We start from the raw sequence: 229741 nt of genomic DNA on the forward strand, positions 1-229741 counted from the left end.
GTTTTCAGGGCGGTCAAACTCGCTTTCGAAATCGTAATAGCGCGCTGACACTGAGAAGAAGAGCTTGTCATCAATGATCGGTCCGCGAACATTGCCGAGCACTTCGTACAGACTATCCTCGCCAATCTCGACGCTTAGCTGGCCGCCAAAATCATTGGTCGGCTGACGCGTGGTGATGTTGATCGCGCCCGAATAGGTGTTGCGGCCAAACAGCGCGGATTGCGGGCCCTTGATAATCTCGATCGTGTCGATATCGCCAAAGTTCAGGCTGCGAATGGACTGGGTGACGTTCACATTATCGATAAAGACCGAAACGCCGGAATCGCCCAGAATGTTCGCTTGTCCGCGAATGATCGGCCGGTCAAACTGGCGACCAAACGGCGTATCGAACACAAAGCCGGGCGTGCGCCGCGACAGATCTTCAATATCGCGGATGCCCTGTTCGAACAGATCTTCTGACGTGAATGCGGTGACCGCAACCGGCACATCCTGAATGCTCTCTTCGGTTTTGCGCGCGGTGACGATAATGACATTGTCATTGGTGGTTTGCGCGCTGTCATCATCCGGCGCGGCATCGCTGGTTTGAGCGAGCAATGCGCCCGGTGTCATCACAGTAGCGGCAAGCAATGCACCGCGAAGCAGTCTTTTCATGATTTCCCTCCTTCATGTGCGCCGCAATCCCATTGTCAGCGCATGTCCGTCCCTGTCCCTAATCCTGCACTTGCCGAAAAATTTGTCCAGACAAATTTCTGCACAAGTTTTGATTGCGGCGAAAAGTGCGCTCTCAAAGCAACGGTTTCACATTACCCAAAAAGGCCGTGATCAGCAGCAGCACGTAAACCGCCCACACCCAGATGCGCGTGCGGTCCATCGTTCGGCGCAGGGGTATTTCGGTTTCGTCGCTCGACCCCTCTTCAAGCACCGCCATCAGCTGCGCGCCGACAGGTTTGAACGTCACATCAATCATGATCGCCGCCACAAAGATAAAGCCGAACATCAGCGCTTTCCAAGCCAGCCATTCGGGCGCGAGCGGCTCGCCCACAATCAGGCTTTGCCCGCCCAACCAGAGGTAAAAACCGCCAATGAGCCAGCGCAGCCAGCCTTCGATTTTGCGATTGCGCGCAGCGCGCGGGGTTTGATCGTGAAAATGCGAATCCCAGACAAGCGCCAGCCAAAACAGCCCCACCAACCATGCGCCGATCAGCAGAGCGGTAGGCACATCCCACCAATTGCCAAGATCCACCACACTCAGCGACAAAGGCACCATCAGCGCCCAAGCGCTGCGCGGGACCATATCCACCTCCACCAGCAATTTGAGCAGGGCAATGCGCTGGTCGAGCGTGTAAACAGTGCGGCGGCGGAAATGCTGGCCCAACACAAACACGCCCACATCCGCGCCCAGCCAAAGCACGAACAACAGCAAATGCGCGTAAACCAGTGTGGGGTAAGCGAGATCAGGTAACGACACGGGGCTCTCCTTAGGAAAGATCGAAAGCAAAACTGTTGCAAGAAAAACGCATCTGGCAGCAGATTCGTTCAATTTGTCCGGACAAATTGCACTTCCCGGCTTGACAGGCAAGTATTTGTCCGGACAAATCCCGTTACCAACGCATGGGATCGCTTGGCAAGCTTGCCCAGTTCATTTCCTAAAAGGATATCCAGCAATGCATCTCTCTCGTTTCAAGGCTCTCGCGCTATCTACAGGCGTATCGCTTGGCGCGCTCATCGCATTCCCCTCTTCCGCGATCGCACAGGACACGTCTGGCGCGCAGGAAGAGGATGATAATGTAATCGTCGTCACCGCGCAGCGCCGCGCTGAAAACCTCCAAGATGTGCCTGCATCGGTTTCGGCGCTGAACGCGGCGCAGCTGGAAAGCCGCCAGATCAATGATGCAAACGATCTGACATCGCAGATCCCCGGCGTGGTGATTACCACCGGCACCGGCACGTCTTCATCCGCGCGGATCTTTTTCCGCGGCGTTGGTGAAGACGAATCGCGCGGCGCGGTTGACCCTGCGGTCGGCATCTACATCGACAATGTCTATCTTGGCCGCACTGTCGGCTCGCTTGTCGATCTGCTTGATGTTGAACAGGTCGAAGTGCTTCGCGGACCGCAAGGCACTTTGTATGGCCGCAACACCAATGGCGGCGCGATCAAGTTTACCTCGGTTCGCCCGCAATTGGGGGAAACCACTTTCTCCGCTGATTTTGGCTACGGCAATTTTGACCGGATCATGGCGCGCGGCACTGTCAATGTCGGCTCGGATGATATCGCAGGCCGAGTGACGGGCCTGTATAAACGCCGCGACGGGTTCCACACTCTGAACCCCAACGGCGATTTCGCTGGCGAGGCGGGCTCCGAAGTGGGCGAAGAGGAAGTGATCGCGTTTCGCGGCAGCCTGTTCGGCCAGCTCGATGACAATTGGACCGCGCTGGCGATCTTCGATTACACCGCAGACAACAGCGATCCGGTGCCAAGCTCGCTTGCCGCCAGCAGCACCAATCCGGCAGTCACAACCGATGTCGATCAGGACATTTTCACAGTCGAACCCGCAGCGGGCGTCACCTGTTCCGGCTTCACCCCTGTCAATTTCCAGCCCATCGGCTGTGTGACCAATTTCGACAGCTCGGTTGAAGCCTATGGCGCATCGATCCAGCTGACGGGTGAATATGACAATTTCTCGGTAACCTCGATCACCGCATTGCGCGCGCTGAGCGATGATCTGTCGAGCTTTATCAGCTTTCCGTTCTTCCAGCAGACCGAGCAGGACCAGTTCAGCCAGGAAGTGCTGGTGAACACCAATTTTGACGGACCTTTCAACCTTACGACTGGCGCATTTTACTACAATGAAAGCGTCAATCTGAATTACACTTTCGTCTTCCCTTTCCAGAATGAGGTGGAAACCGAAAGCTTCTCGCTGTTCGGCCAAGCAACCTTTGATGTGACCGATGCGTTGACGCTGACTGGCGGGCTTCGCTGGACCACCGAAGATCGCGAATTTGAAGGCAATGCAGGCGGGCCGCTCGCCGGATTTGGCAGCGGGATCACAGGCGAAACTAGCACTGACAACATCACCTGGACAGGAAAAGTCGATTACGAGCTGACCGATGATATCCTGCTTTATGCGTCCTATTCGACAGGCTTCAAATCACCCGGCTTCTCGCCCGATTGCTTTAGCCCCGTCGCGTGTTTCCGCGGCGTTAATGAAGAACAGCTCGACAGCATCGAAGTTGGCTATCGCACACAGTTCTGGGATGATCGCGGCACATTCAACGCGACCTATTTCTACAACGATTATCAAGATCTGCAGATCAGCGGAACTCTGCCCACAGGCGGCTTTACCCGGATCAATGCCGGCGAAGCGCGCATTCAGGGGATTGAGATCGAAGGGCGGCTAGAGCCTGTTGATGGCTTGCAAATCTACGGCAATGCCAGCTTCCTTGATGCGGAATACCAGTCGCTCAATTTCGATCAGGCTGGCTTGCTTTCAGGCAGCACCACCACAGTGCCCGGCCTTGCCTGCGGCGCGATTGGCGCAGCTCCCGGAACGGCGGCTTACGAACAGGCGATCATCGATTGTGCATTGGGCCTTGATCTGAAAAACGCACCTGACTTCAAAGCATTGCTGGGCTTTGTTTACGAAGCGCCTGTGGGCAATGGCGAGGTGTTCTTTGGCGGCGATGGATCATGGGAAGATGATACGTTCGGCCTGGTCGCCAACGTTCCCGGCACTGAGCAGGAACCCGGCTTTCGCCTCGATGCGCGGATCGGATACCGCGCGGATAACTGGCGCGTCACCATCTGGGGCAAGAACCTGACCGACCGCGAATATTTCCGCGCCAACACCTTTGCTGGCGGTTCGCAAAATCAGGTGTTTGCCGCGCCGCCGCTGACATTTGGAATTGATGTGGGCGTCTCATTTGAGTGATCGCCTGACCCTTGGCTCCCTCCTGCGCCGGCCCAAAGTGGCCGGCGCATTTTTGCTTGGCTTGGCGCTGTTGGGCGCGGGCCTCGTCAGTGCCGCTTTGCCCGCCCCGGCTGCGGCGCAAGATGCTGCCCGGCCCGAACCCCAAGCGGCACAGTTCGGGGTTCAGCCATGGAGCGAGACCGTTATCAGCGTTGCCGAATTTGATCCGGTGACACGGCTGTTCCGCGTGGGGGGCGGATGGCATCTGCGCTCAAGCGGCGAGGTTTCTCGCAGTGAGCTTGATTACTGGGCCTTACCGCCAGCGGCCAGCGCCCGGTTCGAACGCTGGTGCGCACCGCAAGCGCAAACAGGCTGCATCCGTTTTGTACAATTCAGCGGCGTTGAACAAAAACCCATTCGCATTGCCGCACGCGCGTGGGATACAGGCGGCATCTATTCGCTGATGGTCCGGTCTGACGATATTCCCAAACTGTTCGACACCGCGATCAAGCTGGGCTGGTGGGCGGAAAGCCAGCCGATCCGTTTCCAATTTGGCACATCAGACCTGCGCAATGTGGTGCTGCAAGGCCCGCATGGCATCAATATCGCCGTCTATGAACGCATCACGCCCGATTTCACCGCTTTTCCCGTGGGCGCGATCAGCCAGGGGTTCAATTCCATGCGCATGGTCCGCGACAAAGCGGCCGCGCGCAGCTTTTACGAAGATACGCTTGCGTTTGGCGTGCTCTTCGATGTGGATAGCGAACCTGATGCCCCTGCCCGTTCCAATTTCGGTATTCCTCTTAACCTAACCCCCGACATCGCCCGCAGCGCTGCGGCGTTGCAGCCCGTGCCCGGCGATGAGACAGGCCGGGTCGAAGTGATGCAGATCGCAGGCTTTACCGGCGATGATTTGTCCAGCCGCGCCTCTCCGCCCAATCTGGGCATTCTATCGGTGCGCTATCCCGTGGCGGATCTTGCTGCCTACCGCGCAATGCTTTCCGCCAAAGGCATTGCATTTGCCTACGAAGCGGCGGATGTTGTGATCGGCGAGATCGGCACGGTGGATATGCTTGCCGTGCGTGATCCCGATGGCAATTTGACGGAGTTCTACAGCGCCAATGACTGACGAAACTTCGCCTCTCAAACAAGCAGAAAGGGGCGAATTTTCGCTCGGCTGGAAAGTTCTGCTTGCATCCACCCTGGGCGTGATGTGCGGCGCATCGCCGATCCCGTTCAACATTATCGGATTTACGCCGGGGCCTCTGCGCGCTGAATTCGGCTGGACCCAAACCGAGATTCTGCTGCCAATCACCATTTTCGGAGTGATCGCCAGCTTGCTCGCGCCCGTATTCGGCTGGATGGCAGACCGTTTCGGCGTGCGCCCCGTGGCGCTGTGGTCGCTGTTTGCATTCGGGCTCGCCTTTGCAGCGATCTCGCTCACTCCCACCACCGATGCGCGCTCCACGCTTTATGCCTATTACGGGCTGTGGGTCGTGGTCGGTTTTGTCGGCATTGGATCAACGCCTGTCACGTGGAGCCGCGCGATCAATCTGTGGTTTTATGAAAATCGCGGGCTGGCCCTTGGTATCCTGTTGATGGGCACCAGTCTTGCTGCGATGATCGTACCCAAAGTCGCGGTGTGGGCGATTGAAAGTTATGGTTGGCGCTCCATGTTCGCGCTTGTCGCGCTGTTCCCGCTCTCAGCTTTGATTGTCACGTTCGCATTGTTCCGCGAACCGCGCGCTGACGAACGCCCCAAAGCCATTGAAAGCGATACAGGCGGGCTGACGGGCAAAACACTGGGCGGCGCGCTTACCGATTACCGATTCTACGTCATCTGGCTCAGCATTGCGCTGATTGCCGGGGCATTTGGCGGGGCGTTTATCAATCTGCCCACCATGCTGGGCCTGCGCGGCATTGAAAGCCAGAGCGCGGCCAGTGTCATGGGCGTTCTTGGCATTGGCATATTTGCAGGCCGGTTGATTACGGGCGCCTTGCTGGACCGGTTCTGGCAGGGCTTTGTCGCGTTTCCGCTGCTGTGCCTGCCTGCGATTTCTGCATGGCTGCTGCTGGGCGACAGTCTGGCTTTTCCCATAGCCGCGCTCGCAGGGTTCCTGCTGGGCTTTGCGGCGGGCGCGGAAAGCGATTTGATTGCCTATCTAACAGGCCGTTATTTCGGCATGGCGCATTACGGCAAAATATACGGCATGCTCTATATGCCCTTTGGCCTGTTCTCAGCCGCATCGCCGATAATCTATGCGCAAGTGTTTGATCGCACAGGCAGTTATGATGCCATCCTTGAAGTGTCGATTTTTGCCTTCATCGCAGGCGGCGCGCTATTGCTGCTTCTGGGCCGCTATCCCGATGATTTTCCCGAAGCGGAAACCCCTTCCAACCCCCAAATGGAGCCCGCCTGATGGCCACTCTTGCCGCCACCCCCACCGATCTTGCCGATAGCCTTCGCGCGAGCGGCGCAGATGTGCTCACCGACGGCGCAAGCCTCGAATTTTACGCGCACGATATCTACGATCGCGGTGCGGACCTCGCCGCTGTGGTGCGCCCCCGTGACAAGCACCAATTGGCCGCTGCGGTTAAAGCGGCAACAGATGCCGGGCACCCGGTTGCCCCGCGCGGCGGGGGGATGAGCTATACGGGCGGATACACCCAGACGCGCGCGGGCGCGGTGCTGTTTGACCTTGCCGAAATGAACCGTGTCATCGAAGTCGATGATGTTTCCATGACAGTCACGGTGGAGGCGGGCTGCACCTGGGCCGCGCTTAAAGAGCGGCTGTCGCATCACCATTTGCGCACGCCCATGTGGGGCACATTGTCAGGCCTGAAGGCCAGCATTGGCGGCGGGATGAGCCAGAACGGCATCTTCTGGGGCACAGGCCGCTATGGCTCTGCCGTGCAAAGCTGCACTGCGCTGGAAGTGGTGCTGGCCGATGGCACTTTAATGAATACGGGCAAGAAACACACGCGCCCTTACGGCCCTGATCTCACCGGCATGTTTCTGGGCGATACCGGCGCGCTGGGGATCAAGGCGACCGTGACGCTCAAACTGATCCCGGAAGCTGATTGCCACGCTTACGCGAGCTTTGCTTTCGATGATGCACAAAGCTGGTTCGCAGCCTCCAGCGCGATTGAGCGGCAAGGAATTGCGACCGAGTGCTTTGGCTTTGACCCCTACCTCAACGCCATTCGGATGAAACGCGACAGCCTGACGAGCGATGCCAAGCAATTGGTCGGCATGATGAAAAAGCAGGCCGGCAGCGGAGGCGGCGTTCTGAAAGCCTTGAGAGAAGGCGCAAAGGTTGTCGCAGCGGGCCGCGATTTTCTAAAAGACGCTAATTTCTCGATGCATGTCCTTGCCGAAGGACGCATTCAGGCGGCGGCTGATGCGGATATTGAGATTGCGCGCGGCATCGTAAAACGGTGCGGCGGGCGCGAGGTGGAAAACACCATTCCCAAGATCATCCGCGCCAATCCGTTTGGGCCCTTGAATTCAATCCTTGGCCCCGATGGAGAACGCTGGGCGCCCATTCACGGGCTGGTATCGCATGGGCAATCGCCCGCCTGCTTTGCCGCGTTTGAAAAACTGTTTGCCGATCACGCTGCCGAAATGGAGGCGCTGGGCGTGCATTACGGCACTCTGATCGCGGCGGTTGGCGGTGCGGGCATGGTGATTGAACCGTGCCTGTATTGGCCCGATGCGCGCAATCCCTTGATCGAGGATACGATTGAAGCGGCGCATCTTAAAAAACTGCCCAAAGGCGCGCCCAATGCCGATGCATGGGCGCTGACGCAAAAGCTGAAGCAAGCGATTGTCGATATCTTCTACGATCACGATGCGGCGCATTTCCAGATCGGGCGGACTTATCGTTATCGCGGCAGCCTGCATCCGCGCGCCGATGCTTTGCTGAAAGCGGCGAAAGCTGAACTGGACCCCAAAAACATGATGAACCCCGGCTCGCTCGGACTGTAGTGAGGGATTGAAGGGGCCGCCATGACCACACCGCAACCTTACGCCGCTGTCGCCATGCAATTGACCGCGCGCGCGGTCGAGCAGCTGGACAATGACGCGGCGCGCCGCGCTATGCTTGATCATATTGCCGCGATCGAAGGGCAGATCCGCGCCTCGTCGATATTCATTGCGCAATATGCGGGCGCGCCTGTCAAACTGGCAGTGCTGCCCGAATATCTGTTCACGTCCTATCCGGGGCGCATATCGATTGAGGATTTCGCCGCCAAGGCTGCGTGGGATGTCGACGGGCCGGAATACACAGCGCTTGGCGAAGTCGCACAGCGGCTAGGCCTGTTCATCGCGGGCAATGCCTATGAACGCGATGGCGCTTTTCCCGATTTCTATTTTCAGACAAGCTTTGTCGTCGCGCCAAGCGGCGATACGGTTTTGCGCTATCGCCGCTTGCTGTCGATGTTTGCCCCTTCCCCGCATGATGTGTGGGAGGATTATCTGGACCGCTACGGGATCGAAGGGGTCTTTCCCGTCGCCAGCACCGATATTGGCCGGATTGCAGCGGTGGCGAGTGAGGAAATCCTCTATCCTGAAATTGCGCGCGTTCTGGCAATGCGCGGGGCCGAAGTGTTCGCCCATTCCTCCAGCGAAATCGGATCACCGCTCGCCACGCCCAAAGATATCGCCAAACAGGCGCGCGCGTTTGAGAATATGGCTTATGTCGTATCCGCGAACACCGCCGGGATTGCCGGCACCGGCCTGCCGCTGGCCAGTGCGGATGGGAACAGCCGGATGGTGGATTATCGCGGCAAGCTGATGTCGCAGGCAGGCGACGGGGAAACCTTTACCGCGTTTGGCACGGTTGATCTGGCCGCCTTGCGTGCAGCGCGGCGCGCGCCTGCGATGATCAATTCCCTCGCCCGTCAGCGCCCCGGCCTGTTCGCCGATGCCTATGCCGCGAGCGCTGAGGCGTTTCACCGCGCCAATGGCATGATGCAAGACGGCGCGCCTGTGATCCCCCCGCGCGATTACTTCAAGCGCGCGCAGGAAGAAGTGATCGCCCGGCTGGATAGCGCCGGGTTGATCTGATGAAACACCGTAATGTGCGCGGGAAAATCCGCTATTCCTCGATGAAGCCGGGCATGGAGGGACAGGAAAGGGGGCGCGAATGGTTCAATTTCTCGCACCACGCCGATGGCTCTGTCATCATGAGCGCACAATGCGAGATTGAGGAACCCGATCCCACTGTTCTTCGCAATATCACGTGCCATATCGGCCCGGACGGCAAACCGCAAAATCTGCTGGTGCATCTGACGTTGGGTGATGAATTTCTGGGCTCTGGCTGGATGCACTATGATGCAGGCGCGGATCAGATCACTTGCGAAAGCTTTGGCCCCGGCATCGGCCGCAATTCAGAAAGCCGCGCGGCGGGCGATTTTGACGCCTTTGGCACGCATCCGATTGCGGGCGATGGCTTTACCACCCGGCTGATGGATCTGGCGCGCGGGCCCCATAAGCGGCGGCTGAAATTCTATCTCCCCTCGCCCGATCATCGCGGAGCAACCGCGCCGCAGATCGCTTATCTTGAAATGACGATGGAATATGTCGGCGAAGAACAGCGCACAGTGGAAGCGGGCACTTTTGCCTGCCGCCATTTCCGCTATGTCGATGAAAGCGATGAAGGCATGGGCGGCACGCGCCACCCTGATTTCGATATGTGGGTGACCGCCGATGATGACCATGTGCTCGTCTATGGTTCAATCGATGGGTATATGATGAACCGGTACGAACTGGTGGAACTGGCGCGTTAGCGCTCAACCTGCTCAATCGCGTCTGCGGGGAAATCCGCAAGATATGTCGCATCGCCTACTTTGCCGATCATGTCTTCGCGCAAGGGTGCCTCAGGGTAAACACGCACGCTGTAATCGCCCGCGCTGGGATTTTGGCGCAGCGGCAGGATCGTTTCCTGATAGGTCTTGGAATACCAGAACGCGCGCGCATTCTCGATACAGGGAAAGCGCACTGTGATCGTGGTCGCGCGCGGGTCTTGGGTGCCCTCAAAGGTTTCAAGCGAGCGCGGAATGTTGAGGTAATAGCCGCCCAGTTCCTCATAGATTTTGCTGTCGGCGATGGCTTTGCCATATGCGGCCATACGCGCCCGGTCGAGCGTCAGCCCGGTAACGACCATCACCACGGGCTGATCGCAAGTGGTCTGCGGCGGCGGTGGTGCTTCGCCCGCTGCTACGCCTTGCAAGGCCAGTGCTAAACTCAGTGCGATCATGGTCCCTCGATCCTTTTCTCATCGCACAAGGTGCGCATCCATGGCTCGTCGTCTTTGAACCATTGCCACGTGCGCGCGCGGTTTTGTGCGCCGGGAAACAGCCCGATCATCTCGACATAGCAAGCGCCAGGGACATCCAGCCGGTTGAGCCGCAGCATGATCGTGTGTTCATGCGTTTGCCAGCCATATCCGGAAAACCGATCCGTGTTCCAGATCAGTCTGTCTCCTTCCAGCCTTCCGCCAAATTCGTACACCGCCTCGCGCCCATCGGCCCAGCTCAACCAATTGTGCTGGATATAATGCCAATCGCCGGCATCAGGAAATTCGCAGTGGGTTTTGACCCGGCGTTCATCGGTGAGAGTGCCATCGAGATCAAAATCGCGGTACATCCCGTCCCACCAGCCTTCATGCAGCAGCATGGCGGGCATTATCGCTTCCAAAGCGGCGCGATTGCTCATGCCGATTGCCCTTCGCGGTAGGCATCAATGGGCAGCGCCTGGCCGGTTTGCGCGATCATCGCGCGGCGGCGCAGGAAACGCAGCATTCCTTCATCGCCCATACGGCTTGGCCCTAATCCTGATGCTTTGCGCGAATGGTTGGTCGCGTCCGAAACCATGCTGGTGAGCGCCCCGTCCTGAAGGCTGATCGCGCCCGCTTCCAGCCGCATGCCAACCTGCGCAGCTTCATCCAATGATCCGGCCAGCACGGCGGCAGCCAATCCGTAAGCGGTGTCATTCGCCTGCCTGGTGGCATCGTCTACATCGTCAAAGATAGTGACAGGCAGAACCGGGCCAAAGGTTTCCTCAACGATGACGGCCATGTCTGGCGTGACATCGGTTAGGACCGTGGGGCGCAAATACTGCCCGCCATCCAATGTCTCCACTTTGCCGCCTGCCAGAATGCGCGCGCCTTTGGCGACAGCGTCATCAATTTGGGCCTGCACTTTGCCTGCCTGATCGGGGAAAATGAACGGGCCGATATGGCCTGACTTGGGATCGGGATACGTGATCTCAACGCGCTTGGCGGCCTTGGCCAATTCATCGAGGAACGGTTCTGCGATGGCGCGCGCCACATAAATCCGCTCAATCGACTGACACGCCTGCCCCGTCGCCACGATCGAACTGCGCAGGGCGATATTGGCTGCCCATCCAGGATCAGCGCTGGCGGTGATGATCATCGGGTCTTTCCCGCCCAATTCCAGATTGGCCGGAATGAGCTGGCGCGCGGCGGCTTCGGCAACTTTTTGCCCCGTCGTGGTGGAACCGGTGAAGCAGATGTAATCCACTTCCTCGATCAAGGCCTGCCCGACATCCGCCCCGCCCATGACATAGGCAAGCGGCAATTCAGGCACCTTGGCCAGGACGGTCCGCATCGGCTCTACAAATCGCGGGGTAACTTCGGACGGTTTCACCAAAGCTGCACAGCCCGCCATCAAAGCCGGCACGGCATCAATATGGCTGAGGATGACCGGGAAATTCCACGGGGCAATCGCGCCGAACAGCGGATATGCGGAATAATCGGGCGTAATTTCAAAACCGGGCGTGGCAGAGGGGGTCGCCGCCCGGTCCAGCCCCGCGATCAATTCAGGCCCGCGCGCAGCCCAGCGGCGGATGCTGCGCGACAATCCCTCAACCTCAATCCACGCGACCGCATGACGTCCCGTATCAATCGCAAGCGCTTCGGCAATCTGCGGCGCGGCGGCCTCTACCGCATCGGCAAAGCGAAGCATGATCGCAGCGCGGCCCTCAGCGCCCATGGCTTCCCATGCAGGTTGCATTTTGTCGAGGCGCACGGCCTGCGCATTGACGTCTTGGCGCGTGCTGGTGGCGAATTCATAATCCGCCTCGCCAGTGCGCGGGTTGCGGGCATGCATTGTTGTCATTGCTGGCTTTCCCATTCGGCCACAATTTCACCGCCGCTCGCGATCCAAGCCGCCTCGCGCGCGGTGAAATCGGCCAGCAATTTCTCAAGCGCGCCAATGCGGTAAGGCAGACCCATGATATAAGGCGTTAAGTGGATAGGCAGCATCCGCCCGCCGCCTTTTGTGTAATCCCGTCCACCTTCTGAGCCTCGGGCCTCAGCGGCCAGCCAATCGAAACTGTCGCGCATCATCTGCGCCCAGCCTTCTGCTGAATGCTGCTGCGTGGCGACAATCATGCGGTCGGATAATTCGGTGTTCAGTGGCATATTCACCAGCCCGTTTTTGAACCGGTACGGCAATTCATCATTCACCCAGTCGCAGGTGTATTGGACGCCGTGCTCTGCCAAAATATCGGCAGTGTGCCAGCTTTGCGAACGGGCGATGGAGAGCCAGCCTTTGGGTCGCGCCCCGCTTGCCTCCTCCAGCCGTGACAGGCTGTCTGCGATCAGAGCGCGCTCTTCGGCTTCTGGCAGATCGGATGTGATTGTTCCGTTCATATCAGCGGAATGCGCGATGATTTCATGGCCATCTGCGATCACCGCTTCGATCAATTCAGGATAGCGTTCAGCCACCGCAGCATTAACCGCAAAACTCGCGCGAACGCCCGCCGCTTTGAACGCATCGAGCATGCGGAACACGCCCACCCGGTTGCCGTAATCGCGCACTGTATAATGGCGGTAATCGGGGTACGGCGTGACCATATGGCCCGGCGCGCGAAAGGGTTTATCCTCGGGCGTTATGGGGAACCATTCCAGGCTGACGCACAGCCACACCGCGACCGATTTGCCATCGGGCCACTGAATGGCTGGGCGATTGTGCATGTTCGACCAGTCGTAGAACTGATGGTCATACCCTTCGCGGCGATGGGGATAGGTCGTGTAATTTTCCGGAAGGCTCATACTTTGATTTTCCCTCCACCGCACATGCTGAGCCTGCCCGAGGGTTGCTCTTCACTACTTGCGGCGATGCAAAAAAAGTACGGTCCTTCGACAAGCTCAGGACGAGCGGGATTTTTCCAAAGAGGCTCATTGCGCTGCCCTCCCCTGCTGAAGCCGCCACGCATCGACAATTTCGCCCGCGCGCGCTTTCCAGCAGCGCGGGTCTGCCGCGATGTGCTCCAGCGCCTCTTCAAACGGGCCAATGCGGTGCGGTTGTCCGATCAGATATGCATGCAGCGGCACACACATGACCGTGCCAGAACCGGTAGCTTCGCCCTCGTCAGCCAATCGGTCAAATTGCTGGATCAGACAATCGGCATATTCGCGGCCCGACATCCCGTAGACGTTGAAACCGTAATGGTCGTTCACTTCAAGACTGTAGGGGATCGAGGCGAGATTGCCTTTCGCCACTTTCACCGCCTGCACCTGATCATCATGATACAGATCGCAGGTGTAGTGAAAATCATATTCCGCCAGCAAATCCAGCGTGCGCGCCGTGTGCGTTAAAGCAGGCGCGAGCCAGCCGCGAATGCGCTGCCCGGTGGCGCGGTCAACCGTTGCGATGGAATCCTCAATGATCGCGCGCTCCTGCGCTTCGGTCATGCCATAGGAATAGCGCGTGTTGTAAATGCCGTGACTGAAAAACTCCCACCCGCGCGCTGCGCCGTCCGCGATGACTTCGGGGTGATGATCGCACAGAGCCACCGACAGGCTGACGCTGCCGGGAAAGCCGTGCCGGCTCATCACATCGGCCATGCGCCAATGGCTGACGCGGTTGGAATGGTCGCGGTAGGAATAGCCCGCGACATCGGGATGCGCTTTGGCCCAGGGTTTGCGGTGCGGGCCAATAGGCGGGTCGATCTCGTAATATTCGAGGTTTGGCGCCACCCAGACGGCGCAGGTTTTGCCGCCGGGCCATTCAAGTTTTGGCCGCCCCCGGTAGGGCGCGTAATCGTAAAGATCGGGATCAGGCGCGCCTTCTTGCATGGCTCAGCGCGCCTCCAGCCAGTCTATCACCGTTTGCACGGGTTCAACATCGGCATATTTCAATTGCAGATCGGTAAGGTTGGCAAAGTGATAGCTTTCATGCTTGTCCGCGCAGGTCTCAATCGGAACAATCGTGCGGTATCCATAGCTGAGTGCATCCACCGCCGTTGCGCGCACGCATCCGCTGGTCGAACCGCCTGTGACCACCACCGTATCGACTTTGTGGAATGTCAGATAGCTTGCGAGCGGGCTTTCGAAAAAGCTGGATGGCATACGCTTGGTGTATTGGAGGTCGTTTTCATCAACCTCGCAGCGCGGGTCGTATTGATGGCGCTCGCTGTTATATTTGATGTTCTGCAAACTGTCGGGCGTGTCTGTGCGCGTGCCCCACACCCCTGCATCGCCCGCATCGCTTTTATAGGCGACCCGGCTCCAGATCACCGGCATGCCTTTCTCGCGCGCGAGGCGGCTGATTGTATTAATATATTCAATCTGGCGCGGATCGGTTTCATACGCGGTCTTGAACAGATCGGTGCGGGTGTAGGCCTGCTGCACATCGACATTCACAATCGCGAGTTTCTCGCCAAAGCCGAATTTCTTGCGCGCGGGGTTCGCCATGACGCTTTCAAACAATTCGCGCGCGGTCTTGCCCTCTTCGATCATTTTGGTGCCGACGAGATCAGCCATATATATGCCCTTCGATTCTGCTTTGACGCGGACCATAAACGCCCTTAAGGCCGTGTCGAGTAAAATTTGTCCGGACAACTTTGAGGCTTCCTTGAGCGCACAAATCACCCGTCACATCGTATCGATACCCAGCACTGGCAGGCGCGTCCATTATCGCCGATGCGGTGCAGGCCCGATGCTTTTGATGGTGCATCAAAGCCCGCGTTCCAGCGCTGAATACGAAGCGCTGATGCAGCAATGGTCCGCGCATTTCACGTGCATTGCGCCAGATTCTCCGGGGTTCGGACAAAGTGAAGCGCTGCCGGGCAATCCTGATATTAATGATTTTGCCGATGGATTGATCGAATTTCTAGATGCGCTGGGAGTGGATTGCTGCCCGGCTTATGGCTTTCATTCGGGCGGGATCATTCTGGTGACCGCGTTAAAACGGCATCCGAGCCGCTTCGATAGCCTTGCGATTGGCGGCTATGCGATCTGGACCGATGAGGAAATGCGCATCTTTGGGGAGAAATATCTGCCCGAATTTCACCCTTCGGATTATGGCGAACACCTCACCTGGCTGTGGAACCGGATGCTGGAGCAAAGCTGGGTTTTCCCATGGTTCGACACGCGCGAGGAAGCGCGATTGTCTGTCGCGCATGCCGATATTACGCGGGTTAATCAGGCGGTTTCTGAAATGCTCGATGCGGGCAATGATTACCGCGCGGGATACGGCGCAGTGCTGCGCGCGCCGCGCGATATTCCCGATAAAAGCGCGCAGGTGCCGCCGTGCCTGATCACCGCTTATGATGGCGATCCTTTGCAGGAACACATTGACAGGCTTGGCGATATGCCTGCCGGGTGGAGCGCGAAGAAGGTGGCAACGCCTGCCGATCACTGGTCTGAGAGCCTCGCCTTTCTCCAATCGCATCCCGCCTCTGCTTCGGCAGATGGGCTGAACGGCAATGCAGATGAAGGCTGGCTGGCGCTGGATACAGGGTTGATCCATTGGAAAGGCACACGCGGCGGCACTCTGGTGCTGCACGGGCCTGCCAGCGAAATGGCCGAGCCTGAAGCGGGCGCGCTCGCGATTGATGTGCCCGGCCACGGCCAGTCCGATCCCGTCGCCGATATAGGTGCGGTCATCCTGGCTGCGGCAGATGCTTTGAATGCAAGCGAGATTGTTTGGCCCGAAATCCCCGCAGGCGATCCCCATCAGCTTTACCCCGATCTTAGCCCGGACCGGTTTGGCCAGCACTTACAGCGCAGCTGGGCCATAGCGCGGGCAGAGGCATTTTTTGCCCCGTGGTATGAAGCCAATGCCGCCCATGCGACCCCGCTCGAACCCAGCGCTCTGGCCCTCAACACCTTACAACAGCGCGCCACCGCCCGCATAAGAGCGGGAGCCGAAGCGCGCCGCTGGCACGAATATTTGCAGACCAAGAAGGAAAGCTGACGATGACAACCTATGCCGAATTTGCCGCCAATATGCCGCTGCTCGCTCGCCATGAAGGCGTTTGGGATGGCACCTACACCTATTTCAACGCCAAGGATGAAATGATTGATCAGCACGCCAGCCGGCTGATGTGCCGCATGACGGGCAAGGATGACATTCCCTATCACCAAACCAATTTCTACACCTGGCCGGATGGCAAAACAGAAACGCGCGATTTTCCCGCCACTTACCGCGATGGGCGCATCTGGTGGGACAATGACCTGATCCAGGGATGGGCATCGGAAGTGGCGCTGGATGAATATAACCGCACAATGATGCTTTATTGGCAGCGCACAGGCGATCCCTCGCTTTACCTCTATGAGCAAATCCAGATATCCGATGACGGTCAGAACCGCTGCCGGACATGGCACTGGATCCGCGATGGAATGCTTGAAACACGCACGGCCATTCAGGAGACATTCGTGACCAAAGACTGGCGCGCGATTGATGCTGAAATGAAAGCCAGCGCCTGAACGAATAGGCGAACCAAGGGACTTATGGCAAAGACACTGCTGGATAAAATCTGGGATGAGCACACGGTCAATCACGCCGAAGGTGGCTCATCCCTGATTGCGATTGACCGGGTGTTTCTGCACGAACGCACGGGCGCAGCGGCGCTGAAACGCATGGCCGAAATGGGCCGCAAAGTGCTCGATCCGGCGCGCGTTTTTGCGGTGATGGATCACATTGTCGATACGCGTATTGGGCGCGGCGATGATACGCTGATGCCGGGGGGCAGCGGATTTATAACCGAAACCCGCGCTGCCTGCAAAGCGGCCGGCATCCGATTGTTCGATGTGAATGACCGCGATCAGGGCATCGTCCATATCATCAGCGGCGAACAAGGCGTGGTGCTGCCCGGCCTCACTCTGGTTGCGCCTGACAGCCACACTTGCACGCAAGGCGCGTTTGGCGCGCTCGCATGGGGCATTGGATCATCCGAAGCCGAACACGCGATGGTGACAGGCACGTTGCGGTTGGAAAAACCCAAGACCATGCAGGTCCGTTTCGAAGGCGAGTTGGCAATCGGCGTGACGGCAAAGGATATGATCCTAACCCTGATCGCGCAGCACGGCGCAGGCGGCGGGGCGGGCCATGTGGTCGAATTTGCAGGCGATGCCGTGCGTGCTCTGGCGATGGAAGCGCGCATGACCCTTTGCAATATGGCAACCGAGTTCAGCGCGATGACAGGCATTATCGCGCCCGATGAAAAGACATTCGAATATCTGGCGGGCCGCCCTTTTGCGCCCGGTGATTTTGCTGATCCTTATTGGGCAGGCCTTTCCAGCGATGACGGCGCGGCATTCGATGCTGAGATCGTGATTGATGCAGCGGCAATCGCGCCCATGGTCAGCTGGGGCACCAGCCCTGAACAGACCATCCCCATCGGCGATCCAGTGCCGCAAGGACCGGCGCGCGCGCATGAATATATGGGGCTTGCGCCGGGCGATGGATTGGCAGGCACACCGCTTGATGCGGCATTCATCGGGTCGTGCACAAACAGCCGCATTTCCGATTTGCGCCGCGCCGCCGCCATCCTTGAAGGCCGCCGGATTGCCCCTTCGATCAAGAAAGCTCTGGTCGTGCCGGGATCGCTGGCGGTCAAACGGCAGGCAGAGGAAGAAGGGCTCGACACCATTTTTACCGCTGCCGGATTTGAATGGCGCATGAGCGGGTGCAGCTTGTGCTTTTATGCAGGCGGCGAAGGTTTCCCCGAAGGTTCGCGGACCATATCAAGCACCAATCGCAATTTCGAAGGGCGCCAGGGCCCCGGCATCCGCACGCATATCGCGTCGCCCGAAACCGTCGCGGCAAGCGCGCTGGCAGGCGCGATTGCTGACCCGCGGGAATATGCCAAATGAGCGCCTTCCCACAGCCCTTCACCGCTCTTGCTGCACCCTTGATGCGCGACAATGTCGACACCGACACGATCATTCCCAGCCGCGAAATGCGCACCACCGGGCGCGATGGATTGGCCGATGGCATGTTTGCGCCGTGGCGCTACACCAATGCCGATGCGCGCAGCGAAAACCCGGACTTCGTCCTCAACCAGCCTGCCCACAGGGGCGCGCAATTGCTGCTGGCGGGCGCCAATTTCGGCTGCGGGTCCAGCCGCGAACACGCCGTATGGGCTTTGGCCGAATACGGCATCCGCGCAATTATCGCGGAAAGCTTCGCCCCGATCTTTTACGGCAATTGCGTGCGCAACTTTATCCTGCCTGTCACTTTACCGCGTGATGTGATTGAAAACCTTGCCAATTGCGAAGTGACAATCGACCTTGCCGCGCAGCAAGTAACCTGCAGCAACGCCGTCCATCCTTTCGACATTGATGCCGAAGCCAAGCAGATGCTGGGCGAAGGTCTTGATGCGATTGACCTCACTCTTACTCAGGCGGACGCTATCGAAACATGGCTGAGCGCGGACAGACCCGCGCGGCCATGGGTGTATCTGGAGCAGACATAAATGACCGATATCCTCATATCCGAAGTGGGCCCGCGCGACGGCCTGCAAAGCATTGACCGGGTGATGCCGCTTGATGCGAAAAAGCGCTGGATCGCAGCCGAAGCCGCTGCCGGAGTAAAAGAGATCGAAGTGGGCAGTTTTGTCCCTGCCAAGCTGCTGCCGCAAATGGCGGACACAGCGGAGCTGGTTGCGTTTGCCAAAACCATCGAGGGGCTGAATGTCGTAACCTTGGTGCCCAATGCCAAAGGCGCTGAATTCGCTGCGAAAGCGGGAGTGGATGGGATGAGCATCCCCTTCTCGATGAGCGAGACGCATTCGGTCAAGAATGTGCGCAAGGATCACCCCGCCATGCTCGCAGAAATCGCCGCTGCCGCGTCAATCGCCAAGGATCATGGCATCCACTTTGCCGTCGGGCTTTCCACCGCATTCGGCTGCACCATGGAAGGCGCGGTCGCAGACGATCAGGTGGTGCGTCTGGCAGAAAAAGCCGCCGAGGCAGGCGCAATGGAATTCAGCCTGTCGGACACAACAGGCTATGCTGACCCTGCGCAAGTGCGCCGATTGACGCGCAAAGTGAAGCAGGCGGTGGGCGATGACATGCTCACCACTTTGCACCTGCACAACACGCGCGGGCTTGGCCTTGCGAATGTGGTTGCCGGGCTGGAGGAAGGGATCAGCACCTTTGATGCCTCGCTGGGCGGGCTTGGCGGGTGCCCATTTGCGCCGGGTGCGAGCGGCAACCTGGTGACAGAGGATCTGGTGCTGATGCTCAATGCGATGGGCTGCAAGACCGGCATTGACCTTGATGCCCTATTGAGGGTGCGCGCCATCATCGAAGACGCGCTGCCGGGCGAGCCGATGTACGGATTTACGCCCGATGCTGGCCCCATGAAAGATTATGCACAAAGGATCGCCGCATGAGCGAGAGCGCTACTCAAACTGCCACTCCCCAGCCGCTTGCCGGGATCAAGGTTGTTGAATTCACCCATATGGTCATGGGGCCAACCGTGGGCCACATCCTTGCAGGACTTGGCGCGCAAATTGTCCGGGTGGAACCCATTGGCGGGGACCGAACGCGGCGCTTGCTCGGTTCCGGATCAGGCTATTTCCCGATGTACAACAGAGGCAAGCAATCGATTTGCCTTAACCTCAAATCGGCAGAAGGTTTAAGCGTTGCCAAAGACTTAATCGCCAAAGCTGATGTGCTGGTTGAAAACTTTCGCCCCGGCGCGCTTGACCGGCTGGGCCTGAGTTATGAGGAATGCGCAAAGAGCAATGAACGCCTCATCTACACGAGCGAAAAAGGCTTTCTGCCCGGCCCTTATGAAAACCGCACCGCATTGGACGAGGTCGCACAGATGATGGGGGGCTTGCCTATATGACCGGACAGCCGGGCAAACCCACGCGCGCAGGTGCGAGCGTTATTGATGTGACAGGCGGCATGTTCGGCGTGATCGGCATTCTCGCCGCTTTGGAACAGCGCCACCGCACCGGGCGCGGCCAGAAAGTCACCGCCAGCCTGTTTGAAACCACCATCTACCTCGTGGGCCAGCACATGGCGCAATATGCCGTCACTGGATCGCCCGCTGCCCCCATGCCCGCGCGCGTGTCTGCCTGGGCGGTTTATGATGTGTTCGAAACCAAAGACGAACCCGTCTTTATCGGCGTTGTCACCGATGCTCTGTGGGAGAAGTTTTGCAAGCTGTTCGCTCTCGATGATCTATGGGCGAACGAGGACTGGCGCGAAAACAATGCCCGCGTGATGGCGCGCGATCAGATCATCCCGCAAATCCGCGCGCTGATCGGCACGATGACAGCCGCTGAAGTGATTGCGAAACTGGACGGTTCAGGCCTGCCTTTCGCCCCCATCGGCAAGCCAGAGGATATGTTTGACGATCCGCATTTGGCGCAAGGCGGGCTTGAGGATGTGACGCTGGATAACGGCACGCAGGTGCGCCTGCCCACCATTCCTCTGGAAATGGATGGCAAGCGGATTGGCTCTGCCCAGTCGCTGCCCAAGCCGGGTGAAGATGCCCGCGCTGTGCTGGAGGCGCTGGGTTATGACGCGGGCAAAATTGATGCGCTGCTGGATGCAGGCGCTGTGGGACAGGCAGGCGAAGAGGGTTAGTTTGGGCTGCCCGCTTCGTCCGTGTCACCCCGCCCGTCTCAACCCGCGCCCCCTTCGATCCGGTGCACCTGTTCCAGATATTTGCGCCGTGTCATGGGCATCATCGCCAGCGGGATAATCGCAAAGATAATCGGTACACACGCCACTGCCAGGCGCAATTCACCTTCGCCAAAGACCTGGCTGGAAAGCTCGCCCACCACGATCGGCCCCAGCGATCCAAACCAGCTGATCGCAAAGTAATACAATGCCACAATCTGCCCGCGCACCTGCGCAGGGGTGATAACCAGCAAAGCAGTCACGCCGATGGCAGACACAATGCCAATTCCGATCGTATTGATGCACAGCACCGCAAAGGCTGACCATGCATCAGGCATAAACATGGGCAATGCAGCGGTCGGCACCATGATGAAAAACCCGATATACATCATCCGCAAAGCCGCATCGGGCACGCCCTTTGCTGTCCAGCGGTCTGATATGGTGCCCATCAACATCATGTTGAGCGGGCCGATAATCAGCAAAGCGGTGCCATTGACATAGGCATATGTCTGCGGGGACCAGCCCCATGTCCGCTCAAAGACGGGGGCGAGAAACCCTTGCGAATAGGCAATCGCTGTCATGCAGCACACCACCATGACAAAACCGAAATAGAGCGCGAAATTGTCGAGGATATATCTCGCCGCATCGCCAATGCCATTGCCGCCAATCACCTCTTCGCTGGCCGGTGCGGGGCGGCGCACGGGTTCTTTGATAAAGAGAAACAAAGCGGCGAAAAACAATCCCGGCAAGCCCACGACGATCAGCGTAAAGCGCCATGGCTCCACTTCGCCAAACAGCGGCAGGGTTTGATTGCCGCTCGCCGCGGTCCACGCAATGATTGCGCCGGAAAGCAGGGACGCGAGCCCTGCACCAATGGGCAAAGCGCTGGAATAAAAGGCAATCGGCTTGCCGCGTTTTTCGGGCGGGAAACTGTCACCGATCATCGAGAATGTCGCAGGGCTAAGCGTTGCCTCACCCACGCCCACACCCATGCGCGCGGTGAACAGCTGGACGAAATTCTTGGCCATGCCCGTTGCCACTGTGGCCGCTGACCACAAGGCCATGCCAATCGCGACAATCCATGTGCGCCGCCCGCGATCAATCAGCCAGCCCATGAAAATGCCGACAAAACCATACACCCAGGTGAAGGCTGAAAGCAGCCAGCCAATCGCGCGGTCCGACAGGCCAAATTCGGCCTTTATCGGCTCAATCAGCAGGCCCAGAATATACCGGTCAATAAAGCTGAAAATATAGGCCATCGTCAGCAAAAGCACGAGCAGCCAGCCCGCCACTGCGCTTGGGTATGGTTTTTCAGCCGGAGCCGGTGCCGAGCTTGAGCCCCCACCCGCGCTCATGCGTCTGTTTCCGGGAAATTGTAGATCACCACCAGATTGTCATCAAAATCGGCAATACCAATTTCGCGCCCCACTCTGCCATCAGGAGTTTTGAGCACTTCTTCGTCATAAACGGTCAGGCCCAAGCCCCGCGCGCCTGCCATTACACCGTCGGGATCCTGCGTCTCCAGCACAATCGCGCTGCGACGCGGATGGGGGACGGGTTCAAGCGAAATGCCTGTCACCTCTGTCAGCGCCATAACGCGGCGCTGACCGGGCAGGTTCAGCGTGACAAAGCCCAGCTTTGCCTCGTCAGGAATATCAAAGACGGGGCGCGAATAGCTGTTCGGGTTGTCGCCCAGGCGGTATTCAACTTCAAATTGCAGCACCCCTTCGTAAAAGGTCAGCGCACGGTCCAAGTCCGCCACTGTGAAATTGGCGCGTTGAAAACGGACAGGCGGTTTATCGGTCATAACCATTCCTCTGGTTCGCCGCGAACAGAGCAGCATTGAACGCCGACATTGGCGCCGAAATACAAATTGGCGAGCGCGCGCGGCATTCTTTCAAAGCCGTCTTCGATATCCTGCACGGGCTTCAATCGGCCATCAGTGATCCAGCCGGACAATTCGTCCATAACCTCGCCCCAGCGGTCGACATGATTATAGACGAAAAAGCCGCGCATCACGCTGTCGGTCGCGCGCAGGCGGGTGTAATTGGACAATTTGAACGGATCATCGCGGGTGTATTCGCTGATCGATCCGCATAATACGATCCGCGCATTCATGCGCAGGCGTTCAAGGCACGCCTCCAGCGTTTCCCCGCCAACATTGTCGAAATACAGATCAATCCCGTCGGGGCGCAATTCATCGAGCATCGCTTCGATATCATCAGACTTGTAATCAATCGCCGATGCGCATCCGTGTTCGCGGATAAAGGCGCATTTTTCCGCCCCTCCCGCCATGCCCACGACATCGCAGCCCGCAACATTTGCAGCGATCTGGCTGACCATCGATCCGACCCCGCCAGCCGCGCCCGAAAGCACCATCCGGTCGCCTTCCTTTGGATCACCGCAAGCGAACAGTCCCGCATGGGCGGACAGCCCCGTCATCCCCAAAACCCCTGCGCCCAATGCTGCGGGCAGGCCGTTTTTGGGCATGCGGTAAAACTTTTCCTGCGGCGTCATCCGGCTGACCTTGTATGTCTGCCAGCCCATCTGCCCTTGCACCATTTCCCCTTCGCGCCAATCGGGGTGGCGGGATTTAACGATCTGGGCAACGCCGCGTCCGTGGATCACATCGCCCGGCGTCAAAGTCGCATCGCCCGTGCGCGCAGTGCCTTGCATGTAGAACCGCATAACTGGCGCAAGGCCCAGATAATGGGTGCGCAGCAGAACCTCGCCTTCGCTCGGTTCGGGCACGGCCTTTGAATGCCAGGCAAAATCTTGCGGAACCACATTGCCATCGGGCCTTTGCGCGATGCGCCATTGGTAATTGGCGTCATCGTCAATGCCGTGACTGTCATGCGCATCGAATGCGGCCAAAGAGCTGTTAACGCTCATCAATCGCGGATCCGAACGACCTCGTTCACTTCAAAGAAATTACCGTCCAAGTCCCAGAAGCTTGCGCCGACCATATCTTTTTGCCTGCCATCTGCGCCTGTGACTGTCCATTCCAGCGGCTCTGCGTGAATGCGCGATCCGGCCGCCCGCGCGCGTTCAACCGCAGCATGCGTGTCTTTGGACGCGACCACGAATATCGGTGTTCCAAACGGGATTTCGGTGGGAAGCTGCGCCGGGATATCATCGCGCACCGGGTCCACCCATTGCAAGAGCCCGATCATGCCGATCTCATCATGTTCTGCCTGCATGATGACCAGCCGGGTCAAATCGCCCTTTTTGCCTGCCGCGAGCTGATTGCCGGACAGAGTGAACGGCGTGTCCATCCACCGGCGCATACCCAGCACATTTTCGTACCACTGCGCGGCGGCTTCGGCATCGCGCACCATCACAGTGGTGCGTTTGATCACATCGGTCATGCCAGTGCCTGCGCAATGCTGGGCGCTTCGATAAGCAGCACCTGACAATCCGCGATCCCTTCGCGCAGTTTTTTGGCCTCGCCATATTCTGCACTGTTCCAGAAAGCCTTGGCCGCATCTTTGTCGGGCCATTCTGAGATGACCATGGACGCGCCATTGCCAAAGTCCCCTTCGAGCAATTCTGCCCCCGGTCCGCGCAGCACGTATCGCCCGCCAAATTTCGCGACCAATTCGCCAGCTTTCGCTCCATAGCCCTGGATAAAGGCATCGCGGTCAGCGATTTTGGCGGTTACGATCATGTAAGCTGGCATGGGAATTAGTCCTTTGAAACTAAGGTTGGTTGCGCTGCAAAAGCACGCGCGCCTCATACGCGCAAAGGTGCGAGCGGCAGCGGTGGAGCGTGATGTATTCGCCGGGTTTAGAGCCCCAGACAGGGTTCATTTCGGCATCAAAGCCGCGTTCCGATGTGCCGTGGACTGATCCGCGATAAAACCCATCTGCACCAATGCGGATTGTGGTTTGGCGGCGTTTTGAAAACAGCGAGCATGTTTTAGGATCAACGAGGCCTTGCCAAATGCCCGCATCACTCCTCGTCCAAACCTGCTCGCACCCCTCACCCAGAACCGGCTGCATATCGGCCATGCCAAGCCCGCTCAGAATTTCGGGCCTTTGCCACGGATCGGCGAATTTGGCCGCGTTGGCAGGGGCAAAACTGCGCTGGACAACGCTTTGTCCATCGGCGGAAAGGGTCAGCTGATGAAAGCGCTGTCGGTAAAGCTTTTGCGTCTCGCCCGTATTGAGCTGGCTGTAAAACCACACGCCATCTGCGCCATCGACCCGCACGTTTATGCGGCGATCTATGATCGTCTCATCGAGGTTATCCGGCGCGGTGGCGTAATGGCCGATCATAAACGCGGCAAGTTCGCCCACCACATCCTTTGCCCCGGCAGCTTTGCTATTGGACTGCGCACTGGCTGAAAGGGCCGTCAAAGCCAGCACGCCCGCGCAAGGCAGGGCCAGAGCGCGCTTTATCACCGCCCGTTCTTCCAGCGGGTCTTTTCGCGCAGATACCGGCCTGCATCCTTAGTGTCTGTCGGTTGATAATCAGCCAGCAGATTGGGGCCATAAGGGCTGCGATATTGTTCGAAGATCGGCATCACCAGCTCGCTGTGCACAATCGGTTGCCGGTGGCGCGCGCGGAAACTGGCAATGGGAATGCGGCCATAGACCAGCGTTTCGAAATCGGTTTCGGAGCGTTCAATAAACTCGCCATCCGGCCCAACGATCCCGGCGTAACCTGGATTGGAATCGGCAAGGTAATACTTGTTTTCAGGCGAGGCGGAATTGTTCGCGATCGTCGAATAAACGCGGTTGTACATGGAGGTCGCGCGGATATCCAATTCGCTATAATTGCCCGTCGCTGTGCGCAGCATGATCTCTGCGCCTTTCATCGCAAAAGCGCGGAACAATTCAGGCTCCAATTGCGATGAACTGGTGATCAGATTGCCCAATGGCGTGCGCACAACAGGCAGCACCGCATCCCAGCCATAACGCTCAACATATTCATCGAGCACATCGTAAATGGTGGTGGTGAACAGCTCGCGCCCGCCGGGGAAAAACCCTTTCAGATTGCGCGCTTTCCAGTCCTTGGCGACAATCTCGCCCTTGTCGTTCATCACCGTCGTGATCGACAACAGGCGTTCGGGCCATTCGGGATCGCGGACATAGGAGCCAAACACCAGCCAGCTGCCATATTCGCGCGCTTTGGCGGCCAGCATTTCGCTTTCTTCGCCCGGCAGTTCAATTGCGATTTTGCGCGCGTCGTTCAAATCCCAGACATGGCGATATCCGGTGATCGGAAATTCATGAAAGCAGATGAGGTCTTTTGCCCCTGAAAATCCGTTTGCGGTGTCGATCACATCGCACATATGCTGCACATTGGCGCGGCGGGTCTGGCGGATATTGCCAAGCTCAACCGGGACCACGCGGGTTTGGGCGACCGCGATGGAAATCGTGTCTTTCTTTAACGGGACCGTCGCATAAGTCCCGTCAGAGCGCATCTGCACCGGATCGCCCGGATTTCCCGTCGCGGCTGCTGCGGGCGCCGCAAATGCGGTCCAGTCAAATGTCGCCGCTGCTGCTGCACCCGCGCCCGCACCCAGCAAAGCGCGCCGATCAATTCCGCGGCTCACGAATGCGGCCCGGTAAAAGTGTGCTTATCGCTTTTCAAATCGCGCATGTTCCCTCCCCTTAATCGCATCCGAATTTATTCGCGCGCCAGCTTCTCCACGATTTCCATGATCGGCGGGTCTTGCGCTTCCATCGCTTCGACCTGTTGCTGGAACCCGCGCATGATGCGCGACACGTAAGCCCGCGTGGATAGCCCGCGTTCCTCGCCCGCCTGCCTGTCAGGGGCATAGTTTTCGATATCCTCGCGGCTGATCGTGCCTTTTGTATCGAGCAGCCGTTCCACCGTATCTTGCCGGTCACGCAAAGCAGACACTTCTGCGGCCAGCGCAAAGACAGTGGAATACAGCCGGTCCAGCGCGGGATCGTCAAAATATTCGGGGCGTTTGCCTTTGGCTCTGCGGCCGGAAAGGGCGACCCAATCTATCGGATCGCTCATGCTGCCACCGCCTGAGTTTCGGGTTTCCATGCGCCATAAGCGTTCCAGATGGCCGCGCGGCCAAAATCCTCTTCGCCGTCATCGGGCGATGGCGGGAAAATCTCCGGATCGACCACCGCGCGCACGCCTGCGACAAATTGCGCATCACGCGGGAAACCAGCGCCTGCCATCACCTCTTTCAAATCCTGGCCGTGCATGGCGGACCAGAACGGTTCGTTGTTGTTGAACGCATCCCAATCGCGCATAAACTGTTCAAACAAAGGCATTTCATCTGAATATTGCGGCTGTTCGATATGCAGGATCAGCCCGCCTGGCACCAGCACACGGTGCGCCTCGCCGAGCAGTTTGGGCATGGCCTGCGATGACAATTCGTGCAGGAACATCGTGGTTTGCACCCAGTCAAACGATCCATCATCAAAGCGCGACAAATCCTCGCCCGATGCCTGAATAAACTTGATGTTCGTCACGCCCATGGATGCGGCGCGCGCAGCGGCATATCGCAATGTGGCTGCCGCTGTATCAATCGCGATCAATTCTGCATCGGGAAAAGCCTGGGCGATGGGCACAGCGTTGTGGCCAACCGTGCAGCCGATATCCAGAATACGCTTGGGCTGCCAATTGGGCCGTTCTTTCTTTGCCCATTCCACCACCGCCTGACCGCCGCCATCGTTCAATCCGCCCAGCGCGCCGCCGACCGTTGCAAACAGGCCAATATCGTAATTCGCGCCCATGGTGACATCGCCTGCGCGCTCTTCGGAATGGTATCCGCCGGGCTGGCAATGGATATCAACCGCAGTTTGGTAATGCGGCTGCTGAACAGCGGGATCGAGTTCGAGCAGGCCGGATTTCTCGTTATATTCTGCTGCCTTGGCGTCCAGCTCATCAAGCTGGCGCAGCACCGCTTGCCGTCCGAAATGCTGGCGCATCTCCATCGAATTGCGTTTCAGCGCGGACCAGATCCGGTGCCAATCATTCAGGTTCATCCCATCGCGAATTTCATAGCGATGCTCAGGATCGCGCCCATGTTCGGCGCGAAATTTGGGCAAGACCTGCTTTTCATAAGCCAGCTTGTTCCCAGTGCCGACAGAGCCAGACAGGAAGCGGTTGAAATGCGTCAGGAAATTAAACCGAGCCGCCTCATCATGGCTCGTTTTTGGCATCATCGGATGCCGGGTCAAAGCGGTGTAAGGAGGGGGAGATCGGATGCCATGATTGTTGCTTTCAAAAGTTGTCCGGACAAATTTGCCCATGCGAGGGTATGATGTCAATCGCAAAGGCGCACTGACCTGTTAAACCGCGCCAGATGGGCCGATATCTTGAGGTTCGTCAATATCGGCAAGCCATTCCGGCGGGCACTGCGCCGCATGCGCATCCTTCAGAAGCGCCCCTGCCCCCCTATCGCCTTGCAACTGAGCCAAGGCGCCAAAATGCCCCCGTCCAAAACAGGCAGGCGGCATATTGGTGACGCCATCGCTGGAGGCGACGACGCCGTTTTCGCCAAGGGTTCGCGCGGTTTCGGCCAAGCGTTCGAAATGCGCGGCGGGGACATACGGCATATCGGCAAGCGCGATCAGGAGCGCCCCTGCGCCGCGCTCCATGGCAAGCGAAGCGGCGAGCGCGGCCGATGTGCCCATGCCGCGCGCTGCATCTGGATTGACGGCAATCTCAAATCCCGCCGCGCGCCATATCTGCTCGCATGGATGCTCCTTGCCCGGTGCGATGATCCATTTATGCGCCGCCTCAATGGCTGCCAGCTTCTGCGCCGCGTGCGCGCCCAGCATTGTGCCGTTAATGGGCGCGGTAAGCTTGTCCTTTTCGCCAAATCGCCGCGATTGGCCCGCGGCCAATATCGCAATGGCCAATTTGGCAGGCTCAGCCATGATCGCGGCCAAAATCGGCGCGCTGATAGGCCAGCATGATCTCGCTTAAGGCAGACAGCGCCAATGTTTGCGGATCGCGCGAGGAATGGAACAGACCAAGAGGTGCGTGGATGGTGTCAATCTGGCTTTGGTCAACGCCCGCTTGGATGAGCGCACTCTTGCGAAATTCATGCGCTTTGCGCCCGCCCATCGCGCCGATATAGAAATGGGGCAGCGCAAGCGCGGCCTTTATCAGATCAATCTCCCAATCATGATCGTGAAACAGAAAAGTGATCGCCGTCCACGGATCACTTGTGAGCAAATGGGTATCGGTGGTGCGGGTCAGGGGCCGCGCGGTAATGGATTGGCGGGTCAAAGCGCGCTCAATCCGGTCATCAGGCGTCAGCACCTCGACATCGCATTGCATTGACCGGGAGAGTGCAGCCAATGCCTCTACCCCTGCCCCATGCCCGACAATCAGCAAGCGCAATGCGGGCCAATGGCAAAATGTGCCCGTTACCGTACGCTTCGTGTGATCGAAAGCGGGGGCGGAGAACCCTGTGGCGAATTGGGCGCCGCGTGCCGTGATCTCAATCGAGAACGGTTCGCGCCGCATCGCCGCTTTGCATGCAGAGCGGACCAAACTTTCATCGCTTAAAGGCTGAAAATGCAGATCAAGCCCGCCGCCGCAGGGCAATTTGATATCAAGGTAAGGCGAACCCGCCCCGAACCGCACCATGCGCGGCTCGCCCCGTGTGATCACAGAGCGCGCTTCGGCCACAACTGCGTTTTCTATGCAGCCGCCTGACAATGATCCTGCAAAACTGCCATCCTCGCTTACGCCCATATGCGTGCCGGGATTGCGCATTGAGGAACCTTCAACCGCGCATACGGTCACCAAAGCGGTGCGTTTGCCGCTGCGCGCTTGTTCCGCAAGAAACTGGAAGACGGCGGGCGTATCCACGATGGCGGCGGCAGAGCCTAATCGGCAAGGCTGGCGAGGTAAGCGATGATCGCCGCGCGCCGCTCAGCATCAGAAACCGCGCCTGCTGCCATGCTTGTGCCCGGCACTCTGCCCGCAGGATCGGCCAGAAACGCATCCAATTGCGCCTCGTCCCAAGTGATGTTTGATTGGGTAAGCGCGTCCGAATACGCAAAATCATCGAGCGATGCCGCGCGTCTGCCCAGCACGCCGTAAAGGTTGGGGCCGCTTGCCGACGCTTCGCCTTTGCCCGCTGTGTGACAGGCCGAACAAGCAGCAAATGCAGCTTTGCCTGCTGAAACAATATCGGCAGGCGGCTGGACGGCGACGGCAGGTGAGCCGGGTTCGCGCACCACGATCTGTTCAACCGGCGGCTGCTCGGATGATCCGCACCCGCCCAGAAAAAGCGCGCCCAGGGCCAGGCAGGCGATGCCTTGCTTCGTCATTTTATCCCCCTGCCCGTTCATGCAAATTGCTTGGCAATGGGAAGCTCGCGAATGCGCGTGCCTGCCGCGGCAAAGATCGCATTGGTCAATGCAGGCGCAGCAGGCGGAACCCCCGGCTCCCCCGCCCCGCCAATGGGCACATCGCCGCTATTGATGATCGCAACCTCGATATCGGGGCATTCATTGATGCGCAGCATTTTGTAATCGTGAAAATTGCTCTGCTTCACCGCGCCGCCTGCCAGATCCAGTTCGCCATACATCGCTGCGGTCAGTGCAAAGACGATCCCGCCTTCGATCTGGTTGCGGAAACCATCGGGGTTCATGACATAGCCCGCATCGCACGCCGCCCACACATTGTTGAGCTTGGGCTTGCCCGCCGACATATCAACTTCAATCACTTGGGCCGCAATAGTGCCAAAGGATTCCACAATCGCGATGCCTTTGGCAGTGCCGTCTGCCGCTGGCTGACCCCAACCGCTCATCGCCATCGCTTTTTCCAGCACCGCTTTATGCCGGGGCGCATCGCCCAGCATGGCGAGGCGATATTGCGCCGGATCAGCGCCGGCTGCATGGGCCGCTTCGTCAATAAAGCTCTCGATAAAAAAGCCGTGCTGCGAATGGTCAACCGATCGCCATGCAGCAAAGGGCAGATACAATTCCGCCTCTGCCACGCGCACCGATGTGTTGGGAATGCTGTATATGCCCGGTACGCTCGCCTCTGCCGGGTCATGGCGCTGAGTGAAGATATTGTCGTAACTCACCAGTTTGCCCGCCTCATCAAGGCCTGCCTTAAACCGGGAGATATCGGCGGGGCGATACATCGAGGTGCGCGTGTCTTCCTCGCGCGACCAGAGCATTTTGATGGGATAGCCAGCCGCCTTGGCAACGCGAACGGCCATGGCGACATATTCGCTTGTCAATCGGCGGCCAAATGCCCCGCCCAGCATGGGGTGATGAATGGTGATGTCATCCTTGCCAAGGCCCACGGCAGAAGCAACCTCGCTGCGCGCCATCAGCGGCACCTGCGTGCTGGTCCAGACGTCGCATGCGCCATCGCGAAACCATGCGGTGCAATTGATCGGCTCCATCGGGGCATGGGCAAGATACGGCACCCGGTATTCCGCCTCAATCGCGGTGGCCGCATCACCATAAGCGGAGGCAAAATCGCCTTTGCCAGCGACCTGATCGCCGCCTTCATCGCCCGCTTTGTCAAGCGCGGCCGCAAAAGCGGCAAATTGATCTTCGCTCGATTTGATCGCGCTTTCAGATGCGCTCCATTCGATATCAATCGTGCCAATCGCCTGTTCGGCCTGCCAATAGCTATCCGCAATGACTGTGACGAAATTGCCCATATTGAGGATTTGCAGAACGCCGGGCATCTTTTTTGCCCGTTCGGCATCCATGCTGACCACATCGGTGCCAGGCGCAGGCGGCCTGCGGATCGCGGCGTAGGATAGGTCCAGCCCGTCAGGCACGGCATCGATCCCGAATTCGGCCGTGCCGTTCACTTTGGCAGGGATATCGGTGCGGGCCATGCTTTTGCCCATCAAACGGTATTGCGATTTGTCCTTAAGCCTGGGCGAATGATCCATTGGCTGCTCAGCAGCGGCGGCGGCAAACTGCGCATATGGCGCTTTATTTCCCGATGCTGTGTGGATCAGCATGCTATCGCGCGTTGCAATTTCTTCGGCGGGCACACCCCACGCATCGGCTGCTGCACCCACCAGCATTTTGCGCGCCGCAGCACCCGCAATGCGCATCTGATACTGGCCGGTTGTGCGGATAGACGACGAACCGCCGGTAATCATCGCATCAGCCAGTTTACCAATCTGCGTGAACAGGCCGTCCAATGTCGGCTCAAGCCAATCGGCAGCGTTCATGGTGGACGGCGCAACAAACAGGCGCGCGGTATCATTGACGACATAATTGCCATCAGCGGGCGCCTGCATGACATTGACCATGCTCCAATCCGCGTCCAGTTCATCGGCAAGCATCTGGCCCAGCACCGAATGCACGCCTTGGCCCATCTCGCAGTGCGGAACGATCGCGGTGATGACATTGTCCGCGCCGATTTTCACCCAGCTGTTGACCAGTTCCTCGCCCGCGCCTGCGGCCACCAATGGCTTTAACTTGCCCACCGGATTGCCGGGCCGAATGCCGACACCGATCAGCAATCCGCCGCCTGCCAGCACGCCTGCACCAATAAACCCGCGCCGGGTCCATTTGGCCGCGCGGCTGCGCTGCGGCTTGGTTTCGTTTTCAGCTGCGCCCGCGCTCATGCCTCTGCTCCGTCTGTGCGGGCAGGCTGGAGACCAGCGGCAACCTTAATCGCGCGGCGGATGCGAGTGTATGTACCGCAGCGGCAGATATTGCCGGACATCGCCGCGTCGATATCCTCATCGGTGGGGCTGGGATTGTCGCGCAGCAAAGCAGACGCGCTCATGATCTGGCCGGATTGGCAATATCCGCATTGCGGCACCTGCTCGCTTACCCAGGCTTGCTGCAGGCGGCTTAATTCGCCATCTGGCCCGGCAATGCCTTCAATCGTTGTCACTTCGCGCCCTTCGGCCTGCGCGATGGGAGTTGAGCAGCTGCGCACAGGCTTGCCATCAAGATGCACGGTGCACGCGCCGCATTGGGCAATCCCGCATCCAAACTTGGTGCCATTCAGGCCAAGCTGTTCGCGCACGACCCACAGGATCGGCATTGCCGGATCAGCCTCAGCCTCTACGCGTTCCCCGTTCAACACAAACTCAGCCATCATCACCTCTCAGTTGCATGATGCAATCTATCTTGGATAGCGCGCAATGGAAAGGCTTTGCGTATTGGCCGTGAACCAAATCAAAGCTTCGCGCGTTTCCTTTACATGTCCAGCAGCACCCAGCCCGGAAATTCCGAAAGCGAAAACCGCACCGACCTTGCCGAAGATCGAACCATCCTTGCCAATGAACGAACATTTGCGGGCTGGATGCGCACCGGGCTTGCAACAGTGGGCATCGGCCTTGCCTTCAACGCGGTGTTCACAAAGATTGAACCTGAATGGGTCGCGCGCTCCATCGCGTCTTTGTTTATCGCGGTGGGCATCATCATTTTTTATATCGCGCAGAAAAAATCATGCGAAGTGACACAGCGAATGCAATCGCATGAAATACAGCCGATAAAGACGATCAATATGCGGCTGATTGCGGGTCTGATGACACTGGCATCGGCAAGCCTGCTGATCGCAATCTGGTTTCTGATGTAGGGGGGCCATTGCTGCTGCGTAAATCGCGCGGCGCAGCATCTAAAAATGCCTGTCACGTGGCAGCCGGATTAGCCATGAGTTTTGAAAATATTTGGGAACACGCCATTGGATCCGACATTGATTGGGCACACAGCCGCCCATCCCTGCCCTTTTGAAAGGCCCTCAATGCCGCCGCAAACCAAACCGTCTTCTGCTGTTCAAACGGCTGGCAAAGCGCCGCTTGTGGCGATAACCATGGATGACCGCGCAATTGCCAAAAACGCGGAACAATCAGCGCCGCGGAGCCCGTGGCCAAAAGCACAGGCATCCGCCAAACTAAAACGCAAAAAGCCTGTTTCAACCCGCTCGTTCAAACGCCAGATGGTCGAGGCGCAGACCCCATTGAGGCGGTTCGCCTTCCGATTGTGCAAACGCGAAGACATGGCCGAAGACTTGATGCAGGAAACTATGTTGAAAGCGTGGCGCGCGCGCCATCAATTCAAACCGGGTAGCAGTTTTTTAAGCTGGGCTTTCACCATTTTGCGCAACACCTGGCTCAATCAAATCCGCCGGCAGAAGAAATTCGTCGCTGATTTTGATGAGCATGCGGCCGAAAACATCCTGTCCGCTCCGGCTGAACAAACCGCAACATTCGCGCTTGCTGATCTGCAACGCGCAATGTCGGAATTGCCCACCGATCAGCTTGAAGCGATGATGCTGGTGGGGCCTGGCGATCACAGTTACGAAGAAGCTGGCGAAATCCTGGGCTGCGCCGCTGGAACTGTGAAAAGCAGAGCATCACGCGCGCGCGCCACTTTGGGCGGCATCATCGATGATGGAAAAGTGAAGATGGCGATGGAAGACACAGAAGATGCAACCAACATCGCAGACACGTTCGTCGATGCAATCGAAACAATAGAACAAGGCGGCAATATCGAAGATGTCATCAATCTCGACCAATCCGCGTAATCCGGCGGCTTAATAACCCAGGCACGAAAAAGCCGCGCCCGATCAGGAGCGCGGCTTTTTTGTGCATGATTGCAGAATTAGGCTGCCGACAATGCATTGCGCGGGCCAAAGACGAGCCATGCGAGCACACCGATAACCGGCAAAGCAAAGATCACAATCGACCAGATCAGTTTGGCAGCGACCGAAGATCCTGACGTCCAAACGCTGAACAGCGCCCAGATGTTAAGTGCCAGTACGAGAAATCCGATAATTCCATATTCCATGATAAATTCCTTAGAGTTTGATTGGGGCTTTAGAGCGTAAATGCTGGTTTAGTCGGCCATCGCTTCCATCCGCTCGATAAAGCGGGCATCCGCTGCCAATTCTTGCTCAATGCTGGTGAGGAGAAGTCGCTCGGTTGATGACAATTGGCCGTTGTCGAGCGCCTGTGCGACTTTCTCACGCAGCCGCTCTTCGCCATCGTCAATCGTGTCGATCGCGGCTTTTTCATCGCTCAGGATCAGCGAAGCGATCGACATCAGGTTCCGGTGGACCGACCCCATCAGCATTCCTTCTTCTTCCGGAGCCCCGCCAGCTGCGCGAATGGCAGTTTGAAGCTGGTCTGCCATCGCAGCGCGCTCATTTGCCCGCGCTTCGAATGCGTTCTTGAAACTAGCGCGATCAACCGTGCTGGCGGCCTTGATGTAGCCTTCGCGCGAAGCCGCGACAAAATTGAGAACAGATTGCAAAGTGGTGATGCTTGATTGTGTCATTGTTTGTCCCTTTCTATCTACATCTCGCTTACAGATGGGGGATCAAACCGTTCCAAAGTCGTCGAAATAAGATTCTGTATTGAAAAGCAAAAGCGGTGAAGGCCGTTTGTGCCTTCACCGCTTTCATAGCCGTTCGTTTCCAAACGCATTGCAGCCTGTTTTTATCAGTCGCTTGGCATCATTTGCACTGGTTCTTTAAAAGTGTGCGTTAGATACGGGAACGGAATTTCGATGCCTTCTTTATCAAGCGCGGTTTTGATTGCATGGATCATAACGTCGCGGCTTTCATGCTTGTCGCGGTTGGTTGATCCGCTCCACCAGCGCACACGGAAATCGACGGAGCTTGAATTGAATTCGGTCGCAAACACATCAACCGATTTGTCCGCATTGTTCGCGCCTGACGTTTCGACAGCCTTGCGAATGACGCGCGCTGCTTCGCCCAGGTCGGTGTCGTAAGAAACGCCCACGATCAGTTCATAGCGGCGCTGCTTTGTATCGGTCAGAATTTCGACCGGATTTTTGAACAAGACCGAATTGGGCACCACGGCAAGTTCGTTCGACAACTTGCGCACATGCGTTTCGCGCAGGGATATCTGTTCGACTTTCCCCTCTACGCCCTCGCATTCGATGTAATCGCCAATCCGCATCTTTTCGCGCAGCATCAACAAGATGCCAGCCATAAAGTTTTCAAACACATCTTTGAATGCAAAACCAACAGCGACTGTACCAACGCCCAGACCGGCGACGATGCTGCTGAGTGTAAGATTTGGCAAAAGGACTGTGGCGGAAATCATCAGACCAATCGCCCAAATGAAGATGCGCACGATCAGTTCAACCAGCTCACGCAGAGAGGGGCGCATTTCCACCCCGCGCGTAATTCTGTCTGCGATCTTGGTCGCAAATTTGGCGATGGCCCAAGTGATAACCAACAAGACAATCGCGATCACGATATTGGGAAGCATAGCGACAACGCCGCGCCCCATTTCGGTAAGTTGATCGGTCAGAATGCTGATGGGTTCAATGGCGAGGTTGGTTTGTTTTTTCATGCCTCACTTACCCGCTCGCAGCGCACATCGTTCCAAATGCGCATGGGCCAGAAGCCGGGATCGCAGAAAATTTAGCTCAAAGACGTGACCTTTTTGGAACGATCGGCAGGTCTCCTTTGTAAGATCGGCAAGAAGCGGCGCAATGAACTCCGCTTTGGTCAAACTCTTATGTTCAAACACAAATCCACGAGGATATTATGACACTTTCAACGCTCAAGGACGTTTACATCGATCAGCTTCAAGACCTTTATAGTGCGGACAAGCAATCGCTCGAAGCAACCCGAAAACTTCAAGAAGCTGCAACCAATCCCGATCTCAAATCCGCGCTTGAAAACGGTGTGGCAGGCATTCGTGAGGGCATCGACACACTCGATACCATGATCAAATCGCACGACGCGAAGCCGGACGGCGAATTTTGCAAAGGCATGGAAGGTCTTGTCAAAGAAGCGCGCGCACACGTTTTGGATCCTGATTTCAGCGACGATGATGTTCGCGATGCGATGATCATCACGCAGTATCAGCGCATGATCCACTATGGTCTTGCGGGCTATGGCTGCCTCGTCGCTTTCGCAAAGCGCCTCGGCTTGCACAGCGATGCGTCGAAATTGCAAGTTTGCCTCGACAACACTTATGGCGGCGACCGCGAAATGACACGAATTGCGACGGGTGACGTCAACAAGGCTGCAGCTGCTTAAATGATCTGATTGCAACGCTTTAATTGAAAGCTTGTTATCATCGAAGGGCCGGATCACGTTCAATGCGTGGTCCGGCTTTTCTTATGTCGCATCTGATTGCGAAGTTTCAGGGTCAAGAATGTCGCTCGTAGAAAGCCATTCCTGCAAAGCATTCAGTTTCGGAGTTTCGAAACGGCGCAATCTGCGGCCTGATTGCGATGCGGATTCAATCGTTTGAATCAATGACTTTGACGAGGCTGGCAATTGCCCAAATTCATCAACGCCTTTCCCCAGGTGTTCAGCCAGCAGATCATTGCGATAGGCTCTGATCATCGCTTCTACTCGGACGCGGTCCTCAGCCGCCGCAGCGTCCACACACACGTCGCATTCGCTGTCGGTACCCATTGACCGATTGCTAAGATTGGAAGAGCCGATCCGCAGGAACCGATCATCCCCAATCATCACTTTAGCATGCACGTAAATGTCGGTGCCGTTTTCAGTGACGGGATGAAAGGCGCGAAACCTGTCGGCATGATCGATTTGGCGAAGCGCTTCGATTAAGCGCGCGCGCGATGGGTCCATCATTTGACTTTCGAGCCAGCCATCCGATGTAGCTGGCAGCACCATGATGATTTCAGGCGGGTCATCCTCGCGCAGTCGCCCAGCCAAAGCCCTAGCAATGCGTTTGGACGTGAAATACTGATTTTCGATATAAAGTGACGTCTTTACAGACGCTATGACGTCGCAATACAACGCCTCAATCTCGCGCACAGGAGCATGATCGTCAGTCTCGCCCCGTGTCCGTGCGATCGCAACAGGTACATTGCGCAATGTCGATGGTGCGCTCTTGGCCGCGCTTTGCGCGACGGCCTTCGCAGTCAGCGTTATAGCCGGCTCGCCCGTTGCGTCATGCCATCGCTTTTCAGCCAATTCCGCCAATTTTTGCGCCACTTCTCCCGTCAGTCGTGCTGACACATCATGCCAAGGCCCTGCATCATGATCTCCGGGTTGCTTTCGCTTCTCCTCGTAGTCCCGGTGTTCGCGCGTGTCCCAGCGATCCTCGGTAATGTCGATACCGCCACAAAAGGCTGTATGATTATCAACCACGACAAGCTTCTCATGCTGCGCCGCGCCTACGGCATGCGCTCCATCTAGCGCAAAATGCACCCGTGGATGTGGCAGCCATGCGGCGACTTTAAGCAACGTCTTACCGCGTTTGGCGAGTTTAAGCGCACCGACATCCCACTGCAGAATGTAGATCTCTAGATCGGAATTTTGACGTACAAGCCAATCGAGATATTCGCCCACCTCCAGCGGACCTTCCACTTCCCCTTGAGTATCGAACATCTTGACCCGCGCATCGAAATCCCAGCCGATCAGAATGATACGCTCTTTTGCATTTTGCATGGCAGAGCGGACTGAACGAAAATAGTTCTCGCCATCAACCAGCAGATCAAACGTGTCTGCATGCGCAATTTTCCAGCAATTTGCCCCAGGCGTGAACACAGTCATGTTTTGAGCTTATGCGTAAGCAGGCTGGCAACCGGAATGAGCGTCATCATCACAAAAGTCATTTTTGATCGGAGCATCTGGGCCCTTATAGATTGAAAATCGGTCAGCAATGCCTCATCCATCATACCGGGGCTAAACTAAGAGATAGCTCAAATCTTTCATAACGACGATGCTCGCGCGCCACATATCGCAAAGATTGGCGCAGCTTTTTGGGATGCCGCAGCTTTGGTCATTCTTGTCTATGTAACGCCCGTTATACTTGATCAACGGCATTGGCGTCGGCAACCGCAAGATAGCGCAGCATCGCGGTTTCCACCCGAGTGAGATCGCGTGCACTTTCGTTTATGTCATCCAACAGCTTTTTCCGATCTGACCAGTCTGTGTTGTTTAGGTCGATAATGGCCGGGTGGATATAGCTCTTTCGCGCAATCGCAGGCGTGTTGCGAAGTCTGCGCGATGCTGCAGCGCTCATCGCCTTGATTGTGATGGTTTCTTCGCTGACCGCTTTGTTGAATGCGGCCAGCGATCCGGACCATGTGCGAAACACTTTGGCGGTGACATCGGGTTCGCCAGCTGCGTCTTTAAGCCATTCATTCACCTGTTCAGACCGGACCGGATAAATCTCCTTGTCCTCACCGATATAGCGAAAAACTGTGTGGCCAGGCAAATCGTCTATCCGATCAAGCACTTTGAGCAATCGCACATCCTTTATTTGCCTGCGCACTCTTTTGCCGCCTTTCGCGGTGTAGTCGAGCCGGATTGTCTGGTCGGATATCGCAATATGGCGACGCTTAAGGGTAGATGCGCCAACCGCGTCGCTGTCCCTGTTCGGATTACCGATCCGCAACGGTGCATCATCCAACAGTCTGACCAGCGCCGCAATCACCAGATCGCGATCCGCCTTGCCATGGTTTCGAAATGTTCGGCGCACTTTGCGCCTGATGCGCGGCAAGTGCGCGCCAAAGCTCACCAGATTGCGAAACTTCGTCCATTCTCGAAATGCGCGCCATGCCGGGTGATACCGGTATTGCTTGCGCCCTGCTTCATCGATGCCAGTTGCCTGCAAATGCCCATCAGGATCAGCGCAAATCCATACATCGCGCCATGCTGGGGAATGCCCAATGCGTTGAGCCGCGCGATCTCTTCCTTGCGAGTGATCGCGTGGCCCTTGGGGCAGATATAGGCAACTTCCTTATCAGAAAGGTGGCGGCCAATTCCCTCTTCGTCATCTTTGACAAATCTGAGGTGGTCGGGCGGCGTGTTGGGTTCAGGGGTTGCTTGCAACCGTTGAAAGTTGGCAGCAATCGTCATGGAACCAGGCGCCTGGACATAAAAATCGGCAGTCGCAATTACGCTTTGCGTACTTCGGAATGGCTTTTGAACACTTCCTGCCCGTCGTCTTGTTCAATCTTGTAAGAAGGGCAGTCATCGCTCGCGTCGCGCGTAACCGAATTGCCATCAATTTTCAGCGTTCGTTTCTGGGTGTACCGCGCTGCGACTTTACCGCTTGCTGACCCATTGCCCCAGTCCCACTCTACTTTCGTACCTTCGCTATAGCCTGTCATATCGTGCTCCTTTGCTGCAGCCGGGATCGCTGGTGCTGAATGTATTGTTCCTGCAAAAGAAAAGCGGATTTGGCAGCTTTGGTTCCAAAATTGAACAGAGCACAGTCGCTGGCGCAAGGAACAGGCCGATCTCCTGAAATGCGATCGCGGTAAGGCTCATCGAACAGCCTGCGCAAGCAAGCTCACTCAGGCAGGGAGGCAGGCGCGTAGATACAATCGGGTGTTATGCTCCAAACACACCTGCCGCATGGAAGTGTGTTTGGAGCAAGAACCGTTTTTCAGCGAAGGCGCCCCAAAGGGTCGATCAAGATGCGGATGATACGACCATGTCGCGCTGAAGCGTTCTGCCCGCAAGAAGGTAATGCAACGCCGCCCAGCCATAAATGCAGCTGAAAATGACAATGGACCACTGAAGCCCGCGCGCCTCCGCGCTGGAACAGGCTTCCATGGCTTCCAGCTGTGTACCGCCGAGCGCCGTCTTTGCCTCAGCCCCAAGCGAGAGCAGCGGCTTGCACGTCTCAAGCGTAAGCCCAAGCGCTTGCCCATCGAGGAACATCGTCTTCAAATATGTCGAGAGCACGCCGATGACAGGCGGGCCAAGGCCGTAGCCGAGCAAATTGACCACAAACAAAGTGATCGCAACCGATGTTGCGCGCATCCTGCTGTCAACTACTCCGCCTGATACAGCATACATTGGCCCGAGGTAGAAATAGTGGATCATCGCGGCAATCATCAATGCGGGCACCGCCAACCATAGATTGGGCATGAGGAAACCAAATGCGTAGAGCGGCACGGATAGCCCCATGCCAATAGCTGGCAGCCACGAAAGTGCATTGGGGTATCTTTGGGAAATCCTGTCAGCCAGCCACCCGGAGCTGAACACGCCAATTGCCGCCATAATTCCCAAGACAACTCCGTAGAGCAAAGAGGCCTGCTGAATCGTAAGCCCGTGCGTACGAAGCAGGAATGAAGTGGTGAACTGCGCCACGCCATAACCAACGAAAGAAGCAAGCGTCGCACCGAACACGATGTGGCGATAGGCTGGCTTCTTGGCCAGAACAGCCAACGCCTCCTTAAAGCTAGCTTTTTCCAACCCCTGAAGCGCGGCAGGATCGGTATAGCCGCGCGGCGGCTCTTTAATGCTGCGCCATACGATCAGTCCCAATAGCAATCCTGGCAAGCCAACCACGACGAAGGCAACCCGCCAGCCTTCTACTTGTGACCAATCCAGGTCACCAAACAGAAACCCGATACCCATCGCACTGACCCAGGCGCCGTATTGTGCGCCATCCAACCCGGCAAGCTGACCGCCAAAAACCGAGGCGAGCATTCCGCCGAGCGGAACGCCCAATGCGTAGACGGAGACCGCCGTTGCACGCCGGGATGGCGCGAAATAGTCCGCAATCAGAGATTGCGCAGGCGGTGTGCATCCTGCCTCCCCGATGCTGACGCCAATTCTGAACAGAAACAGCATCATAAAAGACATCGCAAATCCGCACAGAGCCGTGAACAGGCTCCAGATTGCAACGGCAGATGCGATGATCAGCACACGGTTATATCGTTCGGCGCCGCGCGCGATTGGGATGCCGATAAAGGTATAAAGCACTGCAAAAGCTGGTCCGCCGAGCAAGCCCATCTGCCAATCTTCCAGCCCAAAAGTAAGCTTGATTGGCTCCGTCAGGATATTGATGATCGTCCGATCAATGAAATTGAAGATATAGACGATGAGCAGCGCGATCAGGACATAGGCGCGGTAACCTGGCGTGCCAAAACCTTCAGATGCTGAACTCGTGTTTGTTGGCGCCTGCACCGTCGCTCCAGCCATCACATTCCCCTAACAATCCTATTGCGCTGCGTTCCAATGGGTTTCAATTGGAACGCAGCGCAACTTTTTATATCTTGTCGCACCTTCTGCGCATTTGAGCCCGGGGTAAAGCCCGATGATTGAGCTCGGCTCTTTCCGTCCCAAGAATTCGGCTCTGAATGATCTACTCGGCGGTGTCAGCCTGACGCACACACGTCTCCGTTAGAGAGAACGCGTGCGACCCTACCTCAGCTCAGTCCATGAGCGATTGCTGCTTCGCACGGGCGGCGGAGCGGTTAGTTTTGAAAGCTTCTCGATCGGGGAGGTGGCGGCGGGACTTTAGGTGCTTGTGGATCGTGCCATGCACTGGAGCGGACTTCCACAGAGATTTCTTCCTCCGAAACCACTGCATCGCCCGGCCTTTTCGTCAAAACGGTAAGATTGAATTGTCTACCCGCTAGATTAACCAGCAACCAATCTTCCGCCAGTGCTGCTTTCCAAGCTCAATCATTGCCGCCTTGTAAGAAAGCAATCCGTCGTTGGCGATCTTGTCGGTAGACCCATGGTTTTTCAGCGCCTTCTTCATAGCCTTGCGAGCGGTCTTTCTCTCTCTTTTTGCTGACAGGCCTCTAAAAAACTCCTCCGCCTTAGGCGAACGCTCGCCACACTTGGCGCATTCCGCCGTTGATATTCACTACCATCTCATCGAGGTGCTGGAACTATTGCCGAAAGCCGCACATCTGGCTGACACGCCGTCTCCTCATATCCGCTGCGAGTAAGGGGCGGAAGCGGTAGCACTAAAACCACGCAGTCTCGGGGCAAACCCAATCCTTTCCTCGAACAAAGTGTCTTCGGCGTTTCTAGGCGAAAGCGGAAAGTGAACGCACGCCATTACGATCAACCAGAAAACCTCGAGTGAGGAGTTGAAACGTTGAAAGCCCCGTCTAGTTTGCGGCGCGTGAGCATCATTCTGCCCTAACTTCACGATCTTACAGTCAGTCTGACAAAGCCTGACGGAGCTGCCTGTCTAACGCGAAATCGTCTTCGGAAGACTTAGTGCGCCCTCCCCTAGTCGGCGATGTGGTGATGAGGTGATGAGGTGATGAGGCCATGAGGTCTTGCCACTCGGCCGAAGCAGCAGGGCAGTCGATCTTGTTAGTCAATTGATCAGAGCGATACCGGTCGGACTTGACGTAATTGTGGACGTCGGCAGCGTTTAATCCAAATCTCCGTCGGCTCTTTATCCTGCGAAATCGCTCTATTGCGCGCTTATGCCTTTGGTTCGGCGAAATGGATAAGCCGGCTTGGCTCTTGATTTATGCCCCATCGTTGGCCGGTAGCACGACCATTCACAAATGCAGCATATGGCCCTTAACGCTCGAACGAGGTTGTCCCTCTATCAGGAGCAGTCAATTAGAGAGAGCCCCGGCAATATATCAAGTCTATCGCTGAACTGCTCAACTAAATAATCTGTCACGGAAATGTATAGCAACTCACCATAACTTTTTTGGTAGAAATGCTCCGATCTAATCATCGTACAGCCGCTGTCGATCGCAAACCTGGCGGCTGCGTCCGCGTCTGCCTCTATGGGAGAGATTTCTCTTCGAACTACGAATAAACTCTCACGCACAATTTCTTCCAGCTTCTTAAGCGGGTCAACGTCTTCAATTTCGATTGATTTCATGTAGTCGCCAAGCGGGGGAGCGATATAGATCAGCTGCCTTGCAATCGGTTCTTTGCTGCCACTGCGGCAGCGAATATACTTGAATGTCAACCATTTTTGGTTCGATCCATCAATTGGAGCCATTGCCTGCAATCGCGAAGGTAATGGCTCTACAAATCGCTCCAAAAACTTCCTTTCCAATCGTTCATGACTAGTGGTCAAGCATCTAGCCTTTGGCCGCGACCTGAAACCCAATTTGCCCGCGCTTGCAGGCTGAACGATCGTCCCAGCACCTTGTCTTTTGACTATCAGTCCTTCGTCTTGAAGCTCCTTAAGCCCCTCTCGCACCGTCATGCGGCAGACACCATGCTTAGCAGCCAACTCATGCTCTGTTGGAAGCCTTGATCCTGCCTCATAGCGGCCAGAGAGGATCCCCTCTCTCAAGCTATCCGCTATCAGCTGATAGTGCGGTTTATCGTCTCTATTCCTCACAAGCATGTAATATATATCTATAACCGAGATTGTCTTTTATCATCATATGTATTTTTAGCCCATGTGTGCTTCGAAGGCAACTTTCGCGGATAGTGAAGTCTTACCCTTTAGATTTTAGATCTATACATAATCCACTTCCGCTTAAAGCACAGGCAGATCAAAAACTTCAAATAATTGTCCGGGCAGCTTCAAGTCATACTCCAGTCAAGCTTTACCCTCATTAGTGGGCATATTCTCAGACTAAGAGTCTGGAAACATGATGCATTCAGACTACGTTGAGTTACCACCCCCATCGGTTCATATTTCAAACAGTGAGACGCTCATTTCACTGTTAGTGCCACGCGAAAGCCGAGCAACTGGCTGTGATAAATCGCATAGTCGCCGGCCTGCGCAGCGGCTCTGGTCCAGTCCGTTCCGGACACCCAGCTCGCCCCGCGCGGCACGCGTCGATCGCATTCGCCATTGTCCTCGGCCAGCCACGCACTGCCGTCTAGCGGAGCGTTTGATGCATCGCGGTGAAGGCAATCATCGGTCCATTCCCACACATTGCCCAGCATGTCATAAAGGCCCCAAGGGTTCGGCTTATACGTAGCGACAGGAGCGGTCCGCTCATAGCCATCATCACAGTCAAAGGTCGGCGCAAATGTGTGGGTCCGGCGCAGGTTTCTGTCCGCGACATTGGCATAGGTACAAGCATCACGATTGGCCGTGCCCCAGAACCACGGGCCCCGTGTTCCGGCCCGCGTCGCGTATTCATACTCAGCCGATGAAAGCAGGCGGTAAGGCTTGCCAGTTTTTGCCGCAAGCCACTCCGTATACGCCGTCGCATCGACATGGCTGACGCAGACCACAGGATGCGAATCGTTTTGCGGATAGCCCGCGCTTTCCCAACTGTTTGCCCGGTCATATCCCATGATCCGATAGGTCGACCACGTGTTGCAGCCATCCCCGGCCATCTTGTGCCCAGTCTCCGCCATAAACGCGCGGTATTGCCCGCGCGTTGTTTCGGTCCGTGCAACCGCTAGGCGATAGTCAAAGACAACTTCGCGTAGGTCCATATCGCCACGCTTACGATTGGCTTCATAAGGTTCCGCGCCGAGCGTCGCCGAGCCTGAAGGCAGTTCGACCATATCTGGGCATTCTTCGCAGTCGCTAAACGATGACGGCGCGACTGCTTCATTGGCGCTCGTATTCTGAGCAGATGCCGCGCCTGAAATCGGGAGCATCAGAGCAGCGAGCGCGAGAAGAGAGCCAGATAGCCTCATTTGGTTTCTGCTTCGAGATATTCGATCAGAGCCGCGCGCTCTTCGGCGTCCGCGATCCCGGCAAAAGCCATCTTGTTGCCAGGCACGAAATTGACAGGGGACTCGATCCACTCGTCAAGCGTCTCGGCATCCCAGATAATGTCCGTCGCGCCAAGCGCATCAGAAAAAACATAACCCTCTTTTGCGCCCGCCTTAGCGCCGAACAGACCGTAAAGATTTGGCCCTGTGAGGTGCGCAGCGCCTTCTTCCAAAGTGTGACAACTGCGGCATTTCAGAAAGGCAATCTGGCCCTTGTTTGGCTTTGCTGGAGCGGCAGTCTCTGCCCCGCCTACTGCATCTGCGACCGCTGCTGGGCCGTCACCAGAGTCAGACGAAGTGCCCGCATCCCCGCCGCATGCAGCAAGTGCGAGTGAGAAGGCGACCGCGGCCGCGAGTGACTGATATTTCATGAGACTTGCTTCCAATTCGTTAGTAATCTTCGAGAAGTTCAAGAGGCTGGCGGAACGTGTATCCATCGCGGTGGCAGAAAGCTCCGATGGACTCAGCACGCACTCCAACGGTGCGCGCATCGGGGTCGTTCACGCTAAAGGCGACCGAGCGTGTCTCACCCTTCTCGCGCAATGCGAAATAGATGAAATCGGGCCGGGTCTCGTAATAGTCGTATTCCTTTTCGCGCATGAAAATCTCATACGCCTTGCCATCGCTATCGCGCATCGCAGTGACTGTTCCGCCTTGGCTATGCAGCGAGAGTCCTTCGATCACCTGGCCTTCAAACTGATTATTGGCGAAGAAATAGAACGAGCAATTGAACGGCAGCGCGCGGCGCATCTCATAGGGCTTGTCACGCTGAGCACCGGCAAAATGGCTATCATCTGATACCCGGAAAGTGGCATCCACGCGCCAATACTTGTCGGGGGACAGCCACATGTCATGGACCGAATAACGGCGATCTTCCCCTTCACCAAAGACGCAGGCTTTGGGGGCCATGGAGCCTTCGAACTGGCTGGCGACGCGTTTCCATGTCACGTCGCAAGTGTCGATGAAGGATACGTCCTCCGGCACTAAACCAGCGAGCTTATCAGGCTCCTGATAGCCGCCAGCATAAGCTTCTGGCGATTTGAAAAAGCCCTGCTGCATCCGGACTTGCCGGGTCTCGCCATCGGTTGAGAAAATGACCAATCGTTGGCGGATAATCTGGCTGGGGTCGCTGTCGCGATATTCCTCGATGTAGAAAACATGCTCGCCAAACTGCGGAAGATCGACGCGCTTGTGCATCGTATGGATGCGGACAAACTCCTCACTCGCGCGCCCTTTATAACCTTCCATCTCCTGGAACCAGCGCTGCTCCTCATTGTCGAAGCGGCCCTCAAACCAATCGGTGAGCAGCAGCAGGTCGCGCGTCATGGGATCATTGTCAGCGGCGACGGCGGGCTGACCAGCGAGAAGGCCGCCGCCCAAGACTGATGTCAATGCCAGCTTGCCCAAACTGCTCCACCCCTTGCGCATAGCCGTTACACCCTCTGCAAAAGATCCGTCGCGGCGCGTTCGCCGGATTCGAATGCGCCTTCCATGCCGCGCTCCAGCAAGGCGGTGTGCTCACCGGCAAAATGAATATTGCCATGCGGATCGCGCATCTTGGCAGCGTAAGTCTGGATTTGGCCTGGACGCCAGAATACCCAGTCGCCGGCACCATGCGTGTCACGGTGGCAAGATTGAACCATTATCGGCTTCAGCGCACCTTTGGTGGATGGGCGAATACGCTCCAATTCGGCCAAAGTGTGGGCGTAAATCGCTTCATCGGACATAAGCTCATATTTGAACGCTTCATCGCCGTTGATGAAAGCGAGCGCTGAGGTCGGCTCATCACCTTCACCCCGCCGCAAGACCGCAAAACGTTCAAACGGCGCATCGGTCCACATGCTCGCTGGAAGATCGTCGTCTTCCCAGAAATTGCGTTCAATGAGGAAGTGAACTTGCATCGAGATGCCGTAATCGATCTCACGAATTGCACTGTCCATCCATGCAGGAAGACGTGGCGCAAATTTGACCGCGTTGAGGATTGGGTAGGGAATGGAACACACAACCTGCTTGGCACGGTATTTTGTACCGTCGTTGCAATTGACCTCGACCTTGTTGCCGTCATCATCAAACCCATAGACGGACTTTTCAAGCAGCACCGGATTGTTGAGCTTTTCCGCCATCGCATCAATGATCAGCGAGTTTCCGCCGCGCACCTGCTGGAATGCAGGCAAGTCAGGCCGCGCCTTCGCCATTGCACTGTTAAAGTCGTTTACTGCGTAACGGCGCAGTTCGTGCAGCGCAGATGTGTTGTCGATATTGTCCGTGTGAATAATTATATTCATCAACTCGATAGTCTGTTCGTCATACCCGCGTTGATTGCGCAGATAATCGCTGAATGGGACATCGTACTGTGCGTATTCGGGCTTGATCCAATCGTCGAGCGGCTTGCCCTTCAATGGATTGTTTCGGTTGGTCAGCTCCCACAGCAACCGGTCAGGAAGCAGTTCTCGATTTTCTTCCGCCAAAGTGTTGAGCGCATGCCCAGCCCATTCGTCACCCGTGAATTGTTGACCTTGAAGGTGATATAGTTTTTCCGAAGCGATAAAGCCTTGTTCAGGCTCAAACAGCTCTAGACCAAGCCGACGTGCTGTATCGAGCATTCGGGCGTAGTTGCCTCCGATCAGCTCGCCCGCGGCCTCCGGCTTTCCGGGAATATCCATGAGCGTGTAGACGCGTCCTCCAAGGCGGTTGCGCCCCTCAAGAACCAGGACATCAAGCCCCTGTTCTTGCAATAGGTTGGCCGCGTGAAGGCCTGACAGCCCAGCACCAACCACGATTGCGTCATAAATATGATTGCTAGAAGATGCCTTTGGAGCGTCAGCTTCGTCAGTGCATCCGGCAGCTGCGAGCACTCCAAATGCCGTTCCGCCGGCAACAAAGGTACGGCGATTGATTTTACTAAGAGCGTTGATGTGTTTCTTGCTGTCCGTACTTGCCACCAGGGTTCTCCCAAAACTCCGTAAACTCACATGTCTATCACACGGTGCGATCGCCAAACCGACCAATTCAAACGATCCCGATAAACGCAAACGCTTCTGAGATACGCCGACCAACAACGCATGGATGTATCATTTATGCAAGTCAATAGATACATATGTGAACATTTTCACATCCGAACGCGCAATCTTGAGACCAGATTATCAGTCAAGGTATCGGCTGGGCATTGTTCCGAACCAGATTTTACCAATTGCCCCACATCATATCGCCGGGAAAAACAAAAAAGGCGCATAGCGCTCAGCGCTTGATGGGGCGACCGCGTCAACTGCCACATCACATCGATACCGATTATCATATATGTACATGTTAAAGCCTCCGCATTATACATATTTGTTGACACGGCAGCGTTTTTGGAAATATTTGAAGCCAGCAATTGCCGAGATCAAACTGCTGGAGTTCGGCAAAAGTTAACGTATCGTCGCCCGAAAATCGGGGCAACGGCAATAGGGAGGAACGAATGCGCTTCACACTCAAAGCTTCTGCATCGATCTTGGCTGCAAGTATCGCAATGTCTGCGACGGCTGCTCACGCACAAGACACCGAAACTTCAGAAGATGCCCAATCGAACGGAAACAGTATTGTTGTTACGGCTCGCAAGTCTGAAGAGAGCATTCTCGATGTTCCGGTTGCAATCACTGCATTCGACGAAGCTGCAATCGAAGCGCAAGGTCTGATCAGCATCACCGACCTTCCGGCTGTCACACCAGGCTTCGTCTATGAGTCGCTTGCAACACTGCCAGGCCGCTTTGATAATTCCCCTCGCTTCCGGGGGTTGGCGTCAATACTGGTAACCCGCTACGCCAGACGGCATCGATTTTTGTTGACGGTATTTTCGTCGCTAACGGCGCTCAGGGCATCACCTTGAACGATGTTGCGCGCGTCGAAGTCATCAAAGGCCCTCAGTCCGCCTTCTTCGGCCGAAACACGTTCGGCGGTGCAGTTAATTACATTTCGAAAAAGCCGGGCGATGATCTTGAGGTCGATTACTCTGCCACCGTCGCAACTCGCGATCTTTATGATATCACCGCTGGCATCAACGTGCCTATTTCAGACAGTCTGAAAGTGCGCGTGTCGGGGCAATATCGCGACAAAGGCGGCCATTATGTGAATGCCACCAATGGCGAGGAAGTGGGTGATGAGGAAACGTGGTCAGTGACCGGTTCGGTGTTCTTCGAACCGTCAGACAATTTCGATGCAACCATTCGCGTGAACTATTTCGAGAACGAAGACGGCCAACCTGCAATCGGTTTTGTGGACTCTACTTTCCACAATTGCGGCCCATTCACGGTTGATGGAATAACTGGCACGGACAGCACCCTTTGCGGTGATGTGCCAATCTTGCAGCCTGCTCTGAACGGCGCACCGAACGATACAGTTCTAGATTTCTATCAGAACACACTCACTCAATTGAACGGCAATCCGCGTGACACCTATGGCTTGGATCGCCAAAGTTTGCGCGCGAGCCTCCAGTTTAACGTTCAGTTTCCAGGAACCGACGTAGTCTTCAGCTGGCTGTCCGGCCTTAACTATGATGAGGTCAACCTCTTCCAAGACGCCGATTACAGTCCTGATGATCAGTTCGTCAGCTATTCTGGGCGACAGTTCCGCGACTTCAGCCAGGAAATTCGCTTTTCTGGAAACTCGCTTGACGGGTTGATTGATTGGCAGGTCGGCGGGAACTATTTTGACCAACGCTTCACCAATAATGGCGAATTCATAGTTCCTGCTTTTGGACAGTTTGCATTCGGCGGTGGTGAGCCCGCTCAGGAGGAAGCCAACACAATTGGTGTATTTGGCAGCGTGCAGTTCAATCTGACCGATCAGCTGTCTTTGACCGCGGAAGGCCGTTATCAAATCGATGAGATCCGCAACGACAATGACCTTACGGACAACGTTGGAGCGTTCAACTCGACTTTCAAATCGTTTCTGCCGCGTGTCATCGTCAATTGGGAACCAACCCCTGACACACTAGTCTATGCCAGCTACTCTGAGGGTAACCTCGCTGGCGGTATCAACCGCGAAGTCGCTGAACTCTCACCCACTGAGCTCGCCCGCCTAGAAGCGATCCAGCCAGGCGCTCCAGACTTTTTCGACGAAGAATCTCTGAAGAACTATGAGATCGGTTTGAAGCACAATTTCGGCGGTAACGGATTTGTCTCGATCGCAGCATTCTATATGGATCGCGGAAATCAGACTGTTCGCCGCTCGGACTTGATCCTGCTCGACGATGCATCGCAAGATCAGATCAACTATTTCATCAACATCGGCGAATCCGAAATCACAGGCATTGAATTTGAAGGCAGCTATGAACTGGTCGAAGGCTTCACGATCAACGCCTCAGCCGCCTATATTGATGCCGAGGTGACGTCGTTCGATAACTCGGGCATATTCGGCGAAGTCTTCGGCTCCACTGACGCATCGGGAACCCAAGCGGAACGCTTCCCTCGCTTCAGCGGCGCATTTGGCGCTCAGTATATTGGTGAGCTTAACGATGATTGGGACTTCTTCGCCCGCGCTGATGGCTTTTACCAAGAATCCAGCTTCGCCAGCGAGATCAACCTCACAACCTCACCTGGAGGTTTCCGTTCAAACCTGCGCGCGGGTGTCGACAGTGAGAAGCTCCGCATCGAAGCGTTTGTGACCAATGTGACAAATGATGACACGCCGACCGGCGTTAGCCGCTTTCGCGATCTCTCGGCCAATACCCCACTGTTTGATTTCGGAACCTTCGGCTGGATTGTCGGCCTGCGCGACCGCCGCCAATTTGGCCTTCGGGTCAGCGGCAACTTCTAGGTCTCAGCGGTCAAAGACGTTTAGCTGTGCGCCGTCTGATCATAGGTGGCTTACAGCACAAAATTCGGTTCGGTAAGGTTTTGGGGGTAGCGTCTCACCCTCTTTTCGTAAGCCTACCCCCATACCGCCGCGCCGCGTAGTTCATAGGTCGAGGAACCCAATATGCTTGATCGCCGCACCATTTTGAGAGGCGCTGCAGTCGGTGCCGCAGGTGTTACCGCCCTTTCCAGCAGTGCATGCTCCGAAACCGGCAGCAGCGACGCCGCAAAAGACCGGCGCAGCATTGGCACTAATGATGTTATAGTTATTGGCGCAGGCCTATCTGGCCTAAATGCCTCCTTGTTGCTCGAAGAGTTGGGATACAGCGTCGCTGTGGTCGAAGGCCGCGACCGGATCGGTGGCAGGCTCTATACCATGGACGATGTGCCAGGCATGCCGGAAGCAGGCGGCAGCGGTATTGGCTCGAGCTACGGCCGCATCCTCGGCATGATGGACCGTCTCAATTTGGGCCGAACCAGTGAGCGTCCGCGCACCGTTCCAAGGGCTGATCAGACCCTTGTCGATCTGGGCGGTAACACGATCTCGCCGCAAGAATGGGCCAGCCATCCATCCAATCCGTTCCCCGCAGAGCTCAAAGAAAAGCTCCCGTGGCAGATCCAATACAGCTCCTACGCCAAGGACAATCCGCTCGCGAGCCCGGAGCAATTCGTTGAATCGCAATTCGCTCAATATGACGAGTCCGTCGCGGATTATTTCTTCAAGCAGGGCTTCAGCCGCGAAGCGATGGAGCTGCTTGCCGGGACCAATATGAGCTATGGCGACGGGGAAGGCCCATACGGCCTTTCCGTCTTGATGTTCTTCAACATCATCGCCTTTGGCAGCCAGAATTCGGGCGGCACACTGCCCGGCTCGCCCTTCGCCGTCGCAGGCGGCAACCAGCGCCTGCCCGAAGCCATGGCGAACGCGCTATCCAACAAGGTGCACCTTGATCGCAAGGTCGTCGGCCTGCGCAACAATGATGATGGCGCCGAGGTCCACTTCGCCGATGGCGAGGTCGCCAAGGCCAAGCGTGTGATCGTCACAATCCCGTTCTCCGCGCTCAACCTGATCGACTTCGACATTCCCGTGTCTGACAATCAGGCCCGCGCGATCCGCACATTGGGCTACACCAATGTGACCCATCTCCATTACGTTCCGAAGCGCAAGTTTTGGGAGGATGATGAGCTCGCACCGTCCATTTGGAGCAATGGGCCAATCGGGCGCTTCATGGCCCTTAACAACAATCCGGATGACCCGGAAGAAATCACAAGTTTCATCGCCTTTGCGAATGATCATGTAGCAAACCATCTCGACCGGCTTGGTGAAAAGGAGGCGGATGCGCATCTGCAGTCTTATCTCAAACAGACCCGGCCAAGCACCGAAGGCGCACTGGAATTTGTGAAGTTCTATTCGTGGCAGCTCGATCCATTCGCAGGCGGCGCTTATGCGGCATGGAAACCCGGGCAGTTGTCCACCTATGGCAGCGATGTCGGCCTGCCCGCTGGTAACTTCCACTTTGCTGGCGAGCACACCTCGCGATCATCGCGGGGCATGGAGGGCGCCATGGAATCGGGCGAACGTGCCGCCCTTGAAGCTGTCGAAGCCCTGCAAGCCTAAGTCGCAATCGAGGAGCAAACATGATGAAGTTCAAATCAGTTTTCCGCAGCGCGGCAGCCGCCGTTGCAGTCCTCTCGCTTGGCGCTTGTGCTACCGCAAACAGTCAGGAAACCAGCTCCGCTAGCGCGGCAACGTCCGCGGAAATGACGCAAGCACAGCATCTTGCAAAAATCATGGAATGGTGGCCCGGTGACTACAATAACGACCGTCAGCTTGTGCAGCTGGAAGCTGAGGGCAAACCGATCTGGCGCGTGGATGATACCGGCAAAGGCGGCCATATCGAGGTTACATCGCACTACCGCGTGGTCGACATGCCTGAATTTGGAGAGAATGTGCTCTATGTCGAAGAGACCAAGCACGGCGATCCAACCAACATCTTTCGTCAGCGCATTTACGAGCTGTATGTCGATGACGAAACCGATCAGGTCCGCGTCACCCTTTGGACCTTCAAGGACAAAGAGAAATACGTCGGCGCGTGGCGTGACCTGTCGCGCCTCAGCGGACTGACCAAAGAAGAAATGTCCTCCTTTGGCCGCAACTGCGATCTGGTGATGGCGCAGCAGGACGGGAAGTATCACCTCGCGATGAATGGCCAAGATTGTGCCTTTGGTGAAAACTATTTCAGCTATCAGGTGCTACTCGGAGCGGACTCATTCTGGTTCCGCGACAAGATCACTCGCTTGGCTGACGAGGTTGTTATCTCGCAAGCGGGCGAATTCACGTATCATGAGCTCGATCGCTTCTCGCCAGCGAAATGATGGGTCCACGCTCGCTTAAGGCGCTCAGCGCATCTGCCTTGGCCGCGTCGCTGTTACTGGCGGGCTGCGCGTCGCTCTCAGAGACTTCGCAGCTTAGTAACGCTTCCAAGATTTCCGAGGCAGGCGCGCTTGAAGTTGGTCTTTTGACTGATGCGTCAAGCTCGCTCGCTGAGATCACGAAGCTGAGCGATTGGATTTCGGCCAGTGCAGAATATGCAGAGGCGCTTGCAGCCGCGCAAAGGCGAGATGAGGGAGTAGCTCTGCTGATGAGCGCGCATAAGGCAAGCCTTGGTCTGGACCCGTCAGATGGCTTGAAGGCGAGCATTACGATCAACCAAAGCTTGGCCGCTATCGGTGCGCATGATCAAGCAGCAGTTGTTGATGCGGCAGCGCGAGAAACCGCTGCCTCCATCGAGAGCAAGACCACACGTCAGGACTCACTCGCCAAGCTAGCAACATCGGTGGCCGCATCCGGCGATCTTTCCAAAGCGCTCTTGCTGGTGTCCGCCCTGCCCCAAGATGAAAGCGATCTCGCTTCACTGAAGGCCCGCGCATACCGTGAAATTGCCGAGAAAGCCGCTGCGCAGGGCGAATTCGAAGTGGCTGAAGAGGCCATTTCAAGGATCACATTCGGCCTTACCTATTACCGCGCTGTCGCGCGTTCGGACGTCGCTTTCCACGCGATCACACAAGACGAAACTCAGCTCGCTCAAAGGCTGCTCAATGATGCAGAAGCATTGGCTCGCGCTGATGAAGACGGGTACTTTGCTGCCGGAGCGCTGAGAGACACAGCGAAGGGATGGGCTTTGCTGGGCGAAACAGAGAAGTCTGCGCAGCTGTTCGCAGAAGCGGTCGCGCTCACCGGAAGCGCCAAATCCCCGCAGCAAACAGCGCGCGCGATCAGCCGCATTGCCACTGTGATGGCAGATGTTGGCATGGGTGAGATGGCCGGCCCTTACATAGAGCTTTCAATTGCCACCAACCGCACTGAGCCGTCAGACGTGATGCGCAAATACTCTTTTTACGAGATTGCTGGATCCACAGCGTTCACTGGTGATTTCGCGGCGGCGCGAGGCCTCCTATCAGAAGTGCCAGACGAGACTTTCGGCTCTGCTGGCTCGCTGCGCGATGCTACCTTGCGCGATATTGCTTGGGGAGAGGCGCGCCACGGCAAGCTGGAACAGGCCGAAAAGACCGCCCGCGCGATTCAGAGCCCCCGCGAACGAGTTCAGGCACTGAGCCGGATCGTGAGGCTGATCCGGGACCCGCATATGAAGGCCTTCGCACGGTATTTATGATCAATGCCGACCATAAGATGAGCCTAAGTCTCGCCTCCCTGCCAGAGCTTGCGCTTGCTTGGCAGAGCGTTGCTGCATGTCGGAAAGGCACCGCGCAATGACCGCGATTTCCATCGCCAAGGGATACACCGACACCGCCATTGGTCAGGTCCACTGGCGCGTGTGGGAACCCGCGCAGCAAGCTGAACATGGCAGCAAGCCGGATGTGCTGTGCCTGCACCCCTCACCTTTTAGCGGACTGGCCTACCAAAACCTTGCCCCGCACTTGGCCTGCGACCGCCGCGTCATTGCCCCGGACTATCCCGGCTATGGCGGATCCGACACCACACAAACCCCGTCGGTGGAGCATTATGCAGAGCTGATGCTAGCGGTCGCAGACGACCTGGGACAAGGCGCACCGGTTGATCTCATCGGCTTTCATTCCGGTTGTTTCGTCGCTGCAGAAATCGCGCGCATGCGCCCGGATCGAGTCGCTCATCTTTGCATGGTGGACGTGCCAGCTTTCGCGCCAGAACAAACGGCAGACCTCATCGAGAGCCACAAGGACGCGTTTGTAATCACCGACGAACTCAGCTGCCTTGATGCGCAATGGGAACAGACGTTCAAAAGCCGTTTAGGACCGCAAGGGCGCACCCAAGCCTTCGCTATGTTCGCAGAGCAATTGCGCTGCGGCGAGCGGCGCAATGAAGCGGCCATCGCCGCATTCGCCTATCCGTGGTCCGAGCGTTTTCCGCAGATAGACAGCGACACTCTAGTTCTCGCGACGCAATCCATGTTGCTCGATGAAACCCGCAATTGCGCCAAGGCCATACCCGGCGTCACCTTGATTGAGAGGCTCGATATAACTCGCTCTGTATTGGACGCAGCCGCCCCGGCCACCGCGCAAGAAATTCGCGCCTATTTGGATGATGCTTCGTGAGTTTAGAAACTGCCCAATACGACGAGAACACGCAGCTCTATCCTTCATCGAGCAGAGCATGGTTCCTGGTCGCCATGCTCACCGCCGCCTATGTGCTTAGCTATGTCGACCGCTCAATCATTGGCCTGTTGATCGAACCGATCAAAGCGGACCTCAACCTGACCGATGAAGACATTGGCTATATCCTCGGCCCGGCATTTGCGATCATCTATGTCGGCGCGGGTTTGCCGCTTGGCTGGTTGGTCGACCGCAAACGGCGTACCTGGATTGTCGCCGCTGGCGTTCTGATCTGGTCGCTCGCAACCGCAGTCTCAGGGCTCGCGCGCAATTTCTGGCAACTGTTTCTAACCAGGATGACGGTGGGCGCTGGTGAAGCCGTGCTCAGCCCGTCTGCTATGTCGATGATTTCCGATAGCTTCCCGCCGGAAAAACGTGGAAAGCCGATTGCGATCTACACCGCCGCTCTATCCATAGGCGCAGCCGTTGCCTCACTGATCGGCGGCACCGTTCTTCTCTGGGCCAAGACGACGGACGACATTGTCGTCCCGCTCCTTGGATCGCTTGCACCGTGGCAATTGACGTTCATTGCCGTGGGCGCTCCGGGCATTATTCTCTCCCTTGTGTTCCTCGTGATCAGAGAGCCGCGGCGGCAGCTTTTGAAAATCACAGAGGGCGAAGAGGAACTCGGCAACGGCTTCCGCGACGCCCTCGGCTATGTCTGGCGCAACCTTGGGCCGTTTGCCGGCTTCGTTTCGCTTGCTTGCGCAATGACCATTTGCGCCTATTCCCAAGGGTTCTTGCCATCCGTATTCGAACGAACATGGGGCTGGCCAACAGAAACGTACGCCTTTGTAAACGCGCTGGTGATTTTGGCTGCTGGACCGCCAGCGGTATTCGCTGCGGGCTGGCTGTCTGACAAATGGGCGCAGGCTGGACGCAGGGACGCGCCGATCCTGTTGCTGATCATCGGTTTTTTGCTAATGGTTCCCACCGCAGTGCTGCCGATGTTCATGCCAAGCGGCGAGCTTGCATTTGTTTTCCTGTTCTTCAACACCTCAGGGATTGGCATTATTTCAGCAATGGGCGTCAACGCATTGCTGGCAATCACGCCATCGCAAGTGCGCGGACAGATTGTCGCGCTCTATTACATCGCGATCAGCATGACCGGCCTGTTGCTCGGTCCATCCACCGTAGGTTGGTTGTCGACGAACGTGTTTGGCGAGGACGAGCTGCGCCTCGCCTTTGCCACCACCAGCGCGATTTACGCCATCATTCCGGCGCTCTTCATCCCGGCAACGCTGGGCGCTTACCGCAAGCAGCTTGCCAAAATCATGGCCTCGGAAAACCCTGATGGGGCCGCAGAACAAACCGCTTAGGTTTTAGAAAGGACCACCTATGGCCGCCTTTATGATGATTGCTTGCAAGATCCACGATCGTGACAAATTCCGCGCGGGCTATGGACAAGCCGTCGCTCCGCTCGTCGCGCAATATGGCGGCGAATATCTGATCGTCGCGCCAGGTGCAGAGCTGCTGGAAGGCACTCTTGAGGGCTATGCCTCAGTCGCGATTTCAAAGTGGCCGGACAAGGCATCGGCCAAGATGTTCTGGGATTCGCCTGAATACGCAGAGGTCAAAAAGCTGCGCGAAGGCATCGCCGAAGCCGAAGTCTTGCTTGTCGAAGTCCCCGCCTAAACCCAGTTGCAGGAAGTCAATTATGGAAGATATTTTTGTCCCGAAAAGCAGCCCGGACGACGCGCTGGCTGGACCTTTGCACACGGTCACGTTGGTGACCCGCGACCGCGAAACGATGGAGCGGATTTTCACCGAGGGGTACGGGCTCGTATCAAACGGATGGGAAGACGCAGACGCGGAGACTTCAAGCTATCTCGGATTCGATGCTTCGGAAGCTATCTCAATCTGCGGCTTCACCAAATCAGGCGAAGGCGCAAACATTCAAATCCGCGTGATCCATATCGATGAGGACACCCCGCTGGTGCGGCCAGACTATTCAGGCCTTCATACAGGCGGCGCGACGATCAGCTTCCCGATCAACGACCTTAGGGCGCACGAAGTGCGGATGAATGCAATCGGCGTTGAATCCACAATCGGCGTCAAAGAGATGGAGTTTACCAGCCCAACCGGTGAAACCTACATCTCGGCCGAGATCGTCTATAAAGCGCCAGAAAACGTCTTTGTAATGGGCGTTACTCGCCCTGGCATCTTCGTTCCAACTGGCCCGATTGACCCCTCAACCGGCATGGGGGGAGCGTCCTATTCTGCGCGCTGTATCACTCAAGCCGACGCGGCCGTCGAGTTCTTCAACGACGTGCTCGGGTACGAAATCCGCAGAGATGTTGAGTTTACTGTTGGCGATCGCTCCGCGCTGCTCATGCCGGAGGGCACACAGGAGCGTTTCATTCAAGGCTTCGCGGCGGGCGCTGCGAGCGGATACGTTGTGCTTATGGACCATGGCGGCGCGACAAAAAACAGCCCAGCCCCATCCTACGGGCCGCCCAATCGAGGCATCGCTATGTGGTCTTTTGTGACCGCGAAGTTTGATGAAATCGTCAAACGCGCAAGTGCTTCAGGAACAACAATCGTCAAACCTGCAGCTGAACGCACAAGTCCGCTGCTGCACACGGCTCGTTCGATGATTCTACAGGATCCGGATGGCTTTCTGATTGAAATCATAGAGCGCTAGGCTGAAGCGCAACTCACCCATCACCCAGAACCACAATTGCAAATAGAGGCATCCTAGTGAAAAGAGAGGTGATGGATGATAAGGTAATCAAATCCGTTCGCCGGGTTTTCGAGATCTTCGAATTGTTCGACTCGGTGCGCCGACCCTTGCCAGCGAAGGATGTTTCCGATCGTTTAGGATATCCACTGGTGAGCACTCATGCGTTGCTGAAGAGCATTTACTTGATGGGCTATGTTGATTTCGACATGTCCAGTCGCAGCTATTACCCATCGCGCAGTCTGGCTGCGATTGTCGATTGGATTCCCGATTTTCTTGATCATGAAAAGCGTATCGTCTCCTACGCTAACGAACTGAATGAAAAAACTCGCGAAACGGTGAACATTAGCCGGCGCGTAGGAGCCAGGATTCGCGTCGTTCATGGGTTAGAGACAAAGTTTCCGATTGGGGTTGCCTCGCAGATCGGGACAATGATGCCGATACTCCATTCGCTAACTGGCCTAGCGGCAGTCGCCGGAATGGATCCGGCAGAGCGTGATTGGTTGATCGAACACGAACGAATCCTTGCGCCCAAGAATGTGATCGATGAAACGGTGCTCCATTCGATACTTGAAGACTTCTCGGAGAAGAAAGCAGCCATGCGATGCAATCTGCTTGTCGAAGGGATCGGTGCAATCTGCTTGCCGGTGAAACCCAGTCGTTCCAGCGAAGCATTGGTAGTTGGGCTGGCAGGTCCGAGCGAGCGCATCAGTGGAAACGAACAAGAATACCGTGAAGCTCTGCTCAATCTCGCGGTGAAACATAAGCTTGAGATCGCCGAAACTCGCTTGGCTTAACGCAGTCAATTCTCGATTGATGGATTTGTAATCTACTTTGCTTCGCAAGGGGGTGCGCCCGCACGCTTTCGCTGGACATGTAATGCATATATGTGTATTCCTGCCGCTCAGTTATTTACATATAAGTCGCCACAAGGCTTCGCGACTGGGACATGCAAAGGAGCGACCATGCCGGCACTGAAACGAGAGTTTCTCGACGGCCCTTTTGGCCAAACCCATGCTCGGATCGTTCGCAACGATGTCTCCGACCAGTGCCCTATTCTCCTGCTGCATATGTTCCCTCAGTCCAGCCGAATCTTTACGAAGGCTTTGGAACTGCTTGGTTCAAGCCGCACGGCTGCTGCTGCGGACTTTCCCGGCTTTGGTGAGTCCGATGGGCCGCCGGAACAACCCACAGTTCATGACTATGCCGCTGCCATGTGGCAAGCAGCCGAAGGCCTAGGCTTTTTGGCTGACGGAGAGAAAATAGACCTATTCGGCCTTCATGGCGGGGCAAAAATTGCCGTTGAAATGGCAGTGCAGCGTCCACACGACGTCGGCCATATCATCCTTGCCTCGGCAGCCTTACTCGACATTGAGAAAGTGGCCAAAATTCGGAACGCATTCGTGCACATTCCCTTGGACCAGCAAGGCCGGCGCTTCTCAGAATTTTGGCAAATGCTCATGCGCAACGCAGCGCCTGACACGTCGCTATCCCTATTGGCAGAGCAATTCGCCGAGATGGTCCGCGCCGGAGAACGCTACGCGTGGGGCAATCTCGCTCTCTTGGATTACAATGAAAAATTCCCAAGCTGCTTACGAGAGCTTCCGCATCAAATTGATCTGATCAATCCTGGCGACGATTTGTTTGAAGCAACCCGCGCAAGCAGACATCTTTTTTCAGGACAGTACGTCGAGAAGAAAGAATGGTCCTTGGGCTTCACACAAGAGAGGGCCGAAGAGTTTTCAGAACTGCTAATCGAGCTGTTGGACCGCCAGAATATGGCTGTTGCCGCTGAGTAGCACTTTGCGATGCAGTTGCAGAACTGAGCATCAGCGAGCATCGTAATAGGAATGCGGGCCATCTCGGCCGTCGACTTCGACCATTTCGATATTGAAGCTGTCTGGGGTGGCGAAGGCCGAAAATGTGTAAACGGTTGGATTCCCTTTGTAGACATAACGGGTCGGCGGGAACAAAGGTTCATAGCCAAGCTCTGCCGCTTGATTGATCGCGAGCTCAACATCGTCGTACAAAAATCCCAAATGGTCAATTCCGATTTGAATTGGTCCCGCGCGACTGGCTGGTGCCACTTCATCAGGTGTAAATCCGAAGACTGCGGGTTCAGAGAAGATCAAGGTCGCGTCGGCAACCCTCATGCTTGTCCCTTGCTCAGACCGTGTCAATGTCGATCCACGAAAAACGTCAACAAAGAATTTTTCGATCTTTGCAGCATCTGCTGTTAAAAATTGAATGTGGTCGATGGCAAATTCTGCGCCGTCGAAATCAAGCGAAGGGCGCTCTATAATGACAAGCTCGCTGCCATCTGGGCCAAGTACGCTAAATGCATCGGCGTTAGGTTCAAGTGGAAGAGTGACCTTCGTCTCAGACAATTGAACTCCCGCCTTCATCAGCGCGCTTCTAGCATCTTCGATCGATGGGGTTGCAAAAGCGAGCCATCTAACTCCGTAGTAGGGACGCAATTTGGCCGTTCCCGGCAAGACCAGATCAACGTCATTCCAACGCTCATTTCTTTCTGGAGGAAGGTCATCATATGGACCTGTCCTGGTGATCGTGAGCGTGGGATCGTGCCATTTCACAGATAGAAATCGAACTAGATCGAAGCGCTTGCCCGGATGCGCCATTTCTCTTGCGCCAAAATGCTCAACAAAAAACGAAACTGCAGACTCTTCGTCCGTCACGATGAAATGGATATCGTCGAGGTGAATTGGTTCGACGTCTGATGCTTCTTCGCGCGGGGAGCACGACATCAATAACACCAGTGCGCTCAAGAGCATCAGCGACCTTCTACTCATTGCCCTCCCAATTTCTATCCATGAAAACGGGAAAGTAGCTGAATTTGGACTTCTCATTAAAATCGAAACGTATCCCAAAAGCGTCTCTCCCCGACGGTTAGCTCTGGCCTAAGCAAATGTCTGCGCCCGACCTCAATGCACGCAAGACCCAGCGTGAGCAATCTTCACGCCGACAACGCGAGATTTTCATCGCAAAGAATGCACATCAAGACGCAAGTCTCAAATTCTTTGATTTTCCCTATTGATATATAGATAGTCTCTTACTAGATGGCCTTTCGAGACAGAGATTACTGTCCAATTTAGGGATTCGTTTGTCGGCAGATGCGGTCTGCTTGCGAGGCGAAGGCTCCAGATCAAAGGAATAAAAACGATGTTAGGCACTTTTTATCATGATCGCGGCGAAGTCCGGGTTGGCAACATGCCCGAACCACAATTGATCCAAGGCAATGACGCGATCGTTCGCGTAACTCTTGCTGGTATTTGTGGTGCCGATCTCGACTTCGTGAATAACGGTCCGGAGGCTGGTGTGGCGCAAGGAATGCGTCTTGGTCATGAATTCGTCGGTATTGTCGAAGCGGTCGGCAAAGATGTCACCAATGTTAAGATCGGTGACCGCGTGGTTGCATCGGCGATGTTCGTTGATGGCGAGTGCCACTTTTGCAAGCGTGACTTCAACTCATCCTGCGAACATGGCGGTCTTTTCGGCTCTCCCATGTTTGTTGAGCATGGCGGCAATGACATTCAAGGCGGTCAGTCTGAGTATGTCCGCGTCCCATACGCGAACTCGACGCTTTTCACTCTTCCTGAAGGCCTCGCAACAGGCTCAGAAGACGCCCGTGCTCTGCCACTTGCTGACAATTTCGCGACCGGATATCACGGCGCGCTCAACGCCAATATCCAGTCAGGCGGCACGGTCGTCGTGATTGGCGACGGCGCGGTTGGTCAAAGCGCAGTGCTGGCCAGCAGCAAGCTGTTCAACCCGGACCAAGTCATCCATGTTGGCCGTCACGACGGACGCCTCAATTTCAGCCGCACCAAGGCCGGAGCGACCCACACCGTCAACGGCAAGACCGGTGATCCCGTTGAATTCGTTAAGGACCTGACCGGAGGCTACGGTGCCCTGTCGATCATCGATACAGTGGGTAATCAGGCTTCATTGCAGCAGACACTCGATATGGCGCAGGCTGGCGCAAAGATCAGCGTGCTGGGCTTTGGTCACCTGTTCGCGCCGGTTGACCAGCCATACTCGGCATCTTTGTTCCGCAATCTCACCATCCACACCGGTGTGGTGAATGTGCCCGCTTATATGCGCACGCTTCTGCCGCTTGTGGAAGCTGGCAAGATCGACCCCAGCGTCATCTTCACCGACATCCTGCCGCTTGCAGATGCTGCGGAAGGTTACGACCGAATGCTGAAGCGTACTGATGGCACCATCAAGGTTGCTCTGAAAAACTAGCGCTTCGGACCAAGCCGGCACCAGTGCTTTAGGCGGTTTTAGGAGGGCCGCCTGAACCCCCACTGCCGCCAACATTCTCTCCCCCTGACTCCGCGTTGGAGGCGCGTGGACGCTGGTGTCGAATTCATCGACGCAAGAGGTCGCAATCACAAGAGCGTCCTGACAATGAACAAGGATCACACTCAACCAAATCACTGCACGCCCAAAAGGCATTAGACTCATAAAATTGTCACCTATCTATATATAGCTATTTTCGCCCCCCCCTCTCATTCCCAACTAAGAAAGCATTCCCCCTCATGACCAAACTGTTTGAAAACGGATCGCTCGGCGACATCCAGGTAAAGAACCGCGTCTTTATGGCACCTCTTACAAGAAACCGCGCACACAGTGACGGCACGCCGCATGAAATGGCTGTGAAATATTACTCGCAGCGCGCGAGCGCGGGCTTGATCGTCACCGAAGGCGCGCAGATCAGCTCGATGGGCCAGGGCTACATAGACACCCCTGGCATCTATAGTGAAAAGCAGAAAAAGGCCTGGGCCAAGATCAACCGCTCTGTGCACGCCGAAGGCGGGAAGATGGTTGTGCAGCTTTGGCATGTTGGCCGGATCAGCCACACCTCGCTGCTCCCGAACGGCGCGTATCCTGTTGCACCATCAGCAATTCAGGCGACCGCTGACACGTTCACTAAAACCGGCACTGAAAATGCTTCACCTCCTAAAGCCCTGACACTAGTGGGCATTAAAGGCGTGGTGAAAGAATATGTGAACGCGGCTCGCGTTGCGATGGAAGCTGGCTTTGATGGTGTCGAAGTGCACGCCGCCAATGGCTATCTTCTCAACCAGTTCATCTCAGCTCACACCAATGTGCGCGAAGATGAATATGGCGGCAGCCCTGAGAATCGCGCGCGCCTGCTCCTTGAAGTGGTAGACGCGGTGTCCAATGAAATTGGCGCTGGCAGGGTTGGTGTGCGTGTGTCCCCGACCGGCACCTTCAACGACTTTGCCGATCCCAACGCTTTCGAAAACTATAGCTACATTTATGCGGAACTGGGACACCGAACCCTCGCTTACTTGCACGTTGTTGAGAGTTTTCCTGGGCACCCTGTATCTGGCAGTGACGAAAAGCTACTTACCGATCTTCGGCGCGGCTTTAGCGGTAATTATATCGCCAATGGAAACTACGACAAGGTATCGGCGTCGGACGTTCTAGAAGAAGGGACCTTCGCGGTTTCGTTCGGAAGACCCTATATCGCAAATCCGGATCTCGTCGAACGGCTCCGCAAGAATGCTGAATTGAACGAAGTCGATGAAGCGACGCTATATGGCGGAGATGAAACGGGTTACTCCGACTACCCGACAATGGACGAAATCTACCTCCGCGCTCTTGCCGAAGTCTTGTGACATTTTTTCGCAGAGCTGAGTTCTCCACCCGGAAATGAACAGGAGATCGAGCGGCCTCGCACTGCACCGCTCGATCTTTCCTCAGGGCCGGTTGTCAAATCAAAACACTCAGGATCAATGCCATGCCACACTTTCGCGAAACGTTTATATTTGCGTTCTTCGGGTTTCTCTTCACGATGACCCTCATTGTGCCTTCAATCGTTGCGGCGCACTTGGAAAAGGCCGAACGGATCGAAGCCAACGACCGTTCATTCTCCACGATGGGTGTTGTACGCCCGATCCGGACAAGCTGAGATGGATAAACTAGTCAGAATTTCCCGAGAAGAAACAGTGTTCGCACTGGATGTGTTTTCTCGCAGCTCCAGTGCGGTAGGGACCGCGATCGCCGTGGGTAGCAGGCTGGTTTTACGGGCCACTTGCCAAACACGGTTGCGGGGCAGAATTAGTCCCATTTGTAGGGATTTCTGAGATGCAAACTATCCGACTATTGTAAAGAGATACTAGCGAAGCTCGAACCCGTCGCCAGCGACACCGTTTAAGTCGCTCGTTATCTTTAAACTGATTGCCTAGAATGCATTATTGAGTCGCTTGACACATTCGCAACTCACCCTATCTATATTCATATAGATTGAAATGGACATCATGACCGATACCAAGACAAAAATTCTCGACCTAGCAGAAGCGTTGACCCAGGCTCGTGGGTTCAACGGCTTCAGCTATATCGACCTTGCAAATGAGATTGGCGTCAAAACGGCTAGTATCCATTACCATTTCAAGCTGAAGGATGACCTCGCAGCGGGCTTGGTTGAGCGCATTCGCGAGCAACACGCTGAGGGCTTTGCAGCGATGGAAGCTGCGAATGACACTGTTGATGGTCGCTTACGAGCCGTGATCGCCTATTTCCAAGGCTACCTGTCAAAAGACCAATTCTGCATGTGCGGAATGATGGCCGCCGAATTGCAGTCCGTCAGCCCGCGCGTGGCCACGCTTGTCAAAGCATACTTCCGCGATTTCGAGGCCTGGCTCCGCCGCCAGTTCGAACTTGCTGGCAAGGAAGATGCTGACCAGCTCGCGATCGGCTTTCTGAGTGCGCTTGAGGGTTCTCTTTTGATCGCGCGCCTGAATGGCGACCCAGAAGTGATTGCCAATGCGCTGCAAGGATACTTCGAAAACTGACGCCGTCTTCATTTTTCCCTCAATCCCTATTGATATATAGATAGTCTTTTCTATTTTGAGATCACCGAGGCCAGTCGGCACCCTAATTCCGGCACCTCACAATCCCCAACGGCACAATTGCCAACCAATCGAAAGACCCAAAATCATGTCAGATACACCTGCCCCCAAAGTCACCAATCCGGAAGAAATCACTAGCTTTGCTGAATATGAAGCAGTGGTTAGCGCTCTGCTGCCATACATCGATGCTGCAAAGACGGGCGACGGTTCACTCAGTCGTTCAGCTTTTTTCGACCATGCGCGCATTGTCGGCTCTGTTGGCGGCGAAGTCTCTTATCCCGATGCCGACACGTTTGCCGCAGAAGTAAGCGAAATCGGTGCATCGCCCGACGTCCAGAGCCGCATTGCCTGGATCGACATCTCAGGCCCGGCAGCCGCTGCGAAAGTCGAATTCATCAACTGGGCAGGCCTGCGCTTCACCGACTTTTTCGTCCTCTACAAAACCGGTGATCAGTGGAAGATCAGCGGCAAAGTCTACGATTCTCACTCAAACAATTGAACCCGTTTCCCCCGAAGCCCCCCAAAAAATATTCTAAGAAAGAAAGTGAATACAATGACTAGTTTTCCAGTACACACTCAAGAAACCGCTCCTGAAGGCAGCAAGCCAATCCTCGCAGGCGCTCAAAAGGCCTATGGATTTGTCCCAAATCTAATGGCGACGTTGGCTGAGGCGCCTATCGCTGTTGAGGCATATGCAACGCTCGGAGGAATTTTCGACAAGAGCGACCTCACGCCGACCGAGCAGCAGGTCATCTTGATGACGAACAATCGCCTCAACGGCTGTGAATATTGCATGGCTGCGCACACTACGATTTCTGGCATGCAGAGCTTGGATGCAGACGTCATCATCGCTCTACGCGATGGCGCTCAGCTCGCCGATCAAAAGCTCGAAGCTCTGCGTATATTCGCTGCCCAGGTGAACATTCAGCGCGGCCACCTCGAAGACGCGCAGATCGAAGCCTTCCTTTCGGCTGGTTATACCAAGGGCAACCTCTTGGAAGTGATCGTCGGCACCAGCCTCAAGGTGATTTCGAATTACACCAACCACGTCGCTCACACCCCAGTTGACGCTGCGTTCCAGGCTAACGCATGGACAGCTGATCAACGCGCTGCCGCGTAATCAACAATCAAATTGGCCCGCTTCCTCAATAAAGGGGCGGGCCATTTTTTCAGTACCGCCCGTTCGACGTTTCAAGGGTCGACTCAATAATGACTATCGATCTCTAAGCACTGTTTGTCACAGGACTGATGACCTTTTTGGCCATAGATGCTGTTAGTCTAACGCGAACTCGTCTCCCCTAGACACACGGCGCCAAATCTCATTCTTCGTTTCCCCCATCCGCGCTCATGCTTTTTTGAGCAGACGCAGGTGCTGTCAGTCTAACTGCAACTTGTACTGATTCCAGCCAATCAGACTCTAAAGTGCTGAACAGCCTGACAAACCAGGGTGTCGCGTGAAGGGCTGATCCAACACATGACCGAGCAATATCGGACCTGACAGTTGATTGTAGAAGTTGACTCGGTGTTGCGGCGAATGACGGGGTGTTACCGAAGGTGCCACCCCGTCAACCCGCTTCTTAGAGTCTCGGCCGCAGAGAGTCGCCCTTGAGCTCGATACGGTGAGACCGCTGGATCAACCGATCCATGATGGCATCCGCAAGATGAGCCGTTGCCAAGTAGTCGTGCCATTCAGAAGGCGCGAGTTGCCCGCAGATGATCGTCGAACCGAGATCAGTGCGCGCCTCGAGAAGTTCGAATAGATCTTCTTTGGATTGCTCTGAAATCGGCGCGATCCCGAAATCATCCAAGATTAGCACCGATGGGCGGGCAAGTGCCTTTCGGATTCTCGAGATTGTGCCATCCAAATGACCCGTACGCATAAGCTCAAGCATAGGGTTTGTTCTAACATATTTGACGGTCACGCTATGCCTGATCAGCGCGTGGCCAATCGCGCATGCGAGCCAAGACTTACCTGTGCCCGATGCCCCAGTAAGCAATACGTTTTCTGTACGGCGGGTCCAATCAGGCAATAGGAGCGCTCGGACCTTTTGCTTGTCCAGTCCACGTTTGGAATCCCAATTGATATCTTCAGGTTGGGCCTCAAATCTGAATTTGGCCGCGCGCTTCAGACGGGCAAGCGCAGCCTTTCGGTTCTCCTCCTCTTGGGCAATGCACATTTGGAAGATAAACTCTTCACGGGTTAAGTCATCTGCGGACCGATTTGCGATTTGATCTTGGAAAGCTCGGGCCATTCCGTCCTGGCGCAGCCCAATGAGCATCTCATACACGTTGTCTGAGGTCATGACTCACCTCCATCGCGAAAATCGCCCTGGAAATATCGACTTCCACGGAGGTTGCGCTGCGGAGTGATCGAAATGAGTTCGTTCTCTTCCGAGAATGTTTGGCGCTCTCTGTTATTAAGCAGTAGGTTCTCAGCGTGCGCAAGATTGAGCGCCTCATTCCGGCGCGCCTGTTTGCAGGCTGCGATCTGTTCCCCGTCAGCGTTTGTGAGACAGATTGAGGTGATTGGATAGAGGAGTGTTTTGGTCTCATCGTAGTGACTGTAAGGAACGAAGATGAGATCAAAACGAGCAAATTCCAAAGCACCTGCTGAGCGGGTGGTGAAGGATATCAGGCGCAAAACGCGGCGTCAGTTTTCAGCGGAAGAGAAGATACGGATCGTGCTTGAGGGCCTGCGCGGCGATGACAGTATTGCCGAGCTGTGTCGCAAGGAGGGCATAGCCCAGAGCCTGTATTACACCTGGTCGAAGGAGTTCATGGAGGCAGGCAAGCGCAGGCTTGCTGGCGATACTTCGCGTGCGGCGACCACTGACGAGGTGAAGGACCTGCGCCGGGAAGCGCGTGATCTGAAGGAGGTTGTGGCTGAGCAGGCGCTGGAGTTGCGTCTGCTCAAAAAAGCACAATCGGGGATGGGGGAGACGAAGAATGAGATACCCCGCCTCTGAGAAGCTGGAGATCATCAGGCTGGTCGAGCGATCCCATCTACCAGTGAAGAAGACACTGGACATGCTGGGCGTTGCCCGTCCTACCTTCTATCGTTGGTACGACCTCTATCAGCGCTTCGGTGAAGCGGCGTTGGAGGATCAAAAGCCCGGACCACAGCGCGCATGGAACCGTGTCCCTGAGACCATCCAGCAGCAGATCGTCGATATGGCGTTGGAGTACAGCGAGCTATCGCCCAGAGAGCTGGCGGTGCGCTTCACCGACGAGAAGCGCTACTTCGTATCGGAGGCCACAGTCTACCGGCTGCTCAAAGCGCACGATCTGATTACCAGTCCGGCGTGCACTGTGATCAAAGCGGCTGATCAGTTCCACACGCAAACTACCCGCCCGAACGAGATGTGGCAGACGGACTTCACCTACTTCAAGATCATCGGATGGGGATGGATGTACCTCTCCACCGTGCTCGATGATTACTCGCGCTACATCATCGCCTGGAGGCTATGCACGACCATGAAGGCCGAAGACGTCACCGAGACGTTGGATATGGCTCTGCAAGCATCGGGCTGCGACCACGCCCACGTCAAGCACAGGCCAAGACTGCTATCCGACAATGGGCCGAGCTACATTGCTGAAGAACTAGCCGACTATCTCGGCAAGAACGGCATGGATCATGTGCGTGGTGCGCCGTTCCACCCGCAGACCCAGGGCAAGATCGAACGCTGGCACCAGACACTCAAGAACCGTGTTCTACTGGAGAACTACTTCCTGCCCGGCGATCTGGAATGTCAGATCAAGGCCTTCGTCGAGCATTACAACCATCAGCGCTACCATGAGAGCCTCGACAACGTCACACCTGCCGACGCCTACTTCGGCAGGGCCGCAACCATCATCCAACGAAGAGAAAGGATCAAACGACAGACGTTAAAACATCGGCGCTTGCTTCACCGAAAGCTAGCCGCCTAAAACACATCAACCAGATGAGACCATACACTCGCTAAGCCAAAACCCAAGCGAGTCTCAATTTATCTGACGACGGACAGCACTGACCAAGCCTCAGTCGTTCAGCGGAGTTACTACGCTCCGAGCCGCATTTTTTTCGGCGTCGTCCAAGCTATTGCATCGACACGCGGTTTTGTCATCCCCGCTCAATCGGCGTTCGGCGATTGTCCCCCTAGAAAAGATCTCTTGCGGCCAAGGCTACCAAAGTACTGGTACGAGGCTAGCTTCTTACCGACGGGCGGGAGCAGGAATGCGCCTCAGTCTTGGACATACGCGTGCAATCGGGGAAGACACAAAAGCAGACATACGGCGAGGCCCGCAGCTTTTCGAAGACTGGACCTCGGTTATTCGGAGATTTATGAAGATAGCAATTGGAGTCTGCCTTTCGAAGAGGCCCGCGTTGCTCTAAAGGTGAGGAATGAACTTACCTCTGACTCAAAAGAAAAAATCTTCGTTCTTTGAGGAGCGGACTGATCAATCAGAAGTAAAGGCTCGTATCGTGAGCAAGTACTTCTCGACTTGGGCGCAAGTGGTAATGCCTTCTGCGGCCAGAGGCGAAGGGAAGATCGCATACATCGATCTCTACGCTGGCCCCGGACGATACAAAGACGGTGCCGCATCAACGCCTCTTTTGGTGCTTGAGAATGCAATCGCGCATCCAAAAATGTCGCAGATGCTTGTCGCGTTATTCAATGACTCCGATGACAACAATACATCAACGCTCTCTAGCGAAATTGAGAAACTACCGGGGATCGACAACCTTCGTTTCAGGCCAACCGTTTCTTGCGGAGAGATTGATGACGATGCGGCGGATTACTTCAACCAGACTCGGCTGGTGCCCTCATTCTCATTCGTAGATCCGTTTGGTTACAAAGGTTTGTCGCTCAAGATTGTAAAGGGTGTGATCAAGGACTGGGGTTGCGACTGCGTCTTTTTCTTCAATTACAACCGAATAAACGCGGGCATCACCAATCCAAAAGTCCGTAAGCACATGGATGCGCTGTTCGGCGAAGAGAGAGCTGACGAGCTTAGAGAACGGATCCCTGGGCTACGACCAGATTTGAGGGAGGCAGCAATCCTTGAGGCCCTAGCGCACGAAATTCAGTCGTTAGGTGGTAAATTTGTCCTGCCGTTCACCTTCAAGAACAGCACTGGCTCTCGAACTACGCACAAGCTGATTTTCGTCTCAAAACACTTCAAAGGATATGAAGTGATGAAGGACATAATGGCATCCGAAAGTTCAACGACAGATGAAGGGGTGCCTTCTTTGACTTACTCTCCCGCTGATGCGTCGATGCCGCTGTTGTTTTCTCTGGTTCAACCGATCTCAAAGTTGCAAGAGACGCTAGTTGAACACTTTGCTGGTCAAACAATTGGACTGACTAAGATGTACGAGAGGCATAGCGTTGGGACGCCATACCTCAAGAAGCACTACAGGGTTGCGTTGAAGGCGCTCGAGGCGGAGGGTTTGATTACGGCAGAGTCTTCCAAGGGAAAGAGACGAGCAGGTACCTACCCGGATCATGTGCAAATCAGTTTCCCATAGATAGGATTGCTGTGTCGACGAACTCATCAATTGAATGGACTGAGGCAACCTGGAACCCAGTTGCGGGGTGCACGGTCGTGTCTCCCGGCTGCACAAATTGTTACGCGATGCGTATGGCGAGAAGGCTCGAAGCTATGGGCCAGCCAAAGTATTCCGGTACAACTCGATTGTCGGCAGGGAGAGCGAAGTGGAATGGGGTCGTGCGGCTTGATAGTGCATCATTAGCGCTCCCAGGAACCTGGAAAAGTGGCCGCATGATCTTTGTGAATTCAATGTCAGATCTCTTCCATGAAGAAGTGCCGCTGGAGTTCATTTCGGAGGTTTTCCGAGTGATGGCTGAGACCCCTCAACATACGTACCAATTGCTCACGAAGCGCTCCGAACGTCTCAAGGACCTAAGCTCGTCCATTGCTTGGCCGCAGAACGTTTGGATGGGCGTGAGCGTCGAGAATGCGGACTACACGTCGAGAATAGATGACTTGCGACGGTCCGCGGCCGCCGTGAAGTTTCTGAGCCTGGAGCCGCTACTTGGTCCTCTGAACAATCTCAACTTGGATGGAGTTGATTGGGTGATCGCGGGGGGCGAAAGCGGCCCCGGCGCGCGACCGATCGACCCTGCATGGGTACGCTCAATTCGTGATCAGTGCTTGAGCGAGCGAGTTGCATTTCATTTCAAGCAGTGGGGCGGCGTGAACAAGAAACGGACTGGTCGCTTGCTTGACGGCCGAACCTGGGACCAGTTTCCTCGTGGGCTTGATAGCGACCAAACGCACGTTCCCAGCTAGCCAAGCTGCCCGAGCCTAAGTCAGGGCGCCTCCCATCTCCCCCTTTCTGTGTTCTCCAGTCCAAAACCTGAAGGTCGGCAATCGGCCCAACTCTAGACACTGATCAACGGCCGGAACTGGGGGTGGGAGCGGACGGCCTCAAAAGCAGGCTTGGGCTCGCCCATCTACCAATCTTGCCTTGGTCAGAGGCGAGTTGCAGTCAGTCCGTCAATCCTCGAAGAAACAGACCTATTTGACCGAAACGGCCTTTTTCCAAGCCGGACGGTCCTGCAGTCTTTCGCAATACGCTTGCACGCGATCTGGGACGGGCAATTTACAAATCGCGTTTGCCAGAAATAGGCTGTATCCCACCGAGATATCAGCGGCTGAGAAGCGTTCTGCGGCGATGAATGACCTTGCGCTAAGATGATCATTGAGCATCTCAAAGGCCTTCTCAGCTTGAAGCTTCACATAAGCTTCAAAGCCTTCGGAAACTGCATATTTATCGACGCCCATCATCTGACCAAGATAGACAGCAAGATAGTGCGATAGGCCGCTTTCGGCCATGTGGAGCCAGGTCAGATAGTGCCCAAAATCACTCTCTTCAGGTCCGACGCTAAGGGACGATGGGCCGTGTTTTGCCAGAATGTATTCGAGAATAACGGTCGATTCCAAAATTAGCTGACCGCCATCATAGAAGGCTGGCACCTTACCCATGGGATTGATCTCCCGGTACACGTCAGACGCGAAATACTCCGAATCATAGCCAATCGTTTTCAGCTCGAAATCGAGCCCCATCTCCTCGAGCAACCAGAGTGGCCGCAAGGAACGAGAATTTGGAGTGTGAAACAAAATCAAGGACATGGGCGACCTACGATTGCGAACCAGGGAGCTGGACTATGACTTTGCCTTCGACTTTTCCGTCCGCGATATGCGTTGCCGCTGTCACCGCATCTTCGAAATCAAAGACCTGGCTGCTTGAAAGGTCAATTGCGCCCTCCTGCCAGTGCTTGACCAAATCCTGATGGGCCTCGAGCACTTGATCCGCGGTCCATCCAACCGGCATCGCGCCCAGCAGTGAGATGTTCTTCATCACCGTTTCTGGCAGGGCGATGCGCGCCCACTCGCCGCTCGCATAACCGATCACAATAAACCGGCCTTCGAAAGCGATCGCGTTGAAAGCGGCGCGAGCAGCTTTGCCCCCAACAGGATCGAAGACGACCGAGACGCCTTTGCCGCCTGTAAGCTCAAGCGCTGCCTCGGTGATGTCCTGCTCCCTTCTGTCGATGACGTCATCCGCGCCGATGCTCTTGCAGAAGGTGGCCTTTTGGGGTCCACCGGCGACAGCGATGACGCGAGCGCCCTTGGCCTTTGCCAATTGGACCGCTGCATTGCCTGAGCTGCCCGATGCACCCAGCACCAGCACCACATCGTCTTTCGTGATTTTCGCGCGCCGGACGAGTGCGGTCCATGCCGTTTGATAAGGTATATAAAGGCCCGCTGCCTCCACCCCATTCATTTCATCGGGGATCGGCAATAGGCCGGACAATACGCCATCACTGGTGGCACTTGCCCGCATCAAACACTCTTCGGCCAATCCACCGGCCTGCGCTTGAAACAGAGTTGGTCCAACAACGCGTGTGCCGATCAATGCTTCATCGACTCCTTCACCCGCGGCAACAACCTCGCCCGCTGCCTCTTGCGACGGTGTGAAAGAAAGCGGCGGCGTCAATGGGTAGTTGTCTCGGCTCATCAAGACATCGGGCAGGCCCAAGCCGCAGGCTTCGACTTTGACTTTGACCTGACCGAGGCCCGGGTCAAGAGGCTTGGCATCCTCTTGAAGCGCCCAAACGTCTTTTGGCTCTCCAAACGAGCTAACTACCCATCTACGCATATTGCACTCTCTCTTCTTGCCTGTTCGCAGCGGCTAGCGGCTCAATCGGTGGGCACTTCGTTCCAGCCTTCGCCAGGTTTCGCGTATTGCCCGATCTTGAACTTACCAAGCTGCGATGCGTGCACCTCGTCGGGGCCATCCGCGAGACGAATAAAGCGCTGCGTTGCAAGAATGCCTGCCAAAGGCACATCGTCGCTCACACCCATGCCTCCGAACATTTGGATCGCACGGTCCGCGACGGTTTGCGCCATTTGCGGGGCGACCACCTTGATCGCGCCGATCAAATCCTTGGCGTTCTTAGCCCCTTGCCGGTCAATCGCATCAGCCGCTTTCAACGTGAGCAAGCGGGCCTGTTCGATGTCGCAATAACTCTTGGCAATTTCCATCCGGATGCTCGAGCGATCCGAAAGCATCCGGCCAAAGGTTTTGCGCTCGGTCACGCGCTGACACATCAATTCAAGCGCAAGCTGGGCTGATCCGATCGAACGCATGCAGTGGTGAATGCGGCCAGGGCCAAGGCGCCCTTGCGCGATTTCAAAGCCGCGCCCTTCGCCAAGAATTATGTTCTCTTTGGGAATGCGCACATCCTTCAAATGCACTTCGCAATGCCCGCCGGGAGAATGGACATCACCGAACACGGTCTGTGCACGGATAACCTCTACGCCGGGCGTATCACGCGGAATGATGACCGTTGATTGCTGCGAATGGCGGGGATTTTCCGGATTGGTCTGCCCCATGATCAGCAAGACTTTAACCCGCGGGTCCATGATGCCTGAAATCCACCACTTCTTGCCATTGATGACATAGTCGTCGCCATCACTGCGGATTTCGGTGCGCACATTGGTCGCATCTGAGCAGGCGTGGTCAGGTTCGGTCATCATATATACCGACCGAATTTCACCTGCGAGCAGGGGCAGCAGCCATTGTTGTTTCTGGGCATCAGTGCCGAATTTGGCGAAAACCTCCATATTGCCGGTGTCGGGCGCGGAGCAGTTAAAGACCTCGCTGCACCAACCATTGCGGCCCATGATCTCTGCCAAGGGCGCATATTCGAGGTTCGTGAGGCCAGGGCTGTATTCGCCATATTCCTCAGGCAAGAAAAAGTTCCACAGGCCAGCTGCTTTCGCTTTTTCTTTGAGCGGTTCAAGGCCAGGCCAAGGCTTCCAGCGATTGGCAGGATCGTGGTTCCATGCAAGGACTTCGTGATCAACAGGAAGGATGTTGGCATCGACAAAGGCTTGCAATCTCGCGATTAAACCTTGCGTTTTCTCGCTATATTCAAAGAGCATAATAGAGGTGTCCTAGGGGGTGTCTGATTGGCGGCTGGCTTTTAAAGTGAGAGCCCGCCATCTGCGATGAGTGTGTGGCCTTGCACATAGGAGGCGAGCGGTGAGGCCAGGAACATGGCGGCGCCCGCCATATCTTCCGGAGTGCCCATGCGGCGAAGTGGGATCGAGCGCAAAGATGCCTCTTTGCGCTCCTCATTCTCGGTAGTGACGGCTGTCAGTTTCGTTGGCACCAATCCCGGTGCGAGCCCGTTCACCCGTATCCCGTCACGCGCCCATGACTGGCCGAGCGTTTTGGTTAGGCTGATCGCGGCAGCTTTAGAGGCGGCATAAGCGGGGTTGCCGATATTCGCCTTCAAACCGGAGATGGAGCTGACAATCACAATCGAGCCTTTGGCTTAGCTGAGCATCGATTTGAACTTGGTCGCCGTATGCATGACCGAGTTGATATTGATGTCCATCACATCATCCCAGCCCGGCTTGGCATATTCCGCCTGCTTGTACCGAACGAAGCCCTGCGACTGCACGAGCACATCCAGACTGTCGAAAGGCGGCTGGTAGGCGTCCAGCTCGTCGAAGTCCGCGACATTGATTTGTCCGTAATGCAAGCCCTCCAAGTCAGAGCCTTCCTCAGCCGAGTAGTCGCTTGCCTCTGCGCGCGTGCCCCAAACATGCACCTCGGCCCCGCGCGCGCGGAAACCATGGGCGATGCCATTCCCGATACCGCTTGAGCCGCCGACAACCAGCACGCGTTTTCCCGAAAAGTCCAAGTCACTCATATGCGTTTCCTTCTCAATTCTTCGCGATCAATCGGTGCGCGCGCCCGAACAGTGAAATTGTCATCGCATGGAGGCGATCGCCGGTTTCTTTGGGTGCCTTGCCAGCGCTTGCGCGAGCATGGGTGCCTTCCAATATTGCTCCCAACTTGAAACAAGCGAGCACACCGTACCAAGGGGCCGTGTCCAAACTGCGCGCCGAGTGTTTGCCATAATGGGCTATGAGTTCATCGAGGCTCGCGAAGCCGTCCCAAGGCTGGATATCGCCCACAACGGGTGTGTGATCATCCGCCCATGTGGCCATGACCCAACCAAGATCGATCAAAGGATCGCCAATGGTGGCCAATTCCCAATCGACAAATGCCGCAAGTTCGGCGCTGTCATGGGCAAACATCGTGTTGGCCAAATGGCAATCGCCATGGATGATGCCCGGCGCGAAATCCTGAGGGAGGTTGTCTTCCAGCCAGAGGCGAATTTTCTCAACATCGGGCAGCTCTTTAAAACCACTCCATTCGTCAAAAGTCGCGTAGCTTTCGAGCTGCTTCATCCAGCGGCCCGATTGCCGCTCCAGAAACCCGTCAGGCTTGCCAAACCCATCCAAACCCGCCGTTTTATAGTCCAGCGTCCCTAAGGCCGCCATTCCTTCGATATAAGAATAGCCCATGCGCTCGCGGATTTTTGGGTCGCTCGCGTGCAGCTGCGGCAAGCCATTGGCAGGATTAAAGCCGTCGACCGTTGCCATCAAATAGAAGCACGCGCCAAGCACCTCCTCATCGTCGCAGCTCGCGATGAATTCAGGATGCGGCACCCCAGTTCCGGCTAACGCTTCCAAGACGCGTGCCTCGCGTTTCATCGTGTCATTGGAGTTTTTGCGCAGATGGAGCGGCGGTCTGCGCAGAACAAACTCTTGGCTGCCACGGTCAAAGCGAAGGAGGATGTTCTGTGTCCCTCCCGCTAAAAGCTGCGGGTTATCAAGCGGTCCGCTTTCCAGTCCAATACCGTCCATCCAAGCTGTTAGAGCTCGCAGATCGACCGGTATCGACTCTTCGCCTGATTGATTCGGCATAATGCAACTGTATTAATCATCTGCATTATTGCAAGCTACAATTGCCTGTGGTCTATATGCGGCTGATATGAGCAAACTGTCTTCGAAAGTGCGCAGCCCTTCGGTTGAGAGGCTCAAGGCCGAGGCACAGCGCCTCTTTGCCAATCAAGGCATCGACGGCGTTACCGTGCGTGACATCGCCGCGGCCGCAGGACAAAAGAACCCTGCCGCTGTCGGTTATCACTTTGGTTCGAAGGAGGCGCTGATCCGCGAGCTTATCGTGGATGGTGCTAAAGTCATTGATGATCGCCGAAACGACCAACTTGATGTTTTGGAAGCAGACGGCGGCGATGTGGGCATTTCCCAGATCGTCGATATCCTGATCTATCCGTCCGTCAATTTGGCAGCACGCGGCGAGACGGATACATACAACCGCTTTCTCCGCATGCTCACCATGTCGCACCGCGACCTATTTGACGATGCTCTGGAAGGGCGCTGGAACTCAGGTTATCAGCGCTGTCTCAAACATCTGCGCGTGCTGATGCCGACAAAAAGCCGAACCATCCAAAACCAGCGCTTTGTCTTTCTGGAATCCTATCTTGGCGGGGTGCTTGGCGCGCGCGAGACAAGGCTAGATGATAAGAGCCGTGCTCACCCAACTTGGAACGACAAATCAACGCTAGCGCATTTCGCAGCTACGATTACCTGCATGCTGGAAATGGAGTAAAAACGGGACAACGGCTGAAATTGGGTCGAGAACGGACCAGCCGCTATTGGACGCAAAAGCGATTGAGCTGTCAGACTACTCATGGAACTGACCCTCAATCTGAAATTAGGCTGCTTCTGGGGGTGGAAGCTGACGTTGGGCAGAGATCGCTTAGCGTTTCGGGTTGCGCGTCATTAAGGCCGCTAGACTTTTGAAGGGTCTTTTCACCGCGTTAATTAAACCCGCGACAAAGCCAGCGCCGCGACCGTTGCTAGCTTCAGTTATGCGCCCACCGACTGACTGGAATTCGTCTTTGCCATTGAAGGTCAGCCCGGCTCTTCCATGCGCGTTTATGCGCTCTCGCGTGAGAAGTATCCCGCGCTGTTTCGCGGCCTGAGGAACTCGCATGCCCACCACTTTAACTTTCATTGGCCTGACTTCGTGCGCCACTTGCGCAGCATTGGCTTGCGCTTGTCTCATCGTCTTGGGCATCGGCTGACGCGGCACATCGATTGTTGTCGAACGATTTGAGACTGGACGGCGATCACGGCTAGGAGGCAGAGGGGGTGGTGCAGTGCTGGGAGGAGGAGGTATGATGGGTTTTGAGCGCACCAGCCCGCCAGACGCGTTCACATCCATGCTCATTCTGCTGGTGTCGACCTTGGGTTCTAATGGACTTGTAGCTCTGCTCAAAAGTGAGCTTGCCGCGCTCCGACGCGTGGCGAGTTCTGCACTGCGCCGCATTTGATCGCGGGAAACATTTACGCGGTGCTTTCGCTGTGGCTTGTTTCTTACCACCCGGCGTGGAACGATGGCGTGTGACTTGTTAGGCTTGTAAATAGACCCTCCGGCTTTCGGGCCTTGAGACTGGGTGCTGGAGATGCTGCCGCGCTTTTGTGCGTTTGCTTCGGCAGGAAGCGTGGTTGCCGCTACCAAGACAGACAGCGCAGAGCATGCAATTGTGAGGGTCCATTTCATGATTTCTCTCCGATCTAAGAATGGCAAGAAAGCGGATTAATTCTCATATTCTAACAGAACAAAGTCTTTGTTCATGAAGTCGCTAAGCCCGATGAGCCAATTCAAATCAGGGTGCGTTTTCTTACGATTTGCGATGATATCGACGGTAGCAAACTCCTTGAGCAGTGCCGGGCCGACGGCAACATCCCAAAGTCGAAGCCCCGCAATCGCACCAATAAATGGGTCGTTTTGTCCATCGGAGCTGCCGATCCAAAAGCCCGCCGACTGCGACGCCTTGGATGTTATTTCAGCAATTCCAACCGGGCTTCCATCCACAAGCATTGCAACAGAGGTCCCGTCATCGATGATGGCCACATGGTGCATTTTCCCATCGGTGAAATCGAACGCGGCAATCGCTGATTGTTCTCCGATCATAATACCCAACCCATCCCGATCACGCAGCAATGCAACGAGGTAAAGCGGGCCGTCCGGGCCAGCGTTGGATAGCACGACTGGGTCGTATCCGGGATCGGCAGTCCAATCTGGCTGAACCCAAAACTCAATCGTTGATCCGCCTTCCAGAACAAGACGCTCATCTGGGGGGAATTGCAGGGTTTCTGTGCCATCAAGTACCAACACATCAGGTGTGTATTGGGCGCTGAGAGGCGCGGCGATGCACGCTGCGAGGGCAAGCAGGAGCGTTTGTATCATTCGTGTCATGGTCCAACTCCATAGAGGAAATCGATGTAGCCGTTCTCGTAAGGTGCGAGGTCGAACGTCGTCGCGCCGAGTATCCGCGAAGGCTTTCCAGAGGCTGAGAATTTGAGGCGCAATGTCTCGGTTGCCCGGATGGTCGCGCAGCTTTGCAGGCCCTTGCCATAAGTGACGAGCGCTCCCACTCCTTTGACCCCGTGCGACATGGCTCTGGATCCATGGATGCGCTGCTTGAAGCATACGCGAACGAAGCCCGGCTTGTAGGTGTTGCGGCCAAAAGCAACGCGAATGTTCTCTTTCCTGCCCTGATATGTGGCGACCGGAATATTGATTACGAGGCCCGGGCGCGGGCGTTCCGGAATGACATTGGCAAATCCGCCATAATTGGCGGCGCGTTCCAACCGCTCTTCAATCGCCGCTTCCAGGCGCGGGCGAACACTGCTCCAGATTTCAGGCTCATTGGGGAAATATAGCGGATTGAGAAGGTCTGAGATCGGCCGCAGGTCAGCAAGGATTGGCACCGGGGTTCCGGTAGAAAAGCCATTCTGGTCAAAACTGCCCGTGCCGCCAACCGCTTCAAAACCAGCTTCGGAGCTTTCGTCGAGCTCTGACGAGCTGCGCGATTCTTCGATGAAACGCGAACCGCTTGCGCCAATTTCAAACCCGCCAATGGCAAGGCCAGCCTTAGCGTTGATATTCTGGCTCTGACCCTGCCATTTCTGCATGGTCTGCTGGTCAAAGCTCGCCCACATGCGCGCCTGCGAGCCGTAAGTGACTGCATACGGATAATGGGTGCCAAACTTGTCAATCAGGTCATCATAGCGGCCCATCCGATAAGCAAAATCCACTGCATCGATGAAATCATCGCTCAATTTGGCAAAGGGCCGGTCGAGTACGAGCGTGTAGAGCTTGTGCCGGGCGAACCCCATTGAAAGCGCGCGCTGCATACCGAATTGGCGACCCAGCGTACTGGACTTGGCAAAATCCGCGCCCGCACCAAGCGACCCCTTGGATTCGCCAGTCTTCTTGTCCTTCTTGGTAAACCCAATATTGAAACCAAACGAACTGGCCGCCGTGCGCTGAAAATCAAATTGCCGCGAGATCATTTCCCTGGAAGTCACGCTGCCTTGCACGCCATCGGGAATGTATTTGAGGCCAAGCGGCACAGTGCGCTTCTCAACGATAGCGAAATCGCGCGGATCAGCGGTTGCAAAAATGTCGGCCTTAGAATTGCGGTTAAGCTCGAAAGGATCCTGCCTGATCACATCATAGCCGCGTAAAGAGGCGCGGTAGTTGTCGAGATTATTGCCGATCAGAAAAACATCGGTGACATCGATATTCTGCGCGCGTGAGACAGTGGGTTGAGGGCGGTTGTAGCTGGACCCGTTCCAACGCAGCTCCGGCTTTCCGGTACGAGATACGGAAACTGATAAAGTCGCATTGCGCCAGCGCCCCCTGCCTTCGCGGTTTATGTATGTTTTGGTCGCACCCGATGGCTTCATAACATCGCGCATTGGGGTGGCGTCGGTCGCATGCAGCACAATCGGTTCGCGGCCCTGTGTCGCTCTGCGGATCGCGATCCTACTGCCATCGTCTGCCATACTGACATACATGAGGTCGGGCGTTGTAAAACTGGAATGCGTCAGGCGCGGATTGAGCTGTTGACCGTCTAGCCCTGCAAACAATTCACCTGCCGCTTTGGTTTCATCAAGCGCAAGTGCAGTGTCCTGAATCCAGATACCATCGAGCCTGTAGCGGCAATCCTCGGCAAGGTCTGTTTCGGTGGCGGTACCTTCGGGTATCGCAAACGAGGCAAATACACGTGCGGCTGTCGGGTCCTGCAATCCCGCATCACGCGAACGCACCCGGTCAGATGTGCTTGCGGTATCGGCCTGCAAACGCGTGGGTATTTTGCAGCCTTTAAACGCCTCAATGGGCCGGCCTTTGCGTTTAGCAGGGCCTTGAAACAATTCGTCAGAGGCAAGCGCGGGCACTGCCCCAGGCTGTGTTCCTTGTGCGGTTGCAACAGATGTAACGGGCGCGAACGTCGCTGCACCGATCATCAATCCGCATAGGATGTTACCCTTCATATTCACGCCCAATCTCCCCAACCTGGTGGCAAGACAAAGATGGCAGAATGGCTAGAGCGATATAGTGGGGTTTCTCCCCATTTGGCGGGCTAGTTCCTGTCAGGGATGTGAATGGAGGCCTTGCATCCGCCTCCTGGAACCGCCTCAATATTGAAGTGAAAGTCTGATTCTGCGCATATGTCTTGGACAATCGCAAGGCCCAGCCCCTCGCCATCAGAGGTGTTGCCTTTGCCACCGCGTTGCAAAGCACGCTCCAATTCCGCAGCGCTCATTCCAGGGCCATTGTCGCGCACTTCGATTTGCGTGCCGTCGGCCCGACAGCGCGCCGCGATCAGGATGCACGATGCGCCTGATGCGCTGCGCCCGTGTTTCAAAGCGTTAGCGACGAGATTGGACACAGCCCGCATCAACGCGACTGGGTCTGCCTCCACTTTCAATTCACTCGGCCTTAACCGCAGCTCCACATCGGTATTGCGCGCTTCCTCTGCAAACACATGATGGACATTCTTGAGCACCACATTCGCCACAAACTGTTCGCGGGCTCCTTCACCCGCAGCCAGCGCCGCATGAGGCCGATCACTGGCCACGCCCGCCAGGTAATCGAGCGCCGCATCAATTTCGCCTGATTGCTGATCGTCGAGCCCGCGCAGTTTGAACATCGCCGCGCGAAGAGCGCCCAAAGGCTGCCGGATGTCATGGCCCAGTTCCGATAGGCGCTGTCCGCGCAAATCGGCAAGCTCGCGCGCCTGCAAATACTCACGCTGGGAGCTGAGCAAACGGTCATTGAGTGCCAGCTTCTCCCGGGTTGCGGCCAGCTCTGCCTGCATCGCGCTGTCGCGCTCTTCGCGCAGCGCCATCAGCCTCAGCAAAATCACCGTCGCAAACGCAATGCATTCGGTAAACAGCGTGAAATGCCCATAATCCAGCGTGTTATCCAAATCGAATTGGCCGGGCCACACATGCGCGGCAAAGGCATAGGCAAACGAGGAAAAGACCAGCACCGCGCCGAAGATATAAATACGCGCGCCCACCAATTTACGCCGGATTGCGAAAACGCCTGTAGCGACAATCACCACCGTCGCGATGGGAGCGATCAGATAAGCCGCCACCATGAAAACGCGCTGCGTGTACAAAAACGGCGCAAGCACAGCGCACAATCCCGCAAGCCCTGCGTGGATCCCGAGAAACCTATAGAGTTTCGGTGCAGAACGCTCCAACCCGAACAACACGCGCGGAAAGTGAACGCCCGTCATTGCCATCAATAGCACCGAGGAAAGGTTCATCGGCTCGCTCAACCAAGGCGCATCAGGCCACAGCGCGCGCATTGCATAGCTATCCGCTACCGAGACATAGAAGATGCCCGCAAGAATATAGAGCGCAAATGACAGCCCCAGCCGCCAGCCAATCACGGGTATCATCAAGAGGGCAAAGAATATCATTGCCCCGAGCGCGCCGTTCATAGCGAAGTCCACCGCTAGTTCCGTAGTGTGCACCTCGCTCACGGCATCGGATGTGCCCATTGCGATTTTCAGAAAAGTGGACGTAGTTGAACGATATCCGAGCAGCAACTCAGCCGTTTCTCCCGGTGCGATGATCACGTCTTTCTGCAGAAAGCGGCTGGGTATCTCGCGCTGTGAGAATGGATCGCCTTGCTTATGTGATAGCAGGAGAACAGCCTGCCCATCGACGATCTGGTAGAGATCAAGTTCCTCCATGTACTGGCGCTTCATATCGACCCGCCATCTCTGGCGACTGGGACTGTCATTGCGCGCTTCCCATCGAAGCCAGATGCGGTCACGCGTGAGACCAAAGGCGAGATAGCGCGTGGTTAAAGGCGCAAAGCGGTCAAGTTGTTCCGAGGCCTCGCCCGCGCTCAGCCGCGCCGATGGATCGCGCCATGCAACAACATGAGGGTTGATCGACTGGTACACGGATGGATCATCCGTCAGCGCTAGCGCTGATTGCTCCTGCGCCGCACTTGGGACGGCAAGCAACGCGCTTAACAATAGGCATGCCAGCGCCATCCAGAGCCTAATCGCATTCTTCGCCATCATGATGTTCTGCGCCGCCTGGCCGCGATAGTCGATGGGGGCTGCTCCCCATTTGGCTCTCCGGTTTTCGATGGGCCTATAGCTGGCGGTGCAGAATCAAGAAAGCCCTCTTTGAGCGCGTAGGCCAGTAACTCCGCCACCGACCCCACACCCAGCTTTGCCATCAGGCTACCGCGGTGTTTTTCAACTGTCTTGATCGAAATGTGCAATCGATCAGCGATCGCTTGGCTGGTGTTGCCAAGTGCAATCAGAGACAGCACCTCGCGTTCTCTATGCGTAAGGCTTGGTCCCCCGCTCGCAGCTTTCAAGATGTCGCGCACATCGTCGGCAACAAAGCGATATCCGGCGAGCACCGTTTCAATACAACGGCCAAACTCATCTGTCTCGCTTGTCTTAAGAAGCAGTCCGTCAACGCCTAGATCGATCCATTCAGCAAGCAAGGTGTGCGAAGTAAAGCCGGTGCAGGTCACCACCTTAGTATCAGGGCACCACCGGCGCACGTCAGCAAAGACCTCGACCCCGTTAGCCATCGGCATCGCTGCATCGAGGATCAATAAATCAGGCTTGTGCCGCCGCGCTTCAGCAATGGCCTCTAAGCCGTCTTTAGCGGTTGCGATCACATGCACATTGCGCATCTCCTCCAGCATGTCCGCAATAGCCTTGCGCATGAAGGTGTGATCATCGGCAATGATGGCGGTGATTGCCAATTGGCGTCCCTGATTTCCCAAGCTTTTGAACTTCACCGATCCTATGCGTGACAAGTGAAAGGGACAAGTGCCGCGTCTGAGGCAAAGTCCAATTCCGACTAGAGCAGTAGGCTCGCTGACTGCGCACTGTACGCTTGGACAAACTGAACGAGCCGCAAGTTCAACGAATTGGCCGTGGTCAGCAACTGGATCGGAAGCGGACTGTCGGCTTTGAGCACAGGATAGCTGAAGAGTGGACTGACCGCCCGGCCGAAGTGCCCTAGTTTAAATGCTCATAGAACGGACATTGGCCGGAACTGCCAACTTGCTGAGGATTTCATTGCAAATTGCGGGCCTTCGCACTAACCTACGCAGGCATTTGAGATTGCTATAGTAATCACCAAGGGACGCACCGCTGCTACGGTTGCGTCCCTTTTGCATTCGAGTAAGGCCTGACTGATCTCGCTAGCGTGCTTGAGGGCCGCGCGCCAGTGAGCAATGAGGACGGCCACGTTCCGGCCCAGACCCTCGACATCCGTTTCGGTAAGATAGGCAATTGGAGGAAGGCGAAACTAAAGGCCCATCGCAGAGCGATGGGTCCGGGCGGCACACCGTTATTGTCCGCTAGGGCAGGTTCAGCGCTGCGCTAGATTGAAAAGCTCCACGCTGAACCTGCCTCCGGAACCGAGTCAACCAAAACGACATTCTGGAGTCACACGAACTCGGAGAACTGAGTCAAGAGAATTGGCGTCAATACTTGTCTCCAATTGACGAAGATGCCCCTACCCCCCTCGGCTCTCAAGTCATCAGATTTTGCCACTCAGCCAATGCGGTTGAACGGGCAGTCTTACAAATTTGGCGATCGATTGGGTGACGTTGCGAGTTGAAATGGTTGTGGATGTTGGCGTGAACAGACGCGAACTTTTGTAGTGGTGTCATGCGCCGGAACCACTGCATGACACGTTCTATTCGTCGAAACGGAAGGTGGCTGTTCTCGACTCGATTGTTCTTCCGCCTCCCCTTTTCGCGCCGCTCCAAAATACCCAGTTCTTCAAGGGCAGCCGGATACTATCGAAGCCCATCAGTAACGACGCCAGCTGAGCTTCCGCGGTCCTCCAATGCCTTCTTCATGAACCTGAGAGCGGCCTTCTTGTCGCGTTCCTTGGTGACGTAGCTCTCGAGAACTTCGCTTTCTTGATCGACGGCCCGCCACAGATAGTGAGTTTTCCCGTTGATCTTCACAAACATCTCATCACGGTGCCTGCGCCATTAACGAAGGCAGCGCATCCGACTGATCCGCTGACGCTTGATGTCTGCTGCAAACAGCGATCCAAAACGGTACCACCAGAACCGCACCGTTTCATGGCAGATGTCGATCTCGCGCTCGAACATGAGGTCCTCCACGTTCCGCAAGCTCAACGAAGAGCGGACGTACATCATCACGACTAGGCGAATGACCTCAGGTGACGAGTTGAAACGGCGAAACGGACTTGGCGGTTTGGCTCTCGACTTGCGGCTCATCGCGGTCCGGTAACACAACAAATCGAAAATGCCTCGTTAGTCTGACAACACCATCCCGAATTTGTCTTTGCGTATCCAAGAGCGCGCGATCATGAAGCATTTGCCGGATCCAGAAGCGCTCGTTGCCGAAAACGAACCGGTGACTGATGAAAACGTGCGTAAAATTGCTTCTCGAAATTGCCGCGCGAACCGAATCCGCAGCCTCGTGCGATAGCCTCAACGTTATCAGCGGTTTCGATCAGTTTCGATGCAGCCGTTGCCAATCTTCGGTCGAGCACATGGGCCCAAATGCTGTTTCCGATCTCCTTGCGGAAGATACGATTCAAATTGGCCCGCGAAGACAGGCTGTGTTCGCAAACATCGGCGATTGAGAAGCGACGGGCGAGGTTCAATTCTATAAAGTTCAGCGCCCGCAGTGCTGGCGGGCTTATGGCGCCGACATGGGCTGATCTGCGATTGGGAGTTTCGCTGTACCTGCGAACCGCCAGCGATAAGAAAGAACGGAGTAACTCGTCGACATGCTGCCTCCCCACTGGAAAGCCGCTGAGCGCCTGGCTTGCGATATCGAGGCCCAGATGGGCGATTGTCGGAGCATCGTCTCCCAAGGCCAATCGCCATTGCAATTCTTCGGGCCGATCAGCGAAGATCATGGCCGCAGCCTGCTCCATCACGCGAGGCTCAAAATAGAAGCAAACTCCCTCGATCTTGCCCGCCCATTCAATCGACCATTCTGCGCCCGGTGGGTCGAATGCGACCATACCTTTGCGATAGTTGAAGGATCTTCTGTCGAGCTTGCCAGACACTTCGGTAAGCTCAATCGACCGGGTCGGGATGAAGACCTCGAACAGGTCGCGCAGGACTTTCTCGCCGCTGCCAATGCTCGTGTCGACGACAGCGATGGTAGTTGGCCATGCGCCATCGATCGTGACGATCAATGGCTGCTTTACACCGGTTGACGCCAATGCAGAACTCGTGCGCTCCAGACGCTCGACTATCGGCTCATTTGCGCCGTCCGGACTTCCTTTTCCCACCCGATGCTCCCAATTGGCTCATCAAATTGAGCGTATTTGCGTTATGTCAGCGTGTAATATGTCCGGACAAATTGCGCAATAGTGAGGGGAAGCGCTCGTGAACATCAGATTTTTAGGCAGTGTTTCCGCATTGGCAGTTCTTACAGCAGGAACAGCAATGCCCGCGATGGCGCAGGATGCTGATACAGCAGATGCAGCGAATGAAGACGACTCGCGCGTTATTATCGTCACCGCTCGAAAACGTGAAGAGACGCTTCAAGATGCGCCATTGGCCATCACGGCATTCTCGGAAGCAGAGCTTCAGGCAGCAGGCTTGGATGACATCACCGACTTTTCCAAGGCAACGCCTGGTCTTTTTGTTGAATCGTTCAATTCAGGCGTCAACAACAATGCGAGGGTCGATACGACCCCGCGTTTCCGCGGCATTTTCCTGGATAGCGGTAGTCGTCTGCAGCAGACCGCCGCTGTGTTCTTGGACGGGGTGGCCGTGTTCGGCGGTATCCAGACAATTGGTGTGAACGAGCTCCAGCGGGTTGAAGTTACCAAAGGTCCGCAATCCGCATTGTATGGTCGCAACACGTTTGCCGGTGCGATCAACTATGTGACCAAAGACCCAAGCGAGGAACTGAGGTTTGATCTCGACGCGACTGTTGCTACGCGCGACGAATATCGGATTGCTGCAGGTGTTGAGGGGGCCATAATCCCCGGCGTTCTGTCGTTTAGGCTTGCAGGCCGATATGACGATGTCGCTGGTCATTATGACAATTTTGCTGCGCCTGGCGAAAGGCTTGGTGATGAATCGCAATGGAATATCAACGGCACCTTGCTTTTCACCCCCAGTGACCGATTCCGCTTGAAAGTGCGCGGCTCTTACAGGGAACTTAATGACGGTGTTGCCGCACTGATCGGGGGCGCCTTTGGCCCAGCGACGCACAATTTCGGCGGTTTCTTGCTGGACGCCAATTGTAATCCGATCGCAGGTGCTCCAACTGTTCAGCCCAGTTCAAATACGCAATGCAGCCCGGGTGTAGCGCGGACAGGCGCGAACAATCCGCTTGGCGAAGCAGAACCGTTTTTCGGGCGCACGAATTCCATTTTCCGCGGTACGATCGACGGTGGAGATATTCCCGCAAGCGAAATCGGGATCAACACCGACTTCTCGCTGATCGAAGCATTCCGAAACAACGTAATGAACGATCCGCGCTTTGATCCGGCCACAAATGTGCTGGCGAATGGATTGACCTTCAGTCCATTTGAGAAAGACGATTTCGGCCTCGACCTCGAAGAGATTCGGTTTAGCGCAAATCTCGAATATGAATTAAGCGACGACATCACTTTCGTTGCTCTGGGTGGATACAGCGACGAGGCATTCGGCTTGTTCACCGAACTGGACCTTACCCCAGATAACTCCTTCACCACGTTCACGGGCCGAGATATTGTTGATTGGTCGGTTGAAGCGCGACTTCGCGGTACAGCGTTCGAGGACCGCCTCTCATGGTCTGTGGGGGGCAGCTATATCGATGTGGAAGTGCGGGAGCTGGGTTCGATTGCCAGCAATCTGTTCTTCCCAATCGTGTTTGGCGACGGTTTTAGATCAACGCCTTTCGTGTCTGGTGCAGAGACATGGGGTCTGTTTGGGTCGCTAGAATACGAATTGACAGACACGATCAGCGTGTCGCTTGAGGGGCGCTATCAAGAAGATACGATCATCAGCGAAACGGTCAATGAATCGGTGCCAGGGCTTTCCCCTGCGACGATCACAAACTTCCTGCCGCGCGCCACTGTGCGCTGGGAACCTTCAGCTGACACCACGTTCTACGTGACGTACAGCCAAGGCAACTTGCCGGGTGGGTTCAATCCTGAAGTGGCAGAGCTCGACGATGCTGCTCTTCAGGATGTTCTTTCCCGGTCACCCACGGCGTCATCAGTATTTGGCGAAGAAAAACTCGAAAACTACGAGTTTGGCTGGAAGCAGGCGTTCGATGGAGGCGATGGCTTTATCAACCTCGCCGCATTCTACATGAAACGCTCTGATGAGATTTTCGTCGCACTTGAGACCGCGCCGGATAACCGACCCGGTGCAGCAAACCCTCGCCGCACGGTTACTTTCTCAGGCAATGGTGCCACCACGGACATCCTCGGCATTGAGATCGATGCGAGTTGGCGAGTTTCGGACGCGTTCACAATCGGCGGCTCATTCGCATACATCGATTCCGAAATTACTTCTTTCCCCGAGGCGGGCGGTACAGACAGGTTTGGATTGGTCTTCGGCCCTAACGAAAGCCCCGTTGGCCAACAGGCGCCAGAATTTCCGCCACTTAGCTTCTCTTTCAACTCAACCTTGGAGCAACCGCTTAGCCTTGGTCCCTTTGACACGTGGTATCTTCGACAAGACATGTTCTATACTGGCAAGTACTACACCAGCAATGCGAACCTGACAGAGGTTGAGCAGGCCATCGACCTGAACCTGCGTACTGGAGTTAAGAGTGCGAACACGACTATCGAAGTTTTCGTAACCAATTTGCTCGAAGAAGACGCGCCTGTCTCTGTCCAGACCTTCGCAGATACGAGCTTTGATGTTCGAACAGCTCCAGGTGGCTTTTTTAACTTCAACGCGATTGGCAATCGTATTGGTCTGAGAGATCGTCGACAGTTTGGATTGCGCTTGCTCCAATCTTTTTGACCTCTGCCGCAATGAGCTTCTCATCCGACAGCAACCGGCCAGCTAAGTGCTCGCAGGCAGGTTGCATCTGATGAGGGTCTCTCAAACCAACATAACGCGCAGGCACGTTCTAGCCGCGTCTACAGGAGTCTTCGTGGCAATCACAGGATGCACAGGATCGCCTACAACCAAAGGTCTAGTTCAAACAAAAGACGGCGGTGGCCAGATCTTTGTTCTGGTCCATGGTGCCTGGCACGGTGGATGGTGCTGGGAATATGTAAAAGAGGCGCTTGAGGGAGAAGGGCACCGCGTATTCGCACCGACCCTCACCGGTCTAGCCGAGCGCAGCCATCTCCTCGATGCGTCGGTTGGCCTTGATACGCATGTCCAAGACATCATCTCGCTTATTGAGAGCGAAGATTTAAACGACATAGTGTTGGTCGGCCATTCTTATGGCGGGATGGTCATAACCGGTGTCGCCGATCGGCTGAAGCATCGCATCAATCACATTGTCTATCTTGATGCGGGCACGCCGAATGACAGCGGGCAGAGCTTTTTGGACTATGGACCGGACTCTAATCCGGAGAGCGTTGCAGTGGCTCTGGAACAATTACGCGCGCTTGCACCCGACGGGATTGCAATGTTGCCATTGCCGCCCATTGCGTTTGGCATCCCGCCAGAGAATGCCGAAGCCACCGCATGGGTGGAGGGGAACCTAACACCGCATCCCCTCAAAACTTGGACTGATCCGCTCACATTGGAAAATGGCGGCTCTACAGGCCTCGCAAGAACATTCATTTTGTGCACCTCGCCACCGCTCGAGAATTCCAGCATTGGAGCAGCTGCCCGGTTAATCCGAGAGGATCCCAGCTGGCATTACATGGAATTAGAAACGGGCCATGATGCTATGATACTTGCGCCCGAAGAGATCGCAGGCATTCTCGTAAATGTGGGCAGCTAAACCACTTGGCGAAAGCCCCACTGAATACCGAAAAGCGATCGGCTTTTCCCTCGGGCTCCCCGAATTCGCCCAATGACGAAATCGCGTTTTCGGATCATTGCCTCAGACCTGCGAAAGGCGATTACGGCTGGTAAGCTGAAACCGGGCTCCAAGCTCCCGACTGAGAGCCAATTGTGTGAACAGTATGATGTTAGCCGCGGCACGTTGCGCAGTGCGCTCGCGATCCTGAGATCTGAAGGACTTATTGATCCAAGGCAGGGCGCCGGTACGACGGTGAGCTCCATAGTCAAGCGCAAGGGGAAGATGCGCCAACCTACTGGCAGCTACGATGATATTCTTGCCTATGCGACCGGTCGACAAAGGTCGTTTCAAATCTTGCCACCGCAGCAATTGCCCGAAGACATCCAGCAGTTGGCCGGGATCAAGTCGACATCGAAGTGGATTGCACTTTCCGGTCAAAATGTTTCGGATGATCGATCGACCCTGGTCGAGGCGACTATCGCCTGGATCCCAAGACAGCACAGCAAGAATGTCGATAAGCTCGATTTGGCGAGCGACACATTGTTTCGGCAAATTGCTGATTTGGAAGGATTCAAAACTGCCAATATCACTCAATTCATACAATCGGTGCAGCCAGAACTCTGCCCTGCAAACATCCTTTCTCAAAAGCCAACTAATCCGGTTCTTCGCGTCGTTCGCTGCTGTAGAAACGAGATCGACGAAGTTTTCGAAATCTCCGCAAATTACCACTATGATATGCGGTTCTCGTTCACGACAAACTTCGAAATCTTGTCAGGGAAACCGTCTTGAACAAGTAAATTGGAGGCATGACACGAAACAGTCACAAGGAAGGGCCGAGTATACCTTCAATCCTAACGTCTGTGTTTGGGTCATGAGCCGAATGTCCGCCACTAGTCGGTTGGCTGCTGTCAGTCTCAATGCAACTAGTCTCTGATTGGCGCAGGCATCCCTTACCCGATGTCAGTTCAAGCCATAAGGTTTTGCCACTCAACCAAGGCGGCTGAGCGGGCGGCTTTGTAAGTTTGTCTATCGATTAGATGGCGTTGGACGTTGAAATGGTTGTGGACGTTGGCGCAAACTGAGGCGAACTTTTGTAGCGACTTCATCTGCCGAATTCTAAGCATAGCTCTTTCTCGTTGTCGGAAAGTCAGTTGGCTGTTTTCCACCCTGTTGTTGGCCCAGCGTGCCACTTCCTGCTTCTCAGTGTTACCGAGTTTTCGCATCGCAGCTTTGTGAGAATTCAAGCCATCGGTGGTGATTGCATTGGGCGTACCGAGCCGCTTCAGCGCTTTCCTCATGAAGCGCAAGGCCGCCTTCTTATCACGCGCCTTGGTGACGTAGCTTTCTGGGATCTCGCCTTCCTGATCCGCCGCACGCCAAAGGTAGTGCAGCTCTCCGCCAATTCTAACATTGACCTCGTCGAGGTGCCACTTCCAATGCCTAAAACCCCGCATCCGGCTGACCCGCTGGCGCTGAACATCTGCTGCGAACATCGGGCCGAACCTGATCCGCCACTGCCAGACCGTCTCATGGCAGATGTCGATCCCACGCTCGGCCAGCAGATCCTCGAAGTTCCGCAGCGAGAGTGGAAAGCGGACATACATCATCACGACCAAGCGGATTATCTCAGGCGAACAGTTGAAGCGTTTAGGCGGTGTGCGGCGTCTGGGCATCAAACGGTCCCATTCAAGCCACCTCATTCCGCAACAGGTACAATTAGTCTGACAACGCCCTCTCGGGCACAAGCTGCAATTAGAATTCCCGACTTCTGGGATTGCTGATTGTGTCCCACCGTGTGTCACAGCTGTGACTCAGGCGGGAGCAGACACTAAGAATTTTCGGATTTCCGCGGTTATTCGCAAGATTTGGCGGAGAGACAGGGATTCGAACCCTGGGTACCCGTAAGGGCACAGTAGTTTTCGAGACTACCCCGTTCGACCACTCCGGCATCTCTCCTAACCGAGGTCTTCACTGCTCTGCACAGTCATGCGCAGGGCCGATTAAGAAGCGCGGCGGTTAGCGCGTCCGCGCAATCTTGCCAAGACCTCAAATGCTCTGAAAAGTGGGTATATCTTGGACAGCAATCGCCAAGATGCTTGTTTTGCGCGCATAACGGGCCATATTTCTGCAGTATGGACCGTGCAGAATTCTTTTCAACACAGGCGGGGCGAACGCTGAACGCCCCCAGGCAAACTCGCACGCATTTTGGTATTGGCGATGTGGTTCGTCACCGAATGTTCGATTTTCGCGGCGTGGTGTTTGATATCGATCCTGTCTTTGCCAACTCGGAAGACTGGTATCAATCGATCCCAGAAGATATCCGTCCCCCGCGCGATCAGCCATTTTATCACCTTCTCGCTGAGAACGAAGATGAAAGCTATGTCGCTTATGTCAGCCAAGGAAACTTGCTCTCTGACGCAGAAGGCGGACCTGTCGATCATCCAACGGTTCCGCAATTGTTTGAGCGGTTCAAGGATGGCCGTTACAGAATGCGGCGCGCGCTGACGCACTAGGCTCACTATTTCGTGCTCGCCAAACCGCAAGCTCACTCCTACCTGCCGCGGCGACATTCGATAACCAAACGCTAACGGCTTGCTGCGTAATATGATTGCGCATGCAGTTTCGAAATCATCATGGCCATGGAAATCTGCGCCATAGGCTAGACCTTGCGCTTTCCCGTGAGCTGGAAGATGGCGAGCAAGTTGTCTGGCGCGGGATGCAATTGGCCCGGATCGAGGCCAAGCTGTTCAGCATATATTTTTTTGCAGTTCCGTGGACTGCATTTGCGCTTTTCTGGACGGCGATGGCCTTTGCCGGCGTCTCTAGCATAAATGATGGATCGGGCATCGGATTGCTGTCCTACGCATTCCCTTTGTTTGGTGTGCCGTTCATTGCGGTCGGGATCGGAATGCTGTCTGTCCCATTCCTACCTTTTTGGCAGGGCGGCAAAGTCCTCTATGTCGTCACGACCAGACGGGTCTTGAAATTGCAGCTTGGCAGGAAATTATCAGTTCAGTCAGTCCCGCGCGATCGGATTGGCCAGAGCGAACGCAGCGAGCGCCCCGATGGCACTGGTACGCTCAGATTGCCGATTGCGATCGGGCTCGACAGCGATGGCGACCGCACCATTGAACATTTCAATTTGGGCACCGTGTCTGACATTATGGGCGCGCACCGTGCGTTAAGCCAATTGCCGCCGAGCTATTCGTACACGCATTCAGCTCTTCAATCTCCAGCCTGATCGAAGCACCGCATACACTCCAAAGGCGATAACAAGATTGAACACGCCAATCCCAATTGCCGCAATCCAAACGGCGGTATCGCTGCCAATGTCGCTTTGCCCCAAAAAGCCATAGCGAAAGCCCGAAATGACGTAAAAGAACGGGTTGGCCCGGCTGATGGCCTGGAAAGCGGGCGCCAGATTGTCGAGCACGTAGAACGTCCCCGAGAGCAAAGATAAGGGCGCAATGACAAAATTGGTGATCGCGGCATTGTGATCGAATTTCTCTGCCCACACCGATGTCGCAAGCCCAAGCAGCGCAAGCATCATAGCGCCCATCAGGCCGAACCAGAGGACCGCCCAGACATGCGCAACGCCAAGGTCAACGCCCGGCCACAGCGCCATGGCGAGCGCAACCGTGCAGCCCACCGCAATTGCGCGTGTTATCGCGGCCAGGACTATCCCTGCCATCAGCTCACCCGGTGACAGCGGCGGCATTAACAAATCGATGATCGTGCCCTGAATCTTTCCCGACAGCAGCGAAAAGGAGGAATTGGCAAACGCATTTTGCATCATACCCATTACAATCAGCCCCGGCGCGACAAAGCTTGCGAAGGAAACATCCAGCACTTCGCGCCCGCCTCGCCCCAAAGCGACAGTGAAAATCACCAAAAACAGCAAGGTTGTGACCGCAGGAGCCCAAATCGTTTGCGTCTGCACCTTGAGAAACCGCCGCACCTCCTTCATATAGAGGGCAAGGACACCAACACGATTGATGCCTGTTATCACCGGTTCACCGCGCGGAGGGAAGCTGGCGAGAGGGGACAATGTGCTGCTGTCAGGATTGCGCTCTGGATCGGTCAGAGAATTGGGTGAGACTTGATCGGCCATAGCCGCTCGCCTAGTGCTTTGCAGGAACAGAGGCAAGCGAGCAAAACTTGCACCTGCACTCTCAGGCGCACCGGATACGGCCACGCGCCGAAAACAAGGATTGATGAGGCTTTATGAGTTGGACTGATGAGCGCATCGCGACGCTCCAGAAGATGTGGGAAGGTGGCTCAACTGCCAGCCAGATCGCTGAGGAACTGGGCGGCGTCAGCCGCAATGCTGTGATTGGCAAAGCGCACCGCTTGGGGCTGAAATCGCGCCCCTCCCCGGTCAAGGCAAGCGACAAAAAGAAGGCAGCCAAGAAGACTGCGAAGCCGGCCAGCACCGGCAAAAAGGCGCCAAGCCCGCCCAATGCTGGCAAGGCAGCTGCGAAACCCGCAGCGCCTGCCAAACCGGCCGCGGCCAGTGGCAAGGCGGCAGAGCCTGCCAAGCCAGCCTATGATGGCCCGTCCCAGCCGCTTCCCAACCCTTCTTCTGATTTGCCCAAGATCGTCTCGGTTGGCCCCGGCGGCTTCCTGCGGCAAGGGCCCGGCGATCAGCAACCGCCGATCCCGCCTGCGCCGCCGCGCCGCTTGGTCCCGGCCAAGCCCAGCCCCGAAATCGCGGACAAGACCAGCCTGCTCGATCTGTCGGACAAGGTCTGCCGTTGGCCCATGGGCCACCCTGGTGAACCCGATTTCCACTTTTGCGGAACGCCGGTGAATCCCGGCTTTCCCTATTGCGTTGAACATTGCGGCAGAGCCTATCAGGCACAATTGCCCCGCGGCGCGCGCCGTCCCCCTCCCCCGCTGCCATTTGGCGGGCCAAGGGTCCGGTAACTTTTGCTTGCTATGTCTTTCCCTCGTCACTCAGATCAAACGCTATAATCGTTTTACGAGGGAAAGATGAGCGAACCGAGCGCTGAAAACGGCTTTGATAGGTTAGATCGTAAGATCGGCACTATGTGGTCACGGTTTTGGGGTTTAATCCTCGCCGGTGCAGCCGCGTTGCTCACCTATACGGCCGTTACCGAAGAGACCTTTTCGGTGGCTGGATCGTGGCCTATGCTGTTGATCGCAGGCGGTTTGGCTTTGTGGGCGCTGGCTTGCTTTCGTTCAAAAGAAAGCATGCTCAGCCTGCTTTCCGACGTTAGCTCGAACAAGAAGCCCTGAACCGGTGAGCCATCCCTAACGGGATATTCTGCGTGACTTGGGCCGTTGCCTTTGCCCGGTTCCGTGCGCTCGCGAGACAGTCTTGCGCTTGCTTGACGCCCCTTTGATCGCGATTACACGGTATCCTGGAACACCCCCGCTTTGATGTCTTGCCGCTGTATTGGCGAATGGACGATCAATTGAATGCAAACAAAGGAACGCGCCTATGGCCATCACATTGTATGACGCTCTTGTCCCCAGCTACCGCCAGATCCTTGGCGGGGTGCGCGCCCAGATTGACAAGGCTGAACAATTCGCTGCCGATCAGGGCATGCCTGCAAGCGAGCTGATCGAAGCAAAGCTGGCCGATGATATGTGGCCGCTGCCGTACCATGTACGATCGTGCTGGGTGCATTCCAAACTGGCGCTGGAGCTGGCGCCGACGGGCGAATTTACCCCCGACTTCACCGATTTGCCGCAGAATTGGGACGCGATGCGCGCGATGATTGACGATGCGCTTGCCGGAATATCTGCCGTTTCGTCTGATGACTTGGAAGCATCCGCGCAAAACCCAACCGCGTTTATCCTGGGCGGCAAGACCCTGATGCAATTCACCATGCAGGATTTCCTGCTGAGCTTTTCGCAGCCCAATTTCTATTTTCATGCCACAACTTTTTACGACATCCTGCGCATGAAAGGGCTACCGCTGACCAAACGCGATTATCTGTTTGCACCGCGTGTTATTGGGAGCTGATATGTTCTTTTCGAAGTCCGCCATTGCTGTATCCACCACTGTCTTGGCGTTAGGCCTGCCAAGCGCTGCGCTGGCCGATGTGCCCGATCCTGTGCGCGCAATGATTGATGCCGCGGTTGCGACAGGCGATGCTGATAAGGTCGCCGCCGTGGTCGAAATTGCCAAATCAACCAATCCCGATGACACCGCCGAAATTGACGCTTTGGTGGCCGATTTCACCGCGCAGCAGGCCGAAATTGCCGCTGCCGAAGCCGCCGCAGAAAAAGAAGCCATCCGCAATGCTGGCATCTTCGACAATTGGTCAGGTCAGGGCCAATTGGGCGCGTTCCGATCAACCGGCAATGCGTCAAACACTGGCGTAACCGCAGGTCTTTCGCTTGAACGCGTGGGTATCAAATGGCGGCACAAGCTGACGGGTCTCGTGGATTACCAGGAAAGCGGCGGCGTGACGACGCGCGAACAATTCCTTGCTGCTTATGAGGCCAATTACGACATTTCTGATCGCTTGTTCGCCTATGGCCTTGGTCAGTGGGAACGCGACACGTTTCAAGGCTTTTCAGCGCGCTATTCAGTGTCCGGCGGTCTGGGTTACCGGGTGATCGATAACGACAATATGCAGCTTTCACTCAAAGCAGGCCCGGCCTATCGCCGCACCGAATTTGTGAATGGCACCAGCGATAACGCATTGGCCGGGCTTGCGGCGCTCGATTTTGACTGGAAAATCTCGGACAATCTGACGCTAACGGAAGATGCCGCCGCATTTATCCAGTCGGGCAACAGCACCTATACCAGCACCACCGGGATCACTGCGGCGCTGGGCGGCGGGCTGTCTGCGAGCGCATCCTACACGATTGAGCATGACACCAATCCGCCGCTTGGCGCGGTGCAAACCGATACGCTCAGCCGGATCACTTTGATCTACGATTTCTGATCCAGCGCCGATTTGCGCTCCTCTAACGGTCCTTTTTGGCAAACCAGATCGTGTGGCGCGGCCCTTTGTTTCCGGGCCGCGCGCGCACTTCGCGTGCCTCCACCATCAGGCCGGTTTCTTTCAAACGCCGCGTAAATTGCGGATCGGGCGCGGCTGACCAAATCGCTAGAATGCCGCCCGGCGCCAGCGCATCGCGCGCTTTGGCAAGGCCCGTGCGCGAATAGAGCCGATCATTCGCGCCGCGCACCACGCCGTCAGGGCCATTGTCCACATCGAGCAGAATGGCATCGTACCCCTCGCCTGCACGGGAACCGGCCCCGGCCCGCTCAATCAGGCCTGCGACATCGCACAGTTCCACTATGCCGCGCGGATCATTCAGCGTGTCGCCGGTCAGCTCAGCCAGCGGTCCTTTGGCCCAATCCAGAATTTCGGGCACGATTTCGGCCACCACCGCGCGCCCGCGTTCGGGCAATCGGCGCAGGGCCTCGCGGTAAGTAAAGCCCATTCCGTACCCGCCAATCAGGATATGCGGTGCAGGCGCATCCAATTGTTCCAAGGTAAGCTTTGCCAATTGCTCCTCGGAATACCGCATCCGTGTGCCCATCAGTTCATCGCGGCCCAGCATGATGATGAAATCACGGCCATGGCTGACAAGCGTCAGAATATCGCCGCCGGGGATTTGCGCTGTTGCCAAAGTCTCTCGGGGGAGCATGGTGTTCTCCAAACTGTTTGTGCAAGCATTCTATACAAGCAAAAGGCCGCTCAGGATTACTCCCAAGCGGCCTTTTCATAAAAGGGCGACTACGCTCAGTCTTTGAGGAAGTCGGGCATGGATGCCGGGCCGTCACCGCCCCCGCCGCCATTGTCGCCGCCGCCATCACGGCCGCCGCCGCCACCGCGCGGACCGCGACCACCGCCACGGCCACCACGGCGATCACCGCCGCGCCCGCCGCCGCCGCCGCCGCGCGGTTTGTTTTCGCGCGGTGGGCGGGTGTCCTCGAGCTCTTCACCGGTTTCCTGATCAACAACGCGCATCGACAGGCGAACTTTGCCGCGGTTGTCGATCTCGAGCACTTTGACTTTCACTTCCTGACCTTCGGAAACAACATCAGTGGGCTTTTCAACCCGCTCGTTCTTCATTTCCGAAACGTGGACCAGACCGTCTTTGCCGCCCATGAAGTTCACGAAAGCGCCAAAATCGACAATGTTGACGACTTTGCCGTTGTAGATTTTGCCAACCTCGGCTTCTTCCACAATGCCTTCGATCCACTTTTTGGCCGCTTCGATCTCATCAGCGTTTGAAGAGCTGATCTTGATCGTGCCTTCATCGTCAATGTCGACTTTCGCACCGGTTTCCGCGACGATTTCGCGAATAACCTTGCCGCCTGTGCCGATTATGTCGCGGATCTTGGATTTGTCGATCTGCATGGTCTCGATACGCGGCGCATGCTTGGAAACTTCACCGCGCGAGCTGCTAAGCGCTTCGGTCATTTTGCCCAAAATGTGCGCGCGGCCAGCTTTCGCCTGCTCAAGCGCCTGAGTCATGATTTCCTGCGTGATGCCGGCAACCTTGATGTCCATTTGCAGCGAAGTGATGCCTTCTTCGGAGCCTGCGACTTTAAAGTCCATGTCGCCCAAGTGATCTTCATCACCCAGAATGTCAGACAGAACGGTAAAGTCATCGCCTTCAAGGATAAGGCCCATAGCAATACCCGACACCGGACGCTTCAGCGGGACGCCTGCATCCATCATCGAAAGGCTACCGCCGCACACTGTCGCCATTGAGGACGAGCCGTTGCTTTCGGTGATGTCTGACAAGACGCGGATGGTGTACGGGAAGTCCTCAACCGTCGGCAGCACCGGGTGAAGCGCGCGATAGGCAAGCTTACCATGACCGGTTTCGCGGCGGCTGGTAAAGCCAAAGCGGCCCACTTCGCCGACCGAATAGGGCGGGAAGTTATAGTGCAGCATAAAGTTGTTATACGACAGCCCTTCGAGCCCGTCGATCATCTGCTCTGCGTCTTTGGTGCCAAGCGTGGTGGTGCAGATCGCCTGCGTCTCACCGCGCGTAAACAGCGCCGAACCGTGAGTGCGCGGCAGCAGGCCGACCATGGCCTCAATCGGGCGCACTTCGTCGGTTTTGCGGCCATCAATGCGCTGACCATCCTTGAGGATCGCCTTGCGCACAATATCGCTTTCCAGCTTTTTGACGAGCTTTAGGCGGCCCATATATTCCGCCGGATCGCTTTCTGCGAGGTCAGCGTAATGCTCCCGCGCTTTCTCGCGCGCAGCGTTCACTGCATCCTGACGGGCAGATTTGTCAGTGATTTTGTAGGCAGCGGCCAGATCATCACCGATAACTCCGCGCAGCTCTTCAAGAGCAGCGGTCTTGTCTTCCACCGGATCGAGCGTCCACGGATCTTTCGCAGCCTGTTCAGCCAGATCGATGATCGCGCCGATAACCTTGCGGCTTTCTTCGTGAGCGAACATGACCGCGCCGAGCATTTGCTCTTCGGTCAGCTCTTTTGCCTCGGATTCCACCATCATCACAGCGTCTTGCGTCGCTGCAACAACCAGATCGAGATTGCCCTCATCACCCAGCGCATCTGCAACTGTTGGGTTGAGGACATACTCGCCCTCATTATTGAAGCCGACGCGCGCAGCGCCGATGGGGCCCATGAACGGCAGGCCGGAAATGGTGAGCGCAGCAGAAGCTGCGATCATCGCAACGATATCGGGCTCGGTCTCGCCATCATAGGATAGAACCTGGCAAATTACGTTGATTTCGTTGTAGAAACCTTCGGGAAACAGCGGGCGGCACGGACGGTCGATCAAACGCGATGTCAGCGTTTCTTTTTCGGTCGCGCGGCCTTCGCGCTTGAAGAAGCCGCCCGGAATGCGTCCTGCGGCTGAGAATTTTTCTTGATAATGCACGGTGAGCGGGAAGAAATCCTGGCCCTCTTTCACCGATTTGGCAGCGGTTACTGCGCACAGCACCACGGTCTCGCCATAAGTGGCCAAAACAGCGCCGTCTGCCTGACGGGCAATCTGACCTGTTTCGAGGGTGAGGGTTTTGCCGCCCCACTCCAGCGATACGGTTTTCTTATCGAACATGTATTTTCCTTTTGAACCCGCCCGGCCTGATTGCACGCGCGGGGCCTGTCTTGTCTGGTCGCATCGCGGGCGCAGAAACCGGAAACCCACTTTCTGCTGCGATACTTCCAGTACCGGGTGTACCGTCCCGGTCCGGTCTGGGGCTGTTGAAACGATGCCCCAAGGCCAGGCCGCCGAATTGCGTGCCTTTGCCTGATGGGATCGCGGTGTAGCGAGATTGCTCACACCCCGATAGCAAAAGCGGCCCGATCAAGGGGCCGCTTCCACAGTTTGCTTATTTGCGCAGACCCAGTTTCTGGATCAGTGCGTTGTACCGCTCAACATCCTTGTTCTTAAGGTATGCAAGCAGATTGCGACGTTTGTTGACCATCATCAGAAGGCCGCGGCGCGAATGGTTGTCTTTGTGGTTGCCTTTGAAGTGTTCGGTGAGGTTGCGGATACGCTCTGTAAGGATCGCGACCTGAACTTCCGGCGAACCGGTATCGCCGTCTTGTTGGGCGTGTTCTTTGATAATTTCTTGTTTGCGCTCGGGCGAAACGGACATAATTTCTCTTTCTACTCAGCGACATCGGGAAGGTTGAACCCCCTGACGACCTTGGCCGTCCCATCCATCAGCTCAACCAGCGCAATCGGACGATTGTCCAGCATCGCACAATAGAGCCCGGAAGATTGGGGCATTTCAGACAAGACCCGGCCCTGTTGGACCGCCTGCGCGTCTGTCTGATTGAGGGAAAGGGCCGGGATGTCGTCCAGCCCCGCCTCTAACGGCAGAAGGAGGTCAGTAACCCGCGCCCCATTAGCAATTTCGTTGAGCTTGTCCAGCGAAATCGCTTGGGTTTCGGTGAATGGCCCTGCCTTTGTGCGCCTTAGATAAGTGACATGGCCGCAAGTTCCAAGAGCGCGGGCGATATCGCGGGCAAGGCTGCGGATATAAGTGCCTTTGGATACGTGGGCGGTGAGGGTCACACGATCCTCCCCAGCATGGGGAGGGGGACCAGACGCAGTCTGGTGGAGGGGCAGGTCGCATCCATCCGAAGGTTCCCCTCCACCCCGAGCTTCGCTCGCGGTCCCCCTCCCCGTATCGGGGAGGATCGTGAGAGCGAATATCTCGACTGCACGCCTCTTCAGCTCCACCTGCTCCCCTGCCCGCGCCAAGTCATAGGCCCGCTTGCCATCCACTTTGAGCGCCGAAAACGCAGGCGGCACCTGCTCAATTGGTCCTGTGAATTGAGGCAAGACCGCCTCCACCTCTGCCAAGCTGGGTCGCACATCTGAGCGCTTCACAACCTCGCCTTCAGTATCGAGCGTGTCGGTCTCCTCGCCAAACCGGACCGTAAACTCGTAAATCTTCGAGGCATCCAGCATCCGCCCGGCAAGTTTGGTCGCCTCTCCCAGAGCTATCGGCAAAACCCCTTCGGCCAACGGATCAAGCGTCCCGCCATGGCCCACTTTGGTCTTGGCATAGCCGCCTTGGCGCAGATTGCGTTTGACCGCCGCGACGCCCTGGGTTGAACCAAGCCCGCGCGGCTTATCGAGGATTAGCCAGCCATGGGGGGGCGATTTCTTGTTCTCGCTCACAGCCTTATCCTGCTGCGCTCGCATCACCGGACAATGCCCGGCTGAAATGTCTGCGGCACAAAGCGACATAGCGGTCATTTCCGCCGATTTCGGTCTGCTCCCCTTCGGCCACCGCACGGCCAGCGTCGTCGACGCGCAAATTCATCGTCGCCTTGCGTCCGCAATGGCACACCGCTTTCAGCTCAACCAAAGCATCCGCAATGCCCAGCAGAACGGCAGAACCGGGAAACAGTGCGCCCTGAAAATCGGTGCGCAGTCCATAGCACAGCACCGGAATGCCGCTTTCATCCGCCAGCTTTGCCAATTGCCATACCTGCGCCTCAGACAAGAATTGCGCTTCATCAAGCAGCACACAATCCAGCGCCTGTTCGCTGTGCGCGGCGGCAATGCGCGCGCCAAGATCGGTGTCTGCCCTATATGTGTGTGCGTCCGCCTTAAGCCCGATGCGGCTGCTCACCTTTGCACCCGATCGCGTGTCGATCTGCGCTGTCCACACCATGGTGCGCATACCGCGTTCCCGGTAATTGAAATCCGCCTGCAACAACGAAGAGGATTTGCCCGCATTCATGCTGGCATAGTAGAAATAGAGTTTCGCCATGACGCCTGCCTAACCGCCCCGCCCTTGCCGCGCCAGAAGCAGATGCGCATTAATCCCCCTGACAGGCGGCCTGCGCAATGCTAGCCAACGCGCTTTCGAACTTCAGACGGGGATCAAGTTTATGGCATCGGCCGCACCAGACGCGACAAACGCGCAAGGTATGACAGGCATTTTGGGGTGGGTTGAACGATCCGGCAATAAACTGCCCGATCCGGTGTTTCTGTTCTTTTACCTGATTATCGCGCTCGTTCTGATTTCGGTTTTGTGCGCGATGCTGGGCGTGTCCGCTCTCCACCCCACCAGCCTGGATGAAACCACCGGCACCGCCGAAGTTATCACTGCGGTCAGCCTGTTATCGCCTGAAAACATTCAAAGGCTCTGGGTCGAAATGCCCAAGACCTTCACCCATTTCCACCCGCTGGGCTATGTTCTGGTGGTGATGCTGGGCGCAGGCGTGGCGGAGCGTTCGGGCTTTTTCGCCGCTGGCATGGCGAGCGCGGTTAAATCCGCGCCGACATCGTTGCTGACCCCTGTTGTTGCGCTTGTGGCGATGATTGGCAATCACGCAGCCGATGCAGGCTATGTGGTGCTTATCCCGCTGGCAGGCATTCTGTTTGCCGCTGCGGGCCGTCATCCGATGGCAGGCATCGCGGCGGCTTTTGCCGGGGTTTCTGGCGGATTTTCGGCCAATATCTCGCCGGGTCAGCTGGATGCGCTGCTGTTCGGCATTACCGAAGAAGCCGTCGCGGCCTCTGCGCTGGATCCGGCATGGACGGCCAATCTGGCCGGAAACTGGTATTTCATCGCGGCGATGACATTCCTGTATCTGCCGATCATCTGGTATGTGACAGACAAAGTGATCGAACCCAAACTGGGCGCATGGACGGGCGGCGCATCTGCTGGCGGTGATGACACAGACCCGTCTACACAGGACGCCGCCCTAGCCGGCAAAGGCCTGCGCGCTGCGGGACTGGCGGCGCTGGTGGTTGTGGGGCTGTGGGTGTTCATGGTCTTTGGCCCTGGCACGCCGCTTGTGAACGAGGCGGCTTGCGAAGGGATTGATCCGGCCGATTGTTCGATCCATGCGCAGCTTCGCCCGCTGTACCAATCGCTGGTTGCGGCATTCTTCCTGCTCTTCCTGCTAACCGGCTGGGCTTATGGCCGCGCAACCGGCTCGATCAAAAACCACCGGGATCTGGTCGCGATGATGGCCGAAAGCATGAAGGATATGGGCTATTACCTCGTCCTCGCTTTTGCCGCGGCGCATTTTGTCGCGATGTTCAGTTGGTCAAATCTTGGCCTTATCACAGCGGTTCACGGGGCAGGTGCGATTGAGTCGACCGGATTGCCGCTGCCTTTGGTGCTGGGATTGATGGTGCTGTTTTCGGGTTTTCTGAACCTGTTCGTCGGCTCTGCTTCTGCCAAATGGGCACTGCTTGCCCCTATCCTTGTGCCGATGCTGATGCTGCTGGGGATCAGCCCCGAAGGCGCAACGGCGGCTTACCGGGTGGGCGACAGCGCGACCAATATCATCACCCCGCTAATGGTGTATTTCCCGCTGATCCTGGTGTTTGCGCGCCGCTGGCAGCCTGATTTTGGCCTCGGGTCGCTTACCGCAATGATGATCCCCTATTCGATCTGGCTGCTGATTTCGGGCACTGTGCTGATTGTGCTGTGGTTCTATCTCGGCATTCCATTGGGACCTGATGCGCCTGTCGGATATGCGCTGCCGGGCTCTGCGGGGTGAAACTTATCGCGGGGCTGGCACGTATTCCTGTTAAAGGACTTGTGACTATGCCCCCGATGCGCCTCATGCTGTTTGCCCTGCTTGCACCCTTTGCGCTGCTCGCCAACAGCTCTGCGCCGCGCACATATACGCTCGATCCCAGCGCGAGCGCGGTTTCAGCCAAAGTCCCCTTTTTTGGCCTTTCGAGCAAAACCGCGCGTTTCCCCAAGATGTCAGGCCGAGTCACCATCGTACCGGGCGCACCTGAGCGCGCGCGGGTCAGTGTCACCTTCGACGCGACCGCATTGGAAGCGCCTGATAAAACCACGCTGGACCGGCTACGCGGTCAGAAATTCTTCTGGGTTGAGAAATATCCGGCCATCCGGTTTGTCGGAAAATCGCTCACACTCTCATCGCCGACCAAAGGTACGGTGACCGGCGAATTGACCGCGCGCGGAGTGACCAAAACTCAGACCCTTGCGGTGACATTTGACCGCGATCCGGCCCGCGCGGCCAAGGGGCAGGCGGTGAGCTTTACCGGCACGATGACAATCGACCGGCGCGATTACGGGATGACAGCGTATCAGTTGATCGTTGGCAAAAAGGTCAAGATCACCTTGAAAGCGCGAATGACGCCGAACTGACAATCGCGCGCTTTGGCGGCGTTGGGAGAGGCTACTATAAACCCTCGCCCCGCCTGTCATGATGAGGCATTGGCTTGCAAAAGGCGCACTGCAAGTGTCAGCCAGTCTCGTCCCCATCCAAATCGCGCGCCACTTTGGGATCATTCAGCAGCTCTTCGATGCGGTCCGCTTCGGCAAAGCTTTCATCCTTGCGGAAGGTAAGCTTTGGCGCGAATTTCAGGCCCAGACGTTTGGCGGTTTCGCGCTGAAGAAACGCGGTGTTCTGGCGTAAAGCGTTCACCACATCATCCTCCCCGATGCCGAGTAGCGGTTTCACATAAGCGGTCGCATTGCGCAGATCGGGCGTCATGCGCACTTCTGTCACGGCGATATTGGACGCGCTCACGACGTCATCATGCACTTCCTGCCGCGCGAGCAATTCTGACAGAATATGCCGCACTCTCTCGCCCACTTTCAAGACGCGGACCGATTGCTGCTCAGCGGTGAATTCTTGGCGTGGCATCTTTTATGTGTCCATCTTTGAAAGAATATTCTTCAGCGAATTCATATTGCGCGCGGTCCCTTTGCATTTGAGCCGGCGCTCCAAAACCTTGTTCGACAGATCCGATACGCCGACCCCGTGCACGTAATCAAGAAACAGCACGCGGTCACCCAGAGCAAGCCGCTCGCTCCCCTTGCTGCGGTGTTCTTCGATCAGAGCGTCCACTGCGCTTTGTTCTGGTTGCTGGCTCAGGAAGATGGAGTGGACCATCTTGTCACTGCCATGGCCAGGGCCGGTGCCATGAAACGGGTTTTCTTCAATCGCCGCCTCAACCTCTTCGCGGCTGCGCACCATTACGCAGGATTTGAAGCCGAAGGAGGACGCGATCAGATCTTCCAATTGGAGCTCGATCAAAGAGGGATCATTGGCGCTGTCAAAGATGACATTGCCGCTCGCCGCCACTGTGGTCACATCGCCAAATCCTGCATTGGCAAAAGCCGCCTTTACATCGACCATTTTGACGCGGTTGCCGCCAATATTGATACTGCCGAGAAGCGCGAGGAAACGCTGCATCATCCCATGCCCGTCTCATCAGGTGATGGCCGCATCGTCGGGATTGCGGTTGAGGTTGCGCGGGCCAAGACCTGGCCCTCTTCGCTTTGCAATTCCGCTTCGAGAAAGATCACTCGCCGCCCGCCACGCACCACCCGGCCCTTGCCGATAATGGTAGCGCCGCGCGGGATAAGCCCCAGCAATTGCATGGAAATTTCAAGATTAAGCGGCGCCTGCTCCCCGCCCGTCGCCGCGACATAAGCATAGCCCATCACATCATCGAGGTAGCCTGCAACCAATCCGCCCTGAACCCCGCCGCGCCACGTGGTCATCTGATCCTTGACCGTAAAGCGCATGGTAGCTGTGGCCGTCTCCTCTTCGAACGACACAAATTCTGCGCCGAGCGTATCGGAATGCGGGGAGCCCATGACGCTATCAATAGCGAGGCCGGGAAAGCCGTTTTTATCGTCGCTCATGTGGCATCTTCTGGAACAGGGGTGGGCAAAGCCGTGGAAGTCGCGCGCGCGAGCATTTTGCCGCTGACTTCGTCATATAATTCACCTTCGAGGAAAGCGACGCGCCGCCCTGTCTTTACCACGCGCCCTTTGGCGATGATCGGGGAAAGCGGGACCATGGCAAGGAAAGTCAGGTTCATATCGAGATTGAGCGGCAGCTTCATGCCATCCTCATGCCCCTCGCTAGAAGCGAGCAAAGCACCGCCCATCACTTCATCGAGGAACCCTGCGATTAGTCCGCCCTGCACCGCGCCGCGCGGAGAGGCGAAGCTGGCCGGCGGGGTGAACCGGGTGGTGAGTTCGCATTTACCTGCATCGAAAGCGACAAATTCGCTGCCCATAAGCTCAGCAGAGGGTGAACGTTGGCCTTCCCAGAATTTGGTCATTCAAAACCCCTTTACCCCCCTATTTGCGGGAAAGGCAGCAATACTTAGCTCGCATAAGCGGGCCCAATCGCTGGCAAAAGGGGCCTTTCAGCCCATTCTCACTCCCGCACCTCCCGCAAGCGGGAGGGGACTTCGATTACCCAACCTCAATCGTGCGCTCACGCTCTTCAACCTCAAACACCTCCAAGCTGTCGCCCGGTTTGATGTCGTTCGTATCTTCCAGCACAACGCCGCATTCTAGGCCCGAGCGGACCTCGTCCACATCGTCCTTGAACCGCCGCAAGGATGCGATGGTGGTGGCCGATACGATGACATCCTCGCGCGTGAGGCGTGCGAACAGGCCTTTGCGGATAACGCCTTCGGTGACGAGCAGGCCAGCGGCCTTGTCCTTCTTGCCCGATTTGAACACCTCTTTGACCTCAGCGCGGCCAACCACGGTTTCAATCCGTTCTGGGCCAAGCTCGCCGGCCATTTCTTTGGCGACTTCTTCGGTGAGGTGATAGATCACATCGTAATACATCATGCGCACATCATCGCGCTTGACCAGATCGCGCGCCTTGGGATTGGGCCGCACATTAAAGCCGATGATCGGAGCATTTGATGCTGCTGCCAGCGTCACATCGCTTTCGGTGATCGCGCCAACGCCTGCATGCAGCACGCGGACTTTGATATCATCGGTTGAAATGTTGTGGAGCGCGGTGACAATCGCCTCAACGCTGCCTTGCACGTCCGCTTTGACCAGGACCGGCCATTCGATGACGTTGGAGGCAAGGCCTGCGAACATCGTATCAAAGCTGGTCGGGGCAAGCGCCGTGCGCTGCTCGGTCGCTTTTTCCTGACGATAGGAGGCAACTTCGCGGGCGCGCTGTTCGTTTTCAACCACGGTCAGCTGATCGCCGGCCGATGGCACGCCGCCAAGGCCCAGAACTTCGACAGGGGTCGATGGTCCGGCTTTCTTGATCTGCTTGCCCTGATCGTTAACGATGGCGCGCACACGGCCGCTTTCGGTGCCAACGACAAAGGTATCACCGCGTTGCAAAGTCCCGCGCGTGATCAGCACGGTAGCAACAGGGCCGCGGCCTTTGTCCAATTGCGCCTCAATTACGGTCGCATCGGCGTCGCGGTCCGGGTTCGCTTTCAATTCGAGCAGTTCAGCCTGCAAAGCGATCTTTTCGAGCAGTTCATCAAGGCCCGTTTTCTTGATCGCGGAAATTTCAACATCCTGCACTTCGCCAGACAGTTTCTCAACGATCACCTCGTGCTCGAGCAAGCGGTTGCGGACATTGTCCGGATTGGCCTCGGGCTTGTCCATTTTGTTGATCGCAACGATCATGGGCACGCCAGCCGATTTGGTGTGATTGATCGCCTCAATCGTCTGCGGCATGATGCCATCATCGGCAGCAACAACCAGCACGACGATATCGGTGACATTCGCCCCGCGCGCGCGCATTTCGGTGAAGGCTGCGTGGCCGGGCGTATCAAGGAACGTGATAGTCTGCTTGTCCTTGGTGGTCACCTGATAGCTGCCAATATGCTGCGTGATCCCGCCGGCTTCGCCTTTGGTGACATTGGCACCGCGCAGTGCATCCAGCAGCGAGGTTTTGCCGTGATCGACATGGCCCATGATCGTGACGACCGGCGGACGCGGTTTCAGCGTTTCTTCGGGATCGACATCCTCTTCGGCAACGATATCGATATCGGCTTCTGAGACTTTCTCGATATTGTGGCCAAATTGTTCGACCAGCAATTCTGCCGTGTCCTGATCAATGGTCTGGTTGACCGTCACCATCATGTCGAGATTGAACAGCTCTTTCACGAGATCTGCGCCTTTCTCGCCCATGCGTTTGGCCAGTTCGCCAACGGTGATCGCTTCGGGCACGATCACATCGCGCACTTGCTTTTCACGCGGCTTGGATGATCCGCCGCCTTGCATCCGGCGCTCTTTTTCGCGCGCGCGTTTCAGCGCTGCAAGACTGCGCGCACGGCGGCCTTCATCCTCGTTGAGTGCGCGCGATACGGTCAGCTTGCCAGAACGGCGTTTGTCATTGCTGCCACCTGTATCCTTGGAGGGGCGCTTGTCTTCTTTCTTTTTCTTTTCAGGCTTTTTGGTCTCTGGCCGGGCAATCGGTGTGAACTTGCGCGCGGCAGGAGCAGCAGCGGGTTTTTCCGCCGGAGCATCAGCGCTGGCTTTCGCTTCGGCTTCTTCAGCTTCAGCAGCAGCAGCGGCTTCTTCTTTGGCGCGTTTCTGCGCGTCGGCTTCAGCCTTTTTGTTGTCTTCTGCCCGGCGCTTTTCTTCTTCGGCAGCTTTGCGCGCATTAGCATCTTCGCGCTTGCGATCCTCGGCGAGCTGCTGAAGGCGCTGTTCTTCCGCCTCGCGCTGCATACGGGCAACGCGTTCCTGCGGAGTTTCGCCAGCGGGCGCTTTTTTGGCAGGCGCAGGCTTTTTGGCCGCCGGAGCAGGCGCGGGGGCTGGCGCGGGCGCGGGTTCAGGCGCTGGAGCGGGCGCGGCTTCGGGCGCGGGGGTTTCGCCCGGCTTGGTGAGCTTGCGCCGCCGCTTCACTTCCACAGCCACCTTATTGGTGCGGCCATGGCTAAAGGTCTGCTTGACCTCGCCAGCATCAACCGCGCGTTTAAGGCCCAGTGGTTTGCGTGTGCGTTTTTCTGGTTCGTCGCTCATTATGTGCTCAAAAGCCCTTCAAATATAACAATTTGCCCCCGCCGATCATTCAGCGGGCGTGGCGCATGATGCGCCCGTGTTCGATCCTTCAAAAGCGGGCATATCGCCGCTTGTAAACTTCGCCAGACGATCAATCGCCTGACCCACCCGGCCTGCTGCGCGCATGTCGCCCGCATGGCCTGCAACGCCCAGATGGACGGTGTTCTTGCGGCCCAATGCCACAGACAGGCTGGCCCGGTCCAGTGGCAAGGTTGCCCCGCGCTTGCCGGAACCTTCCGCATCGCTGCCCACGCGCCATGCCTGATCAAGCCGTTTGCGCCCATCTTCGCTGGCATCACAGGCGTGAGCAAGCAGCGCAATGCGCCCGGTTCGGGCCTGTTCTTCGATCCGGGCCGAGCCCAGAACCAAAGTGCCCGCGCGCCATTCCAGACCAAGCCTTGCGGTCAGGCTGCGGCGCAATGCGGCATTGACGCGGTCCGGCAAATCGTCAGGGATCGTCAAGCTGGCGTCTTTTGGCCCGCCTTTGAAGGCGCGCATCAACGCCCGTTTAAGGTGGCCATCAGCCATCGCCGCTTCAAGTGCCTTTCTGTCAGGCGCAATCCATGCCCCGCGTCCCGGCGCTTTGCCGGATGGGTCGGGCAGCACATGGCATTCGCCCTTTTCATCAATCGGCGAAATGGCGAGCCGCACCAGATCGGCGCGCAGGCCGGTCTTACCCGACAGCACACAGCGCCTCTCGCTCGCAGAAGCGCGAGTGCCTTTTGTCTCAGCGATGGCGGACGTTACGCGCTCATTGGGTGGAGTCCGCATTGGCGGCCTCCTCAGCGGGAGCGCTTGCGGGCTCCTCATCTTCGAACCAGTGCGCGCGGGCAGCCATGATGATCTCGTTGCCCTGCTCTTCGGTCAAACCGTATTCGCCCAGCACGCCGCCTTTGTCCTGCTCACGCTGCGGGCGGCGCATTGGCGGGCCATCGGGATTGTTGTTGCGGCGCTTGGGCGCTTCGCGTTTCTTGGCGATCAATTCATCGGTCGCAAGATCGGCCAGATCATCGAGAGTTTTGATCCCCGCTTTGCCCAGCACCACCAGCATCGCTTCGGTAAGGTGCGGCATGGTTGCAAGGTCATCTTCAACGCCCAGTTCGCGCCGGACTGTCCGGTGGCCCTCTTCAGCGCGCTCAATCGCCTCGCTTGCGCGGCTTTGCAATTCTTCGGCCAGCTCTTCATCGAAACCTTCGATGGCGGCCAGTTCCGCCAATTCGACATAGGCAACCTCTTCGAGCATCGCGAAGCCTTCTGCCACCAGCAACTGCGACAGGGTTTCATCCACGTCGAGCTCTTCTTCAAACATCTTGGAACGCTCGGCAAATTCCTTGGAGCGTTTTTCCGAAGCTTCCTCTTCGGTCATGATGTCGATCTGATTGCTCGTCAGCTGGCTTGCCAGCCTGACGTTCTGACCGCGCCGGCCAATGGCAAGCGAAAGCTGATCATCAGGAACCACCACTTCGATGCGGCCATCGTCTTCATCAAGGACAACCCGCGCAACCGTGGCAGGCTGCAATGCGTTGACGATAAAGGTCGCTGCGTCATCCGACCATGGGATGATGTCGATCTTTTCGCCCTGCAATTCCTGGACGACTGCCTGAACGCGGCTGCCTTTCATCCCCACGCAGGCCCCAACCGGATCAATGCTGGAATCGTGAGAGATAACACCGATTTTTGCCCGGCTTCCCGGATCGCGAGCCGCAGCTTTAATCTCGATAATGCCGTCGTAAATTTCGGGCACTTCCTGCGCGAACAATTTGCGCATGAAATCAGGCGCAGCGCGGCTCAGGAAGATTTGCGGACCGCGATTGTTGCGCTCAACCTTGGTGATAAGAGCGCGCACCCGTTCACCCACACGTGCAGCTTCGCGAGGGATTTGCTGATCGCGGCGGATCACCCCTTCGGCGCGGCCAAGGTTTACAATGACATGGCCGAATTCGACCGATTTGATGACACCGGTGATAATCTCGCCTGCCCGGTCCTTAAACTCTTCAAACTGGCGCTCACGCTCTGCATCGCGGACCTTTTGGAAGATCACCTGTTTGGCGGACTGCGCGTCAATGCGGCCCAGATCAACCGGCGGCAACGGATCAACGATAAAATCGCCAATCGCGGCGCCATTCTGCAATTTTTGCGCGGCTTTCAGGTCAACCTGCTTGAAGTAATCCTCAACCTCTTCGACCACTTCAACCACGCGCCACAAGGTCAGATCGCCCGTTTGCGGATCAAGCTTTGCACGAATGTCGTTCTCCGCGCCATAACGGTTGCGCGCGGATTTCTGGATCGCTTCTTCCATGGCTTCGATAACGATCGATTTGTCGATCATTTTCTCGGATGCCACCGAGTTTGCAATTGCTAGCAATTCTGCCTTGTTGGCGGAAATGGCACTGGCCATCAGTTGTCTGCCTTTTCTTGAGTGTCTTCTTCGATTGTATCAGCGCCGCTTGTATCAAGCGGCTTTGTCGCAGCGATCAGCCGGTCGGTCAAAACCAGTTTGGCGCTGTGAATAAGATTTTGCGGCAGCGTCACCGCGCCCGTCTTGGCATCATCCAGCGAAACCACGCCGTCTTTTATGCCGTGCAATTCGCCTTTGAACACGCGCTTATCGCTGGCCTCGCCCGTCCAGCCCTTTTGCATAACGATGCGCGCTTCGTGACCGGACCATTGGGCAAAGTCTTTTTCGCGGGTCAACGGGCGATCAATACCGGGTGATGATACCTCCAGATGATACGCGCCTTCAACCAGCATTTCGCCCGCTTCTTCGCGCGTGTCGATCAGCTCAGAGACGCGGCGCGACAATTCAGCGCATTGTTCGATCACCAGTTGGCCCGTTGCAGGGTCTTCGGCCATTATCTGTAAAGCCTGCCCGCCCTCACCCGCTTCGGACTGCATCATCTGCACGCGCACCAGATCAAAGCCCAAAGCTTTCGCTTCAGGCTCCACCAGTTCAATCAAGCGCGTAAGATCGGTCACAGGCACCTTCGTAGAAACACAATGCGACACCAGTGATACAAAAGCAATTGATGGCCGGCCCCTTACGGCGCCAGCGTTACAGAATTTGTATCGACAATGTCGGGATGACGCTCAATTAGAAGCATCCTACGAAGTTTGCAAGCCTTTCAAGAGCGAAAGCAAAACAAACCGGCAAGCCAGTGAGGCTATCCTGCGCCAGAGACCCAGGCGCGCACCTCTGCTCGCAGGCTTTGCCGTTTATCGGCAGCATAGTTATCGTGCAGGCGCCGGACAGCCAGAATATCCGCGTCCCTCAAAGGCGTTTCGAATTTCAGACCAATCAGCTTGCCCGTATCGCTTTCTGATTGTCTGACAACGGTGCCAAACTGATCTATATCGCGAAAATCAGGGACAGCCAGTTCCAGAATGGCGCTTTCGCCGTTGCGCAAGGGCTTTTCAACTCCAAGCTGTGCGCCCGTCCGGGACAGATCAAGAAGCACGCAGCGCCTAGTATCATACATGGTTTGCAAGCGCGCGGGCAGCGACAACCGCAAGCGCGCCGCGCCGCGCCGCCCGGTAAAGGGCTGACCAGATGATGTGCTTTCCGGTTCGCAATCGGGATTGGCTGACCCAGGCATAGTTGCAGGGCCATAAAGCGTAATGGTTAGCGCAGCCCGGCAAGCGGATAAGCGTTTCTACGTGGACCAGCGAGGCCCGCGAGCCTGGCCTTAGCGCACCAAACCTTATTCACTGCCCCAGCCATCGCCTCTGCGACCTGCGCGAGCGCTTTGTTCAGCACCGTCAGCTTCGCCGCCAGAACCATAGCCCCAGCCGTCTTTTGCCAATTCCCTGTCGCGGTTCGCTTCAACCGCCGCCTGCATCTGGCGTTCATTAGCCTCAATCGCTTTTTCGGCCATGCCTTCTATAGATGTGGGAGCAACGTAAGTTGCGCCCAGCGTCATCATCAGGCCAAAACCAAACATGCACAGGACAAATAGACCAACGATGACCCGAACCGTGTTGGTCATATTGTCCAGCAAATCAAAAAGAAGTCGCACGGATATTCCCCAGTCTTACGTATCACCACAATACCCTGGGAAATTTGCTACACCGCGATGTGTAAACAAGCGGTTAGGAACCGGCCGTGACCCCCAAAAACAAAATCCCGGTTGATTGTGAACGCTAATCTTCGCTGGCTTCTTCCATCAGGCCATGCTTCTTGATCGCGTGACGCAGCTGATCGTAGGAAAGCCCCAATGCCTTCGCGGTCTGGCGTTGGTTCCAGCGATGCTTACCCAATGCGTGTTCGACTATTGCGCGTTCATGCCCTTCCACCGCAGCGCGCAGGTCATCGATCTGCTCAAAATCCAAAGCCGCTGGAGGCGCTTGGGCCGAATTGTCAACGCTGAGTGCACTCGCCGCAGAAGCATGTTCAGAACGCCTGTGCGATGGAGCAGCCGGTTTCCATGGGCTGTCAAACGGGTCAAATTGGACATGCGCAATAGGGCTATCAAAATCATCCCAGCGATAGACCGCGCGCTCGACCACATTTCTTAATTCGCGCACATTGCCGGGCCAGGCGTAATCCTCAAGCTGAGCGTTGACGTGGGGTGCAAATCCCGGCCAGCCGTGCCAATCAAGCTCTGCCGCCATGCGCCGCCCGAAATATTCGGCCAGCACTGCCACATCCCCTTCGCGCACGCGCAAAGGCGGCAAGGTGATGACTTCAAAGCTTAATCGGTCAAGCAGGTCCGCGCGAAATTCGCCGCTTTTGGCCAAAGCGGGCAAATCATCATTGGTGGCCGCAACAATGCGCACATCAACGCGAACCGGGCGCGATGCGCCGATCCGTGTGACCTCGCCATATTCAACCGCCCGCAGCAAGCGCTCCTGCGCGCCCATCGACAATGTGCCCAGTTCATCAAGGAACAATGTCCCCTGATCAGCTTCTTCAAACCGGCCCGCGCGCGCTTTGGTCGCGCCTGTGAACGCGCCCGCTTCATGGCCGAACAATTCGGCCTCAATCAAAGTTTCAGGCAAAGCCGCGCAATTCATCGTGACCAAGGGCTCACCCCAGCGCGCGGACAGGCGGTGAAGACGTTCTGCAATCAATTCCTTGCCGGTCCCGCGCTCGCCGATAACTAGCACGGGCCGGCTCATCGGGGCAGCGCGGCTGGCGCGCTCAACCGCATCAAGGAACGCGCCAGATTGGCCAATAAACTGGTTTTCGCGCTCCATTCTTCACCCCAATTCGCGTTACACACCAACCTATAGTGAAAAACCCCAATGCTTGGCAATGGAAACCAATATGATGACCGAGGGTTGGCTCAAAACTGGCGGAATTCAGGGGTTTTTCAAGTTTGGCACGCCGGTTGCACAGTGGTGGGAGAAGCCCGCAAGGGCGCAACCATTCAACCAAGGGGCCATTCCATGCAAACTCGCACGACACAAGACACTGGACCAAATACAGCAAAGCCAGCCAGCTTTTGGTCGAGCAAATTGGGCGCCGCATCGCTTGCCAGCATTGCCGCGATGTCCGCGATGGTGATCCTGTCCTCGCAAGTTCATGCCGAAGCCATGCCGGGCAGTGCCGATGCCGCCTTGTTCCACCAGCAAGCGGACACCCCCGCACTGATCGAAATCGCGTAAGCGAGCGCTGCAATGACCAAACCGTCCACCCCCAACCCCACAGGGCCGAAGCGCGATGCCAAAGGTGACCCCGCATCTTTCGCATCAAGCGACACCGCTTCGGCCCACCCCACCAGCACTGAACTGACCCCGTTCAAACGCTCTTCAAGATTGGATGACGAAATAGAAGCCTTGCGCACCAGCCCCACTCCGACGCAATCTAACAGGGCATATTCACGCGAGTCCCGCGAAACTGAAAAGCGCGAGACCCGCACCAACCCGTTTCTAGATGGAGTAGCCTTTATGGGCATTTTTAGCCGCACTCGCGATATTATCGCTGCCAATTTCAACGACATGCTGGATAAAGCGGATGATCCTTCGAAGATGATCCGGATGATCATCCTCGAAATGGAGGAAACACTCGTTGAAGTTCGCGCAAGTGCGGCGCGCACCATTGCTGACCAGAAAGAAATGCATCGCCATGTGGTGAAGCTGGATAAGCTGGAGGCTGACTGGGCCGATAAAGCGCAGCTTGCCCTGTCCAAAGAACGCGAAGATCTGGCCCGCGCGGCTCTGGTTGAAAAGAAAAAGGCCAGCGGCATGGGCGATCAATTGCGCGCCGAAATCGCGGTGCTTGATGATGCTTTGCGCGCTTACGAAGAAGACATCCAGAAATTGCAACATCGCCTGCGCGAGGCACGCAGCCGCCAGACGCAAATCGCGGCGCGGCTGGAAAGCGCGGAAAACCGCGTGAAACTGCGCACGTTGATGAGCACGGAACGCACCGATGAAGCGTTGTCGAAATTCGACCAGCTCGAACGCCGGGTCGATTATGCCGAAGGCCGCGCCGATGCGATGGGTATTGCTGAGGGTAAAACGCCGTCACTTTCCGACGAAATCGCCGCTCTCGAAGGGGCCGATGCGATTGATGATGAACTTGCCGCGATGAAAAAAGCGCTCGGCAAACCTGATGCGAAAGGAGAGTAAATCATGAGTGAAGCAATCATCGTAATTCCAGCGATTTTCATCGGCCTTCCTTGGCTAATCCTGCACTATGTCACCAAATGGAAAACTGGCGGCTCCATCACGACCGATGACGAAGTGCTGCTGGAAGAACTCTATAACCTCGCCAAACGCCTTGATGAGCGGATGGACACTGTCGAGCGGCTCGTTGCCGTAGACGACCCTACCTATAGCCCCGTCAAGCGCCTACAGGCCGATCAGGAAAGTGACAACCAGCAACTGCGCGAACTTGAGCAGATGATGGCCGAAAAGAAAGGAACCAGCGCGTGAACACCCCTCGCACCACTCTTTACCGCGACAAACACCATGCAAAGTTTCTCGGCATTTGTGCAGGGATTGCAGAATACACCGGGGTTAGCCGGTTTTGGGTTCGCGTCGGCATGGTCGCTCTGTCTTTTGCGACGTCTTTCGCAACTATCCCGGCCTACATTATTGCCGCGTTCATTTTGAAAGATAAGCCGCCGCACCTTTACACTGACAAAGCGGAAGCAAAATACTGGCAAGGTGTGCGTCAAAGTCCGAAACGCACCGCCCGCGAAATCCGTGCCCGGTTCCGCGATATCGACCGCAGGCTGGCCGATGTGGAGACGCATTACGTCAACACCAACACTCGTCTGACCGCCGAAATCGAGCGGCTGCGGTAATCGGCCAAGGTTTAGGAGACATTTTATGGAAGGTTGGATGATTGGCGCTGGCATCATGCTCCTTACTTTCGGAGGATCAGCCATCTGGGGCGTGGTTCACACCATCCTCGATCACCGCAAGGAAATGGCCGAGCTGAAATTCAAGCACGCCGGCGAAAGCCACCAGCTCACATCTGAAAATTCAGAGCTGAAAGAAACAATCGACCACATGAAAGACCGCATCGCAGTGCTCGAAAGGATCGCCACCGATCCCGCCGAACGCACCGCGCGGGAAATCGAAAACTTACGGTAATCACACGAACTTGAGGGACTGAACCGATGGGAATTGAATATTTTGGTGTGATGATACCGATACTGGGTATTTTATTGGGTTTCTTTGGAGTTTGGACGAACCACAAAGAAAAGCTCGCTAAGGTTCAATCAGAATCGTTAGCCAACAACACCGCTGAAAAGGCTGCTCAATACGCCGCGCAAGTCGGCAAGCTCGAAGACCGTGTCCAGGTGCTCGAACGCATCGTCACCGATCGCGGATATGATGTCGCAACGCAAATCGAGGCTTTGCGCGATATCAAAGAAGTCGAAGAAAGCGGCTCTGGCATACCTCTCAATATCGGCTCAACGGAGAAAGCGTGATGGATTTTGGTAGCCCTGAATTTGTCATGGGGATTATCGCTCTGAGCATGGGCGGGTGGATCATCAACAACTGGATCCGCGCTCGTCATGGCTATGCCCTTGAAGACGAATGGGGCGGCAAAACAGAAAAGACCGACACCCAAGAAAACCAGCGCCTGAAGGCTGAAAATCGCGAACTGAATGACAAGCTCGATTCCATGCAGGACCGGATGGTTGTGCTCGAGAAGATCGTGACGGACCGTGGTTATAGTCTTTCAGATGAAATCGAAGCCCTGCGCGATGTGCCAGCCAAGCAAACCGATAACGGCGTGCCTTTGAACCTCAATAAGAAGGAAACTCAGTCATGAGCGGCGTGGATGCAGCAGCAACCATTATTCCGCACCTTCCCTGGATTATCGCCGGTGCGCTCGCGGTGGGTGCGGCGGGAACCTTTGGGTGGATCCACACCACCCGGCTAAAGATAAAGCACGGCTATCCGCTCGAAGGCATGTGGGGCCAATCCTTGAAGCCCACAACCGATAACGAAGCAAAGCAGCGCATCACTCTGCTTACGCAGGAAAACGCCGAATTGCGCGCGGAAGTCGGATCGATAAAAGACCGGCTCGCCAATGTCGAGCGGATCGTGACCGATGGCGGCTACACGCTCAGCAGTGAAATTGATGCGCTCAGAGTTTCCGTGCGCGACCGCGCTCTGGAACACCGCAAGGATGAAGGCAGCGCGTAATGTTTGGACCTGACACCCAATTGATGTTCGACGCGATCCAGATGGTCGGCTTGGCAGTGGCTCTTACAGGCGGCGCGGTTTTTATCGCGATGAAGCGCGGCAAATCCAAAGCGAGCCGCAAAGCTATTGATAGCGCGGCCAATGCTGATCTCGAAGCCAATACTGATCTCGAAGAACGCGTGCGCGTGCTCGAACGCATCGCGACGGACCGATCAATTGGCTTGGCCGATGAAATTGAAGCTTTGCGCGATGAACACAGGCAAGGGAGTTTGAACTGATGGGTTGGGAATTTGTCGTTGTTATTGCCATCCTCATTTGGGGCGGAGTTCAGGTGGCCAAAGCGCGCGCCGGGATTGTTACGGATGAAGATGGCAATGAGAGCCTGGCTCAGGTGCAGCCAGCCGACAACCAGCACGCAATCGAAGACGCGCGCCGCGAGATTGAAGCCCTGCGCGAACGGGTCAAAGTGCTCGAACGCATAGCAACCGATAACAACACGCTCGATGCCCGCGAACAGGCCCGCATCGCGAGCGAGATCGAAGCTTTGCGCGACAAAGACCCGGAACAGGCAATCGCGAGAGATCCAGCGTAATGTATTGGCTGTTCATCCCCCTGCTTGTTTTTGTCGCGCTCTATTTTCGCGAGCGTGGGCGCAGCAATCGGCTGATCGACCGGATCGAGCATCTAGAGCATGCGCTGTATCAGACCGCCAGCGACAACGATGAGGCGGTTGAAGCAGAAGAGCTCGCAGCTTTGCGTGAACGGGTGCAAGTGCTCGAACGCATCGCGACATCTGAAAACAGTGCAGAAGCACGCAAAGCCCAGCGCATTGCTGCTGAAATTGAATCCCTGCGCGGCGATATTGCCCGGCGCTCTTCCACCAAGACGGAGGACATAGACAAATGATGGACCCGGTTATCACAATCTCTGCCGCCAGCTTGCTGGGACTGGCTTTGCTGTCGGTTTGTCTGCTGCGCGCTTGGCAGGGTTGGCTTGACCTGAAGCGCGAAGAGATGGCGCGTGATGGACATGCCTCAGGCCGCGAGATCGAACGCAATACCGGGGTGGGAGCCGCGCGGATCGAGCTTGCTGACCTCAAAGAGCGCATCAAAAAACTCGAAGCGATTGCCAGCGGGGTTGAGCTTTAATTCTTAAGCCGCCAAGCTAGGCAAATGCATTTGCGCCCCCTACATGGCGGCGCATGCGAACTCTTGAAGACATCTTCGAAGAATATGATTTTCTCGAAGGCGATGAACGATACCGCCTGCTGATCGAGCTTGGCCGCGATCTGGAAGATATGCCCGATGCGCTTAAAACCGATGCGACTTTGGTGCGCGGGTGTTCGGCGGCTGTATGGGTATACCCGGCCGAGCAAACCGACAAACTCCACTTCCTCGCAGACAGCAATGCCGCGATCACCAAAGGGATCGTCGCGCTGGTTATCGCAGCCGTCCAAGATAGGCCCGCAGACGAAGTGGCAGAAATGGACGTGGTTGCTGCGCTCAAACCGTTTGATTTGAAAAGCCAGCTATCAAGCAATCGCACCCAAGGCGTGCCCAATATGATTGCGCTGGTGAAAGAACATGCTGCGCGGCTGGCGGCAGACTAAGGCAAGTCTGTATCCTGGCAACTTGCCCAAGCAATTGTTTGCCTAGAGAATTTTTTCCATTCTAAACTCGCCGCTATTGTCGGAATGTCTCCAAGTGCCTGTGATTGACAACCCATCATCTGCGGCCAATCCATCATATTGAACTTCGCGCATATAATCTTCGCTTTCGGATTTATAGCGCTTTGAAAAGCTTATAGATCGGCCATCTACAGCGCCTTTGAGCTCGGCCTTTATGTCCCCATTGCCGCTCAAGTGGGGTTCAACAACGATGCCAGTCACCCGGTCACCATTGACTGCGAGCCTGGCTTTAAAAGGCCATTCCCCGATATCTTGTGAAGCGAAGAATTTGAAGGTCCCGGTCCACCGACCGCTAATATTGTGCGGGTCTGTCATCTGATTTCACCCGCTTGCGCTTTCGCGCACCACGGCCACACCTGCCTCACGCTGCTGTTTCAGCTCTTTCTTCAAGACCTGCGGATCGCGCGCGAAGACGAAACCAAAGCTGACCCCGCCTTCTTTGCCGATAGTGGCGTGATGCAGCTTGTGCGCCTGCACTAGGCGTTTCGCATATCCCTTTTTCGGGACCCATTTCCAATAGCGCTGATGCACCAGTCCATCATGAACGAGCGTGTAGATCACACCGTACAACGTGATGCCGACAGCAAACCACCACAGCCAATCCCAATAGAGCGAGCCGTAGATATACATCGCTGCATTGATCGTGCCGAAGACGACGGCGAACAGATCGTTCTTCTCAAACACATGATCGTGCGGTTCGTGATGGTCGCGGTGCCACCCCCAGCCCCAGCCATGCATGATGTATTTGTGCGCCCACCACGCAAACAGCTCCATCCCGATAAGGGAGGACATTACAGTGAGGAACACTTCAAACCACGTCATGCTGCGGCCTCTTTACTCGCATCGGCAGAGCTTTCCAAGACAGCTCCCACCCCTGCCCTTTTCGCAGCGGGAAGAGCCCACCAAGGTACATCGGGTTTGCGGTGATGTTCGAGGTGATAGCCAAAATGGAAACAGGTGAAGAGGCTCGCCAAAACGCCAAAATCATTGCTGCGCGCATTGTGCTTGTCAGCAAAGGGGTGCCCCTCTGCCTGATGGTGCGGGCGGTAGGTGCCGAAATAGAACAGCTGGAGCGAGGACAACAGCGCTGGCGCTCCATACAGCACGAAAATTTTCAGGAACGAAATATCAAAGACAAACAGATAGATCGCCACCACTGTGTGCACGAACACTAAGGATTGCCACCCGAAATAGCGTTTGAAGAACGTCCAATACCATCTGAGAAAATGCCCCGGATTGCTCTCGTCAAAATCGGGATCGCCTGCATGGCCTGACAATTTGTGATGCGTGAAATGGGCATCGCGCAAAGTGCGCCAGTTAAACCCGGCATATAGCATCAAAAGAACAGCGCCGATCGCGGCATTGATCCGCGGCCTGCCCGGCGCAAGGGTGCCATGCATCGCATCATGACAGACAATGAAAACTCCCACTGAAAGCCATATCTGCAAGGTCGCCATGAGAAGTGCGAATGGCCAGCTCGACCAGCTCAGCTCGAACACGAACATCGCGTAAAAGTGAATGCCCAACCAAGAGCCCGCGATCATAGCGGCCAGCGCCAGTCCAAGCACGCGCTGGGTGCTGCGAGGCGGGAGAGTGAAACCTTGGGTCATCTGCTGGATATACGCATACCGTGCCAGTAAGGGTGCGTACAGAGCGGCATTTGCCTTAGCGCTGGATCATTCGCCTTCGGGGAAGAAAAACTCGCGCAGATGTTCGCCGATGCGCGCCGGGCGCAATGTCTCTGCATCAATGCAGCACCAGCTTGATTGAACCTCGGCCAGCACATCCTCGCCGCGGCGGATCACCGTGTGATAAAATGCGCGCGCACCATTATACCGTTCCAGCACGGTTTGCGCGATCACATCATCGTCAAGAAAGGCTGGCTTGCGGTAGGTAATTTCATGCTTCAACGCGACCCAGGCTTTGGACGCGACATCATCGGCAGGAGCCAGTTTGTTCCAATGCGAAAGCACCGCATCCTGCACCCAGTTTAGATAACGTGCATTGTTCACATGCCCCATGAAATCAATGTCTTCAGGGATGATGTTAATCGGGTGTATATGGGACGCGGCGGGCATGCGGATTACATATTCCCAAACACCTTAAAATCCAACCCGCATAGGGTGGGTATTGGAGCGGATTTAAGCCCAATCGTGGCCAAAATGACGCGGGTTCCGTTAGGGCATGGCAAGGCATCATTTCTTGCGCGTCCACGCTTGCTTCAAATCACAAGAGAATCTGCCACGCGGTCAATTCTGATCGCCAAGCCTTGCAAGGCTAGCGGCACCGGATTAGCGCAATGCCATGACTAAGCAGCCACGCACACTTTACGAAAAAATCTGGGATGCTCACATCGTGGAAACCCGCGATGATGGCACATCCTTGATCTATATTGACAGGCATCTGGTGCATGAGGTGACCAGTCCGCAAGCGTTCGACGCACTGCGCCTTGCGGGCCGCCCCGTGCGCCGCCCGGAACTCACGCTTGCTGTTCCCGATCACAACCTGCCCACGACCGCACGGCGAAATGCTTCAGGCGCGCGGGTGCCGATCGCTGACCCGCAAAGCGCGCTGCAATTGGAAGCGCTTGAACGCAATGCGCCTGCCTTTGGCATTCGCTATATCGGTGATGCTGACGCAGAGCAGGGAATTGTGCACGTGGTTGGGCCGGAGCAGGGCTTTTCGCTGCCCGGAACCACAATAGTATGCGGGGATTCGCACACGGCATCGCATGGCGGCCTTGGCGCGCTCGCTTTTGGTATCGGCACAAGCGAAGTTGAGCATGTGCTCGCCACACAAACTTTGCTGCTGCAAAAGTCCAAATCCATGGAAGTGCGCGTTGAAGGAACGCTTGGCCCCGGCGTTACAGCCAAAGATCTTATCCTTCATATCATTGGCGAGATCGGCGCTGCTGGCGGCACAGGCTATGTCATCGAATATCGCGGACCGGTGTTTGAACAAATGAGCGTCGAGCAGCGTCTGACCGTGTGCAATATGAGTATTGAGGCCGGCGCGCGTGCTGGGTTGATCGCACCCGATGAAACCGTATTTGCTTATCTCAAAGGCCGCCCCATGGCCCCGCAAGGTGCCGACTGGGAAGAGGCAGTGGCGTATTGGAAAACGCTACACTCCGATCCTGGTGCCGTTTTCGACAAATCGGTGGTTATCGATGCGGCGCAGATTGCGCCGACTGTGACATGGGGCACCAGTCCCGAAGATGTCGTGCCGGTTGGCGGGGCGGTCCCTTCGCCGTCCAGCTTTGCGGACGAAACCAAGCAAACTGCTGCGCAAAAAAGCCTCGACTATATGGGGCTTGAAGCAGGCACGCCCGTCACTGAAATCGCAATTGAAAACATCTTTATCGGCAGTTGCACCAACAGCCGTATCGAAGATCTTCGCAGCGCAGCCGAAGTGCTTAAGGGTCGCAAAAAGGCAGACACTGTCCGCTGGGCGATTGTAGTGCCGGGATCGGGACTGGTGAAACGTCAGGCTGAAGAGGAAGGTCTGGATAAAATCTTCACCGAAGCAGGTTTTGAATGGCGCGAGCCGGGCTGCTCGGCATGTCTTGGCATGAACCCTGATAAAATTCCCGCAGGCGAACGCTGCGCCTCAACTTCAAACCGCAATTTTGTAGGCCGGCAGGGGCCAGGCGCGCGCACACATCTGGTGTCTCCCGCCATGGCCGCCGCAGCCGCTGTTGCAGGCAGGCTGACCGATGTGCGCACACTTTAACCGCATGCCGCCTTGTATTCGGAATAAACGCACCGCATTGAGAATGGCATGACTGACAAAACCTCTGACGACGAACCCCAATCCTCAAACAAATCCACCACGGCCCGCAACGCGGCTATAGGTGCGGCTGCGACCATTGGATCCGCTGCGATTGCTGCTGCTTTGCTTTACGTGAACCGGCGCTCCAAAAAGGCGGGCGCGGAGGAACCGCCCAAAACCGTGCCATCCGGCGAGAAACCCGAGACTGATTGATGGAACCGCTTTCAACCGTATCAGGCAACGCCATCCCCTTTGGCGCCAAGAACATCGACACAGATGTCATCATCGCGTCGAAATGGCTCAAAACGATCACGCGCGAAGGGCTTGGCAAAGGCGCGTTTGAAACCATTCGCGCCAATGATCCTGATAATGTGTTCGATGATCCAGCTTTTGCAGGCGCGCCAATCCTGATTGCAGGCGACAATTTCGGTTGCGGCTCAAGCCGCGAACACGCGGCCTGGGCGATTGGCGATATGGGCATCCGCGTGGTTGTCGCACCCAGCTTTTCCGACATTTTCTCAGGCAATGCGGTGAAAAACGGCATCCTTCCCGTGGTGCTCAATCAATCGGCGATTGACCGTCTGATGGAAGTGGCAAAAGCTGGCGATCCGATCCATATCGACCTAGAGGCGCAGACCGTTACGACCCAATTTCAGGACCGCTTTTGCTTTGAAATCGACCCTTTTCGCAAACACTGCCTGCTTGGCGGGCTTGATGAGGTTGCACTCACCATGGAACGCGGGCAAGCGATCAGCGCATATGAAATGCGCCGAGCATCCAGTCAAAGCTGGATGACGCGCGGCACCGCGATCTGAAATTCCACTGGGAGAGACATCAATGAAAGCCATCCGCACGCATGAAATTGGCGGGCCTGAAACACTCACGCTTGATGAGATAGAGGCCCCCTCCCCCGGCAAAGGCGAAGTGCTGGTGACGGTCAAAGCGTGCGCGATCAATTATCCTGACACATTGATGATCCGCGATTTGTACCAGTTCAAACCCGAACGCCCCTATTCCCCCGGCGGCGAAATTGCAGGCGTGGTCGAAGCCGTTGGCGATGGGGTCACCAGCTGCAAGCCCGGCGACCGGGTTATCGGCATGCTTGGCAATGGCGGTCTTCGCGAAAAAGCGATTGTGCCTGATGGCAGGCTTTTCCCGATCCCCGAAGGCGTGCCTTTTGAAAAAGCCGCTTCGCTTTTGATGACCTATGGCACCACCATTCACGGCTTTAAGGATCGCGGACACATTAAGGAAGGCGATGTCGTGCTTATCCTTGGCGCGGCCGGCGGAGTTGGACTTTCAGCAGTGGAACTTGCAAAAGCCTATGGCGCGCGCGTTGTGGCGGCGGTTTCCTCTGAGGCCAAAGCAGACATTGCACGCAAGGCTGGCGCAGATGATGTGGTGATTTATCCGCGCGAGGACATGGACAAAGCCGCATCCAAAGAGCTCGCCGGTGCCTTCAAAGCCGCCTGCGGGCCCAATGGCGCAAACATCGTCTATGACATTGTCGGCGGCCAATATTCTGAACCTGCCTTGCGCTCCATCGCGTGGGAAGGGAAGTTTCTCGTTGTTGGTTTCCCCGCCGGTATCGCGAAAATGCCGCTCAATCTCACTCTGCTTAAATCCTGCGACATTTGCGGCGTGTTCTGGGGCGCGTTCACCGCACGCGAACCTGCAAAGTTTGTCGAACAAGTGAAAGAGCTGTTTGCCCTTATGAAGGATGGCAAAATCGATCCGCTGGTGTCCGAAACCTTCCCGCTGGAACGCGCGGGCGATGCGATTGCCAAGCTGGAAAACCGCGAGGCAGTGGGCAAACTGGTTGTCACGATGGATTGATAGAGCTCATGCGTTTGACCGGGGCGTGTGATATCGGCGTTTGACGCTTGCCGCGCGCCCATCCGGTCCCTATCTCCCCAGCAATACTCATCGGAGGGACAGATGACAGATTTTAACGACCGCCAACGCGCCGAAGAGGCGAAATTTGCACTCGACAGCGAAACCGCGTTCAAAGTCGCAGCGCGCCGCAATCGCTTGCTTGGCGAATGGGCAGCAGCAGAAATGAACCTCACCGAAGAAGAGGCCGACGCTTATAAAAAAGCGGTTGTGCAGGCCGATTTTGAAGAAGCAGGCGATGAAGACGTCATCCGCAAGCTTTTGGGCGATCTTACCGCTGCCGATACCAATATCTCCGATGCCGATATCCGCGCAAAGCTGGAAGAATTCGCCATCGAAGCGCGCCGACAATTGCTAGGCGATAGCTGATCCGATGCCGATGAGAGGCGACGATATCATCGCTGCGATCCAGGCGGAATTGCCCGGCGCGGCAGTTGAATTGACCGATCTGGCGGGCGATAACGATCATTGGGCAGCGGTGGTCACAGCTCCGCAATTTGCGGGCAAAACACGCATTGCTCAGCACAAAATGGTCTATGCCGCCTTTGGTGACAAGATGGGCGGGGAATTGCACGCCTTGCAAGTTTCCACGCGCGTTCCCACGTAACACCCAATGCATATTCCTGTTCAAAAATTGAAAGAGGCCTCTTTTATGGCTGACACCGACGCCCGCATTTCAAGCCTTGTAAGCGACAACGATGTTGTCCTGTTTATGAAAGGCACACCTTTGTTTCCGCAATGCGGCTTTTCCAGCCGCGCGGTAGCGATCCTCGATCATTGCGGGGTGGCCTATGAAAGCGTCGACGTTTTGCAGGATATGGAAATCCGTCAGGGCATCAAAACATTCTCAGACTGGCCGACGATCCCGCAGCTTTACGTGAAAGGCGAATTTGTCGGCGGATCAGACATTATGATGGAAATGTTTGAAGCGGGGGAATTGAAGCAGATGATGGACGCATCTGGCGTCAAAAAAGCCGAAACATAAATTCGCGCACCACTCGCACACAAAAAAACCGCCTTGCAGACCAACGCAAGGCGGTTTTTTTATATCGGGGAGACTGAACCTAGAGACCAGGAGAAGGTTCGTCTCTGCTCGAAGACCATTCGGAGCTGTTATAGACTATGCATTGAGCGTGCCAAAAATGGCCGCCCGCGCATTTGTGCGGGTTTCGGTGGTTAAGACCCATTTACCATAGTGCCAAATGTAAACTGGACCGACACAGCCAGCCTTTGGGCAGAGCGATGTTACGCCGAATGGATCGGCCAGCCTCTTGGCAAGCGGGCCAGCACCGGGCAACACAGGGCGCATGACAGCTTCCGCAACCGCTCCAGAATCGCCCGAAGCCATCCCGGCTGCCACCATCATCATCTTTCGCGCATCCGCTGAAGGTGGTCCGCCCGAAATCCTGATGACGGTGCGATCGCGCACTATGTCTTTTGCTGGCGGCATGGCGGTGTTTCCCGGTGGACGGGTCGATGCGGCAGATTTTGCCTTGGGCGAAACCGTGTCCGCCGCAGATGCCAGCGCACCGCCCCCGGACGAAGCCGCGCATCAGATCGCGGCGGTCCGCGAAACGCTCGAAGAAACTGGCCTCGCCTTGGGATTGACCGGCGATATCACCGCCGACAAGGCTGCAAAGGCGCGAGTAATGCTCGAAGATGTTGGGGCTCTCGCGCCTGTTTTGGAAGCATTTGATTGGCAATTGGACCTGCCCCAGATCGTCCCCTTTGCGCGGTGGTTCCCCAAAAACGAAAAGCTCAGCCGCATTTACGACACGCGCTTTTATCTGGCCAATCTGGGCACGGGCGATGTGGATGTCTCCATCAATTCAGAAAACACCAAGCTGTTCTGGGTCAGCGCACAAGGCGCGCTCGATCTTGCTGCCAAAGGCGACATCAAACTGATCTTTCCCACGCGCCGCAATCTGGAACGCCTTGCCCTGTTTGCGAGTTTTGACGAAGCCCGCGCTCAAGCAGAGGCGATCCCGGTAAAAACCATTGTCCCGAAAATTGATACAAGCGGCGGCAAAACCATGCTCACGATAATGCAGGACGCTGGCTATCCTGTGACCGCGGAATCGTTGGAAACAGTTGCACGGGGGTAACCGGGGCAACAACGCTATGTCAGGTCTGGCCCGATCCAGTGCGTGATCAGGTAAGTTGGCGCGCCCAACGAGCGTAAGCTCGAACCACCTACAACGAGGGCGTGGTTATTTGAACGAAGTGAAAATGGCGCGCCCTGCAGGACTCGAACCTGCTGCCTCAAGATTAGAAGTCTCGCGCTCTATCCAGATGAGCTAAGGGCGCGCGCCGCAACGCCAATAGCGCGCTTTCGCAAGCATTCAAATGCCGCTAAGGCGCGCAGCTATGGACAAGAGCGATCCAGCCTTAGAATTTGATACCGATCCGGGTGATGGGATCGCTGCGACATCGCGCGCGCCTGTCACTTTCAAATATTATGAGTTTGTCATGGCGGCTTTCGTTGCCATCCTGCTGCTTTCCAATATCATCGGCGCTGCAAAGACGACGTTTATCCCTGTGCCTTTTTGGCCCGAAGGCATGTGGCCCGCGCCCGATGGCTTGCTGATCTACGGCGCGGGGATCTTGTTCTTCCCGCTTGGCTACGTGATCGGCGATGTCCTCACTGAAATTTACGGATTTGCCCGCGCTCGCCGAGTGATCTGGACCGGCTTTGCCGCCATGATCTTCCTCGCCTTTATGAGCTATGTCGTGGTCGCGCTGCCGCCGTTTGATGGCTGGTCGTGCGCGGCAAGCGGGTTTGACGGCCAAGGCCCGCTGGTGACGCGTGACGGGGCGCAAATGTCCACGGGGCAGATCTGTCAGGAAACCTATGTGTCAGTTTTCGGCAATGCCTGGCGCATCGTCGTTGCTTCTATAGTCGCATTCTGGGCTGGCGAATTCGTCAATTCCTATGTCATGGCCAAGATGAAAGTCTGGACCAAAGGCAAAGCCTTGTGGAGCCGCACAATCGGCTCGACCGTGGTGGGGCAAGGCGTGGATAGCCTTATCTTTTACCCCATCGCGTTTTACGGCATCTGGACCACGGAACTGGTTGTCACTGTGATGATCACCAATTGGGCGCTGAAAGTTATCTGGGAAGCCGCTCTAACCCCTGTCACCTATTTCGTGGTGGGCCGGTTGAAGAAAGCCGAAGGGGTCGATCTGTTTGATATGGAAACCGATTTTTCGCCTTTTTCGAGCAAAACGTAAGCGCGCGAGGCGCCGCAAGCATCAGTCTTCCGGAGCAATCCCAAGCTACTCGTCGGCCACGATATCCACGCGCCAATCAAGGCCAAGCCGCGCTGATAGCAGCTTCATATCTTTTTCAACCGGCGCTCCGAACAATGCCTCGTGGCTTTGCGCAAGGCGCAGCACCAGATCGCCCTTTTTGACGCGCAAGCGGCTGACCTGCAAAGACCGCCTGGAGCGCGCACCCAATCGGCGCGCAAGCCTGATCGCCAGCCCCCAGCAGATCGCCTCTTCCAACACATCCTTGCTGGCAAGAGCGCGCACCTCGTCGGGCAGATCCAGCTGGTTGCCATTGGCGGCAATCGCAGCGGCCAGCATGGCGCGCCCTTCCCCGTCAATCGCAATCCAGCGTTTGTGCAAAGCCCAATCCATCGCCTGATGCATCCGAATGTTCGGCTCTATCTGCATGCTGGCAAGCGCCAGCATTGTCGCCGCCAGCCGCAGCCTTTCGCCGCCTTTGCCTTCGGCTGGCGCGGCGCGCACTGTCCAACCGGCCATTTGGGCTGCAAGCATAGCGGGCGCGCCGCGCTGGCTGGCGAACACCGAAATTCCCGCGAGGAGCGGATCTTGCGCTTTCGCCTCTGGCGGCAGGCCATCAAACAGCAACCCTTCGCGCAGGCCCCAGGACGAAAAGGTGATCCGATCCGGCCCCAACCGCGCGAGCAAAGCGCGCAGCAATATCGCGGCATCGGGCAGTTTTTCGGCGCGCATAGACGAAATGCGCGCCCGCGCTTTCAGGCTGTCTTTGTCCTCTTTTGCGAGCGCCTGCGCCAAAGCTTCTGCGGCTTTGCGCGATCCGCCAAATCCGTGAGGATCACTCAAAGGGTGGCCCTGTTCCTGCATCGCGTAAACCGCCATTGCACGCCAAGTGCCCCCCACCAGATACAGATGCGCGGCATCTTGCTTGCCGTCACCTGCATTATCCCAGCCGCTTTTCTTGAGCGCTTTTTCAAGGCTTGAAAGCATGTCTTTAGGGTTATCGCCGCGGTGGTCAGGCAAGCGCAATGTGCCCAATGGCAATGTCTGGGCAGAAATGGCTTTGCCGCCTGATATTGCAGCCAGCTCCAGACTGCCCCCGCCAAGATCAGCAACAATGCCGTCTGCTTTGGGAAAGGCCCCCAAAACGCCCGATGCGCTGATTTTGCCTTCTTCCTCTCCAGAAAGAATGCGCGGATTCAGCCCTAACTCTTTTAGACCTTTGACGAATTCCGGGCCATTGGACGCATCGCGCACGGCAGCGGTTGCCACGCATTCAATGGTGTTCACTCCCAAATCGCTCAGCATCAAGACAAAGCGTGAAAGACCGCGCATCGCCAGCGCGACCGCCTCATCGGCCAGCGCGCCAGTTCGCCCAATATCCCGGCCCAGTTTCGCCGTGACTTTTTCGTTGAGCAGCACTGTGGGCGCGCGCATCGTTCCGCCATACACCACCAGCCGCACTGTATTGGAACCGATGTCGATAATTGCGCGCTCTGGCAAAAGTCCTGAAAAGGCCCCTTCGCGATCCCCTCGCCGTCTTTTCAAGCTCATATATCGCTGCCTAGCTCGACCCGCCTTTGCGCAACGACAATTTGGGGACACCCCCAGCCTCCGAAGCGCCGCCGCGGCCCGATAGAGATGGGTTTGTCATAAAGTATCGATGACAATTGAAAGGCTTGCCCTGCGTTTCAGCGCGTGAATAGGTTCCATCGGAATTCAGCCACCAGCTTTGTTCGGTATCAAGCATATTGGCGAGCAAAACCTGCTGCAAAATCTGATCGTGCACGGTGCGGTTCTGGATAGGAATAAGCGATTCCACCCGGCGATCCAGATTGCGGCCCATCAAATCGGCAGAGGAAATAAACACCGCCGCTGCCGAACTGGGCATCGCATGGCCATTGGCAAAAGCATAAATGCGGCTGTGTTCCAGAAACCGTCCGATGATCGACTTCACCCGGATATTTTCGGAAAGACCCGGCACGCCGGGGCGAAGGCAGCAAATGCCGCGGCACACCAATTCGATTTTTACGCCTGCATTGCTGGCGGCATACAGCATGTCGATAATTCCGGAATCGGTGATCTGATTGGCTTTCATCCAGATCGCTGCGGGCTTGCCTTTGCCTGCATTGTCGATCTCTTTTTCGATGCGGCGATACAATTCGGCGCGCAGATCAAGCGGCGCGATGCTGATCAATTCGAGCCCGTGCGGTTCAACATAACCAGTGACGAAATTCATCATCTTGGCTGCATCCCGGCCCAGTTTGGGATCGGCGGTAAAGAAGGACAGATCGGTGTAAATCTTGGCAGTGACGGGGTGATAATTGCCAGTGCCGAAATGGCAATATGTGCGAAAACTGGAATCCTCGCGGCGCACAACCATCGCGACTTTTGCGTGGGTTTTCCAATCGGTGAAACCATAGATCACTTGCACTCCCGCGCGTTCAAGCTTGGTCGCCCATTTGAGGTTCTGCTCCTCATCAAAGCGCGCTTTTAATTCGACCACAGCGGTGACCGATTTGCCGTTTTCAGCCGCTTCGATCAGCGCATTGATAACCGCTGATTGCGTGCCTGCGCGATAGAGCGTCTGTTTGATCGCAACCACATCGGGATCGGCTGCGGCCTGCCGGATAAAGTCGACCACCACCTCGAAACTTTCATAGGGGTGCTGGATGATGATGTCTTTTTCGCCAATCGCGGAAAACAGATCGCCGTCATGCTCGCGCACGCGTTCGGGATAGCGCGGGGAATAGCTGTCGAATTTGAGGTCGGGGCGATCTTCGCTGACAATTTCGGCAAGGCCATCAACCCCGATCATCCCATCGGTTTTGATCACGGCCGCCTCGTGAACACCCAATTGTTCCAACAGGATTTTTTCCGCCTCTGGGTGAAAATCCTCTTCGAGTTCAAGCTGGATCACCTGCCCCCTGCGGCGGCGCTGGATCGCGCTGCGGAACGTGCGCACCAGATCTTCGGCTTCTTCCTCAATCTCGATATCGCTGTCGCGCAGCACGCGAAACAGGCCATCGCCTTCGATTGTGAAGCCGGGAAACAATTTGTGCGCATAACGCTGAATAAGGCTGGCGATAGAGATGTAGATCGCTTCATCGGGTCCGCCAATATCGCTGGGCACGCGGACGAAGCGGGGCAGCGCGCTGGGGATGAGGATCATCTCGATGATCTCTTCGCTGTCCGCATCGCGGGTAAGCGTGAACAACAGGCCCCTCCCTTCGTTTTGCACGAACGGGAAAGGGTGCGCCGGATCGAGCGCCTGCGGGGTTATGACGGGCAGGATTTCTTCAAGAAAGAACGCCTTAAGCCAATCGTGGGCCTTGGGTTGCAAACGTTCTTCATCGGTGACGTGGATATCAGCCTTACCCAGCCTGTTATGCAAATCACGCCAGATTTGCTGCTGAGCATCGGACAATTCGCTCAATTTTTCACGAATGGCTTTGAGCTGCTGTGATGGAGTGCGACCGTCAATCGAAGGTTTGCCAATCCCGCGTTGCACCTGGCCAACCAGCCCGGCCACACGGATCATCATAAACTCATCGAGATTGCTTCCCGAAATGGACAGAAACCGCAGCCGTTCAAGCAGCGGATATTGTTCATTGCGCGCTTCTGCCAGAACGCGCTCATTAAACGAAAGCCAGGACAATTCGCGATTGAAATACATCGCCTCTAATGCAGATGACGCGGCGCGAGGGGTTTCGGCGTTTTTCTTCTTGGCCACAGATTTGCTCACACCAAAGAGCGGCTGTCTGCGATTTGCGTGATCCCGCGCTTGCCATTGGCATCGCGGCCCAATTGCACAATCACATCAATCACGCTGGCAGCATAGGCAATGGTATCAGACCGGGTAAGCCCAATGCCTGTTTGCATCACCATCAGCGACAATTGTTCCAAAGCGCCTCGCAGTGAATTGGCGTGGATCGTCGAAAAACTGCCGGGATGGCCGGTGTTGATCGCGCGCAGGAACGAGACGCTCTCTGCCCCGCGCAATTCGCCCAGCACAATGCGATCAGGACGCAGGCGCAGGGCAGCTTGCAACAATTCGTTCGCAGTGACCTTTGCTTCGCCAAGTTCGCCTTTAACAGCGACAAGGCCAACCGAATTGTCGCCGGGATATTTCAATTCGGGCGTATCTTCGACCATGATGACACGTTCTGCCTGCGGAATTTCGCCGAGCATTGCGTTCAAGAAAGTCGTCTTACCCGTACTGGTGCCGCCCGATATCAGAATTGTGCGGCGGTTCTGGATAGCTTTGCGCAAATAGCCGATCGGCTCCATCTGCGGATCAGGCATCGCAATTTCGGTTTCGCTGGTAAGCGGGCCCGCGTCATAGGCATCCAATGGCAGGTCAAGCCTGCGATGGCGGCGGATCGCCATCACCCAGTGTTTCCGGCTAGCAGGGGGTCCGCAAAACTGGATCCGGGCACCGCCCTCTTTTCCCGTGGCAGGCAAAGTCGCCCCAAGCAAAGGATGTTCGCGGTTGATCCCTTGATGGCTGACACGCGCAACCTGTTCGGCAAGACGCTGGACCAGACGGTCATCAATTTCGGGAGTTTCAATACGCTTGATGCCGGGGTCTGAGGCATCTTCGATCCAAACCTCACCGGGGCCATTGACCATGATCTCTGTCACTGTGTCGCGGTCAAGCCATCGTTTGAACGGGGCGAGATAGGCATCGAGATAGACACTGCGCTCTTCGGGCACAGGCGCTGTATCGCCGATCGCCTCTGAAGGGGTGCCGCTGGTCAAAGGGTGAATGTCTGCTGTCATGGTGTCAGTTGCGCATCGCTGGCGTGATCAATTGCTCACCGTGCTGAAATCAAGGTCGCGCGCGGCAAACACCCGCACCGGTTCACCCATGGCAACGCGGATTGTTGGCGGGATTTGGCCGTCCTGCTGCAAAGCTGTGCTGGCCGCGTTCTGCCCGCCTGCCACAACAAGGCCCGCCCCGCCCGATGCAATCGTACCGGCCGCACCGATTAGCGAAAGAAGGAGGCCAGACCCGAACCTCTGAAAGAAATGCGTATCCACTTCGCCGGCAAGGCCGGTGGTCCCGTCAAATCCGACAGCGGGGGATGCGATCTTGATTGTTACGCCATCGGGCCGGGTCAGATCTGTCCAGATGACATAAGCGCGTTTCTGCCCGTTTTGCACGCCCGATTGGTATTGGCCGACAAGGCGCGAGGAACGCGGGATCAAAACCTTTGTCCCATCAAAGCTGCGCACATCCTGGCTCACCACAGCGCGCACAAATCCGGGCACATCGGTGTTAATCGCGGTTTCCAAAATGGCCGGGATCAAGGTGCCTTTGGTGACAGTCGTGGATTGATTGATCGTGCGCGTCGCTTGCGCAGGTCCGCCGCCCACGCCGCCAATGCGGCTGGCAAACTCGCCCGCCGGGCCGCCGGCTGCTGTTGGTGCGGCGGTTGTCGATGTCGGAGCTGGTGCGCCTGCTCCTTCGACAAGGCGCGGCGCGTTGGCTGAGCGGGACGCATCAAAAATCAATTGCGGGCTGGCATAGGGATTGGCCACAGGAACAGCCGAAGCCCCCGGCGCGCGCGAGATAACCGGCGCTGGCGCACCCACAGGCGCGACGGGCGGCTGGATCGGTTCCGGTTTCACCACAACGGGCGCAGCCGCAGGGGTGACAGGCGCAGGAGCCGTTTCGCCAGCGCTTGCTCCGGTGGCTTCATCAGCCCCCTGCTGGGCTGCGTTCATGGCCCAAAATGTCGTCGCGCCAAGCAGGCCGACAATCGCAACGCCCAAAGCCGGACCCCATTTGTCGCCGCCCGCTTTGCGCTGGGTGACAGCGGGAAAGGCGCTGCGGCTGGCAAGGTCGATAACTTCTGCGGTCTCGCCCTCACGCGGGTCGCCGCCTGACGAACCATCGGATGAACCGCCCTTTTTGGCCGGAAGTCGCATGGCAAGGCGCATTATCTCGTCTCCATCACAAAGGCGGTTTGCAAAAGCATCATTCGGCCCCTCATGATCCGCGCCGGCGTTTCTTGCGGCGTTTTTCGTCGCGCGCGGACACCTGGACAGCGCTGGTATTCGTCAAAGTCGCGCTGTCGCGGCCAGATCGCAGGATCACTTGCGCAGGCACCTGATCGACAACAATTGTCTCTCCGCGCACCGTGTAATTCACAGGCCCCTCATCACCTTCATCATTGGTGACAAGGATCACGGGAACCGATGCATCTTTGGGCCAGGTGAGAAACAGCGCCTCGCCATTGTCATATGCGCGCGCGGGCAGCAGATCTTTATCGCCGTCGCCGTCCCATGCGAAATTTAGCTGCGCGGGATCGACCACGGCATAAGGGTCGCTGGCCGCAGCCAATTCAGCGGCATTGGCCTGTTCCTGCTTTGCCGCTTCAATCGCGGCAAGCCGCGCTTCTTCCTTGGCTTGCTCAAGCTTTGGATAGCGAAACTGCATCACATAAAGCGGGCGATTTCGCGATGATGCGACCAGATCGAACAGATAGGTCCGCTTGTTCGTCACCACTGTCATATTGGTGCGCGCATTTGTCGCCAGCGGTTTTACAAACAGGATCGATTGCGCCTTATTGGGCTGAACCTGCCAGGCAGAGCTGTCGCCAATCGCGACATTCTCAATCGCTTCGTCTTCGGCGAATTTGATCGTGGTTTGCACTTTCACCCGGCCATTGATCGTGACCACGGCAGCCTCGTCATAAACCAGTGTACGCAGGCGCGGATCATTGGCCGCCGCAGGATTGGCCGCCAGCAGGCTGAACGCTGCCAAACCCAATAGAGGATGGCGTAAAAGGGTGATGCGCCGCTTCATCGCGGGGTCTCCGGTTTTGGGGCGGCCCCACTTTTTGCGCCGCTGATGGATGTTGAACGGAACCGGTTGCCGATCCCGCGAGTGCGCGAAGCGCTGGGCGATAGGGGCGCTGCCTGCCCGCTGCCGCCTGATGTGGCGTAAACCTTGGTCTCTCGCATTGTGCTGGTACCCGCAGACCCTGCATCATTGGCCGCAATCCCGGTTGCAGGCGCGCGCACATCAATGCGGCGCTGGCCCGCCGTTGTGGCCGCCACACTGGCGGTGCGCGCAGCTCTGTCAGGGGCCAGCATCTGGGTGCTTGCAGCCGCCGGGCGCGCCGTATCATATGCAGCGCGCTCCTCTTTTGAGGGGACCAGGCCAAAGACCTGCCAACTGGAAACCATAGTGGCCGCGACTTTCAAGCTCATAAACATGAGCGCGCAATGCACCGCGCCAACAAGGAAAAACGCCATTGCGGCCTGCTGGTCAATCTCGTTTGGCACAGCGACCAAAGCGGCAAGAATGGGCACAGCCATTTCAAGCATGATCGACCCGCCAAGCACCGCAAACAAAGGCGCAAGCGCGAGCATGGTCATGCCTTTGAGCCAGCCGGTAAACAGCCCGCGCGTGCCATTGAACAGCGCCAGCACAACAAAGATCGGCCCCACCGCCAGCAGCAGAGCCAGCCCAATGCGCGCCGTGACCAGCAAGCCCACTGTACCGAGCAAAAGCAACATGGCGCCCAGCCACATCATTCCTTCGGGCGAAAACGTATTGATGTCTGTTGCATCACCGCTCGCTTCTTGAATGGCGAGAAACACCACATCAAGCTTGGCCGCAAAAGTGGCAGTGGCGGAACCATCGGTGCCGGTTAGCACGCCTGCGATTTCATCGGGCCCTTCGACAAAGATATTATAGAAGACGCTGGAAAACGCGACGTAACTTGTCGCAAATGTCAGCACCAGACCCATGGTCATGATCTTGGGAACCAGCGCTCTGACCGATAGGTTGGACCGGCCCAGCATCAGGCTGATGCCGAAAAAGGCGATGAAGAAGACCAGCATCATTGTCAGCGCCAAGGCCATCTGCCCATCGCTGCCGAACAGCCGCCCAAATGCCTGCTCGCTCACCTGGCTGGCGATGCAATCCACCGCCGTTAGCGCGGCGGCGACGCCTGCACCCATTTCTTCAGCAACAAGATCGCAGCTTGTTGCCATTATTCTGCCGCCTGCGGGATCGGCTGGCCGTGCTGGTCCAGCCCCAGCGAACCATCAGGCCATGCTGTGTTGGTCAGCGCGGGATACCAGGCGCTTGGCTCATCACCAACGGCCTCTCTCAAAAGATCAAGCTGACGCACCGAGGCCTCACGGCCGGAAAGCACCGTCAGCACTTCGGGCGCGCCTGACAGATCGAGGCGCACAACTACGCTCGCATCGGGTTGGCGCACAAGGAAACAACGCGAATGGGCAGGCAAAGTGCGAATGAGCGCAAGTTCGTGATCGGTCAGGCCAAACCCGTCGCAATAATCTTCGGGCCGCGCGCGGCTGTTAGGCATGAACACCATGGTCGCGGTCTGCTCAACCAGAGCGGTCGAAATCCGGCTTTCCAAAGCATCGCGCGCTGATTGCGTCGCAAAGCCCACCAGCGCATTGCGTTTGCGCAAGGTCTTCAGCCAATCGCGGATGCGGGCAGCGAACACCTCATCATCCAACGCTTTCCACCCTTCATCGATCAGGATCATGGTGGGTTGGCCATCCAGCCGCTCATCAATGCGGTGGAACAGATACATCATGACAGGCGTGCGCAAACGCGGATTTTCAAGCAGCGCAGTCATATCAAATCCAAGCACGCGGGTGTCGAGATCGAGCAGATCAGCCTCGTTATCGAACAGCCATGCATGTTCGCCGTCATCACCCGATTGCGATCCGATCCACGCTGCCAATCGGTCAGCCAGATCACCCGGCTGCGGACGGCGTGCGCCGGCCAGCAATTCCTTGAAATGGCGCAGACGTCGCAAACGGCTGTCATTGGCATAGGCCGCGTCAACAGCGGCAGAGATCAGCGCGAATTCTTCCGGCCCGTCCGCATTCAGCAGCACGCCCAGCCAATCGCGCAAGAATGCCTTGTTTGCAGGCGTGTCGGGCAGCGCGAGCGGGTTAAAGCCTGTGGGCGCGCCAGCGGCGATCTTGTCATAGCGCCCGCCAATGCCGCGAATGAACAGCTCTGCCCCGCGATCCTTGTCGAACAGGATGGTGCGCGGTTTGAATTTTTGCGCCTGAGCGGCGAGGAAATTCATCACCACGGTCTTACCCGAACCGGACGGGCCAATGACCGAGAAATTACCCAGATCGCCGTGGTGGAAATTGAAGAAGAAAGGGGTGGCGCTGGTGGTTTCCAGCAAAGTCACCGCATCGCCCCAATGATTGCCGCTGGCTTGGCCCAAGGCGAAACCGTGAAAGCTGCCAAAGCCTGACATATTGGCCGAGGATATCAGCGCGCGGCGCACGATATATTCCTCATTGCCGGGGAATTGCGCCCAGAAAGCGGGCTCCAGATTGGTGTCTTCTCGCACCGCAATCGCGCCCGTATCTGCCAAAGCGGCTGCACATGACGCGCATGCATCATCGAGCCGGTTAAGCGATGTCTCTCGCACCAGCACCGTCAGATGGTGATCGCCAAATCCAACTGCGCCATTGCCCAAGGCATCGCGGGCAGCCATCATGTCCGCGCGCTCAGCGGCCGCCTCTTCATCGACAGAGCGCGATCGGCGCAGCGCGAGGTCGATGCGTTCACGCGATGTCGTGCGCTCAGTGGGCGCATAGCTTTCGGTGACGATCATCTCATAAGGCAAGCGCAACAGCGGATCGAGCAAACCCGGCGATGTCGCCTCAGGATAATCTTTAAGGCCCAAAATCGCGGAGAAATCGGGATCAGCAGATCCGCGCAATTCCATCGCATCCAGCCCAAAACTCGCCCGCCTATAGGGCAGCATATCGCCGATATCGGTGTCCGCATGCGGGCGCCTGACAGGACGCATCTCACCATTGTAGAGTGCTGACAGCAATTCCAGCATTTCAGAATTGGTGCCGTTATCGTGCGATGAATAGTCTGCAAGAACGCTCGCGCCATAAGCGGACAAGGATGCCGTCAACCCGGTGATCGCCGCTTTGAGGCTGCGCACATCCTTGGGATCCGCTTCGAGCGCATCCTGGCCTGCGCGTGCAAAGAACTTGCTCGCCTTTTCTACCAAACCCGCTTTGCCGCGCGCGGGGCGGCGGATGAGAGTAACGAACTGGTCATTGATGAACAATGATCCGCCCGCCAGCCGCTCTTTCCAGCGCGCATCGATATGGCGCGAGAGCGGATCGGGAAATTCGCCATCCAGCTCAACCTCGACCCGGCGGCGGATGACGTGATGATAAAGGACAAAGCGCGCATCCAATGTGGACCGCAGCATCACCTCACGCGTGGCGGCATGCGCGTTGAGCGCTTCGGAATCCTCGGTTTCAAACAAAAGACCCGGCACCTGGATCGCGGACATAACCGAGCCATCGCGCAAAAGCACAGTGCTTTCATCGATCAGCCGTTCATACGGCAGACGCTCGCCCACACGCGCTTCTTTTGCGCTCCAGGCAGCCGGTCCGATCCATTTCACCATATCAACCAGCCCTCCTTCAGGCGGGTCTTTGCTTGTGCTCCTTTAAGGAGCGTAAGAATTGCAGCCCCAGCGTTTGTAATTGGGCACACGCGGGCATTTGGAAACTTTCGTGATCCACAGATCAAAGATGCGCGGTTCGCGCAAAGATGCGAAATAGCCGATCGCGTGCATCACAATTGGCACTGGTATGATCCAGAAACTCTTGAGGATCAGAAACGCAATCGTCGTCACCATCAGATTGATGATAAAGAAATTCATCGTCACGCCGGCAAACATTTGCGGGCGAGTGAGTGCGCGGTGCACGGGATGACGGTTCAATTCGCTCATGATGCGCGGCCTAGCATAATATGGTTAACCCACTCCTGCCTGAATGCCCGCAACGATTGTGGTCGCGCCAAACAGAATGAACACGCCGACAATCACCGTGGCGCCGAAACGCCAGTTCATCCGGCCTGTCAGCATCATAAATCCAATCGCTGCCACTGCCATCACCGCGACAGTGGTGGCGACAGTGCCCAGCAAAGTGCCCTGCAACCACAACAGCGCAGAATTGATCGGACCAGATCCAGCCGGATCTGCGCCCTGCCCGGTTGCCTGAGCAAAGGCGATGCCGGGCATGGCCAGCAGTGTCATAAAAGCGGCTATACGAGCCGAAAAACGGGAAACCAGGTTCATATTGCTGTCCATAATCCTATCAATTGACGCGCGAATGATTGGCCAAACGGCCCATGATTGCCGCGACATAGTTTCTTGTCTCACGAATATTGGGAACACCGCCTGCACGAATTACCCGGCCCGGCCCTGCGTTATAGGCGGCCAAAGCGTGTTCCAGATTGCCATCAAAGCGGTTCAGTTGTTCGCGCAGATAACGCGCCCCGCCCTCTAGGTTCTGCATGGGATCATCGGGGTTCACGCCGAGATATTTGGCAGTGCCCGGCATCAATTGTGCAAGCCCCCGCGCACCAGCCTGCGACACCGCGTTTTCGCGCCAGCGGCTTTCTTGCCATACCAGCGCCTCAATCAGGCTGGGGCTGAGTGCATAGCGCGCGGACAATTCTTCGACCTTGGCGACATACCTCGCAGGCACGCCCGCTTTGTGGGCGGCCGTGTTGGAGATCGCGATGTCAGGGACAATCAGAGCGCCGATATTGACGCCGATGTCATCAGAAGGTGCAGCGCCAGCAGTGGGAGCCGCCATTTCCCCTGCGGGCAGCGCGACAACGCCAGCCGTCCCGCCAGCAACCCAGCGGGCACCATCAGAATCCAGTTCCATCACATCAGCCTGCGCCGCAGCGCCTGTCAAAGCGAATGTAAAGGCTACCGCAGCACAGCATGCGCGCGCTAGAATCATGTCTGGGCCTCCCAGCATTTGGTCCCTCGTGCTGCCATGTCTAGCCTAAGTGACAGACAGGTGACAGTAGGGGGAGCCTAGACATAATTCTTTAAGGGTGTTTGCACACCATCGGCAAAGGACAACGCTTTGCCTCAAAAAATGTGCGCCTGATCCGAAGATCAAGCGCCACACGGGTTTATCGCTGAACCGAAGCTTTCACCATCCGCAGTTCGCCGCGCTCCAGCATGGACAGAGCTTTGCGTGCGAGTTTACGCGAATTCACTTCTCCATCGGCGGTTTCGAGCGATTGTTCCGTGCGGCTTTGCAAAGCGGCTTTGAACAGGTTTCGCGCCATCGCATCATCGCCGCGATGGGCATAGGCGACACCCAGATTGATAAGCACTGCCGGGTCGTCAGAATGCCGCGCACGCACTCGTTCCAAAGCGACGATCGCTTCATCACCATTTCCAGCGGCAAGCGCTTCTGCCTGGAAATCGGCGGATTTAACTTCAGCAGGGGCATCCTGCGCGGCGCTGCTTTGCGTTTCGGCGGGCTCTGCGACGGCCTGTGTGGCCAAAATAGCGGCCAGGAACGGGGTCAGCATGATTTATCTCCTTCAATGCGATCATCATGCGCGCGGCTGAGAGAAATTGCAATAAAAATGTCATATATACGTATTTATGTCATTTTACGTTTTATCATTCTGATATTACCCTATTTTTTATGGATCAAATTACGACACTGGTGTGACTAGCCGATTAAGAAAGCGATACGCCTTGGAGCGCTTCGGCTTTTTTTCACTCATGTGACAGTCCTTACGTATTCACCGCGAGGCTGCAAAAATTCTGTCACTTACCGTCCCTAGCGGAGGCCCCAGCGAAGTTTTTCGCGCTTTTTGATTCTCGGTTTTTTTGAGGGGACCGCTCGCTGTGAATACTCTTCAACGTCATCTCGTACTTGGTTGCAGTCTTGTTGTTTTGGCCGGTTGCGGCGCGGACGAAATCGTCTCGCCCGGCACCAGCGGCGATATCATCATCAACAATCCATCGCCCACACCCACCCCAACTCCGACCGCTACGCCGACACAGGCACAGGTCACTCCCGCATCGGGCTGCCCCACTATCAGCACGCCCGCAGGCCTTACCGATGCCGGCACCATCAGCGGCCCCACTGGTGAATATCGCGTGTGCGTTTTGCCTTCGACATTTACGGTCGACGACAATCTGCCGGCGATTGACGGTCTTCTTTATCAGATCGAAAACCGCGTGAACGTGGGCACTGACCAAGGCTTTAACAGCACGGGCACCGATGTAACCTTGTCCATCGAACCGGGCGTGATCCTGTTCGCACAGGCGGAAAGCTTCTTCGTCGTCAATCGCGGCAATGCCATTGCCGCGGACGGCACCGAAACCAACCCAATCATCTGGACCAGCCGCGACAATGTGATCGGTGTCAGCAATGACAACAGCCAGGCGCAATGGGGCGGCGTTGTTTTGCTTGGCCGGGCACGCGTCTCGGATTGTTCAACTCAGGTATTCAACACCACCCCCGGCAATTTCGCCACCAACCCTACCTGCGAACAGCAGCTCGAAGGAACCGTGGTTGCAACGCCATTTGGCGGAGCGGATGATGCCGACAGCTCCGGTTCGTTCACTTACAATCAGATCCGTTATTCAGGGTTTGAGCTTCAGCAATCGAACGAATTGCAATCACTAACCACCGGCGGTGTCGGCAGCGGCACGACGATCAACAATGTCTTCTCGTTCAACAGCTCTGACGATGGCCTCGAATTTTTCGGCGGCCAGTTTGATGCGAGCAATATTGCCGTGATCGGCGCATCAGACGATTCACTCGATGTGGACACGGGCGCACGCGTCAATCTGGAAACGGTTGTGGTGGCGCAGCGCTCCAATACGGGCGACAGCTTGATCGAACTCGATTCCCCCGATGATCTGGGCGATGGCACGCCAGGCAATGCTCAGCCGCAAACGCAGCTTCAGGTGAACAATTTCACCTTTGTGCAGCGCTCTTCGGCTTCATCGCAAATCGTGCGGGCGCGCGGCGGTGCGGCGCTGGCGCTTTCGAACGGCGTGCTTGATGCCGATGACAACGGGTCTGGCCTGTGTTTCCGCGTTGATGAGCAACCGACGCAGGATGCCATTATCGGGCTGAACTCACTGGTTGGTGATTGCGATGGGACACGTCCGGTTCGCGGTGCCAACAATGATGCGGCAAGCGATACAGCGCTCGCCGGATTGTTCGATGCCAACAGCGACCTGGCTTTCACGATCTCGCTTACCGGCGTGTTTGTGAACGGGGCAAATGAAGGCGCCGTGGCCGCGTTTGATGCCACCGCGCGTTCAAGCTTCTTTAGCGCTTCGACATTTGTGGGCGGGGTTGAAAGCGACATCACAGTCGATTTCGGCGACTGGACCTGCAATTCGGCCACGGCCGATTTCGGCAGCGCTGGCGGTGCCTGCACTTCACTGCCGGTCAGCTAATCATCGCATCTGCGTTCAGGGGAGGTGCAGCGGCATTTCGCGCACCTCCCTTGATTGTTCAATACAAGCCGCAAATTCGGCTGTTCCCAATACCAAGGCCTAGTCATGAGGGGGTCTCACATTATGTCCATCGGCAAGCGTCTGGCAGGATTGCTGCTTCTCAGCACAGCTCTGTCCGTTCCGTCTGTTCTTCACGCACAGGACGCTTCGGCGGCAGATCCGCAGGAAGAAAGCAGCGGCGATCTGGACGGAGAAGCCCTTGATGATGCGCAATCTGATGACACGCTGAACGAACCCGATGTTTCGGTTCCGGGCGGCGGGATCATCGTCACAGGCCGCCGCAATCGCAATCCTGAACGCTCCTCAACCCAAGTGCTTACCGTGCTTTCCGAAGAGGATATCGCGCGCACGGGCGAAGGCGATATTGCGGGCGCGTTGAGCCGCGTGACGGGCCTCGCTGTGGTGGGCGATGGCCGGGTGTTTGTGCGCGGGCTTGGTGACCGTTATTCGCTCGCGCTGCTTAACGGCTTGCCTTTGCCCAGCCCTGAACCTTTGAGCCGGGTTGTCCCGCTCGACATCTTCCCGACCAATGTCGTGTCCTCATCGCTGGTGCAGAAGACCTATTCGGCCAATTACCCCGGCGAATTTGGCGGCGGCGTGATCAACCTTACAACCAAGGCTGTGCCGGTTGAGGATTTCCTGTCGGTCAGCTTCGGCGTCAGCGGCGACACTGAGACCACTTTTCAAAACGGTCTCACCTATTTCGGATCAGACCTCGATTCCTTCGGGTTCGACAATGGCAACCGCGATATCCCGACCAATTTGCAAGCCTTCATCGATAGCGGCGAACGCATCGGCACAGTCGATATCGCAACCGCCGAAGGGATCGCCGGAGAGCTGTTCCCGACCAATCTCGTCACTCTGCAACGCGTCAGCGATCAGCGCCCCAACTTCTCCGGCTCGATCACCGGCGGCGCGTCGTTAGAGCTTGGCGATGACACCTATCTGGGCATCCTTGCCACCGCCTCGCTCAAGAACAGCCTGCGCAATCGCAGCGTTTTGTCGCAAAGCGGCAGCAGCGATCTGTCCGAAGTGTTTGAAACCAGCACCACTTTTATCACCGATGAAAACGCGCTGTTCAACGCGCTGCTCGGCTTTGGTCTCGATTTCGGCCCGCACACTGTGCGCTGGACCAATCTGTATATCCGCGACACTTTGAAGACCGCCCGGCTCGAGGAAGCGTTTGATCCCTTCCCCGGACTTAACGGGTTTGACTTCATCAATCAGCAAACCGCTTTCTTTGAACGCCAGCTGATTGACACCCAATTGGTGACCGAGCTCGATTTCGACAATTTCGAAATCGACCTTCGCGCTGGATACGCCCGCACTGACCGCGAGGCGCCGTTCAACACCACATTCAGCTACACCCGCACCAACATCCCTTCCAGCCCATTTGGCGATGAGTTTGTTGCCTATTTCAACCAGCTTTCCGATGCCGGTATTTCGACCGCATCGTTTGATGATCTGACCGAAGAGAACCGCTTTCTGGGCGCTGATCTCTCCTATGCGCTCACTGATACGTTCGAAGTCACCATTGGCGGCGCTTACAACGACACTGACCGGCGCTCCTCCAGCCGCGAGTTTCGCCCGTTTATCACGCCGGACACATCGAACCCTGATCTTGCCGGGCTTGACGAGAATGTCGCCGTGGCGCTTGGCCTTCGCCGTCCGGGTGACATCATCAATGGCGCGACCCTTGCCGGCTTCAATGTCACTTTGACAGAGGCCACCCCCTTCCCCGTCTTCGATGCGGCGCTTGAAATCTACGCTGGCTATGGCCTGTTCCGCTGGGTTCCCACCGACACGCTGACGCTGGAAGCCGGCGTGCGCTATGAGGATGCAGCCCAGACGGTTGATCTCGATCAGTCCGTCTTCAACAGCCCAATCGCAGGGGCGACTGCAACCAACCTTGGCAATGACTACTTCCTGCCCGGAGGCACCGTCACCTATTCTCCGATTGATGAGCTGCAATTGCGCCTGTCAGCGTCTCAAACCATCGCTCGCCCGCAATTCCGCGAGCTAGTGGAGCAGACCTATTTCGATCCCGCATCCAACCGCCGTTTCCGCGGCAACCCATTCCTTACCGACAGCGAGCTGACTAACCTTGAAGCGCGCGCTGAATACTATATCAGCGGCACCGACCGGGTCAGCCTTGCCGGGTTCTACAAGGAAATTCAGAACCCTATTGAGAATACTTTGGTCTCTGCCTCAGGCCAGATCCTCACCAGTTTTGCCAATGCGCCGTCGGCTGAACTGTTCGGGGCAGAGCTTGATCTGGTTTACGGCATTGATCTGTATGATCTTGGCGGCAGCTTCTTTGAAACGAAGCAGATCATGATCATCGCCAACTACACATACACCCAATCCTCAATCTCGGTTGGTGATGGCGATATCGCACCTGTGCCGGGGAACGAGAACCAGGCAGCAAACCAGCTGTTTGACGATGGCGCGGCTTTGGTTGGGCAATCCGATCATCTTGCCAATATCTCCATTGGGCTGGAAGACACTGAGAAAACGCAGCAATTCACGTTCTTCATCAATTACGCCTCGGAACGGATCACGCTACGCGGCGGCGCGCTGCCCGATGTGGTCGAAGACCCCGGCTTCACTCTCGATTTCGTCGCCCGGTCAGAGCTGACCCTTGGCGGTTTGCCGCTGGAGCTTTCTTTCGAAGCGCGCAATCTGTTTGGACGGGACAATTTCGAGTTTCAGGAGCTCAATGGCAACCGGATTGAGATCAACACATTCGATGTTGGAACCTCCTTCTCACTGGGGCTCAAGACGGAGTTCTAATCGGCCTGTCTGGTATTAGGCTTGGCGCCATAGGCTCTGACCAATCGAGTAGGAAAGCGGTTTGTTTACCGCTCTGCTGCGCGCTTGCCTCACCCCTGCACGCTCACCTGATCCATCGCGGGCATTCCCATGGCCATGGCAGTGGGCGCTTTGGGCCGGTAGGGCGCTTCCAAAGGCGCGATCTCCTCTGGCGTCAGCGCCATATCGAGTGCGGCGACAGCTGCATCGATATGATGCGGTTTGGATGCGCCGATGATCGGGGCGGCAACGCTTGGCCTTGTGAAGTGCCACGCTAAAGCCAGGCTCGCCATGGCATCGCCGCGCTGGTTGGACAGGGCCTCTAGCGCGCCGATCACCGCGTCATCAGCGGCGTCTTCGGGGTAGATGACCTTGCCAAAGCCATCGGTTTTGCTGCGCACCGTCTCTTCACCAACAGGCCGCGCCAGTCGTCCGCGCGCCAGCGGGCTCCACGGGATGACACCGACGCCTTGATCTTGGCACAAAGGCAGCATTTCGCGCTCTTCTTCGCGGTATAAGAGGTTCAGCTGGTTCTGCATGGATATGAACCGGGTCCACCCATTCGCGCGGGCGGTTTCCTGCGCTTTTGCAAACTGCCAAGCATACATCGAAGATGCGCCGATATAGCGCGCTTTGCCCGCTTTCACGATGTCATTGAGCGCTTCCATCGTTTCCTCGATGGGCGTTTCATCATCCCAGCGGTGGATCTGGAACAGGTCGATATATTCCATGCCCAGCCGCCCAAGGCTGTCATCAACGGCCTGCATCAAGGATTTGCGCGATAACCCGCCTGCATTGGGGGCGTTGCGCCACGGGATAAACGCTTTGGTCGCCACCACAATCTCATCGCGGTTCGCCATTTCGGAAAGCAGCTTACCCGTAATCACCTCGGACGTGCCGCCCGCATAACCATTGGCTGTGTCGAAGAAGTTGATCCCCGCCTCAAGCGCTTGCTTGAAAAACGGGCGGCTCTCCTCCTCATCGAGCAGCCAATCGCCGTGCCAGCCTTTGGTCTTGTCGCCATAGGTCATGCAGCCCAGGCACAGGCGCGATATCGAGAGGCCAGAATTACCGAGGCGCGTGAACTTCATGGAATATGCTCCGATTATTACGCAATGAGGTTATAATATTTCGCAGCGAAGTTGACAAAGTTGACACCGTGTCACCCAGCTTTTTTCGACCTATGCCTTTGTTTTTATTTCTAACTTATTCAAAATAGCGAAGTTGACACTTTTCCAACTTTTTTCTCGTTTTGCCGGCCCTACAGGCGTGCCACTTAGGCCGGTTTTCGTATTGTAGGAAAGCCAATATCGTCACTGCAAGCCAGAGGCGAAGCCATGACGCGTGGGCGCTCAACTCAAAGTCAGACCGCCATCGACCACCAATGTCTGCCCGGTGATATAGGCGCTTAAGGGCGAGGCGAGAAAAAGCGCTGCCCCCGCCATATCTTCGGGCGTGCCGACGCGGCGCAGAGGTATGGATTTCAGCGTCGCCTCCAATCGCTCCGGATGCTCGGTGGTGACAGCGGTCAGCTTGGTCGGGACCAGCCCCGGCGCGATGCCGTTGACGCGAATACCGTCCCTCGCCCACGCTTCGCCCAATGTCTTCACCAGCCCGACAGCGCCATGTTTCGATGCGGCATAAGCAGGCGTGCCCATGGTCGATTTGAACCCTGCAACGGAGCTGACCACAATCATCGTGCCGCCCGTATCGGCAAGGCCGGAATGAAACGCGCGTGCGACATCCATGACGGAGTTTAGATTGACGTCGATGACATCATCCCAGCCTTTGCGCTGAAACTCTTCGCGACCATAGCGCACCGTGCCTTGGCTTTGGATAAGGACATGCGGCTCCAGCATGGCATCAGGCAGGCCATCCACCGCATCGCGGTCCATCACGTTGAGCTGATGATAAGTAAGCCCGGTAAGGTCGCTGTCCTCGGCCTCCAAGTAGTCGCCCTCATCAGGCCGAGTACCCGTAACATGGACTTCGGCCCCAGCGGCGCGAAAGCTCTGCGCAATTCCATTGCCAATGCCGGACGAGCCGCCAATGATGAGGGCGCGCTTTTCGGTGAAATCGATGGGGTTGGTCATTGTTGCTCTTCCTTCGCGGCAACAAGAGAGGGTTGCGATGGGTTTGTAAAGCGGTCGTTTGTGTCAGCTATTGGTGTGTGGCTGTGGTGTTGATTGTGGCGGGAATTGGGGTGGGAGCGGACGCTATCGATGCGCTCGAAATAACGTCCTTTGAGCTTCATTTACGAAGCGGTCGTCCCAATCTAGTTCACGTCGGGAAGCTGGGAGATACTGACGCCGAGCCTCGGCATCGTAAAAGAGCGTTCCATGTATCCCCATCGCGTCACGCTTGAGTAAAGGTCTTTGCCAGATTGGTGCGAGAATTCGGGAGGCTTCGTCTTCCCCAACCCGCTCTAAAAAGTCGTCGGCAATCTCTATGTCCCGCCCATCGGGAAAGAGTAGCCCGAACTCTTCTTCTGTCGCCTGAAAGATGCTGAAGGTTGCGTTGGCAGCGCCATCAATGATTTGAACGTTTCTCATTCTGAAGCTTTGACCTGAAATACGAACGTCCGCAATTGGGCCGTGAGCCGTCAGTCCGCTTTTGCGCATACTCAACGCAAAGAATGTAAACGCTTTGCCTCCACCCCTTGATCCCCTCCCCGCTGGGGAGAGGAGATGCGGCTTCAAATCTCCCGTGAGATCACTTCCTTCATGATCTCGCTTGTTCCGCCATAGATGCGCTGCACGCGCGCGTCGCGCCAAAGCCTCGCAATCGCGTATTCGTTCATATAGCCCGCGCCGCCGTGTAGTTGGAGGCAGGCATCGACCATTTCCCATTGCATTTCGGTGTGCCACAATTTGGCAGAGGACGCTTCGCCCGTTGTGAGTTCCCCTTTCAGATGCCGCGAAATGGCCCAGTCGAGATGCGCCCAGCCCACCTGCAATTTGGCTTGCAGATCAGCCAGCGTGAATTTGGTGTTCTGGAATTCGAACACGCTCTTGCCGAACGCCTTGCGATCCTTGGTGAAATTGACCGCTTCATCAAACGCGCGCTGCGCGCCGCCTTGGGCGGATACCGCGATGGAGAGGCGTTCTTGCGGCAGCTCTTCCATAAGGTGGATAAAGCCTGCGTTCTCGCCGCCCAGAATATTGGTTTTGGGCACGCGCACATCCTGAAAAAACAGCTCGGATGTGTCGGCGGAATGCTGGCCGATCTTGTCGAGATTGCGCCCCTTTTCAAATCCGGGTGTGTCTGCATCAACAAGTATAAGCGATGTGCCTTTTGCGCCTGCATTGGGATCGGTTTTCGCCACCACAATCACCACATCGGCGTTCTGCCCATTGGTGATGTAGGTTTTCGAACCATTGATAACGAGGTGGTTGCCATCTTCTTTCGCGGTGGTCTTGATCCCCTGAAGGTCTGACCCCGCACCCGGCTCTGTCATCGCAATTGCGGTGATCGTGTCGCCCGAAATCATGCCGGGGAGGTATTTTTCCTTCTGCTCCGGGCTGCCAAGGCGTTCGAAGTAGTTGACCGTGATATCGTTTTGCAGCGTAAATCCAGCCGCTGTGCCCATATAGGAAAGCTCTTCGGCAAGCACGCAGTTAAAGCCGAAATCGAGGCCCAGCCCGCCATTTTCCTCTGCAACCGTGGGGCAGAGCATGCCCGCCTCGCCCAAAGCTTTCCACGCGGTGCGCGGGACAATGCCCTCCTCCTCGTGTTGATCGAGGAACGGCTCCATATGTTCGCCCAGAACCTTGCGAACCGTGTCGCGGAACGCTTCGTGGTCTTCGTTATAGGCCGTGCGGTGGGCTGTATCGAGCATGCGGAGATCCCTCTTCCAGATAAGTTGTTTTCTGGAACCGAGTGGAGCGCATGTTTACGGGGGCGTCAAGCGCGAAAGATGCAAGTGCGCCGGGTACGGTTTACGGACGGTCGGCTTTCGACCCATTTACTGACATTCTAGCGAGCTGATCTATGCGCCTATACATTTGGACAAAATCATTGAATGGCCGCTAGGATTAAAATAGAGGAGGACCATGTTCGCCCCACTTCAAGGTAACGATCCCACTGTCCTGCAAGTCACCGCAACAATGGTCGCCGGGTTTGGGGCCGCAGCAGTAATTTTACAAAATACCGAAGCGATCTGGCAGAATTTTGTTATCGCCTTCATGGCTGCAGATTGGGTTGGTGGAATTGTCGCCAATGCCGCCGAAAGTACGCGCAAATGGTGGCGCAATAGGCCCAGATACCGGCTATACTTTTACGTCGTGCATGCACTAGAACTACCAGTTATTTGGTGGCTTGCTGGTTGGGGGGTGCTGTTTCAGATAATGGCTTTGGCTTTACTGGCAAAACTCGCTGTGTTCGCGCTTGGCGGCAAAGAACCTTGACAGCAGATCGCCGCACCCAATCCCATGAACGGATGTCCGCTTCCGCGCCTACACTTAGCATTCGCTCAGCATCAGCATATCCAAAACCCGGTCGCGAGACCTAGACATCACCCTACAAATGCGCGTTCGATCACAAACTGCCCCGGCTTGTTGTTCGCGCCTTCTTCAAAACCGCGCTTCTCCAAGTCAGCAGCGTGATCTTTGATCATGGCCATCGAACCGCACAGCATCACCCGGTCTTCATCAGGCACGAATTTCTGCGGACCTTTTGATTGTTCGAACAGCCGGCCATCGTCGATCAGCGCCTGAATGCGGCCCTGTGTGCGGAAATCTTCACGCGTTACGGTGGGCACATAGATGAAGCGTTCGCGGTCTTCATCTTCGAGCAGCGGATCGCCTTCGAGCTTTGCTTCCATCATTTCGCGGTACGCCAGATCGTTCACCTGACGCACCGAATGCACCACGATGATTTCTTCAAACATGGTGTACACTTCTGGATCGCGCGCAAGGCTGAGGAACGGAGCCAGACCCGTGCCGGTCGATAGCATAAACAGGCGTTTGCCCGGCAGCAGCGCATCGGTAACCAGAGTGCCCGTGGGCTTTTTGCCAAGGTAAATCGGATCGCCAACCTTGATATGCTGAAGCCGCGAAGTCAGCGGGCCATCTTCCACTTTGATGGAGAGAAATTCCAGTTCCTCATCATAGCTGGGCGAGGCGACCGAATAGGCGCGCAGCAATGGCTTGCCATTGTCCTGCGGCAGACCGATCATCACAAACTCGCCAGAGCGAAAGCGGAAGCTGGCAGGCCGGGTCATTTTCAGAGTGAAAAGCGTGTCGTTCCAATGGTGTACATGCGTCACCGTCTCAACGCTCAATGCAGCGCTTTCGGTGAATTGGTCGCGATCGAGTACGGGCTGGTTCACTTGGGCTTACCTTTGGGTGTTATTTCTCAATTGGCAGCGCAAATGGACCCATGCGCGCCGCTCTTCAAGGTAGATTAGTGATATGGGGTGAAAGCGCGCCTTGCTCCGTTAGGGAGAGAGGGAGGATGCAAAGCGCGCTTTCACACGGTGCGTCAGTTCCAACCGGCTCGGTCAAAAACCTGCACCGCTTGGGTTTGGTTTTGGCCCAATGCCGACAGGTTGAGAGTGTCAGGGGTAAATTCGCCCAGCCCCTCGACGGCCGAATTGGCCTTTGTTCCCGTGGCAGCGGGGTATTCATTATTGCCATCAGCAAAATAGCTCTGAGCGCTTGGCGACGTGAGATATTCGAGGAAGCGGATGGCGTTTTCCCGGTTGGGCGCGGTTTTGACAAGGCCTGCGCCGCTGACATTCACATGCGTTCCGGTGGAACTTTGATTGGGGAAAATCACGCCGATCTGATCGAGCAATCCGGCTTTCTCCTCATCGCCTGCAAACCGGGCAAGGTAATATGTGTTGACCAGAGAAATGCCGCATTCCCCGCTTGCCACCGCTTCGATATTGGCGGTGTCATTGCCTTGCGGGTCGCGCTTGAAATTGGCGACCACGCCTTTGGCCCAGTCCTCTGCTGCATCCGCGCCCTGATGCGCGATCACGCTGGCGAGCAGCGAGATATTGTAGATGTTGGAGGATGAACGCATGCAGATGTCGCCTTTAAAGGCAGGGTCCGCCAGATCGGCATAATCGGCAAGACCTTCGGGCGTGCCTGCGGCTTTGTTGTAAATGATCACGCGCGCGCGGGTGGAAAGGCCGAACCACAGCCCATCGGGGTGGCGCAGATATCCGGGCAGGCGCTCTTCAAGCACAGCGCTTTCGGCAGCGGCAAGCACGCCCGCCTCTTGCGCACGCCACAGGCGGCCCGCATCAACCGTGACGAGCAGATCAGCCTGGCTGAATTCCCCCTCGCTAGCGATACGTTCGATCAAAGCGTCAGCATCGGCCTCGATCCGGTTCACTTTGATCCCGGTTTCGCGAGTGAAATCTTCATACAGAGCCAGATCGGTGTCGTAATGGCGCGAGGAATAAAGGTTCACCTCGCCCGTGATCTCAGCCGCTTCGCCAGACTGGGCATCACCATCGGTTTCGCTTGGGGAGCAGGCAGCGAGCGAAAGCGCGCAAAGGCCAGCGATGCCGGCAATGCGAGCGTTGAATGTCTTGTGCATGGAACGTCCTTGTCTTCTTAATTGCGAATGACTTGCATTATTATTTACCGCCCTGCAAGCTCTATTTGCGCTCAAATGCGCGCAGGCTGCCCGCATCAGGCACCAGCCGGTATCGCATCGCGGGATCAACATCCGCGCGGGTTTCAACCGTGATTTCCTGTTCCTGCCCATCCACCAGCACCACCCGCGTTGCCGCGCCCAGCGGATGACAATCGCGCACGTATAACCCTTTTGCATCATCAGCCAAACGCACCGCATCGGCATAAATGAGCAAGTCAAATTCATCGCCTTGCGGCACCGCGCCGGCCAGACATTCGCCTTCAAACGTGCCAAAATCGCATTCAACCCCCGCTCCTGCGCGCCAACCGGTGACAATCTGCGCGCCGCCGAAAATTGCGCCGACTGCGGGCGTTGCGGGGTGTTCGTGCAATTGTGACGGCGTGCCGAATTGCACAATCCGCCCCTCCTCCATCACCGCGATGTGATCGGCCATGTCGAGCGCTTCGACAGGGTCATGCGTGACGAGCAGAACGGTTGTGCCGCTCGCTTTCAAAATGGTGCGGCAATCGCGGCGCAGACGGCGGCGAAGGACAATATCGACGCTCGCAAAGGGTTCATCCATTAACAGTACAGGCGGCTCGGGCGCCATAGCCCGCGCCAAGGCGGCGCGCTGCTGCTGCCCTCCCGAAAGCTGATGCGGATAGCGTTTACCCAGCCCATCAAGCCCCACGCGCCCCAGCCATTCCTCCGCCTCACCGCGCCTCGCGCGCGGCAAACCAAAACCGACATTGCCGGCCAAAGTCATATGCGGAAACAGCGCGCCATCCTGAAACATCAGACCGACAGGGCGCTCTTCAGGTGGGGGGCTGCGCGCTTCATCCGCCAGCACGTCTCCGTCCCACACAATCGCGCCTGTCTGCACGGGCAAAAGACCGGCCGCCAATCCCAGCAAGGTTGACTTCCCGCAGCCCGACGCGCCAAGCAGGCACGTAATCTCACCCGATGGCGCGGTAAGCTCAATATCCTCAAGCGCTGCTAGCGGGCCGTAAGCATGGGCAATATGGCGAAATTCAAGCGACATGATGGGCGGCGTATGTGTCCTTTGGGGCATTGTTCTGAGCGGCAGGCGCGGTGATGCGCCGCTTTAGGCAAGAGAGTATGGCCGGGGCAAGCCTTGCTGGCGAAACGCCGCAATCGCCCTTACCCGTCCCATCACCGCGCGCCAATGCAGCCCGGCCCCGCCTTGCAATAGACGGGTGGGCCATCAGCGCTGCGCTTATCGCTGCTCTGGCCGCTGTGCCGATTATCGCCATTTTGCTTGCTGTTCCGTTTGCTCTGCCAGGAGGCGAAAGCGCCGCAATCAGCCATCTGGCAAGCACCGTTTTGCCTCAATACATCGCCAACACCGCCGCTTTAATGGCGATTGCAGGGGGGATTGCGGTGGTGGTGGGGGCGGGCTGTGCCTGGCTGGTGAGCGCGGCAGATTTTCCGGGGCGGCGCATATTGTCGTGGGCGCTGGTCCTGCCGCTGGCTGTGCCATCCTATATCGCGGCCTATCTCTATGCCGATCTGCTCGATTTTGCAGGCCCTGTGCAAAGCGGCCTGCGCGCGCTGACCGGCTGGGGCGTGGGGGATTATGATTTTCCGCAAATCCGCTCGCTTTGGGGCGGCGGAGTGATCCTTGGGCTGGTGCTGTATCCTTACGTCTACCTGCTCGCCCGCGCATCTTTTGCCGCGCAAAGCATCACCCAGTTTCAGGCCGCGCGCAGCCTTGGCGCAAAGCCTTTGGCGGCTTTTACCCGCATTGCCCTGCCCGGTGCGCGCCCGGCGATTGCCGGGGGATTGGCGCTGGTCTTGATGGAAGTGCTCGCCGATTTCGGGGTCGCGGATTACTTTGCGATCCCCACATTTTCCACCGGCATTTTCCGCAGCTGGCTGGCCATGGGCGACAAACAGGCGGCGATGGGGTTGGCCGCAATCATGCTGGTGTTTGTGATCGCACTGGTCGCATTCGAAGCGATCACCCGGCGCGGGCGCAGCGACAGCCGCGATGGACCAGGCGGCGCGCGGCCGGGTGCACTGGTGACGCTTTCGCCGGTGGGCAAAGCGCTTGCATGTGCCGCCTGCCTGATCCCCGTGCTGCTGGGGTTTGCAGTGCCCGCTATCACGTTATCCGCCATGGCGATAACCGACCCCGCGATCGCCGCCGCGCGCGATCTGGGCGCTTATGCACGCGGCAGCGCGTGGCTTGGCATGGCGAGCGCGCTGATATGCTGCGCGGCGGCATTGGTGCTGGTGTTTGCCAAAACGCGTTCAGCGGGCATATTCGGGCGCAGCGCCATTAGGGTGGCGACTTTGGGATATGCCTTGCCCGGCGCGCTTCTGGCGGTGGGCTTGCTCGCGCCATTGGGAGCGTTCGACCAAAGCCTGACGCGCGCTTTGCGCGATGGCACGTCCTATACAGGCGGGCTGATCTTAACCGGCACCAGCCTTATTTTGATCTATGCTTTATCGGTCCGGTTTCTCACTGTCGCTTACAACGCGCTCGACAGCGGGATGGCGAAAATCCCGCCCAGCCTTGATGCTGCCGCGCGGTCTTTGGGTGCGCGCCCTGCCCGTGTGTTGGCGCGCATTTATGTGCCTTTGCTCAGCCCCAGCCTTGCCGCTGCCGCCGCGCTGGTGCTGATCGACACTTTGCGCGAATTGCCCGCAACGCTGATCCTGCGCCCGTTCAATCTGGAAACGCTCGCCACCCGCACTTACAGGCTGGCGAGCGATGAACGGCTGGTGGAAGCATCAGTGCCAGCGCTCATCCTGCTGGCGGCGGGATTGCTGCCTGTCCTGCTGCTTAACCGGACAAGTGGGCGCAGCAGCTAACCCGCAATACTGCCTCAAATTGGTCCAATCCAGCCAAGTGTCAGGCAAAATTGTCATCCATGCTTGTCCAATGCGCGTGGCTCGTCCAAAAGGCTGAACTTATGGCGCGTTTCCCTTTTTCAGCCATCGTCGGTCAGGACGAGATGAAGCAGGCTTTGCTAATCGCTGCGGTCGATCCGGGCATTGGCGGGGTCATGGTGTTTGGCGATCGCGGCACGGGCAAATCCACCGCTGCGCGGGCGCTTGCTGCATTGCTGCCGCCAATCACCGCGATCAAGGATTGCGTTTATGGCTGCTCGGCGGACGATCAGGCGCTCTATCCCGATGTGTGCGGCACTGGTCCTTTGCGCAAACGTGCGGTCCCTTTCATCGACATGCCACTGGGCGCGACCGAGGATAGGGTGATCGGCTCGCTTGATCTGGAACGCGCGCTGCGATCAGGCGAAAAAGGTTTTGAGCCGGGCCTTCTCGCCAAGGCGCATCGCGGGTTTTTATACATTGATGAGATTAACCTGCTCGAAGATCACTTGGTCGATTTGCTGCTGGATGTGGCGGCATCGGGCGAAAATGTGGTGGAGCGCGAAGGGCTTTCGGTGCGGCACCCGGCCAAATTCGTGTTGATCGGCAGCGGCAATCCTGAAGAAGGCGAATTGCGCCCGCAATTGCTTGACCGGTTCGGATTGTCGGTTGATGTGCGTACCCCGCCCGAGATTGAAACGCGCATCGCGATTATGAAACGCGTGGCCCGCAATGAAAGCGATCCGGCAGGCTTTGCAGACGAATGGGCCGGTGAAGATACAAAAATCCTCAAGCAGATCGCGCGCGGCAAAACCAAACTTGCCAAACTTGAACCGGGTGAGGACATTTTGCGCGATTGTGCAGAATTGTGTCTGGCCGTGGGCGCAGATGGCCTGCGCGGAGAGCTTACCTTGATGCGGGCAGCGCGCGCTTTTGCTGCGCTTTCGAATGCGAAATCGGTGCGGCGCGAGCATCTTATAGCGATTGCGCCGCTGGCCCTGCGCCACCGTTTGCGCCGCGATGTTCTGGATGAGACGGGGTCAACGGTGCGCATCACTCGCGCGCTTGATGAACTGTTCGGATGACACAGCGGGGCGCATCGAACCTTGAGCTTGATGCGCCTTTGACGGACGCGGCCCTCGATGCGCCCTTGGGGGACGCGGCGCGCGATGCGCGATTGGCAGCTCGGCTGTTTATCAGCAGCCCCCACCTGCTTGGCGGTATGGTTCTGCGCGGTGCTGGCCCCGCGCGCGATGCATTGCTCAGCGCGCTGGGTGACACGGTGCCGCGCCGCCGCTTGCCCGCTCATATTGATGATGCACGCCTAATGGGCGGCGTGGATATCGCCGCCAGCCTTGCTGCGGGAAAGCCGGTGCAGCAAACCGGATTGCTCGAAGAAGCTCATGCGGCAGGCACCGCGCTGGTGCTGCCCATGGCCGAACGCTGCGAAAGCGCGCTGGCAGGCCGGCTGGCGCAGGCACTGGATGCAGGAACAGCCGCGTTGATCGCGCTCGATGACAGCGTGGATGACGAGGATGCCCCGCCCGATTGTTTGAGCCAAAGGCTGGCGTTTCACTGCGATCTGTCCGCCTCGCGAAGCCGGGAAGGGATTGCCCTGCCCTCGCCTCCGAAAACCACTCTTTCTGCGGTGTCCGCGCTCGCGCAGGATGATTTGCAAGCGCTGGCCGCCACCGCTGCTGCTTTGGGTGTGGCAGGCATCCGTCCGCTGATTTTCGCAGGGCATGCAGCGCGCGCGCATGCAGCCTTGGCCGGGCGCACAAAAGCAGGGGAAGCAGACCTTGCCGCAGCCGTCCGCCTGGTGCTGGCCCCGCGAGCGACGCAAATTCCGCAAGCAGACACGCCCCCGCCAGAGCAATCACCCGAACCTCCCCCTCCCCCTGAACCGGGCGACCGGGAAGAAAGCAACGCTGATCCGGCCCATTCGGACACACCGCCCGATGATATGCTGATCGAGGCCGCGCTTGCCGCGATCCCGGCTGATTTGCTGGCGCAATTGGCCAAAGGCAATGCGCCGCGCCGTTTGGGCGGCAGCGGGTCGGGGCAAAAGAAGAAATCGGGCCTGCGCGGAAAGCCATTGGGCGCGCGTCCGGGGATGCCGCGCGGCGGTGCGCGGCTTGCTCTGATCGACACGCTTCGCGCGGCGGTCCCGTGGCAGGAGGCGCGCAGGCGCGAAGGAGATCGCGGGGACAGAGGCGAAGTCAAAGCGAGCGCTTCCGCCATTCAGGTGCGCAAGGATGACTTGCGCATTCGCCGCTTTGAAGAGAAATCCGCGCGCGTCACCATCTTTGCCGTCGATGCCTCTGGCTCTGCCGCCGCCGCCCGGCTGGCTGAGGCGAAAGGCGCAGTTGAGCTGATGCTTGGCCAAGCTTACGTCACCCGGTCAGAGGTCGCGCTGGTCGCTTTTCGCGGGGAAAGCGCGGATTTGCTGCTGCCCCCCACCCGCTCGCTCACTCGCGCCCGGCGCGCTTTGGCCGAATTGCCCGGCGGCGGCGGAACGCCGCTTGCCATGGGACTAAACGCCGCGCGCGAAGCAGCCGAGGCGGTGATCGCGCGCGGACGCACGGCCAGCCTGATCGTGCTCACCGATGGCCGCGCCAATATCGCTGCTGATGGCACGCCGGGGCGCAAACAGGCGGGCGAAGATGCCGAGGCAGCTGCCAAAGCGATTGCGCGCGCCGGAATAGACGCGCTGGTTGTTGATATCGCGCCAAGGCCGGGACGCGAAGGGCCAGCCCTGGCAGAAGCGATGCAGGCCCGGTTCCTCGCTTTGCCCCGCGCCGATGCAAAAGCGCTGCATGCTGCGATTGATGCGTCAACCTCGGCACGAGAACGGGTATGAGCCGCGCTTTATCCTGGAGCCGTGAAGGGCTGATCTGGCCGCACCGCGAGACAAGCGCTTTTATCGATGCAAGCGCCGCGCGCTGGCATGTGCAAAGCATGGGCGATCCCGCGCATCCGCCCATATTATTGCTGCATGGGACCGGCGCATCGGTGCATTCCTGGCGCGGAATTATGCCAATGCTGGCTGAAAATTCGCGCGTCACCGCGCCCGACCTGCCTCGCCATGGCTTTACATCGGGCCACGGCCCGCACGACATGTCATTGCCCCGCATGGCAAGCGCGATTGCTGATCTTTTGGAAACGCTGGAGGTCAAACCCGCCGCGATTATCGGGCATTCGGCGGGCGCGGCGTTGGCGCTGCAATTGGCGCTCGATCACGGATACACTGGCCCGGTGATCGGACTTAATTCAGCCCTGCGCCCCTTTCCCGGCCCCGCCGCGCAAGTTTTTCCCGCACTGGCCAAGCTATTGTTCGTCAACCCGCTGGTGCCGCGCATATTTTCGGGCGCTGCATCCTTGCCGGGCGAAGCGGACCGGTTCCTTGCCCGCGCAACCGGCTCTGCCATCGATGAGGCCGGGCTGAAATGCTACGCCGAATTGCTGCGCAATCCGCGCCACACCAAAGGCGCGCTTGCCATGATGGCAAATTGGGATCTGCCCACTTTGCGCACCCGAATGGCGGATATCGCCAACCGCGTAACGCTGATCCATTCGGACAAGGACAAAGCCATCCCGCTCGATTGGGCGCGCGAGGCGAATGAATATCTGCCGCATTCCGCCTTGCATGTGATCGAAGGTCTCGGCCACCTTGCACACGAGGAAGCGCCTGAGCAGGTGATGAGCCTGATTGAGCCGGTCTTGGAGCCGCTGCGGCAATCGCAGCGTCAAACAGTGCCATGAATTTCGGTTGGATCGAAATTGTGCTGTTCTACGGCTTTGCGATTGGGTTTGCCGCATGGCAATATTGGAAAACCGACCGCGAATTGAAAGCGACCCGCGCGCGGCGGCTTGAAGAAGAGGAAGCAAAGGCGCGCGAAGACGAGAGCGCGCCTGAATAATCAGCCTATTTGCGCGATCGCGGCATCCGGTAAGGCAGCATGGCCTGCACAACCGGATTGCTGAACCGGCGCATATCCAGGCTTTCCTGAACCGCAACGACCTCTTCGCCGTAGAGCTTTGATGCCAGTTCTGACCGGGCATAGAAAGGCGTGTCTTCCCAAGTCCGGCGCACCTGCGCGACGCCAATCTCTGAGCGAGTGCGCCGATCAATGCGCCACTTGCTTTTCGAAAGCGGCGCAATCGGCGGCAATTCCACCTCGCTTGGCACACCTTCGGCGTTAAAGCGCATGGCGCTGGCAAACAGCGATCCATCGGTGCGCTCACCTTCATAGCAGACAACCGCGCCGCGTTTCATATGCGCGCGCGACCAATGCCAGATGCGAAAGCCATCCTCCAGCGGTTCTGCCCCGCGATTGTGGTCGAAATATCCTTTGCCGCTCCACGAAAAACCGGGCTGTTTCATCTCCACTTCGATCCGCGCGCGCGGAGCCATGCAATGCCAGACATGGTGTTTGGCAGCATCGAGCGTGAAGGATGTGGGATTGAGCGCTTCGGGGATCACTCGCACGCGCCCGCACACGCGCCGCCCGCCGGGGATGAACAGCCGCTTGTCGCGCTCTTCAATGTCGATCACCAATTCGTTGCCATCCCAGCGCATCGCGCTTGGCCCGATCTGCAAATTGGACGCATCGCGCGTAACGCTGGCAGAGGGCCGCTCGGTCATAACCCAGCGCTGGTTCGGGCCATACAGCGCGACATTCAGGCATGCATGATTGAGCGGATCGCCCCGTCCCGATTTCTTGTAATAGGGCGAAAAAACGCTGCCCAGAAAGCCGATAATCGTCAGCCCGTATTGCCCGTCATCACTGATGGCATCGACATACCACCATGTGTAGCCGCCGGGCGGAATTGCTTTGTCGAAGCGCGGTCCTGTTGAATGGTGTTCGCTGCCAGAATGCCGGATAAGGCGGCCATCGGGACGCCGGCGGATGGATGCGTCGCTCCGCCTGCGCAGTAAAGCCGTTTCATCCGCGTGCGCGGGCCCTGGCGTTGGAAAGAAGCGGCCCAGCCGTGCGACGCTCTGCCGTAAAGCGCTCCGCCCGTGGCTGGGAACAGGCTCTCCCAGTCCTGCGGTGTCGCCAGCGAATATTCCGCTTGATCCTCGAGTGTCAGGCCGCATCGTTGGAGCGTGTTCCTCATGGCTTTTGTGCATAGGTCTCTCTCCTGTTGGGTGTATTCGTGGCTGTCGCCATTGGCGGGTGCGTTGACGATGATCTGAAAGCGTTCCGCCCCATCCTCGCCCGCTTTGCGCGATCCGGCGGGCCGCCCTTCGCCATGCGCGGCGCTGCGATCCATCGCGCACAGATATGCGGTGGGCTCGCTGGGGGTTTGCCCGCTCGCAATCTCGCGAAATTCGCGGGCGTAATCGGGTGAGAAAAAGACGTTGTGATGCTGAAGCGGAAAGCCCGATGTCTTGCCGTATCCGTACCACACCAGCGCGGACAAAGAGCGTTTCTTGGGCGGCAGAGCGGGGACAGCCTTTGCGGCCGCTTTGCCAAATCGGCCCGTGCCAAGCGCGGATGGATCGGCGTTGGCGATAACCATATCGGCGGCGATCTGTTCGCCATTGGCAAGCTCCACCCCGCACGCAGAGCCTCCTTTGCTGAGGATATGCGTGACGGCTTGCCCGGTTTTGATTGTCGCGCCTTTGCCCTCAGCCAGAGTGCGCAGCGCCCCGGCCAAAGCGTGAATGCCGCCATCAATCACCCAGACCCCGCGCGCTTCTGTATGCGCGATCAGCATCAATGTGGCAGGCGAGCGGTAAGGCGATGATCCGCAATAGGTCGCATAACGGCCAAACAATTGTTGCAAGCGCGGATCGGCAAAATGCTGGCCCAAAGCTTTCCAGTAATTATCAAACGGGCGCATCGCCATCATCGCATCAAGCCGCCACAGCCCGATCCGCCACATCATAGGGAACGGGGTGCTGGCCGCTTTGCCGCGCAGGAATGGCTCATCCAGCACATCGAAAATGCGCCGCGCTTCGTGGCGAAAATTGCGATAGCCTGCGGCTGCTTTTGCGCCTGCGAAATCGCCAATGGCCTCTTCTGAGCGGATGGGGTCAGCAAACAGATCGAGCCGGTCTTTTGGTCCCCCGCTTCCCTCATGGGCCCAGGCATGGCGCGCAATCACTTCGGCCTGACGCACGTCGAGATGATCGGACAGCCGCGCCCCGCATTCGCGAAAGATGCCGTCAAACACATCGCGCATGGTGAAAACGGTAGGGCCGCCAGCAACTTTTGCGCCTGCGACATCAACCTCGCGGGCTTTACCGCCGACCCATGTTTCTTTTTCGAAAACCGTCACATCAAAGCCGCGCGAGGCAAGCAATGCGGCGCTGGAAAGCCCGCCAATCCCTGCTCCGATAATTGCGACTTTCTCGCTCACCGAATCTCTCCACAGTGCCGCGTGCGGCGACAATCTTATTGACCTTACTATCACAACTGTCCAATCATTTGGACATATTATGTGTAATTTCGGCTCAGCATGACGTCTCCCCGCCCGTTTAAGGTCCGCATGGTGGCCCGGCGCAATCGGCTGTTTGCCCATCCGCGCTTTCAATATTGGGCCGCGCGCATTCCGGGGGTAAGCCGCATTGCAAGAGCGCGCGCCGGCGCGATGTTCGATGTGGTGGTGGGCTTTTCCTATTATCAGGTGCTGCGCGCCGTGGTGGATGCCGGTCTGCTTGACGTGCTGCGCGGTGGCCCGCTGGATGCAAAGACAGTGGCGCAGCGCATTGACCTGAGCGAAGAGGCAGCGCTCACTTTGCTGCGGGCGGCCCGGTCCTTGATGCTGTCGCAGGAAGTGCTGCCCGATCAATGGATGCTGGGCGAACAGGGCGCGGTGCTGGATGCCGATCCTGGGACGCAGGCAATGGTGCGCCATCACCGGCTGCTTTACGCTGACGGCGCAGATCCGCTTGCCATGCTGCGCGCCGATCGCGCGGAGCCCACGCAATTGTCGCAGTTCTGGTCTTACGCAGGCGCCCTGCGCGGATCGGCAGAGCGCGGGGAAGACACGCATGAATATTCGCAGCTGATGGCATCATCGCAGAAATTCGTGGCGGATCAGGTGCTCGCCTCGTTTTCCTTTCCGCGCACGGGCAAGCATCTGGACGTTGGCGGCGGGCACGGCGCGTTCATCACCCGCGTCGGCGCGGTGTATCCCGATCTGCAATTTGGCCTGTTTGATTTGCCGCAAGTTGTGGAAAACGGCGCGCGCGAAGCAGGCGCCGTGCTTGGCGGAGAAAGGATCACTGCGCATCCCGGCAATTTCTTCAGCGACCCCATTCCCACCGGATATGACCTCGTCTCTTTGGTGCGAATTCTGCACGATCACGATGATGGCCCGGCGCAATCCATCCTCAACGCAATCCACAAAAGCCTGGCCCCCGGCGCGCGCCTGATGATCGCAGAGCCGATGGCACAGGTGCCCGGGGCAGAGGCTATGGGAGAGGCATTTTTCGGCTTTTATCTGTGGGCCATGGGCTCCGGCCGCCCTCGCAGCGCTGACGAGATTACGCGGATGCTCAAAACCGCCGGATTTGCGCGCATTCAGACCGTCGCAACCGCGCAACCGGTCATCGCCAGCATCATTGTCGCCGTAGCCTGACGGTAAATGTGTCCGTTTGGTTTGACACTTTAGATTGTGGGGCGTACTTAACACATTGAAAGGTGCCATTCAGCTTGCATGAGTCGCAACAAATGCGGCCCACCCGATGCAGAATGCGCCATAAACAGGAGCGAATGCCCAGCATGGACACACTGGCCGTCATACTTGAGGAACCAAAGCGCTTGGCGCTGCGGACGCTCGAGCTTGCGCCGGTTGGCTCTGGTGATGTGGTGGTCGACATCCAGTGGAGCGGTGTAAGCTCGGGCACGGAACGGCTGCTTTGGACTGGCAAGATGCCGCAATTTCCCGGCATGGGTTACCCGCTTGTCCCCGGATATGAGAGCATTGGCCGCGTGGTTGATGCAGGCGTGGATGTGCGCGGCCGGATTGGTGATTGGGTGTTTGTGCCCGGCGCCAATTGCTATCAGGGCGCGCGCGGATTGTTCGGCGGCACAGCCAGCAAGGTCGTGATCCCCTCTGCCAAGGCATTTCCCATCCCTGAAGACATTGGCGAAGCGGGCGTCTTGTGCGCTTTATCCGCCACCGCGCTGCACGCGATTGCTGGCGGCAATGCGCCTGATCTGATTATCGGGCACGGCGTTCTGGGCCGTTTGCTCGCCCGGCTGACCATCGCAATGGGCGCGCCTGCCCCCATCGTATGGGAAACGCAGGAACACCGGCGCTCTGGCGCAGAAGGTTATCACGTGATCGCGCCCGAAGATGACGCGCACCGCGATTACCGCGCGATTTACGACGCAAGCGGCGATGCGGCTATCTTGGACACTTTGATCGGCAGACTTGATAAAGGCGGCGAAGTGACACTGGCAGGCTTTTACGCAGGCCGTGTGGATTTCGGCTTTGCCGCAGCCTTTATGAAAGAAGCGCGCCTGCGCATTTCTGCGGAATGGCAGCCCGCTGATCTCGCCGCCACGCGCGATCTGATCGAGGCGGGCTCGCTCAATCTGGGCGGTCTCATCACCACGCGCCGTCCGGCGAGCCAAGCGGATGAAGCTTACCCGCAGGCCTTTACCGATCCCGATTGCCTTAAAATGATACTCGATTGGAGCGATAACGCATGACCATGCTGGAATCCCAAGCAGAAGCACTGCGAGAAGAAGCCGCTCAAGAGCCCGATCCAGTCCACACGGGCGAAGCGACGAGCGAAACGCAAGTCATTGCGATCTATGGCAAAGGCGGTTCGGGCAAAAGTTTTGCGCTGTCCAATCTCAGCTATATGATGGCGCAGCAGGGCAAGCGCGTTCTGCTGATCGGTTGCGACCCCAAATCGGACACGACCTCGCTTTTGTTTGGCGGCAAATCCTGCCCCACCATTATCGAGACATCGTCCAAGAAAAAGCTCGCAGGCGAAGAGGTTACCATCGAGGATGTGTGCTTCCAGCGTGACGGCGTGTTCGCGATGGAGCTTGGCGGGCCAGAAGTTGGCCGGGGCTGCGGCGGACGCGGGATTATTCACGGCTTTGAATTGCTTGAGAAATTGGGCTTTCACGAATGGGGCTTTGACTATGTCCTGCTCGATTTCCTCGGCGATGTGGTGTGCGGCGGGTTCGGCCTGCCGATTGCGCGCGACATGTGCCAGAAAGTGATCGTGGTCGGCTCGAACGATCTGCAATCGCTCTATGTCGCCAACAATGTGTGCCACGCGGTTGAATATTTCCGCAAAATGGGCGGCAATGTCGGCGTTGCCGGCATGATCGTGAACAAGGATGACGGCACAGGCGAAGCGCAGGCCTTTGCCGAAGCGGTCGATATTCCCGTGCTGACAGCAATTCCTGCGGATGAAGATATTCGCCGCAAATCAGCCAATTACCAGATTATCGGAAAGCCAGGCGGCGAATGGGCGAGTCTGTTTGAGACTTTAGCCGAAAACGTCGCATCGGCTCCGCCGCGCCAGCCCTCTCCCTTGGACCAGGATGGCCTGCTCGACCTGTTCAGCCCGGAAGAAACGGGCGGAAATGTTGAGCTGATCCCGGCCACCCAGGCCGATATGCGCGGCGGTATCTTTGAAGAAAAGCCATCACTCGAAGTGATCTACGACGAGGTTTGATGGCTGACGGTCCCGCCTCGAACGCGAAACGCGCCCCTGACACGCTGGACCTTGGTTCGGCCCAAAGCGGTTCGGCCGAAGGCGGCTGCTCAAGCAAAGCGACCATGAAGGACGCGGCGCGCAAGGCTGGCAAAAGCGATATCCTCGATCAATATGCGGCTGATTATCCGGTCGATCCGGAACGCGGGCCGCACGATCAACCGCAGAGCATGTGCCCCGCCTTTGGCTCGCTTCGTGTGGGCCTGCGGATGAAGCGCACCGCGACCGTGCTCTCGGGCAGCGCGTGCTGTGTTTACGGCCTCACTTTCACCTCGCACTTTTACGGTGCGCGCCGCACGGTAGGCTATGTGCCGTTTTCATCTGAGACGCTGGTCACAGGAAAACTGTTTGAGGACATCAAGGAAGCGGTCGAAGATCTCGCCGATCCTGAGCTTTACGATACCATCGTGGTGACAAATCTGTGCGTTCCCACGGCCAGCGGTGTGCCTTTGCGCTTGCTGCCAGACCAGATCGACGGGGTGCGCATTATCGGCATTGATGTGCCTGGCTTTGGCATCCCAACCCATGCAGAGGCGAAAGACGTGCTGGCTGGCGCGATGCTGAAATATGCGCGCGAGGAGGTGGCCGCTGGTCCCGTCGCTGCTCCTAGCGAACGCTCGGACAAGCCATCGATCACGCTGCTTGGCGAAATGTTCCCGGCCGATCCGGTGGTGATCGGGCAAATGCTCGAACCACTTGGCCTGTCGGCTGGTCCGGTCGTGCCGACGCGCGAATGGCGCGAATTGTATTCCGCGCTCGATTGCGCAGCGGTGGCTGCGATCCACCCGTTCTACACCGCCAGCATTCGCGAATTTGAAACCGCTGGCCGCCCGGTCATCGGCTCTGCGCCCGTTGGCGCGGATGGCACAGCGGCGTGGCTGCAATCGGTTGGCGAGACGCTGGGCCTTGCCCAAGACAAAGTCGACAGCGTCAAAAACGCGATGATCGGCGCATGCAAAGGCGCATTGGCGCAGATGCCGATCAAAGGCCGGATCACCGTTTCGGGCTATGAAGGCTCTGAATTGCTGGTCGCGCGGCTGCTCATCGAAAGCGGCGCAGATGTGCCCTATGTCGGCAGCGCGTGCCCGCAAACGAAGTGGTCTGCCGCTGACCGCGAATGGCTTGAAGCGCGCGGCACCCATGTCAATTTCCGCGCCAGCCTCGAAGACGATATTGCCGCGGTTGATGAATTCAAACCCGATCTGGCGGTCGGCACCACCCCCGTGGTGCAGCATGCGAAGGCGAAAGCCATTCCTTCGCTTTACTTCACCAATTTGATCTCGGCGCGCCCCCTTATGGGTCCGGCAGGCGCCGGGAGCCTCGCGCAGGTTATCAACGGCGCGATTGGCAACAAAGACCGCTTTGATAAAATGCGCGAGTTTTTCAAAGGCGTCGGCACCGATCACGCCGCCGGCGTTTGGGAAGATGTGCCGGTGGACCGGCCCAAATTCCGCAAGAAATACGCAGCCTTAAACGAAGCGGCGCGCAAAGCGTCAGAGGCGGTGGGCACATGACCCTTGTCCTCGATCATGATCGCGCTGGCGGATACTGGGGCGCAACTTACGTCTTTACCGCCGTCAAAGGCTTGCAGGTCATCATCGACGGCCCCGTCGGCTGCGAAAACCTGCCAGTCACATCCGTGCTGCATTACACAGACGCCCTTCCCCCGCACGAATTGCCGATTGTGGTAACAGGCCTCGGCGAAGAGGAGCTGGGCAAAACCGGCACCGAAGGCGCAATGAAACGCGCTTGGAAAGCGCTCGATACAGAATTGCCTGCCGTAGTGGTCACCGGCTCCATTGCCGAAATGATTGGCGGCGGCGTGACGCCCGAAGGCACGAATATCAAGCGCTTCCTGCCGCGCACCATTGATGAAGATCAGTGGGAAAGCGCCGACCGTGCACTGACATGGCTGTGGACCGAGTTTGGCCCCAAAAAAGCGGTTAAGCCCAAGCCTCGCAAAGACGGTGAAAAGCCGCGCGTCAACATCATCGGCCCGTCTTATGGCATGTTCAACATGCCCTCAGACCTTGCGGAAATCCGCCGTCTGGTCGAGGGGATTGGCGCTGAAATTGGCATGGTCTTCCCGCTTGGAAGCCATCTTGCCGACATCCGCCAGCTTGGCACAGCGGATGCCAATGTCTGCATGTACCGCGAATTTGGCCGCAATCTGTGCGAGACGTTGGAGCGGCCCTATTTCCAGGCCCCTATCGGCCTCACGTCCACCACCAAATTCCTGCGCGCTTTGGGCGAAGAGCTGGGCCTTGATCCAGAACCGTTTATCGAGCGTGAAAAGCACACCACGATCAAACCTTTGTGGGATTTGTGGCGTTCTGTGACGCAGGATTTCTTTGGCACGGCCAGCTTTGGCATTGTCGCAAATGAAACCTATGCGCGCGGCATTCGCAATTTTCTCGAAGGCGATATGGGCCTGCCCTGCAGTTTCGATTTTGCAAGGGTCGCGGGGGTTAAAACCGCCAATGACGACGTGCGCGCCGCAATCCATGCAAACCCGCCACTGGTGGTCTTTGGCAGCTATAACGAACGCATGTATATGGCCGAGGCTGCCAGTGCATCAGGCGGGCAAGGGTTTGGACCTCAAGGCCAATTTATCCCTGCAAGCTTCCCCGGCGCTGCGATCCGCCGCCACACTGGCACACCGTTTATGGGATATGCTGGCGCAACCTATCTGGTGCAGGAAGTGTGCAATGCGCTGTTCGATGCCTTGTTCCATATCCTGCCGCTGGGCACCGAAATGGACCGCGCAAAGGCCACGCCAGCGCGCATCGAACAAGAAGTATCTTGGACTAGAGACGCGAAAGCACAGCTTGACGCATTGGTCGAAGCCCAGCCCGTTCTGGTGCGGATTTCTGCGGCCAAACGCATGCGCGATGCTGCTGAAACCCTAGCCCGAGGGCGCGGCAAAACCGAAGTGACACTGGACTGCCTGGCTGCTTTTGCAAAAGCGCCGCAATTGGAAGGAGAAAGCGCATGATCGCTGCCCTTCACGCGCCGACTCTATCGCAGCCGCAGCTTTGCGCGCGCGCTCACGCCAACCATTTGAATAACCGAATTTGCCTGGGGATCGGGCACATCCAATCCACGTGGGGGATCACGCGGGGATGTCGACCGGAGGCTTTGCCTTCACTCCAACAGCAAAGAACGGAGATTATCAATGAATGATCCGGATCGCGTCGGGGTTCACCTGACGTCGGAAGAAGCGCAGGAAATCCACAAGGGTTTCATGGGCACTTTTGGCCTCTACGTGGCCATCGCGCTTGTCGCACACGCTCTCGTGTATTTCGATAAGCCCTGGTTCCCACTTTAATCAGCGCTTTGTTGCGCCGGATGCGCTGGGCTTTGCCCGTGTCTGCCGGCTCACTTGCAACTGACAACTTTTAAGGAATTTTCTCATGTGGAGAATTTGGCTCTATTTCGATATCCGCCGGGCACTGGTTGGCCTGCATGTCGCACTCGCAGTGTTGGCATTCACCATCCACTTCATCCTGCTCAGCACGGACAAGTACAACTGGCTCGATGATTCCCAAATCAAGGGCGCTGGTCCTGCTGTGACAACAGCAGCAGCCGCAGCTCCGTCGGAACTTCCGACGAACAGCTAAAGCAGACCATAATGTGAGGGGGCAGGTTCGCCTGCCTGCCTCCTAACATTGGCTACAAATTTCTAGAACCCGCCTTTCGGGCGGGAAGGATGGACCTATGGCGCTCCTTAGTTTTGAGCGGAAATACCGCGTGCGCGGTGGCACATTGATCGGCGGCGACCTTTTTGATTTCTGGGTTGGCCCGTTTTATGTCGGCTTCTTTGGAGTGACGGCGGCCATCAGCGCTCTTCTTGGCACGATGCTGATTTTTGCAGCCGCTGCCGAAGGCCCCACTTTAAACCCCTGGCTGATTGATATTCAGCCGCCCCCGATTGACGCAGGTCTGGCCATCGCTCCGATGGCTGAAGGCGGATACTGGCAAATCATCACGATCTGCGCGGTTGTCGCGTTTGGTTCGTGGGTTGGCCGTCAGGCCGAAATCAGCCGCAAGCTGGGCATGGGCTATCATATCCCGATCGCCTTTTCGGTGGCCGTGTTTGCCTATGTGACACTCAATGTGATCCGGCCGTTCTGGATGGGCGCATGGGGACACGGGTTTCCCTACGGCATTTGGAGCCACCTCGATTGGGTTTCGAACACCGGATATATGTTTGTGAATTTCCACTATAATCCGGTTCATATGCTGGCGATCACGTTCTTCTTTACGAACTGCCTCGCGCTGGCATTGCATGGCGGTCTGGTGCTGTCGGCAGTGAACCCGTCAGAAGGCACAGATGTCAAAACACCGGAATATGAAGACACCTATTTCCGCGATTTCATCGGCTATTCGGTCGGCACATTGGGGATTCACCGCGTTGGCCTGTTCCTCGCTTTGAGCGCCGGGTTCTGGAGCGCGGTCTGCATCGTGATTTCAGGCACGCTGGTCACAGGAAGCTGGGTCGATTGGTGGGACTGGTGGAAAGAAATTCCGGTCTGGTCGTGAGGAGTAAATAAGCAATGGCTACATATCAAAACATCTTCACCCAGATTCAGGTCAAGGCCGCACCCGAAGCGGGCGTGCCGCATATTGACGGCAGCGAGCCGCGTATTCCGATCACGGGATACAGCTATTGGATGGGCAAATTTGGACAAGCGCAGCTTGGTCCGATCTATCTGGGTTGGCTTGGCCTAATGTCCTTCGCCTTTGGCGGCGCAGCGATCATGATCATCGGCCTGAATATGGCAGCGGACGTCAATTGGAGCCCGCAAGGTTTCATGCGCGAGTTTTTCTGGCTCTCGCTTGATCCTCCTGGCCCTGAATATGGCTTTAGCCCGTTTGTGCCCCTGAATGAGGGCGGCTGGTTCATCATGACCGGCGCGTTCCTGTCGATCTCGGTTCTGTGCTGGCTGGCGCGGACGTATTACCGGGCGAAAGCTTTGGGCATGGGGCTGCATATCTTCTGGGCGTTTTCGTCGGCTGTATGGCTGTTTGCAGTGCTGGGCTTTATCCGCCCGCTTCTGATGGGCAGCTGGGCCGAAGCGGTGCCTTATGGCATTTTCCCGCATCTGGATTGGACGAACAATTTCTCGCTGATTTACGGCAATCTGTTCTACAATCCTTTCCACGCGCTCTCGATTGTCTTCCTGTATGGATCGGCGATCCTGTTCGCGATGCACGGGGCAACGATCCTTGCTGTGGGCCGGTATGGCGGCGAACGTGAGATCGAGCAGATCACCGATCGCGGCACAGCGTCTGAACGCGCCGGCCTGTTCTGGCGCTGGACCATGGGCTTTAACGCCACGATGGAATCGATCCACCGCTGGGCCTGGTGGTTTGCAGTGCTGACGACGCTGACAGGCGGCATTGGCATTCTGCTGACCGGCACAGTGGTCGATAACTGGTATGTCTGGGCGCAAGAGCATTATTACGCGCCCAAATAATGCAGCTTACCTGATGGCCTGATGCGGCCAAGGGGGTGATGCGGATCTTCCCCTGAACCGCAAAAGGCCTTCCCCGAAGCCCGGCCTCTCTTGATTGAGATGCCGGGCTTTTTCGTGGGCGGAATTGAGGATGGTGAAGGTTTGGTGTGTGCGGGATCACAGCGGGAGCGGCGACCGGCTGGGCCTTAAACGGGAGCGGGAAATGTTCTGGGGCCTTGGCATTCGCCATCAGAAAAGCCCGGTGCGCCCTTACTCAGCCTGGCCCCAACCCAGCTCCAAACAGGCCTGACCTACTGAACCCGTTCAGTCCTCTGCGGCTTCCGCCTGCGCAGCCGCACGTTCGCGCAGCTTGATATCCATGATGTGCACCGGAAAAGACAGCGCCAGCGGCAGCGCGGTCCAGTACCATTCTGCCCCGACCATCGCGGCGCGCAGACCAAGCACGATCAACGCCGCCGGTCCAAGCAGCCCCAAAATCGGGCCCCAATCCCAGCAGCGTGTGCGCAGCCATAAAGCCTCGGCCGCCAGCACGCCCAGCACAATGTCCGCGCTGTGTCCGGCGCTGAACAACCAGTGGATGGCGCTGTCAGTCATGGATGGGCTTTGTTTTCAAAGACGCTCCCCGCCCGAAAGCTCGCACGCCCGGCGCCGGATTAAGACGGGTTTCAGCCAAATGGCGCGTTGAGATCGACCACCGCCCAATTGAGCGCCGCAGCCACGCTGACCCATGCCAGATACGGCACCAAAGCCAGGCTGGAAATGCGCGAATAGCGGCCGCAATAAACGATCAATCCGATGATCGAGAGCCACAAGACGCTCACTTCGGCCATGGCCCAATCCGGGCGCTGCATCCGGAAAAACAGCAGGCTCCAGATGATGTTGAGACAGCCATTCATCGCAAACAGCACCACAATGCGCTGCGCCACGCGCGCCGTTGGCGCAGCGCGCCAGGCGGTTATGGCGGACACAGTGATCAGCGCAAACACCGCCGTCCACACCATGCCGAATATCGGATCAGCCGGCGTCCAGGATGGCTTTGCAAGGCTCTGATACCAGGGGCCAGTATCGGTCATAAATGCGCCCATGGCCGCCACCGCAAGAGCCGCGATAGTGGCCAGAACAATCGGGATAACACGCGTTGCGCGAACAGCCATATTCATGATCTTGTCGCCTCTCTTAAGCCCAGCAGATGGGCGGTATCCTTCAGGAATATCTTCACATGCGCCATGGGTTTGGATCGCACGAGCTTCTTGTTCATATAGGCCTGCCAGGTGAGGTGCTGGACATCTTTGTCATCGCACATGCTGACAAACCTCTCGCGGCGCTTGTCGCTGGAATACCAGAAATATTGCATCATGCCCAAAATCCAGAAAACGCGGCCATGGTCTTTCATGAATCGTTTGCGCGCACTGCGCAGCGCTTTGGCTTCGCCTGTGGCAAGGAACTGGCTGGCAGCTTCGGCAACATAGCGCCCGCCGGTCATGGCGTAATAAATACCCTCGCCCGATGCCGGAGCGACGATCCCTGCTGCATCGCCCGCCACGATCACATCGCGGCCATTATCCCAGCGCTTCAAGGGTTTGAGCGGTATCGGTGCGCCTTCGCGGCGAACGGTTTCGCACCGGGCAAGGCCCAGATCATCGCGCATGGTCGATACCGCGCCGCGCAGGGAAAAGCCCTTGTTCGCGCTGCCAACGCCAATGCTGGCCGTGTCGCCATGCGGAAAGACCCAGGCATAAAAATCGGGCGAAAGGCGTCCCTGATAGAACACATCGCAGCGCGCTGCATCGAACGCTTCGGTGTCATTGTCAGGGGATTTGATGATCTCGTGATACGCGAACACGCATTTCATGCGCTCAGCCCCGTCAAGGCATTGTTTCGCGACAGAGGATCGTGCGCCATCTGCGCCAATGATGCAGCGCGCGCGAATGCGTTCAATCGGGCCGCCGCGCTGCGTGCGGTAAGTAACAATGGGATGCTCTGCGTCATCGCGCTCGACTTTTTCGAAAGTGCCCGGCAGCCGATCCACACCCGAGCGGCGCGCGCGTTCGCGCAGCCATTCGTCAAATTCATCGCGGTCAACCATGCCGACATAGCCGATCTCGCCCACGGGCATGTCGACCGCCCGGCCCGATGGCGCGATCATCCGGGCAGAGCGCGCGCGTGCGACCAGCAGGCTTTGCGGGATGTCGAAATCTTCCATCATCCGGGGAGGCACGGCGCCGCCGCACGGCTTGATCCGGCCGCCGCGTTCAAGGAGGCATACCGAGTGGCCGGCCTGCGCCAAATCGTTTGCGGCCGTGGCCCCTGCTGGCCCGCCGCCAATGATGACTGCGTCGTAAATTGTCTCGCTCATGCGAAAGCCTCCGCTTCTTGATTGACCCCATCGCGCGTGGTCCGCCGCCCAGCGGCAACCCCCAGCGCAAGCACCGCGGCAAGCACGAACAGCGCCGCCTCAATGGAAAAGATGATCTGGAACGCAGCTGAATTGTTGCCGGTGATAGCCAGCGCGATGTCGCGCCCCCCTGCCCCCAGCAATCCGCCAAGGCCAAAGGCAATCGCCTGGCTGGCGCCCCATACGCCCATGCGCACCCCTTCGCGCGTTGTCTTGCCCGCGCCTGCCAGACCCATCATGGAACCGATGGCAGCAACCGCGAAAATGCCATTGCCCAGACCCAGCGCAAACACATTGATCGCAAGCGGCCAGCCCGGCCCTACAGCAGACGCCAGCGCCAATCCGCACAAGGCCGCAGCGGACATAAGGCATCCGCCAATGATCCAAAGCCGCAAATTGGATGTCAGCTTGCCTTTGAACGCGCTGCCGCCAATCCCTGCGACAATCATGCCTAGCAAAATGCCGCCTTGATGCTGGCCGCCCAGCTGAGTGGATTCGCCCGGTGTCATCGCAAACACCAGCCCGGCAAACGGTTCAAGGATCAGATCCTGCATGCTGAATGCGATCATCGATACGAAGATGAAGACTGTGAAGCGGCGCGCGGCTGTTTCATTCCATATCTCGGACAAAGCCCTGCGAAAATCGGGCGCGGGCTCGCTCTTTTTGGTTTCTGCAAAAACGATGTGCCCCGTATCCAGCCGGAATGTGGCCAAAGCCGTGATGCACAATACGACCACAGCCAGCCCGCTTGCCACTGACATCAGCCGGGCAGGCGAATAGGGATCGAGCAATTGGCCCACAGTGATGGCGGAAATGACGATCCCTGCAACCATCATGATCCATGTCGTCGCCGCTGCGGCTGCGCGTCTTTGCGGGGCAACGCCGGAGGCAAGCAGCGCCAGCGCCGATGTACCCGCCATGCCAACGCCAATGCCGATTGCGGTGTAGGCAGCAATGGCCAGAGCTATGCTGGTGGCAAAGTCGGCCTTCATCATGGGGGTCGCATAAGAGGCGAGCAGCGCGCCCGCGGCCAGAACCATCATGCCGCCCATAATCCACGGCGTGCGCTTGCGCCCCTGGTCAGAGCCGTGCCCCCATAGCGGGCGGGACAGCTGCACCCCGTAATGCCAACCGACCAATCCCGCCGGAATGGCCGCAATCAGCCCGTATTCCACCACCATCAAGCGGTTCAAAACGGTGGTCGACAACATGACCAGCGCGCCAAGCGATGCCTGCACCAGGCCAATGCGCGCAATGGCAAACCAGCCAAAGCCTGCCGCAGATGAGTCCTTAGATGCGCCAATAGATGCGCTGGCAGATCCACCAGTGCGTGCGAGCGAAGCCATCAGATATAGCCCCCCAGCCCAAACGCCGCCGCCAGCATGCCCAGCACATACAAGGTCACACCGACCCCGTTATACCACGGCGCGTATTTGGCCGGATCGCTGAGCAGGCGCGGCATGGCTGCGATCTGCGCAGCGAGCACACCGGCAACAATCAGCGCCGAGAGCGAGTATCCCCACAAGGCCAACAGCGCGATCACGGCAAGCTGCGTCAGCGCCATAGTTACGCAGGCAAGCCGCGCCGCACCGCCCACACCCATCGTAACGGGAAGCGATTTGAGCCCGGTTGCACGGTCCCCTTCGACCGCTTTAAAATCATTGAGCGTCATGATGCCGTGCGCCCCGATGCTGTACAGCGTCAGCACGATCAGCACATACGCAGATGGCAACGCGCCCAGCAGCACAGCCGCGCCTGTGAACCAGCTCAACCCTTCATACGTGAAGCCGACCACGGCAGGCCCTGTCCACCCGCTTGTCTTGAAACGAAATGGCGGCGCGGAATACGCCCATGCAAGCGCAAGCCCGACCAGCCCGGCGACAAACACCCACGGCCCCAGCAGCCAAGCCACAATTGCAGAAATGCCCGTGCCGATCAGCGCGATATACAGGCCCCAGCGGCCCGCTATGCGGCCAGAGGGGATCGGGCGATCGGGTTCGTTGATCGCGTCCACTTCGCGGTCGAACCAATCATTGACCGCCTGGCTTGTCCCGCACACCAGCGGCCCGGCCAGCAAAATGCCGCCTGCGACAAACCACAAGCGGCCATCCAGCCCCGCCCCTGATGAAATAGCCCCGCACATGAATGCCCACATGGGCGGAAACCAGGTGATTGGCCGCAAAAGCTGCACAACATCGCGAAGCGCCGGAAGCGGCGCGGCGCGAGTCGAAACGGCCTGTTTTTCCATGCAGGCAAGTTACGGGTGACAATACAAAGCGTCAAATTATTTTGACACTCTTATCCCGACATAGGCCGCTTTTGCGCCGAAATGTCCCATCAGGAGGCAAATTACACCCCTTGTGGTGACATGAATGTGTCCAATTTTTCGGAATGAAGGGGCAGATTGGGGCCGGCCTTGCCGCCAATTACACCCTGCTTGCAGGGGCCTTGCCCCCGGCTTGAGCGTTACAGCGGTGCTTATTCAGGATCGCTGGCGAGATTGCCGAGGCCGTAGCGGTGCAGCTTGGAATACAGGCTCTGACGCGAAAGGCCGAGGATTTCGGCGGCCGATGCGCGGTTGTCAGAGGTGTAAGAGAGCGCTGCCTCAATGCACAATCGCTCAATCAAATCAGTGCTTTCGCGCACAATATCCTTAAGCGGCATCCGTCCGACCAAATCAGTCAGCTGATCCACTGAACGGGGCAAATCCTGCGATCCGGGTGGCAGATCGCGCAAACGGCGGCCAATCGGGCGGATAACAAAAGCGTAAAGCGGATCTTCGCCTCCGCTGCGAACCGCAGACAATTCCACCGGCTCACCATCAATTTCATCGCCTGCCCGCAGCACAGTGCTGACATTGCGAGCTGCGCCGTGCTGGCTGATCTGGTTTTCGATCAGATCAAGGTCAATGCCGGGTCTGCCAATAGTTTCAGATAGATGCTGGCCGCGCAATTGGTCAAAACTGGCCGCGTGGACCAGTTCAACAAAGGCCTGATTGGCGCTGACAATCTCCATATTTGCATTCGCCACCACGAAAGCATCAGGCATATTTTCAACAAGGTCTGCGACCGGCGATGGCTCAGCCATGCCGCCTTCGCCGTGGGGAACCAGCCGAACAAGCAGAAATTGCCCGCGATCCTGAGTGAAACCGGCCATGGATGCCGCGACTTCGCGCGCCCCTTTCGCCAGGGTGATCGTTGCAGGGCCGATGGAATCGGCAGCCAAAGCCGCGCCCACCATGGCTTGCAAGGGATCGCGCGATGCACGGTCGATCAGGCTGAGCAGTTTCTTGCCCGGCAAACTGCCCAACCGCGCGCCGACAAGGCTGTGCGCAGCAGGGTTTGCCTCCCTTATGCGCAGGCTCGATGCCTCAACAATCATCACTGGCTCTGCCGAAAGATCGAACAGCATGCGATAGCGCGATTCCAGTTGACGCATTGTCAAATAATCACGCTCAAGTGATTGTTGCACTTGCAAAAGTCGCTGCTGCAATTTGCCCGCATCGCGCAGATCGCGGCCAAAGGCGATGAAATGATCGCCATCATTGACGCTTAAAACGGCATAGCGGATCGGCACATCGCCGCTGCGTGAGGGATGGTTGACCTGACGCCAATGCTGCACTTCGCCCCGGCGCGCGGCAGCCAGCATTTCCATGATCTTGGGCTGGCTTTCGATTGTGACCGTTTCGATCCAGTTTTCGCCTGCCCATTCGCCAAACTCGGGAAATTCCTTGGGATCAAAGGCTGCATCAAGGATCGTGCCGGTGTCATCCAGAACGAGAGTGACATCGCCTGCCACCATCGCCAGTTTCATGGCGGCTTCGGAATCGAGCGTGTCGAATAGGTTGGCGGCATCGCCAAACGGGTTCTTGCCTTCGAGCGAATGTTTGCGGGAGAGCATGGGCATTGCGGATTACCGTAAAGTAAGCGCTTTGCGCGCGGGAGATGCTTCAACCAGGTTTTCCGCCAATTTCAGCGCTCCATGCGCATCTTTTGCGGTTCCATCTGCGCGGACCTCATCAACCAGGCCCGGATTGGCATTGACCATGTTTCCGCCGATCAGGACCGTGATGTCCGGATTGGCAGAAATGCCGCGTATTGTCTTGATAAGACTGGCAATCACCGACACGGAAAAATCGCGCGTGATCGTAATGCACACAAGGTCAAACGGTTTGCGCGACATCCGATCGAGCAATTCGCGCCGTTGGGGTTTGATTATCAGCTCGCTGAGCCAGCCATGTTTGGCGAAAATTTCCTCCAGCATCTGCGCCCCAAATGCGTGTGTATCCCCCGGCATGGGCGAAAACAGCGCGGTGCCGGGAATAACCGATTGCGAACGCCTGCCCGGAGTGCGCGCAGACAATTCGCGCATCACTTCCTGAAGGCGCCAAAGACCCATGGTCACATCGACAAAATCGCATTCATCCGTGCACCACATCTCACCCAGATGGCGCGCGGCAGGTGCCAGCACATCGACACAGATCGTGTCGAAACTGATGCCGTCCTTGATAAGTCCGTCAATGTGATCGAGCAGATCGCCCGCTTCCAAATGAAGCGGAAGTGCTGCAAAATCAGCAGCTTTCACAGATAAAGAGAGTTTTTCCGCAGAGCGCGCATCGGCATCGCCGTCAACCACTTTGGGCGCCGAATGCACCATCATCAGTCGCGGAATAAGCTCGCTTTCGATCACATCATTGATCGGATCTTGCGAGAGCATATCAGCCAATGCCCCCGCGCCGAAATTCGCTGCGGTGTCAGCCGGCTTGGATTTTCCGCGCCCCAACGAACGGTCCATGACTTTGCGCAAGGCCGCTGTCGCAGCGCCTGCCGGCTGGATGTTTCGTGAGCCTGCGCCCTTGGATGCTGTCATAACGACCCTCCCAGGCCTCCGGGTGGTTCAGCCCGGTCCGTGACGCGAGTTCGCGTCAACGCCGAGGGTCTCTTCCAAACCTTCCGAGTCCAACGCTCGACAAGACAAGCCATAGGCCACAATCGCGTCTGCTGCAATGTCTGCGTCAATCACGCTCCAGTGTGTAACTTTATTATTACGTCAATAAGAGTTGACACTTTCCGGGCGAAGGGCGTAATTCCTGATTCTGACAGGAAGGGTAAACGCTTAATGACTCGGACGGATCACGTATCCCCAGTCCAACCAGGCCCGGTCGAACCCACGGCAGCAGCCCGGTCGAGCGAGAGAGAGGCAGCGCGCGGCGCGCTTTACACGCCAGCTGAACGCCAGCGGCGCGATGAAACGCGCTGGACGATGGTCCAAGGCCTGCTCGCTCCCTTCCAATTTCTGGTCTTCCTCATCAGCCTCGCGCTGGTCATCCGCACGCTGGCAACAGGCGAAGGCGCGTTTGCCGCTGACATCTCCATCGTCGTAAAGACGCTGGTGCTTTACGCGATCATGGTCACCGGCTCGATCTGGGAAAAGGTCGTGTTTGGCAAATGGCTTTTTGCCCGCGCATTCTTTTGGGAAGATATGTTTTCGATGGCGGTGCTGGCATTGCACACGCTTTATCTGGTGATGCTCTTTGGCGGCATTGGCTCGGTTGAGCAGCGCTTGTTTGTCGCTTTGGCCGCTTATGCGACCTATGTGATCAATGCAGGGCAGTTCCTGTGGAAGCTGCGGATGGCGCGGCTTGAGGCTCCGATGGCTCAGGCGGTGCCCGCATGAATGTGGCTGCCACTCTTACCGGTTGCGATACGCTGGAGGCCCCGCGCACTGAACGTCCGGTCCTGCGCGAACGCGGACAGCGCGAGGTGTTCTGCGGGCTCACGGGCATCGTTTGGCTTCACCGCAAGATGCAGGATGCGTTCTTTCTTGTGGTTGGATCGCGCACATGTGCGCACCTCCTCCAATCAGCCGCGGGCGTGATGATCTTTGCAGAACCCCGCTTTGCCACCGCGATCATGGAAGAGCGCGATTTGGCCGGCATGGTCGATGCGCAGGACGAGCTTGACCGGGTGGTTGACCGCTTGCTGGCGCGCCGTCCCGATATCAAATCACTGTTCCTTGTCGGATCTTGCCCATCTGAAGTTATCAAGCTTGATCTGGCAAAAGCAGCCGAGCGACTTGGTGCGCGGCATATGCCGGATGTGCGCATTCTCAATTATTCGGGCAGCGGGATCGAGACGACTTTTACGCAGGGCGAAGATGCCTGCCTTGCTGCGCTGGTCCCTGAAATGCCTACGCTGGCGGCGGATAGCGCGCAAGAACTCTTGATAGTCGGTGCATTGCCCGACATCGTTGAGGACCAATTCCTGCGTCTGTTCGATCAGCTTGGCATTGACCGTGTCGGCGTTCTGCCCGCGCGCAATGCCCGCGATCTGCCGTCAGTGGGGCCAAATACCCGTTATCTGCTCGCCCAGCCTTTCCTGTCCGATACGGCCATGGCTTTGGAGGGGCGCGGTGCGACCCGCCTTGATGCTCTGTTCCCGTTTGGCGCTGAGGGAACCGAAGACTGGCTTCGCGCAGCTGCCGACGCCTTCGGAATTGACCCTGCCCATTTTGAAACGGTGATCGCGCCGGGACGTGAGCGGGCCAAACGCGCCATCGCGCATTCTCTGGAAGCTCTCGAAGGCAAACGCATCAGTTTCTTGCCGGATTCCCAATTGGAAGTGCCGCTCGCGCGGTTCCTCAGCTCAGAGCTGAACATGCAGCCTATCGAGGTTGGCACGCCGTACCTTCACCGCACGCATTGCGCACGCGAGCTTGACCTGCTGCCGCCAAACACGCGCATCAGCGAAGGCCAGCACGTTGACAACCAATTGGACCGGGTGCGCGCTGACAAACCTGATCTGACCGTTTGCGGCCTTGGCCTTGCCAATCCGCTGGAGGCGGAAGGGTTTTCAACCAAATGGGCGATCGAGCTCGTCTTCTCGCCCATTCACGGCTTTGATCAGGCAGGCGATCTTGCAGAACTTTTCGCCCGGCCCCTGCGCCGCCGCGACAGGCTGGAGGTGTAGCAGATGCAGCTTTCGGTCTGGACATATGAAGGCCCGCCCCATGTCGGCGCGATGCGCGTGGCCACCGCGATGGAGAAGCTGCACTATGTGCTGCACGCTCCGCAGGGTGACACCTATGCGGATCTGCTTTTCACCATGATCGAACGGCGCGGCAAACGCCCGCCTGTCACTTACACCACATTCGAAGCGCGCGATCTGGGCAAAGACACTGCCGAATTGTTTCAAACCGCCGCGCGCGAAGCTGCGGAGCGTTTCAAACCGCAGGCGATGATTGTGGGCGCATCGTGCACCGCAGAACTTATCCAGGATGATCCCGCTGGCCTTGCCGAAGCGATGGACCTGCCCTGCCCTGCGATCCCGCTGGAATTGCCGAGCTATCAGCGCAAGGAAAACTGGGGCGCTGCCGAAACCTTCTACCAGATCGTGCGCGGGCTGGCTGACAAGGACGTGACGCCCGAACCACGCGAAGGCAGGAAAGCGCGCGCCAATATCCTTGGCCCGACCGCGCTTGGCTTCCGCCACCGCGATGATCTGGTTGAGATCAAGAAGATTCTCGAACAACTGGATGTCGAAGTGAACCTGGTCGCCCCATTGGGCGCGACCCCGCATGACATCACCCGCATCGGCAATGCCGATTTCAACATCTCCCTTTATCCCGAAATAGCAGATGAAGCGGCCCGCTGGCTTGAGCGCACGTTCAAACAGCCCACGGTCCGCTCAATCCCTATCGGCGTGGGCGCCACACGCGCTTTCATTGCCGACGTCGCCGAGCTGGCAAGTGCAGATCCCACGCTTGCCCTCGGCGACACCCATTCCCGCATGCCATGGTGGAGCCGAAGCGTCGATTCGACCTATCTCACCGGCAAACGCGTTTTCATCTTTGGTGATGCAACCCACGCCGTTGCAGCGGCGCGTATTGCGCGTGATGAGCTGGGCTTCGAGGTCTGCGGGCTCGGCTGTTACAACCGCGAATTTGCCCGCGAAATCCGCGAAGCTGCCAAGCTTTACGGTGTCGAACCGCTGATCACTGACGATCATCTCGCGGTCGAAGAAGCGATCATCGAAGCCGCGCCGGAAATGGTGCTGGGCACGCAGATGGAACGCCACATCGCCAAACGACTGGGCATGCCGTGTGCGGTGATATCCTCGCCTGTCCATGTGCAGGATTTCCCCGCGCGCCATTCCCCGCAAATGGGCTTTGAAGGCGCAAATGTCATCTTTGATACGTGGGTCCATCCGCTGGTGATGGGGCTGGAAGAACACCTGCTCACCATGTTCCGCGAGGATTTTGAGTTTTCCGATGAAGCCGGCGCATCGCATCACGCTGCGCATTCACCGCGCGCGCATATGCCTGCTGCGGCTCCGGCGGCGGCAGAGGCCGATCCCATACCCGAACCCGAAGTGACCGCGTTTGATGGGGCCGTCTGGACCGACGAAGCCAGCCGCGAGCTGAAGAAAATACCGTTTTTCGTGCGCGGGAAAGCCCGCCGCAACACCGAAGCGTTCGCTGCCCAGAACAGCCGGGCACCCATTGATCTCGACACGCTTTACGATGCGAAAGCGCATTATGCCCGGTAGTGCGCGCCCCGCACCGCCTGCCCTGCGCAGCAAAGCGCCCGTCCGGGTCGCGATCATCACGCTCGACAATCATCTAAAAGGTGCAGCCGAGCGTGCCGGTGATCAGCTCGCGCGCGACAATATCGACCTCACTTTGCACGCCGCTGCGGATTGGGACCGCGACAGCGTCCATCTGGACGAGGCCAAAGCCGCGATTGCCGAGGCGGATATTGTCATTGCGACCATGCTGTTCCTTGACGATCATGTGCGCGCAATCCTGCCCGCCTTGGAAGAACGGCGCGAACATTGCGATGCCATGCTGGGGCTTATGTCGGCTGGCGAAGTGGTGAAGCTGACGCGGCTGGGCGGATACCGGATGGATGCGCCGGCCAAAGGGCCGCTGGCACTGCTCAAAAAGCTGCGCGGATCGAAGAAACAGGGCGCATCATCGGGCGCGGGCCAGATGAAAATGCTGCGCCGCCTGCCCAAAATTCTCAAATTCATTCCCGGGACCGCGCAAGACGTTCGCGCCTATTTCCTGACTTTGCAATATTGGCTGGCTGGCTCTGACGAGAACGTCGTCGCAATGGTGCGCGCGCTGATTGATCGGTATGCGGGCGGAGAGCGCATGGCACGCCGCGGCATCACCAAAGCCGATGCGCCGCGCGAATATCCCGAAACCGGCGTCTATCACCCCCGCACCCGTCAACGCATTTCCGAAGGGTTACGGCTGCTGCCTTCGCCCAAAGGAAAGAACGGCACGGTCGGGCTGATCCTGCTTCGCTCTTATCTGCTGGGCCATGATAGCGGCCACTATGACGGTGTGATCGAAGCGTTTGAAGCGGCCGGGCTGAATGTCGTGCCGGTCTTTGCGAGCGGCCTTGATGCGCGCCCTGCGATCGATGCGTTTTTCTACGACAAACACGGCAAGCCCAGCGTGGATGCGATTGTAAACCTAACCGGTTTCTCGCTAGTGGGCGGGCCTGCTTACAACGATGCAGAAGCCGCGCGCGAAGTATTGGGCGATATGGATGTGCCTTATCTGGCTGCCCATGCGCTGGAGTTTCAGACGATCGAGGAATGGCGAGGCCGCTCGCAAGGTCTGCTCCCGATTGAAGCGACAATGATGGTGGCGCTGCCCGAACTTGACGGCGGAACAGTGCCGAGTGTGTTTGGCGGGCGTACGAACACATCCGATGGCCCGGTTCGCACAATGACAGCCGATCCTGAGCGCGCCGGCGCTTTGGCCAAGCGTGTGACCAAGCTGATCGAATTGCGCCGCTCCGACCGCGCCGCGCGCAAGCTGGCCGTGGTACTGTTCAATTTCCCGCCCAATGCAGGCGCAACCGGGTCTGCGGCGTTTCTAGCGGTGTTCGAATCGCTTCATGCAACGCTCAAACGCCTCGCCAGCGAGGGATACAGCGTCGAGTTTCCGGAAAGCGTCGATGCGCTTCGCGATGCTTTGCTCAAAGGCAATGCCGAACGATACGGCGCAGATGCCAATGTCGCCGCGCGCATTCCAGCGGATGAACACGTCCGGCGCGAAGTGCACCTTGAAGAGATCGAAGCGCATTGGGGCCCTGCGCCGGGTAAAGCGCAATCAGACGGCAGCAATATTCACGTGCTCGGCGCGCATTTCGGTAATGTCTTTGTGGGTGTGCAGCCTGCCTTTGGGTATGAAGGCGATCCGATGCGGCTCTTGTTCGAAGGCCGCTTTGCCCCCACCCATGCGTTCAGCGCGTTCTACCGCTGGATCCGCGAGGATTTCGGCGCGCATTCGGTGCTGCATTTCGGCACCCATGGCGCGCTCGAATTCATGCCCGGCAAGCAAGCGGGCATGTCAGGTGATTGCTGGCCCGAACGGTTGATCGGCGATCTGCCCAATTATTATCTCTATGCGGCCAACAACCCCTCCGAAGGGATGCTCGCCAAACGCCGCTCGGCTGCCACTCTCGTCAGCTATATGACACCGCCTCTGGCGCAGGCGGGCCTGTATAAAGGCCTTACCGAGCTGAAAGAGAGCGTAGAGCGCTGGCGCATGTCGGATAGCGCGGCAGAGCGCGCCGATCTTGCTGAACTCATTACAGATCAATGTGATGCGCTCGATATTGAATGCGCGGATATTTCTGCGCTTGGTGCGCAGCTTTACGAGCTTGAGCAAACGCTGATCCCGCATGGTCTGCATGTGCTCGGGCAAAACCCGCAAGGCGAAAGCCGCGAGGATATGCTCGATGCGATGGTGGAAGCAGCCCAAACCGCTGGCGAAAGCGCGGACCGCGATGCCCTGTCGGCCAAACTTGATGCGAGTGACGAGCTTGGATCGCTGATCCATGCGCTGGATGGCGGCTATGTCCAGCCTGCCCCCGGCGGCGATATTGTCGCCAATCCCGACGTGCTGCCAACGGGCCGCAATGTCCACGGGTTCGATCCTTTCCGCGTGCCTTCCGCTTATGCCTGTATGCAGGGCCGCGATCAGGCTGAAAAGCTGATTGAGCGCCATATCGAAAGCGGCGATCCCTTCCCCGAAAGCATCGCGATGGTGCTGTGGGGCACTGACAATATGAAAACCGAAGGCGTCCAGATTGCGCAGGCGATGACGCTGATCGGGGCAAAACCGCGCCGCGATGCTTATGGCAGGCTGTGCGGGGCAGAGCTGATTTCGCTGGTGGAGCTGGGCCGTCCGCGCATTGATGTGGTGATGACCCTGTCGGGCATTTTCCGCGATCTTTTGCCTTTGCAAACGCGCATGCTGGCAGAGGCGAGCTTGCTGGCTGCCAAAGCGGATGAGCCGGTGACACAAAACTTCGTGCGCAAACACAGCCTCGCTCACGCTGAAAAACATGGCTGCGATATTGAAACCGCCGCTTTACGCGTCTTCTCCAATGCCGAAGGGTCATACGGCGCAAACGTCAATCAGATGATCGACGGCGGCGCATGGGCAGACCCTGATGAACTCGCCAATGCGTTTGAGGTCAACAAAGGCTATGCTTACGGTGTCAGCGGCACACCTGTGCAGCAGCGCGACCTGCTTCAAAGCGCACTGGGCACCGTCGATTTCACCTATCAGAACCTCGAGAGCATCGAGCTGGGCATCAATGATGTCGATCAATATGTCGACGGGCTTGGCGGGGTCAGCCGTTCGGTTGCCAAAGCCAAAGGCGAAGACGCGCCTGTCTACATCCTTGATGCGACGCGCGGCTCGAACGCCAAAGTGCGCACGTTATCCGAACAGATCGACCTTGAAGCGCGCACCCGCACGCTCAATCCCAAATGGTTTGAAGGGATGCTCGATCACGGATTTGAAGGCGTGCGCGCGATTGAAGGCCATGTGACGAGCACGCTGGGATGGTCTGCCACTACGGGGCAGGTGAAACCGTGGGTGTACGAACAGATCAGCGAGACATTCGTGCTCGATGAAGACATGCGCCGCCGCCTCTCGCAGCTCAATCCAAAAGCATCCGCGCGCGTTGCAGGCCGCCTGCTGGAAGCGTGTGACCGCCAATTGTGGACACCCGATGATGAAACACTCGCCGCGCTGCGCGAGGCCAATGACGAACTCGAAGACCGCCTCGAAGGCGTGTTTGCGAGCGAAGGATAAGCAGAGGGATCGCTTGAGACTATGAACTTACAAACACCAAAATCCAGCTTCGGCAAAGCTGACGGAGAAGGATCGGTCCAGGTCCAGCTTGACCCTGCCGATCAGATCAAAGGCGCGAAAGTGTTCGCCGTTTATGGCAAAGGAGGGATCGGCAAATCGACCACCTCTTCGAACCTTTCAGCCGCTTTCAGCAAGCTTGGCCACCGCGTCCTGCAAATCGGCTGCGATCCCAAGCATGACAGCACGTTTACGCTGACCAAAAAGCTGATGCCGACCGTGATCGATGTGCTAGAGACGGTTGAGTTTCACTCAGAAGAACTGCGCCCCGACGATTACATGTTCGAAGGGTATAACGGCGTAATGTGCGTTGAAGCGGGCGGTCCGCCAGCGGGCACGGGCTGCGGCGGTTATGTTGTGGGCCAGACGGTCAAACTGCTCAAGCAGCATCACCTGCTCGAAGACACTGATGTGGTGATCTTCGATGTGCTGGGCGATGTCGTGTGCGGCGGGTTTGCCGCGCCTTTGCAGCACGCAGAGCGCGCTCTCATCGTCGCTGCCAATGATTTTGACAGCATCTTTGCCATGAACCGCATCGTTCAGGCCATCGGGGCAAAATCCAAGAATTACGATGTGCGCCTTGCAGGGGTTGTCGCGAACCGTTCACGCGAAACCGACGAGATTGACCGCTTCTGCGAAGAGATTGGGATGCCGCGGCTGGCGCATTTCCGCGATGTCGATGCGATCCGCCGCTCGCGCCTTAAGAAATGCACTTTGTTCGAGATGGAAGATGCGCCCGACGTGATCCAGGCTCAGGATGAATATCTGCGCCTTGCCGCCATGCTGTGGGCAGGCGTTGAGCCGTCAACAGCCGCGCCGATGAAAGACCGCGACATTTTCGACTTTCTGGGGTTTGAATAATGGCCAGCCGCGTATCAGACACACCTTATACCGAGCGCCGCGAAAAGCTTGCGACCTATTTCGACAGCACGGCAAAGCAGGCCTGGATTGACCTTACCTCTGACACCAAAGTCAGCGGCATTCGCGCAACCGTGCGTGCAGGGCGCGAGGAAATGCGCGAAACTTTGATGGGCTGGCTGCCGCGCGATTTGCGCCGCACACGCGTGCTGGATGCAGGCTGCGGAACGGGCGCTTTGGCTGTGAAAGCAGCGTGCCGGGGCGCAGACGTAACCGCCGTGGATGTCGCAGGCGGCCTTGTCGATGTGGCACGCGGGCGCGCGCAGGGGTTTGTGGGCCATGGCAAAGTGCGCTGGCGCACAGGCGATATGCTTGATGCCGGCTTTGGCACGTTTGAGCACACGGTCGCGATGGACTCGCTCATTCACTATGCGCCTGCTGATCTGGTCGATTCCATTGCCGAGCTGGCGCAGCGCACCACGCGTTCGATCCTGTTCACATTCGCCCCGCACACAAAGCTGCTGGGCGCGATGCATTCGGTGGGCAAGGTCTTCCCCAAAAGCGACCGCTCGCCCGCTATTGTGCCTGTGGCAGAAACAGAGCTGCGCGCGCGGCTTTCGGCTATTCCAGGTTGGTCAATCGGCCGCTCGCAGCGCATCTCGAGCGGATTTTACAAAAGCCAGGCGCTGGAAATGGTCCGCCACGGATGACCACGCCTGTTCGCCCTCCCTCCCCTTTGACGCAGCTTAGCATGCGCTGGCTCCCGTTTGCCGATGCGGCAAGCGCGGATTTGCCGCTGGAGCGATTGTTGCGCCTCGCGCTGTTTCAGGTGAGCGTTGGGATGGCGGCAGTTCTGCTTAACGGCACGCTGAACCGGGTGATGATTGTCGAATTGTCGGTGCCCGCATGGATTGTCGCGCTGCTGATCGCGGTGCCATTGCTGGTTGCGCCTTTCCGAGCGCTGATCGGGCACAAATCGGACACGCACCGCTCGGTGCTCGGCTGGCGGCGAGTGCCCTATATCTGGATGGGCACAATGCTGCAATTTGGCGGGCTGGCGATTATGCCATTTGCGCTGTTATTGCTCGAAGATCCGGCCAAACAAAGCGTGGGCGTCGTCGCGGCAGCAGCGGCGTTCTTGATGACGGGCGCTGGGTTTCACACCACGCAAACCGCCGGATTGGCGCTGGCCAATGATCTTGCTCCCGAAGACAAGCGCCCGCGCGCGGTTGCGCTGCTTTATGTGATGCTGCTGGTCGGCATGATGCTTTCGGCATTTGTGATCGGAGGCTTGCTGATCGATTTCAGCCCGACCCGGCTGGTGCAAGTCATTCAGGGCGCTGCGGTGCTGACTATGGCGCTTAATGTGGTCGCTTTGTGGAAACAGGAAGCGCGCAACAAAGCCGCCACTGCGCCGGACCGCGAAACGCCGGATTTTGGCCGCTTGTGGCGCGCATTTGTGCGCGATGGCCGCAATGCACGGCTGCTGACGGCGATCGGAATTGGCGCTGCGGGGTTTGCGATGCAGGATGCTTTGCTTGAACCGTATGGCGGGGAAATCCTGGGCCTGTCCGTGGGCGCAACCACTGGGCTGACGGGCGCTTGGGCACTGGGCGCGCTTGGCGGGTTCCTGGTATCGGGCCGCTGGCTTGCGCGCGGCGGTGATCCTTTGCGCATAGCGGGCGCGGGGCTGGTTCTGGGCGTGGCGGCGTTTTTGCTGGTGCTGTTTGCAGCGCCGTTCAATTCTTCCGCGCTATTGTTTGCAGGCTCCATCGTCATTGGCCTTGGGCTCGGTCTGTTTTCGGTTGGCACTCTGATCGAAGCGATGAATTTGGCCAAAGCAGAGACATCGGGCCTTGCGCTGGGCGCATGGGGCGCGGTGCAGGCGACATGCGCCGGCGCAGGCATTGCCCTTGGCGGGGCGATCCGCGACATCAGCGCAGCAATTGCGCTGTCAGGCGATCTGTCTGCTGCGGTGGCGACCCGCGCGACCGGGTACAGCGCCGTCTATCTCATCGAAATTCTGCTGCTTTTGGCAGCGCTCGCCGCGATCGGGCCGCTTGTTGGCCGGCATCGCAATTCCACCACCGATAACGGGGAAAGCGCCGGTCAGCCGTTTGGCCTGCGCGAATTCCCAACATGATGCGGCCCAAGGGATCAGCCGCCCTACCTCAAGGAAGGACCGTACTATGAGAACCGCCTATATCGTGGGAACTTTCGATGTCGCAGAGCTGACATTTTTCCTGTTTTTCTTCTTCTTTATCGGCCTTGTGCTGTATCTTGCGCGCGAAAGCCGGCGCGAGGGCTATCCGCTCGAAGACGAAAAGACAGGCCGCATTGAAAGCGTGCCGCTGCTCAATGTGGGCGACAAAAAAGTGTTCAAGCTGCCGCATGGCCGCGGGGTTTACGTGCCCGAAGATCAGCCGCGCGATGAGCTGAGCAAAATTGCCAATATCCCTGCCAAACAAACATTCAGCGGCGGCGGCGCTCCTTTTGTGCCGACGGGCAATCCGATGAAAGATGGTATGGGCCCGGCGGCCTTTACCGAGCGTGCGGATTATCCCGACCTTACATTTGATGGCCGCCCGCGCATTGTACCGATTGGCGTGAGCCATGAGATCGAAATTGCGCCGGGTGATCCCGATGTGATCGGCTGGCCTGTGGTGGCAGCGGACAAGAAAGTCGCTGGCAAAGTCACCGATATCTGGGTCGATCAGTCCGAGCATCTGATCCGCTATCTCGAAGTGGAAACCAATGCAGGTGACAAAGTGCTTGCGCCCATGTTCGTCGCCTGTGTCGGCGGCAAAGGTCTGCTCACCGGGATCTGGCCTGACAAAGCCGATGAGATCGAGATCGATGCCATCACCGCTGATCAATTCGCCGATGTTCCGCGTCTGGCCACTCCGGGGCAGATCACTCGCCTCGAGGAAGACAAGATCATGGCCTATTTCGGCGGCGGATACATGTATGCAACCGCTGAGAGGGCTGAACCGTGGATCTAACCTTAAAAACCAGCGGCGATGCTGATGGGCGCAGTCATGCGCCTGCCAGCGCGCAGCTGAATGAGCCTGAAGGCTTTGCGAAAGAAGCAGGCCCCACCGCGCATGGCGACCCGATGGGAACGCCCGCGGCTGATGAGCGGGTCTTGTGGAAAGGACGGCCCGATCCCGCAGTGCTTGCGCGGTCGGCTTTTCACACGCGCAAAGTCGCGGTGTACTTCGCAGTGCTTTCAGGGCTCGCTTTTGCGTTTGGTTCTTTCGAAAAAGCGATGATCGTGGTGGGGCTTGGCGCGCTGGGCGTTGCAGTGCTGACGGGGATTGCGCATCTGAGCGCGCGCACAAGCCTGTATATCCTTACCGATGTGCGGCTGATCCTGCGCATTGGCATGGCGATTGAAACGCGCATCAATGTGCCGCTGAAACATATCGGCGCGGCGGATCTAAAAATGCGCGGCAAAGGTTTTGGCGATATTGCGGTGGACCTGAAAGGCGAACGGCTGCTTGGCTATTTCCTGCTGTGGCCGCATGTGCGCCCGTTCCATTTCTCGCGCCCGCAACCAATGCTGCGCGGTGTGGCGGATGCTGAGAGCGTGGCGCAAACCCTGGCTGAGGCGCGCGCGCATTATGGCGCGATTGATCGCAATATCAGCGGCGCGCCGGGCGAAGCATCTGCATCCATCGGCGCAGAAACGCGGTCTCAGCCTGCCCGCGACCATCAATCTGGTCATGCGCCGCAGCGCGGCAATTCAGGCGGCATGGAAGGGGCACCGGCATGATCGTCAGAACCTTTGACGAAGACGATGACATTGCGGTCCACCGCGTGCCTTTGATGATGATCGGAGCGGTTGTCATCAGCTCAATCGCGCTCACCGCATCTGTCACTCTGGGCTATTTTGATCGCGAAGGCGTGCCTTCCGAAATCCGCGCTGCGCAAGGCACCAAGGAAATCGCGACCCGGTCCATCCAGTTTTACGATGCGCCCGGCGGGATTGTAAGGGTGGAAGATGCCAATAGCGGCATGGTGATCGGCGAATTTGATGCAGGCACTGGCGGATTTGTTCGGCAAACCGCGCGCGCTTTGGTCCATCAGCGCCGCATTCGCGGGATCGGGTCGGAAACGGGCTTTACCTTGGTCGAATGGGACAATGGCGCGCTCACTTTGGGCGATGATACGACTGGCAAAACCATCGAACTTGCCTCTTTCGGCGCAGACAATCGCGCCGTCTTTGCCGACATGCTGCACGCACAATCTGCGCGCACCGCTTTTTCACAACAAGGAGCCGAATAATGGCGAACACGATGGCTCAGGGATCAGCTATCACGGCGCGGCAATTTGAGATTGGCTGCACAATCACGGTCGAGCAAAGCTCGGAGCATTTTCACGCTCATGTCGATCTGCCCGCCGATATCGAGATGGAACCGGGCGACAAAGTGCGCGTGCACGGCGATCCGATTTCCATCCCCTTTGGTTCGCGCGAAGTGTTCGAGCGCACCGCAACCGTCACGCGCGCAGGCCCGCTTGTCCGCGCGCTGACGCGGCTGGCGGCCTATTTCGACCTCGCCGAATTGTACGAAGTCAGCTTTAACGCAGGGAGGATCAAATGAACGCATACAAGCCCATGACCAGCGAAGATGCGATGGCCCTTGCGACCACCGAAACCATGCTGACCCCCCGGTTCTACACCACCGATTACGACGCGCTTGATGCGATTGATGTGTCGACCGTGCGGGCGGAATGGGACCAGTTGATCGCCGATATGACGGCCGATCCCAACAAGTATCACTTTCGCCAAAAGGCTAATTTTGAAGGCGTGATCGAAGGGTTGGAGCCGGCTTTGCGCAAGGAGTTTACCGATTTTCTGGTGAGTTCGATGACGTCGGAATTTTCCGGCTGCGTGCTTTATGCCGAAATTGCCAAGCGCACCAAGAACCCCGATGTCAAACAGCTGTTCAAGCTGCTCGCGCGCGATGAAAGCCGCCATGCAGGTTTTATCAATGAAAGCCTGAAAGATGCAGGCATTGGCGTTGATCTGGGCTTTCTTACCCGGACCAAGAAATACACCTATTTCAAGCCGAAGTTTATCTGGTACGCGGTCTATCTGTCTGAGAAAATCGGCTATGCCCGCTATATCACGATCTACCGCCATCTGGCCGCCAATCCGCAGCACAAGTTTCACCCAATCTTCGACTGGTTCGAGGAATGGTGCAATGACGAATTTCGCCACGGCGAAGCGTTTGCGATGCTGATGCGCGCCGATCCCAAGCTGCTGGAGGGATCGAACAAGCTGTGGGTGCGGTTTTTCCTACTGTCGGTTTACGCCACAATGTATGTGCGCGATCATGACCGTCCCGTCTTTCACAAGGCGCTGGGCGTTGATCCGACCGAGTATGATTACAAGGTGTTTGAGATCACCAATCAGATCAGCCGCCAGGTTTTCCCGGTGGAGCTGGATATTGATGATCCCAAATTCCGCGCCCGGATGGAAAAGCTGCGCCTGGCCGCTGCCCGGATCGAAGATGGCAAGGAACAAGGCGGCATTGGCGGAATGGCCAAGCGCATAAGCGGGATTGCAGGCGCTGGATACAATTTTGCGCGGATGTATTTCCAGCGCACCAAATCCAACGCATTACCGCAATCAATCAGGCTCCAACCGGCATGGTGATTTTGGCGTGGTAAGTTGGAGCGGTCATATCCTGCCGTTTATCGTGGCAGTTGCGATCTGGTTTTTCGCCACCGGCTTGATTGCCTGGGCAGATAACCTTGGTCGCAGCACTTTTTCGCGCAGCCTTATCATTGGCGGCGCGGGCGGGATTGGCGGCTTGATTGTCATCCTGTTCGCTTCGCTGTCAGTATCGGTGAGCGCGGTCTACCTTGCCTTTATCGGCGCGCTGATGGTGTGGGGCTGGCATGAAATCGGCTTTTTAACGGGCGCATCGGCTGGCCCGCGGCGCACACGGGCCGAGCCCGATCTGCGCGGCGCGCGCCGGTTTGCGCAGGCAAGCGCCACTGTGCTGCATCACGAGGTTGCTTTGGCGCTGACAGCGCTGCTGCTTATCTCGCTATCGTGGAATGTGCCCAATCAGATCGGCGCCACCGTGTTTGTGCTATTGTTTGGCCTGCGCCTGTCTTCGAAGATCAACCTGTTTGTCGGCGTGCCCAATTCCACATCAGAAATGCTCCCGCCGCATCTTGATTATCTCAAGACCTATTTCGGCCCCAACCGGATGACCGGGCTTTTGGCCATCTCGATCCTCGCCATTGTGGCGCTGGCCGGCTGGTTCGGATCGCTCGCTTTGGCAGCGCCTGTGGGCTCCGCCGAAATGGTGGGAGCCAGCCTTTTGACGAGCCTGTGCCTATTGGGCGCGCTTGAACATATTTTTCTGGCTTTGCCATTCCGCGACGGGATGCTGTGGGGCTGGGCTTTTTCCAATCGCAAATCATCAACGCAGCGCGGTGCAAGCCAGTCGGCTGCATCCAATTCGCATCCAAACTAACACTTAGAATACCAAGCAGAGGGACACGCCATGGATTACGAAACCTATTTTGCGCAGGCCTTGGACAGTGTGCGCGAAGAAGGTCGCTACCGGGTCTTCACCGATATCAAGCGGCATCGCGGCAAGTTTCCGCACGCAACGCGCTTTGTTGGCGAAGACACGCAGGCAGTGACGGTGTGGTGTTCGAACGATTATCTGGGCATGGGCCAGCACCCTAGCGTGCTCGAAGCGATGCACGAAACGCTGGACGAATGCGGCGCGGGCGCAGGGGGCACGCGCAATATTTCGGGCACCAATCACTATCATGTCGAACTCGAAGCGGAACTGGCTGATCTGCACGGCAAAGAAAGCGCGCTGCTGTTCACTTCGGGCTATGTTTCAAACTGGGCGGGCCTTGGCACTTTGGCGGGCAAAATCCCCGGCTGCGTCGTCTTTTCCGATGCCTTGAACCATGCCAGCATGATCGAAGGCATTCGCCACAGCCGCGCGCCTTACAAAATCTGGAAACACAACGATCCAGAAGATTTAGACCGGATGCTGTCGGAATACGGCCCCGATGTGCCCAAGCTGGTCGCGTTTGAAAGCGTCTATTCGATGGATGGCGATATCGCGCCCATCGCCGACATTCTCGATGTTTGCGAAAAGCACGGGGCGATGTCCTATATCGATGAAGTGCACGCCGTTGGCCTTTACGGCCCGCATGGCGGCGGGATTGCCGAACGCGAAGGCCTGATGGACCGGATCGATGTAATCGAGGGCACTTTGGGCAAAGCGTTCGGCGTAATGGGCGGCTATATCGCGGCCAGCCGCAATCTGGTTGATTTCGTGCGCAGTTTTGCCAGCGGATTTATCTTCTCCACCGCGCTACCGCCTGCCGTGGCAGCGGGCGCAGCGGCGAGCATTCGCCACCTTAAAACCAGCAATACAGAGCGCGAACAACAGCGCGACAGGGTGGAACAAGTGCGCCGCCAGCTGGATATTATGGGCATTCCGCATCTGCCCAATCCCAGCCACATCATTCCTGTGATGGTGGGCGATGCCAAGAAATGCAAAATGATCAGCGACTGGCTGATGGATAATCACGGCATCTATGTGCAGCCGATCAATTATCCCACTGTGCCTGTGGGCACAGAACGGCTGCGGCTGACCCCTTCGCCCGTCCATGAAGATGGCGATATTGACCGCTTGGTCACAGCGCTGAGTGAAATCTGGTCCCGGTGCGAATTGGCGCGCGGCCAGATGGCGGCCTGATAACCTGCCTAAGGGTCAGGATATCGCCAGACTATGTGCAGTTTGGGCGAATAAGGGAGGAGCGGATATGCGAACCAGATTTTCCAATGGAATGGCCATTTTAGGCATATGCGCGCTTTCTGCCTGCGGCGGTCAGTCAGGTGAAGAGCCCCCCGCAAACTCCGGTGCAAACTCCGGTGCAACTGAGGCAGCTCCCACCGCGGCAACCGCGCCCGAGACGCCCGCGCCAGAGGCAGCTGTTGAGGCGGCTGCATTTGCTGATCTGACCGGCGATGCAGCGGCTGGCAAAACCGTTTTTACCAAGTGCATGTCGTGCCACATAATCGAGGACGGCGTGAACCGCGTGGGCCCGCATCTCTATGACATTGTGGGCCGCGAGGCAGGTTCAGTTGATGGGTTCAATTACACCGCCGCCAATGCAAATAGCGGCATCACGTGGACGCAAGAAACGCTGTTCGATTATCTCAAAGCGCCGCAGGATTACATCCCCGGCACACGCATGGCGTTCCCCGGCATCAAAGACGCGCAAGACCGCGCTGATCTGGTTGCCTATCTCAAAGCCAATGGCGAGGTTTGACCGGGCCAGTTTTTAGCTCGACCAGTGTTTAGCTCGAACTGAGTATAACTAAGCCTTGTAAGGATTGAGCGAGAACAAAAAAAGGGCGGCAAGGTTATCCCCTGCCGCCCCTTTTGCGTCTTGTAGAGCTGCTTTTTAGATGCCAGCTTCGGCGAACAGTTCTTCGAATGCTTTGCCAGCAAGGCCGGGATGCGTGACACCCTTTGCCGCTTCGAGATTGGCGTCCATGCCTTCGCCTTCAACGATGATCAGACCGATCATGCCAGCGGCGTAGTGCGGGTTGCATTTATAACCGTAAATGCCCGGTGCCGGGACGACATAGGACACTTCTTCATTGATCGCGCCCTGCCATCCGGTCACGCCGGCGGGGATCATTTCGTCGATTGATTGTGATTGGTGAGTAGGATCGGTCGGTTTGAACACGATCGTGTCACCCACTTTTGCGCGCAAAAGGCCGGGCTTGAACACCTGACGACCAGTGTCGGGATCACGCGTAAGCATTTCAACTTCGATGATTGTGCCATTGGCTTCAGCTGCAGGAACCGCTGCCGCTTCTTCAGCGGGTGCTGCTTCAGCGGTTTCTTCGGCAACAGGCGCTTCTGCTGCGGTGTCGTCAGCTGCAGGCGCTTCTTGTGCGCCGCCGCCGCATGCGGAAAGAGCGATAAGGCTGGTTGCAGCCACTGCGCCCAAAAGAACGTTATGCTTCATAGATAAATTCCCTTTTTGAAATACTCATGATCCCGCAAAAATCCCCTAACCGTTTTCGGACGCTAAGGAAAGCAGCACATTGAGTAGAAAAGCACGGGCAAAGGCTTTGTTCCCTCAGGCCCCAATCAAAAAGACAGCAGGCACCGCGTATCGCGCGCGCAAAACGACCAAATGTTTGCGTAAATCCATCACCTGTCTAAAGGGATGGCCATGGATAATCTGAACCCAAAACCCAAAACGCCGCGTCATGCCCGCATCGTGTTCTACCTGGCTTTGCTTTTGCCGGTGTATTTCGCGATCGCTGCCCTGGGGACCAAGTTTGGTTTGTGGAGCTGGCAGACGGGCCTGATGTCGCTGACTTTTGGAGCCGGGCTGTTTCTGGTGCCGATTGTCGCGGGCCTCGCGCTTATTTCGCTGTTGTTTGTGGTGTTCAAAGCCCCGCGAAAAGGGTGGATCTGGCCCGCGCTTGCTTTGGCCATTCCAGCTGCTTTCGTGGTCATGGGCCTGTCTGCGCAAGGAACAGCGGCGGGTAATCCCATTCATGATGTGGCGACGGATACGGGCAATCCGCCAGTGTTTTCAGAGCAAACCATGCAGGCGCGCAAGGAAGCCGATGCCAATCCGGTGAGCGATTATCAAACTCCGCTTGGCGAGATTTCGACCTATCAGGGCGTCGCCCCGCAGCTTGCCATTCAAAGCCATGCGCAGGTCATCACTGAAAACTACGCCGATCTTGCGCCGCTTCCGCTGGGCAGCGCAAGCGCGAAGGATGCGGTCGCTGCGGTGGCGGCTGCGATGGAGGATATCGGCCTATCGAACATCCGGTCCGAAGTGGATGAAGGCCGCGTGGAAGGGGTGGCGGAAACGTTCTGGTTTGGCTTTGAAGATGACGTTGTCGCGCGGGTAAGCGAAACGCAGATTGATTTTCGTTCGGTCAGCCGCGTCGGGCAAAGCGATCTGGGCGCGAATGCTGCCCGGATCAAAGCTTTGCGTGAGGCAACAGCGGCGCGCATTGGTCAGCGCTAGGGGCGCTCTCTATCAGCGCTAGGGCTGCTCCTTAAACGTCATCACCGCAAGCGCGCTGCGCTGGATCACGGTGAGCACGCATAAAACGGCATAAGCATAGGCGATCACACCAAACCATGCAGGCAGAGCGCACATGGCGATAAACACCGCGATGGTTTCGGCCCCTTCGGCAAGGCCAGTGGAATAGAAAAAGCTCTTTTGCCCATGCGCGCTGGCGGTCTCGCCGCGCTCTGCTGCGATCACTGCGAAAGCGAGAAAGCTCACCCCTGTCAGCACAAAGCTTGCAACCAATATCAGCGCGGGCAGAGTGTTGTCCGCGCTCAAAATGCCGAAGCCTGCAGGCACCGATACGTAAAAGGCAAAGTCGGCAACGATGTCGAAATACCCGCCAAGCGCGCTTGGCCCGCGCGCTCTTGCCACCGCGCCATCGAGGCCATCGCACAGCCGGTTGGCGATGATGAGCGCAAGAGCGAGCCACATTTCGCCCGCCGCCACCGCGCCCGCCCCGCCCAGCCCCAGCGCAAGCCCTGCAAAGGTGAGCGTGTTCGCGGTAACCCCCAAGCCCGCCAGCCAGCGCCCTGCGGCATTGAGCGGCGGGTCAATCAGCGGGCGAAATTTGGAATCGAACATCGCGCAGGCCTTAGCTGCCAAAGGTCACAATACCAATCCACGCGCCTGTCATGGCGCTGGCGATATTGCCCGCTATCCAGCTTTTGATGCCAAGTCCCGCCGCCTCTGCCCGGCGTTCTGGGCACAGCGTGCCGATGGTGGAAACCAGCAGGCCAATGCTTGCCAGATTGGCAAATCCGCACAGGGCATAGGTAACAATCAGCAATCCGCGCGGTGACAAAGTGCCGCCGGGCAATGCGGAAAGTTCGAGAAAAGCGACATATTCATTCAGGATCGCTTTGGTCCCCATCAGGCTACCAGCGGCCTGCGCTTCGGCCCATGGCACACCCAGCAGCCACATGAACGGCGCAAATATCCAGCCGAAAATGCGCTTGATCGATAGCGGTTCGCCATCAACCGGCGGGAATGCAGCCAGGATCTGATCGCCCAATGCCACCAGCGCAAACACCACGATGATGATCGCAATGACGCTGAGGAACAATTGCATGCCGTCCATCGTGCCTTTGACAATCGCATCAATGCTGGATGCATAGGCGAGGCTCGGCTCCTCATCTTCATCCGCTGCGGTTTTGGCCCCGTCACCCGGCACCATCAGCTTTGCAATCAGCAGAGCGGCGGGCAGAGAGACCAGTGAAGCGGAAATCAAATGCCCGGTTGCCCCTTCGCCCAGCACGCTTTGCAAAGTGCTGGCATAGAGCACCAGCACCGCGCCGCTGATGCTGGCCATGGTGAGCGTCATGACCTGAAACAGTTCTGCCCGGCTCATTTGCGCAAAATAGGCGCGGATCACCAGCGGGCTTTCCACCACGCCCAAAAACAGATTGGCCCCGCCCGAAAGGCCGACAACGCCGCTTACCCCCAATGTCCGTTGCAGCGCGAGCGAGAGGCCTTTCACAAGCCAGCGCAGCACGCCCCAATGCCACAACAATGCAGCAAGCGCGGAAAACACGATCACCAATGGCAGGATCTGAAAAGCGATAACAAGCGGCTGATCAGCCCCTTGCTTCACTTCAAACGGCAAAGGCGCACCGCCCAAATAGCCGAACATGTAGGATGAACCCGCCAGCGCCGCCTGCTCTACCGCGCGCACGCCTGCATTGGCCGCTTTCATCGCGTCCCAAACAAAGGGCACGCGCACAATCACCAGCGCCAGGGCCGCCTGCATCGCCAATGCGCCAACGATCCAGCGCCAGCGAGGGCGGCCTGCCCTATCCTCGCTCAGCCCCCAGGCAAGCAGGCACAACAGACCGATGCCGAAGAAACCGCGAAATTGATCGAACAGCTCCACAATGCGCGCGCCTTATCCGCGCATCCAGCTGTGATATTTCTCCACCAATGCCAGCAGCTTTTCTGGCTTGCGCGCTTTCTTCCATTCGCCTGCGGCGAATTTGTTGCCTTCTGCCATGGTGGGATAGGGATGGATGGTGCCAAGGATCTTGTTGAGGCCCAGACCGTGCTTCATCGCGAGCGTGTATTCCGCCAGCATTTCGCCTGCATTGTGGCCGACAATGGTGGCGCCCAGGATTTTGTCTTTGCCCGCTACGGTCAGCACTTTGACAAAGCCTTTCACTTCGTTTTCGGCAATCGCGCGGTCCAGATCATCGAGGTCATAGCGGGTCACATCATATTCGATGCCCTGCTCCTCGGCTTCTCTCTCGTTAATCCCAACGCGCGCGATCTCAGGATCGAGGAATGTAACAGCAGGGATGACGCGGTAATCGGCTTTGAACTTTTTGAACTGGCCAAACAGCGCGTTAACAGATGCGAACCAGGCCTGATGCGATGCGGTGTGGGTGAACTGAAACGGACCCGCGACATCGCCAGCGGCAAAGATATTGGGGAATTTTGTGGCGAGAAATTCATCGGTTACCACGGTTTTATTGGTGTCGATGCCCAGCTTTTCGAGGCCATAACCGCTTAGCCGGGCCGCCCGGCCCACCGCGACAATAAGCGCATCGAATGCGGCAGCAGTGCCGCCCGCATCACTTTCGGTGATGACTTTCCCGCCAGCGACTTTCACCGCTTTGTGCCCGGTAAGGACAGTAACCCCCGCCTCTTCCAAGGCCGTTTTGGCAAGCGCGGAAACCTCGGCGTCTTCGCGGCCCATGATCCGGTCAGCCATTTCGATCTGAGTGACATTTGATCCCAGCCGCGCGAGGCTTTGTGCGATCTCGCAGCCAATCGGACCGCCGCCAAGGATTGCGACACGCGCAGGCGGGCTGTCCATTTGCGCAAAGGCATCCCACATCGTGTCAGACGTGAGATAGCCGCTATCTGCGAGCCCATCGATCGGAGGGACAAATGGCGCAGCCCCTGCCGCGATCACGATAGAGCGGCTCGTCAGCCGCTGCGTTTCGCCATCAGCGCGCGCGATCTCTACCGTCCACGGATCAATGATAGTGGCGTATCCCATCACGCAGTCCACGCCCAGGCTTTCATACCGTTCCACGCTGTCATGCGGCTCAATGGTTTTGACCGCGTCCATCACGCGCGAAATGGTGTGTTTGAAGGGAACTTTGGGCTCGTGCGCTTCAAGCCCATACTTGTCCGCATTGCGCATTTGGGCAGCGACTTTCGCGCTTTTGATAAGCGCTTTGGACGGAACGCAGCCCGTATTCAGGCAATCGCCGCCCATCTTGTGCGCTTCAACCAGAGTCACTTTTGCTTTGACGGTGGAAGCAATCAGCGAAGATACCAGCCCCGCCGCGCCTGCGCCGATCACCACCATATTGCGGTCATAGGTTTTGGGCCGGGTAAAGCCTTTATAGACTTTGCGCCGTTTCAAAACGCCGATGATAAATTTCGCAATCCATGGAACAATGGCGAGCAGCACCAGCGACCCGATCATCACCGGAGACAAAATGCCATCCAAACTATCCAGCTTCGCCAATTGTGTGCCGGCATTCACATAAACCGCTGTGCCCAGCAGCATGCCCAATTGGCTGACCCAGATGAATGTCAGCGTTTTGATCCGCGTCAGCCCCATCACCAGATTGATGACGAAAAACGGGATCACAGGGATCATCCGCAATGTGAACAGGTAGAACGCGCCGTCGCGTTCAAGCCCTTCATTGATGGATTTGAGCCGCTCACCAAAGCGCCCCTCAATGCTGTCGCGCAGCACGTAACGCGATGAAAGAAAGGCCAAAGTCGCACCAATGGTCGACGCAAATGATACGAGGATCAGGCCCGTTACAAGCCCAAACAAAGCCCCCGCGATCAAAGTCAGGATGGCAGCGCCGGGCAAAGAGGCGGCGGTCACTGCGATATAGACGAGAAAGAACACCACCAGCACCAGGCCCGCATTTTCCGCGCGAAACGCCTCAACCTCGGCAATGGTGCTGGAAATACCTTCGGCCGACAGCCGCTCGTTCAATCCGAAATAGAAAAACGCCGCGATCATGGCCGCCAGCGCTGCGATAATGGCAATCTTCTTCATCGGCTAAAGCCCCTTATGCGCGGTTGGTTCGCTGCTTTTGATGGCTTTGTTACAGCCCGGTTTTTATGGTCGCGGCGTATCGCGCGATCCAGCGTTTGTCGATCCATGCTTTCAGCCGGGCAAGCCTGCGCCCCTTCGCCGCAAATTGTCCATAAGCGGCAATCGCCTCGCCTCGTCCGGTGGATAGCAGGTAAAGACTTGCCGGGCGCGGACGATAAGAACGGCGCGGGTTTTTGCCTGCAAGGATACGGCGCAGATTGGCCGCGAGGACCGGCCCTGTGTGCACCGCATGAACGCCCGAATGCGGCACCGCGCAATCCATCCGCGCAGCGACATCGCCAGCTGCGAAGATATGCGGATGCGAGGTTGATTGTTGATGTTGGCCGACAGCAATAAAGCCTTCCTCATCCACCGCGAGCCCTGCCGCGCGCGGCCAATCCGGCGCGCCTGATCCGATCGCCGCGATGATGATATCGCGCGGTTCGAGTGACTGTCCCTCAACCATAAGATCACCTGAAGAAAGGCTCGCGTCTCCATGGATCAATTGCATTTTTTGCGCTGCGAACTCTTCGCGCACCAAACGCCGGGCCGCGTATGACAAGCCCGGCAAAAGCCCATCGCTGCCAACGACCAATTGGATGTCGGGCGATTTTGAAACGCCTTTCGCATTGCGCAAGGCAAAGGCAAGTTCAAACCCCGCCGCCCCGCCGCCGATCACGGCGATCTTAAGCGGCTTGTTGACAGGCTCAGACAAGGCAGCGGCTGTTTTTTCGACAAAGCGGCCAATGGGACGCACATCAATCAAACGCGGATCATCGCCCAGAACTTTGGCCGCTTGCCCCACCCCGCCTGTATCGAACGAAGCGATATCAAATGTCAGCAGACCATGATCCAGCGTCAAGATAGAGCGCGCCTCTGGATCAAGCGCGGCGCAGCGATCCAGCACCAATTGTGCCCCCGCCGCCCGCGCAAGCCCGGCGAGGTCAACGCACGCATCATCGCGCTTGTGTTCGCCCGATATCCAGCCCGGAACCATGCCCGAATACCGCAAATATGGCTCAGGCGTGAGCAAAACCGCGCGGCTGCATGGCAAACCGTTTTTGGCCCAATCGGCCAGAACAGCCACATGCGAATGCCCGCCGCCCACCAGAATGATCGGGCTTTTGTCCCGGCTCATCTTAGCCGGCCCACAGGCCATGCTGGAACGTATAGGATTAGGGATTTATCGCAGGCTGTCATTGCGTGACCCGCGTGATACAATAATCCGACAATCGCAATGATAACTTTCCAAGTCACTTGCAGGAACCGCAAGCGCGGTTACTCGTTCAATTGTCAGCAAAAGGGCGGAATTGTTTTGATTTCGGCCTTACGCCCGCGGGGGGTCACGGGTGAACGCGCGAATGTGACTGCATATTTTTTGACGCTATTTGGACGGACCCGGCAGCTATGGCCAACACCATATCAAGCTCACAAGAGAGCTACGGAACGCGCATATCGCTCGTTAAGTTCTTCCGTCAATTCATTGATATCCTTAGGCCAGAGGCGAATTTCTACTGGTTAGCGCTGGTTTATGGCGTGGGCATCAGCCTGCTTTCGCTGGCCACACCGATTTCGGTGCAGATGCTGATTAACACAGTTGCCAACACTGCGCTCGCCGCGCCTTTGGTGGTGTTATCAGTGACATTGTTCGGGCTTTTGCTGCTGTTCGCTTTGATGAACGCCTTGCGCATTCATTTGATGGAGCTGTTTGCCCGGCGCTTTTACGCCCGCATGGTCGCCGAAATTTCGCTGATTTCGGTCTATGCGCAAAATCCGTTCTTCGTCGACAATCAGGATGGCTGGCTGTTCAACCGCTATTTTGACGTCATCAATGTGCAAAAGGCGCTGCCGGTTCTGTTCGTTGGCGGCTTTTCCGTCGTGTTGCAGGTCGCGGTGGGGTTTGTGCTGGTGTCTTTATACCACCCGCTGTTTCTGGTGTTCACGATTGTCATGTCGGCGCTGATCTGGGTTATCTGGCTGGTGTGGGGCAGCCGCGCTATTCGCACCGGGATCGACATGTCGCATGCCAAGCACGGGACCGCAGCATGGCTTGAAACCTTGGGCGAATCCAACGGGTTCTTCAAATCACAGCGGCGCATTGATTACGCGCTTGATCGCACCGATGAATACACCGCGCGGTATATTGGTGAGCGCAAGCGGCATTTCCGCCAGCATTTCGGCCAGACAATCGCGTTTTTGATCCTGTATGCAGCGGCAAGCGCATCCCTGCTTGGCCTTGGGGGTTGGCTGGTTTTGCAGGAGCAATTGTCGCTTGGCCAATTGGTTGCCGCTGAACTGGTGTTGTCCGTCGCGTTTTTTGGCGTCGCGCAATTGGGCACGTATCTCACGTATTTCTACGATCTGTGCGCAGCGGTTGAAGAATTGTCGCTGTTTTACGATGTGCAGCAGGAAGAAGCCAAAGGCGACAATCCCGTGCGCGGCGATGATCACACACTGGTGCTGCATTCGGTATCCAGCAAAGCGCGCCATGAAACCGCCGTGCTCGATTTTGAGATCCCCAGCGGCGCCATTGTCATGGCAGCGGCCAGCCATCACGGGGTGCAAAAAGCCTTTACCGATGTGCTCAAAATGCACGAAGTGCCCGATAACGGTTTTGCCTCGCTTGGCGGGATCGACCTCAACGATATCGAAGCGCACAATCTGCGCAAAGATGTGCATGTGCTGGAACGGCCCAGCTTTGTCGGCATGACGATCCGCGAATATCTCAATCTGTCCTGCCCCGATTCCGCCCCCAGCCGGATGATTGGCGCGCTTGAGACGGTGGGCCTCGACCGGACAATCGCGAATTTTGAAAAGGGGCTTGATACGCATATCGCGGCCACCGGATCGCCGCTATCCTCTGTGGAATTGCAGCAATTGAAGCTCGCCAATGCGCTGCTGGAACGCCCGCGTGTGCTGGTGCTGAGCCGGCTGTTTGATTTGCTGGATGAAGAACACCTGTCGCGCAGCATCGCGGAATTGCGCGATCAGGCCTATACGACGGTTGTCTATTTTTCCGGGCGGCGCATTGATCTGGGGTTTGAAACCTTCCTCTATCTGGAAGCACGCCAGCAGCGCTATTTCGACAATTTCGAGGATTTCTGCCTCGCTGTAAACAAACAATCACCGCACCGGCCCAAAGGCCCGCGCCCGCTATCGCCCAATATTGGCGCAGTGGCGGAATAGGCAGCGAGGAGACAGGCAATGGCTGCAATCGATGCTGATATGGCGCATTTCAAGACGCTGGATACAATCCGTATGCCGCGCATTTTCCGCACGATTTTCGTGTTGATCCTTGCCGCGGTTATCGCTGGTATTCTGTTTATGATTTACGTTCCCTGGGTCCAGACAACGGGCGGTCAGGGCAAAGTGACAACGCTCAATCCCAATGAGCGCCAGCAGGAGATCAATGCGCTTGTTGGCGGGCGGATTGAGGAATGGTTTGTGCGCGATGGCAGCCAGGTCAAAATGGGTGATCCAATCGCGCGCATTGCCGATATCGACCCGCAGCTGCTTCAACGATTGGAAGCGGAACGCGCGCAGGTTGAAATCCAGCTGAATGCTGCGCGCAACGCCCAGTCCACCGCCGAAATTGACTTGCGGCGGATGAATGAGCTGTTTGCATCGGGTCTGGTTGCCCGGCGCGATTATGAATTGGCGCAGATCAAGGTTGAAGAAATGCGCGGACGCGTCGCCGAAGCGCAGGCCAATCTCACGCGCACCGAAACGGCCTTGTCGCGCCAGTCGGAACAATTGGTCACCGCCCCGCGCGATGGCTTTATCCAAAGCGTGAATGCAGGCGATGCCGCCACCGTCGTCAGCGCGGGCGCGATCCTTGCGACATTTGTGCCCGAGACGACCGAGCGCGTGATCGAGATTTTCGTAGATGGCCGCGATGTGGGCTTGGTCGAGCCCGGCGATACCGCCCGCATCCAGTTTGAAGGCTGGCCGGTTTTGCAGGCAAGCGGCTGGCCCTCTGTTGCAGTGGGCACATTTGGCGGCATTGTCACATCGGTTGACCAGTCTGCCCAGCCTGATGGGCGGTTCCGCGTGCTGATATCGGAAGACACCAGCCAGCCCAATGCGTGGCCGGGCGATCAGTTTGCGCGCTTTGGTGCATCGGTTCAGGCATGGGTTCTGCTGGAGACTGTGCCGGTGGGCTATGAAATCTGGCGCCAGCTGAACAATTTCCCGCCTGAAAATCCGCAAACCGCGCCGGAACAGCCGGCCTGACCATGGCGTTCGTTCGCGCGTTAAAGGCAGCGGCCCTTTTTGCAGGTGCGTGGCTGATAGCCGCTGCCCCGACTGCCTCTTTGGCGCAGGATATCGAACCGTTTGAAGACCCGCTCGAATTGGCGTTGACGCAGGGCCCCTTGCTGCCCGATGAGGTGCTGCGCAGCTCTGCCCTTACCTTTCCCAGCATTTTGGCCAGCTTTGAACGCGAAGCGGCCGCGCGCAGCGATCAGCTCGCCGCTGATGGTGCGTTTGATCTGCTGCTCGAAGGCGAGGTTTATGACCGGGTGACGGGCACATTTTCGGGCGGCTATGGCGAAGTGAAAGCAACCCAGCAATTGCGCCCATACGGTGCAAAAGTGTTCGGTTCCTACCGCCTGTCTGATGGGCGTTTTCCCATTTATGAGAACATCTACAACACCAATCAAGCGGGCGAATTTAAGGTTGGCGCGCTGTTTTCGCTGCTGCGCGATCGGCGGATCGACAAGCGCCGCTTTGCGATAGAAGACACCCGGCTGGCCGCCAGTCAGGCGCGGCTCGATATCGTTCTGGTTCAACTGAATGTGCAGTTTGAAGCTTTGCGTGCCTATTGGCGCTGGGTCGCTGCGGGTGAACAGATCAGCGTTTATGAAGAATTGCTCGAAATCGCCGAAGCGCGCGCCATTGGCTTATCGCGGGAGATCAGTCTGGGCGCAGCGCCGCGCATTGCGCTGACTGAAAACCGGCAAAATGTGATCCGCCGCCGCACTCTGGTCGAAGAAGCGCAGCGCGATTTTACCACCGCTGCAAACAGCCTGTCTTACTATTTGCGCGGCAGCAACGGGCAATTGATCGTGCCCACTCGCAGCCAATTGCCCAGCCAAAGCCAGCTGCGCGCCCTGCCCGATATGCAATCGCTGCTGGAGGGGCGCCGCGATGATATTCTGGAAAGCCGGCCAGAGCTCGAAACTTTCCGCCTCGCGATTGAGCGCGCGACCAACAAAATTGCCCTGCGCCGCAATGACTTAAAGCCGCGTCTTGATGCGAGCGTTGAGCTGTCGCGCGATTTTGGCGCGGTTGGCGATGGCGGATCGACTTTCGATTCCACCGACACTGTGGTGGGCGTGACGTTCACAGTGCCGCTGCAACGGCGCGAGGCGCGCGGACGTCTGCAACGCGCAGAGGCCGAACTGCGCGAAGCGGAGCTCGATCAACGCCGCGTTGAAGACCAGATCCAGGTTGAGCTCGACAATATCCTAGCCAATCTCAACGCGGCTTTGCGCCTTGCCAGACTTGCCGATGAAGAAGTGCAAGCCGCAAGCGAAGTGGTTGCCGGCGAACGCAAGCGGTTCCGCCTTGGTGCAGGCGATTTCTTCCGCGTGAACCTGCAGGAAGAACGCGCCGCCGAAGCGGAAATCCGCGCGATCAAAGCCGAGCTAAATGGCAGGCTGGCCGCTGCGAGCTATTCGGCCGCGACGATGGACCTGTCTGAACTGGGACTGGAATAAAGCGCAAAACCCTACCGGTTCTGCCGCCCATCGATCAGCCGGTCCACCAGCGAAGGATCAGCCAAAGTCGATGTATCCCCCAGCGAGCCGAAATCATTCTCGGCAATTTTGCGCAAAATCCGCCGCATGATCTTACCCGAACGGGTTTTGGGAAGGCCATCAGTAAACTGGATATGATCGGGCGTTGCCACCGGGCCAATTTCCTTGCGCACATGGGCGCGCAATTCTTTGTAAAGCGCATCCGATCCCGCCACATCTGCATTCAAAGTGACATAGCAATAAATGCCCTGCCCTTTGATATCGTGCGGGTATCCGACCACCGCTGCCTCTGCCACCAATTCGTGCAGCACCAGCGCGCTTTCAATTTCTGCCGTGCCCATCCGGTGGCCTGAGACATTGATGACATCATCAACGCGGCCCGTGATCCAGTAATATCCATCTTCATCGCGGCGGCAGCCATCGCCGGTGAAATATTTGCCTTTATAGGTCGCAAAATAGGTCTGCTCGAAGCGGGCATGATCGCCGTAAACGGTGCGCGCCTGACCGGGCCAGCTGGAAGTGATGCACAGATTGCCGCTGGCCGCGCCGTCCAGCACGCCGCCTTCATTATCGACCAATTGAGGCTGTATCCCAAAAAACGGCAGGCCCGCGCTGCCCGGTTTCATATCGTGCGCATGAGGCAGTGTTGTAATCATATGGCCGCCCGTTTCGGTCTGCCACCAGGTATCGACAATCGGGCAGCGCCCTTCGCCCACAACATCATGATACCAGCGCCACGCTTCGGGATTGATCGGTTCGCCAACGGAACCCAGCAATCGCAGCGAGGATCGGTCGCGGCTGGTCACAAATTCATCGCCTTCGCGCATGAGCGCGCGGATCGCGGTGGGCGCGGTGTAGAGGATATTGACCTTGTGCCGGGCCACCACATCCCAGAACCGCCCATGGTCGGGATAATTGGGCACGCCTTCGAATACGACCTGCGCCGCCCCGCAGATGAGCGGCCCATAGGTGACATAAGAATGCCCCGTCACCCAACCGATATCGGCAGTGCACCAGAACACTTCGCCTGCGCGGTAATCGAACGTGTAGTGAAACGTGGTTGCCGCCCACACGCCGTACCCGCCCGTGGTGTGCAGCACCCCTTTGGGCGTTCCGGTGGAGCCTGACGTGTAGAGGATGAACAGCGGATCTTCAGCGGCCATTTCCTCACACGGGACATCTGCATCGCTGGCTGCATCATCCAGCCAATGGTCGCGGCCGGGCGCCATCGCGATCTCGCCGCCTGTGTGCTTCACCACCAGAACGCCTGTCACATCGGTGCCGTCAATTTCCAAAGCGGCATCCACATTCGCTTTCAAAGCAATGGGCTTGCCCCCGCGCACACCTTCGTCAGCGGTGATGACAAAGCGGCTGTCGCAATCAATGATGCGGCCTGCCAACGCCTCGGGCGAAAATCCGCCAAACACCACCGAATGCACCGCCCCAATGCGCGCGCAGGCGAGCATAGCAACGACGCCTTCGTTCACCATCGGCATGTAAAGCGTGACCCGGTCGCCTTTGGCAGCGCCCATGGATTTCAGCGCATTGGCCATGCGGATGACCGCTTGCAAAAGCTGCGCATAGGTCAGCATGCGGGTCGCGGCGGCGGGATCATCGGCTTCGAAAATCAGTGCAGGGTTATCCCCCCTGCCCGCTGCGACATGGCGATCCACCGCATTGTGGCACAGATTGAGCGTCCCATCTTCGAACCATGCAATATCGACAGGGTCATAGGACCAATTGCCCCCTTTGCTGGGCGCGCGGCTCCAATCGAGCCGTTTGGCCTGTTCCAGCCAAAACCCATCGGGATCGCTGATCGATTCTTCGTACATCTGCGCATATTGATCAGACGTGCACTGCGCGCCGCTGTCATCTGCTGGTCGGCTGACAAATCCGCCGGTGGCCTGTGCCATAATCGCTGCCTTTTGCTGGTGCTGTTTGTTGGGCTTGTGTGTGCCTGTGACGCGGCGCAATTTCCAGATGAATTTGCCGGATGAAACCGAACACCGCAATTGCGCTTGCACCCGGTTTGGGGCGCTTTAGTCTGCGCGGGATGGAACAGACCGATTTTGATACGTTCATGGCGCTCGATATTCGCGCAGGCACCGTGGTGAGCGCGGAGCCTTTTCCCGAAGCGCGAAAGCCGGCGATCAAGCTCGTGGTGGACTTTGGCGCGGAGATCGGGGTCAAAAAAAGCTCAGCCCAGATCACCGAACATTACACGCCCGAAGGGTTGGTGGGACGCAAAGTGATGGCGGTTGTCAATTTCCCGCCGCGCCAGATTGGCCCGTTTATGTCTGAGGTGTTGGTGCTTGGCTTTCCCGATGAGGATGGCGCGATTGTGCTGGCGGCACCGGGGGATGTGCCTGATGGGGCGCGATTGGCTTAGAACAGCTGGCTTAAACCAGATTGCCCAACGCAGCTTTCAAATCGCCGAGATAAGGCTCAAACGGTTTCCACGCGCCCTGCCCTTTGCGGTTTATCGGCTGGCGCACCTGCTCTGATGAAGCGGTGCGCACGGCGCGGTCGGTCTGGTGGAAATTGAGGCACGCCTCTTCAAACGGCACTTCAAGAAAATCGAGCATCCGCCGGGTCTGACCTTCCAGATCATCGAGCACATCCTCGTGCCGGACCCGCAGGACCTTGCCTGGAAGAACACGGTCCCAATGCTCCATCAGATCAACGTAATCGGCGTAATATCGGCCAATTTCAGTGAGACCGTATGTGAACTCCTGCCCCTCGGCGAATAGCTGTTTGAAGCCGGAGAAACAGCAGTCCATCGGATCGCGGCGCGCATCAATGATTTTGGCATTGGGCAGGATCAGGTGGATCAGACCGATATGCCGAAAATTGTTCGGCATTTTATCAATGAAGAACGGCGCGCCTTCGCGGTGGATTTGTGTGTTCTCGATGAAATCCGCGCCAAACTTTGCCAGCTGCCCGCTGTGAAGATCATGCAGAATTTCGGGATATTGCGATTGTCCCGCTTTCCTTCCGCGCAGCCGGTGAGCAAGCGCAAGGATATTGGGCAGCTCCAGAGTTCCGTCGATTTGTGAATGGCTTGCCAGGATCTGTTCGAGCAAAGTCGATCCCGCGCGCGGCAGGCCGAGGATAAAAATGGGATCGCCGCTCGTATGCCCTGCCCCTTTATGCTGATCGAACAGTTCGGGCGTGCACAGCTCTTTCTGGCGCGCCAGCTCATCCGTCATTGTTTGCGCGCTGTAGCGGGTCTGTGCGCGTTTCAGCGCGTTGCCATCATTGTAGTGCGCAAAGCTTGCTTCGTATTCGCCTGCATCCTCGAACGCTTTTGCGAGCGCGAAATTGAGATGCACCCGGTCCATAAACGCCAGATCACCGCGCGCGGCCTGGGCTTGCATGGCGGCGATTTCTGTGTCGCTGAAACGGTAGGTTTTGAGGTTCGCCAGCGCGTAATACCCGTCGCCATGATCGGGCTTTGCCGCAATCGCCGCGCGGTAACTGGCCTCTGCTTCTGCCCGCTCGCCTTTGGTTTTGAGCGCATGGCCGCGGCTTGTCAGACTGGCGGGATCATTGGGCAGTTTCTCAAGCACGCTATCAAACAGGGCAAGGCCGCGGTCATAATCGCCCGTTTGAATGCACTCAATCGCGAGACGGGATTGGAACAGCGGGTTAGCCGGGTCACGCGCATACAGCAATTCGGCCTGCTCGCGCGCCTCGGCCGATTTCTGGCGGCGGCGCAAAGCGTCAATGTAATCGAGCCGCAGCTGCACATCATCGGGCGAAAATTCGACCGCGCTTTCGAGCAGAAATTCCGCATCATCCAGAATGCCAAGCTCTATCCCGATCTTGGCAAGCAGCCGCATGCCTTCGACATTGCGCGGATTGGCGCGCAGGAAATGGCGGCAAATCTCTTCGGCGCGCACCAGCCGCCCTTCGGCCAGGTGATTGGTGACCGCGAGCAATTCGCGCGGCAACGCTGTAATCCGCGCGTGCTGCGCCTGCGCCGCCTGCGCTTCGCCTGTGCGGCCTGCTTCGCCGGCCAATCGCGCCTGCTCACGCCAGCTTGCCTCTAGCGCAGGATTGAACCGAGTGGCGCGAACAAACGCTGCCAAAGCAGCCCCTGCATCACCGCGCGCCAGGGCCAAATGCCCCTCTTCCTGCCAAGCGCGCCCATATTCAGGCATGGCGGAATGAAGCGCGCGAAGATGCGTCGCGGCATCGTCAAAGCGTTTCAGATACCGCGCGGCAACCGCTGCCATATACAGCGCTTCGCCATCGGCCCCATTATCCGCAAGCACCGCGCGCGCCGCTTTCAGCCCGGCCTCAAACCGGCCAGCTTGCAGCGCGGTTTGCGCCTGTTTCAGATGTTCTTCGCGCGTCATTGCACCCGCCTTAGACAGCAAAACGGCGGGAGTGAACCATTGCCACTCCCGCCGCTTTGTTTGCTAACCTTCAGACTTAGTAGTCAAAGGTAACGCGCATACCCACTGTCAAAGGACGGTTGGTGATGATGCGTTCGCGGTCATTGCCGAAGATGCCCGAGATTTCGGCGCGTTCGTCAGACAGGTTTTCGCCGAACACTTCGAACCGCCACTGTTCCGCTTTCACGCCGACAGCGAGGTCGAACGTGGTGTAGCTATCAAGCTCGATCTTGTTGATCTCGATAATGTCGGTGAACTTCGAACCCGAATAGGTCATTTGCGGCTGAATGTACGCCTCAAGACTGTCATTCAAATCCCACTCATACCGGACCCGCATATTGCCCTGGAAACCAGGAGCATAAGCGAGCTCTTCACCCTCAAGAACATCATTGGTCGGGATCAGGATTTCGGTGATCTCAGTGTCGAGGATCGAGAAAGCGCCAGAGAATGAAAAGCCCGGAAGCGAATACGGTGCGATCGTGAAATCGGCCTCAACCCCGTAAATTTCTGCATCGGCTGCATTGGATGAGAAGAACAGGTTGGTGATCGAGGGATCAAAGATCTGCGTTTGCAGGTTTTGAATGTCCACGAAGAAGGCCGAACCGTTGAAACGGAACTGACCATCCAAGAGGTCCATTTTCCAGCCAAGCTCGTAGTTTTGGACCTCATCGGTCTCAAGCTCAAACGGAACAACAAACCCGCCTGCACCCACAGCGCCGCCGGGACGGTTGAGGAAGCCGGGACGGAACCCTTCGGAATAGGTCGCATAGAACAGCAAATCGGGTGTCGGCGTCAAAGTCACCGTGCCTTTGAAGATGGTGCCGCTGGTTTCAGCAACATCGGGCGCGCGCAGTGCGTTGAACACTTGCTGAGCCTGCGCCGCTGACAATCCGGCCGCTTCGATATCGGCAAGGCTATCGTTCAGAGTGAATGTCTGACGCAAAGCTGCATTGCACGATCCGATGAATGTAAATTCGCCGTCGCCATCATACAGGTCAGAGATATTGGTGCCGAATGCGTTCGCATCGGTTGCCGCGCCAGAGTTACAGAACGACCCGTTGGCAGACCCTTCAAAGTCCACTTCGACATCGTAGTAACGTGCACCCAAAGTAACCGCGAGCAGATCGGGCACAACGTCCACATTCACTTCGCCAAAGATACCGAACTGTTCATCGGTGCGGCGAATATCGTTGCGGAAGATTGTGTCTGCCGGGAACGGGCCGGGATCAGAGAAGAACCCGGTTGTTTGCGGGAAGTTTTCTGCAAAAGCGCCAAATGGCTGCGCGATCACGTTGCCGGGATAGGCAAAGTCCACACGCTCTTCGAGGCTGAGGTCGGAATAGAACGCCCCGCCTTGGAATTGCACACGCCAGTCTTCAGGCGTGCTGAAACGCAATTCCTGCGTAAAAACCTGCGTTTTGGAGAAGGAGTTCACATACAGATTGGGCGCCTGACACGTGCCGCTGGGGTCTGCTGCACCCGGATAAGTCACCGACCCATCGCAGATGTAATAAGGCAGATATTGGCCAGCAAACAGATAGTCTGTGTAATCGGCGCGCTGATCGCTGCGGCGATCGGTGTACGCGCCGGTGTAAATCACATCGAGGAAGCCAAGCCGGCCTTCAACGGTCCAGCTGGTGTTGGAGAAATCATCTTCCAACCGGTCTTCTTCAAACCGTTCAATTTCCAGATCGCCCAGCCCATCCAGTTCAGGATCGGCGAAGAACACGCCGTCTGATTCGAGGCTTTGGCGCTGGTGCGAAATGCTGACGCTCCAGTCAGGGGTCACTTCCCACAGCGCGCTGACGCGGAAGCCGGCATAGGTTGTGTCGTTGAAATCGTCCTGCGCGCTGCCGGCATTGTCAGCAGCCAGGAAAGTGACATTCGACAGGTCAGCAGTGGATTGGAACCCGGCGCGCACGGCGGAAACCGGCACGCCGTTTTCGCGCACGAAGCCTTCGGGGCGGAACCGCGCGCTTTCGGTAAGATCGCGCATGCCGGGGATATTGTCGATATAGCCGCCCTGATCATCAAGATAGGCAACGCCGCGCAATGCAAAGCTGTCTGTCACAGGCACATTGACCATGATTTCGCCCTGATAGCTTGCCTCACCGCCTTTGGTGAAGGACACGCCAGCCGATGCGCTGGCATCAAAGCCGGACAGATCAGGTTTGTTGGTGATCAGACGCACAACGCCCGCTTGCGAGCTGGCACCAAACAAAGTGCCTTGCGGACCGGAAAGAACCTCAATCCGCTCCAAGTCAGCAGCATACACATCAAGATTGCGGCCCGGCTGCGAAAGCGGTTGATCGTTGAGATAAAGCGCGACGTTGGGCGCGAGGCCCGCGACCCCTGCAACCGTGATGTTCGGCGTGGTGGAAGCCAGACCGCGAATATAGATCGTGCTTTGCCCCGGACCATTGCCGCCCGCTGTCACGGTTGGGATCTGATCGAGGTAATCTTCAAACGTGTCGATGTTCAATTCGTCCAGCGCTTCTGCACCGATGGCAGAAACCGAAACCGGCACATCCTGCAAATCTTCGCTGCGGCGCTGAGCGGTCACGATGATTGAACCCACCCCGCCTTCGCGTTCTTCTGTGGCAGGTGCAGCCTGAGCGGTTTCCTGCGCAGATGCAGGCGAAACGATTGCGACCGCGAGTGCGCCAAGCGACGCCCCGCTTATATACTTCGACATTTTGTATGCCCCTTTGAGCTTTCAGGAGGGTCGCGATGCGGAAGTGCACCAGCGTTACCCCAAGAAACGGGCGCGCGCGAAATGAGATCAGCGCGCGAACCAGGGGTCGGTTAACAAGCTGCGGCAGGGCTGGCCACAGTCAGGCGGTAAGATTTGGGGAAGCTGTGCAAGCTTGTTGTAAAATAACCACACAATCAAATTGATCATGTTAATTTCGCAGAAGAAACAAGTCTACTTTTATCTTTTGCAGTGCAAAAATTTAAGTATTTATAATCGCGGAAACGAATGCAAATTTTCGCCAATTTTATTCAAGTGCATATCAAATTTTACTTATAATTCTGATCAGCTATATGTGGCCTACTCTGCGGGCGTTACTTTCCCGTCCCAATCTTCGCAGGCTTGCGATGTTGTGGGGACGCCGTGACGTTTGCGGATAATGTCGTAAATCACAGCTTTAACGATGGATGCGCCCATCAAGACCAGCACAAAGGAAAACGGCAAAGCGCCCAAAATCATGGTGATACGGATCGCTTCGACCCCGCCCAGGATCAGCATAGAGCCAACGATAAACGCCAAAGCCACACCCCAGAAGATGATGTGATATTTGCGCGACCCTTCGTCTTCGCCTGCTCCGTTGATTGTGTTGATGATGAGGATTGCGCTGTCAGCCGATGTGACGAGATATGTCATCAGCAGCACCACGACGAGCGCGGAGACGATCAGCATCATTTCCGGGCTAAGCATCAGAGCAAGCGTTGCGTAAAGCTGATCGGCCATGGCTGTGCCCAATATGCTGCCATCTGCCGCGCCGCTTAATTCCAGATCAATCGCCGTGCCGCCTGCCAGTGCCATCCAGATAAAGCACATCAGCGAAGGCACCAAAGCCACGCCGAGGATATATTCGCGCACCGTGCGCCCTTTGGAAATGCGCGCGATGAACATGCCGACAAACGGGGAAAAAGCGATCCACCAGGCCCAATAGGAAACCGACCACCCCAATTGCCAATCCACCAGCGCATCGCCAGCCGCAGTGCCATCGCGGGCAAACAGGGTAAGCGAAAGCGCGGGCAGATTGATGAAGTAATCCCAGATGCCCACCCCGAGGAGCTCAAGCGCATAAAGCCCCGATCCCAGAAAAGCGAACAGGGCAAGAAGCGCAAACGACAGCGTCATATTGATGTTGGACAGCCACTTGATCCCGCGCCCCACGCCGGAAAGCGCGCTCAATGTGGATGCGCCCACCAGCACGATCAGCGCCATGATGACAGCGGCGTTGGATGCAGCGCCTTCTGCTCCGATCAGCCATTCGCTGCCCGACAGGCGAAACAGCCCTGCGACGAATTGCTGCACGCCCAGCGACATCGTGTACGCAACGCCCAAAATGGTCGCGACCACGGCCACCACATCGACGACATGGCCGAAAAAGCCGGACATTGCCTTGCCAAACAAAGGCGCGAGCGCTGAGCGGATCGTCAATGGCAGCCCGCGCCGGTGCGCGACATAGCCGATCCCCAGCCCCACCAGCGCATAAGTGCACCACGCGCCAAAGCCCCAATGCAGAAATGTGTAGAGATAAGCAGGCCGGACATTCTCAGCCGATTGCGCTTCAACCGTGCCCGCGATCACGTCAGGATTGTTGACGAAATGGGCCAGCGGCTCGCCAATGGCAAAGGTTAGCATGCCTATGCCGATGCCAGCACCAAACAGCATGGCAAACCAGGAAAAGCGCGAAAATTCAGGCTGCTCGCCCGGCGCTCCAATGCGCAGCGATCCGATCTTGGGCACCAGCGCCAGCACAAGCGAAACCACGACCAAAGCCGCGACCAGATAGACATACCACCCGCTGAACTGCGCGATGATCGACGAATTGGCAGCAGCGAGCGTTTGCTCTGCGCTTGCACCAAACACATCCTCTGCGCTGGCCCCGAACAGAGTTTCCGACGCGGCCGAAAACAGCGCCCACAAGATGATGAGCGTCACAATGATCTTGGCAGGGATCGTTACCTCGCGGCTGAACCCATCGTAAAATCCGCGATCATGAGTGTCGATCGGCAAATCGACCATGGGAGGATCAATCGGCCAATCGCCTGATATGGATGCGTCAGCGCCGGATGCGTCAGCCGTGGATGCGTCAACTGGGTGTGCGTCAGCGGGATCGCTGGTCATGGATACTTTCGCCGTGGCGCTTATATCTTTGCCATTGCGCCAATATCGCACAGATAAACAAAGCGGGGCTGCCCTATAGCGGGCGAGCCACGATCAAGCCGGAAATTGCTAAGACCCCCATCCCTATAAGGATGCCCGCGTAATGCAAGCTTGACCGCGATAATCCCGCGCGCTGCGAGGCCTCACGCGGCCAGCAATTCGCTCGCTTCGTGATCCTGCCACCCTTTGCCCGGTATATAGCGCGCATCCACTTTGCCATCGGCCAGCGCAAACAGATGCAGCCAGCCATTGTCGAACAGATCGCGGACTTGCGGGTGCGCTTCGAGCACTTTGGAAAGCTCCTCACGCGGGGCCTCAATCATCACGGACAGCCGCACCGGATCATGCATCAGCGCATCGCCGTCATGCACGCTTTGCCACGGCAGACCGGGACGCAGACGCCCGCTATTGCCTTCGATCACACCAATACCGCCCACGACATTGTGAATAAGCTTGTTGCCCCCGCCAAACACATCGGGCGCAACCGACGAGCCGTAATATTGCAAGCTGATCCAGCTCGCGACGACAACCGGCGCTGTCATAATCAACTCGAGCGTGGAAAAGCCGCCATCCGCTTTCCAGTCATAATTGTGCAGAAACGCGCGGCCGGACAAATCCTTGCCAGCGGTCGCGCCGCGCGGGGCCGCGATAAAGGCAGCGCATCCCGCCAAACCCCATTCAGGGCGTACTTCGGCCCAGTTGCGCGCGCGCAGATCAATATCGCTCCAATGCGAGCCGGGCAGTTTGGGCGCGCGTTCGGTCCGCGCAATGGCAGTGGCTTCATCCAGCCATTCGCTCACTTCGTCCATCGCATCTTCGAGATTTGCAGGCAGATCATCATCATACACCGTCACCCTGTCGGTGGTCGTATCATGCAGACCTGCGACAAACCGGGTATCATCCGGCACGCAAATGCCGCGCAGCGCAAGGCCTGAGCGGGTTTCGGGATCGTTGAGCAAATCTGCCAGAATGCGCGCCGACACATCGCCTGCATGACCGCCGCACGCGCCGCAGTGATAAGCGCTTTCATGCGGGTTGTTGGTGGTGTTGCCGCCGTGACCCAGCAAAAGGACTATGCGCGCAAAATTGCCGGTCAGGCTCATCGCTTTCAAAATGCTTTGCGCGGTGTCGCATTTGGTTTCAGCAGACATATCGCCGATCACTTGCGGGGCCGGGCTTTGCGCCTGATTTTCCGACCGGCCAAGCGAGGATTTCATCAGCTTAACCGCGTAAAATGGACCCATGGATTCCACAAAAGCGAATGAGGAAACAGCCGCCTGACGGAACCTGCCCCATGCCCGCTTTGTCCGGGCCAGGATGCGCGTGTCAAAATCGGTTTCCGCATCGCCTTGGCTGGTGGTGTGCATTGCCGGGTTGAGCAGAACCGGCAGACGGTTTTCGATAACGTCGGACCCGTGCGGTTTGTGCGCCAGCGGAAGGCCGAAAAAGCCCGCAAAGCCCAGCGTCTCGATCCCGCCATCGACGCTTTCGAGCGCGCGGCGGAACACTTCGGAGCGCACATCAATGCAGAACGCGGCCTGCAACAAAGTGCCCGATTGGCGTTCGCATGTGCCTGTCAGCTGTTCTGCCAATTTGCGCTGATGCGCTCTATCAGCAGCATCTTGCAGAATGGCGAGAGCGGCCTGATCGCGGCTGGGGGCAACCGGTTCGCCGTGGGCTGCGGCAATCAATTCCCATTTATCCGCAACCTGCGGGAACTGGGCCAGCAGCGCCTCTTCCCAGATGAGCCGGATCGCCAGCATTCCTGCAAGCGTTTGATCGCCTGTGCCTGCCATTTCGGCCTGCCACAGCATCCAGCGCGCATGCTGCGACCACCCGCCAAGGGTCATATACAAACGGTGAAACGCGGTTTGCGCCGATTGCGCGCTTAATCCCAGCGCATCAGCGGCGGCAACAATCGCGCGTTCGGCTGTGTCAGGCGCTGCCGCGACATGGGCGCAAAACCCTGTCAGCCCTGCAATTTCCGGTGTCAGATCATGCACCGCAAAAGCGCGCCATGCGCTATAGGCCTCTTCGCCCGGCGCAGGGGACCACAGCGCCTGACCGCGATCAAACTGTCCTGCGGCCCAAATGCCAAAGGTTTTGTCGATCACAGAAGGCCAATCGGTGCCGCTGGCTTCGGCAGCAAGATCGGCAATCGTTGGCAATGCGGCATCTTCGGCCAGCCGATCAATCGCGGATGCTGCCAGTTTCAGCATAGCGGTTGAGCTTGGCTTTTGCGGCAGATCGCTGGCGTCCAAAGCGGCTTCCAGATCGGCATCGGTGATCGTGCCATCTGCAATCGCGCGTTCGTAAGCAGCCCCGGATTGCGTGATGCGCGCACCCGCCACACGGGCCAGCCGCGCCGATGCCGTCGCCAGATCTTCGCCCGACTGTCCGAGAAACGGATTGACCGCAACGGTCGCGTCCAGCGGGAACGCAGGCGGAATTGCTCGGGCAGCGGCTTCGGCTGCTCCGAGGATTTCTGACATGCGCGCCGGGGTGATTTGAGAATGCTTCAGGAACATGGGATCAATCTTTCGTGAAAAATCGGCAAGAAGGGGCTCGGCAAAAAATAGCTGCTCTTATTTCAAAGGCTTGGTCGCAAAACCGCCAATGGCGCGGTCGAGCAGAGCGTTAAGGTAAAGCCCATTGGCCAGGTGCACGCGCAATCCGGCAGTGGAGGGGTGATGCGCCCACAGGGGGAACAGCGCCTGTGCAAAAGCGACCAGCCCGAACGAGGCAACCGCCATCACGATCAGCGCCCATTCCAGCGGGCTTGGCACGGGCGCTGCGGGAAGGCCTGCACCCCACACCGCTTCTGCCACGACCTGAAACCCGAAATAACCAATCGCTGCGGCAATCGCGGTGCCAAAGGTGCGCTTTGCCAGTTTTTCAGGCGCTTCATCGGCAAGGCCCTGTGCGACCAGATATGCAACGCCGAAAATCAGGATCGCGCCAAGGGCATAGGCCTGCGGGCTTTTCGCGCCAAACATTAGCGCAAACAGGCTGGCAATGCCGCCATACAGCAGCAGCGCAAGGCCAAAGCTTTTGAGAACCGCCGCGATGCTGGGCACAGCCACAGGGCCAGGGCGGCGAATGCTGGCGACATCCTGCACCGCTCCGCCCGAAGACAGGAAAGCGTGCGCTTTATACAAAGAGTGCGCGATAATGTGCAGCAGCGCGAGCGTCCAAAGGCCCAGCCCGCATTGCAGCAGCATAAAGCCCATTTGCGACACAGTGGACCATGCAAGCGCGGTTTTGACAGCCGATTGGGTCAGCATAACCGCAGCGCCAAACAAAGCGGTGAACCCGCCAATCATGGCGAGCGCAGCCATCGCGCCCGAACTTTGCGAAACCAGCGCAGAGGCGGCAACCAAAAGGACGCCGCCTGAATTGATAATGCCGGCATGCAGCAGCGCAGAAACTGGCGTTGGCGCTTCCATCACCTCGGTCAGCCAGCCATGCAGCGGGAAGGATGCGGTTTTGAGCGCGGCGGCCAGGATGATGAACCCAACCGCGATATGACCCAGCGTGCCAAGGCCTTGGTTTGTCACGGCCATGCCCAAAGCGGCCAGATCAAGTGTCCCGAACGCGGCGATCAGCAAAGCTGCCGCAAGGATCAGCGCGGCATCGGCAGTGTGCCAGACAAGCGCGAATTTGGTGGCGGCGCGGCGCGCTTCTGCTCGGCCCGGATAAAACAGCAGCAAACGGCGCAAAGCGATGCCCACCGCAATGGTCGCTGCGATCATCACGGCAAAGCTGCCGGCCTGCGCAAACACCAGAACCGCAGCCAAAGTGGCCAGCATCAGCGCGTGGAACGAGCCCTCGCGCTCCTCACCGTCAATGTAAGTGCGGCTGTAGCGCATAACGATCCAGCCGATAAACCCGATCAGCAGCGCCATCGACGCGCTGACCAGATCGGCCCGCAGTGAAAGCGAAAAGGCCCCTTGGGTCAGGGTAGCGGGCAGCGCGCTGCCCACGGCCGTTTGGATCAGGCCCGCTGCCGTCAGCAAGCCAGCGATCAAAGCCGCGCTTTCAGACAGACGCGGGATAATGCCGGGGCGCTTGCCCGGACGGCCAAGCGCAATGGCAGCAGCGGCCAGCAGCACAAGCGGCGCGAGAAATGCGAGCGAGAAAAACGGTGTGATAACGGGCGAGATCATCGAAAGAGGCTCCTGCGGGTGGGGTTGGGTTGCAGATAGCCGGGGGATGATATAAATAAAAATTCATATATTGATCTTTATCGTTCTATTTTATAGAACTTTGGAGCATTGCCTTGCCCCTACCCTCACCCCCACCTTCAACCCCAAGCTCAGGATGTACTTTATCAACCTGCACCACCTCCGCCTGTTCAGAGCAGTCGCCAAAGAAGGGTCATTAACCGGCGCTGCCCGGCTCTTGAACATCTCGCAATCAGCGGTCTCCACCCAGATCAAAACGCTGGAGGGATCGTTCGGCCACGACTTGTTCGAACGGCGCGGGAGAGCGCTGCATCTGACCGAGGCAGGCCGCATTGCGCTTGACCATGCTGACGAGATTTTCCGCACCGCAGATCACCTCACCGCAACGCTGAACCGGGCAGAAGGCCAGCGCAAAGTGCTGCGGATTGGGGCGCTTGCTACGCTTTCGCGCAATTTCCAGATGCGCTTTATCGAACCGCTTGCCGGGCGCGATGATGTTGAGGTGATCTTGCGATCCGGCGCGCAAGAGGATTTGCTGCAGGGGCTTCAGGCCTTGTCGCTCGATGTAGTTCTGACCAACCTAGCGCCTGCCCGAGATGCTCAAAGCCCGTATCTGCTTCAGCGGATCGATGAACAGGATGTCAGCCTGGTCGGCACACCCGAACGCGCAAAAGCTGCGGGTCTGGATGAAGGTGAAAGCGGCGCGGAGACTGAGAGAATAGCCTCCATCTTGTCGTCATCCCCGCTGATCCTGCCAACACCCGAAACGTCTTTGCGCGCCAGTTTCGATGCTCTGCTAGCCCGGCTGGGAGTGGTGCCCAAAATCGCTGCCGAAGCCGATGACATGGCAATGATCCGCCTGCTCGCCCGCGCTGATCTTGGCCTGGCGGTCATCCCACCCATCGTGGTGCGCGATGAATTGGCCAGCGGAACTTTGCGCGAGTTTGCCAAATTGCCTGCAATCAGTGAGGTCTTTTACGCGGTCACGATCAAGCGGCAATTCACCAATCCGCTGCTTGAAACTGTGCTGAGCTAGAGGCCGTTTCATGCTCTCAGCTTCTGTAAAAGATTGCAAATTGGCGGCTTTTTCAACCCCCAAGCGCTGGATCAGAGCCATCACCCCATGTAGTTAGCATTTTACAAAGGTATTAAATCGATTGTGAGGGGACCAATCATGCGCGTTGCACTTGCTGATGACGAACAAGAGCTGCTCGACCAAATAGCAGCCATCGTGCTGTCTGCCGGGCACGAGGTGGAAACATTCAAGAACGGGCTTGAGCTGCAACGCGCGCTTCAACGCGAAACCTTTGATGTGGTGATGCTGGATTGGAATATGCCGGGCCAAACGGGGCTCGATATTCTGTACTGGGCATCAGAAAATCTCCCCTCTGCACCGCCTTTCATTATGATCACCAGTCGCGGTGAAAAAGATGACATTGTGCGCGGCCTCGAAGCAGGCGCTGTTGATTACATCACCAAGCCCGAAAGCGACGATATCATCCGCGCACGGCTTGAAGCGGCTGGGCGGCGGATTGGGGCAGATCGTCCCGAAACCGAAGTTCAGTACGGCAAATACACGCTTGATCGCAAAGCCAAGGAAATCGACTTTGATGGCAAAGCGGTTGCCGTTACGGCGAAGGAATTCGATCTTATCGATTTGCTGTTCCAAAATCTCGATCGGCCCCTGTCGCGCGGCTATCTGTTTTCGAGAGTTTGGGGCGGAAATATAGAGCTTGAGACACGAACAATCGACGTTCACGTCTCTCGCTTGCGCTCTAAACTGGAGCTGAAACCGGACAATGGATATGTCATTCGGACGGTTTTTGGTTTCGGTTATCGTATGGATGCGTATATCGATGAGGAAACTGCTAACGGGTAAGGCATGACACAACCTCAATATCGCTCTACCAGCCTGCTACGTTTTGTGGGTTTGGGCATGAGCTGTGCTTTATTGACGAGTTGTTCGGTCAAAACCCCGCCGCAAGTGCGATCCAGCGTCGGCGCGGCGCAAACCATTTCTCAAATCAACTTGATTGAACCTGCCGCAGAGCAGACCCAGCGGCTAAGAATGCACACCGCTATGTCCAGCGCGCTGCAAGCAAAAGGCGTGCGGGTTAGCAGGGATGCAAATGCAATCGGCGAAGTTGCGATTGCCCGAAGCGCCAGCACGGTAGGTCTGTATGCGAGCGAAGCTGGCGGGTCTGATGAGAATGCCCGCCCCATCGCTGACACGCGCGAACCGCACTGGCTGGACACTTGCGAAGCGTCCCGGATTAAAGCGAGCCTTGCGGTATTTAATCGCAGTTCCGGAGACCTGATTAAACGCTCTGAGGTTGAAACCACGACCTGCGTTGATGATTCCTTGCCGGTTGAGGAACTGGCTCGGTTGCTCGCCGCTGAACTTACCGGAAATTAGGCTTTAGCCTGCGTCAATCCCGCTGCACGGCAACGTGATCTGGAACCGTGTTCCTTGCGTGTTGCGGGTTTCGACATCGATCTCAGCATTGTGTTCATCGATCACTTTTTTGACATAAGCGAGCCCCAGCCCCGCGCTCGGCCCGGCCTCGGTATCGCGCGCACCGAAGCGGGCGAACGTATCCTTCACCCGCTCCGCTGGCAGGCCAGGCCCATTGTCCGCGACCCAGATGAGCAGGCTGTTGTCGCTTTGGCGTGACAGGCCAATCGACACGGTTTCATTGCGCGGTGAAAACTTGATCGCATTGCCAATCAGATTATCAATCGCGCGCGACATGGACGATGGGTCAACCTGGCAGAATTCCGGCTCGGCTGAAATGTCCGCTTCAAACGCGATTTTGCGCCGTTTGGCGAGCGGGTAGGCACGGTCCATGGCTTCATAAAGCAACGCGCCAAGATCGGTTTCCTGCGGTTTGACGCCCTCATATTCGAGCCGCGCAATCTGCACGAAATCATCAGTGAGTTTAAGCGTGCGGCGCGCCTGTTTCTCAATCCGCGTCAGCCGCTCTTTTTCCGGCAGAGCCTGCCCCGCAGCCCCCACCAAACCGACAATGGCCGCTTGCGGGGATCGCATATCGTGCGAAAGAAACTCAAGCATTTCGCGCCTTTGCCGCTCGCTCTGACGGATAGTGCTGATATCGCGCAAAGATACGATCTGGCCCCCTTCGCGCATGGCAGTTTCGGACGAAGCCAAAAGGAAAACCCGGCCATCCGCAAACTCAAGCTCTTGCTTTTCGCTATCCATGGCGGCGCCCTGCTCGATCAACAGCTGCGACAACGTAAGTCCCGTGCACGCGCCTTCCTTGCCAAACACCGATTCCGCTCTCGTATTCATCAACACAAGACCGCCATCAGCATCAAACACCAACATAGGATCGGGAGAACCCGACAGAACTCGCCGCAAAAACGACAAACGCTCGCGTGTTTCGCCGATCAGTCCGCGCACCTGACTGACCTGTTTGGCAATGGGATCAAAACCGCTGTTGTCAGCTGCATTGCTGTCCGCTTCAAGCCCGCCCATCGCAACCGCTTCTGTCTGGAGAAACCGGCTAACAGAGCTCAATCGACGCCACCCCCACACAGGGTACGCCAGCAATATTCCAAGGATTGCCGGGAACACAGGCAGCCACAGGTCAGCAAACAGCACCATCCCAAACGAAAGTGCAATCAGCACCGCGATCAGGCCAAGCGAGGCGCGCAAAGTCCAGCTTGGCGGAAATTGCCAGAAAACCAGAAAAAGGATCACGATGGCCGCGATCAACAAGGCTATCACGATTGCGGGGCGCACTTCGGTTATCAATTCGCCGCCCATCAGACCGCTAAGCAAACTCGCCTGCATTTCAACGCCAGCCTTGATCCCGCCCGCATAGGCGGAAACAGCATAGCGATCCCCCAGACCTTGCGCGGTTGCGCCGATCAGCACGATCTTGTCTTGCAATATGGCTTTGGGTGTTGCGCCCGTGATCACATCGGCTGCACTTGGGTCTTTGAACGAACCGGGCGGATGCATCGGGGCTATCGGTTCAACGCCCGTTTCCGGCAGATCCTGCGGATCGCCGCCAAGCGCTGCAAATGCGGTTTGCGCCAGATGATCGTGCGCGGCCTGCGTGGTCTCGAGTTCAAAATCGAACCGCCGAACAATCCCGTCAGGATCCGGCTCAACAAAGACATGCCCAACATCCAGCGCGCCCGCTTCAAATTGCGGCAGCGGCATCAATGGCTGGATCGCATCAAGCGTATTGGGCGCGCGCATCACCGAATGCGGCAAAATCACATTGCCTGCCTCAGCAATCGCCTGCGCAAGACGTGCATCGCTTTCAGGCGCGCTTGGATCGACAAACAGCACATCGAATATGATCAGCTTTGGCTCATAACCTGCCAATTGTTCGATCAGCTCGGCATGGCGCTCTCTATCCCACGGCCAATTTCCAATTTCCGTAACAGCCCGGTCGTCGATGGCGACCACAACGATATCGGGATCGGGCTCTGCCAGGCTGAGATGCGTGGCCAGGTCGAGTAGCCCGGCATCCACTTTTGCGGTCCAGTCCTGATGCCATGCAACCAGCACAAGTAAAAGCGTCGCCGCCAGCAGGACGAACCACTCACCAAATAGTCGAAACGTTCTTAAATGAATTGGCTATGCTCCACCAAAGCCCAGCCAAACTTATTCGCTGATTACCAGTTCTTGCACGGGGCCCCACACTTTTATGACATCACCTTCGTCAATTTGGAATGAAGCGACTTTCCATTGATAAGTGGCAGGCTCCAGTTTCGACACCAAAACAGCCGTATCGCGCAAGGCAACCTCATCGACCACCAGCACGCCGGGATCCTGAGCATTCCACAATTGGAACGCGTAGAACACCTCGCCATCGCCTTGCGTGCGCCAGGCAAATTTGAACGCGTCTTCAAGGCTGGAAGGTTCTGCTCCTGCTTCAACCCCTGCGCGTTTCCGGCGGAACGTTTGGACTTTGGAAAAACCTTCGAGCCCCACTTCGGATATCGCCCGCGAGCGGATAAAATACCGACCATCTTCAAGGTTTTCGAATTGCGCGGCGGTGTCGGCATTGATCGTTTCGGTCACCACATCCACAAAGCCCGCATCGGTTGATATCTGAGTGCGGTAGCCCACGGCCCCCTCGACAGGCTGAATGGCAAAGCTGGCGACCTCAGCGGTTTGGATTTTGCCCGGCTCCACCAGATCCGGCGCAGGCAGCAAACGCTCCTGCTCTCCCAACCCATCGGTTGCTGCGGAAAGGCCAAAGCCAGCCGCTGTGGGTTGCTCTGCATCGCCTGCTGCAACGACCACTTGCCCTTCGACCACTTCGGTCAGGCTAATGTCTTTATTGGGCATAAAGCCAACACGAAAGCCCGTGCCGCGCACCGCTGTCACGGCAATAGGTGTGCCCACGCGGTAGCGGCCATCGCCGTTGATTTTGGGCGCAATCACTTCGCTGCGACCTTCGAGCACGCGCAATTGCACATCGATCTGATCGTTGATCAGATAACGCCGCGCATCGACAATGCGCACGCGCGAGTTTGACGGGATCGCGACGCTCGAATTGCCGTCACCGGAAATAGAAACAAAACTGTTGCGGCCCGTCACAATCTCGACGTTCTCGCGCAGCAAAAGCCCGCGTTTTGCCGTCAGCTTACGCCGGCCTTGGACAAAACTGACATTGCCTGAAAAGCTCTCAACCGTCAGTTTGGCCGGGCGATGTTTAAGCAAACGCCGCGGAATACGCAGCTTTTTCCCAATCTGCATAAGACGCGGATTGCGCACCCGGTTAAGCCGCCGCACCTCTTCCAAAGCTGCGCTGTTAATCAGGTAATCCCCGGTCAATTCAAACAGGGTGTCCGCAGGCTTGACCGTGTAGCTGACATGCCCATCGGGTGCTGCAAGAACTTGGCTCGGCATGGCCACCAAGAGGCTTGTTGCCAACAGTTTCAAAACGGCTTTGCGCATGTCACGCTCCTTTTCTACGGTGCAGACTAGCAGCACGGCATCGCAAAATCATGTCCAAGGCGATTGTGAAATGTGTTTTTACAATCCGCGCGGCTTTCAGCTCTAACGGGCCGTATCTGGCCTCACCTTGGAAGCGACAGCAATCGCTTCTTGAGCCAATCTGGTGATCGCGGAAAAATCGCCGCTTTCCACGGCATCTTTAGGCGTAAGCCAGCTTCCGCCGCAGGCAACAACGCTGGGCAAAGCAAGGAACTCGCCAAGGTTGCTCGCCGAAACACCGCCAGTGGGCATAAAGCGCATTTCGCGAAACACCGAAGACAGAGCCTTTAGCATCGGCACACCGCCCGCCAGACTGGCTGGGAAGAACTTCACCTCTCGCAGTCCCATGGCAAAGGCGCGCTGCACTTCGCCTGCTGTCATCGTGCCGGGGTAGAACGGGATATTCTCCGACAGGCAATATTCTGCGATATTGTCGACCAGCCCTGGCGAAACGATAAATTCCGCTCCGCTCGATCGCACCGATTTCGCCTGATCAAGCGTTAGGACAGTGCCCGCGCCTACAATCAAGCCTTCGGTTTGCGCTAGAATGGCTTCCATGCCTTTTTGCGCATCCTGGCTGCGCATCACAACCTCAATCACGGTCAATCCACCTGCGCCCAAAGCCTTGGCAGTGGCAACCGCACGGGCGGCATCATTTTCGCCAATGAGCGGCACAATTGGCGCCGATCCCAATCGGTTTGACAATTTCTCTTTCATAAGGAGCCTTTTATCCCTTTTTTATTGCGCGCGCGCGCAGCCGCTTTATCGCAGACATCTCCTCCCCCAGTGCAATTGACGCGGCCATTTTGCAACCTTGATCGCCGCCTTCTTTTAGGAGAACATTTTTGACGACACGCCCTCCCATTCAGCAAAACCCGGATATCCGCTTTCTTGGAAAGCTTTTGGGTGATGTTATCCGCGACCATGCGGGCGAGCGCCTGTTTGAGCGGACCGAACATATTCGCTCTGCCAGCATCAATCGCCATCGCGGCGGGGAACTGGTTGATCTGGAATTGGATCAATTGTCGCTCGATGAAACGCTCGCCTTTGTGCGCGGATTTGGCCTGTTTTCCATGCTTGCCAATCTGGCCGAAGATCGCGACGGGATCATGGCGGATACCGGGCTTGATTTTGCGCAAGCCGTAGAACGATTGGGCGAACACGGAATTGACCGCGCTCAGATTGTCGAATTGCTGTCAAACGCGTTGATCGTGCCTGTGCTGACCGCGCATCCTACCGAAGTGCGCCGCAAAAGCGTGATCGATCACCGCACACGGATCGCTGATCTGATGAAACAGCGCGATGGCGAACTGGCGGCCGGCAAGGATGCAAGCGGAGTTGAAAACGCCATATTGCGCCAAATTGCCTTACTTTGGCGCACTCGCACATTGCGCCGGGATCGCCTCTATGTGACCGATGAAGTTGACAATGCGCTCGATTTTCTGGGCGGCGTGTTCCTGCCTGTCCTGCCCGAACTTTATCACCAGTGGGAAGACACTTTGGGCGAGCGGCCTGCCAGCTTCCTGCGGCTGGGCAGTTGGATCGGCGGAGACCGGGATGGCAATCCCAATGTAACCGCTGACAGCCTGCGATACGCGCTGGGCCGCGGGGCAGAGACAGTGCTGGGGTTCTATCTTGAACAATTGCACGACCTGGGGCGCGAATTGTCGATCTCCAGCGAATTGGCCGATATTGAGCCTGATATCCTTGCGCTTGCCGATGCCAGCGATGATCTGTCACCGCACCGGCTTGATGAACCCTATCGCCGCGCGATTATCGGGATCTATGCGCGCCTTTCGGCCACTTACGAAGAAATTTGCGGCAAGCCGCCTGCTCGCCTGCCGAACAGCCAGCAGCCCGCCTATAATCACCCCGATGACCTGGAAAGGGATCTGCGCGCCATCGCCCGCTCGCTTGAAAAACTGGGCGGCGCGACCCTTGCTTCCAGCGGAGCATTGGGCCGGCTGATCCGCGCGGTCAAAACCTTTGGCTTTCATTTGGCGACGCTGGACATGCGCCAGAACAGCTCTGTCCACGAGCGCGTTGTCGCTGAACTGCTCGCCAAATCTGGAGTAGAGACAGATTACCTCGCACTCGATGAAGACGCGCGCGTGGCTATCTTGCGCAAAGAGCTGGCGGGCCAGCGCCCGCTGCGCACGCCATGGGCCGAATACAGCGAGGAAACCGTCAAGGAGCTCGCCATCATCGATGCGGCTGCCACGGCGCATGCGCAATACGGCGCGAACTGCATTGTGCAATACATCGTTTCCATGGCCGAGACGGTCTCTGACCTGCTCGAAGTGCATGTGATGCTGCGCGAGGCTGGGCTGTACCAACCGGGCGAACAACCCAAATGCGCGATCATGGCGGTGCCTTTGTTCGAAACGATTGGCGATCTTGAAAACGCGCCGGGCGTCATGAAAGCCTATTTCGCGCTGCCCGAAATCGCCGCAATCACGGCCCAGCGCGGCGCGCAGGAAGTGATGATTGGTTATTCGGATTCGAACAAGGATGGCGGCTATCTCACGTCCAGTTGGATGCTCGCGCGCGCCAGCGAAGCGCTTGCTCCCGTCTTTGCTGAAGCAGGCGTTACCATGCAATTGTTCCACGGACGCGGCGGATCTGTTGGACGCGGGGGCGGATCAGCATTCGAAGCCATTCGGGGCCAGCCGCAAGGCACTGTCAATGGCCGCATCCGCATCACCGAACAGGGCGAGGTTATCGCTGCAAAATTTGGCACACCCGAAACCGCAGCCGCCAATCTCGAAGCGATGGCCAGCGCCAGCGTGCTCGCCACACTGGAGCCTGAACGAGTGCCCATGGCTGAATATGAACGCTTTGCAGGTGCGATGGACACGATCAGCACCAATGCGTTCAATGCCTATCGCGATCTGGTGTACGGCACGCCAAAATTCGTCGATTTCTTCCGTCAGCTCACCCCGATTGCAGAGATCGCAACACTGAAAATCGGATCGCGTCCAGCCAGCCGCAAAGCGTCTGATGCGATTGAGGATTTGCGCGCCATTCCCTGGGTGTTTTCCTGGAGCCAGGCGCGTGTCATGCTGCCCGGCTGGTATGGAGTGGGCCATGCGCTGGGCCAGTTTGAAGATAAGGGCCTGCTGCGCGAAATGGCGCAGACATGGCCGTTTTTCAAAAATGTCCTCGCCAATATGGAAATGGTTTTGGCAAAATCAGACATGGCGATTGCGGCGGAATATGCGCAATTGGTCGAAGATCAGGATTTGGCTCAGCCCATTTTTGCGCGGATCAAGGACGGCTGGCAAAACACGCACGATGCTCTGCTTGATGCGACCGGGCAAAGCTATCTGCTGGAAAAGTCGCCGAAGCTGGATGCGTCGATCCGTTTGCGCTTGCCCTATATTGAACCGCTCAACCTGCTTCAGCTGGAATTGTTGAAGCGCCACCGTGCCAATGAAAGCGATGCGCGGATTGCAGAGGGGATCAAGCTGTCGATCAACGCGATTGCCACTGCGCTTAGGAACAGCGGCTGACAAAACAAAAGCGGGCCAGCATCGCAATGCCGGCCCGCTTTACCCTGTTGCCATCAAAGCTTTGGTCAGATCAGAACTTGCCAAGCAGGTTCACAAAGAACCCATCGCTCGAATAGCTTTGATCGGTCAGATCGGTTGAGTAATCCGACAGGCTGTAACCCACACCGATTTTCGCATTGTTGCCGATATGGCGGTAAATCGCCGCCAATCCGCCCCAGCGATCATCGCCTGCAATGTCATTGGTGAGATAGCTGGTTTCAACGACCACATCCCATTCCTTCACAAGCCGCCAATCAAGCCGCAGCACACCCAATTGTGTGCTGCTGGAGACGAACTGGTCGCTTTCGCGGCCCAACGAAACGCTGCCTTCGCGCACCGCGTATTTCGCTCCCAAAGTCAGCGTTTTGGTGAGGTCAAGATTGCCATCGATTGAGAACACATGGCTGCGCTGTTTGGGCGCTGCCAATGTCCCGCCTGCTGTCACCTGACCCACAGGGCCAAGGTCTTGCAGGAAGGTGTAACGGGTGAGCAGGTTGAACCTGTCATGATGGATCGGCCGGTAAGCAAAGCCGACCGTCCCCTCGACATAATCAGCGAGCCGCACATCGTCGGTTTCGCTATCAGCCAGTGCAAAATTCAACCGGCCAAGCGCGCGCCAGTCAGGATGCACCTGAACAGAGGCGGTGTTTCGCACCAGCCAGACATCCTGATTGCGGTTTTCACCTTTTTCAAAACGCCCTTCGACATTGGTGGCAAACTGGAACTTCTCATCCGTATAACCAAGGCCAAGCGTGAATGCGCGGCGAGTGAACACGCCGGTTGAAACATCGTCAATCCGGCCATTTTCGAAACTGCCGGACAAGGACCAGTGCTCGGACGGATCCCAATTGAGGCCAAAGCTGCGCACCAGTGCGGGCGCGGGGCCAGCATGCTCAATACGGTTTTCGCCAAAGATCGACAAAGCGGTGTTGAACCGGTGCCGCGCGCCCAATGTCAGCGTGCCGCGATTGGCATTCGCCAGCGAGCTGAGCGGTTGCAGCCCCAGATCGGTGCGATCAGACAGCAGGGTATATCCAAGATACGCCTCTGACCCATTGCCATAACGATGCGCCAGTTCAACCGCTGCGCCCAGACCGCCATCGCCTTCGGAAACCTCAGCGCTGATAGTGGCGCGGTCGGTCACTTCGGCTTTGCCGCCGACACCGAAGCGGTTGTTGCGTTGACGAGCGGCATCGCGGTCCAAAGTCAGCTGGCCAAAGCCATAGACCGACCAGTTCTTATCCAGCGGATCATAACCGAGCTGCAAAGCTGCATCGGTGCGCGCGCCATTT

219 protein-coding genes, 2 tRNA genes and 4 pseudogenes (2 of these 225 running past the window's edge) are annotated in these 229741 nt (G+C 57.3%); 110 read left to right on the forward strand and 115 right to left on the reverse strand.

Translation table 11 applies throughout. The annotated features are described in order from the left end of the window. Together AC0V6W_RS03980 and AC0V6W_RS03985 are read right to left on the reverse strand one after the other, a co-directional pair. Window positions 1-651, reverse strand: partial view of a TonB-dependent receptor gene (locus AC0V6W_RS03980; RefSeq protein ID WP_486147373.1) — the start only. Its footprint begins 1845 nt before the window's first position; 651 of the gene's 2496 nt are visible here — the first part of the coding sequence; its start codon is at window positions 649-651; its stop codon lies off the left edge, out of view. Between the two features lie 133 nt (window positions 652-784). Then, a complete protein-coding gene (locus AC0V6W_RS03985; protein ID WP_486147375.1) occupies window positions 785-1468 on the reverse strand; it encodes a hypothetical protein in 684 nt (227 codons plus the stop codon). Window positions 1469-1664: 196 nt separating this feature from the next. Between AC0V6W_RS03985 and AC0V6W_RS03990 the strand changes: the two genes are divergently transcribed. Genes AC0V6W_RS03990 through AC0V6W_RS04015 form a run of 6 tightly spaced genes read left to right on the forward strand, consistent with a single transcriptional unit; the run spans window position 1665 to window position 9698 of the window. Beyond that, on the forward strand, window positions 1665-3929 hold the full coding sequence (locus AC0V6W_RS03990) for a TonB-dependent receptor (protein ID WP_486147377.1): 2265 nt from the start codon (window positions 1665-1667) through the stop codon (window positions 3927-3929). Beyond that, window positions 3922-5037, forward strand: coding sequence for a VOC family protein (locus AC0V6W_RS03995; RefSeq protein WP_486147379.1), 1116 nt, complete (start codon window positions 3922-3924; stop codon window positions 5035-5037). The genes AC0V6W_RS03990 and AC0V6W_RS03995 overlap by 8 nt, the downstream gene beginning before the upstream one ends. Beyond that, window positions 5030-6328, forward strand: a complete 1299-nt coding sequence (locus tag AC0V6W_RS04000) for an MFS transporter (protein ID WP_486147381.1) — start codon at window positions 5030-5032, stop codon at window positions 6326-6328. The genes AC0V6W_RS03995 and AC0V6W_RS04000 overlap by 8 nt, the downstream gene beginning before the upstream one ends. Next, window positions 6328-7896 carry an FAD-binding oxidoreductase gene (locus AC0V6W_RS04005; RefSeq protein WP_486147383.1) on the forward strand — a complete coding sequence of 523 codons (1569 nt, stop codon included), beginning with the start codon at window positions 6328-6330 and terminating at the stop codon, window positions 7894-7896. The genes AC0V6W_RS04000 and AC0V6W_RS04005 overlap by 1 nt, the downstream gene beginning before the upstream one ends. A 21-nt stretch (window positions 7897-7917) precedes the next feature. After that, window positions 7918-8976 carry a nitrilase-related carbon-nitrogen hydrolase gene (locus AC0V6W_RS04010; protein ID WP_486147385.1) on the forward strand — a complete coding sequence of 353 codons (1059 nt, stop codon included), beginning with the start codon at window positions 7918-7920 and terminating at the stop codon, window positions 8974-8976. Next, window positions 8976-9698, forward strand: a complete 723-nt coding sequence (locus tag AC0V6W_RS04015; protein ID WP_486147387.1) for a hypothetical protein — start codon at window positions 8976-8978, stop codon at window positions 9696-9698. Before AC0V6W_RS04010 ends, AC0V6W_RS04015 begins: the two co-directional genes overlap by 1 nt. On the opposite strand, the gene AC0V6W_RS04020 is transcribed toward AC0V6W_RS04015, so the two are convergent. From AC0V6W_RS04020 to AC0V6W_RS04045, 6 genes are all read right to left on the reverse strand, one after another. Continuing rightward, a complete protein-coding gene (locus AC0V6W_RS04020) occupies window positions 9695-10168 on the reverse strand; it encodes a DUF1330 domain-containing protein (protein ID WP_486147389.1) in 474 nt (157 codons plus the stop codon). The genes AC0V6W_RS04015 and AC0V6W_RS04020 overlap by 4 nt on opposite strands. Next, the gene (locus AC0V6W_RS04025; protein WP_486147391.1) at window positions 10165-10626 is read right to left on the reverse strand and encodes a hypothetical protein; all 462 of its coding nucleotides are present in this window, start codon (window positions 10624-10626) and stop codon (window positions 10165-10167) included. Before AC0V6W_RS04025 ends, AC0V6W_RS04020 begins: the two co-directional genes overlap by 4 nt. Beyond that, complete coding sequence (locus tag AC0V6W_RS04030; protein ID WP_486147393.1) at window positions 10623-12050, reverse strand: aldehyde dehydrogenase family protein; 1428 nt, start codon at window positions 12048-12050, stop codon at window positions 10623-10625. The genes AC0V6W_RS04025 and AC0V6W_RS04030 overlap by 4 nt, the downstream gene beginning before the upstream one ends. Beyond that, on the reverse strand, window positions 12047-12988 hold the full coding sequence (locus AC0V6W_RS04035) for a polysaccharide deacetylase family protein (RefSeq protein WP_486147395.1): 942 nt from the start codon (window positions 12986-12988) through the stop codon (window positions 12047-12049). The genes AC0V6W_RS04030 and AC0V6W_RS04035 overlap by 4 nt, the downstream gene beginning before the upstream one ends. A gap of 126 nt (window positions 12989-13114) precedes the next feature. Further along, complete coding sequence (locus AC0V6W_RS04040; RefSeq protein WP_486147397.1) at window positions 13115-14014, reverse strand: polysaccharide deacetylase family protein; 900 nt, start codon at window positions 14012-14014, stop codon at window positions 13115-13117. 3 nt (window positions 14015-14017) lie between these two features. Then, window positions 14018-14701: an isochorismatase family protein gene (locus AC0V6W_RS04045; RefSeq protein ID WP_486147399.1), complete on the reverse strand. Its 684-nt coding sequence runs from the start codon at window positions 14699-14701 to the stop codon at window positions 14018-14020. A gap of 91 nt (window positions 14702-14792) precedes the next feature. Between AC0V6W_RS04045 and AC0V6W_RS04050 the strand changes: the two genes are divergently transcribed. The 6 genes and pseudogenes from AC0V6W_RS04050 to AC0V6W_RS04075 all read left to right on the forward strand — a co-directional run bounded on the left by AC0V6W_RS04050 (window position 14793) and on the right by AC0V6W_RS04075 (window position 20767). After that, window positions 14793-16136: an alpha/beta fold hydrolase gene (locus AC0V6W_RS04050; protein ID WP_486147401.1), complete on the forward strand. Its 1344-nt coding sequence runs from the start codon at window positions 14793-14795 to the stop codon at window positions 16134-16136. A gap of 2 nt (window positions 16137-16138) precedes the next feature. After that, complete coding sequence (locus AC0V6W_RS04055; protein WP_486147403.1) at window positions 16139-16648, forward strand: DUF3598 domain-containing protein; 510 nt, start codon at window positions 16139-16141, stop codon at window positions 16646-16648. A 24-nt stretch (window positions 16649-16672) separates the two neighbouring features. Then, on the forward strand, window positions 16673-18037 hold the full coding sequence (locus AC0V6W_RS04060; protein ID WP_486147405.1) for a 3-isopropylmalate dehydratase large subunit: 1365 nt from the start codon (window positions 16673-16675) through the stop codon (window positions 18035-18037). Then, on the forward strand, window positions 18034-18639 hold the full coding sequence (leuD, locus tag AC0V6W_RS04065) for a 3-isopropylmalate dehydratase small subunit (protein ID WP_486147407.1): 606 nt from the start codon (window positions 18034-18036) through the stop codon (window positions 18637-18639). Before AC0V6W_RS04060 ends, leuD (AC0V6W_RS04065) begins: the two co-directional genes overlap by 4 nt. Continuing rightward, window positions 18640-19560, forward strand: coding sequence for a hydroxymethylglutaryl-CoA lyase (locus AC0V6W_RS04070; protein WP_486147409.1), 921 nt, complete (start codon window positions 18640-18642; stop codon window positions 19558-19560). Between the two features lie 74 nt (window positions 19561-19634). Continuing rightward, window positions 19635-20767, forward strand: a pseudogene (locus AC0V6W_RS04075) (CaiB/BaiF CoA transferase family protein). A gap of 38 nt (window positions 20768-20805) precedes the next feature. Here the strand turns inward: AC0V6W_RS04075 and AC0V6W_RS04080 are convergent. The 14 genes from AC0V6W_RS04080 to AC0V6W_RS04145 all read right to left on the reverse strand — a co-directional run bounded on the left by AC0V6W_RS04080 (window position 20806) and on the right by AC0V6W_RS04145 (window position 32845). Continuing rightward, window positions 20806-22158, reverse strand: a complete 1353-nt coding sequence (locus AC0V6W_RS04080; protein ID WP_486147411.1) for an MFS transporter — start codon at window positions 22156-22158, stop codon at window positions 20806-20808. Further along, complete coding sequence (locus AC0V6W_RS04085; RefSeq protein ID WP_486147413.1) at window positions 22155-22610, reverse strand: VOC family protein; 456 nt, start codon at window positions 22608-22610, stop codon at window positions 22155-22157. Before AC0V6W_RS04085 ends, AC0V6W_RS04080 begins: the two co-directional genes overlap by 4 nt. Beyond that, complete coding sequence (locus tag AC0V6W_RS04090) at window positions 22607-23695, reverse strand: NADP-dependent oxidoreductase (protein WP_486147415.1); 1089 nt, start codon at window positions 23693-23695, stop codon at window positions 22607-22609. Before AC0V6W_RS04090 ends, AC0V6W_RS04085 begins: the two co-directional genes overlap by 4 nt. After that, entirely contained in the window at window positions 23695-24171 is a 477-nt protein-coding gene (locus AC0V6W_RS04095; protein WP_486147417.1) for a VOC family protein, read from the reverse strand. Before AC0V6W_RS04095 ends, AC0V6W_RS04090 begins: the two co-directional genes overlap by 1 nt. Next, window positions 24168-24482: a DUF1330 domain-containing protein gene (locus AC0V6W_RS04100; protein ID WP_486147419.1), complete on the reverse strand. Its 315-nt coding sequence runs from the start codon at window positions 24480-24482 to the stop codon at window positions 24168-24170. Before AC0V6W_RS04100 ends, AC0V6W_RS04095 begins: the two co-directional genes overlap by 4 nt. Before the next feature lie 19 nt (window positions 24483-24501). Then, window positions 24502-25161, reverse strand: coding sequence for a chromophore lyase CpcT/CpeT (locus tag AC0V6W_RS04105; RefSeq protein WP_486147421.1), 660 nt, complete (start codon window positions 25159-25161; stop codon window positions 24502-24504). 41 nt (window positions 25162-25202) lie between these two features. Beyond that, window positions 25203-26363 carry a nitrilase-related carbon-nitrogen hydrolase gene (locus AC0V6W_RS04110; RefSeq protein ID WP_486147423.1) on the reverse strand — a complete coding sequence of 387 codons (1161 nt, stop codon included), beginning with the start codon at window positions 26361-26363 and terminating at the stop codon, window positions 25203-25205. A 74-nt stretch (window positions 26364-26437) separates the two neighbouring features. Beyond that, window positions 26438-26797 carry a hypothetical protein gene (locus AC0V6W_RS04115; RefSeq protein WP_486147425.1) on the reverse strand — a complete coding sequence of 120 codons (360 nt, stop codon included), beginning with the start codon at window positions 26795-26797 and terminating at the stop codon, window positions 26438-26440. Further along, entirely contained in the window at window positions 26794-28047 is a 1254-nt protein-coding gene (locus AC0V6W_RS04120) for a class I SAM-dependent methyltransferase (protein ID WP_486147427.1), read from the reverse strand. The genes AC0V6W_RS04115 and AC0V6W_RS04120 overlap by 4 nt, the downstream gene beginning before the upstream one ends. 39 nt (window positions 28048-28086) lie before the next feature. Next, entirely contained in the window at window positions 28087-28677 is a 591-nt protein-coding gene (locus AC0V6W_RS04125) for a nucleotidyltransferase family protein (RefSeq protein ID WP_486147429.1), read from the reverse strand. Beyond that, a complete protein-coding gene (locus AC0V6W_RS04130) occupies window positions 28670-29620 on the reverse strand; it encodes an XdhC family protein (protein WP_486147431.1) in 951 nt (316 codons plus the stop codon). The genes AC0V6W_RS04125 and AC0V6W_RS04130 overlap by 8 nt, the downstream gene beginning before the upstream one ends. A 17-nt stretch (window positions 29621-29637) precedes the next feature. Further along, window positions 29638-30084, reverse strand: coding sequence for a c-type cytochrome (locus tag AC0V6W_RS04135; RefSeq protein ID WP_486147433.1), 447 nt, complete (start codon window positions 30082-30084; stop codon window positions 29638-29640). Between the two features lie 17 nt (window positions 30085-30101). After that, window positions 30102-32363, reverse strand: a complete 2262-nt coding sequence (locus AC0V6W_RS04140) for a xanthine dehydrogenase family protein molybdopterin-binding subunit (RefSeq protein WP_486147435.1) — start codon at window positions 32361-32363, stop codon at window positions 30102-30104. Beyond that, on the reverse strand, window positions 32360-32845 hold the full coding sequence (locus AC0V6W_RS04145; RefSeq protein WP_486151463.1) for a (2Fe-2S)-binding protein: 486 nt from the start codon (window positions 32843-32845) through the stop codon (window positions 32360-32362). Before AC0V6W_RS04145 ends, AC0V6W_RS04140 begins: the two co-directional genes overlap by 4 nt. 105 nt (window positions 32846-32950) lie before the next feature. Here AC0V6W_RS04145 and AC0V6W_RS04150 point away from each other — a divergent pair, with 105 nt between their 5' ends. Further along, entirely contained in the window at window positions 32951-33328 is a 378-nt protein-coding gene (locus AC0V6W_RS04150; protein WP_486147437.1) for a YidH family protein, read from the forward strand. 165 nt (window positions 33329-33493) lie between these two features. Then, the gene (locus AC0V6W_RS04155) at window positions 33494-34276 is read left to right on the forward strand and encodes a sigma-70 family RNA polymerase sigma factor (RefSeq protein WP_486147439.1); all 783 of its coding nucleotides are present in this window, start codon (window positions 33494-33496) and stop codon (window positions 34274-34276) included. 77 nt (window positions 34277-34353) lie between these two features. Here AC0V6W_RS04155 and AC0V6W_RS04160 read toward each other — a convergent pair whose 3' ends face one another. The 3 genes from AC0V6W_RS04160 to AC0V6W_RS04170 form a co-directional block, all read right to left on the reverse strand. Beyond that, on the reverse strand, window positions 34354-34539 hold the full coding sequence (locus tag AC0V6W_RS04160; RefSeq protein WP_486147441.1) for a PLDc N-terminal domain-containing protein: 186 nt from the start codon (window positions 34537-34539) through the stop codon (window positions 34354-34356). A 48-nt stretch (window positions 34540-34587) separates the two neighbouring features. After that, window positions 34588-35028 (reverse strand): PA2169 family four-helix-bundle protein, encoded by a 441-nt coding sequence (locus tag AC0V6W_RS04165; protein WP_486147443.1) that lies wholly within the window; start codon window positions 35026-35028, stop codon window positions 34588-34590. A 164-nt stretch (window positions 35029-35192) separates the two neighbouring features. Continuing rightward, window positions 35193-36074 (reverse strand): mechanosensitive ion channel family protein, encoded by an 882-nt coding sequence (locus AC0V6W_RS04170; protein ID WP_486147445.1) that lies wholly within the window; start codon window positions 36072-36074, stop codon window positions 35193-35195. Between the two features lie 197 nt (window positions 36075-36271). On the opposite strand from AC0V6W_RS04170, the gene AC0V6W_RS04175 reads away from it, so the two are divergent. Beyond that, complete coding sequence (locus AC0V6W_RS04175) at window positions 36272-36769, forward strand: YciE/YciF ferroxidase family protein (protein ID WP_486147447.1); 498 nt, start codon at window positions 36272-36274, stop codon at window positions 36767-36769. Window positions 36770-36850: 81 nt separating this feature from the next. Here AC0V6W_RS04175 and AC0V6W_RS04180 read toward each other — a convergent pair whose 3' ends face one another. From AC0V6W_RS04180 to AC0V6W_RS04230, 11 genes and pseudogenes are all read right to left on the reverse strand, one after another. Continuing rightward, entirely contained in the window at window positions 36851-38260 is a 1410-nt protein-coding gene (locus tag AC0V6W_RS04180; RefSeq protein WP_486147449.1) for a phospholipase D-like domain-containing protein, read from the reverse strand. Window positions 38261-38513: 253 nt separating this feature from the next. Next, window positions 38514-39326 carry a DNA topoisomerase IB gene (locus tag AC0V6W_RS04185; RefSeq protein ID WP_486147451.1) on the reverse strand — a complete coding sequence of 271 codons (813 nt, stop codon included), beginning with the start codon at window positions 39324-39326 and terminating at the stop codon, window positions 38514-38516. A gap of 9 nt (window positions 39327-39335) precedes the next feature. After that, window positions 39336-39437: pseudogene (locus AC0V6W_RS04190) on the reverse strand (hypothetical protein); the annotation flags it as partial. Window positions 39438-39609: 172 nt separating this feature from the next. Further along, window positions 39610-39825 carry a hypervirulence associated TUDOR domain-containing protein gene (locus AC0V6W_RS04195; RefSeq protein WP_486147453.1) on the reverse strand — a complete coding sequence of 72 codons (216 nt, stop codon included), beginning with the start codon at window positions 39823-39825 and terminating at the stop codon, window positions 39610-39612. Window positions 39826-40129: 304 nt separating this feature from the next. Then, entirely contained in the window at window positions 40130-41650 is a 1521-nt protein-coding gene (locus AC0V6W_RS04200; RefSeq protein WP_486147455.1) for a spinster family MFS transporter, read from the reverse strand. 436 nt (window positions 41651-42086) lie between these two features. After that, on the reverse strand, window positions 42087-42215 hold the full coding sequence (locus tag AC0V6W_RS04205; RefSeq protein ID WP_486147457.1) for a hypothetical protein: 129 nt from the start codon (window positions 42213-42215) through the stop codon (window positions 42087-42089). Window positions 42216-43028: 813 nt separating this feature from the next. Next, window positions 43029-43790, reverse strand: a complete 762-nt coding sequence (locus tag AC0V6W_RS04210) for a GntR family transcriptional regulator (protein WP_486147460.1) — start codon at window positions 43788-43790, stop codon at window positions 43029-43031. Window positions 43791-44104: 314 nt separating this feature from the next. Continuing rightward, the gene (locus AC0V6W_RS04215) at window positions 44105-45049 is read right to left on the reverse strand and encodes a formylglycine-generating enzyme family protein (protein ID WP_486147462.1); all 945 of its coding nucleotides are present in this window, start codon (window positions 45047-45049) and stop codon (window positions 44105-44107) included. After that, on the reverse strand, window positions 45046-45498 hold the full coding sequence (locus AC0V6W_RS04220) for a c-type cytochrome (RefSeq protein WP_486147464.1): 453 nt from the start codon (window positions 45496-45498) through the stop codon (window positions 45046-45048). Before AC0V6W_RS04220 ends, AC0V6W_RS04215 begins: the two co-directional genes overlap by 4 nt. A 19-nt stretch (window positions 45499-45517) precedes the next feature. Next, window positions 45518-46519 (reverse strand): chromophore lyase CpcT/CpeT, encoded by a 1002-nt coding sequence (locus AC0V6W_RS04225; RefSeq protein ID WP_486147466.1) that lies wholly within the window; start codon window positions 46517-46519, stop codon window positions 45518-45520. 41 nt (window positions 46520-46560) lie between these two features. Continuing rightward, a complete protein-coding gene (locus AC0V6W_RS04230; RefSeq protein WP_486147468.1) occupies window positions 46561-48186 on the reverse strand; it encodes a flavin monoamine oxidase family protein in 1626 nt (541 codons plus the stop codon). A 398-nt stretch (window positions 48187-48584) separates the two neighbouring features. Here AC0V6W_RS04230 and AC0V6W_RS04235 point away from each other — a divergent pair, with 398 nt between their 5' ends. The 11 genes from AC0V6W_RS04235 (at window position 48585) to AC0V6W_RS04285 (ending at window position 60087) form a co-directional block, all read left to right on the forward strand. Further along, window positions 48585-48992 carry a hypothetical protein gene (locus tag AC0V6W_RS04235; protein WP_486147470.1) on the forward strand — a complete coding sequence of 136 codons (408 nt, stop codon included), beginning with the start codon at window positions 48585-48587 and terminating at the stop codon, window positions 48990-48992. Then, complete coding sequence (locus AC0V6W_RS04240; RefSeq protein ID WP_486147472.1) at window positions 48989-50920, forward strand: TonB-dependent receptor; 1932 nt, start codon at window positions 48989-48991, stop codon at window positions 50918-50920. Before AC0V6W_RS04235 ends, AC0V6W_RS04240 begins: the two co-directional genes overlap by 4 nt. A gap of 162 nt (window positions 50921-51082) precedes the next feature. Beyond that, window positions 51083-52576 carry a flavin monoamine oxidase family protein gene (locus tag AC0V6W_RS04245; RefSeq protein ID WP_486147474.1) on the forward strand — a complete coding sequence of 498 codons (1494 nt, stop codon included), beginning with the start codon at window positions 51083-51085 and terminating at the stop codon, window positions 52574-52576. A gap of 173 nt (window positions 52577-52749) precedes the next feature. After that, on the forward strand, window positions 52750-53334 hold the full coding sequence (locus AC0V6W_RS04250) for a CpcT/CpeT family chromophore lyase (RefSeq protein WP_486147476.1): 585 nt from the start codon (window positions 52750-52752) through the stop codon (window positions 53332-53334). Next, entirely contained in the window at window positions 53331-54632 is a 1302-nt protein-coding gene (locus AC0V6W_RS04255) for a hypothetical protein (protein ID WP_486147478.1), read from the forward strand. The genes AC0V6W_RS04250 and AC0V6W_RS04255 overlap by 4 nt, the downstream gene beginning before the upstream one ends. Window positions 54633-54729: 97 nt before the next feature. Beyond that, window positions 54730-55551: an alpha/beta fold hydrolase gene (locus tag AC0V6W_RS04260; protein WP_486147480.1), complete on the forward strand. Its 822-nt coding sequence runs from the start codon at window positions 54730-54732 to the stop codon at window positions 55549-55551. Next, entirely contained in the window at window positions 55548-56927 is a 1380-nt protein-coding gene (locus AC0V6W_RS04265) for an MFS transporter (RefSeq protein WP_486147482.1), read from the forward strand. Before AC0V6W_RS04260 ends, AC0V6W_RS04265 begins: the two co-directional genes overlap by 4 nt. 19 nt (window positions 56928-56946) lie before the next feature. Continuing rightward, window positions 56947-57243 (forward strand): DUF1330 domain-containing protein, encoded by a 297-nt coding sequence (locus AC0V6W_RS04270; protein WP_486147484.1) that lies wholly within the window; start codon window positions 56947-56949, stop codon window positions 57241-57243. A gap of 22 nt (window positions 57244-57265) precedes the next feature. Then, window positions 57266-58252, forward strand: a complete 987-nt coding sequence (locus tag AC0V6W_RS04275) for a VOC family protein (RefSeq protein ID WP_486147486.1) — start codon at window positions 57266-57268, stop codon at window positions 58250-58252. Window positions 58253-58323: 71 nt separating this feature from the next. Then, the gene (locus AC0V6W_RS04280) at window positions 58324-59085 is read left to right on the forward strand and encodes an IclR family transcriptional regulator (protein WP_486147488.1); all 762 of its coding nucleotides are present in this window, start codon (window positions 58324-58326) and stop codon (window positions 59083-59085) included. A 168-nt stretch (window positions 59086-59253) separates the two neighbouring features. Further along, the gene (locus tag AC0V6W_RS04285; protein WP_486147490.1) at window positions 59254-60087 is read left to right on the forward strand and encodes an alpha/beta fold hydrolase; all 834 of its coding nucleotides are present in this window, start codon (window positions 59254-59256) and stop codon (window positions 60085-60087) included. A gap of 30 nt (window positions 60088-60117) precedes the next feature. Here the strand turns inward: AC0V6W_RS04285 and AC0V6W_RS04290 are convergent, their stop codons facing one another. Continuing rightward, window positions 60118-61074, reverse strand: coding sequence for a VOC family protein (locus tag AC0V6W_RS04290; RefSeq protein WP_486147492.1), 957 nt, complete (start codon window positions 61072-61074; stop codon window positions 60118-60120). A gap of 394 nt (window positions 61075-61468) precedes the next feature. Here AC0V6W_RS04290 and AC0V6W_RS04295 point away from each other — a divergent pair, with 394 nt between their 5' ends. The 5 genes from AC0V6W_RS04295 to AC0V6W_RS04315 all read left to right on the forward strand — a co-directional run bounded on the left by AC0V6W_RS04295 (window position 61469) and on the right by AC0V6W_RS04315 (window position 66310). After that, complete coding sequence (locus AC0V6W_RS04295; protein ID WP_486147494.1) at window positions 61469-62554, forward strand: zinc-dependent alcohol dehydrogenase; 1086 nt, start codon at window positions 61469-61471, stop codon at window positions 62552-62554. Window positions 62555-62850: 296 nt separating this feature from the next. Then, entirely contained in the window at window positions 62851-63957 is a 1107-nt protein-coding gene (locus tag AC0V6W_RS04300) for an alkene reductase (protein WP_486147496.1), read from the forward strand. Window positions 63958-64599: 642 nt separating this feature from the next. Next, window positions 64600-65133, forward strand: coding sequence for a TetR/AcrR family transcriptional regulator (locus AC0V6W_RS04305; protein ID WP_486147498.1), 534 nt, complete (start codon window positions 64600-64602; stop codon window positions 65131-65133). Between the two features lie 145 nt (window positions 65134-65278). Then, the gene (locus AC0V6W_RS04310; protein WP_486147500.1) at window positions 65279-65689 is read left to right on the forward strand and encodes a nuclear transport factor 2 family protein; all 411 of its coding nucleotides are present in this window, start codon (window positions 65279-65281) and stop codon (window positions 65687-65689) included. A 54-nt stretch (window positions 65690-65743) separates the two neighbouring features. Then, a complete protein-coding gene (locus AC0V6W_RS04315; RefSeq protein ID WP_486147502.1) occupies window positions 65744-66310 on the forward strand; it encodes a carboxymuconolactone decarboxylase family protein in 567 nt (188 codons plus the stop codon). A 457-nt stretch (window positions 66311-66767) separates the two neighbouring features. Here the strand turns inward: AC0V6W_RS04315 and istB are convergent, their stop codons facing one another. Beyond that, on the reverse strand, window positions 66768-67493 hold the full coding sequence (gene istB / locus AC0V6W_RS04320) for an IS21-like element helper ATPase IstB (RefSeq protein ID WP_486147504.1): 726 nt from the start codon (window positions 67491-67493) through the stop codon (window positions 66768-66770). 273 nt (window positions 67494-67766) lie between these two features. Here istB and AC0V6W_RS04325 point away from each other — a divergent pair. The 3 genes from AC0V6W_RS04325 to AC0V6W_RS04335 all read left to right on the forward strand — a co-directional run bounded on the left by AC0V6W_RS04325 (window position 67767) and on the right by AC0V6W_RS04335 (window position 71484). Further along, a protein-coding gene (locus tag AC0V6W_RS04325) for an IS3 family transposase (protein ID WP_486147506.1) occupies window positions 67767-69117 on the forward strand; the annotation gives its coding sequence in 2 pieces (ribosomal slippage) (window positions 67767-68104 and window positions 68103-69117; 1353 coding nt in all). A gap of 454 nt (window positions 69118-69571) precedes the next feature. After that, window positions 69572-70699: a three-Cys-motif partner protein TcmP gene (locus tag AC0V6W_RS04330; protein WP_486147508.1), complete on the forward strand. Its 1128-nt coding sequence runs from the start codon at window positions 69572-69574 to the stop codon at window positions 70697-70699. An 11-nt stretch (window positions 70700-70710) separates the two neighbouring features. Beyond that, window positions 70711-71484, forward strand: a complete 774-nt coding sequence (locus AC0V6W_RS04335) for a DUF5131 family protein (RefSeq protein ID WP_486147510.1) — start codon at window positions 70711-70713, stop codon at window positions 71482-71484. A 228-nt stretch (window positions 71485-71712) separates the two neighbouring features. Here the strand turns inward: AC0V6W_RS04335 and AC0V6W_RS04340 are convergent, their stop codons facing one another. The 5 genes and pseudogenes from AC0V6W_RS04340 to AC0V6W_RS04360 form a co-directional block, all read right to left on the reverse strand. Then, window positions 71713-72327: a glutathione S-transferase family protein gene (locus AC0V6W_RS04340; protein ID WP_486147512.1), complete on the reverse strand. Its 615-nt coding sequence runs from the start codon at window positions 72325-72327 to the stop codon at window positions 71713-71715. Between the two features lie 7 nt (window positions 72328-72334). After that, window positions 72335-73357, reverse strand: coding sequence for an NADPH:quinone oxidoreductase family protein (locus AC0V6W_RS04345; protein ID WP_486147514.1), 1023 nt, complete (start codon window positions 73355-73357; stop codon window positions 72335-72337). 41 nt (window positions 73358-73398) lie between these two features. Then, on the reverse strand, window positions 73399-74646 hold the full coding sequence (locus tag AC0V6W_RS04350) for an acyl-CoA dehydrogenase family protein (protein WP_486147517.1): 1248 nt from the start codon (window positions 74644-74646) through the stop codon (window positions 73399-73401). 41 nt (window positions 74647-74687) lie between these two features. After that, window positions 74688-75422, reverse strand: a pseudogene (locus AC0V6W_RS04355) (SDR family NAD(P)-dependent oxidoreductase). Window positions 75423-75435: 13 nt separating this feature from the next. Further along, on the reverse strand, window positions 75436-76485 hold the full coding sequence (locus AC0V6W_RS04360) for a phosphotransferase family protein (protein WP_486147519.1): 1050 nt from the start codon (window positions 76483-76485) through the stop codon (window positions 75436-75438). 67 nt (window positions 76486-76552) lie between these two features. On the opposite strand from AC0V6W_RS04360, the gene AC0V6W_RS04365 reads away from it, so the two are divergent. Then, window positions 76553-77191, forward strand: coding sequence for a TetR/AcrR family transcriptional regulator (locus AC0V6W_RS04365; RefSeq protein WP_486147521.1), 639 nt, complete (start codon window positions 76553-76555; stop codon window positions 77189-77191). Window positions 77192-77762: 571 nt separating this feature from the next. Continuing rightward, complete coding sequence (locus AC0V6W_RS04370; protein ID WP_486147523.1) at window positions 77763-77918, forward strand: hypothetical protein; 156 nt, start codon at window positions 77763-77765, stop codon at window positions 77916-77918. Between the two features lie 266 nt (window positions 77919-78184). Here AC0V6W_RS04370 and AC0V6W_RS04375 read toward each other — a convergent pair whose 3' ends face one another. The 6 genes and pseudogenes from AC0V6W_RS04375 to AC0V6W_RS04400 all read right to left on the reverse strand — a co-directional run bounded on the left by AC0V6W_RS04375 (window position 78185) and on the right by AC0V6W_RS04400 (window position 86220). Beyond that, window positions 78185-78847 (reverse strand): LamG domain-containing protein, encoded by a 663-nt coding sequence (locus AC0V6W_RS04375; protein ID WP_486147525.1) that lies wholly within the window; start codon window positions 78845-78847, stop codon window positions 78185-78187. Further along, a complete protein-coding gene (locus AC0V6W_RS04380) occupies window positions 78844-80931 on the reverse strand; it encodes an MAC/perforin domain-containing protein (protein WP_486147527.1) in 2088 nt (695 codons plus the stop codon). The genes AC0V6W_RS04375 and AC0V6W_RS04380 overlap by 4 nt, the downstream gene beginning before the upstream one ends. Before the next feature lie 89 nt (window positions 80932-81020). Then, window positions 81021-82985: a sensor histidine kinase gene (locus tag AC0V6W_RS04385; RefSeq protein WP_486147529.1), complete on the reverse strand. Its 1965-nt coding sequence runs from the start codon at window positions 82983-82985 to the stop codon at window positions 81021-81023. Next, the gene (locus tag AC0V6W_RS04390; protein WP_486147531.1) at window positions 82982-83689 is read right to left on the reverse strand and encodes a response regulator; all 708 of its coding nucleotides are present in this window, start codon (window positions 83687-83689) and stop codon (window positions 82982-82984) included. The genes AC0V6W_RS04385 and AC0V6W_RS04390 overlap by 4 nt, the downstream gene beginning before the upstream one ends. Before the next feature lie 777 nt (window positions 83690-84466). After that, window positions 84467-85189 (reverse strand): annotated as a pseudogene (locus AC0V6W_RS04395) (IS6 family transposase). An 89-nt stretch (window positions 85190-85278) separates the two neighbouring features. Next, entirely contained in the window at window positions 85279-86220 is a 942-nt protein-coding gene (locus AC0V6W_RS04400) for a helix-turn-helix domain-containing protein (RefSeq protein WP_486147533.1), read from the reverse strand. A 97-nt stretch (window positions 86221-86317) separates the two neighbouring features. Between AC0V6W_RS04400 and AC0V6W_RS04405 the strand changes: the two genes are divergently transcribed. The 3 genes from AC0V6W_RS04405 (at window position 86318) to AC0V6W_RS04415 (ending at window position 90653) form a co-directional block, all read left to right on the forward strand. Beyond that, window positions 86318-88903: a TonB-dependent receptor gene (locus tag AC0V6W_RS04405; RefSeq protein WP_486147535.1), complete on the forward strand. Its 2586-nt coding sequence runs from the start codon at window positions 86318-86320 to the stop codon at window positions 88901-88903. 133 nt (window positions 88904-89036) lie between these two features. Beyond that, window positions 89037-89843 carry an alpha/beta hydrolase gene (locus tag AC0V6W_RS04410; protein ID WP_486147537.1) on the forward strand — a complete coding sequence of 269 codons (807 nt, stop codon included), beginning with the start codon at window positions 89037-89039 and terminating at the stop codon, window positions 89841-89843. Window positions 89844-89915: 72 nt separating this feature from the next. Continuing rightward, window positions 89916-90653 carry a GntR family transcriptional regulator gene (locus AC0V6W_RS04415; protein ID WP_486147539.1) on the forward strand — a complete coding sequence of 246 codons (738 nt, stop codon included), beginning with the start codon at window positions 89916-89918 and terminating at the stop codon, window positions 90651-90653. 176 nt (window positions 90654-90829) lie between these two features. Here AC0V6W_RS04415 and AC0V6W_RS04420 read toward each other — a convergent pair whose 3' ends face one another. Then, complete coding sequence (locus AC0V6W_RS04420; RefSeq protein WP_486147541.1) at window positions 90830-91537, reverse strand: IS6 family transposase; 708 nt, start codon at window positions 91535-91537, stop codon at window positions 90830-90832. A 193-nt stretch (window positions 91538-91730) separates the two neighbouring features. Beyond that, window positions 91731-91820: transfer RNA gene (locus AC0V6W_RS04425), tRNA-Ser, on the reverse strand. A 176-nt stretch (window positions 91821-91996) separates the two neighbouring features. Here AC0V6W_RS04425 and hspQ point away from each other — a divergent pair. Continuing rightward, on the forward strand, window positions 91997-92377 hold the full coding sequence (hspQ, locus tag AC0V6W_RS04430; protein WP_486147543.1) for a heat shock protein HspQ: 381 nt from the start codon (window positions 91997-91999) through the stop codon (window positions 92375-92377). Between the two features lie 101 nt (window positions 92378-92478). Next, window positions 92479-93105 (forward strand): hypothetical protein, encoded by a 627-nt coding sequence (locus AC0V6W_RS04435; RefSeq protein ID WP_486147545.1) that lies wholly within the window; start codon window positions 92479-92481, stop codon window positions 93103-93105. On the opposite strand, the gene AC0V6W_RS04440 is transcribed toward AC0V6W_RS04435, so the two are convergent. Further along, window positions 93082-93975, reverse strand: a complete 894-nt coding sequence (locus tag AC0V6W_RS04440) for an ABC transporter permease (RefSeq protein ID WP_486147547.1) — start codon at window positions 93973-93975, stop codon at window positions 93082-93084. The genes AC0V6W_RS04435 and AC0V6W_RS04440 overlap by 24 nt on opposite strands. Before the next feature lie 113 nt (window positions 93976-94088). Here AC0V6W_RS04440 and AC0V6W_RS04445 point away from each other — a divergent pair, with 113 nt between their 5' ends. From AC0V6W_RS04445 to AC0V6W_RS04460, 4 genes are all read left to right on the forward strand, one after another. Continuing rightward, window positions 94089-94790, forward strand: coding sequence for a GcrA family cell cycle regulator (locus tag AC0V6W_RS04445; RefSeq protein WP_486147549.1), 702 nt, complete (start codon window positions 94089-94091; stop codon window positions 94788-94790). A gap of 66 nt (window positions 94791-94856) precedes the next feature. Continuing rightward, the gene (locus AC0V6W_RS04450; protein ID WP_486147551.1) at window positions 94857-95123 is read left to right on the forward strand and encodes a hypothetical protein; all 267 of its coding nucleotides are present in this window, start codon (window positions 94857-94859) and stop codon (window positions 95121-95123) included. A 205-nt stretch (window positions 95124-95328) separates the two neighbouring features. Continuing rightward, a complete protein-coding gene (locus AC0V6W_RS04455; RefSeq protein WP_486147553.1) occupies window positions 95329-95856 on the forward strand; it encodes a DUF1993 domain-containing protein in 528 nt (175 codons plus the stop codon). 1 nt (window position 95857) lies between these two features. Beyond that, window positions 95858-96787, forward strand: coding sequence for a DUF481 domain-containing protein (locus AC0V6W_RS04460; protein WP_486147555.1), 930 nt, complete (start codon window positions 95858-95860; stop codon window positions 96785-96787). A 22-nt stretch (window positions 96788-96809) separates the two neighbouring features. Here the strand turns inward: AC0V6W_RS04460 and AC0V6W_RS04465 are convergent, their stop codons facing one another. The 5 genes from AC0V6W_RS04465 to AC0V6W_RS04485 all read right to left on the reverse strand — a co-directional run bounded on the left by AC0V6W_RS04465 (window position 96810) and on the right by AC0V6W_RS04485 (window position 102077). Next, entirely contained in the window at window positions 96810-97499 is a 690-nt protein-coding gene (locus AC0V6W_RS04465) for a spermidine synthase family protein (protein WP_486147557.1), read from the reverse strand. Between the two features lie 95 nt (window positions 97500-97594). Then, the gene (pnp, locus tag AC0V6W_RS04470) at window positions 97595-99901 is read right to left on the reverse strand and encodes a polyribonucleotide nucleotidyltransferase (protein WP_486147558.1); all 2307 of its coding nucleotides are present in this window, start codon (window positions 99899-99901) and stop codon (window positions 97595-97597) included. 274 nt (window positions 99902-100175) lie between these two features. Further along, a complete protein-coding gene (gene rpsO / locus AC0V6W_RS04475) occupies window positions 100176-100445 on the reverse strand; it encodes a 30S ribosomal protein S15 (protein ID WP_486147560.1) in 270 nt (89 codons plus the stop codon). Window positions 100446-100456: 11 nt separating this feature from the next. Further along, the gene (gene truB, locus AC0V6W_RS04480) at window positions 100457-101503 is read right to left on the reverse strand and encodes a tRNA pseudouridine(55) synthase TruB (protein ID WP_486147562.1); all 1047 of its coding nucleotides are present in this window, start codon (window positions 101501-101503) and stop codon (window positions 100457-100459) included. Then, window positions 101484-102077 carry a thymidine kinase gene (locus AC0V6W_RS04485; RefSeq protein ID WP_486147564.1) on the reverse strand — a complete coding sequence of 198 codons (594 nt, stop codon included), beginning with the start codon at window positions 102075-102077 and terminating at the stop codon, window positions 101484-101486. The genes truB and AC0V6W_RS04485 overlap by 20 nt, the downstream gene beginning before the upstream one ends. 121 nt (window positions 102078-102198) lie before the next feature. Here AC0V6W_RS04485 and AC0V6W_RS04490 point away from each other — a divergent pair, with 121 nt between their 5' ends. Both AC0V6W_RS04490 and AC0V6W_RS04495 read left to right on the forward strand, forming a co-directional pair. After that, window positions 102199-103824 carry an AbgT family transporter gene (locus AC0V6W_RS04490; RefSeq protein WP_486147566.1) on the forward strand — a complete coding sequence of 542 codons (1626 nt, stop codon included), beginning with the start codon at window positions 102199-102201 and terminating at the stop codon, window positions 103822-103824. A gap of 47 nt (window positions 103825-103871) precedes the next feature. Then, window positions 103872-104447, forward strand: a complete 576-nt coding sequence (locus tag AC0V6W_RS04495) for a YceI family protein (RefSeq protein WP_486147568.1) — start codon at window positions 103872-103874, stop codon at window positions 104445-104447. Between the two features lie 97 nt (window positions 104448-104544). Here the strand turns inward: AC0V6W_RS04495 and rbfA are convergent, their stop codons facing one another. The 11 genes from rbfA to pspF all read right to left on the reverse strand — a co-directional run bounded on the left by rbfA (window position 104545) and on the right by pspF (window position 114290). Further along, complete coding sequence (gene rbfA / locus AC0V6W_RS04500; RefSeq protein WP_486147570.1) at window positions 104545-104949, reverse strand: 30S ribosome-binding factor RbfA; 405 nt, start codon at window positions 104947-104949, stop codon at window positions 104545-104547. Between the two features lie 3 nt (window positions 104950-104952). Then, window positions 104953-105504 (reverse strand): DUF1697 domain-containing protein, encoded by a 552-nt coding sequence (locus tag AC0V6W_RS04505; RefSeq protein WP_486147572.1) that lies wholly within the window; start codon window positions 105502-105504, stop codon window positions 104953-104955. Then, window positions 105501-105956, reverse strand: a complete 456-nt coding sequence (locus tag AC0V6W_RS04510) for a PaaI family thioesterase (protein WP_486147574.1) — start codon at window positions 105954-105956, stop codon at window positions 105501-105503. Before AC0V6W_RS04510 ends, AC0V6W_RS04505 begins: the two co-directional genes overlap by 4 nt. Further along, window positions 105953-106381: a PaaI family thioesterase gene (locus tag AC0V6W_RS04515; RefSeq protein WP_486147576.1), complete on the reverse strand. Its 429-nt coding sequence runs from the start codon at window positions 106379-106381 to the stop codon at window positions 105953-105955. The genes AC0V6W_RS04510 and AC0V6W_RS04515 overlap by 4 nt, the downstream gene beginning before the upstream one ends. Window positions 106382-106517: 136 nt before the next feature. Continuing rightward, window positions 106518-109058, reverse strand: coding sequence for a translation initiation factor IF-2 (gene infB / locus AC0V6W_RS04520; RefSeq protein ID WP_486147578.1), 2541 nt, complete (start codon window positions 109056-109058; stop codon window positions 106518-106520). Between the two features lie 45 nt (window positions 109059-109103). Continuing rightward, a complete protein-coding gene (locus tag AC0V6W_RS04525; protein ID WP_486147580.1) occupies window positions 109104-109868 on the reverse strand; it encodes a DUF448 domain-containing protein in 765 nt (254 codons plus the stop codon). After that, window positions 109849-111495, reverse strand: a complete 1647-nt coding sequence (gene nusA / locus AC0V6W_RS04530; protein WP_486147582.1) for a transcription termination factor NusA — start codon at window positions 111493-111495, stop codon at window positions 109849-109851. Before nusA ends, AC0V6W_RS04525 begins: the two co-directional genes overlap by 20 nt. Beyond that, entirely contained in the window at window positions 111495-112073 is a 579-nt protein-coding gene (gene rimP / locus AC0V6W_RS04535; RefSeq protein ID WP_486147584.1) for a ribosome maturation protein RimP, read from the reverse strand. The genes nusA and rimP overlap by 1 nt, the downstream gene beginning before the upstream one ends. A gap of 185 nt (window positions 112074-112258) precedes the next feature. Beyond that, window positions 112259-112690 (reverse strand): PilZ domain-containing protein, encoded by a 432-nt coding sequence (locus AC0V6W_RS04540; protein WP_486147586.1) that lies wholly within the window; start codon window positions 112688-112690, stop codon window positions 112259-112261. A 105-nt stretch (window positions 112691-112795) separates the two neighbouring features. Continuing rightward, entirely contained in the window at window positions 112796-113080 is a 285-nt protein-coding gene (locus AC0V6W_RS04545) for a hypothetical protein (RefSeq protein WP_486147588.1), read from the reverse strand. 154 nt (window positions 113081-113234) lie between these two features. After that, complete coding sequence (pspF, locus tag AC0V6W_RS04550) at window positions 113235-114290, reverse strand: phage shock protein operon transcriptional activator (RefSeq protein ID WP_486147590.1); 1056 nt, start codon at window positions 114288-114290, stop codon at window positions 113235-113237. A 192-nt stretch (window positions 114291-114482) separates the two neighbouring features. Here pspF and AC0V6W_RS04555 point away from each other — a divergent pair, with 192 nt between their 5' ends. The 13 genes from AC0V6W_RS04555 to AC0V6W_RS04615 are packed head-to-tail and all read left to right on the forward strand — an operon-like array spanning window position 114483 to window position 119313. Beyond that, window positions 114483-114701, forward strand: a complete 219-nt coding sequence (locus AC0V6W_RS04555; RefSeq protein ID WP_486147592.1) for a hypothetical protein — start codon at window positions 114483-114485, stop codon at window positions 114699-114701. A gap of 12 nt (window positions 114702-114713) precedes the next feature. Further along, entirely contained in the window at window positions 114714-115667 is a 954-nt protein-coding gene (gene pspA, locus AC0V6W_RS04560) for a phage shock protein PspA (RefSeq protein WP_486147594.1), read from the forward strand. 3 nt (window positions 115668-115670) lie between these two features. Continuing rightward, window positions 115671-115973: an envelope stress response membrane protein PspB gene (pspB, locus tag AC0V6W_RS04565; protein WP_486147596.1), complete on the forward strand. Its 303-nt coding sequence runs from the start codon at window positions 115671-115673 to the stop codon at window positions 115971-115973. Further along, window positions 115970-116347 carry an envelope stress response membrane protein PspC gene (pspC, locus tag AC0V6W_RS04570; protein WP_486147598.1) on the forward strand — a complete coding sequence of 126 codons (378 nt, stop codon included), beginning with the start codon at window positions 115970-115972 and terminating at the stop codon, window positions 116345-116347. Before pspB ends, pspC begins: the two co-directional genes overlap by 4 nt. Window positions 116348-116372: 25 nt before the next feature. Beyond that, window positions 116373-116639, forward strand: coding sequence for a hypothetical protein (locus tag AC0V6W_RS04575; protein WP_486147600.1), 267 nt, complete (start codon window positions 116373-116375; stop codon window positions 116637-116639). Window positions 116640-116665: 26 nt separating this feature from the next. Continuing rightward, complete coding sequence (locus AC0V6W_RS04580) at window positions 116666-116980, forward strand: hypothetical protein (protein WP_486147602.1); 315 nt, start codon at window positions 116666-116668, stop codon at window positions 116978-116980. Then, window positions 116980-117327, forward strand: a complete 348-nt coding sequence (locus AC0V6W_RS04585; RefSeq protein WP_486151465.1) for a hypothetical protein — start codon at window positions 116980-116982, stop codon at window positions 117325-117327. The genes AC0V6W_RS04580 and AC0V6W_RS04585 overlap by 1 nt, the downstream gene beginning before the upstream one ends. Beyond that, complete coding sequence (locus tag AC0V6W_RS04590) at window positions 117324-117704, forward strand: hypothetical protein (RefSeq protein WP_486147604.1); 381 nt, start codon at window positions 117324-117326, stop codon at window positions 117702-117704. The genes AC0V6W_RS04585 and AC0V6W_RS04590 overlap by 4 nt, the downstream gene beginning before the upstream one ends. Then, on the forward strand, window positions 117704-117982 hold the full coding sequence (locus AC0V6W_RS04595; RefSeq protein WP_486147606.1) for a hypothetical protein: 279 nt from the start codon (window positions 117704-117706) through the stop codon (window positions 117980-117982). The genes AC0V6W_RS04590 and AC0V6W_RS04595 overlap by 1 nt, the downstream gene beginning before the upstream one ends. Continuing rightward, on the forward strand, window positions 117982-118296 hold the full coding sequence (locus tag AC0V6W_RS04600) for a hypothetical protein (protein WP_486147608.1): 315 nt from the start codon (window positions 117982-117984) through the stop codon (window positions 118294-118296). Before AC0V6W_RS04595 ends, AC0V6W_RS04600 begins: the two co-directional genes overlap by 1 nt. Further along, complete coding sequence (locus AC0V6W_RS04605; protein WP_486147610.1) at window positions 118296-118610, forward strand: hypothetical protein; 315 nt, start codon at window positions 118296-118298, stop codon at window positions 118608-118610. The genes AC0V6W_RS04600 and AC0V6W_RS04605 overlap by 1 nt, the downstream gene beginning before the upstream one ends. After that, window positions 118607-118852, forward strand: a complete 246-nt coding sequence (locus AC0V6W_RS04610; protein ID WP_486147612.1) for a hypothetical protein — start codon at window positions 118607-118609, stop codon at window positions 118850-118852. The genes AC0V6W_RS04605 and AC0V6W_RS04610 overlap by 4 nt, the downstream gene beginning before the upstream one ends. Window positions 118853-118905: 53 nt before the next feature. Further along, window positions 118906-119313: a SufE family protein gene (locus AC0V6W_RS04615; RefSeq protein ID WP_486147614.1), complete on the forward strand. Its 408-nt coding sequence runs from the start codon at window positions 118906-118908 to the stop codon at window positions 119311-119313. Between the two features lie 42 nt (window positions 119314-119355). Here AC0V6W_RS04615 and AC0V6W_RS04620 read toward each other — a convergent pair whose 3' ends face one another. From AC0V6W_RS04620 to AC0V6W_RS04635, 4 genes are all read right to left on the reverse strand, one after another. Further along, window positions 119356-119706, reverse strand: coding sequence for a hypothetical protein (locus AC0V6W_RS04620; RefSeq protein WP_486147616.1), 351 nt, complete (start codon window positions 119704-119706; stop codon window positions 119356-119358). A gap of 6 nt (window positions 119707-119712) precedes the next feature. Then, window positions 119713-120213, reverse strand: coding sequence for a sterol desaturase family protein (locus tag AC0V6W_RS04625; protein WP_486147618.1), 501 nt, complete (start codon window positions 120211-120213; stop codon window positions 119713-119715). Then, entirely contained in the window at window positions 120210-121001 is a 792-nt protein-coding gene (locus AC0V6W_RS04630; RefSeq protein WP_486147620.1) for a fatty acid desaturase, read from the reverse strand. The genes AC0V6W_RS04625 and AC0V6W_RS04630 overlap by 4 nt, the downstream gene beginning before the upstream one ends. Window positions 121002-121067: 66 nt before the next feature. Then, entirely contained in the window at window positions 121068-121469 is a 402-nt protein-coding gene (locus AC0V6W_RS04635; protein WP_486147622.1) for an acyl-CoA thioesterase, read from the reverse strand. A 226-nt stretch (window positions 121470-121695) separates the two neighbouring features. Between AC0V6W_RS04635 and leuC the strand changes: the two genes are divergently transcribed. The 8 genes from leuC (at window position 121696) to AC0V6W_RS04675 (ending at window position 127160) form a co-directional block, all read left to right on the forward strand. Continuing rightward, window positions 121696-123123, forward strand: coding sequence for a 3-isopropylmalate dehydratase large subunit (leuC, locus tag AC0V6W_RS04640; protein ID WP_486147624.1), 1428 nt, complete (start codon window positions 121696-121698; stop codon window positions 123121-123123). Window positions 123124-123171: 48 nt separating this feature from the next. Next, window positions 123172-123375: an isopropylmalate isomerase gene (locus AC0V6W_RS04645; protein ID WP_486147626.1), complete on the forward strand. Its 204-nt coding sequence runs from the start codon at window positions 123172-123174 to the stop codon at window positions 123373-123375. Then, a complete protein-coding gene (gene leuD / locus AC0V6W_RS04650; RefSeq protein WP_486147628.1) occupies window positions 123375-123977 on the forward strand; it encodes a 3-isopropylmalate dehydratase small subunit in 603 nt (200 codons plus the stop codon). The genes AC0V6W_RS04645 and leuD (AC0V6W_RS04650) overlap by 1 nt, the downstream gene beginning before the upstream one ends. Before the next feature lie 22 nt (window positions 123978-123999). After that, on the forward strand, window positions 124000-124998 hold the full coding sequence (locus tag AC0V6W_RS04655) for an NADPH:quinone oxidoreductase family protein (protein WP_486147630.1): 999 nt from the start codon (window positions 124000-124002) through the stop codon (window positions 124996-124998). A 102-nt stretch (window positions 124999-125100) separates the two neighbouring features. After that, the gene (locus tag AC0V6W_RS04660) at window positions 125101-125424 is read left to right on the forward strand and encodes a DUF1476 domain-containing protein (RefSeq protein WP_486147632.1); all 324 of its coding nucleotides are present in this window, start codon (window positions 125101-125103) and stop codon (window positions 125422-125424) included. A 4-nt stretch (window positions 125425-125428) separates the two neighbouring features. Next, complete coding sequence (locus AC0V6W_RS04665) at window positions 125429-125662, forward strand: BolA/IbaG family iron-sulfur metabolism protein (protein ID WP_486147634.1); 234 nt, start codon at window positions 125429-125431, stop codon at window positions 125660-125662. Between the two features lie 45 nt (window positions 125663-125707). Continuing rightward, window positions 125708-126040 carry a Grx4 family monothiol glutaredoxin gene (grxD, locus tag AC0V6W_RS04670; RefSeq protein WP_486147636.1) on the forward strand — a complete coding sequence of 111 codons (333 nt, stop codon included), beginning with the start codon at window positions 125708-125710 and terminating at the stop codon, window positions 126038-126040. A 322-nt stretch (window positions 126041-126362) separates the two neighbouring features. Continuing rightward, window positions 126363-127160, forward strand: coding sequence for an NUDIX hydrolase (locus AC0V6W_RS04675; protein WP_486147638.1), 798 nt, complete (start codon window positions 126363-126365; stop codon window positions 127158-127160). A 125-nt stretch (window positions 127161-127285) separates the two neighbouring features. Here AC0V6W_RS04675 and AC0V6W_RS04680 read toward each other — a convergent pair. Next, window positions 127286-127362: transfer RNA gene (locus tag AC0V6W_RS04680), tRNA-Arg, on the reverse strand. A 60-nt stretch (window positions 127363-127422) separates the two neighbouring features. Here AC0V6W_RS04680 and AC0V6W_RS04685 point away from each other — a divergent pair. Beyond that, a complete protein-coding gene (locus tag AC0V6W_RS04685; protein ID WP_486147640.1) occupies window positions 127423-128286 on the forward strand; it encodes a queuosine precursor transporter in 864 nt (287 codons plus the stop codon). 45 nt (window positions 128287-128331) lie between these two features. Here AC0V6W_RS04685 and AC0V6W_RS04690 read toward each other — a convergent pair whose 3' ends face one another. The 11 genes from AC0V6W_RS04690 to AC0V6W_RS04740 form a co-directional block, all read right to left on the reverse strand. Then, window positions 128332-129855: a Ppx/GppA phosphatase family protein gene (locus AC0V6W_RS04690; RefSeq protein ID WP_486147642.1), complete on the reverse strand. Its 1524-nt coding sequence runs from the start codon at window positions 129853-129855 to the stop codon at window positions 128332-128334. Between the two features lie 10 nt (window positions 129856-129865). Beyond that, window positions 129866-132034 carry an RNA degradosome polyphosphate kinase gene (locus AC0V6W_RS04695; RefSeq protein WP_486151467.1) on the reverse strand — a complete coding sequence of 723 codons (2169 nt, stop codon included), beginning with the start codon at window positions 132032-132034 and terminating at the stop codon, window positions 129866-129868. 8 nt (window positions 132035-132042) lie between these two features. Then, on the reverse strand, window positions 132043-133083 hold the full coding sequence (virB11, locus tag AC0V6W_RS04700; protein ID WP_486147644.1) for a P-type DNA transfer ATPase VirB11: 1041 nt from the start codon (window positions 133081-133083) through the stop codon (window positions 132043-132045). A 27-nt stretch (window positions 133084-133110) separates the two neighbouring features. Next, complete coding sequence (locus tag AC0V6W_RS04705) at window positions 133111-134247, reverse strand: TrbI/VirB10 family protein (RefSeq protein ID WP_486147646.1); 1137 nt, start codon at window positions 134245-134247, stop codon at window positions 133111-133113. Between the two features lie 49 nt (window positions 134248-134296). Further along, a complete protein-coding gene (locus AC0V6W_RS04710) occupies window positions 134297-135115 on the reverse strand; it encodes a TrbG/VirB9 family P-type conjugative transfer protein (protein WP_486147648.1) in 819 nt (272 codons plus the stop codon). After that, window positions 135112-136311 (reverse strand): TrbL/VirB6 family protein, encoded by a 1200-nt coding sequence (locus AC0V6W_RS04715; protein ID WP_486147650.1) that lies wholly within the window; start codon window positions 136309-136311, stop codon window positions 135112-135114. The genes AC0V6W_RS04710 and AC0V6W_RS04715 overlap by 4 nt, the downstream gene beginning before the upstream one ends. Beyond that, window positions 136311-138752 (reverse strand): VirB4 family type IV secretion/conjugal transfer ATPase, encoded by a 2442-nt coding sequence (locus AC0V6W_RS04720; RefSeq protein WP_486147652.1) that lies wholly within the window; start codon window positions 138750-138752, stop codon window positions 136311-136313. The genes AC0V6W_RS04715 and AC0V6W_RS04720 overlap by 1 nt, the downstream gene beginning before the upstream one ends. 42 nt (window positions 138753-138794) lie before the next feature. Then, complete coding sequence (locus AC0V6W_RS04725; RefSeq protein WP_486147654.1) at window positions 138795-139079, reverse strand: VirB3 family type IV secretion system protein; 285 nt, start codon at window positions 139077-139079, stop codon at window positions 138795-138797. 24 nt (window positions 139080-139103) lie between these two features. Then, the gene (locus AC0V6W_RS04730; protein WP_486147656.1) at window positions 139104-139427 is read right to left on the reverse strand and encodes a TrbC/VirB2 family type IV secretion system protein; all 324 of its coding nucleotides are present in this window, start codon (window positions 139425-139427) and stop codon (window positions 139104-139106) included. 19 nt (window positions 139428-139446) lie between these two features. Continuing rightward, window positions 139447-140103, reverse strand: coding sequence for a lytic transglycosylase domain-containing protein (locus AC0V6W_RS04735; protein WP_486147658.1), 657 nt, complete (start codon window positions 140101-140103; stop codon window positions 139447-139449). A gap of 178 nt (window positions 140104-140281) precedes the next feature. Then, the gene (locus AC0V6W_RS04740) at window positions 140282-140689 is read right to left on the reverse strand and encodes a tetratricopeptide repeat protein (protein WP_486147660.1); all 408 of its coding nucleotides are present in this window, start codon (window positions 140687-140689) and stop codon (window positions 140282-140284) included. A gap of 325 nt (window positions 140690-141014) precedes the next feature. Between AC0V6W_RS04740 and AC0V6W_RS04745 the strand changes: the two genes are divergently transcribed. Together AC0V6W_RS04745 and AC0V6W_RS04750 are read left to right on the forward strand one after the other, a co-directional pair. Continuing rightward, window positions 141015-142586 carry a hypothetical protein gene (locus AC0V6W_RS04745; protein WP_486147662.1) on the forward strand — a complete coding sequence of 524 codons (1572 nt, stop codon included), beginning with the start codon at window positions 141015-141017 and terminating at the stop codon, window positions 142584-142586. Window positions 142587-142709: 123 nt separating this feature from the next. After that, window positions 142710-145439: a TonB-dependent receptor domain-containing protein gene (locus AC0V6W_RS04750; RefSeq protein ID WP_486147664.1), complete on the forward strand. Its 2730-nt coding sequence runs from the start codon at window positions 142710-142712 to the stop codon at window positions 145437-145439. A gap of 89 nt (window positions 145440-145528) precedes the next feature. Here AC0V6W_RS04750 and AC0V6W_RS04755 read toward each other — a convergent pair whose 3' ends face one another. The 4 genes from AC0V6W_RS04755 to AC0V6W_RS04770 form a co-directional block, all read right to left on the reverse strand. Beyond that, a complete protein-coding gene (locus AC0V6W_RS04755) occupies window positions 145529-146548 on the reverse strand; it encodes an aldo/keto reductase (protein WP_486147666.1) in 1020 nt (339 codons plus the stop codon). 261 nt (window positions 146549-146809) lie between these two features. Further along, window positions 146810-147550 (reverse strand): SDR family NAD(P)-dependent oxidoreductase, encoded by a 741-nt coding sequence (locus AC0V6W_RS04760; RefSeq protein WP_486147668.1) that lies wholly within the window; start codon window positions 147548-147550, stop codon window positions 146810-146812. Window positions 147551-147673: 123 nt separating this feature from the next. After that, on the reverse strand, window positions 147674-148009 hold the full coding sequence (locus AC0V6W_RS04765) for a hypothetical protein (RefSeq protein WP_486147670.1): 336 nt from the start codon (window positions 148007-148009) through the stop codon (window positions 147674-147676). Between the two features lie 143 nt (window positions 148010-148152). Continuing rightward, a complete protein-coding gene (locus tag AC0V6W_RS04770) occupies window positions 148153-149295 on the reverse strand; it encodes an acyl-CoA dehydrogenase family protein (RefSeq protein ID WP_486147672.1) in 1143 nt (380 codons plus the stop codon). 214 nt (window positions 149296-149509) lie between these two features. Here AC0V6W_RS04770 and AC0V6W_RS04775 point away from each other — a divergent pair, with 214 nt between their 5' ends. Next, entirely contained in the window at window positions 149510-149863 is a 354-nt protein-coding gene (locus AC0V6W_RS04775) for a hypothetical protein (RefSeq protein ID WP_486147674.1), read from the forward strand. Between the two features lie 107 nt (window positions 149864-149970). Here the strand turns inward: AC0V6W_RS04775 and AC0V6W_RS04780 are convergent, their stop codons facing one another. The 3 genes from AC0V6W_RS04780 to AC0V6W_RS04790 form a co-directional block, all read right to left on the reverse strand. Further along, window positions 149971-150786 (reverse strand): ferredoxin--NADP reductase, encoded by an 816-nt coding sequence (locus tag AC0V6W_RS04780; RefSeq protein WP_486147676.1) that lies wholly within the window; start codon window positions 150784-150786, stop codon window positions 149971-149973. A 152-nt stretch (window positions 150787-150938) separates the two neighbouring features. Further along, window positions 150939-152006, reverse strand: coding sequence for a Fe(3+) ABC transporter substrate-binding protein (locus AC0V6W_RS04785; RefSeq protein WP_486147678.1), 1068 nt, complete (start codon window positions 152004-152006; stop codon window positions 150939-150941). A 61-nt stretch (window positions 152007-152067) separates the two neighbouring features. After that, window positions 152068-153087, reverse strand: a complete 1020-nt coding sequence (locus AC0V6W_RS04790) for an ABC transporter ATP-binding protein (protein WP_486147680.1) — start codon at window positions 153085-153087, stop codon at window positions 152068-152070. A 77-nt stretch (window positions 153088-153164) separates the two neighbouring features. On the opposite strand from AC0V6W_RS04790, the gene AC0V6W_RS04795 reads away from it, so the two are divergent. From AC0V6W_RS04795 to AC0V6W_RS04815, 5 genes are all read left to right on the forward strand, one after another. Continuing rightward, window positions 153165-154883, forward strand: coding sequence for an ABC transporter permease (locus AC0V6W_RS04795; protein ID WP_486147682.1), 1719 nt, complete (start codon window positions 153165-153167; stop codon window positions 154881-154883). 101 nt (window positions 154884-154984) lie between these two features. Next, window positions 154985-155986 carry a magnesium chelatase ATPase subunit I gene (locus AC0V6W_RS04800; protein WP_486147684.1) on the forward strand — a complete coding sequence of 334 codons (1002 nt, stop codon included), beginning with the start codon at window positions 154985-154987 and terminating at the stop codon, window positions 155984-155986. Next, window positions 155983-157761, forward strand: a complete 1779-nt coding sequence (locus AC0V6W_RS04805) for a magnesium chelatase subunit D (RefSeq protein ID WP_486147686.1) — start codon at window positions 155983-155985, stop codon at window positions 157759-157761. Before AC0V6W_RS04800 ends, AC0V6W_RS04805 begins: the two co-directional genes overlap by 4 nt. Further along, window positions 157758-158663 carry an alpha/beta fold hydrolase BchO gene (gene bchO, locus AC0V6W_RS04810; protein ID WP_486147688.1) on the forward strand — a complete coding sequence of 302 codons (906 nt, stop codon included), beginning with the start codon at window positions 157758-157760 and terminating at the stop codon, window positions 158661-158663. Before AC0V6W_RS04805 ends, bchO begins: the two co-directional genes overlap by 4 nt. Beyond that, window positions 158660-158821 (forward strand): hypothetical protein, encoded by a 162-nt coding sequence (locus AC0V6W_RS04815; protein ID WP_486147690.1) that lies wholly within the window; start codon window positions 158660-158662, stop codon window positions 158819-158821. The genes bchO and AC0V6W_RS04815 overlap by 4 nt, the downstream gene beginning before the upstream one ends. A gap of 5 nt (window positions 158822-158826) precedes the next feature. On the opposite strand, the gene AC0V6W_RS04820 is transcribed toward AC0V6W_RS04815, so the two are convergent. Further along, window positions 158827-159546, reverse strand: a complete 720-nt coding sequence (locus AC0V6W_RS04820) for a hydroxyneurosporene dehydrogenase (protein ID WP_486147692.1) — start codon at window positions 159544-159546, stop codon at window positions 158827-158829. A 119-nt stretch (window positions 159547-159665) separates the two neighbouring features. Continuing rightward, window positions 159666-161270, reverse strand: a complete 1605-nt coding sequence (gene crtD, locus AC0V6W_RS04825) for a 1-hydroxycarotenoid 3,4-desaturase CrtD (protein WP_486147694.1) — start codon at window positions 161268-161270, stop codon at window positions 159666-159668. A 99-nt stretch (window positions 161271-161369) separates the two neighbouring features. On the opposite strand from crtD, the gene AC0V6W_RS04830 reads away from it, so the two are divergent. The 9 genes from AC0V6W_RS04830 to pufM all read left to right on the forward strand — a co-directional run bounded on the left by AC0V6W_RS04830 (window position 161370) and on the right by pufM (window position 170078). Continuing rightward, window positions 161370-162494, forward strand: coding sequence for a methyltransferase (locus tag AC0V6W_RS04830; protein WP_486147696.1), 1125 nt, complete (start codon window positions 161370-161372; stop codon window positions 162492-162494). Between the two features lie 143 nt (window positions 162495-162637). Beyond that, window positions 162638-163573 carry a chlorophyll synthesis pathway protein BchC gene (gene bchC, locus AC0V6W_RS04835; RefSeq protein ID WP_486147698.1) on the forward strand — a complete coding sequence of 312 codons (936 nt, stop codon included), beginning with the start codon at window positions 162638-162640 and terminating at the stop codon, window positions 163571-163573. Beyond that, window positions 163570-164559, forward strand: coding sequence for a chlorophyllide a reductase iron protein subunit X (locus tag AC0V6W_RS04840; protein WP_486147700.1), 990 nt, complete (start codon window positions 163570-163572; stop codon window positions 164557-164559). The genes bchC and AC0V6W_RS04840 overlap by 4 nt, the downstream gene beginning before the upstream one ends. Beyond that, window positions 164559-166112, forward strand: coding sequence for a chlorophyllide a reductase subunit Y (bchY, locus tag AC0V6W_RS04845; RefSeq protein WP_486147702.1), 1554 nt, complete (start codon window positions 164559-164561; stop codon window positions 166110-166112). Before AC0V6W_RS04840 ends, bchY begins: the two co-directional genes overlap by 1 nt. Beyond that, on the forward strand, window positions 166109-167593 hold the full coding sequence (bchZ, locus tag AC0V6W_RS04850) for a chlorophyllide a reductase subunit Z (protein ID WP_486147704.1): 1485 nt from the start codon (window positions 166109-166111) through the stop codon (window positions 167591-167593). Before bchY ends, bchZ begins: the two co-directional genes overlap by 4 nt. A gap of 180 nt (window positions 167594-167773) precedes the next feature. Then, window positions 167774-167926, forward strand: a complete 153-nt coding sequence (gene pufB, locus AC0V6W_RS04855; protein ID WP_486147706.1) for a light-harvesting antenna LH1, beta subunit — start codon at window positions 167774-167776, stop codon at window positions 167924-167926. 85 nt (window positions 167927-168011) lie between these two features. After that, entirely contained in the window at window positions 168012-168218 is a 207-nt protein-coding gene (pufA, locus tag AC0V6W_RS04860) for a light-harvesting antenna LH1, alpha subunit (protein WP_486147708.1), read from the forward strand. Window positions 168219-168315: 97 nt separating this feature from the next. Continuing rightward, on the forward strand, window positions 168316-169140 hold the full coding sequence (gene pufL, locus AC0V6W_RS04865) for a photosynthetic reaction center subunit L (RefSeq protein WP_486147710.1): 825 nt from the start codon (window positions 168316-168318) through the stop codon (window positions 169138-169140). Between the two features lie 14 nt (window positions 169141-169154). Next, a complete protein-coding gene (gene pufM / locus AC0V6W_RS04870) occupies window positions 169155-170078 on the forward strand; it encodes a photosynthetic reaction center subunit M (RefSeq protein WP_486147712.1) in 924 nt (307 codons plus the stop codon). A gap of 303 nt (window positions 170079-170381) precedes the next feature. Here the strand turns inward: pufM and AC0V6W_RS04875 are convergent, their stop codons facing one another. The 7 genes from AC0V6W_RS04875 to AC0V6W_RS04905 form a co-directional block, all read right to left on the reverse strand. Further along, window positions 170382-170672: a hypothetical protein gene (locus tag AC0V6W_RS04875; protein WP_486147714.1), complete on the reverse strand. Its 291-nt coding sequence runs from the start codon at window positions 170670-170672 to the stop codon at window positions 170382-170384. A gap of 71 nt (window positions 170673-170743) precedes the next feature. Next, complete coding sequence (locus AC0V6W_RS04880; protein WP_486147716.1) at window positions 170744-171238, reverse strand: TspO/MBR family protein; 495 nt, start codon at window positions 171236-171238, stop codon at window positions 170744-170746. Further along, a complete protein-coding gene (locus AC0V6W_RS04885) occupies window positions 171235-172434 on the reverse strand; it encodes a geranylgeranyl diphosphate reductase (RefSeq protein WP_486147718.1) in 1200 nt (399 codons plus the stop codon). The genes AC0V6W_RS04880 and AC0V6W_RS04885 overlap by 4 nt, the downstream gene beginning before the upstream one ends. Beyond that, window positions 172431-173819, reverse strand: a complete 1389-nt coding sequence (locus AC0V6W_RS04890; RefSeq protein ID WP_486147720.1) for a BCD family MFS transporter — start codon at window positions 173817-173819, stop codon at window positions 172431-172433. The genes AC0V6W_RS04885 and AC0V6W_RS04890 overlap by 4 nt, the downstream gene beginning before the upstream one ends. Continuing rightward, entirely contained in the window at window positions 173819-174721 is a 903-nt protein-coding gene (gene chlG, locus AC0V6W_RS04895; protein ID WP_486147722.1) for a chlorophyll synthase ChlG, read from the reverse strand. The genes AC0V6W_RS04890 and chlG overlap by 1 nt, the downstream gene beginning before the upstream one ends. Window positions 174722-174951: 230 nt before the next feature. Further along, on the reverse strand, window positions 174952-176379 hold the full coding sequence (ppsR, locus tag AC0V6W_RS04900; protein WP_486147724.1) for a transcriptional regulator PpsR: 1428 nt from the start codon (window positions 176377-176379) through the stop codon (window positions 174952-174954). 6 nt (window positions 176380-176385) lie between these two features. Then, complete coding sequence (locus AC0V6W_RS04905; RefSeq protein WP_486147726.1) at window positions 176386-177342, reverse strand: cobalamin B12-binding domain-containing protein; 957 nt, start codon at window positions 177340-177342, stop codon at window positions 176386-176388. Window positions 177343-177591: 249 nt separating this feature from the next. Between AC0V6W_RS04905 and bchF the strand changes: the two genes are divergently transcribed. The 15 genes from bchF to AC0V6W_RS04980 all read left to right on the forward strand — a co-directional run bounded on the left by bchF (window position 177592) and on the right by AC0V6W_RS04980 (window position 193833). Then, window positions 177592-178149 carry a 2-vinyl bacteriochlorophyllide hydratase gene (gene bchF / locus AC0V6W_RS04910; RefSeq protein WP_486147728.1) on the forward strand — a complete coding sequence of 186 codons (558 nt, stop codon included), beginning with the start codon at window positions 177592-177594 and terminating at the stop codon, window positions 178147-178149. Further along, window positions 178146-179441: a ferredoxin:protochlorophyllide reductase (ATP-dependent) subunit N gene (locus AC0V6W_RS04915; protein ID WP_486147730.1), complete on the forward strand. Its 1296-nt coding sequence runs from the start codon at window positions 178146-178148 to the stop codon at window positions 179439-179441. Before bchF ends, AC0V6W_RS04915 begins: the two co-directional genes overlap by 4 nt. Before the next feature lie 3 nt (window positions 179442-179444). Then, the gene (gene bchB / locus AC0V6W_RS04920) at window positions 179445-181019 is read left to right on the forward strand and encodes a ferredoxin:protochlorophyllide reductase (ATP-dependent) subunit B (protein ID WP_486147732.1); all 1575 of its coding nucleotides are present in this window, start codon (window positions 179445-179447) and stop codon (window positions 181017-181019) included. Further along, complete coding sequence (locus AC0V6W_RS04925) at window positions 181009-184596, forward strand: magnesium chelatase subunit H (RefSeq protein WP_486147734.1); 3588 nt, start codon at window positions 181009-181011, stop codon at window positions 184594-184596. The genes bchB and AC0V6W_RS04925 overlap by 11 nt, the downstream gene beginning before the upstream one ends. Before the next feature lie 21 nt (window positions 184597-184617). Next, complete coding sequence (gene bchL, locus AC0V6W_RS04930) at window positions 184618-185514, forward strand: ferredoxin:protochlorophyllide reductase (ATP-dependent) iron-sulfur ATP-binding protein (protein ID WP_486147736.1); 897 nt, start codon at window positions 184618-184620, stop codon at window positions 185512-185514. Then, the gene (gene bchM, locus AC0V6W_RS04935) at window positions 185514-186221 is read left to right on the forward strand and encodes a magnesium protoporphyrin IX methyltransferase (protein ID WP_486147738.1); all 708 of its coding nucleotides are present in this window, start codon (window positions 185514-185516) and stop codon (window positions 186219-186221) included. Before bchL ends, bchM begins: the two co-directional genes overlap by 1 nt. Next, on the forward strand, window positions 186218-187654 hold the full coding sequence (locus tag AC0V6W_RS04940; RefSeq protein ID WP_486147740.1) for a BCD family MFS transporter: 1437 nt from the start codon (window positions 186218-186220) through the stop codon (window positions 187652-187654). The genes bchM and AC0V6W_RS04940 overlap by 4 nt, the downstream gene beginning before the upstream one ends. A 46-nt stretch (window positions 187655-187700) precedes the next feature. Further along, window positions 187701-188513, forward strand: coding sequence for a photosynthetic reaction center subunit H (gene puhA, locus AC0V6W_RS04945; RefSeq protein WP_486147742.1), 813 nt, complete (start codon window positions 187701-187703; stop codon window positions 188511-188513). Beyond that, window positions 188504-189286: a photosynthetic complex putative assembly protein PuhB gene (gene puhB, locus AC0V6W_RS04950; protein ID WP_486147744.1), complete on the forward strand. Its 783-nt coding sequence runs from the start codon at window positions 188504-188506 to the stop codon at window positions 189284-189286. Before puhA ends, puhB begins: the two co-directional genes overlap by 10 nt. After that, window positions 189283-189798 (forward strand): photosynthetic complex assembly protein PuhC, encoded by a 516-nt coding sequence (puhC, locus tag AC0V6W_RS04955; protein WP_486147746.1) that lies wholly within the window; start codon window positions 189283-189285, stop codon window positions 189796-189798. The genes puhB and puhC overlap by 4 nt, the downstream gene beginning before the upstream one ends. After that, complete coding sequence (locus AC0V6W_RS04960) at window positions 189798-190115, forward strand: hypothetical protein (RefSeq protein WP_486147748.1); 318 nt, start codon at window positions 189798-189800, stop codon at window positions 190113-190115. Before puhC ends, AC0V6W_RS04960 begins: the two co-directional genes overlap by 1 nt. Beyond that, entirely contained in the window at window positions 190112-191173 is a 1062-nt protein-coding gene (gene acsF, locus AC0V6W_RS04965; RefSeq protein ID WP_486147750.1) for a magnesium-protoporphyrin IX monomethyl ester (oxidative) cyclase, read from the forward strand. Before AC0V6W_RS04960 ends, acsF begins: the two co-directional genes overlap by 4 nt. Window positions 191174-191180: 7 nt before the next feature. Then, complete coding sequence (gene puhE, locus AC0V6W_RS04970) at window positions 191181-192005, forward strand: putative photosynthetic complex assembly protein PuhE (RefSeq protein WP_486147752.1); 825 nt, start codon at window positions 191181-191183, stop codon at window positions 192003-192005. Window positions 192006-192035: 30 nt separating this feature from the next. Continuing rightward, window positions 192036-193256, forward strand: coding sequence for a 5-aminolevulinate synthase (gene hemA / locus AC0V6W_RS04975; RefSeq protein WP_486147754.1), 1221 nt, complete (start codon window positions 192036-192038; stop codon window positions 193254-193256). Window positions 193257-193347: 91 nt separating this feature from the next. Next, on the forward strand, window positions 193348-193833 hold the full coding sequence (locus AC0V6W_RS04980) for a c-type cytochrome (protein WP_486147756.1): 486 nt from the start codon (window positions 193348-193350) through the stop codon (window positions 193831-193833). A gap of 135 nt (window positions 193834-193968) precedes the next feature. On the opposite strand, the gene AC0V6W_RS04985 is transcribed toward AC0V6W_RS04980, so the two are convergent. After that, window positions 193969-194541, reverse strand: a complete 573-nt coding sequence (locus AC0V6W_RS04985; protein WP_486147758.1) for a pseudoazurin — start codon at window positions 194539-194541, stop codon at window positions 193969-193971. Between the two features lie 210 nt (window positions 194542-194751). Between AC0V6W_RS04985 and AC0V6W_RS04990 the strand changes: the two genes are divergently transcribed. Beyond that, window positions 194752-195567, forward strand: a complete 816-nt coding sequence (locus AC0V6W_RS04990; RefSeq protein WP_486147760.1) for a DUF1499 domain-containing protein — start codon at window positions 194752-194754, stop codon at window positions 195565-195567. Between the two features lie 18 nt (window positions 195568-195585). On the opposite strand, the gene AC0V6W_RS04995 is transcribed toward AC0V6W_RS04990, so the two are convergent. From AC0V6W_RS04995 to AC0V6W_RS05010, 4 genes are read right to left on the reverse strand one after another with little or no spacing between them, the layout of a single operon-like run. After that, window positions 195586-196197: a CDP-alcohol phosphatidyltransferase family protein gene (locus tag AC0V6W_RS04995; RefSeq protein ID WP_486147762.1), complete on the reverse strand. Its 612-nt coding sequence runs from the start codon at window positions 196195-196197 to the stop codon at window positions 195586-195588. Between the two features lie 10 nt (window positions 196198-196207). Beyond that, window positions 196208-197485: a NupC/NupG family nucleoside CNT transporter gene (locus tag AC0V6W_RS05000; RefSeq protein WP_486147764.1), complete on the reverse strand. Its 1278-nt coding sequence runs from the start codon at window positions 197483-197485 to the stop codon at window positions 196208-196210. A 12-nt stretch (window positions 197486-197497) separates the two neighbouring features. Then, window positions 197498-199636, reverse strand: a complete 2139-nt coding sequence (locus AC0V6W_RS05005) for an FAD-dependent oxidoreductase (RefSeq protein WP_486147766.1) — start codon at window positions 199634-199636, stop codon at window positions 197498-197500. A 49-nt stretch (window positions 199637-199685) separates the two neighbouring features. Beyond that, complete coding sequence (locus tag AC0V6W_RS05010; RefSeq protein WP_486147768.1) at window positions 199686-200813, reverse strand: FAD-dependent oxidoreductase; 1128 nt, start codon at window positions 200811-200813, stop codon at window positions 199686-199688. A gap of 269 nt (window positions 200814-201082) precedes the next feature. Here AC0V6W_RS05010 and AC0V6W_RS05015 point away from each other — a divergent pair, with 269 nt between their 5' ends. Genes AC0V6W_RS05015 through AC0V6W_RS05025 form a run of 3 tightly spaced genes read left to right on the forward strand, consistent with a single transcriptional unit; the run spans window position 201083 to window position 205395 of the window. After that, entirely contained in the window at window positions 201083-202861 is a 1779-nt protein-coding gene (locus AC0V6W_RS05015) for an ABC transporter transmembrane domain-containing protein (RefSeq protein WP_486147770.1), read from the forward strand. An 18-nt stretch (window positions 202862-202879) separates the two neighbouring features. Next, window positions 202880-203908: an HlyD family secretion protein gene (locus AC0V6W_RS05020; RefSeq protein ID WP_486147772.1), complete on the forward strand. Its 1029-nt coding sequence runs from the start codon at window positions 202880-202882 to the stop codon at window positions 203906-203908. A gap of 2 nt (window positions 203909-203910) precedes the next feature. Then, window positions 203911-205395 (forward strand): TolC family protein, encoded by a 1485-nt coding sequence (locus AC0V6W_RS05025; RefSeq protein WP_486147774.1) that lies wholly within the window; start codon window positions 203911-203913, stop codon window positions 205393-205395. An 11-nt stretch (window positions 205396-205406) separates the two neighbouring features. On the opposite strand, the gene acs is transcribed toward AC0V6W_RS05025, so the two are convergent. Continuing rightward, a complete protein-coding gene (acs, locus tag AC0V6W_RS05030; RefSeq protein WP_486147776.1) occupies window positions 205407-207347 on the reverse strand; it encodes an acetate--CoA ligase in 1941 nt (646 codons plus the stop codon). A 140-nt stretch (window positions 207348-207487) separates the two neighbouring features. Here acs and AC0V6W_RS05035 point away from each other — a divergent pair, with 140 nt between their 5' ends. Next, a complete protein-coding gene (locus AC0V6W_RS05035) occupies window positions 207488-207823 on the forward strand; it encodes a tRNA-binding protein (RefSeq protein WP_486151469.1) in 336 nt (111 codons plus the stop codon). Window positions 207824-207833: 10 nt separating this feature from the next. On the opposite strand, the gene AC0V6W_RS05040 is transcribed toward AC0V6W_RS05035, so the two are convergent. The 5 genes from AC0V6W_RS05040 to AC0V6W_RS05060 all read right to left on the reverse strand — a co-directional run bounded on the left by AC0V6W_RS05040 (window position 207834) and on the right by AC0V6W_RS05060 (window position 218900). Continuing rightward, the gene (locus tag AC0V6W_RS05040; RefSeq protein WP_486147778.1) at window positions 207834-209795 is read right to left on the reverse strand and encodes a tetratricopeptide repeat-containing sulfotransferase family protein; all 1962 of its coding nucleotides are present in this window, start codon (window positions 209793-209795) and stop codon (window positions 207834-207836) included. A gap of 76 nt (window positions 209796-209871) precedes the next feature. Then, window positions 209872-212529 (reverse strand): TonB-dependent receptor, encoded by a 2658-nt coding sequence (locus AC0V6W_RS05045; protein ID WP_486147780.1) that lies wholly within the window; start codon window positions 212527-212529, stop codon window positions 209872-209874. 357 nt (window positions 212530-212886) lie between these two features. Beyond that, the gene (locus AC0V6W_RS05050; RefSeq protein ID WP_486147782.1) at window positions 212887-214695 is read right to left on the reverse strand and encodes a BCCT family transporter; all 1809 of its coding nucleotides are present in this window, start codon (window positions 214693-214695) and stop codon (window positions 212887-212889) included. A gap of 182 nt (window positions 214696-214877) precedes the next feature. Next, window positions 214878-217226, reverse strand: coding sequence for a YbcC family protein (locus AC0V6W_RS05055; protein WP_486147784.1), 2349 nt, complete (start codon window positions 217224-217226; stop codon window positions 214878-214880). A gap of 93 nt (window positions 217227-217319) precedes the next feature. After that, complete coding sequence (locus AC0V6W_RS05060; RefSeq protein ID WP_486147786.1) at window positions 217320-218900, reverse strand: proton-conducting transporter transmembrane domain-containing protein; 1581 nt, start codon at window positions 218898-218900, stop codon at window positions 217320-217322. Window positions 218901-219054: 154 nt separating this feature from the next. Between AC0V6W_RS05060 and AC0V6W_RS05065 the strand changes: the two genes are divergently transcribed. The 3 genes from AC0V6W_RS05065 (at window position 219055) to AC0V6W_RS05075 (ending at window position 221334) form a co-directional block, all read left to right on the forward strand. Further along, window positions 219055-219954, forward strand: a complete 900-nt coding sequence (locus tag AC0V6W_RS05065; RefSeq protein WP_486147788.1) for a LysR family transcriptional regulator — start codon at window positions 219055-219057, stop codon at window positions 219952-219954. 138 nt (window positions 219955-220092) lie between these two features. Then, window positions 220093-220797 carry a response regulator transcription factor gene (locus tag AC0V6W_RS05070; protein ID WP_486147790.1) on the forward strand — a complete coding sequence of 235 codons (705 nt, stop codon included), beginning with the start codon at window positions 220093-220095 and terminating at the stop codon, window positions 220795-220797. A 3-nt stretch (window positions 220798-220800) separates the two neighbouring features. Continuing rightward, window positions 220801-221334 (forward strand): hypothetical protein, encoded by a 534-nt coding sequence (locus tag AC0V6W_RS05075; RefSeq protein ID WP_486147792.1) that lies wholly within the window; start codon window positions 220801-220803, stop codon window positions 221332-221334. A gap of 3 nt (window positions 221335-221337) precedes the next feature. Here AC0V6W_RS05075 and AC0V6W_RS05080 read toward each other — a convergent pair whose 3' ends face one another. From AC0V6W_RS05080 to AC0V6W_RS05090, 3 genes are all read right to left on the reverse strand, one after another. After that, window positions 221338-223461 (reverse strand): CHASE2 domain-containing protein, encoded by a 2124-nt coding sequence (locus tag AC0V6W_RS05080; protein ID WP_486147794.1) that lies wholly within the window; start codon window positions 223459-223461, stop codon window positions 221338-221340. Window positions 223462-223557: 96 nt separating this feature from the next. Continuing rightward, window positions 223558-224859, reverse strand: a complete 1302-nt coding sequence (locus AC0V6W_RS05085) for a FecR family protein (RefSeq protein WP_486147796.1) — start codon at window positions 224857-224859, stop codon at window positions 223558-223560. A 102-nt stretch (window positions 224860-224961) separates the two neighbouring features. Beyond that, entirely contained in the window at window positions 224962-225615 is a 654-nt protein-coding gene (locus AC0V6W_RS05090; RefSeq protein WP_486147798.1) for a bifunctional 4-hydroxy-2-oxoglutarate aldolase/2-dehydro-3-deoxy-phosphogluconate aldolase, read from the reverse strand. Window positions 225616-225743: 128 nt separating this feature from the next. Here AC0V6W_RS05090 and ppc point away from each other — a divergent pair, with 128 nt between their 5' ends. Continuing rightward, the gene (gene ppc / locus AC0V6W_RS05095) at window positions 225744-228410 is read left to right on the forward strand and encodes a phosphoenolpyruvate carboxylase (RefSeq protein WP_486147800.1); all 2667 of its coding nucleotides are present in this window, start codon (window positions 225744-225746) and stop codon (window positions 228408-228410) included. 70 nt (window positions 228411-228480) lie between these two features. On the opposite strand, the gene AC0V6W_RS05100 is transcribed toward ppc, so the two are convergent. Further along, on the reverse strand, window positions 228481-229741 hold the end of the coding sequence (locus tag AC0V6W_RS05100; protein WP_486147802.1) for a hypothetical protein. 2396 nt of this gene lie beyond the right edge of the window; the window shows 1261 of its 3657 coding nt (coding positions 2397-3657); the start codon falls outside the window, past its right edge; it ends in the stop codon at window positions 228481-228483.

The sequence above is a fragment of the Erythrobacter sp. JB1-7 genome (genome assembly GCF_057365015.1).

Coding starts and splice junctions, on each gene's coding strand:
- AC0V6W_RS03990 (WP_486147377.1), top strand. CDS start 1,665: ATGCATCTCTCTCGTTTCAAGGCTCTCGCGCTATCTACAGGCGTATCG.
- AC0V6W_RS04000 (WP_486147381.1), top strand. CDS start 5,030: ATGACTGACGAAACTTCGCCTCTCAAACAAGCAGAAAGGGGCGAATTT.
- AC0V6W_RS04005 (WP_486147383.1), top strand. CDS start 6,328: ATGGCCACTCTTGCCGCCACCCCCACCGATCTTGCCGATAGCCTTCGC.
- AC0V6W_RS04010 (WP_486147385.1), top strand. CDS start 7,918: ATGACCACACCGCAACCTTACGCCGCTGTCGCCATGCAATTGACCGCG.
- AC0V6W_RS04015 (WP_486147387.1), top strand. CDS start 8,976: ATGAAACACCGTAATGTGCGCGGGAAAATCCGCTATTCCTCGATGAAG.
- AC0V6W_RS04020 (WP_486147389.1), bottom strand. CDS start 10,168: ATGATCGCACTGAGTTTAGCACTGGCCTTGCAAGGCGTAGCAGCGGGC.
- AC0V6W_RS04025 (WP_486147391.1), bottom strand. CDS start 10,626: ATGAGCAATCGCGCCGCTTTGGAAGCGATAATGCCCGCCATGCTGCTG.
- AC0V6W_RS04030 (WP_486147393.1), bottom strand. CDS start 12,050: ATGACAACAATGCATGCCCGCAACCCGCGCACTGGCGAGGCGGATTAT.
- AC0V6W_RS04035 (WP_486147395.1), bottom strand. CDS start 12,988: ATGAGCCTTCCGGAAAATTACACGACCTATCCCCATCGCCGCGAAGGG.
- AC0V6W_RS04040 (WP_486147397.1), bottom strand. CDS start 14,014: ATGCAAGAAGGCGCGCCTGATCCCGATCTTTACGATTACGCGCCCTAC.
- AC0V6W_RS04045 (WP_486147399.1), bottom strand. CDS start 14,701: ATGGCTGATCTCGTCGGCACCAAAATGATCGAAGAGGGCAAGACCGCG.
- AC0V6W_RS04055 (WP_486147403.1), top strand. CDS start 16,139: ATGACAACCTATGCCGAATTTGCCGCCAATATGCCGCTGCTCGCTCGC.
- AC0V6W_RS04060 (WP_486147405.1), top strand. CDS start 16,673: ATGGCAAAGACACTGCTGGATAAAATCTGGGATGAGCACACGGTCAAT.
- leuD (WP_486147407.1), top strand. CDS start 18,034: ATGAGCGCCTTCCCACAGCCCTTCACCGCTCTTGCTGCACCCTTGATG.
- AC0V6W_RS04070 (WP_486147409.1), top strand. CDS start 18,640: ATGACCGATATCCTCATATCCGAAGTGGGCCCGCGCGACGGCCTGCAA.
- AC0V6W_RS04080 (WP_486147411.1), bottom strand. CDS start 22,158: ATGAGCGCGGGTGGGGGCTCAAGCTCGGCACCGGCTCCGGCTGAAAAA.
- AC0V6W_RS04085 (WP_486147413.1), bottom strand. CDS start 22,610: ATGACCGATAAACCGCCTGTCCGTTTTCAACGCGCCAATTTCACAGTG.
- AC0V6W_RS04090 (WP_486147415.1), bottom strand. CDS start 23,695: ATGAGCGTTAACAGCTCTTTGGCCGCATTCGATGCGCATGACAGTCAC.
- AC0V6W_RS04095 (WP_486147417.1), bottom strand. CDS start 24,171: ATGACCGATGTGATCAAACGCACCACTGTGATGGTGCGCGATGCCGAA.
- AC0V6W_RS04100 (WP_486147419.1), bottom strand. CDS start 24,482: ATGCCAGCTTACATGATCGTAACCGCCAAAATCGCTGACCGCGATGCC.
- AC0V6W_RS04115 (WP_486147425.1), bottom strand. CDS start 26,797: ATGAGCGATCCGATAGATTGGGTCGCCCTTTCCGGCCGCAGAGCCAAA.
- AC0V6W_RS04120 (WP_486147427.1), bottom strand. CDS start 28,047: ATGGGCAAATTTGTCCGGACAACTTTTGAAAGCAACAATCATGGCATC.
- AC0V6W_RS04125 (WP_486147429.1), bottom strand. CDS start 28,677: ATGGCTGAGCCTGCCAAATTGGCCATTGCGATATTGGCCGCGGGCCAA.
- AC0V6W_RS04135 (WP_486147433.1), bottom strand. CDS start 30,084: ATGACGAAGCAAGGCATCGCCTGCCTGGCCCTGGGCGCGCTTTTTCTG.
- AC0V6W_RS04140 (WP_486147435.1), bottom strand. CDS start 32,363: ATGAGCGCGGGCGCAGCTGAAAACGAAACCAAGCCGCAGCGCAGCCGC.
- AC0V6W_RS04145 (WP_486151463.1), bottom strand. CDS start 32,845: ATGGCTGAGTTTGTGTTGAACGGGGAACGCGTAGAGGCTGAGGCTGAT.
- AC0V6W_RS04150 (WP_486147437.1), top strand. CDS start 32,951: ATGTCCAGCAGCACCCAGCCCGGAAATTCCGAAAGCGAAAACCGCACC.
- AC0V6W_RS04155 (WP_486147439.1), top strand. CDS start 33,494: ATGCCGCCGCAAACCAAACCGTCTTCTGCTGTTCAAACGGCTGGCAAA.
- AC0V6W_RS04160 (WP_486147441.1), bottom strand. CDS start 34,539: ATGGAATATGGAATTATCGGATTTCTCGTACTGGCACTTAACATCTGG.
- AC0V6W_RS04165 (WP_486147443.1), bottom strand. CDS start 35,028: ATGACACAATCAAGCATCACCACTTTGCAATCTGTTCTCAATTTTGTC.
- AC0V6W_RS04170 (WP_486147445.1), bottom strand. CDS start 36,074: ATGAAAAAACAAACCAACCTCGCCATTGAACCCATCAGCATTCTGACC.
- AC0V6W_RS04175 (WP_486147447.1), top strand. CDS start 36,272: ATGACACTTTCAACGCTCAAGGACGTTTACATCGATCAGCTTCAAGAC.
- AC0V6W_RS04180 (WP_486147449.1), bottom strand. CDS start 38,260: ATGACTGTGTTCACGCCTGGGGCAAATTGCTGGAAAATTGCGCATGCA.
- AC0V6W_RS04195 (WP_486147453.1), bottom strand. CDS start 39,825: ATGACAGGCTATAGCGAAGGTACGAAAGTAGAGTGGGACTGGGGCAAT.
- AC0V6W_RS04200 (WP_486147455.1), bottom strand. CDS start 41,650: ATGGCTGGAGCGACGGTGCAGGCGCCAACAAACACGAGTTCAGCATCT.
- AC0V6W_RS04205 (WP_486147457.1), bottom strand. CDS start 42,215: ATGAAGAAGGCGCTGAAAAACCATGGGTCTACCGACAAGATCGCCAAC.
- AC0V6W_RS04210 (WP_486147460.1), bottom strand. CDS start 43,790: ATGCTTGTGAGGAATAGAGACGATAAACCGCACTATCAGCTGATAGCG.
- AC0V6W_RS04215 (WP_486147462.1), bottom strand. CDS start 45,049: ATGAGGCTATCTGGCTCTCTTCTCGCGCTCGCTGCTCTGATGCTCCCG.
- AC0V6W_RS04220 (WP_486147464.1), bottom strand. CDS start 45,498: ATGAAATATCAGTCACTCGCGGCCGCGGTCGCCTTCTCACTCGCACTT.
- AC0V6W_RS04235 (WP_486147470.1), top strand. CDS start 48,585: ATGCGCTTCACACTCAAAGCTTCTGCATCGATCTTGGCTGCAAGTATC.
- AC0V6W_RS04245 (WP_486147474.1), top strand. CDS start 51,083: ATGCTTGATCGCCGCACCATTTTGAGAGGCGCTGCAGTCGGTGCCGCA.
- AC0V6W_RS04250 (WP_486147476.1), top strand. CDS start 52,750: ATGGAATGGTGGCCCGGTGACTACAATAACGACCGTCAGCTTGTGCAG.
- AC0V6W_RS04255 (WP_486147478.1), top strand. CDS start 53,331: ATGATGGGTCCACGCTCGCTTAAGGCGCTCAGCGCATCTGCCTTGGCC.
- AC0V6W_RS04260 (WP_486147480.1), top strand. CDS start 54,730: ATGACCGCGATTTCCATCGCCAAGGGATACACCGACACCGCCATTGGT.
- AC0V6W_RS04270 (WP_486147484.1), top strand. CDS start 56,947: ATGGCCGCCTTTATGATGATTGCTTGCAAGATCCACGATCGTGACAAA.
- AC0V6W_RS04275 (WP_486147486.1), top strand. CDS start 57,266: ATGGAAGATATTTTTGTCCCGAAAAGCAGCCCGGACGACGCGCTGGCT.
- AC0V6W_RS04280 (WP_486147488.1), top strand. CDS start 58,324: ATGGATGATAAGGTAATCAAATCCGTTCGCCGGGTTTTCGAGATCTTC.
- AC0V6W_RS04285 (WP_486147490.1), top strand. CDS start 59,254: ATGCCGGCACTGAAACGAGAGTTTCTCGACGGCCCTTTTGGCCAAACC.
- AC0V6W_RS04295 (WP_486147494.1), top strand. CDS start 61,469: ATGTTAGGCACTTTTTATCATGATCGCGGCGAAGTCCGGGTTGGCAAC.
- AC0V6W_RS04300 (WP_486147496.1), top strand. CDS start 62,851: ATGACCAAACTGTTTGAAAACGGATCGCTCGGCGACATCCAGGTAAAG.
- AC0V6W_RS04305 (WP_486147498.1), top strand. CDS start 64,600: ATGACCGATACCAAGACAAAAATTCTCGACCTAGCAGAAGCGTTGACC.
- AC0V6W_RS04310 (WP_486147500.1), top strand. CDS start 65,279: ATGTCAGATACACCTGCCCCCAAAGTCACCAATCCGGAAGAAATCACT.
- AC0V6W_RS04315 (WP_486147502.1), top strand. CDS start 65,744: ATGACTAGTTTTCCAGTACACACTCAAGAAACCGCTCCTGAAGGCAGC.
- istB (WP_486147504.1), bottom strand. CDS start 67,493: ATGACCTCAGACAACGTGTATGAGATGCTCATTGGGCTGCGCCAGGAC.
- AC0V6W_RS04330 (WP_486147508.1), top strand. CDS start 69,572: ATGAACTTACCTCTGACTCAAAAGAAAAAATCTTCGTTCTTTGAGGAG.
- AC0V6W_RS04340 (WP_486147512.1), bottom strand. CDS start 72,327: ATGTCCTTGATTTTGTTTCACACTCCAAATTCTCGTTCCTTGCGGCCA.
- AC0V6W_RS04345 (WP_486147514.1), bottom strand. CDS start 73,357: ATGCGTAGATGGGTAGTTAGCTCGTTTGGAGAGCCAAAAGACGTTTGG.
- AC0V6W_RS04350 (WP_486147517.1), bottom strand. CDS start 74,646: ATGCTCTTTGAATATAGCGAGAAAACGCAAGGTTTAATCGCGAGATTG.
- AC0V6W_RS04360 (WP_486147519.1), bottom strand. CDS start 76,485: ATGCCGAATCAATCAGGCGAAGAGTCGATACCGGTCGATCTGCGAGCT.
- AC0V6W_RS04365 (WP_486147521.1), top strand. CDS start 76,553: ATGAGCAAACTGTCTTCGAAAGTGCGCAGCCCTTCGGTTGAGAGGCTC.
- AC0V6W_RS04370 (WP_486147523.1), top strand. CDS start 77,763: ATGATGGGTTTTGAGCGCACCAGCCCGCCAGACGCGTTCACATCCATG.
- AC0V6W_RS04375 (WP_486147525.1), bottom strand. CDS start 78,847: ATGACACGAATGATACAAACGCTCCTGCTTGCCCTCGCAGCGTGCATC.
- AC0V6W_RS04380 (WP_486147527.1), bottom strand. CDS start 80,931: ATGAAGGGTAACATCCTATGCGGATTGATGATCGGTGCAGCGACGTTC.
- AC0V6W_RS04385 (WP_486147529.1), bottom strand. CDS start 82,985: ATGATGGCGAAGAATGCGATTAGGCTCTGGATGGCGCTGGCATGCCTA.
- AC0V6W_RS04415 (WP_486147539.1), top strand. CDS start 89,916: ATGACGAAATCGCGTTTTCGGATCATTGCCTCAGACCTGCGAAAGGCG.
- AC0V6W_RS04420 (WP_486147541.1), bottom strand. CDS start 91,537: ATGCCCAGACGCCGCACACCGCCTAAACGCTTCAACTGTTCGCCTGAG.
- hspQ (WP_486147543.1), top strand. CDS start 91,997: ATGGACCGTGCAGAATTCTTTTCAACACAGGCGGGGCGAACGCTGAAC.
- AC0V6W_RS04435 (WP_486147545.1), top strand. CDS start 92,479: ATGCAGTTTCGAAATCATCATGGCCATGGAAATCTGCGCCATAGGCTA.
- AC0V6W_RS04440 (WP_486147547.1), bottom strand. CDS start 93,975: ATGGCCGATCAAGTCTCACCCAATTCTCTGACCGATCCAGAGCGCAAT.
- AC0V6W_RS04445 (WP_486147549.1), top strand. CDS start 94,089: ATGAGTTGGACTGATGAGCGCATCGCGACGCTCCAGAAGATGTGGGAA.
- AC0V6W_RS04450 (WP_486147551.1), top strand. CDS start 94,857: ATGAGCGAACCGAGCGCTGAAAACGGCTTTGATAGGTTAGATCGTAAG.
- AC0V6W_RS04455 (WP_486147553.1), top strand. CDS start 95,329: ATGGCCATCACATTGTATGACGCTCTTGTCCCCAGCTACCGCCAGATC.
- AC0V6W_RS04460 (WP_486147555.1), top strand. CDS start 95,858: ATGTTCTTTTCGAAGTCCGCCATTGCTGTATCCACCACTGTCTTGGCG.
- AC0V6W_RS04465 (WP_486147557.1), bottom strand. CDS start 97,499: ATGCTCCCCCGAGAGACTTTGGCAACAGCGCAAATCCCCGGCGGCGAT.
- pnp (WP_486147558.1), bottom strand. CDS start 99,901: ATGTTCGATAAGAAAACCGTATCGCTGGAGTGGGGCGGCAAAACCCTC.
- rpsO (WP_486147560.1), bottom strand. CDS start 100,445: ATGTCCGTTTCGCCCGAGCGCAAACAAGAAATTATCAAAGAACACGCC.
- truB (WP_486147562.1), bottom strand. CDS start 101,503: ATGCGAGCGCAGCAGGATAAGGCTGTGAGCGAGAACAAGAAATCGCCC.
- AC0V6W_RS04485 (WP_486147564.1), bottom strand. CDS start 102,077: ATGGCGAAACTCTATTTCTACTATGCCAGCATGAATGCGGGCAAATCC.
- AC0V6W_RS04490 (WP_486147566.1), top strand. CDS start 102,199: ATGGCATCGGCCGCACCAGACGCGACAAACGCGCAAGGTATGACAGGC.
- AC0V6W_RS04495 (WP_486147568.1), top strand. CDS start 103,872: ATGCCCCCGATGCGCCTCATGCTGTTTGCCCTGCTTGCACCCTTTGCG.
- rbfA (WP_486147570.1), bottom strand. CDS start 104,949: ATGCCACGCCAAGAATTCACCGCTGAGCAGCAATCGGTCCGCGTCTTG.
- AC0V6W_RS04505 (WP_486147572.1), bottom strand. CDS start 105,504: ATGATGCAGCGTTTCCTCGCGCTTCTCGGCAGTATCAATATTGGCGGC.
- AC0V6W_RS04510 (WP_486147574.1), bottom strand. CDS start 105,956: ATGAGCGACGATAAAAACGGCTTTCCCGGCCTCGCTATTGATAGCGTC.
- AC0V6W_RS04515 (WP_486147576.1), bottom strand. CDS start 106,381: ATGACCAAATTCTGGGAAGGCCAACGTTCACCCTCTGCTGAGCTTATG.
- infB (WP_486147578.1), bottom strand. CDS start 109,058: ATGAGCGACGAACCAGAAAAACGCACACGCAAACCACTGGGCCTTAAA.
- AC0V6W_RS04525 (WP_486147580.1), bottom strand. CDS start 109,868: ATGCGGACTCCACCCAATGAGCGCGTAACGTCCGCCATCGCTGAGACA.
- nusA (WP_486147582.1), bottom strand. CDS start 111,495: ATGGCCAGTGCCATTTCCGCCAACAAGGCAGAATTGCTAGCAATTGCA.
- AC0V6W_RS04540 (WP_486147586.1), bottom strand. CDS start 112,690: ATGCCTGGGTCAGCCAATCCCGATTGCGAACCGGAAAGCACATCATCT.
- AC0V6W_RS04545 (WP_486147588.1), bottom strand. CDS start 113,080: ATGACCAACACGGTTCGGGTCATCGTTGGTCTATTTGTCCTGTGCATG.
- pspF (WP_486147590.1), bottom strand. CDS start 114,290: ATGGAGCGCGAAAACCAGTTTATTGGCCAATCTGGCGCGTTCCTTGAT.
- AC0V6W_RS04555 (WP_486147592.1), top strand. CDS start 114,483: ATGCAAACTCGCACGACACAAGACACTGGACCAAATACAGCAAAGCCA.
- pspA (WP_486147594.1), top strand. CDS start 114,714: ATGACCAAACCGTCCACCCCCAACCCCACAGGGCCGAAGCGCGATGCC.
- pspB (WP_486147596.1), top strand. CDS start 115,671: ATGAGTGAAGCAATCATCGTAATTCCAGCGATTTTCATCGGCCTTCCT.
- AC0V6W_RS04575 (WP_486147600.1), top strand. CDS start 116,373: ATGGAAGGTTGGATGATTGGCGCTGGCATCATGCTCCTTACTTTCGGA.
- AC0V6W_RS04580 (WP_486147602.1), top strand. CDS start 116,666: ATGGGAATTGAATATTTTGGTGTGATGATACCGATACTGGGTATTTTA.
- AC0V6W_RS04585 (WP_486151465.1), top strand. CDS start 116,980: ATGGATTTTGGTAGCCCTGAATTTGTCATGGGGATTATCGCTCTGAGC.
- AC0V6W_RS04590 (WP_486147604.1), top strand. CDS start 117,324: ATGAGCGGCGTGGATGCAGCAGCAACCATTATTCCGCACCTTCCCTGG.
- AC0V6W_RS04595 (WP_486147606.1), top strand. CDS start 117,704: ATGTTTGGACCTGACACCCAATTGATGTTCGACGCGATCCAGATGGTC.
- AC0V6W_RS04600 (WP_486147608.1), top strand. CDS start 117,982: ATGGGTTGGGAATTTGTCGTTGTTATTGCCATCCTCATTTGGGGCGGA.
- AC0V6W_RS04605 (WP_486147610.1), top strand. CDS start 118,296: ATGTATTGGCTGTTCATCCCCCTGCTTGTTTTTGTCGCGCTCTATTTT.
- AC0V6W_RS04610 (WP_486147612.1), top strand. CDS start 118,607: ATGATGGACCCGGTTATCACAATCTCTGCCGCCAGCTTGCTGGGACTG.
- AC0V6W_RS04615 (WP_486147614.1), top strand. CDS start 118,906: ATGCGAACTCTTGAAGACATCTTCGAAGAATATGATTTTCTCGAAGGC.
- AC0V6W_RS04620 (WP_486147616.1), bottom strand. CDS start 119,706: ATGACAGACCCGCACAATATTAGCGGTCGGTGGACCGGGACCTTCAAA.
- AC0V6W_RS04625 (WP_486147618.1), bottom strand. CDS start 120,213: ATGACGTGGTTTGAAGTGTTCCTCACTGTAATGTCCTCCCTTATCGGG.
- AC0V6W_RS04630 (WP_486147620.1), bottom strand. CDS start 121,001: ATGACCCAAGGTTTCACTCTCCCGCCTCGCAGCACCCAGCGCGTGCTT.
- AC0V6W_RS04635 (WP_486147622.1), bottom strand. CDS start 121,469: ATGCCCGCCGCGTCCCATATACACCCGATTAACATCATCCCTGAAGAC.
- leuC (WP_486147624.1), top strand. CDS start 121,696: ATGACTAAGCAGCCACGCACACTTTACGAAAAAATCTGGGATGCTCAC.
- AC0V6W_RS04645 (WP_486147626.1), top strand. CDS start 123,172: ATGACTGACAAAACCTCTGACGACGAACCCCAATCCTCAAACAAATCC.
- leuD (WP_486147628.1), top strand. CDS start 123,375: ATGGAACCGCTTTCAACCGTATCAGGCAACGCCATCCCCTTTGGCGCC.
- AC0V6W_RS04655 (WP_486147630.1), top strand. CDS start 124,000: ATGAAAGCCATCCGCACGCATGAAATTGGCGGGCCTGAAACACTCACG.
- AC0V6W_RS04660 (WP_486147632.1), top strand. CDS start 125,101: ATGACAGATTTTAACGACCGCCAACGCGCCGAAGAGGCGAAATTTGCA.
- AC0V6W_RS04665 (WP_486147634.1), top strand. CDS start 125,429: ATGCCGATGAGAGGCGACGATATCATCGCTGCGATCCAGGCGGAATTG.
- grxD (WP_486147636.1), top strand. CDS start 125,708: ATGGCTGACACCGACGCCCGCATTTCAAGCCTTGTAAGCGACAACGAT.
- AC0V6W_RS04675 (WP_486147638.1), top strand. CDS start 126,363: ATGACAGCTTCCGCAACCGCTCCAGAATCGCCCGAAGCCATCCCGGCT.
- AC0V6W_RS04685 (WP_486147640.1), top strand. CDS start 127,423: ATGGACAAGAGCGATCCAGCCTTAGAATTTGATACCGATCCGGGTGAT.
- AC0V6W_RS04690 (WP_486147642.1), bottom strand. CDS start 129,855: ATGAGCTTGAAAAGACGGCGAGGGGATCGCGAAGGGGCCTTTTCAGGA.
- virB11 (WP_486147644.1), bottom strand. CDS start 133,083: ATGACAGCAGACATTCACCCTTTGACCAGCGGCACCCCTTCAGAGGCG.
- AC0V6W_RS04705 (WP_486147646.1), bottom strand. CDS start 134,247: ATGCGCCTTGCCATGCGACTTCCGGCCAAAAAGGGCGGTTCATCCGAT.
- AC0V6W_RS04710 (WP_486147648.1), bottom strand. CDS start 135,115: ATGAAGCGGCGCATCACCCTTTTACGCCATCCTCTATTGGGTTTGGCA.
- AC0V6W_RS04715 (WP_486147650.1), bottom strand. CDS start 136,311: ATGGCAACAAGCTGCGATCTTGTTGCTGAAGAAATGGGTGCAGGCGTC.
- AC0V6W_RS04720 (WP_486147652.1), bottom strand. CDS start 138,752: ATGGTGAAATGGATCGGACCGGCTGCCTGGAGCGCAAAAGAAGCGCGT.
- AC0V6W_RS04725 (WP_486147654.1), bottom strand. CDS start 139,079: ATGAGCGAATTGAACCGTCATCCCGTGCACCGCGCACTCACTCGCCCG.
- AC0V6W_RS04730 (WP_486147656.1), bottom strand. CDS start 139,427: ATGAACCTGGTTTCCCGTTTTTCGGCTCGTATAGCCGCTTTTATGACA.
- AC0V6W_RS04735 (WP_486147658.1), bottom strand. CDS start 140,103: ATGATTCTAGCGCGCGCATGCTGTGCTGCGGTAGCCTTTACATTCGCT.
- AC0V6W_RS04740 (WP_486147660.1), bottom strand. CDS start 140,689: ATGCTGACCCCGTTCCTGGCCGCTATTTTGGCCACACAGGCCGTCGCA.
- AC0V6W_RS04750 (WP_486147664.1), top strand. CDS start 142,710: ATGTCCATCGGCAAGCGTCTGGCAGGATTGCTGCTTCTCAGCACAGCT.
- AC0V6W_RS04755 (WP_486147666.1), bottom strand. CDS start 146,548: ATGAAGTTCACGCGCCTCGGTAATTCTGGCCTCTCGATATCGCGCCTG.
- AC0V6W_RS04760 (WP_486147668.1), bottom strand. CDS start 147,550: ATGACCAACCCCATCGATTTCACCGAAAAGCGCGCCCTCATCATTGGC.
- AC0V6W_RS04765 (WP_486147670.1), bottom strand. CDS start 148,009: ATGAGAAACGTTCAAATCATTGATGGCGCTGCCAACGCAACCTTCAGC.
- AC0V6W_RS04770 (WP_486147672.1), bottom strand. CDS start 149,295: ATGCTCGATACAGCCCACCGCACGGCCTATAACGAAGACCACGAAGCG.
- AC0V6W_RS04775 (WP_486147674.1), top strand. CDS start 149,510: ATGTTCGCCCCACTTCAAGGTAACGATCCCACTGTCCTGCAAGTCACC.
- AC0V6W_RS04785 (WP_486147678.1), bottom strand. CDS start 152,006: ATGCACAAGACATTCAACGCTCGCATTGCCGGCATCGCTGGCCTTTGC.
- AC0V6W_RS04790 (WP_486147680.1), bottom strand. CDS start 153,087: ATGTCGCTTGAATTTCGCCATATTGCCCATGCTTACGGCCCGCTAGCA.
- AC0V6W_RS04795 (WP_486147682.1), top strand. CDS start 153,165: ATGGCCGGGGCAAGCCTTGCTGGCGAAACGCCGCAATCGCCCTTACCC.
- AC0V6W_RS04800 (WP_486147684.1), top strand. CDS start 154,985: ATGGCGCGTTTCCCTTTTTCAGCCATCGTCGGTCAGGACGAGATGAAG.
- AC0V6W_RS04805 (WP_486147686.1), top strand. CDS start 155,983: ATGACACAGCGGGGCGCATCGAACCTTGAGCTTGATGCGCCTTTGACG.
- bchO (WP_486147688.1), top strand. CDS start 157,758: ATGAGCCGCGCTTTATCCTGGAGCCGTGAAGGGCTGATCTGGCCGCAC.
- AC0V6W_RS04815 (WP_486147690.1), top strand. CDS start 158,660: ATGAATTTCGGTTGGATCGAAATTGTGCTGTTCTACGGCTTTGCGATT.
- AC0V6W_RS04820 (WP_486147692.1), bottom strand. CDS start 159,546: ATGACCGAGCGGCCCTCTGCCAGCGTTACGCGCGATGCGTCCAATTTG.
- AC0V6W_RS04830 (WP_486147696.1), top strand. CDS start 161,370: ATGACGTCTCCCCGCCCGTTTAAGGTCCGCATGGTGGCCCGGCGCAAT.
- bchC (WP_486147698.1), top strand. CDS start 162,638: ATGGACACACTGGCCGTCATACTTGAGGAACCAAAGCGCTTGGCGCTG.
- AC0V6W_RS04840 (WP_486147700.1), top strand. CDS start 163,570: ATGACCATGCTGGAATCCCAAGCAGAAGCACTGCGAGAAGAAGCCGCT.
- bchY (WP_486147702.1), top strand. CDS start 164,559: ATGGCTGACGGTCCCGCCTCGAACGCGAAACGCGCCCCTGACACGCTG.
- bchZ (WP_486147704.1), top strand. CDS start 166,109: ATGACCCTTGTCCTCGATCATGATCGCGCTGGCGGATACTGGGGCGCA.
- pufB (WP_486147706.1), top strand. CDS start 167,774: ATGAATGATCCGGATCGCGTCGGGGTTCACCTGACGTCGGAAGAAGCG.
- pufA (WP_486147708.1), top strand. CDS start 168,012: ATGTGGAGAATTTGGCTCTATTTCGATATCCGCCGGGCACTGGTTGGC.
- pufL (WP_486147710.1), top strand. CDS start 168,316: ATGGCGCTCCTTAGTTTTGAGCGGAAATACCGCGTGCGCGGTGGCACA.
- pufM (WP_486147712.1), top strand. CDS start 169,155: ATGGCTACATATCAAAACATCTTCACCCAGATTCAGGTCAAGGCCGCA.
- AC0V6W_RS04875 (WP_486147714.1), bottom strand. CDS start 170,672: ATGACTGACAGCGCCATCCACTGGTTGTTCAGCGCCGGACACAGCGCG.
- AC0V6W_RS04880 (WP_486147716.1), bottom strand. CDS start 171,238: ATGAATATGGCTGTTCGCGCAACGCGTGTTATCCCGATTGTTCTGGCC.
- AC0V6W_RS04885 (WP_486147718.1), bottom strand. CDS start 172,434: ATGAGCGAGACAATTTACGACGCAGTCATCATTGGCGGCGGGCCAGCA.
- AC0V6W_RS04890 (WP_486147720.1), bottom strand. CDS start 173,819: ATGGCTTCGCTCGCACGCACTGGTGGATCTGCCAGCGCATCTATTGGC.
- chlG (WP_486147722.1), bottom strand. CDS start 174,721: ATGGAAAAACAGGCCGTTTCGACTCGCGCCGCGCCGCTTCCGGCGCTT.
- ppsR (WP_486147724.1), bottom strand. CDS start 176,379: ATGCCCATGCTCTCCCGCAAACATTCGCTCGAAGGCAAGAACCCGTTT.
- AC0V6W_RS04905 (WP_486147726.1), bottom strand. CDS start 177,342: ATGACAGCATCCAAGGGCGCAGGCTCACGAAACATCCAGCCGGCAGGC.
- bchF (WP_486147728.1), top strand. CDS start 177,592: ATGACTCGGACGGATCACGTATCCCCAGTCCAACCAGGCCCGGTCGAA.
- AC0V6W_RS04915 (WP_486147730.1), top strand. CDS start 178,146: ATGAATGTGGCTGCCACTCTTACCGGTTGCGATACGCTGGAGGCCCCG.
- bchB (WP_486147732.1), top strand. CDS start 179,445: ATGCAGCTTTCGGTCTGGACATATGAAGGCCCGCCCCATGTCGGCGCG.
- AC0V6W_RS04925 (WP_486147734.1), top strand. CDS start 181,009: ATGCCCGGTAGTGCGCGCCCCGCACCGCCTGCCCTGCGCAGCAAAGCG.
- bchL (WP_486147736.1), top strand. CDS start 184,618: ATGAACTTACAAACACCAAAATCCAGCTTCGGCAAAGCTGACGGAGAA.
- bchM (WP_486147738.1), top strand. CDS start 185,514: ATGGCCAGCCGCGTATCAGACACACCTTATACCGAGCGCCGCGAAAAG.
- AC0V6W_RS04940 (WP_486147740.1), top strand. CDS start 186,218: ATGACCACGCCTGTTCGCCCTCCCTCCCCTTTGACGCAGCTTAGCATG.
- puhA (WP_486147742.1), top strand. CDS start 187,701: ATGAGAACCGCCTATATCGTGGGAACTTTCGATGTCGCAGAGCTGACA.
- puhC (WP_486147746.1), top strand. CDS start 189,283: ATGATCGTCAGAACCTTTGACGAAGACGATGACATTGCGGTCCACCGC.
- AC0V6W_RS04960 (WP_486147748.1), top strand. CDS start 189,798: ATGGCGAACACGATGGCTCAGGGATCAGCTATCACGGCGCGGCAATTT.
- acsF (WP_486147750.1), top strand. CDS start 190,112: ATGAACGCATACAAGCCCATGACCAGCGAAGATGCGATGGCCCTTGCG.
- hemA (WP_486147754.1), top strand. CDS start 192,036: ATGGATTACGAAACCTATTTTGCGCAGGCCTTGGACAGTGTGCGCGAA.
- AC0V6W_RS04980 (WP_486147756.1), top strand. CDS start 193,348: ATGGCCATTTTAGGCATATGCGCGCTTTCTGCCTGCGGCGGTCAGTCA.
- AC0V6W_RS04985 (WP_486147758.1), bottom strand. CDS start 194,541: ATGAAGCATAACGTTCTTTTGGGCGCAGTGGCTGCAACCAGCCTTATC.
- AC0V6W_RS04990 (WP_486147760.1), top strand. CDS start 194,752: ATGGATAATCTGAACCCAAAACCCAAAACGCCGCGTCATGCCCGCATC.
- AC0V6W_RS04995 (WP_486147762.1), bottom strand. CDS start 196,197: ATGTTCGATTCCAAATTTCGCCCGCTGATTGACCCGCCGCTCAATGCC.
- AC0V6W_RS05005 (WP_486147766.1), bottom strand. CDS start 199,636: ATGAAGAAGATTGCCATTATCGCAGCGCTGGCGGCCATGATCGCGGCG.
- AC0V6W_RS05010 (WP_486147768.1), bottom strand. CDS start 200,813: ATGAGCCGGGACAAAAGCCCGATCATTCTGGTGGGCGGCGGGCATTCG.
- AC0V6W_RS05015 (WP_486147770.1), top strand. CDS start 201,083: ATGGCCAACACCATATCAAGCTCACAAGAGAGCTACGGAACGCGCATA.
- AC0V6W_RS05020 (WP_486147772.1), top strand. CDS start 202,880: ATGGCTGCAATCGATGCTGATATGGCGCATTTCAAGACGCTGGATACA.
- AC0V6W_RS05025 (WP_486147774.1), top strand. CDS start 203,911: ATGGCGTTCGTTCGCGCGTTAAAGGCAGCGGCCCTTTTTGCAGGTGCG.
- acs (WP_486147776.1), bottom strand. CDS start 207,347: ATGGCACAGGCCACCGGCGGATTTGTCAGCCGACCAGCAGATGACAGC.
- AC0V6W_RS05035 (WP_486151469.1), top strand. CDS start 207,488: ATGGAACAGACCGATTTTGATACGTTCATGGCGCTCGATATTCGCGCA.
- AC0V6W_RS05040 (WP_486147778.1), bottom strand. CDS start 209,795: ATGACGCGCGAAGAACATCTGAAACAGGCGCAAACCGCGCTGCAAGCT.
- AC0V6W_RS05045 (WP_486147780.1), bottom strand. CDS start 212,529: ATGTCGAAGTATATAAGCGGGGCGTCGCTTGGCGCACTCGCGGTCGCA.
- AC0V6W_RS05050 (WP_486147782.1), bottom strand. CDS start 214,695: ATGACCAGCGATCCCGCTGACGCACACCCAGTTGACGCATCCACGGCT.
- AC0V6W_RS05055 (WP_486147784.1), bottom strand. CDS start 217,226: ATGTCAGAAATCCTCGGAGCAGCCGAAGCCGCTGCCCGAGCAATTCCG.
- AC0V6W_RS05060 (WP_486147786.1), bottom strand. CDS start 218,900: ATGATCTCGCCCGTTATCACACCGTTTTTCTCGCTCGCATTTCTCGCG.
- AC0V6W_RS05065 (WP_486147788.1), top strand. CDS start 219,055: ATGTACTTTATCAACCTGCACCACCTCCGCCTGTTCAGAGCAGTCGCC.
- AC0V6W_RS05070 (WP_486147790.1), top strand. CDS start 220,093: ATGCGCGTTGCACTTGCTGATGACGAACAAGAGCTGCTCGACCAAATA.
- AC0V6W_RS05075 (WP_486147792.1), top strand. CDS start 220,801: ATGACACAACCTCAATATCGCTCTACCAGCCTGCTACGTTTTGTGGGT.
- AC0V6W_RS05085 (WP_486147796.1), bottom strand. CDS start 224,859: ATGCGCAAAGCCGTTTTGAAACTGTTGGCAACAAGCCTCTTGGTGGCC.
- AC0V6W_RS05090 (WP_486147798.1), bottom strand. CDS start 225,615: ATGAAAGAGAAATTGTCAAACCGATTGGGATCGGCGCCAATTGTGCCG.